The 229934-nt window shown below is 52.5% G+C and carries 231 protein-coding genes, 3 tRNA genes, 4 rRNA genes and 2 pseudogenes (2 of these 240 cut by a window edge); 145 read left to right on the plus strand and 95 right to left on the minus strand.

All coding sequences use genetic code 11. The features are described 5' to 3' along the window. Window positions 1-10 carry the start of a 7-cyano-7-deazaguanine/7-aminomethyl-7-deazaguanine transporter gene (locus tag HV311_RS01375; protein WP_019078120.1) on the minus strand. 656 nt of this gene lie to the left of the window's left edge, so the window shows 10 of its 666 coding nt (coding positions 1-10); it begins with the start codon at window positions 8-10; its stop codon lies off the left edge, out of view. A 168-nt stretch (window positions 11-178) separates the two neighbouring features. Here HV311_RS01375 and tusA point away from each other — a divergent pair, with 168 nt between their 5' ends. Further along, complete coding sequence (tusA, locus tag HV311_RS01380) at window positions 179-424, plus strand: sulfurtransferase TusA (protein ID WP_003827551.1); 246 nt, start codon at window positions 179-181, stop codon at window positions 422-424. A gap of 46 nt (window positions 425-470) precedes the next feature. On the opposite strand, the gene zntA is transcribed toward tusA, so the two are convergent. Beyond that, the gene (gene zntA / locus HV311_RS01385; protein ID WP_191220632.1) at window positions 471-2669 is read right to left on the minus strand and encodes a Zn(II)/Cd(II)/Pb(II) translocating P-type ATPase ZntA; all 2199 of its coding nucleotides are present in this window, start codon (window positions 2667-2669) and stop codon (window positions 471-473) included. 74 nt (window positions 2670-2743) lie between these two features. Then, window positions 2744-3370 (minus strand): lysoplasmalogenase, encoded by a 627-nt coding sequence (locus HV311_RS01390; RefSeq protein WP_016154844.1) that lies wholly within the window; start codon window positions 3368-3370, stop codon window positions 2744-2746. Window positions 3371-3511: 141 nt separating this feature from the next. Here HV311_RS01390 and HV311_RS01395 point away from each other — a divergent pair, with 141 nt between their 5' ends. Next, on the plus strand, window positions 3512-3886 hold the full coding sequence (locus HV311_RS01395) for a DUF2500 domain-containing protein (protein ID WP_016154843.1): 375 nt from the start codon (window positions 3512-3514) through the stop codon (window positions 3884-3886). 84 nt (window positions 3887-3970) lie between these two features. Here HV311_RS01395 and HV311_RS01400 read toward each other — a convergent pair whose 3' ends face one another. Together HV311_RS01400 and rsmD are read right to left on the minus strand one after the other, a co-directional pair. Then, entirely contained in the window at window positions 3971-4246 is a 276-nt protein-coding gene (locus HV311_RS01400) for a DUF1145 family protein (RefSeq protein WP_191220633.1), read from the minus strand. Beyond that, complete coding sequence (rsmD, locus tag HV311_RS01405) at window positions 4236-4832, minus strand: 16S rRNA (guanine(966)-N(2))-methyltransferase (RefSeq protein ID WP_016157666.1); 597 nt, start codon at window positions 4830-4832, stop codon at window positions 4236-4238. The genes HV311_RS01400 and rsmD overlap by 11 nt, the downstream gene beginning before the upstream one ends. A gap of 276 nt (window positions 4833-5108) precedes the next feature. Here rsmD and ftsY point away from each other — a divergent pair, with 276 nt between their 5' ends. The 4 genes from ftsY (at window position 5109) to rpoH (ending at window position 9467) form a co-directional block, all read left to right on the plus strand. Further along, a complete protein-coding gene (ftsY, locus tag HV311_RS01410; protein ID WP_181626830.1) occupies window positions 5109-6635 on the plus strand; it encodes a signal recognition particle-docking protein FtsY in 1527 nt (508 codons plus the stop codon). A 2-nt stretch (window positions 6636-6637) separates the two neighbouring features. Continuing rightward, the gene (gene ftsE, locus HV311_RS01415; RefSeq protein ID WP_003023420.1) at window positions 6638-7306 is read left to right on the plus strand and encodes a cell division ATP-binding protein FtsE; all 669 of its coding nucleotides are present in this window, start codon (window positions 6638-6640) and stop codon (window positions 7304-7306) included. Continuing rightward, window positions 7299-8357, plus strand: coding sequence for a permease-like cell division protein FtsX (gene ftsX, locus HV311_RS01420; RefSeq protein ID WP_016154839.1), 1059 nt, complete (start codon window positions 7299-7301; stop codon window positions 8355-8357). The genes ftsE and ftsX overlap by 8 nt, the downstream gene beginning before the upstream one ends. Before the next feature lie 255 nt (window positions 8358-8612). Beyond that, complete coding sequence (gene rpoH, locus HV311_RS01425; protein ID WP_003023425.1) at window positions 8613-9467, plus strand: RNA polymerase sigma factor RpoH; 855 nt, start codon at window positions 8613-8615, stop codon at window positions 9465-9467. 237 nt (window positions 9468-9704) lie between these two features. Here rpoH and dapA read toward each other — a convergent pair whose 3' ends face one another. Genes dapA through HV311_RS01455 form a run of 6 tightly spaced genes read right to left on the minus strand, consistent with a single transcriptional unit; the run spans window position 9705 to window position 14019 of the window. After that, entirely contained in the window at window positions 9705-10595 is an 891-nt protein-coding gene (gene dapA / locus HV311_RS01430; RefSeq protein WP_191220634.1) for a 4-hydroxy-tetrahydrodipicolinate synthase, read from the minus strand. Then, window positions 10595-11515 (minus strand): phosphoglycerate dehydrogenase, encoded by a 921-nt coding sequence (locus tag HV311_RS01435; RefSeq protein ID WP_191220635.1) that lies wholly within the window; start codon window positions 11513-11515, stop codon window positions 10595-10597. The genes dapA and HV311_RS01435 overlap by 1 nt, the downstream gene beginning before the upstream one ends. A gap of 1 nt (window position 11516) precedes the next feature. Further along, entirely contained in the window at window positions 11517-12371 is an 855-nt protein-coding gene (locus HV311_RS01440) for a PTS system mannose/fructose/sorbose family transporter subunit IID (RefSeq protein ID WP_052138036.1), read from the minus strand. After that, the gene (locus tag HV311_RS01445; protein ID WP_101700397.1) at window positions 12364-13110 is read right to left on the minus strand and encodes a PTS mannose/fructose/sorbose/N-acetylgalactosamine transporter subunit IIC; all 747 of its coding nucleotides are present in this window, start codon (window positions 13108-13110) and stop codon (window positions 12364-12366) included. Before HV311_RS01445 ends, HV311_RS01440 begins: the two co-directional genes overlap by 8 nt. Window positions 13111-13125: 15 nt before the next feature. Beyond that, window positions 13126-13611: a PTS system mannose/fructose/N-acetylgalactosamine-transporter subunit IIB gene (locus HV311_RS01450; RefSeq protein WP_049283116.1), complete on the minus strand. Its 486-nt coding sequence runs from the start codon at window positions 13609-13611 to the stop codon at window positions 13126-13128. A gap of 6 nt (window positions 13612-13617) precedes the next feature. After that, window positions 13618-14019, minus strand: coding sequence for a PTS sugar transporter subunit IIA (locus HV311_RS01455; protein ID WP_047501419.1), 402 nt, complete (start codon window positions 14017-14019; stop codon window positions 13618-13620). 529 nt (window positions 14020-14548) lie between these two features. On the opposite strand from HV311_RS01455, the gene livJ reads away from it, so the two are divergent. Beyond that, window positions 14549-15652, plus strand: a complete 1104-nt coding sequence (gene livJ, locus HV311_RS01460; RefSeq protein ID WP_101700395.1) for a branched chain amino acid ABC transporter substrate-binding protein LivJ — start codon at window positions 14549-14551, stop codon at window positions 15650-15652. Window positions 15653-15691: 39 nt separating this feature from the next. Here livJ and panM read toward each other — a convergent pair whose 3' ends face one another. Continuing rightward, the gene (gene panM, locus HV311_RS01465) at window positions 15692-16075 is read right to left on the minus strand and encodes an aspartate 1-decarboxylase autocleavage activator PanM (RefSeq protein WP_016154837.1); all 384 of its coding nucleotides are present in this window, start codon (window positions 16073-16075) and stop codon (window positions 15692-15694) included. 424 nt (window positions 16076-16499) lie between these two features. Between panM and livK the strand changes: the two genes are divergently transcribed. The 11 genes from livK (at window position 16500) to ugpQ (ending at window position 26969) form a co-directional block, all read left to right on the plus strand. After that, window positions 16500-17609 carry a high-affinity branched-chain amino acid ABC transporter substrate-binding protein LivK gene (gene livK, locus HV311_RS01470; RefSeq protein ID WP_191220636.1) on the plus strand — a complete coding sequence of 370 codons (1110 nt, stop codon included), beginning with the start codon at window positions 16500-16502 and terminating at the stop codon, window positions 17607-17609. A gap of 61 nt (window positions 17610-17670) precedes the next feature. Next, window positions 17671-18597, plus strand: coding sequence for a high-affinity branched-chain amino acid ABC transporter permease LivH (livH, locus tag HV311_RS01475; RefSeq protein ID WP_003023435.1), 927 nt, complete (start codon window positions 17671-17673; stop codon window positions 18595-18597). Then, window positions 18594-19871, plus strand: coding sequence for a branched chain amino acid ABC transporter permease LivM (gene livM / locus HV311_RS01480; RefSeq protein ID WP_016154835.1), 1278 nt, complete (start codon window positions 18594-18596; stop codon window positions 19869-19871). The genes livH and livM overlap by 4 nt, the downstream gene beginning before the upstream one ends. Continuing rightward, window positions 19868-20635, plus strand: coding sequence for a high-affinity branched-chain amino acid ABC transporter ATP-binding protein LivG (gene livG, locus HV311_RS01485; protein WP_003023438.1), 768 nt, complete (start codon window positions 19868-19870; stop codon window positions 20633-20635). Before livM ends, livG begins: the two co-directional genes overlap by 4 nt. Window positions 20636-20652: 17 nt before the next feature. Further along, window positions 20653-21366, plus strand: a complete 714-nt coding sequence (livF, locus tag HV311_RS01490) for a high-affinity branched-chain amino acid ABC transporter ATP-binding protein LivF (RefSeq protein ID WP_085951092.1) — start codon at window positions 20653-20655, stop codon at window positions 21364-21366. A 101-nt stretch (window positions 21367-21467) separates the two neighbouring features. After that, window positions 21468-21749 carry a hypothetical protein gene (locus HV311_RS01495; RefSeq protein ID WP_046274511.1) on the plus strand — a complete coding sequence of 94 codons (282 nt, stop codon included), beginning with the start codon at window positions 21468-21470 and terminating at the stop codon, window positions 21747-21749. 248 nt (window positions 21750-21997) lie between these two features. Then, entirely contained in the window at window positions 21998-23314 is a 1317-nt protein-coding gene (gene ugpB / locus HV311_RS01500) for a sn-glycerol-3-phosphate ABC transporter substrate-binding protein UgpB (RefSeq protein WP_016154831.1), read from the plus strand. Window positions 23315-23426: 112 nt separating this feature from the next. After that, window positions 23427-24314 (plus strand): sn-glycerol-3-phosphate ABC transporter permease UgpA, encoded by an 888-nt coding sequence (gene ugpA, locus HV311_RS01505; protein WP_016154830.1) that lies wholly within the window; start codon window positions 23427-23429, stop codon window positions 24312-24314. After that, on the plus strand, window positions 24311-25156 hold the full coding sequence (ugpE, locus tag HV311_RS01510) for a sn-glycerol-3-phosphate ABC transporter permease UgpE (protein ID WP_003023450.1): 846 nt from the start codon (window positions 24311-24313) through the stop codon (window positions 25154-25156). The genes ugpA and ugpE overlap by 4 nt, the downstream gene beginning before the upstream one ends. 2 nt (window positions 25157-25158) lie before the next feature. Continuing rightward, window positions 25159-26229 carry a sn-glycerol-3-phosphate import ATP-binding protein UgpC gene (locus tag HV311_RS01515; RefSeq protein ID WP_016154829.1) on the plus strand — a complete coding sequence of 357 codons (1071 nt, stop codon included), beginning with the start codon at window positions 25159-25161 and terminating at the stop codon, window positions 26227-26229. Further along, complete coding sequence (ugpQ, locus tag HV311_RS01520; protein WP_019078127.1) at window positions 26226-26969, plus strand: glycerophosphodiester phosphodiesterase; 744 nt, start codon at window positions 26226-26228, stop codon at window positions 26967-26969. Before HV311_RS01515 ends, ugpQ begins: the two co-directional genes overlap by 4 nt. Here ugpQ and HV311_RS01525 read toward each other — a convergent pair. Beyond that, a complete protein-coding gene (locus HV311_RS01525; RefSeq protein ID WP_049283113.1) occupies window positions 26966-27406 on the minus strand; it encodes a DUF2756 family protein in 441 nt (146 codons plus the stop codon). The genes ugpQ and HV311_RS01525 overlap by 4 nt on opposite strands. Window positions 27407-27524: 118 nt before the next feature. On the opposite strand from HV311_RS01525, the gene ggt reads away from it, so the two are divergent. Continuing rightward, window positions 27525-29270 (plus strand): gamma-glutamyltransferase, encoded by a 1746-nt coding sequence (gene ggt / locus HV311_RS01530; RefSeq protein WP_046274514.1) that lies wholly within the window; start codon window positions 27525-27527, stop codon window positions 29268-29270. A 167-nt stretch (window positions 29271-29437) separates the two neighbouring features. Here the strand turns inward: ggt and HV311_RS01535 are convergent, their stop codons facing one another. Together HV311_RS01535 and yhhY are read right to left on the minus strand one after the other, a co-directional pair. Further along, window positions 29438-30340 carry a hypothetical protein gene (locus tag HV311_RS01535; RefSeq protein WP_191220637.1) on the minus strand — a complete coding sequence of 301 codons (903 nt, stop codon included), beginning with the start codon at window positions 30338-30340 and terminating at the stop codon, window positions 29438-29440. 46 nt (window positions 30341-30386) lie between these two features. After that, on the minus strand, window positions 30387-30875 hold the full coding sequence (gene yhhY, locus HV311_RS01540) for an N-acetyltransferase (RefSeq protein WP_016154824.1): 489 nt from the start codon (window positions 30873-30875) through the stop codon (window positions 30387-30389). A gap of 456 nt (window positions 30876-31331) precedes the next feature. Between yhhY and HV311_RS01545 the strand changes: the two genes are divergently transcribed. From HV311_RS01545 to gntU, 5 genes are all read left to right on the plus strand, one after another. After that, window positions 31332-32369 carry an oxidoreductase gene (locus tag HV311_RS01545; RefSeq protein WP_191220638.1) on the plus strand — a complete coding sequence of 346 codons (1038 nt, stop codon included), beginning with the start codon at window positions 31332-31334 and terminating at the stop codon, window positions 32367-32369. Window positions 32370-32492: 123 nt separating this feature from the next. Beyond that, complete coding sequence (yhhW, locus tag HV311_RS01550) at window positions 32493-33188, plus strand: quercetin 2,3-dioxygenase (RefSeq protein ID WP_016154822.1); 696 nt, start codon at window positions 32493-32495, stop codon at window positions 33186-33188. Window positions 33189-33411: 223 nt separating this feature from the next. Further along, window positions 33412-34407, plus strand: a complete 996-nt coding sequence (gene gntR, locus HV311_RS01555) for a gluconate operon transcriptional repressor GntR (RefSeq protein WP_016157654.1) — start codon at window positions 33412-33414, stop codon at window positions 34405-34407. 141 nt (window positions 34408-34548) lie between these two features. Then, window positions 34549-35079 carry a gluconokinase gene (gene gntK / locus HV311_RS01560; RefSeq protein ID WP_003023475.1) on the plus strand — a complete coding sequence of 177 codons (531 nt, stop codon included), beginning with the start codon at window positions 34549-34551 and terminating at the stop codon, window positions 35077-35079. Next, window positions 35079-36419 carry a gluconate transporter gene (gene gntU, locus HV311_RS01565; RefSeq protein WP_016154820.1) on the plus strand — a complete coding sequence of 447 codons (1341 nt, stop codon included), beginning with the start codon at window positions 35079-35081 and terminating at the stop codon, window positions 36417-36419. Before gntK ends, gntU begins: the two co-directional genes overlap by 1 nt. Window positions 36420-36513: 94 nt before the next feature. Here the strand turns inward: gntU and HV311_RS01570 are convergent, their stop codons facing one another. Further along, entirely contained in the window at window positions 36514-36960 is a 447-nt protein-coding gene (locus HV311_RS01570) for a hypothetical protein (protein ID WP_181633148.1), read from the minus strand. 493 nt (window positions 36961-37453) lie between these two features. After that, a complete protein-coding gene (yhgN, locus tag HV311_RS01575; protein WP_003023480.1) occupies window positions 37454-38047 on the minus strand; it encodes an NAAT family transporter YhgN in 594 nt (197 codons plus the stop codon). A 190-nt stretch (window positions 38048-38237) separates the two neighbouring features. Between yhgN and asd the strand changes: the two genes are divergently transcribed. From asd to glgP, 6 genes are all read left to right on the plus strand, one after another. Beyond that, window positions 38238-39344, plus strand: a complete 1107-nt coding sequence (gene asd / locus HV311_RS01580) for an aspartate-semialdehyde dehydrogenase (protein ID WP_191220639.1) — start codon at window positions 38238-38240, stop codon at window positions 39342-39344. A gap of 364 nt (window positions 39345-39708) precedes the next feature. Then, on the plus strand, window positions 39709-41892 hold the full coding sequence (gene glgB / locus HV311_RS01585) for a 1,4-alpha-glucan branching enzyme (RefSeq protein ID WP_016154817.1): 2184 nt from the start codon (window positions 39709-39711) through the stop codon (window positions 41890-41892). Continuing rightward, a complete protein-coding gene (gene glgX, locus HV311_RS01590; protein WP_049040644.1) occupies window positions 41892-43868 on the plus strand; it encodes a glycogen debranching protein GlgX in 1977 nt (658 codons plus the stop codon). The genes glgB and glgX overlap by 1 nt, the downstream gene beginning before the upstream one ends. Window positions 43869-43881: 13 nt before the next feature. Continuing rightward, the gene (gene glgC, locus HV311_RS01595; protein WP_016154815.1) at window positions 43882-45177 is read left to right on the plus strand and encodes a glucose-1-phosphate adenylyltransferase; all 1296 of its coding nucleotides are present in this window, start codon (window positions 43882-43884) and stop codon (window positions 45175-45177) included. Continuing rightward, on the plus strand, window positions 45177-46610 hold the full coding sequence (gene glgA / locus HV311_RS01600; RefSeq protein WP_016154814.1) for a glycogen synthase GlgA: 1434 nt from the start codon (window positions 45177-45179) through the stop codon (window positions 46608-46610). The genes glgC and glgA overlap by 1 nt, the downstream gene beginning before the upstream one ends. 19 nt (window positions 46611-46629) lie before the next feature. Then, the gene (glgP, locus tag HV311_RS01605) at window positions 46630-49077 is read left to right on the plus strand and encodes a glycogen phosphorylase (RefSeq protein ID WP_191220640.1); all 2448 of its coding nucleotides are present in this window, start codon (window positions 46630-46632) and stop codon (window positions 49075-49077) included. Between the two features lie 104 nt (window positions 49078-49181). Here glgP and glpD read toward each other — a convergent pair whose 3' ends face one another. Then, the gene (glpD, locus tag HV311_RS01610; RefSeq protein ID WP_016154812.1) at window positions 49182-50690 is read right to left on the minus strand and encodes a glycerol-3-phosphate dehydrogenase; all 1509 of its coding nucleotides are present in this window, start codon (window positions 50688-50690) and stop codon (window positions 49182-49184) included. Window positions 50691-50888: 198 nt separating this feature from the next. On the opposite strand from glpD, the gene glpE reads away from it, so the two are divergent. From glpE to HV311_RS01625, 3 genes are all read left to right on the plus strand, one after another. After that, window positions 50889-51215, plus strand: coding sequence for a thiosulfate sulfurtransferase GlpE (gene glpE, locus HV311_RS01615; protein ID WP_049271932.1), 327 nt, complete (start codon window positions 50889-50891; stop codon window positions 51213-51215). A gap of 170 nt (window positions 51216-51385) precedes the next feature. Beyond that, window positions 51386-52216, plus strand: coding sequence for a rhomboid family intramembrane serine protease GlpG (gene glpG / locus HV311_RS01620; protein WP_016154811.1), 831 nt, complete (start codon window positions 51386-51388; stop codon window positions 52214-52216). A gap of 15 nt (window positions 52217-52231) precedes the next feature. Beyond that, window positions 52232-52990, plus strand: coding sequence for a DeoR/GlpR family transcriptional regulator (locus HV311_RS01625; protein WP_003023499.1), 759 nt, complete (start codon window positions 52232-52234; stop codon window positions 52988-52990). Window positions 52991-53031: 41 nt separating this feature from the next. Here the strand turns inward: HV311_RS01625 and malT are convergent, their stop codons facing one another. Beyond that, window positions 53032-55737: an HTH-type transcriptional regulator MalT gene (malT, locus tag HV311_RS01630; protein ID WP_191220641.1), complete on the minus strand. Its 2706-nt coding sequence runs from the start codon at window positions 55735-55737 to the stop codon at window positions 53032-53034. Window positions 55738-56366: 629 nt separating this feature from the next. On the opposite strand from malT, the gene malP reads away from it, so the two are divergent. Both malP and malQ read left to right on the plus strand, forming a co-directional pair. Further along, window positions 56367-58760, plus strand: a complete 2394-nt coding sequence (gene malP / locus HV311_RS01635) for a maltodextrin phosphorylase (protein ID WP_181546751.1) — start codon at window positions 56367-56369, stop codon at window positions 58758-58760. Window positions 58761-58769: 9 nt separating this feature from the next. Then, window positions 58770-60857, plus strand: coding sequence for a 4-alpha-glucanotransferase (gene malQ / locus HV311_RS01640; protein WP_191220642.1), 2088 nt, complete (start codon window positions 58770-58772; stop codon window positions 60855-60857). 80 nt (window positions 60858-60937) lie between these two features. On the opposite strand, the gene gntT is transcribed toward malQ, so the two are convergent. The 3 genes from gntT to gntX all read right to left on the minus strand — a co-directional run bounded on the left by gntT (window position 60938) and on the right by gntX (window position 63951). Next, a complete protein-coding gene (gene gntT / locus HV311_RS01645; RefSeq protein WP_003023507.1) occupies window positions 60938-62254 on the minus strand; it encodes a gluconate transporter in 1317 nt (438 codons plus the stop codon). A gap of 379 nt (window positions 62255-62633) precedes the next feature. Then, window positions 62634-63209: a Fe-S biogenesis protein NfuA gene (gene nfuA / locus HV311_RS01650; RefSeq protein ID WP_003023509.1), complete on the minus strand. Its 576-nt coding sequence runs from the start codon at window positions 63207-63209 to the stop codon at window positions 62634-62636. A gap of 58 nt (window positions 63210-63267) precedes the next feature. Continuing rightward, window positions 63268-63951, minus strand: a complete 684-nt coding sequence (gene gntX, locus HV311_RS01655) for a DNA utilization protein GntX (RefSeq protein WP_191220643.1) — start codon at window positions 63949-63951, stop codon at window positions 63268-63270. A 37-nt stretch (window positions 63952-63988) separates the two neighbouring features. Between gntX and bioH the strand changes: the two genes are divergently transcribed. After that, complete coding sequence (gene bioH / locus HV311_RS01660) at window positions 63989-64759, plus strand: pimeloyl-ACP methyl ester esterase BioH (RefSeq protein WP_191220644.1); 771 nt, start codon at window positions 63989-63991, stop codon at window positions 64757-64759. A 44-nt stretch (window positions 64760-64803) separates the two neighbouring features. On the opposite strand, the gene HV311_RS01665 is transcribed toward bioH, so the two are convergent. The 6 genes from HV311_RS01665 to greB form a co-directional block, all read right to left on the minus strand. After that, window positions 64804-65766, minus strand: a complete 963-nt coding sequence (locus HV311_RS01665; protein ID WP_191220645.1) for an Rpn family recombination-promoting nuclease/putative transposase — start codon at window positions 65764-65766, stop codon at window positions 64804-64806. A 236-nt stretch (window positions 65767-66002) separates the two neighbouring features. Next, window positions 66003-66239 (minus strand): [Fe-S]-dependent transcriptional repressor FeoC, encoded by a 237-nt coding sequence (gene feoC, locus HV311_RS01670; protein ID WP_003023516.1) that lies wholly within the window; start codon window positions 66237-66239, stop codon window positions 66003-66005. Between the two features lie 11 nt (window positions 66240-66250). After that, window positions 66251-68569 (minus strand): Fe(2+) transporter permease subunit FeoB, encoded by a 2319-nt coding sequence (feoB, locus tag HV311_RS01675; RefSeq protein ID WP_191220646.1) that lies wholly within the window; start codon window positions 68567-68569, stop codon window positions 66251-66253. Window positions 68570-68587: 18 nt separating this feature from the next. Next, window positions 68588-68815, minus strand: a complete 228-nt coding sequence (feoA, locus tag HV311_RS01680) for a ferrous iron transporter A (protein ID WP_003023519.1) — start codon at window positions 68813-68815, stop codon at window positions 68588-68590. A gap of 431 nt (window positions 68816-69246) precedes the next feature. Then, on the minus strand, window positions 69247-71580 hold the full coding sequence (locus tag HV311_RS01685; protein ID WP_016154803.1) for a Tex family protein: 2334 nt from the start codon (window positions 71578-71580) through the stop codon (window positions 69247-69249). Between the two features lie 98 nt (window positions 71581-71678). Beyond that, complete coding sequence (greB, locus tag HV311_RS01690; protein ID WP_016154802.1) at window positions 71679-72152, minus strand: transcription elongation factor GreB; 474 nt, start codon at window positions 72150-72152, stop codon at window positions 71679-71681. 225 nt (window positions 72153-72377) lie between these two features. On the opposite strand from greB, the gene ompR reads away from it, so the two are divergent. Both ompR and envZ read left to right on the plus strand, forming a co-directional pair. Then, a complete protein-coding gene (gene ompR, locus HV311_RS01695) occupies window positions 72378-73097 on the plus strand; it encodes an osmolarity response regulator transcription factor OmpR (protein WP_001157751.1) in 720 nt (239 codons plus the stop codon). Then, entirely contained in the window at window positions 73094-74446 is a 1353-nt protein-coding gene (envZ, locus tag HV311_RS01700) for a two-component system sensor histidine kinase EnvZ (RefSeq protein WP_029139732.1), read from the plus strand. The genes ompR and envZ overlap by 4 nt, the downstream gene beginning before the upstream one ends. A gap of 74 nt (window positions 74447-74520) precedes the next feature. Here envZ and pckA read toward each other — a convergent pair whose 3' ends face one another. After that, a complete protein-coding gene (pckA, locus tag HV311_RS01705) occupies window positions 74521-76143 on the minus strand; it encodes a phosphoenolpyruvate carboxykinase (ATP) (protein WP_016154801.1) in 1623 nt (540 codons plus the stop codon). Window positions 76144-76521: 378 nt separating this feature from the next. Here pckA and HV311_RS01710 point away from each other — a divergent pair, with 378 nt between their 5' ends. Beyond that, entirely contained in the window at window positions 76522-78240 is a 1719-nt protein-coding gene (locus HV311_RS01710; RefSeq protein WP_191220647.1) for a DUF4153 domain-containing protein, read from the plus strand. A gap of 82 nt (window positions 78241-78322) precedes the next feature. Here HV311_RS01710 and hslO read toward each other — a convergent pair whose 3' ends face one another. The 4 genes from hslO to igaA all read right to left on the minus strand — a co-directional run bounded on the left by hslO (window position 78323) and on the right by igaA (window position 82504). After that, complete coding sequence (gene hslO, locus HV311_RS01715; protein WP_016154799.1) at window positions 78323-79201, minus strand: Hsp33 family molecular chaperone HslO; 879 nt, start codon at window positions 79199-79201, stop codon at window positions 78323-78325. Between the two features lie 24 nt (window positions 79202-79225). Continuing rightward, window positions 79226-79627: a ribosome-associated heat shock protein Hsp15 gene (hslR, locus tag HV311_RS01720; RefSeq protein ID WP_019078146.1), complete on the minus strand. Its 402-nt coding sequence runs from the start codon at window positions 79625-79627 to the stop codon at window positions 79226-79228. Between the two features lie 10 nt (window positions 79628-79637). Continuing rightward, a complete protein-coding gene (gene yrfG / locus HV311_RS01725) occupies window positions 79638-80306 on the minus strand; it encodes a GMP/IMP nucleotidase (protein WP_191220648.1) in 669 nt (222 codons plus the stop codon). 62 nt (window positions 80307-80368) lie between these two features. Next, window positions 80369-82504, minus strand: coding sequence for an intracellular growth attenuator protein IgaA (gene igaA, locus HV311_RS01730; RefSeq protein WP_191220649.1), 2136 nt, complete (start codon window positions 82502-82504; stop codon window positions 80369-80371). A 322-nt stretch (window positions 82505-82826) separates the two neighbouring features. Here igaA and nudE point away from each other — a divergent pair, with 322 nt between their 5' ends. Beyond that, window positions 82827-83387, plus strand: coding sequence for an ADP compounds hydrolase NudE (nudE, locus tag HV311_RS01735; RefSeq protein ID WP_016154795.1), 561 nt, complete (start codon window positions 82827-82829; stop codon window positions 83385-83387). Between the two features lie 58 nt (window positions 83388-83445). On the opposite strand, the gene mrcA is transcribed toward nudE, so the two are convergent. Then, window positions 83446-85998, minus strand: coding sequence for a peptidoglycan glycosyltransferase/peptidoglycan DD-transpeptidase MrcA (mrcA, locus tag HV311_RS01740; protein ID WP_181626845.1), 2553 nt, complete (start codon window positions 85996-85998; stop codon window positions 83446-83448). Window positions 85999-86118: 120 nt separating this feature from the next. Between mrcA and HV311_RS01745 the strand changes: the two genes are divergently transcribed. From HV311_RS01745 to HV311_RS27935, 13 genes and pseudogenes are all read left to right on the plus strand, one after another. Further along, on the plus strand, window positions 86119-86898 hold the full coding sequence (locus HV311_RS01745) for a DNA utilization protein HofM (protein WP_191220650.1): 780 nt from the start codon (window positions 86119-86121) through the stop codon (window positions 86896-86898). Continuing rightward, window positions 86898-87437: a PilN domain-containing protein gene (locus tag HV311_RS01750; protein WP_094168858.1), complete on the plus strand. Its 540-nt coding sequence runs from the start codon at window positions 86898-86900 to the stop codon at window positions 87435-87437. Before HV311_RS01745 ends, HV311_RS01750 begins: the two co-directional genes overlap by 1 nt. Then, a complete protein-coding gene (locus tag HV311_RS01755) occupies window positions 87421-87876 on the plus strand; it encodes a HofO family protein (RefSeq protein WP_191220651.1) in 456 nt (151 codons plus the stop codon). Before HV311_RS01750 ends, HV311_RS01755 begins: the two co-directional genes overlap by 17 nt. Beyond that, window positions 87866-88279, plus strand: coding sequence for a HofP DNA utilization family protein (locus HV311_RS01760; protein WP_191220652.1), 414 nt, complete (start codon window positions 87866-87868; stop codon window positions 88277-88279). Before HV311_RS01755 ends, HV311_RS01760 begins: the two co-directional genes overlap by 11 nt. Then, window positions 88182-89429: a DNA uptake porin HofQ gene (gene hofQ, locus HV311_RS01765; protein ID WP_016157631.1), complete on the plus strand. Its 1248-nt coding sequence runs from the start codon at window positions 88182-88184 to the stop codon at window positions 89427-89429. The genes HV311_RS01760 and hofQ overlap by 98 nt, the downstream gene beginning before the upstream one ends. 404 nt (window positions 89430-89833) lie before the next feature. Further along, window positions 89834-90355 carry a shikimate kinase AroK gene (aroK, locus tag HV311_RS01770; RefSeq protein ID WP_003023552.1) on the plus strand — a complete coding sequence of 174 codons (522 nt, stop codon included), beginning with the start codon at window positions 89834-89836 and terminating at the stop codon, window positions 90353-90355. A 57-nt stretch (window positions 90356-90412) separates the two neighbouring features. After that, the gene (gene aroB / locus HV311_RS01775) at window positions 90413-91501 is read left to right on the plus strand and encodes a 3-dehydroquinate synthase (protein ID WP_047358161.1); all 1089 of its coding nucleotides are present in this window, start codon (window positions 90413-90415) and stop codon (window positions 91499-91501) included. Between the two features lie 96 nt (window positions 91502-91597). Beyond that, entirely contained in the window at window positions 91598-92884 is a 1287-nt protein-coding gene (damX, locus tag HV311_RS01780) for a cell division protein DamX (protein ID WP_075848121.1), read from the plus strand. A gap of 117 nt (window positions 92885-93001) precedes the next feature. After that, window positions 93002-93838, plus strand: coding sequence for an adenine-specific DNA-methyltransferase (dam, locus tag HV311_RS01785; RefSeq protein WP_016154786.1), 837 nt, complete (start codon window positions 93002-93004; stop codon window positions 93836-93838). 17 nt (window positions 93839-93855) lie between these two features. Then, window positions 93856-94533 (plus strand): ribulose-phosphate 3-epimerase, encoded by a 678-nt coding sequence (rpe, locus tag HV311_RS01790; protein ID WP_003023561.1) that lies wholly within the window; start codon window positions 93856-93858, stop codon window positions 94531-94533. Next, entirely contained in the window at window positions 94526-95284 is a 759-nt protein-coding gene (gph, locus tag HV311_RS01795) for a phosphoglycolate phosphatase (RefSeq protein WP_101700383.1), read from the plus strand. Before rpe ends, gph begins: the two co-directional genes overlap by 8 nt. Further along, a complete protein-coding gene (gene trpS / locus HV311_RS01800) occupies window positions 95277-96281 on the plus strand; it encodes a tryptophan--tRNA ligase (protein ID WP_016154784.1) in 1005 nt (334 codons plus the stop codon). The genes gph and trpS overlap by 8 nt, the downstream gene beginning before the upstream one ends. A 158-nt stretch (window positions 96282-96439) precedes the next feature. Next, a pseudogene (locus HV311_RS27935) lies at window positions 96440-96517 on the plus strand (hypothetical protein); the annotation flags it as partial. A 77-nt stretch (window positions 96518-96594) separates the two neighbouring features. Here HV311_RS27935 and HV311_RS01805 read toward each other — a convergent pair. The 6 genes from HV311_RS01805 to tsgA form a co-directional block, all read right to left on the minus strand. Continuing rightward, a complete protein-coding gene (locus HV311_RS01805; protein ID WP_016154783.1) occupies window positions 96595-96765 on the minus strand; it encodes a YhfL family protein in 171 nt (56 codons plus the stop codon). A 311-nt stretch (window positions 96766-97076) separates the two neighbouring features. Continuing rightward, window positions 97077-98450: a siroheme synthase CysG gene (gene cysG / locus HV311_RS01810; protein WP_016157628.1), complete on the minus strand. Its 1374-nt coding sequence runs from the start codon at window positions 98448-98450 to the stop codon at window positions 97077-97079. An 11-nt stretch (window positions 98451-98461) separates the two neighbouring features. Further along, window positions 98462-99271, minus strand: a complete 810-nt coding sequence (gene nirC / locus HV311_RS01815) for a nitrite transporter NirC (protein ID WP_016154781.1) — start codon at window positions 99269-99271, stop codon at window positions 98462-98464. 187 nt (window positions 99272-99458) lie between these two features. Further along, on the minus strand, window positions 99459-99785 hold the full coding sequence (gene nirD, locus HV311_RS01820) for a nitrite reductase small subunit NirD (RefSeq protein ID WP_016154780.1): 327 nt from the start codon (window positions 99783-99785) through the stop codon (window positions 99459-99461). Then, the gene (gene nirB, locus HV311_RS01825) at window positions 99782-102325 is read right to left on the minus strand and encodes an NADPH-nitrite reductase large subunit (protein WP_191220653.1); all 2544 of its coding nucleotides are present in this window, start codon (window positions 102323-102325) and stop codon (window positions 99782-99784) included. The genes nirD and nirB overlap by 4 nt, the downstream gene beginning before the upstream one ends. 327 nt (window positions 102326-102652) lie before the next feature. Continuing rightward, window positions 102653-103834, minus strand: a complete 1182-nt coding sequence (gene tsgA, locus HV311_RS01830; protein WP_016154778.1) for an MFS transporter TsgA — start codon at window positions 103832-103834, stop codon at window positions 102653-102655. 264 nt (window positions 103835-104098) lie between these two features. Between tsgA and ppiA the strand changes: the two genes are divergently transcribed. From ppiA to argD, 5 genes are all read left to right on the plus strand, one after another. Then, window positions 104099-104671: a peptidylprolyl isomerase A gene (gene ppiA / locus HV311_RS01835; RefSeq protein ID WP_003023595.1), complete on the plus strand. Its 573-nt coding sequence runs from the start codon at window positions 104099-104101 to the stop codon at window positions 104669-104671. A 106-nt stretch (window positions 104672-104777) separates the two neighbouring features. Further along, window positions 104778-104945, plus strand: a complete 168-nt coding sequence (locus HV311_RS01840; RefSeq protein WP_016157626.1) for a YhfG family protein — start codon at window positions 104778-104780, stop codon at window positions 104943-104945. Next, window positions 104935-105537, plus strand: a complete 603-nt coding sequence (locus tag HV311_RS01845; protein WP_019078159.1) for a putative adenosine monophosphate-protein transferase Fic — start codon at window positions 104935-104937, stop codon at window positions 105535-105537. The genes HV311_RS01840 and HV311_RS01845 overlap by 11 nt, the downstream gene beginning before the upstream one ends. A 31-nt stretch (window positions 105538-105568) precedes the next feature. Continuing rightward, window positions 105569-106132 (plus strand): aminodeoxychorismate synthase component 2, encoded by a 564-nt coding sequence (gene pabA / locus HV311_RS01850; protein ID WP_191220654.1) that lies wholly within the window; start codon window positions 105569-105571, stop codon window positions 106130-106132. 85 nt (window positions 106133-106217) lie between these two features. Further along, window positions 106218-107435, plus strand: coding sequence for a bifunctional acetylornithine/succinyldiaminopimelate transaminase (gene argD / locus HV311_RS01855; protein WP_046275256.1), 1218 nt, complete (start codon window positions 106218-106220; stop codon window positions 107433-107435). 42 nt (window positions 107436-107477) lie between these two features. Here the strand turns inward: argD and HV311_RS01860 are convergent, their stop codons facing one another. Continuing rightward, window positions 107478-109565: a YccS/YhfK family putative transporter gene (locus HV311_RS01860; protein WP_016154774.1), complete on the minus strand. Its 2088-nt coding sequence runs from the start codon at window positions 109563-109565 to the stop codon at window positions 107478-107480. Between the two features lie 51 nt (window positions 109566-109616). Beyond that, window positions 109617-110249, minus strand: a complete 633-nt coding sequence (crp, locus tag HV311_RS01865) for a cAMP-activated global transcriptional regulator CRP (protein WP_000242758.1) — start codon at window positions 110247-110249, stop codon at window positions 109617-109619. A 308-nt stretch (window positions 110250-110557) separates the two neighbouring features. Here crp and HV311_RS01870 point away from each other — a divergent pair, with 308 nt between their 5' ends. After that, on the plus strand, window positions 110558-110965 hold the full coding sequence (locus HV311_RS01870; RefSeq protein WP_016154773.1) for an OsmC family protein: 408 nt from the start codon (window positions 110558-110560) through the stop codon (window positions 110963-110965). 93 nt (window positions 110966-111058) lie between these two features. On the opposite strand, the gene HV311_RS01875 is transcribed toward HV311_RS01870, so the two are convergent. The 4 genes and pseudogenes from HV311_RS01875 to HV311_RS01890 all read right to left on the minus strand — a co-directional run bounded on the left by HV311_RS01875 (window position 111059) and on the right by HV311_RS01890 (window position 115271). Further along, window positions 111059-111928 carry a phosphoribulokinase gene (locus HV311_RS01875; RefSeq protein WP_003827751.1) on the minus strand — a complete coding sequence of 290 codons (870 nt, stop codon included), beginning with the start codon at window positions 111926-111928 and terminating at the stop codon, window positions 111059-111061. Window positions 111929-111981: 53 nt separating this feature from the next. Then, the gene (locus tag HV311_RS01880) at window positions 111982-112200 is read right to left on the minus strand and encodes a YheU family protein (protein WP_003023615.1); all 219 of its coding nucleotides are present in this window, start codon (window positions 112198-112200) and stop codon (window positions 111982-111984) included. After that, a pseudogene (locus tag HV311_RS01885) lies at window positions 112197-113265 on the minus strand (hydrolase). Before HV311_RS01885 ends, HV311_RS01880 begins: the two are co-directional and overlap by 4 nt. Before the next feature lie 104 nt (window positions 113266-113369). Continuing rightward, window positions 113370-115271, minus strand: a complete 1902-nt coding sequence (locus HV311_RS01890) for an ABC transporter ATP-binding protein (protein WP_191220655.1) — start codon at window positions 115269-115271, stop codon at window positions 113370-113372. Between the two features lie 132 nt (window positions 115272-115403). On the opposite strand from HV311_RS01890, the gene kefG reads away from it, so the two are divergent. The 4 genes from kefG (at window position 115404) to slyD (ending at window position 118663) form a co-directional block, all read left to right on the plus strand. Further along, complete coding sequence (kefG, locus tag HV311_RS01895; RefSeq protein ID WP_137379857.1) at window positions 115404-115955, plus strand: glutathione-regulated potassium-efflux system ancillary protein KefG; 552 nt, start codon at window positions 115404-115406, stop codon at window positions 115953-115955. Beyond that, window positions 115955-117760, plus strand: a complete 1806-nt coding sequence (gene kefB / locus HV311_RS01900) for a glutathione-regulated potassium-efflux system protein KefB (RefSeq protein WP_016154769.1) — start codon at window positions 115955-115957, stop codon at window positions 117758-117760. The genes kefG and kefB overlap by 1 nt, the downstream gene beginning before the upstream one ends. Window positions 117761-117768: 8 nt before the next feature. Then, window positions 117769-117969 (plus strand): YheV family putative zinc ribbon protein, encoded by a 201-nt coding sequence (locus tag HV311_RS01905; RefSeq protein ID WP_016154768.1) that lies wholly within the window; start codon window positions 117769-117771, stop codon window positions 117967-117969. Between the two features lie 94 nt (window positions 117970-118063). Next, the gene (gene slyD / locus HV311_RS01910) at window positions 118064-118663 is read left to right on the plus strand and encodes a peptidylprolyl isomerase (RefSeq protein WP_191220656.1); all 600 of its coding nucleotides are present in this window, start codon (window positions 118064-118066) and stop codon (window positions 118661-118663) included. A 49-nt stretch (window positions 118664-118712) separates the two neighbouring features. On the opposite strand, the gene HV311_RS01915 is transcribed toward slyD, so the two are convergent. Then, on the minus strand, window positions 118713-118931 hold the full coding sequence (locus tag HV311_RS01915) for a protein SlyX (RefSeq protein ID WP_003023639.1): 219 nt from the start codon (window positions 118929-118931) through the stop codon (window positions 118713-118715). Window positions 118932-119163: 232 nt separating this feature from the next. Here HV311_RS01915 and fkpA point away from each other — a divergent pair, with 232 nt between their 5' ends. The 11 genes from fkpA to bfr all read left to right on the plus strand — a co-directional run bounded on the left by fkpA (window position 119164) and on the right by bfr (window position 127368). Beyond that, window positions 119164-119982: an FKBP-type peptidyl-prolyl cis-trans isomerase gene (fkpA, locus tag HV311_RS01920; protein WP_016154767.1), complete on the plus strand. Its 819-nt coding sequence runs from the start codon at window positions 119164-119166 to the stop codon at window positions 119980-119982. A gap of 167 nt (window positions 119983-120149) precedes the next feature. Beyond that, window positions 120150-120872: a helix-turn-helix transcriptional regulator gene (locus tag HV311_RS01925; RefSeq protein WP_003023643.1), complete on the plus strand. Its 723-nt coding sequence runs from the start codon at window positions 120150-120152 to the stop codon at window positions 120870-120872. Then, complete coding sequence (gene tusD, locus HV311_RS01930) at window positions 120872-121258, plus strand: sulfurtransferase complex subunit TusD (RefSeq protein ID WP_016154766.1); 387 nt, start codon at window positions 120872-120874, stop codon at window positions 121256-121258. Before HV311_RS01925 ends, tusD begins: the two co-directional genes overlap by 1 nt. Beyond that, window positions 121258-121617 carry a sulfurtransferase complex subunit TusC gene (gene tusC, locus HV311_RS01935; RefSeq protein ID WP_131347052.1) on the plus strand — a complete coding sequence of 120 codons (360 nt, stop codon included), beginning with the start codon at window positions 121258-121260 and terminating at the stop codon, window positions 121615-121617. The genes tusD and tusC overlap by 1 nt, the downstream gene beginning before the upstream one ends. 7 nt (window positions 121618-121624) lie before the next feature. Then, window positions 121625-121912: a sulfurtransferase complex subunit TusB gene (gene tusB, locus HV311_RS01940; RefSeq protein ID WP_016157620.1), complete on the plus strand. Its 288-nt coding sequence runs from the start codon at window positions 121625-121627 to the stop codon at window positions 121910-121912. 125 nt (window positions 121913-122037) lie between these two features. Beyond that, window positions 122038-122412 (plus strand): 30S ribosomal protein S12, encoded by a 375-nt coding sequence (rpsL, locus tag HV311_RS01945; RefSeq protein ID WP_003023654.1) that lies wholly within the window; start codon window positions 122038-122040, stop codon window positions 122410-122412. Between the two features lie 95 nt (window positions 122413-122507). Beyond that, complete coding sequence (gene rpsG / locus HV311_RS01950; protein WP_016154763.1) at window positions 122508-122978, plus strand: 30S ribosomal protein S7; 471 nt, start codon at window positions 122508-122510, stop codon at window positions 122976-122978. 96 nt (window positions 122979-123074) lie between these two features. Then, complete coding sequence (gene fusA / locus HV311_RS01955; protein ID WP_016154762.1) at window positions 123075-125189, plus strand: elongation factor G; 2115 nt, start codon at window positions 123075-123077, stop codon at window positions 125187-125189. 69 nt (window positions 125190-125258) lie between these two features. After that, window positions 125259-126443 (plus strand): elongation factor Tu, encoded by a 1185-nt coding sequence (gene tuf, locus HV311_RS01960; RefSeq protein WP_003031109.1) that lies wholly within the window; start codon window positions 125259-125261, stop codon window positions 126441-126443. A 185-nt stretch (window positions 126444-126628) separates the two neighbouring features. Beyond that, window positions 126629-126823 (plus strand): bacterioferritin-associated ferredoxin, encoded by a 195-nt coding sequence (bfd, locus tag HV311_RS01965; protein WP_003031111.1) that lies wholly within the window; start codon window positions 126629-126631, stop codon window positions 126821-126823. Window positions 126824-126894: 71 nt separating this feature from the next. Continuing rightward, window positions 126895-127368, plus strand: a complete 474-nt coding sequence (bfr, locus tag HV311_RS01970; RefSeq protein ID WP_016154761.1) for a bacterioferritin — start codon at window positions 126895-126897, stop codon at window positions 127366-127368. A 37-nt stretch (window positions 127369-127405) separates the two neighbouring features. Here the strand turns inward: bfr and HV311_RS01975 are convergent, their stop codons facing one another. From HV311_RS01975 to gspC, 12 genes are read right to left on the minus strand one after another with little or no spacing between them, the layout of a single operon-like run. Then, window positions 127406-128185: a prepilin peptidase gene (locus HV311_RS01975; RefSeq protein ID WP_191220657.1), complete on the minus strand. Its 780-nt coding sequence runs from the start codon at window positions 128183-128185 to the stop codon at window positions 127406-127408. Next, window positions 128182-128649, minus strand: a complete 468-nt coding sequence (gene gspM, locus HV311_RS01980) for a type II secretion system protein GspM (protein ID WP_016157618.1) — start codon at window positions 128647-128649, stop codon at window positions 128182-128184. The genes HV311_RS01975 and gspM overlap by 4 nt, the downstream gene beginning before the upstream one ends. Continuing rightward, on the minus strand, window positions 128646-129791 hold the full coding sequence (gspL, locus tag HV311_RS01985) for a type II secretion system protein GspL (RefSeq protein ID WP_049270606.1): 1146 nt from the start codon (window positions 129789-129791) through the stop codon (window positions 128646-128648). Before gspL ends, gspM begins: the two co-directional genes overlap by 4 nt. 10 nt (window positions 129792-129801) lie before the next feature. After that, the gene (gene gspK / locus HV311_RS01990) at window positions 129802-130788 is read right to left on the minus strand and encodes a type II secretion system minor pseudopilin GspK (protein ID WP_191220658.1); all 987 of its coding nucleotides are present in this window, start codon (window positions 130786-130788) and stop codon (window positions 129802-129804) included. Beyond that, window positions 130785-131357 (minus strand): type II secretion system protein GspJ, encoded by a 573-nt coding sequence (locus tag HV311_RS01995; protein ID WP_019078170.1) that lies wholly within the window; start codon window positions 131355-131357, stop codon window positions 130785-130787. The genes gspK and HV311_RS01995 overlap by 4 nt, the downstream gene beginning before the upstream one ends. Then, window positions 131341-131727, minus strand: a complete 387-nt coding sequence (gspI, locus tag HV311_RS02000) for a type II secretion system minor pseudopilin GspI (protein WP_191220659.1) — start codon at window positions 131725-131727, stop codon at window positions 131341-131343. Before gspI ends, HV311_RS01995 begins: the two co-directional genes overlap by 17 nt. Next, complete coding sequence (gene gspH / locus HV311_RS02005; protein ID WP_191220660.1) at window positions 131724-132215, minus strand: type II secretion system minor pseudopilin GspH; 492 nt, start codon at window positions 132213-132215, stop codon at window positions 131724-131726. The genes gspI and gspH overlap by 4 nt, the downstream gene beginning before the upstream one ends. 5 nt (window positions 132216-132220) lie before the next feature. Continuing rightward, window positions 132221-132613: a type II secretion system major pseudopilin GspG gene (gene gspG / locus HV311_RS02010; protein ID WP_326928896.1), complete on the minus strand. Its 393-nt coding sequence runs from the start codon at window positions 132611-132613 to the stop codon at window positions 132221-132223. A 54-nt stretch (window positions 132614-132667) separates the two neighbouring features. Beyond that, window positions 132668-133879 carry a type II secretion system inner membrane protein GspF gene (gene gspF, locus HV311_RS02015; protein ID WP_191220662.1) on the minus strand — a complete coding sequence of 404 codons (1212 nt, stop codon included), beginning with the start codon at window positions 133877-133879 and terminating at the stop codon, window positions 132668-132670. After that, window positions 133876-135366 (minus strand): type II secretion system ATPase GspE, encoded by a 1491-nt coding sequence (gspE, locus tag HV311_RS02020; protein ID WP_016157611.1) that lies wholly within the window; start codon window positions 135364-135366, stop codon window positions 133876-133878. Before gspE ends, gspF begins: the two co-directional genes overlap by 4 nt. A 6-nt stretch (window positions 135367-135372) precedes the next feature. Further along, window positions 135373-137358: a type II secretion system secretin GspD gene (gene gspD, locus HV311_RS02025; protein WP_191220663.1), complete on the minus strand. Its 1986-nt coding sequence runs from the start codon at window positions 137356-137358 to the stop codon at window positions 135373-135375. Between the two features lie 17 nt (window positions 137359-137375). After that, window positions 137376-138173, minus strand: a complete 798-nt coding sequence (gene gspC / locus HV311_RS02030) for a type II secretion system protein GspC (RefSeq protein ID WP_191220664.1) — start codon at window positions 138171-138173, stop codon at window positions 137376-137378. Window positions 138174-138339: 166 nt separating this feature from the next. Between gspC and HV311_RS02035 the strand changes: the two genes are divergently transcribed. The 33 genes from HV311_RS02035 to arfA all read left to right on the plus strand — a co-directional run bounded on the left by HV311_RS02035 (window position 138340) and on the right by arfA (window position 155279). Continuing rightward, a complete protein-coding gene (locus tag HV311_RS02035; protein WP_191220665.1) occupies window positions 138340-139854 on the plus strand; it encodes a peptidoglycan-binding protein in 1515 nt (504 codons plus the stop codon). Continuing rightward, complete coding sequence (locus HV311_RS02040; RefSeq protein ID WP_191220666.1) at window positions 139854-140237, plus strand: hypothetical protein; 384 nt, start codon at window positions 139854-139856, stop codon at window positions 140235-140237. The genes HV311_RS02035 and HV311_RS02040 overlap by 1 nt, the downstream gene beginning before the upstream one ends. 206 nt (window positions 140238-140443) lie before the next feature. Then, window positions 140444-140755: a 30S ribosomal protein S10 gene (rpsJ, locus tag HV311_RS02045; protein ID WP_001181005.1), complete on the plus strand. Its 312-nt coding sequence runs from the start codon at window positions 140444-140446 to the stop codon at window positions 140753-140755. Window positions 140756-140787: 32 nt separating this feature from the next. Beyond that, a complete protein-coding gene (gene rplC, locus HV311_RS02050) occupies window positions 140788-141417 on the plus strand; it encodes a 50S ribosomal protein L3 (protein ID WP_003031117.1) in 630 nt (209 codons plus the stop codon). A 10-nt stretch (window positions 141418-141427) separates the two neighbouring features. Then, window positions 141428-142033, plus strand: a complete 606-nt coding sequence (gene rplD, locus HV311_RS02055; protein ID WP_003031119.1) for a 50S ribosomal protein L4 — start codon at window positions 141428-141430, stop codon at window positions 142031-142033. Next, entirely contained in the window at window positions 142030-142332 is a 303-nt protein-coding gene (rplW, locus tag HV311_RS02060) for a 50S ribosomal protein L23 (protein ID WP_000617546.1), read from the plus strand. The genes rplD and rplW overlap by 4 nt, the downstream gene beginning before the upstream one ends. Before the next feature lie 17 nt (window positions 142333-142349). Next, the gene (gene rplB / locus HV311_RS02065) at window positions 142350-143171 is read left to right on the plus strand and encodes a 50S ribosomal protein L2 (protein ID WP_016154746.1); all 822 of its coding nucleotides are present in this window, start codon (window positions 142350-142352) and stop codon (window positions 143169-143171) included. 16 nt (window positions 143172-143187) lie between these two features. Further along, on the plus strand, window positions 143188-143466 hold the full coding sequence (gene rpsS / locus HV311_RS02070; protein WP_001138115.1) for a 30S ribosomal protein S19: 279 nt from the start codon (window positions 143188-143190) through the stop codon (window positions 143464-143466). 14 nt (window positions 143467-143480) lie between these two features. Next, window positions 143481-143813 (plus strand): 50S ribosomal protein L22, encoded by a 333-nt coding sequence (gene rplV, locus HV311_RS02075; RefSeq protein ID WP_000448832.1) that lies wholly within the window; start codon window positions 143481-143483, stop codon window positions 143811-143813. A 17-nt stretch (window positions 143814-143830) separates the two neighbouring features. Continuing rightward, window positions 143831-144532 carry a 30S ribosomal protein S3 gene (rpsC, locus tag HV311_RS02080; RefSeq protein WP_000529945.1) on the plus strand — a complete coding sequence of 234 codons (702 nt, stop codon included), beginning with the start codon at window positions 143831-143833 and terminating at the stop codon, window positions 144530-144532. A gap of 12 nt (window positions 144533-144544) precedes the next feature. After that, a complete protein-coding gene (gene rplP, locus HV311_RS02085; RefSeq protein ID WP_000941212.1) occupies window positions 144545-144955 on the plus strand; it encodes a 50S ribosomal protein L16 in 411 nt (136 codons plus the stop codon). Next, window positions 144955-145146 carry a 50S ribosomal protein L29 gene (gene rpmC / locus HV311_RS02090; protein WP_000644742.1) on the plus strand — a complete coding sequence of 64 codons (192 nt, stop codon included), beginning with the start codon at window positions 144955-144957 and terminating at the stop codon, window positions 145144-145146. Before rplP ends, rpmC begins: the two co-directional genes overlap by 1 nt. Then, window positions 145146-145400, plus strand: coding sequence for a 30S ribosomal protein S17 (gene rpsQ, locus HV311_RS02095; protein WP_003031120.1), 255 nt, complete (start codon window positions 145146-145148; stop codon window positions 145398-145400). The genes rpmC and rpsQ overlap by 1 nt, the downstream gene beginning before the upstream one ends. A 163-nt stretch (window positions 145401-145563) precedes the next feature. Then, window positions 145564-145935, plus strand: coding sequence for a 50S ribosomal protein L14 (gene rplN, locus HV311_RS02100; protein ID WP_000613954.1), 372 nt, complete (start codon window positions 145564-145566; stop codon window positions 145933-145935). A 10-nt stretch (window positions 145936-145945) separates the two neighbouring features. Then, window positions 145946-146260 (plus strand): 50S ribosomal protein L24, encoded by a 315-nt coding sequence (rplX, locus tag HV311_RS02105; protein ID WP_003031122.1) that lies wholly within the window; start codon window positions 145946-145948, stop codon window positions 146258-146260. A 14-nt stretch (window positions 146261-146274) separates the two neighbouring features. Next, a complete protein-coding gene (gene rplE, locus HV311_RS02110) occupies window positions 146275-146814 on the plus strand; it encodes a 50S ribosomal protein L5 (protein ID WP_003031123.1) in 540 nt (179 codons plus the stop codon). 14 nt (window positions 146815-146828) lie between these two features. Continuing rightward, complete coding sequence (rpsN, locus tag HV311_RS02115) at window positions 146829-147134, plus strand: 30S ribosomal protein S14 (protein ID WP_003031125.1); 306 nt, start codon at window positions 146829-146831, stop codon at window positions 147132-147134. Between the two features lie 30 nt (window positions 147135-147164). Further along, window positions 147165-147557, plus strand: a complete 393-nt coding sequence (rpsH, locus tag HV311_RS02120; RefSeq protein WP_003031127.1) for a 30S ribosomal protein S8 — start codon at window positions 147165-147167, stop codon at window positions 147555-147557. Between the two features lie 12 nt (window positions 147558-147569). Next, on the plus strand, window positions 147570-148103 hold the full coding sequence (gene rplF / locus HV311_RS02125) for a 50S ribosomal protein L6 (protein WP_003031129.1): 534 nt from the start codon (window positions 147570-147572) through the stop codon (window positions 148101-148103). Between the two features lie 9 nt (window positions 148104-148112). Beyond that, the gene (gene rplR / locus HV311_RS02130) at window positions 148113-148466 is read left to right on the plus strand and encodes a 50S ribosomal protein L18 (protein ID WP_000358960.1); all 354 of its coding nucleotides are present in this window, start codon (window positions 148113-148115) and stop codon (window positions 148464-148466) included. A gap of 14 nt (window positions 148467-148480) precedes the next feature. After that, window positions 148481-148984 carry a 30S ribosomal protein S5 gene (gene rpsE, locus HV311_RS02135; protein WP_003031131.1) on the plus strand — a complete coding sequence of 168 codons (504 nt, stop codon included), beginning with the start codon at window positions 148481-148483 and terminating at the stop codon, window positions 148982-148984. 3 nt (window positions 148985-148987) lie between these two features. Then, window positions 148988-149167, plus strand: coding sequence for a 50S ribosomal protein L30 (rpmD, locus tag HV311_RS02140; protein WP_001140434.1), 180 nt, complete (start codon window positions 148988-148990; stop codon window positions 149165-149167). A gap of 3 nt (window positions 149168-149170) precedes the next feature. Then, window positions 149171-149605 (plus strand): 50S ribosomal protein L15, encoded by a 435-nt coding sequence (gene rplO / locus HV311_RS02145; RefSeq protein WP_003031132.1) that lies wholly within the window; start codon window positions 149171-149173, stop codon window positions 149603-149605. Window positions 149606-149612: 7 nt separating this feature from the next. Next, window positions 149613-150944 (plus strand): preprotein translocase subunit SecY, encoded by a 1332-nt coding sequence (secY, locus tag HV311_RS02150; protein WP_001118864.1) that lies wholly within the window; start codon window positions 149613-149615, stop codon window positions 150942-150944. Between the two features lie 30 nt (window positions 150945-150974). Continuing rightward, window positions 150975-151091, plus strand: coding sequence for a 50S ribosomal protein L36 (rpmJ, locus tag HV311_RS02155; RefSeq protein ID WP_000868187.1), 117 nt, complete (start codon window positions 150975-150977; stop codon window positions 151089-151091). A gap of 146 nt (window positions 151092-151237) precedes the next feature. After that, window positions 151238-151594: a 30S ribosomal protein S13 gene (gene rpsM, locus HV311_RS02160; protein WP_003031135.1), complete on the plus strand. Its 357-nt coding sequence runs from the start codon at window positions 151238-151240 to the stop codon at window positions 151592-151594. A 16-nt stretch (window positions 151595-151610) separates the two neighbouring features. Next, a complete protein-coding gene (gene rpsK / locus HV311_RS02165) occupies window positions 151611-152000 on the plus strand; it encodes a 30S ribosomal protein S11 (RefSeq protein ID WP_003031137.1) in 390 nt (129 codons plus the stop codon). A 33-nt stretch (window positions 152001-152033) separates the two neighbouring features. Then, a complete protein-coding gene (gene rpsD / locus HV311_RS02170; RefSeq protein WP_003031138.1) occupies window positions 152034-152654 on the plus strand; it encodes a 30S ribosomal protein S4 in 621 nt (206 codons plus the stop codon). A gap of 25 nt (window positions 152655-152679) precedes the next feature. Then, window positions 152680-153669: a DNA-directed RNA polymerase subunit alpha gene (locus HV311_RS02175; RefSeq protein ID WP_003031139.1), complete on the plus strand. Its 990-nt coding sequence runs from the start codon at window positions 152680-152682 to the stop codon at window positions 153667-153669. Window positions 153670-153709: 40 nt separating this feature from the next. Beyond that, window positions 153710-154093, plus strand: a complete 384-nt coding sequence (gene rplQ, locus HV311_RS02180; protein ID WP_001216370.1) for a 50S ribosomal protein L17 — start codon at window positions 153710-153712, stop codon at window positions 154091-154093. Window positions 154094-154199: 106 nt separating this feature from the next. Continuing rightward, a complete protein-coding gene (locus tag HV311_RS02185; RefSeq protein WP_191220667.1) occupies window positions 154200-154568 on the plus strand; it encodes a DUF1992 domain-containing protein in 369 nt (122 codons plus the stop codon). A gap of 10 nt (window positions 154569-154578) precedes the next feature. Continuing rightward, window positions 154579-155004: a Zn(2+)-responsive transcriptional regulator gene (zntR, locus tag HV311_RS02190; protein ID WP_016154744.1), complete on the plus strand. Its 426-nt coding sequence runs from the start codon at window positions 154579-154581 to the stop codon at window positions 155002-155004. Between the two features lie 56 nt (window positions 155005-155060). Further along, window positions 155061-155279: an alternative ribosome-rescue factor ArfA gene (gene arfA, locus HV311_RS02195; protein ID WP_016157605.1), complete on the plus strand. Its 219-nt coding sequence runs from the start codon at window positions 155061-155063 to the stop codon at window positions 155277-155279. On the opposite strand, the gene mscL is transcribed toward arfA, so the two are convergent. The 5 genes from mscL to def all read right to left on the minus strand — a co-directional run bounded on the left by mscL (window position 155276) and on the right by def (window position 160041). Next, window positions 155276-155689 carry a large-conductance mechanosensitive channel protein MscL gene (gene mscL / locus HV311_RS02200; protein ID WP_016154742.1) on the minus strand — a complete coding sequence of 138 codons (414 nt, stop codon included), beginning with the start codon at window positions 155687-155689 and terminating at the stop codon, window positions 155276-155278. The genes arfA and mscL overlap by 4 nt on opposite strands. Window positions 155690-155830: 141 nt before the next feature. After that, window positions 155831-157207 (minus strand): Trk system potassium transporter TrkA, encoded by a 1377-nt coding sequence (trkA, locus tag HV311_RS02205; RefSeq protein WP_003031153.1) that lies wholly within the window; start codon window positions 157205-157207, stop codon window positions 155831-155833. Between the two features lie 21 nt (window positions 157208-157228). After that, window positions 157229-158518 carry a 16S rRNA (cytosine(967)-C(5))-methyltransferase RsmB gene (gene rsmB, locus HV311_RS02210; protein ID WP_191220668.1) on the minus strand — a complete coding sequence of 430 codons (1290 nt, stop codon included), beginning with the start codon at window positions 158516-158518 and terminating at the stop codon, window positions 157229-157231. A 51-nt stretch (window positions 158519-158569) separates the two neighbouring features. Next, window positions 158570-159517 carry a methionyl-tRNA formyltransferase gene (fmt, locus tag HV311_RS02215; protein ID WP_047501513.1) on the minus strand — a complete coding sequence of 316 codons (948 nt, stop codon included), beginning with the start codon at window positions 159515-159517 and terminating at the stop codon, window positions 158570-158572. A gap of 14 nt (window positions 159518-159531) precedes the next feature. After that, window positions 159532-160041, minus strand: a complete 510-nt coding sequence (gene def / locus HV311_RS02220; RefSeq protein ID WP_003031159.1) for a peptide deformylase — start codon at window positions 160039-160041, stop codon at window positions 159532-159534. A 129-nt stretch (window positions 160042-160170) separates the two neighbouring features. Between def and dprA the strand changes: the two genes are divergently transcribed. Genes dprA through HV311_RS02250 form a run of 6 tightly spaced genes read left to right on the plus strand, consistent with a single transcriptional unit; the run spans window position 160171 to window position 163963 of the window. Further along, a complete protein-coding gene (gene dprA, locus HV311_RS02225; RefSeq protein ID WP_047358918.1) occupies window positions 160171-161295 on the plus strand; it encodes a DNA-protecting protein DprA in 1125 nt (374 codons plus the stop codon). Beyond that, window positions 161267-161740: a DUF494 family protein Smg gene (smg, locus tag HV311_RS02230; protein WP_003031162.1), complete on the plus strand. Its 474-nt coding sequence runs from the start codon at window positions 161267-161269 to the stop codon at window positions 161738-161740. Before dprA ends, smg begins: the two co-directional genes overlap by 29 nt. A 26-nt stretch (window positions 161741-161766) precedes the next feature. Further along, window positions 161767-162309: a DNA topoisomerase family protein gene (locus HV311_RS02235; protein ID WP_191220669.1), complete on the plus strand. Its 543-nt coding sequence runs from the start codon at window positions 161767-161769 to the stop codon at window positions 162307-162309. Window positions 162310-162313: 4 nt separating this feature from the next. Then, the gene (tsaC, locus tag HV311_RS02240; RefSeq protein ID WP_043018532.1) at window positions 162314-162886 is read left to right on the plus strand and encodes an L-threonylcarbamoyladenylate synthase type 1 TsaC; all 573 of its coding nucleotides are present in this window, start codon (window positions 162314-162316) and stop codon (window positions 162884-162886) included. A gap of 1 nt (window position 162887) precedes the next feature. Then, entirely contained in the window at window positions 162888-163709 is an 822-nt protein-coding gene (gene aroE, locus HV311_RS02245) for a shikimate dehydrogenase (RefSeq protein ID WP_047358920.1), read from the plus strand. Continuing rightward, window positions 163706-163963, plus strand: a complete 258-nt coding sequence (locus HV311_RS02250) for a DUF1488 domain-containing protein (protein WP_191220670.1) — start codon at window positions 163706-163708, stop codon at window positions 163961-163963. Before aroE ends, HV311_RS02250 begins: the two co-directional genes overlap by 4 nt. Here HV311_RS02250 and HV311_RS02255 read toward each other — a convergent pair. Next, on the minus strand, window positions 163939-164493 hold the full coding sequence (locus HV311_RS02255; RefSeq protein ID WP_016154733.1) for a gamma carbonic anhydrase family protein: 555 nt from the start codon (window positions 164491-164493) through the stop codon (window positions 163939-163941). The genes HV311_RS02250 and HV311_RS02255 overlap by 25 nt on opposite strands. A 469-nt stretch (window positions 164494-164962) precedes the next feature. On the opposite strand from HV311_RS02255, the gene HV311_RS02260 reads away from it, so the two are divergent. The 7 genes from HV311_RS02260 (at window position 164963) to rrf (HV311_RS02290) (ending at window position 170406) form a co-directional block, all read left to right on the plus strand. After that, window positions 164963-166504 (plus strand): 16S ribosomal RNA (locus HV311_RS02260). 71 nt (window positions 166505-166575) lie between these two features. Continuing rightward, window positions 166576-166652: transfer RNA gene (locus HV311_RS02265), tRNA-Ile, on the plus strand. A 108-nt stretch (window positions 166653-166760) separates the two neighbouring features. Then, window positions 166761-166836: transfer RNA gene (locus HV311_RS02270), tRNA-Ala, on the plus strand. Between the two features lie 208 nt (window positions 166837-167044). Further along, a 23S ribosomal RNA gene (locus HV311_RS02275) occupies window positions 167045-169951 on the plus strand. A 95-nt stretch (window positions 169952-170046) separates the two neighbouring features. Continuing rightward, window positions 170047-170162: ribosomal RNA gene (gene rrf / locus HV311_RS02280) — 5S ribosomal RNA — on the plus strand. Between the two features lie 14 nt (window positions 170163-170176). After that, window positions 170177-170252, plus strand: a tRNA-Thr gene (locus HV311_RS02285). A 38-nt stretch (window positions 170253-170290) separates the two neighbouring features. Next, window positions 170291-170406 (plus strand): 5S ribosomal RNA (gene rrf / locus HV311_RS02290). Together the 16S, 23S and 5S rRNA genes with 3 tRNA genes alongside form the textbook arrangement of a ribosomal RNA operon. Before the next feature lie 85 nt (window positions 170407-170491). On the opposite strand, the gene HV311_RS02295 is transcribed toward rrf (HV311_RS02290), so the two are convergent. From HV311_RS02295 to HV311_RS02325, 7 genes are all read right to left on the minus strand, one after another. Next, complete coding sequence (locus HV311_RS02295) at window positions 170492-171250, minus strand: amino acid ABC transporter ATP-binding protein (protein WP_047359099.1); 759 nt, start codon at window positions 171248-171250, stop codon at window positions 170492-170494. A 7-nt stretch (window positions 171251-171257) separates the two neighbouring features. Next, window positions 171258-172361 carry an amino acid ABC transporter permease gene (locus HV311_RS02300; RefSeq protein ID WP_094762245.1) on the minus strand — a complete coding sequence of 368 codons (1104 nt, stop codon included), beginning with the start codon at window positions 172359-172361 and terminating at the stop codon, window positions 171258-171260. A gap of 9 nt (window positions 172362-172370) precedes the next feature. Further along, window positions 172371-173552, minus strand: coding sequence for an amino acid ABC transporter permease (locus tag HV311_RS02305; protein ID WP_191220671.1), 1182 nt, complete (start codon window positions 173550-173552; stop codon window positions 172371-172373). A 69-nt stretch (window positions 173553-173621) separates the two neighbouring features. Then, a complete protein-coding gene (locus HV311_RS02310; RefSeq protein WP_003025295.1) occupies window positions 173622-174647 on the minus strand; it encodes an amino acid ABC transporter substrate-binding protein in 1026 nt (341 codons plus the stop codon). A 460-nt stretch (window positions 174648-175107) separates the two neighbouring features. Then, window positions 175108-175329 (minus strand): lipoprotein, encoded by a 222-nt coding sequence (locus HV311_RS02315; protein WP_046275048.1) that lies wholly within the window; start codon window positions 175327-175329, stop codon window positions 175108-175110. Between the two features lie 272 nt (window positions 175330-175601). Beyond that, on the minus strand, window positions 175602-178715 hold the full coding sequence (locus HV311_RS02320) for an efflux RND transporter permease subunit (protein WP_181633179.1): 3114 nt from the start codon (window positions 178713-178715) through the stop codon (window positions 175602-175604). Window positions 178716-178726: 11 nt separating this feature from the next. Continuing rightward, window positions 178727-179890, minus strand: a complete 1164-nt coding sequence (locus tag HV311_RS02325) for an efflux RND transporter periplasmic adaptor subunit (RefSeq protein WP_047499795.1) — start codon at window positions 179888-179890, stop codon at window positions 178727-178729. A 413-nt stretch (window positions 179891-180303) separates the two neighbouring features. On the opposite strand from HV311_RS02325, the gene envR reads away from it, so the two are divergent. Beyond that, window positions 180304-180960 carry an acrEF/envCD operon transcriptional regulator gene (gene envR, locus HV311_RS02330; RefSeq protein WP_181629724.1) on the plus strand — a complete coding sequence of 219 codons (657 nt, stop codon included), beginning with the start codon at window positions 180304-180306 and terminating at the stop codon, window positions 180958-180960. 46 nt (window positions 180961-181006) lie between these two features. Here the strand turns inward: envR and HV311_RS02335 are convergent, their stop codons facing one another. The 12 genes from HV311_RS02335 to acuI all read right to left on the minus strand — a co-directional run bounded on the left by HV311_RS02335 (window position 181007) and on the right by acuI (window position 191481). Then, complete coding sequence (locus HV311_RS02335; RefSeq protein WP_003025279.1) at window positions 181007-181171, minus strand: DUF2556 family protein; 165 nt, start codon at window positions 181169-181171, stop codon at window positions 181007-181009. Between the two features lie 82 nt (window positions 181172-181253). Then, window positions 181254-182138, minus strand: coding sequence for an adenine-specific DNA-methyltransferase (gene yhdJ / locus HV311_RS02340; protein ID WP_065554783.1), 885 nt, complete (start codon window positions 182136-182138; stop codon window positions 181254-181256). 88 nt (window positions 182139-182226) lie between these two features. After that, complete coding sequence (gene fis / locus HV311_RS02345) at window positions 182227-182523, minus strand: DNA-binding transcriptional regulator Fis (protein ID WP_000462905.1); 297 nt, start codon at window positions 182521-182523, stop codon at window positions 182227-182229. Between the two features lie 25 nt (window positions 182524-182548). After that, a complete protein-coding gene (gene dusB, locus HV311_RS02350) occupies window positions 182549-183514 on the minus strand; it encodes a tRNA dihydrouridine synthase DusB (protein WP_003025224.1) in 966 nt (321 codons plus the stop codon). A gap of 360 nt (window positions 183515-183874) precedes the next feature. After that, window positions 183875-184756, minus strand: coding sequence for a 50S ribosomal protein L11 methyltransferase (gene prmA / locus HV311_RS02355; protein ID WP_191220672.1), 882 nt, complete (start codon window positions 184754-184756; stop codon window positions 183875-183877). Window positions 184757-184768: 12 nt separating this feature from the next. Next, the gene (panF, locus tag HV311_RS02360) at window positions 184769-186220 is read right to left on the minus strand and encodes a sodium/pantothenate symporter (RefSeq protein ID WP_016157593.1); all 1452 of its coding nucleotides are present in this window, start codon (window positions 186218-186220) and stop codon (window positions 184769-184771) included. Beyond that, window positions 186210-186452 carry a YhdT family protein gene (locus HV311_RS02365; RefSeq protein WP_016154721.1) on the minus strand — a complete coding sequence of 81 codons (243 nt, stop codon included), beginning with the start codon at window positions 186450-186452 and terminating at the stop codon, window positions 186210-186212. Before HV311_RS02365 ends, panF begins: the two co-directional genes overlap by 11 nt. 107 nt (window positions 186453-186559) lie before the next feature. Continuing rightward, on the minus strand, window positions 186560-187909 hold the full coding sequence (gene accC / locus HV311_RS02370) for an acetyl-CoA carboxylase biotin carboxylase subunit (protein ID WP_003828838.1): 1350 nt from the start codon (window positions 187907-187909) through the stop codon (window positions 186560-186562). Window positions 187910-187919: 10 nt separating this feature from the next. Continuing rightward, window positions 187920-188390, minus strand: coding sequence for an acetyl-CoA carboxylase biotin carboxyl carrier protein (accB, locus tag HV311_RS02375; RefSeq protein WP_003025210.1), 471 nt, complete (start codon window positions 188388-188390; stop codon window positions 187920-187922). A 392-nt stretch (window positions 188391-188782) separates the two neighbouring features. Continuing rightward, complete coding sequence (msrQ, locus tag HV311_RS02380; RefSeq protein WP_016157592.1) at window positions 188783-189382, minus strand: protein-methionine-sulfoxide reductase heme-binding subunit MsrQ; 600 nt, start codon at window positions 189380-189382, stop codon at window positions 188783-188785. After that, window positions 189383-190387 (minus strand): protein-methionine-sulfoxide reductase catalytic subunit MsrP, encoded by a 1005-nt coding sequence (gene msrP / locus HV311_RS02385; protein ID WP_094761400.1) that lies wholly within the window; start codon window positions 190385-190387, stop codon window positions 189383-189385. Window positions 190388-190506: 119 nt separating this feature from the next. After that, window positions 190507-191481: an acrylyl-CoA reductase (NADPH) gene (acuI, locus tag HV311_RS02390; protein WP_047358541.1), complete on the minus strand. Its 975-nt coding sequence runs from the start codon at window positions 191479-191481 to the stop codon at window positions 190507-190509. 225 nt (window positions 191482-191706) lie between these two features. On the opposite strand from acuI, the gene csrD reads away from it, so the two are divergent. The 8 genes from csrD to tldD all read left to right on the plus strand — a co-directional run bounded on the left by csrD (window position 191707) and on the right by tldD (window position 204141). Next, the gene (gene csrD, locus HV311_RS02395) at window positions 191707-193647 is read left to right on the plus strand and encodes an RNase E specificity factor CsrD (RefSeq protein WP_191220673.1); all 1941 of its coding nucleotides are present in this window, start codon (window positions 191707-191709) and stop codon (window positions 193645-193647) included. Window positions 193648-193953: 306 nt separating this feature from the next. Further along, entirely contained in the window at window positions 193954-194997 is a 1044-nt protein-coding gene (gene mreB, locus HV311_RS02400; protein ID WP_000913396.1) for a rod shape-determining protein MreB, read from the plus strand. Window positions 194998-195061: 64 nt separating this feature from the next. Then, window positions 195062-196084 (plus strand): rod shape-determining protein MreC, encoded by a 1023-nt coding sequence (gene mreC / locus HV311_RS02405; protein WP_046275078.1) that lies wholly within the window; start codon window positions 195062-195064, stop codon window positions 196082-196084. Beyond that, a complete protein-coding gene (gene mreD, locus HV311_RS02410; protein WP_003025196.1) occupies window positions 196085-196573 on the plus strand; it encodes a rod shape-determining protein MreD in 489 nt (162 codons plus the stop codon). A gap of 7 nt (window positions 196574-196580) precedes the next feature. After that, a complete protein-coding gene (locus tag HV311_RS02415) occupies window positions 196581-197174 on the plus strand; it encodes a Maf family protein (protein ID WP_191220674.1) in 594 nt (197 codons plus the stop codon). Beyond that, entirely contained in the window at window positions 197164-198633 is a 1470-nt protein-coding gene (rng, locus tag HV311_RS02420; RefSeq protein WP_003828822.1) for a ribonuclease G, read from the plus strand. Before HV311_RS02415 ends, rng begins: the two co-directional genes overlap by 11 nt. A gap of 114 nt (window positions 198634-198747) precedes the next feature. After that, a complete protein-coding gene (yhdP, locus tag HV311_RS02425) occupies window positions 198748-202548 on the plus strand; it encodes an AsmA2 domain-containing protein YhdP (protein WP_191220675.1) in 3801 nt (1266 codons plus the stop codon). A gap of 147 nt (window positions 202549-202695) precedes the next feature. Continuing rightward, window positions 202696-204141 (plus strand): metalloprotease TldD, encoded by a 1446-nt coding sequence (gene tldD, locus HV311_RS02430; protein WP_016154713.1) that lies wholly within the window; start codon window positions 202696-202698, stop codon window positions 204139-204141. Between the two features lie 94 nt (window positions 204142-204235). Here the strand turns inward: tldD and aaeR are convergent, their stop codons facing one another. Next, a complete protein-coding gene (gene aaeR, locus HV311_RS02435) occupies window positions 204236-205165 on the minus strand; it encodes an HTH-type transcriptional activator AaeR (RefSeq protein WP_016157586.1) in 930 nt (309 codons plus the stop codon). A 184-nt stretch (window positions 205166-205349) separates the two neighbouring features. Between aaeR and aaeX the strand changes: the two genes are divergently transcribed. The 4 genes from aaeX (at window position 205350) to HV311_RS02455 (ending at window position 208864) form a co-directional block, all read left to right on the plus strand. After that, window positions 205350-205553: a p-hydroxybenzoic acid efflux pump operon protein AaeX gene (aaeX, locus tag HV311_RS02440; RefSeq protein WP_003025177.1), complete on the plus strand. Its 204-nt coding sequence runs from the start codon at window positions 205350-205352 to the stop codon at window positions 205551-205553. A 7-nt stretch (window positions 205554-205560) separates the two neighbouring features. Beyond that, entirely contained in the window at window positions 205561-206493 is a 933-nt protein-coding gene (gene aaeA / locus HV311_RS02445; RefSeq protein WP_016154711.1) for a p-hydroxybenzoic acid efflux pump subunit AaeA, read from the plus strand. A gap of 5 nt (window positions 206494-206498) precedes the next feature. Continuing rightward, complete coding sequence (gene aaeB, locus HV311_RS02450; protein ID WP_047413941.1) at window positions 206499-208466, plus strand: p-hydroxybenzoic acid efflux pump subunit AaeB; 1968 nt, start codon at window positions 206499-206501, stop codon at window positions 208464-208466. A 119-nt stretch (window positions 208467-208585) separates the two neighbouring features. Continuing rightward, entirely contained in the window at window positions 208586-208864 is a 279-nt protein-coding gene (locus HV311_RS02455) for a barstar family protein (RefSeq protein ID WP_016154709.1), read from the plus strand. 56 nt (window positions 208865-208920) lie between these two features. On the opposite strand, the gene yhcN is transcribed toward HV311_RS02455, so the two are convergent. Then, the gene (gene yhcN, locus HV311_RS02460; protein ID WP_003025165.1) at window positions 208921-209187 is read right to left on the minus strand and encodes a peroxide/acid stress response protein YhcN; all 267 of its coding nucleotides are present in this window, start codon (window positions 209185-209187) and stop codon (window positions 208921-208923) included. A gap of 376 nt (window positions 209188-209563) precedes the next feature. Continuing rightward, window positions 209564-210034 (minus strand): transcriptional regulator ArgR, encoded by a 471-nt coding sequence (gene argR, locus HV311_RS02465; RefSeq protein WP_003025162.1) that lies wholly within the window; start codon window positions 210032-210034, stop codon window positions 209564-209566. A gap of 436 nt (window positions 210035-210470) precedes the next feature. Here argR and mdh point away from each other — a divergent pair, with 436 nt between their 5' ends. Then, window positions 210471-211406, plus strand: a complete 936-nt coding sequence (mdh, locus tag HV311_RS02470; protein ID WP_191220676.1) for a malate dehydrogenase — start codon at window positions 210471-210473, stop codon at window positions 211404-211406. Between the two features lie 120 nt (window positions 211407-211526). On the opposite strand, the gene degS is transcribed toward mdh, so the two are convergent. From degS to zapG, 3 genes are all read right to left on the minus strand, one after another. Further along, window positions 211527-212594 (minus strand): outer membrane-stress sensor serine endopeptidase DegS, encoded by a 1068-nt coding sequence (gene degS, locus HV311_RS02475; RefSeq protein ID WP_003025154.1) that lies wholly within the window; start codon window positions 212592-212594, stop codon window positions 211527-211529. 90 nt (window positions 212595-212684) lie between these two features. Then, the gene (degQ, locus tag HV311_RS02480; protein ID WP_016154708.1) at window positions 212685-214052 is read right to left on the minus strand and encodes a serine endoprotease DegQ; all 1368 of its coding nucleotides are present in this window, start codon (window positions 214050-214052) and stop codon (window positions 212685-212687) included. 168 nt (window positions 214053-214220) lie between these two features. Further along, a complete protein-coding gene (gene zapG, locus HV311_RS02485) occupies window positions 214221-214619 on the minus strand; it encodes a Z-ring associated protein ZapG (RefSeq protein WP_003025147.1) in 399 nt (132 codons plus the stop codon). 192 nt (window positions 214620-214811) lie between these two features. Between zapG and zapE the strand changes: the two genes are divergently transcribed. The 5 genes from zapE (at window position 214812) to sspB (ending at window position 218458) form a co-directional block, all read left to right on the plus strand. Then, window positions 214812-215939, plus strand: coding sequence for a cell division protein ZapE (gene zapE / locus HV311_RS02490; protein WP_131347000.1), 1128 nt, complete (start codon window positions 214812-214814; stop codon window positions 215937-215939). Between the two features lie 218 nt (window positions 215940-216157). Continuing rightward, the gene (rplM, locus tag HV311_RS02495; protein WP_003025141.1) at window positions 216158-216586 is read left to right on the plus strand and encodes a 50S ribosomal protein L13; all 429 of its coding nucleotides are present in this window, start codon (window positions 216158-216160) and stop codon (window positions 216584-216586) included. 15 nt (window positions 216587-216601) lie between these two features. After that, a complete protein-coding gene (gene rpsI, locus HV311_RS02500) occupies window positions 216602-216994 on the plus strand; it encodes a 30S ribosomal protein S9 (protein ID WP_003025138.1) in 393 nt (130 codons plus the stop codon). Between the two features lie 316 nt (window positions 216995-217310). Next, window positions 217311-217949, plus strand: coding sequence for a stringent starvation protein SspA (sspA, locus tag HV311_RS02505; protein WP_003025132.1), 639 nt, complete (start codon window positions 217311-217313; stop codon window positions 217947-217949). A gap of 5 nt (window positions 217950-217954) precedes the next feature. Then, window positions 217955-218458 (plus strand): ClpXP protease specificity-enhancing factor, encoded by a 504-nt coding sequence (gene sspB, locus HV311_RS02510; protein ID WP_047358534.1) that lies wholly within the window; start codon window positions 217955-217957, stop codon window positions 218456-218458. Window positions 218459-218502: 44 nt separating this feature from the next. Here sspB and dcuC read toward each other — a convergent pair whose 3' ends face one another. Then, a complete protein-coding gene (gene dcuC / locus HV311_RS02515; protein ID WP_191220677.1) occupies window positions 218503-219870 on the minus strand; it encodes an anaerobic C4-dicarboxylate transporter DcuC in 1368 nt (455 codons plus the stop codon). 359 nt (window positions 219871-220229) lie between these two features. Here dcuC and nanR point away from each other — a divergent pair, with 359 nt between their 5' ends. The 6 genes from nanR (at window position 220230) to nanQ (ending at window position 225729) form a co-directional block, all read left to right on the plus strand. Then, complete coding sequence (gene nanR / locus HV311_RS02520; RefSeq protein WP_016154704.1) at window positions 220230-221021, plus strand: transcriptional regulator NanR; 792 nt, start codon at window positions 220230-220232, stop codon at window positions 221019-221021. Window positions 221022-221155: 134 nt separating this feature from the next. Beyond that, window positions 221156-222049: an N-acetylneuraminate lyase gene (gene nanA / locus HV311_RS02525; RefSeq protein ID WP_016157581.1), complete on the plus strand. Its 894-nt coding sequence runs from the start codon at window positions 221156-221158 to the stop codon at window positions 222047-222049. A gap of 116 nt (window positions 222050-222165) precedes the next feature. Further along, entirely contained in the window at window positions 222166-223656 is a 1491-nt protein-coding gene (gene nanT / locus HV311_RS02530) for a sialic acid transporter NanT (protein WP_016154702.1), read from the plus strand. A gap of 47 nt (window positions 223657-223703) precedes the next feature. Further along, a complete protein-coding gene (locus HV311_RS02535; RefSeq protein ID WP_191220678.1) occupies window positions 223704-224393 on the plus strand; it encodes an N-acetylmannosamine-6-phosphate 2-epimerase in 690 nt (229 codons plus the stop codon). Then, window positions 224390-225259, plus strand: coding sequence for an N-acetylmannosamine kinase (gene nanK / locus HV311_RS02540; protein WP_191220679.1), 870 nt, complete (start codon window positions 224390-224392; stop codon window positions 225257-225259). Before HV311_RS02535 ends, nanK begins: the two co-directional genes overlap by 4 nt. Window positions 225260-225261: 2 nt before the next feature. Beyond that, a complete protein-coding gene (gene nanQ, locus HV311_RS02545) occupies window positions 225262-225729 on the plus strand; it encodes an N-acetylneuraminate anomerase (RefSeq protein WP_191220680.1) in 468 nt (155 codons plus the stop codon). 60 nt (window positions 225730-225789) lie between these two features. Here the strand turns inward: nanQ and HV311_RS02550 are convergent, their stop codons facing one another. The 4 genes from HV311_RS02550 to gltB all read right to left on the minus strand — a co-directional run. Next, window positions 225790-227070 carry a cytosine deaminase gene (locus HV311_RS02550; RefSeq protein ID WP_191220681.1) on the minus strand — a complete coding sequence of 427 codons (1281 nt, stop codon included), beginning with the start codon at window positions 227068-227070 and terminating at the stop codon, window positions 225790-225792. Continuing rightward, window positions 227060-228310 carry a cytosine permease gene (gene codB, locus HV311_RS02555; RefSeq protein ID WP_016154697.1) on the minus strand — a complete coding sequence of 417 codons (1251 nt, stop codon included), beginning with the start codon at window positions 228308-228310 and terminating at the stop codon, window positions 227060-227062. Before codB ends, HV311_RS02550 begins: the two co-directional genes overlap by 11 nt. Window positions 228311-228495: 185 nt before the next feature. Then, window positions 228496-229914 carry a glutamate synthase small subunit gene (locus tag HV311_RS02560; RefSeq protein WP_016154696.1) on the minus strand — a complete coding sequence of 473 codons (1419 nt, stop codon included), beginning with the start codon at window positions 229912-229914 and terminating at the stop codon, window positions 228496-228498. A gap of 12 nt (window positions 229915-229926) precedes the next feature. Then, window positions 229927-229934: the end of a glutamate synthase large subunit gene (gene gltB, locus HV311_RS02565; protein ID WP_049040924.1), read on the minus strand. Its footprint extends 4453 nt past the window's final position; the window shows 8 of its 4461 coding nt (coding positions 4454-4461); the start codon falls outside the window, past its right edge — the gene reads right to left on this strand; it ends in the stop codon at window positions 229927-229929.

Below are 229934 nucleotides of genomic sequence, written 5' to 3' on the forward strand. Positions count from 1 at the left end.
ACGGAGTCATATTGTGACCTTTTTGTTGGATGGGGTGAGGGAACCCAATAAAAAACCGTCGCATGATACTGCTTTAAGAGCACATTGCAATGGTTGTTTTTCACGCAATCGTTAACCTGATTGGCTTACGCCACAACAGAGCGTAAAATAACGCCGTTTTTGAATGAACGAGACTACGATGAGCGATCTGTTTACCTCTCCCGACCATACTCTTGATGCCCAGGGGCTGCGCTGCCCGGAACCCGTAATGATGGTGCGTAAAACCGTGCGCGGCATGCAGGCGGGTGAAACGCTGCTGATTGTCGCCGACGATCCGGCGACAACCCGTGACATTCCCGGCTTCTGTACCTTTATGGAGCATGAGTTGGTGGCAAAAGAGACCGACTCTCTGCCGTACCGCTATCTGGTGCGCAAAGGCCAGTAATCTTAGCCGGATGGCGCTAATGCAACAGCCGTCCGGCACAGACTCATTATCCTTTACGTAGTAACCGCAGCGCGTTAGCGGTCACCAGTACCGTCGCCCCCGTATCTGCCAGCACCGCCAGCCACAGTCCGGTTATTCCGAGCAGCGTGGTGACGAGAAAAATCCCCTTCAGGCCTAGCGCAATCGCAATGTTCTGGCGAATATTGGCGTGGGTGGCGCGGGCTAACTGAATCATTTGCACCAGACCACGCAGGCGGTTGTGGGTCAGGGCGGCATCGGCGGTTTCCAGCGCGACATCGGTCCCGCTTCCCATCGCAATGCCAATGGTGGCTGCTTTCATTGCCGGAGCGTCGTTGATGCCGTCGCCGACCATCGCCAGCGGCGACTGTTGGTTAAGATGGGTAACGGCCTGTACTTTATCTTCCGGTAATAGACCCGCTTTGAATTCTAGACCCAATTCACTGGCAATAGCTGCCGCCGCTCGCGGGTTATCACCCGTCAGGATCACCCCTTTCACACCAATCTGATTAAGCTCGCTGATGGCGCTACGGGCGTCGTCGCGCAGCGTGTCCTGTAGGGCCAGCACGCCGAGAACGGCATCGTTACGCAGCACCAGCACCACCGTTTGACCCGCGTTTTCCAGCTCGCTTATCTGCCCGGCAAAAGCATCGGCAGGCTGCTTACCGGCGGCGCAAATCAGCACGCGTTCACCGTTGACCAGTGCTTCAATGCCAGAGCCAACCAGCGCCCGCTGATCTTTTGCGACAGGGATAGTCAGTTCGCGCGTTTGGGCTTCCCGAACAATCGCCTGCGCCAGCGGGTGCGTCGCGCCTTGCTCTACTGCTGCCGCCAGCGCCAGCAGTTCTGCCTCGCCAATACCGCTTGCCGGGTGAATCGCCGTGACGCGCGGTTTACCGATGGTCAGGGTGCCGGTTTTATCAAACGCGACCTGCGTTACCCTACCCAACTGCTCCAGCGCGGCCCCGCCTTTGATTAACGCGCCACGACGCGCCGCGGCGGCAAGGCCAGAGGTAATGGCTGCGGGTGTGGAAATCACCAGCGCACATGGACAGCCAATCAGCAGCAGCGTCAGCCCTTTATAAATCCACTCCTGCCAGGATGCGGCAAACAGCAGCGGTGGTACAAGGGTGACCAACAACGCAACCGCCATAATGGCTGGGGTGTAAATCCGGCTGAAACGGTCAATAAAGCGCTCAATGGGGGCGCGGCGTTCTTCCGCTTCTTCAATCAATTTCAGAATACGGTCAATGGCGCTGGCACCCGGTTCGGAGAGTACTTCCAGCGTTACCAGACGGTCCACGCTGGTGGCGCCCGCCGGGACTTTCTCGCCGGTGGCGCGCTCAACCGGTATCGATTCGCCGGTCAGGGCGCTTTCATCAAAGCTGGCAAATCCGGAGACCAGCTTGCCATCGGCAGGTAAACGCCCACCCGCGGCAACCTCGATAACATCGCCTGGCTGGAGAGTATTGATAGCAACCTCTTCGCGCTCGCCGTTACGCAGGCGCGTGGCGGTTTCCGGCTTGAGCGCCATCAGTGCGCTGACCCCTTTACGGGCGCGGCTGGCGGCCCATCCTTCCAGGCGTTCGCCAATTAAAAACAGCAGCAGCACCATGGCGGCTTCGGCCGTCGCGCCGATAAACAGTGCGCCAATGGCGGCCACGCTCATCAACGTTTCAATGGCAAAGTAGCTGCCGGTTTTCATCAGACGCAGGGCCTGACGGGCAATCGGATACAAACCTACCAGCGTGGTGGCGACAAATGCTATCTGGCCAAAGGGGTGATTGAACTGCTCCAGCCCCCAGCTAATCGCCATCATGATAATCAGCGAAATCAGCGGCAGGTTCTCTTTAAACCGCGACTCGGGGGCGGCGTCTGGCGCTTGCTCATCGCGCAGGGTATAGCCTGCCTTTTGCACTGCGCTTTCAACTTGCAGGCGGATATCGGAACCCGCGTCGACTACCAGTTTTTCGGTGGCGAACAGAACCTGGACCTGGTTGACGCCGTTGACCTGGCGGACCGCATTCTCCACTTTTCGGGCGCAGGCTGCACAGTCCATGCCTGTCACTTTCCAGGAGTAGCGGGTACCCATTACGGTACCGGATACGGGTGGTGGGGTGGCGCAACTTCCTTCGCAGCAGCAGTCGTCAGCCTTTTGTGGCGCAGGCGCTAGCTTGAAAGAAGAAAATTGTGGGGCTTTTTTGCCACTGGAATCGGGTGTCGACATGGCATCCTCCGGTTGATAATCATTTCATATTAACCGGAGGATACACTCTGGAGTCGACTCCAGAGTCAAGCGTTTTAAAGATACAACGAACGAACAATCAGGAAATGTCCGGCGAAGTAGCAGGCGGCAGCAATTGCGTTATCGGCGCGGAAGCGGCGACGGTAATGGCTACCCAGCCAGACAATGTTGCCGATGAACAGGAGTGATGCGCCCATAAAGGCCGACAGCGCCGGAGCGGTCGGGCGGAAGAACCACAGCTCACCAGCCATCCAGACCATCATCAGCGTGATACCAATAAAGGTACAGATAGCGATGCGTAGCTCTTCCAGACGCGTCCAGATCACGGCAATCAGCAACGCCCCCAGCACCACCAGCACCAACGGCAAAGGCCAGAAGAACGACAGCGTCATTTGGCTGGCGAAGTAAATGGTATACAGCAGATGCGACAGGAAGAATGCCCCCACGGCATACAAAAGGCGTTGGCGCGGTAACAGCGTCAGCGCATCGCCCAGCAGCGAGGCAAGCAGGCCAGCCAGCACCAGATAGCTGACAGCATTAAACATTGGCGCCTGCCAGGCCAGCAGCGCCAGCAGAAGTAAGGTTAGGGGTTTAAAGACCCAGCGTTGCCAGGCGGGCCCACGATAGGAAGCATCCACGAACAACCATGCGGAAAGGCAGACAGCGATAAACGACCAAAGCATCTTAGTTCCTTGAATTCGTTATTTTTTCGTAAGCGGGGTGCTCACGGCTCTACTGTTCAGTGTAGAGGTCGACACTGCCAGATGACAACACCATAACAGGCAATGTATGCTTATTTCCGCATTTTCTGATGGGTTAATAATATGAGCAAACCACCACTTTTTTTCATTGTTATCATTGTATTAATCGTTGTTGCTGCGTCGTTTCGCTTCGTTCAGCAGCGGCGTGAAAAAGCCGATAATGATACTGCGCCGTTAGTGCAAAAGCAGGTGGTGGTGAGTAACAAACGGGAAAAACCGCTTAACGATCGGCGATCCCGCCAGCAGGAAGTGAGCCCGGCGGGGACCAGCATGCGCTATGAAGTCAGTTTTAAGCCACAAAGTGGCGGCTTCGAGCAGACGTTTCGTCTGGATGCCCAGCAGTACCATGCGTTAACGGTCGGGGATAAGGGAACGCTGAGTTATAAAGGTTCGCGTTTTGTTGATTTTACAGTGAACGCTAAGGTTTCATCTGACTGATGCCGGATGGCGGCTTACGCTTTGTCCGGCCTGGAGATTTTGTCGCCCCGGCCTGCTAAGCGCCGCCGGGCGAAAAGATCACAGTTACTTTTTCAACTGATCTTTAATCTTCTTCTGCCAAACCAGTAACTCAAAGACGCCGAACAGAAAAATACGGATTTTCTCTCCGCGGGTCATCTGCGGGCCATCTTTAGGCATGGTGCTTTTTAACAGCGCCAGTTGTATGCCATGCATCAGCACCATAAAAATCAGTGCGACGTTAACGAAGATGTTAAGCGGGCGTGGAAAGGGTTGGAAAATATTGAGTAGTAAAAATGCCCAGACGCACAACATCAGCAGGCGTCCCAGGTTAATCAGCATCGTGTTCTCCTCGTGCTTCACGTTGGTAAAGGCGATAGGCGACCTGTCCGGCGACTTTTTCGCGGTACAGCGACCAGTTCACCGGAACCGGCGGCAAACCGTTTTCTACTTCGCTTTCAACGTAAATATACGCTTCATTTGCCAGCCAGCCATGAGTTTCCAGAAGAGTTAATGTTTCTTCCAGTAATCCTTTGCGAAACGGCGGGTCAACAAACACCACGTTATGCGGCGTACCCGTCTGGGCCAAAAATGTCAGGGTATTGGTGTTGACGACCCGGGCATGGGGGGCTTTCAGCGTGGCGAGATTGTTTTGTAGCTGCTGTGATACCGCGCGATCCATTTCCAGAAGCGTCGCATTTGCCGCGTAGCGAGAGAGGGCTTCCAGCCCCAGCGCGCCGCTGCCGGCGAAGCAGTCCAGGCAGTGAGCATCGACCATTACCGGGGCCAGCCAGTTAAATAAGGTTTCGCGTACGCGGTCGGTGGTTGGGCGCAGACCGGGACTATCCGGAACCGGGAGTTTACGGCCACGCCATTGACCGCCAATAATGCGGATCTGGCCGCTACCAGAGTGATTCGGTTTTTTCATTTCAATTATTGCTCAATCCGCTGCTGACGTGTCATTCCAGGCGGTGATGTGAGTTAAGTTAACCCGTCGCCTTTCAAGTTACCTCTTCGTTGGCTGCACTTACTCACCCGAATCACTTACTAAAAGTAAGCTCATCGGGATTCGTGCGCTTGCCACCTTGACGTAACTCGAAATTCATTGGGTATAAGTGATAGACTATTTCATCATTTTTTTAGCTGCTATGTACATAGCGTTGACGCTGTGCCATGAAGCAACAGCGGGGGAGTGTAGTCGCAAATGGCGAAAGAGAAAAAACGTGGCTTTTTTTCCTGGCTGGGCTTTGGTCAAAAAGAGCAGGCACCGGAAAACGAGACAGAATTAAAAAACGAAGAACAACAACCGGTTGCTGAAGAAACTACCGTCGTTGACGAACAGCCGCACGCCGAGGAAACCCGTAGCGAGGCGGAAACGGAAGCTTTTGCAGCTGAAGTTGTTGAAGTGACTGAACAGGTTGCGGAAATCGAAAAACTGCAGCCGGAAGCAGAACCTGTTGCCGAACAATCGCAGCCGGAGATTGAGCGGGTTGCTGAACCCGCTGCTGAACCCGTAGTGGAAACGCCAGCGGCGACGGTTATCGAACGCGAAGAATTGCCGCTGCCGGAAGAGGTGAAAACCGAAGAGGTTTCTGCCGAAGAGTGGCAGGCCGAAGCGGAAACCGTGGAAATCGTTGAGGCGGTTGAAGAAGAAGCCGAAAACGAACCGCACCTGACTGATGAAGAGCTGGAAGCGCAGGCGCTGGCTGCTGAGGCAGCTGAAGAAGCCGTGATGGTGGTGCCGGTAGAAGAACCTGCCGTAGAAGCACCGACAGAAGAAGAGGGAGTCCAGGAGCAGGAAAAACCAACGAAAGAAGGTTTCTTTGCGCGTCTGAAACGCAGCCTCCTGAAAACAAAAGAAAACCTTGGTTCCGGATTTATCAGTCTGTTCCGTGGTAAAAAGATCGACGATGATCTGTTTGAAGAGCTGGAAGAGCAACTGCTGATCGCCGACGTGGGCGTAGAAACGACCCGCAAGATTATTGCGAATCTGACGGAAGGTGCCAGTCGTAAGCAGCTCAAAGACGCGGAAGCGCTGTACGGCCTGCTGAAAGAAGAGATGGGCGAGATTCTGGCGAAGGTGGAAGAACCGCTGAATGTTGATGGCAAGACGCCGTTTGTTATCTTAATGGTTGGGGTCAACGGCGTGGGTAAAACCACCACTATCGGAAAGCTGGCGCGTCAGTTTGAGCAGCAGGGTAAATCGGTGATGTTGGCGGCGGGCGATACCTTCCGTGCGGCGGCGGTAGAGCAGCTGCAGGTCTGGGGTCAGCGTAACAACATCCCGGTGATTGCTCAGCATACCGGCGCGGATTCCGCGTCCGTCATCTTTGATGCTATCCAGGCGGCGAAGGCGCGTAATGTAGATGTGCTGATCGCTGATACCGCAGGGCGTTTGCAGAACAAATCGCACCTGATGGAAGAATTGAAAAAAATCGTTCGCGTCATGAAGAAGCTCGACGAAGATGCGCCGCATGAAGTTATGCTGACTATCGACGCCAGCACCGGGCAGAATGCGATAAGCCAGGCCAAACTGTTCCATGAAGCCGTGGGCTTAACCGGTATCACCCTGACTAAGCTGGACGGTACAGCGAAGGGCGGGGTCATCTTCTCGGTTGCCGATCAGTTTGGCATCCCTATCCGCTATATCGGTGTGGGCGAACGTATCGAGGATTTACGTCCGTTTAAGGCGGACGATTTTATAGAGGCACTTTTTGCCCGAGAGGATTAACAATGATTCGCTTTGAACATGTCAGCAAGGCCTATCTCGGTGGGAGACAAGCGCTGCAGGGAGTTACCTTCCATATGCAGCCTGGCGAGATGGCATTTCTGACCGGCCACTCCGGTGCGGGGAAAAGTACCCTGCTGAAGCTGATTTGTGGAATTGAACGGCCCAGCGCCGGGAAAATCTACTTCAGCGGGCATGACATCAGCCGTTTGAAAAACCGTGAAGTGCCGTTTCTGCGTCGTCAGATTGGCATGATTTTTCAGGATCACCACCTGTTGATGGACAGAACCGTGTTTGACAACGTGGCAATTCCGCTGATCATCGCGGGCGCCAGCGGGGACGATATTCGTCGTCGCGTGTCAGCGGCGCTGGATAAGGTCGGACTGTTGGACAAAGCGAAAAACTTCCCTATTCAGCTCTCCGGCGGTGAACAACAGCGCGTGGGCATCGCCCGTGCGGTAGTGAACAAACCGGCGGTATTGCTGGCGGATGAACCAACAGGGAACCTGGATGACGCGTTGTCGGAAGGGATCCTTCGCCTGTTTGAAGAGTTTAACCGCGTCGGGGTCACGGTATTAATGGCCACGCACGATATTGGCCTGATCTCCCGTCGCTCCTATCGCCAAATGGTTCTGAGCGATGGACATCTGCATGGAGGCCTGGCCCATGAATAGACGTGACGCTATTAATCAAATCAAACAGTTCGGTGGCCGACTGGATCGCTTCCGTAAATCGGGCGGCGCGCCGGGAGATGGCGGTCGTAACGCGCCAAAGCGGGCGAAAGCCGCGCCAAAGCCGAACTCGCGTAAAACCAATGTCTTTAACGAGCAGGTACGCTACGCGTTCCAGGGCGCGTTACAGGACCTGAAAAGCAAGCCTTTGGCGACGTTCCTGACGGTGATGGTTATTGCCATCTCCCTGACGCTGCCAAGCGTATGCTACATGGTTTATAAGAACGTCGACCATGCGGCAAGCCAGTATTATCCTTCTCCGCAGATCACCGTTTACCTGCAAAAAACGCTGGATGATGATGCAGCGGCGCGGGTGGTTGGTCAGTTGCAGGCCGAGCAGGGCGTGGAGAAAGTGAATTATCTTTCCCGCGATGACGCGCTGGGCGAATTCCGTAACTGGTCCGGCTTTGGCGGCGCGCTGGATATGCTGGAAGAGAACCCGCTACCGGCCGTGGCGGTAGTTATCCCGAAACTGGACTTCCAGGGCACGGAGTCGCTGAACACGCTGCGCGACCGTATCGCACAAATCAACGGTATTGATGAAGTGCGCATGGATGACAGCTGGTTTGCCCGTCTGGCGGCTCTGACGGGCCTTGTCGGACGCGTCTCCGCGATGATTGGCGTGCTGATGGTAGCGGCGGTCTTCCTCGTCATCGGTAACAGTGTGCGCCTGAGTATTTTTGCGCGTCGCGATACCATTAACGTGCAGAAACTGATTGGCGCGACGGATGGGTTTATCCTGCGTCCGTTCCTCTACGGCGGTGCGTTGCTCGGTTTTTCCGGCGCATTTCTTTCACTGATTTTGTCAGAAATTTTGGTGATGCGCCTGTCGTCAGCGGTTACTGAGGTGGCGCAGGTTTTTGGAACTAAGTTTGATATCAACGGCTTATCATTCGATGAATGCCTGTTATTGCTGCTGGTGTGCTCGATGATTGGCTGGGTGGCAGCCTGGCTTGCCACGGTTCAACATTTACGCCACTTTACCCCCGATTAAAAAATCTCTGGTATAATCTTTCCCTGCACTGAGTAGTTAGCTCTGCAGGGAAAGAGTCCCTGTTATCTCTTCCCGGCGTATTCATTGTGATGTCACATTTTGTGCGTAATCTATACACATTACGACATGGAACTTGTGGATAAAATCACTGTCTGATAAAAGATTGAATGATATTCTCGTTGCTCATAAGCTCTGGCATGGTTGTTGCTATTAGTTTTAGCCAACGCGTCAGATGAAAAGATTGAGAGGATTTGAATGACCAAAGAAATGCAAAATTTAGCTTTAGCCCCTGTTGGTAACCTGGAATCTTACATCCGGGCTGCGAACGCGTGGCCGATGTTGTCGGCTGACGAGGAGCGGGCACTGGCTGAAAAGCTGCATTACCAGGGCGATCTGGAAGCAGCTAAAACGCTGATCCTGTCTCACCTGCGCTTTGTTGTTCATGTTGCTCGTAATTATGCGGGCTATGGCCTGCCGCAGGCGGATCTGATTCAGGAAGGTAATATTGGCCTGATGAAAGCCGTGCGCCGTTTCAACCCGGAAGTGGGTGTGCGCCTGGTTTCTTTCGCCGTGCACTGGATCAAAGCTGAGATCCACGAATACGTTCTGCGTAACTGGCGTATCGTAAAAGTCGCGACCACCAAAGCGCAGCGTAAGCTGTTCTTTAACCTGCGTAAAACCAAGCAGCGTCTGGGCTGGTTCAATCAGGACGAAGTTGAAATGGTTGCTCGTGAGCTGGGTGTTTCCAGCAAAGACGTGCGCGAAATGGAATCCCGTATGGCGGCGCAGGACATGACGTTTGACATGTCTTCAGACGACGAGTCTGACAGCCAGCCGATGGCGCCGGTTCTGTATCTGCAGGATAAATCATCTAACTTTGCCGACGGCATTGAAGAAGATAACTGGGAAGATCAGGCCGCGAACAAACTGACCCACGCAATGGAGGGTCTGGACGAGCGTAGCCAGGACATCATTCGCGCCCGTTGGCTGGACGAAGACAACAAGTCGACGTTGCAAGAACTGGCCGATCGCTACGGCGTCTCTGCTGAACGTGTTCGTCAGCTTGAAAAGAACGCCATGAAAAAACTGCGTGCGGCGATCGAAGCATAATCACGCCGTTTAACGCATTGCCCCTATAACCCCTGGATGCCCATTCGGGGGTTTTTTATGTCTGATTGATACTCCAAACTGCTATCACGCTTTCCTCTGCCAGGTTTGCTTTTGCCTCTCTGGTGTTGTGGAGGGGGGCCGAAGTGATTGATGCCTCTGCGCTTGACAAGGTGACATGTTTGCCCGGTTTCTGGGCAAACATGTCACCTTAATGCAGCCGAATACTGTCGGTAAAACTTATTGTGGCAGGAGATTATAGGCTGCCAGCATCTCTTTGATATCCTGAGTGATGATTTCATTCGGCATATGTATTGGTCTTCTGGTAATGCCTGCGGTGATCCCCATTAAGTTAAGAGCCTCTTTCATTACTGCAGGTGCGGTCATTTTCTTAATGTTCATACGCAGCGCATCGATCTTATTACGCTCTTCCTGTGCTTGATCCAACTGCCCCGCGATAAAGTAGTTATACAAATCCACTTCAATCTTCGGTAAAACATTTGATGTGGCTGCGACGCTGGCAACTGAACCTTCTTTAAATGCATCAAGCATCAGCGAATCTGAACCGTTCAATACTTTAAAATTTTTGTGTTTTGAAATCTCAAGGTACTGTTTTTGTACTTCAAATTTTCCACTGCTATCTTTTATTGCCACGATATTATCGATATCAGCCAGGCGATTCGCTGTTTCGTATTCAATACTTAGGCCCGTTTGCCCTGGGAGATTGTATAGAATAATAGGTGCTGCTGTGCTGGCCGCAATATCATAGTAATGTTTATATAAATCTTCCTGATTAGGCACCAGATAGTAGGGGGTTACAACTGAAATGTAATCTGCGCCAGCATCAACGAGTCGTTGAGTCAGAGCAATAGTTTGCTGTGTGCTACAGCAACCGGCACCGGCGCAAATAGTTACGTCATCACCCACTTCATCAACAACTGCTTTGGTGAGTTCTACTTTTTCATCATCTGATAACAGATGAAATTCACCGTTGGTGCCACAAATAAATAATCCATGAACACCATTATTGACTAACCAGCGAGCCATCTTTCTTGCTGCCGGGATATCCATATTTTCCGTTTCATCAAAAGGTGTCACCATCGCAGTAATAATTCCCTTAAGTTCTTTCATTATCTTTTCTCCAGTTCGTTGGTAACATTTTTAATCGAGATTTGAATTGTGTTAAGATCTGCTTCCTGAGTAAACGAAGCCGCATGTGGCGTGATCGAGTAATTTATGAGTTGTTTTGTTGCTTCTTTTCGTTCTTTAAGTTCAATATCTTCACTAGCAAAAGAAATTTTGTGAGTAATTAAAGCATTGTATAAACTATCTTCATCAATCAAACCGCCTCGTGCAGTATTTATCAATATTGCGGAAGGTTTCATTTTTTCGAATGCGTGCTGATCAATCATGTGCCTGGTGCTATCTAATAAAGGCAAATGAAGCGAGATAACATCACTGAGCTGATACACCTCATCTAACTCTTTAAAGTTTATATACGGAAAAATCTGACTCTGATTGATATAAGGGTCGTATGCAATGATCTCCATACCCATAGCGTTAGCGATGTGGGCTACATGTTTGCCAATAGCACCAAGGCCAATCAGCCCTAATGTCTTTTTATGTAACTCAGTACCCACCAATCTTACATCATTACTAAATTTAGCCTGTTGTTCGATTTCAACATACTTTCTGGCACTGGATAGCATCATTAGAATAGCCATTTCTGCTACCGATACAGAATTGGCGTTGAGTGCTTTATGCACCACAATATTTCTGCTGTTCGCATACTCAACGTTTATATTATCTAAACCAACACCATATTTTGAGATTACTTTTAGTTTTTTTGCACAATCTATAACGTCTTGATCTAAAGGGTCGTTGCCTGTAATAATAGCATCGGCATCTTTAATTTTTACCATCAACTCTTCTTTACTAAAACGTCCGCCGCTCGTATTACATTCGACGATATAACCTGCTGCCTGTAATTCATCCAGATATTTTTGCCCCTTACTAAGAAAGGGCCTTGGCGTTATAAGTATTTTTTTCATATTACAATAAACCGAAGAATGAAAAAATAAGGCTTAAAGAGAGGATTGCTACCAGTATTCGTAGGAAATGCGGTCCACACTTCTGGATGTATATATAAATACCGAGAACCGCAACCAGGGGGAGTAAGTTAGGCACAATTTTGTCTAACATGTCCTGCAGGACAATAGTATTCCCCCCACCAGTAGTAATATGTAGTGGTGTCTTAATCTTTACATAAGTGGCAGAAAGCGCCCCCATCATCAACAGGCCGAACATACCTGCGCCTTCAATAATTTTATGGATACTGCCAGAGTGGAGTATCTCTAAAATTGACTCTTTCCCCTTTTTATAGCCAATATTAAGTGCAAATCGGCTAGCGAAGAACATATAAACAACTTGATAGATCAATGGCAGTAATGCGGCTAATACGTACCCTTGCAATACAAAAGGAATACATACCCCAATAACAATAGGTCGCAATGTGCCAAAATCTAGCGTATCCCCGATACCTGAGACTGGACCCATTAACCCCGTTTTTAAACTGGTCACTAATTGGGTTGTGGCTGTTCGCTGTTCTTCAGGTTCCTGGGATGCTTTTTCTTCTAGTGCGATAGTGATGCCGTTTACCACTGAGCCCCAGTTAGCTTGTGTGTTAAACATCGTCAAATGGCGCTGTAACGCTTTTGAAAGATCCCTCTTATTCGGGTATAGCTTAGCTAAAATCCCTGTCATTGAATTACAAAAGGCTAGAGCCTGTAACCGTTCAAAATTTAATGATGTTTCCGAGAAAGCATGCCATTTTAACCAGACAATCTGCACATCTCTATTCGTAATTGGTGAGCTTTCGGCTTCCTTTAAGTCGATATTATTAGCCATTTTGTGTTCCTTTCGCAGTTTTTGATTGCATGTATAAGAGAACAGCACATAAACCAAAAATGGATATCCCTATGGTGTTTAGCCCTGAATATGTGACCAAGAAGAAACCAATGATGAATAACGGGATGTATTGTTTTTTCCCGATCACAATGATAGTGATAGCAAAACCTAATGCTGGAAGAATATTACCAGCGATAGCTAAGCCGTTGGTGGTCCAGGAGGGTAACAGTTTGACAAATGAGGCAATAGCATCTGGGCCATACAAACAGGCAACGAAAACAGGAACGAAGCGCATAGGGAAGGCCAACAGAATAGGATAGATAGTTGCTACCCGCTGAATCCCTTTGATATCTGCTTTTTCGGCATAGCGATCGGCCATATGAACAAATGTGGTATTAACCGTTTTACGAACGTTTTCGAGGACAACCCCTAATAAACCTATTGGGATTGCCAACGAAATAGCTATTTCAGGTTTTATCCCCGCAGTAAGAGCAATAGGTATAGCGATGCAGGAGGCCAATCCCTCATCTGCTGGCGGGTTCCCACCAGGAGCAATACTACCTATATAGATCATCTGTAATGTCGCACCGACTGATAATGCAGTCGGCATATCATCAAAGATAATTCCCATAATGGGGGCAATAGATAACGGCATGCGCATGATTGAAAAGCCATACCATACCTTCGCTTGTGATATCCAATAAACTAAACCAATCAATATTGCTGTAGAAACGCCCATAAGTTCCTCTCCTTTTTAAGGTAACTTATTCTTTATTTTTTGCAGACTGGCTGGTTCTTCTTCTGGGATAGTCTGGAAATAAACTTTAATATTCCTGTCTTCTATGACTTGTAGTTTTTCTGCATCTTCTTTATTTATTGATATCTGATTAAAGACGATTTTTCTGCCAGGGATGTTTTCTATGCCGCCTACTTGCAACTCTTCAAGTTCTAATCCGCCCTGAATAGTCTTTAATGCTGAATCAATAGATTTGAAAAGGATTAAAAGTTTGCCAGTATAGAAATTTTTCTCATTCCAGCGGGTTGTCGTTTCCTCAATGGATGTCATGATTACTTCGATGCCGCTGGGGGCCGCCATTTTATAAACTTCGGCTAAAAAAGGATCATTATATAATTCGTCATCAATAACTATTATTTTATCGGCGTTGCTCCTTTTCAGCCATTTGGTGATAACCTGTCCATGAATTAGGCGATAATCAATGCGGGCATGTACTATACTCATACTCTATTATCCTTTATTAAATTGATAACTTTGAACCATATCTTTACCGGCATCATGAATACATTGAACATATTCTTCGATGGTGATTTCTTTATCGGAGTCTTGTAACATATTCGCTTCAAGCAGCATGGCAAGGTTTACGCCGCTAATACAATGAATAGGGTATTCTCTGGAGAGAACCGTCGCTACATTTGATGGTGTTCCACCATATATATCGGTAAGAATAACGGTTTTAATATTGGGTCTGAGTATTTTCCTTGTTTGCTCCATTAACGTTTCTGGTGACATCCCGATGATCAGAGAAATAGCCGTTGTATTTTTCGTTTTGCCAACAATCATTTCACTACTGTTTAATAACTCTTTACCTGCGTCACCATGTGTTAATATGATGATATCATAGAGATTCAATGGTTATCTTCCTTATATATATAATCCATATGTTTGATTTATATTTTGTATGTAACAGATTCCATTCTTGAGAGTGGTTTCTGTTCTTTGAATATATATTGTTTTATGGATTTTTAAACGTTACCAAGATCACATATTGAATGTATTGACTAATATGGCTATTTCTAGCGGATGCATATAACGCATAACAAAATAATATAATATTTGGCTTTTATAATTAATAATGTCATTTATATATATTCAACAATGCATCTTAATTAAGATTATATTTTATATCGATGATATAAGGTCATATTATGGAGATGAAATTGATATTTATAGTTTTGTCACCTATATGTTATGTCATCGCAAAAATTCACGTTTCAAATCCATAAAAATGGGGTATGTTTTAGCAGAGTATGCTGAAAATGCACGGTCAGCATGCCTAAATATCAATGTCTTATACTTGGCGTGACGCCAATATCAGAATAATGTGCTAAATAACAACATCACAACAAATGCAACAACCATAACAATGAGGAACCTCAGGATGAAAATGAAGGGTAAAGCGTTACTGGCAGGATGTATTGCACTCGCATTCAGCAACATGGCATTAGCAGAAGATATTAAAATTGCTGTTGTGGGGGCGATGTCTGGCCCGGTAGCGCAGTATGGCGATCAGGAATTTACCGGCGCAGAGCAGGCAATTGCGGATATCAACGCCAAGGGTGGCGTGAAAGGTGACAAACTGGTCATGGTGAAATATGACGATGCCTGTGACCCGAAACAAGCGGTAGCGGTTGCGAACAAAGTGGTCAACGACGGGATTAAATATGTAATCGGTCACCTGTGCTCTTCTTCCACTCAGCCTGCGTCAGACATCTATGAAGACGAAGGCATTCTGATGATCACCCCAGCGGCAACGGCGCCGGAGCTGACCGCGCGCGGCTATAGCTTGGTAATGCGTACCACTGGTCTGGATTCCGATCAGGGCCCAACGGCCGCCAAATATATCGTTGAAAAAGTGAAGCCGCAGCGCATCGCGATTATTCATGATAAGCAGCAGTACGGTGAAGGTCTGGCCCGCGCGGTGCAGGATGGCCTGAAAAAGGGTAACGCCAACGTGGTGTTCTTTGACGGGATCACCGCCGGGGAAAAAGATTTTTCTACGCTGGTAGCGCGTTTGAAGAAAGAGAATATCGATTTCGTTTACTACGGCGGTTACCACCCGGAAATGGGGCAAATCCTGCGCCAGGCACGCGCCGCGGGTCTGAAAACCCAGTTTATGGGGCCAGAAGGTGTAGCGAACGTGTCGCTGTCTAACATAGCCGGTGAATCTGCAGAAGGCTTACTGGTAACGAAACCGAAGAACTACGACCAGGTTCCGGCTAACAAACCCATCGTAGATGCTATCAAAGCCAAGAAACAGGATCCGAGCGGCGCATTCGTATGGACCACCTACGCCGCGCTGCAATCTTTGCAGGCCGGTCTGAACCAGTCTGACGATCCGGCTGAAATTGCCAAGTATCTGAAAGCAAACTCAGTGGAAACCGTGATGGGGCCGCTGTCATGGGATGCGAAGGGCGACCTGAAAGGCTTCGAATTCGGCGTGTTTGACTGGCATGCTAATGGTACGGCGACCGACGCCAAGTGATCGAGTGCCGGGTAAGCGTTAACGCCACCCGGCTTTTTTTTAGCGCTTTTCCCAGCCATTCTCCTGGGCCGTAAACCCTAACACCTGCATAAATGCGGCCATCACGCTGCGGTCTTCAACGCCGACGTCGGCCATCCACCACGAACTCACGTCAGGGTTTTCCCGGATCACTTCTTCGATCAAATACTGCCCGACGCCGCGACGGCGGGTGATATCGCGCACGCGCAATGAATCCAGTGCGCCTTGTGTGCCGCTCAGGGTTACCCGCACGGCGCCTAACAGACGCTCGTTAAAGCGTGCGGCGTAGATCCGGTGCGTTTCATCTACGCTTAATGATGAGGCGGAATATTCCGGCCAGATTTTGCCCAGATCAATCAGGTCCTGGTCGCTAAAGTTATCTAAACGAACGATGGTCAGCTTCATTAACAGCATGTCCAAATCACAAAAGATGGAATCAGTGTACCGAAATAATTCGCCCGGATGCTTTCTCTTTTTAATGCGATTAACCAGGTTAATAGTTTTGTAACAACGACAATGACAGATTGAAACAGTAGAGATTGAAAAACAGGCAGGATAATACCCTGGAATGCAGCATTTTATTCCGCTCTTTGTGCCGTTATTTTATGCTGACAAATGCACTTTTTTTTGTTTATCTATAGTGAAAAGCAGAATATTATCTTTTCTTAATCGACTGAAAAATAGAGATTTTAGCCGTAATTTGCTTAAAAAACTGCGCTAAACCATTAACGAGACTGGTAAAAATAGTACAGTTCAAAAAAAGCACAGTCTGCTTTTTAACCACATAAATACAAAATATATACATCATCACGAATGGGGATTCAGGAAAATGAAACGGAATGCGAAAACAATCATCGCAGGGGTGATAGCACTGGCAATGTCACACGCGGTCATGGCGGAGGATATCAAGGTCGCTGTTGTCGGGGCGATGTCAGGTCCTGTCGCGCAGTGGGGTGATATGGAATTTAATGGCGCACGTCAGGCCATTAAAGATATCAATGCCAAAGGCGGGGTCAAAGGCGACAAACTGGTTGCCGTCGAATATGACGACGCCTGCGATCCGAAACAGGCCGTTGCGGTAGCGAACAAAATCGTCAATGACGGCATTCAGTACGTTATTGGTCATCTGTGCTCATCTTCCACGCAGCCCGCATCAGATATCTATGAAGACGAAGGCATTCTGATGATTTCCCCGGGCGCGACCAACCCGGAACTGACCCAGCGCGGTTACGCACACATTATGCGTACAGCGGGCCTGGACTCCTCTCAGGGGCCGACCGCCGCGAAATACATTCTGGAGAAGGTGAAGCCGCAACGCATCGCCATCATTCACGATAAACAGCAATACGGTGAAGGCCTGGCGCGTTCAGTGCAGGAGAGCCTGAAAGCGGGCAAAGCCAATATCGTCTTCTTTGACGGGATCACTGCCGGGGAAAAAGATTTTTCTGCGCTGATCGCCCGCCTGAAAAAAGAAAATATCGATTTTGTTTATTACGGCGGCTACTACCCGGAAATGGGACAAATGTTGCGCCAGGCACGCTCCATCGGGCTGAATACCCAGTTTATGGGACCTGAGGGCGTGGGCAATGCGTCGCTGTCTAACATTGCCGGTGATGCCGCTGAAGGCATGCTGGTGACCATGCCAAAACGCTATGACCAGGATCCGGCGAATAAAGCTATCGTCGATGCGCTCAAAGCTGACAAGAAAGATCCAACCGGGCCGTACGTGTGGATCACTTATGCAGCCGTCCAGTCATTGGCGACAGCAATGGATCGCAGCGGTAGCAAAGAGCCGTTGGAGCTGGTGAAAGATCTGAAAGCACACGGGGCTGACACCGTGATTGGGCCGCTGAAATGGGACGAAAAAGGCGATTTGAAGGGATTTGAGTTTGGTGTCTTCCAGTGGCACGCGGACGGATCATCGACCGTCGCGAAGTAATAGCTGAAGACGAGTTATCCCACCGCCCGTGCAAAACGGGCGGGTTAAGAAAGGTTACCTTATGTCCGAGCAGTTCCTCTATTTCTTGCAGCAGATGTTTAACGGCGTCACGCTGGGAAGCACCTACGCGCTGATCGCTATCGGTTACACGATGGTGTACGGCATTATCGGCATGATCAACTTCGCCCACGGCGAGGTGTATATGATCGGCAGCTATGTCTCCTTTATGATCATCGCTGCGCTAATGATGATGGGTATTGATTCCAGCTGGCTACTGGTCGCGGCGGGCTTTGTCGGCGCGATTGTGATTGCCAGCGCCTACGGCTGGAGCATTGAACGCGTAGCGTATCGGCCCGTGCGCAGCTCTAAGCGCCTGATCGCGCTGATTTCCGCTATCGGGATGTCCATCTTCCTGCAAAACTACGTCAGCCTGACGGAAGGTTCGCGCGATGTGGCGCTGCCCAGCCTGTTTAACGGCCAGTGGACCGTCGGCAGTAGCGAAAACTTCTCTGCTTCCATCACCACTATGCAGTTGGTTATCTGGATTGTAACCTTCCTGGCGATGCTGGCGCTGACGCTGTTTATCCGTTACTCCCGTATGGGCCGTGCCTGCCGAGCCTGCGCGGAAGACCTGAAAATGGCCAGCCTGCTCGGCATAAATACCGATCGCGTGATTGCACTGACCTTTGTGATTGGCGCGGCAATGGCGGCGGTAGCGGGCGTACTGCTCGGCCAGTTCTACGGCGTAATTAACCCCTATATCGGCTTTATGGCCGGGATGAAAGCCTTTACCGCGGCGGTACTGGGCGGCATCGGCAGCATTCCTGGGGCGATGATCGGCGGTCTGATTCTGGGTGTCGCGGAAGCGCTCTCCTCTGCTTATCTGAGTACCGAATACAAAGACGTGGTTTCATTCGCGCTGCTGATTCTGGTGCTGCTGGTGATGCCGACCGGTATTCTGGGTCGCCCGGAGGTAGAGAAAGTATGAAACCGATGCATTTTGCAATGGCGCTGCTCTCTGCCGCTATGTTCTTCATCCTGGCGGGCGTCTTTATGGGCGTCCAGTTGGAGCTTGACGGCACCAAACTGGTGGTGGATACCGCCGCGGATATCCGCTGGCAGTGGGTGTTTATCGGCACTGGCGTGGTCTTTCTCTTCCAACTGTTGCGTCCAGCTTTCCAGAAGGGCCTGAAGAGCGTCTCCGGACCGAAGTTTATTCTGCCGGCGATTGATGGCTCCACCGTTAAACAGAAGCTATTCCTGGTCGCGCTGCTGGTGATTGCCGTGGCGTGGCCGTTTATGGTGTCGCGCGGTACGGTTGATATTGCCACGTTGACGATGATTTATATCATCCTCGGCCTCGGCTTAAACGTGGTGGTGGGGCTTTCCGGTCTGCTGGTGCTGGGTTACGGCGGCTTCTATGCCATCGGTGCTTACACCTTCGCGCTGCTGAACCACTATTACGGACTCGGCTTCTGGACCTGTCTGCCGCTGGCGGGGCTGGTTTCCGCTGCTGCGGGCTTTATGCTCGGCTTCCCGGTACTGCGCCTGCGCGGTGACTATCTGGCGATTGTGACTTTAGGCTTCGGCGAAATCGTCCGTATCCTGCTGCTCAACAACACCGAAGTGACCGGTGGGCCGAACGGTATCAGCCAGATCCCCAAACCGACCTTTTTCGGTCTGGAGTTCAGCCGTACTGCCCGTGAAGGTGGCTGGGATACCTTCAGCAACTTCTTTAACGTGAAGTACGATCCCTCTGACCGCGTGATTTTCCTCTATCTGGTGGCGCTGCTGCTGGTGGTCTTCTCGCTGTTTGTCATCAACCGTCTGCTGCGTATGCCGTTGGGTCGTGCGTGGGAAGCGCTGCGCGAAGATGAAATAGCCTGTCGCTCGTTGGGCTTAAACCCTACGCGCATCAAGCTGACCGCTTTTACCATCAGCGCCGCGTTTGCCGGTTTTGCCGGTACGTTGTTTGCCGCGCGTCAGGGTTTTGTCAGCCCGGAATCCTTCACCTTTGCCGAGTCGGCCTTTGTGCTGGCGATTGTGGTACTGGGCGGAATGGGCTCACAGTTTGCAGTGATCCTCGCGGCCATCCTGCTGGTGGTGTCACGCGAGCTGATGCGTGATTTCAATGAATACAGCATGTTAATGCTGGGTGGTTTAATGGTACTGATGATGATCTGGCGTCCGCAGGGCTTGTTGCCGATGACCCGTCCGCAGTTGAAGCTGAAAAACGGGGAAGCAAAAGGAGAGCAGGCATGAGTCAGCCATTATTATCCGTCAACGGCCTGATGATGCGCTTCGGCGGTCTGCTAGCGGTAAACAACGTTGAACTGGAGCTGAGACCACAGGAGATCGTCTCGTTAATCGGGCCAAACGGCGCGGGAAAAACCACGGTCTTTAACTGCCTGACCGGTTTTTATAAGCCGACGGGTGGGACGATTAAGCTGCGCGACCAGCATCTGGAAGGGCTGCCGGGTCAACAAATTGCGCGGATGGGCGTGGTGCGTACTTTCCAGCACGTGCGTCTGTTTCGCGAAATGACGGTGATTGAAAACCTGCTGGTGGCGCAACATCAGCAGCTGAAAACCGGCGTCTTCTCCGGCCTGTTGAAAACCCCGTCGTTCCGTCGCGCGCAGAGTGAAGCGTTGGATCGCGCCGCCACCTGGCTGGAGCGTATTGGTTTGCTGGAGCACGCCAACCGTCAGGCCAGTAACCTGGCCTACGGCGACCAGCGCCGTCTGGAGATTGCACGTTGCATGGTGACCCAGCCGGAAATCCTGATGCTCGACGAACCCGCCGCAGGCCTCAACCCGAAAGAGACCAAAGAGCTGGACGAGCTGATTGCTGAACTGCGTAACCATCACAACACCACTATTTTGTTGATTGAGCACGACATGAAGCTGGTGATGGGTATTTCCGACCGTATTTACGTGGTGAATCAGGGCACGCCGCTGGCGAACGGGACGCCGGAACAGATTCGTAACAACCCGGACGTGATCCGCGCCTATTTAGGTGAAGCATAATGGTGGTGACGCATAATATGGAAAAAGTCATGTTGTCCTTTGACAAAGTCAGCGCCCACTACGGCAAGATACAGGCGCTGCACGACGTCAGCTTGTATATCAATCAGGGTGAAATCGTGACGCTTATCGGCGCCAACGGCGCCGGAAAAACCACGCTGCTTGGTACGCTGTGCGGCGATCCGCGAGCGACAAGTGGGCGAATTGTCTTTGATGGTAAAGACATTACCGACTGGCAGACGGCGAAAATCATGCGCGAAGCGGTAGCGATTGTTCCGGAAGGGCGTCGCGTGTTTTCCCGCATGACGGTGGAAGAGAACCTGGCGATGGGCGGCTTCTTTGCCGAAAAGGACCAGTTTCAGGAACGCATCAAGTGGGTGTATGACCTGTTTCCCCGCCTGCATGAACGTCGAATTCAGCGTGCGGGCACGATGTCCGGCGGTGAACAGCAGATGCTGGCGATAGGCCGTGCGCTGATGAGTCAGCCGCGGCTGCTGCTGCTTGATGAGCCGTCGCTGGGTCTGGCGCCGATTATCATCCAGCAGATCTTCAACACCATCGAACAACTGCGCGAGCAGGGGATGACAATCTTCCTCGTCGAACAGAACGCTAACCAGGCGCTGAAGCTCGCCGATCGCGGCTACGTGCTGGAAAACGGTCATGTGGTGTTGGAAGACACTGGTGATGCGTTACTGGCTAACGAAGCAGTGCGCAGCGCGTATCTGGGCGGTTAACATTCTCTGAATGGACAAGGGGGCCTGATATGGCCCCTTTTTATTGCTCTATGTTATTATTGAGAATAGTTATCAATAATAAAAGTGAACATGGAGAAAGGATGATACGTTCCGGTATCTGCATGATGATTGGCGGTTTGTTTTGGACGCTTTCATCAAATACCCTGGCCTTAACACCGCCAGCGTTCGACCCGCGCGACCCTTCAATCTGGGAAGAGAAACCGGACAACTCGTTAGCCCAGTCCAGCTCGCCCTGTGAAGTGTTCACCACCTCTGTCTGCCCGGGCTGGGAAGATGAGAAATCGGATATTCAGCGCGAACGTGAGCGGCGGGAACAGCAGCGTTTACAGAATGAATATGAACGACGCTGGCGTAAAGATTAATGTTCCTTGCTGGCTGCAACAGATAACGTCATCCTGGCCGGGTAAGACATAGCGCTACCCGGCTTTGTTGTGCACCACCCCGCATTTTCCTGTCACTACGCTTTCACCGCCTTGCCATCTGTTTGTCGCCTTACTATCTTTTTTTTGTAATAAAAAAGTTATTTTTCTGTCATTCGAGCATGTCATGTTACCCCCGCGAGCATAAAACGAGTGATATCGCGCATCCGGCACAACAAGAGAGATAACCGATGATATCGTTACGACATACAGCTTTAGGACTGGCACTTAGCCTGGCGTTTGCAGGTCAGGCTCTGGCCGTCACCACTATCCCGTTCTGGCACTCAATGGAAGGTGAACTGGGTAAAGAAGTTGATTCACTGGCGCAACGTTTTAATGCCGCCAATCCCGACTACAAAATTGTTCCGCAGTACAAAGGCAACTACGAGCAGAGCCTGAGCGCAGGTATTGCGGCTTTCCGTACCGGAAACGCACCTGCGCTACTGCAGGTTTATGAAGTGGGCACGGCAACGATGATGGCCTCGAAAGCCATTAAACCGGTCTATGAAGTATTCAAAGAGGCTGGTATTAACTTCGATGAGTCTCAGTTCGTGCCGACGGTTTCCGGTTATTACACCGACTCTAAAAGCGGACACTTACTCTCCCAGCCGTTTAACAGCTCCACGCCGGTGCTGTACTACAACAAAGATGCCTTCAAAAAAGCCGGTTTAGACCCTGAGCAGCCGCCAAAAACCTGGCAGGATCTGGCGGAATACACCGCGAAGCTGAAAGCAGCAGGCATGAAGTGCGGTTACGCCAGCGGCTGGCAGGGATGGATTCAGATTGAAAACTTCAGCGCCTGGAATGGTCTGCCGGTGGCCACCAAAAACAACGGCTTTGACGGTACTGACGCGGTGCTGGAATTCAATAAACCGGAACAGGTGAAACATATCGCCCTGCTGGAAGAGTTGAACAAAAAAGGGGATTTCAGCTACTTCGGGCGTAAAGACGAGTCTACCGAGAAGTTCTATAACGGGGATTGTGCCATTACCACTGCCTCTTCCGGTTCTCTGGCTGACATCCGCCACTACGCCAAATTCAACTATGGCGTCGGCATGATGCCGTACGATGCCGATGTGAAGGGCGCGCCGCAGAACGCGATTATCGGGGGAGCCAGCCTGTGGGTGATGCAGGGTAAAGACAAAGCAACCTACGAAGGCGTGGCGCAGTTCCTCAACTTCCTGGCGAAGCCTGAAATTGCTGCCGAATGGCACCAGAAGACCGGCTACCTGCCCATTACCACCGCCGCGTACGACTTGACCCGCGAGCAGGGCTTCTATGATAAGAACCCTGGGGCTGATATCGCCACCCGCCAGATGCTGAACAAGCCACCGTTGCCGTTCACCAAAGGGCTGCGTCTGGGCAACATGCCGCAGATCCGCACCATCGTAGATGAAGAGCTGGAAAGCGTCTGGACCGGGAAGAAAACCCCGCAGCAGGCGCTGGATGCTGCCGTTGAGCGTGGCAATCAGTTACTGCGCCGCTTTGAGCAATCGACTAAATCGTAATGTGAAATGCCGGGTGGCGGCTGCGACTTACCCGGCCTACAAATGCGTGTAGTTTGTAGGCCGGATACGGTGTGTGCACCGCAATCTGGCACCTTCCAGGAAAAGAACCTACATGTCTTCATCCCGTCCGGTGTTCCGCTCGCGCTGGCTTCCCTATTTGCTGGTGGCCCCGCAGCTGGTTATCACCGTTATTTTCTTTATCTGGCCCGCCGGTGAAGCGCTGTGGTACTCACTACAATCCGTTGATCCGTTTGGTCTTTCTAGCCAGTTTGTCGGACTGGAAAACTTTATCGCGCTGTTTCATGACCCGTACTACCTTGATTCATTCTGGACCACCATTAAGTTCAGTACGTTAGTCACGGTAAGCGGTTTGCTGGTGTCGTTATTTTTTGCGGCGCTGGTGAATTACGTGGTGCGCGGCAGCCGTTTTTACCAGACGCTGATGCTGTTGCCTTATGCCGTCGCGCCCGCCGTCGCCGCCGTATTGTGGATCTTCCTGTTTAACCCAGGGCGCGGGCTGATTACCCATTTTCTCGGTGAGTTTGGCTATGACTGGAACCATGCGCAAAACAGCGGTCAGGCGATGTTTCTGGTGGTGTTTGCGTCGGTCTGGAAGCAGATTAGTTACAACTTCCTGTTCTTCTTTGCCGCACTACAGTCTATTCCGCGGTCGCTGATTGAAGCCGCCGCGATTGATGGTGCGGGACCGGTTCGCCGCTTCTTTAAGCTGGCGCTGCCGCTGATTGCACCGGTCAGCTTCTTTCTGCTGGTGGTGAATCTGGTTTATGCCTTCTTTGATACCTTCCCGGTGATCGATGCCGCCACGGCGGGTGGGCCGGTACAGGCGACCACTACGTTGATTTATAAGATCTATCGCGAAGGCTTTGTCGGGCTGGATCTCTCCGCCTCGGCCGCCCAATCGGTAGTGCTGATGTTCCTGGTCATTATTTTGACGGTGGTGCAGTTCCGCTATGTGGAAAGTAAGGTGCGTTACCAATGATTGAGAATCGTCGTGGGCTGACAATATTCAGCCATGCCATGCTGATTATGGGGATCATGGTGATCCTGTTTCCGCTGTACGTCGCGTTTGTCGCGGCGACGCTGGATAACAAAGCAGTCTTTGAAACGCCGATGACGCTGGTTCCCGGCACACAGCTGCTGGAAAACATGAAATACATCTGGGTCAACGGCGTGGGCGTCAACAGCGCGCCGTTCTGGCTGATGATGCTCAACAGTTTCATCATGGCGTTCAGTATTACAGTAGGGAAAATCACCGTCTCTATGCTCTCCGCATTCGCCATCGTCTGGTTCCGCTTTCCACTGCGTAACCTGTTCTTCTGGATGATTTTTATCACGCTGATGCTGCCGGTCGAGGTGCGTATTTTCCCGACGGTGGAAGTGATCGCCAACCTGAAAATGCTCGACAGCTATGCGGGTCTGACGCTGCCGTTAATGGCATCGGCGACTGCGACGTTCCTGTTCCGGCAGTTTTTTATGACCCTGCCGGATGAACTGGTTGAGGCGGCGCGTATTGACGGTGCGTCACCGATGCGTTTTTTCCGCGATATTGTACTACCGCTGTCAAAAACCAATCTGGCGGCGCTGTTTGTGATCACCTTTATCTACGGCTGGAACCAGTATCTGTGGCCGTTGTTAATTATTACCGATGTCAATTTGGGCACTGCGGTGGCAGGTATCAAAGGCATGATTGCTACTGGTGAAGGCACCACGCAGTGGAATCAGGTAATGGCAGCCATGCTGCTGACGCTCATCCCTCCGGTAATCATCGTGTTAGCCATGCAGCGTGCCTTCGTACGTGGCCTGGTCGATAGTGAGAAATAAAAATGGCTGGTTTAAAACTACAGGCAGTAACCAAAAGCTGGGACGGCAAAACCCAGGTGATTAAACCGCTGACACTGGATGTCGCGGACGGAGAATTTATCGTGATGGTTGGCCCATCCGGCTGCGGTAAGTCAACGCTGCTACGGATGGTGGCCGGGCTTGAACGGGTGAGCGGCGGCGATATCTGGATTGATAATAAACGCGTCACCGAAATGGAGCCTAAGGATCGCGGCATTGCGATGGTCTTTCAGAACTACGCGCTCTACCCACATATGAGCGTGGAAGAAAATATGGCCTGGGGGCTGAAAATCCGCGGGATGGGCAAGGAGCATATTGCCGAACGGGTGAAAGAGGCGGCGCGAATTCTCGAGCTGGGTGAACTGCTCAAGCGTCGTCCGCGCGAGCTTTCCGGCGGTCAGCGCCAGCGTGTGGCGATGGGGCGGGCGATTGTCCGTGACCCAGCGGTATTCCTGTTCGATGAGCCGCTGTCTAACCTCGATGCCAAGCTGCGCGTACAGATGCGTCTGGAGTTACAACATCTGCATCGCCGACTGAAAACCACCTCACTGTATGTGACGCACGATCAGGTTGAAGCGATGACCCTCGCCCAGCGGGTGATGGTGATGAACAAAGGCATTGCCGAGCAGATCGGCACGCCGGTTGAGGTATATGAAAAGCCTGCCAGCCGCTTTGTGGCGAGTTTTATCGGCAGCCCGGCGATGAATCTGCTGGACGGGCGCATCAGCGCCTCGGGCACCCATTTTGAGCTGGATGACGGCATGACGTTGCCCCTCGGCAGAAGCGCGAGGGAGTCTGGTGGGCGTAACATGACGTTGGGTATCCGCCCGGAGCATATTGCGCTAAGCTCGCAGGCCGAAGGCGGCGTGCCGTTGGTCGTCGACACGCTGGAAATGCTGGGAGCGGATAACCTGGCACACGGACGTTGGGGTGAGCAAAAGCTGGTGGTGCGACTGGCGCATCAGCATCGCCCGACGGCAGGCAGCACGCTGTGGCTGCATCTGCCAGAAAATCATCTGCATCTTTTTGATGGCGAAACAGGACAACGCGTATGAGTAACTGGCCTTACCCCCATATCGTCGCCCATCGCGGCGGCGGTAAGCTGGCACCGGAAAACACCCTGGCGGCGATCGACATGGGGGCGCGATACGGGCATACCATGATTGAGTTTGACGCTAAATTGTCGAAAGACGGTGAGATCTTCTTGCTGCATGACGACAACCTGGAACGCACCAGCAATGGTTGGGGTGTGGCAGGCGAGCTGAACTGGCAGGATTTATTGCGCGTGGACGCCGGTGGCTGGTTTAGCGGTGAGTTTAAAGGCGAACCGCTACCGCTGCTCTCGCAAGTGGCCGAGCGCTGCCGTCAGCACGGTATGATGGCGAATATTGAAATTAAACCCACCACCGGCACCGGAACGTTAACCGGCAAAGCCGTAGCGCTGGCCGCTCGGGAACTGTGGGCGGGAATGACACCACCGCTGTTGTCATCCTTTGAAATTGACGCGCTTGCAGCGGCGCAGCAGGCGGCGCCTGAACTGCCGAGAGGCTTACTGCTTGATGAGTGGCGCGAGGACTGGCGTGAGCTGACAACGCGGCTGGGCTGCGTCTCTATTCATCTTAATCACAAGCTGCTGGATGAAGCGCGCGTGGATGCGCTGCGCGACGCAGGGCTGCGTATTCTGGTGTATACCGTCAACCGACCCCAGCGCGCGGCGGAACTGCTGCGCTGGGGAGTGGACTGCATCTGTACCGATGCCATTGATACGATTGGTCCGGATTTCCAGCCCTGTTAAGGCCCAATTGTTTTTAACGGAACGTTAGGCTGCGGCGTGCTGGAGGGCTTCAGCATGTCGCCGTTCTTTTTCTCCGACAGCATATGTTGCTTATTCAGCGAGCTGTCCGGGTTACGGGTTCCACTTAACATCCCACCGTTGCTGTTGGGCAACATTTGCTGCTGGCTGGAATTAAATTCACCAGGCTGGGACTGAAGGACGCGCTGGGAGTTGGTATTGATTTGGTTTTCCATATGCTGTTGTTGCATACGCGTCTGCGTTTGCAACTGCTGATTGAGCATCCCTTTCTGCTGAATCTGCTGCGATTGCATTTGGGTTTGCATACGCTGCTGGCTCGGGATCTGATAACCGGGTTGATTCGGGTTATTCATGGTGTTGATGGGCTGTGCAAAGCCTGCAAACGGCAACAGCATGGCTAAAAGTAAGAGTCGTTTCATCGCTTTTCTCCTCTCGGGGATCTCTTAAGTTTACTCCTTTCTCGCCGTTACGATGATTATTTCAGAGTTATGCACCAGGCTTAGTGGGGGCTGACCCCCATACATCTGGAGAATAACGATGATAAAACCGACGTTTTTACGCCGGGTAGCCATTGCTGCTCTGCTCTCAGGAAGTTGTTTTAGCGTTGCTGCCGCTCCGGCTGCACCGCCGCCGGTATCATACGGTGTTGAGGAGGATGTGTTCCATCCCGTGCGTGCGCAGCAGGGGATGGTGGCCTCCGTGGATGCGCTTGCCACTCAGGTGGGGGTGGATATTCTTAAACAGGGTGGGAATGCCGTCGATGCCGCCGTGGCCGTTGGCTACGCGCTGGCGGTGACGCATCCCCAGGCGGGCAATCTGGGCGGTGGCGGTTTTATGCTGCTGCGTACCAAAGATGGTAACACCACAGCGATTGATTTTCGCGAAATGGCCCCTGCTGGCGCGACCCGCGACATGTTCCTTGATGAGCAGGGCAACGCCGATGCGAAAAAGTCGCTGACGTCGCATCTGGCATCCGGTACGCCAGGTACCGTCGCGGGTTTCTCGCTGGCGCTGGAGAAATACGGCACGATGCCGCTGAACAAAGTGGTACGTCCGGCGATGAAGCTGGCGGAAGAGGGCTTTGTGGTTAATGACGCACTGGCCGACGATCTGAAAACCTATGGCAGTGAAGTGCTCCCTAATCACGAGAACAGCAAAGCCATTTTCTGGAAAGACGGCGAGCCACTGAAAAAAGGCGATAAGCTGGTGCAAAAGAACCTGGCGAAAAGCCTGGAAATGATTGCCGAAAGCGGCCCGGATGCGTTTTATAAAGGGGCTATTGCCGATCAGATCGCCGGGGAAATGCAGAAGAACGGCGGGCTGATGACCAAAGAGGACTTAGCCAGCTATAAAGCCGTGGAGCGTACGCCGATTAGCGGTGACTATCGCGGGTATCAGGTCTTCTCCATGCCGCCGCCGTCCTCTGGCGGTATTCACATCGTGCAGATCCTCAATATTCTTGAAAACTTTGATATGAAGAAGTACGGGTTTGGCAGCGCCGACGCCATGCAGGTCATGGCTGAAGCGGAGAAATATGCCTACGCTGACCGCTCGGAGTATCTGGGCGATCCCGATTTTGTGAAAGTGCCATGGCAGGCTCTGACCAACAAAGCCTATGCTAAAACGCTTGCCGATCAGATTGATATCAACAAGGCTAAGCCTTCCAGCCAGATTAAACCTGGCAAGCTCGCCCCGTATGAAAGCAATCAGACCACTCACTTCTCGGTGGTGGATAAAGACGGCAATGCCGTGGCGGTGACCTATACCCTGAATACCACCTTCGGGACCGGTATTGTGGCGGGTAACACTGGCATTCTGCTCAATAATGAAATGGACGACTTCTCTGCCAAGCCGGGCGTACCGAACGTATACGGTCTGGTAGGCGGCGATGCCAACGCGGTCGGACCGAAGAAGCGTCCGCTGTCATCTATGTCGCCGACTATCGTGGTAAAAGATGGGAAAACCTGGCTGGTTACCGGCAGCCCAGGCGGGAGTCGAATTATCACTACTGTGCTGCAAATGGTGGTCAACAGCATTGATTTCGGGATGAACGTCGCCGAAGCGACCAACGCACCACGCTTCCATCATCAGTGGTTGCCGGACGAGCTTCGTATTGAGAAGGGCTTCAGCCCGGATACAATTAAGCTGCTGGAGCAAAAAGGACAGAAAGTGGCGCTGAAAGAAGCGATGGGCAGCACGCAGAGCATTATGGTTGGACCGGATGGCGCACTGTATGGCGCGTCCGACCCGCGTTCCGTGGATGATTTAACGGCGGGGTATTGAGGATAATGGCCCTCTTCGCTGGAAGAGGGCCGGTTTGGAAGGCCCAATGGCAGTTATTATAATTCATTGTCTCCAGGTAACCTTAGCTTCGTGTTGTTTTGCTCTCTTCGTAGTCTTGTAAATATTTCTCCAGCGGCCAGGCAGCGCCTAAACCAACGATTTCACCGCTATCTTTTATCGATGATGAATGGCGCATATCGCTGCAGCGATTCAGACCAGCGGAATATTTGGCTGCTTTTATCCTGCAGGTTTACGCGCTCTAAATCATAAAACCCGTGCGTTTTTGCCGAACGTATTTTGAGGATATATTTACTTTCGCTGATGTCGTGCTGTCTTGTACCGTCTTTATTCCACTCTCCGGCGATGTCCGTATATTGATAAACAAGGTCGGAATACACGTTGATTATCCTGTTGTCTTTGATCGCATAGAGCTCCAGCACTTCATAAAATGCGCCGCCGCCGGAATACGCATCAGAGTATCCACCGCGCACCCCAAACGCCAGCGTATCGGGTGCGATCCGGTACGGTGCCAGATCCAGTTTTGTATAATAGGCCAGCGGTCTGACGGACTCATCATCGCTCTCTTTTTCGGCGGTTTTATTCCACTCAGAGAGTTGGTTTAATGGTTTTTCCGAGCGTGCAATCGGCGTTAGCTGTTGGTTCTGCCAGGAAAAAACGCCGAGATATAATTTATTGGCGCGCCCGTTGCTGTAGTTTTCCGGACAGTTGTTATCCGCGTATTTCTTTGCCTGCCCGGCGTCGGCCGGATTGTCGGCGAAACAGGCGACACCGATATATTTGCCGTCTTTGCCCCAGGCTTTGGCACCCGTGAGGATCAGGTTGTCAGGATCTTCATTCGGCGCAACCCAGGCAATCCACGCGTTCTCAGATAATCCCTGTGGAAGCTCGCCAAATCCTTTGGCTGGGGTTGCTCCCGCCATTTGCTCAGCAAAAATCTGTTTACCTTCCGGGTGTTGAATAGCGCTGGGCACGGAATCGAGATTTTGTACGGTAGTGGCGAAAGCAGGGGAGAGTGCTGCCAGCAACACCAGGAGAAGGTACTTTTTCACTCTTGCGTCCTTTCAATAAGAAGGGCGATAAGACTCGCCCTTACATTTATTTCATACGTGCCATAAAGTAGGCATCAACGTATTCACCGTTGCGCAGGCCGTATTTCTTACCTGTGCCTTCGATTTCAAAGCCGTATTTCTTATACACCGCCACGGCCGGCTCATTATCAACAAATACCGTTAGCTCAATACGCTCGACGCGCAGCCAGTTGTCGCACATGTCGATCATCGTGCGAATCAACGCGCTGGCAACGCCGCGATTGTGCCACCGTGCATCCACGCAGATACCAAAATCGGCCACGTGGCTGCGCCGCGGGCGTTGCGCGACCTCAATACAGAGATGCCCCACGACGATATCGTCAATGCAGGCAACCAGTTGTTTGACCCCGGCTTGCTCGGTTAGCCTCGCTTGCCACATCTCGAGGGAAGGATGAGGAACCTGTAGGGTGTTGTGGTACACCTCCGGCTGGGCGTGGATCTGACGAATTGCGTCGTAATCTTTCGGTTCAGCGTGGCGTATCACTATCTCACTCATTCCTTATCTCCAGCAGGGTTAATTGTGTATTTACACTCGCTGAGAAAGAAAATTCCGTCAACTGCATTTTTTTGCAAAAAGAAGTAGACAAGTGCGAATGAGAATGATTATTATTGCTCTGCGTTCAGGGGAACCCCTACGGAGAACCTGAAAGCACGACATTGCTCACATTGCTTCCAGTATTACTTTAGCCAGCTTTTGCTGGCTTTTTTTTTGAGGTTTTGTGTCTGCCTGGCTTACTTGCCATTTCGTCCCCGGGAAGTGCTCGTGCTCCTCACGTACATTTAGTACGCTCCGGGCCCTGCGCGCTTGCCGTGAACAAACTGCCTGCGACGCCGACGGCCGATCCTGTCGCCCTGTGGTGCAGTTCAAGCGCCATCCGGCAAAGAATCCAACATTCAGTCTCCAGCCGCTTTGCGCTATGGTGTAGACAATCACCTTCGAAAGGATCGTCTCATGGCCTTACACTGCGCATTTATTGGTTTTGGTAAAAGCACCACTCGCTACCATTTGCCGTACGTCCTCAACCGCAAAAATAGCTGGCATGTCGCGCACATTTTTCGCCGCCACGCCAAGCCGGAAGAGCAGGCGCCACAATATTCACATATTCACTTCACCAGTGACCTTGACGAGATCTTAAACGATCCGCAGGTGAAGCTGGTGATCGTCTGTACCCATGCTGACAGCCATTTTGAATACGCCAAACGCGCGCTGGAAGCGGGTAAAAACGTGTTGGTTGAGAAACCCTTCACGCCGACGCTTGCGCAAGCAAAAGCACTGTTCGAACTGGCGCAAAGCAAAGGGCTGACCGTTACGCCATATCAGAACCGTCGTTTTGATTCCTGCTTCCTCACCGCTAAAAAAGCGATTGAGAGCGGCAAGCTCGGTGAAATTGTTGAGGTTGAAAGCCATTTCGATTACTACCGCCCCGTGGCGGAAACCAAGCCGGGACTGCCGCAGGACGGCGCATTCTATGGTCTGGGCGTACACACCATGGATCAGATTATCTCGCTGTTCGGTCGTCCCGATTGCGTGGCCTATGACATCCGCAGCCTGCGCAACAAAGCGAACCCGGATGATACCTTTGAAGCACAGCTGTTCTACGGCTCCCTGAAAGCCATTGTTAAAACCAGTCACTTGGTGAAAATCGACTATCCGAAGTTTATCGTTCACGGTACCAAAGGCTCGTTTGTGAAGTACGGCATCGACCAGCAGGAAACCAGCCTGAAGGCCAATATCATGCCAGGTGAGCCAGGTTTCGCTGCTGACGATTCCATTGGGATGCTGGAGTACGTCAACGATGACGGCTTGACGGTAAAAGAAGAGGTGCAGCCGGAAGTGGGGGACTATGGTCGCGTCTATGATGCGCTTTACCAGACGCTGACAGCCGGTACGCCTAATTATGTCAAGGAATCTGAAGTTCTTACCAATCTGGAACTCCTCGAACGCGCCTTTGAACAGGCTTCTCCGGCGACGATAACTCTCGCCAAATAGCCTGCGCAGACTCTTCTGGGCTTGTTCATTTTTTTTGAACAGAGGAGTCAATTTTCACCCTCTATGATCCCCGGCGGATTGAGTCCACACTTACTCCATCGAAAACATCTGGGGGTGAACACAATGATCTACTTACGCAAAGCTAATGACCGTGGCCACGCTAATCATGGCTGGCTCGATTCCTGGCATACCTTCTCTTTTGCCAACTACTATGATCCAAATTTTATGGGGTTCTCGGCACTGCGCGTGATTAACGATGACGTGATCGACGCAGGTCAGGGCTTTGGTACTCATCCCCATAAAGACATGGAAATCCTGACTTACGTGCTGGAAGGCGCGGTGGAACATCAGGACAGCATGGGGAACAAAGAGCAGGTTCCGGCCGGTGAGTTCCAGATAATGAGCGCCGGGACGGGGATCCGTCACTCGGAGTACAACCCGAGCAATACTGAGAAGCTGCATCTGTATCAGATTTGGATCATGCCGCAGGAAAACGGTATTACCCCACGCTATGAGCAGCGCCGTTTTGATGCCGCTCAGGGTAAACAACTGGTGCTGTCGCCGGATGCCCGTGATGGCTCGCTGAAAGTGTACCAGGATATGGAACTGTACCGTTGGGCACTGATCAAAGATGAGCAGTCGGTGCATCAGATTGCCGCTGAACGCCGCGTCTGGATCCAGGTAGTAAAAGGTAACGTGACAATTAACGGGACCAAAGCGACCACCAGCGATGGTCTGGCAATCTGGGATGAGCAGGCCATTTCTATTCATGCCGACAGCGACAGCGAAGTGTTGTTGTTTGATCTGCCGCCAGTATAAATATACACGGCATGCTTAAAGCTGCATCTGTGTTGGCTTTCCTCGCTCACCCCGGTCGCGTACTTAATGTACGCTCCCGGGGATTTACTGCGTCGCCGCCTTGATGCAACTCGAATGATTTTGTGTATTTCTCACAATAAAAAACTCCTTTTTTTCTCTGCGAAGGTTCACGCACGTCCGTGGTAAACTGGGGGAATCTATCCCTTTTTAACGCTTCAGGACGATGAAAAAGAAAAGACCCGTACTTCAGGATGTAGCCGACCGCGTGGGCGTGACCAAAATGACGGTCAGCCGCTTTTTGCGTAACCCGGAGCAGGTCTCCGTGGCGCTGCGGGGCAAAATTGCCGCTGCACTTGATGAGCTGGGTTATATTCCCAATCGCGCTCCTGATATCCTTTCTAACGCCACCAGCCGCGCTATCGGCGTGCTGTTACCGTCTCTCACCAACCAGGTTTTTGCTGAAGTGCTACGCGGCATTGAGGCTGTCACTGACGCTCATGGTTATCAAACCATGCTGGCGCACTACGGCTATAAGCCTGAGATGGAACAAGAGCGTCTGGAATCAATGCTGTCGTGGAATATTGATGGCCTGATCCTCACCGAACGTAGCCATACGCCCCGTACGCTGAAAATGATTGAGGTTGCCGGTATCCCGGTGGTTGAGCTGATGGACAGCCAATCCCCATGCCTTGATATTGCCGTGGGCTTCGACAACTTCGAAGCCGCGCGTCAGATGACAGCCGCTATCATCGCCCGCGGGCACCGTCATGTTGCCTATCTTGGCGCACGCCTTGATGAACGTACTATCATCAAACAGAGAGGCTACGAGCAGGCAATGCGCGATGCCGACCTGGTGCCGTACAGCGTGATGGTGGAGCAGTCTTCTTCCTACTCCTCCGGTATTGAACTTATCCGTCAGGCGCGGCGTGAATACCCGCAGCTCGATGGTGTCTTTTGTACCAACGATGACCTGGCGGTAGGGGCGGCCTTCGAATGCCAGCGTTTAGGGCTGAAAATCCCTGATGACATGGCGATTGCCGGATTCCACGGTCACGACATCGGGCAGGTGATGGAGCCGCGTCTGGCGAGCGTGCTCACGCCGCGTGAACGCATGGGCAGCATTGGCGCAGAACGTCTGCTGGCGCGCATCCGCGGTGAAGCCGTCACACCTAAAATGTTAGATTTAGGTTTCACCTTGTCACCGGGCGGATCTATTTAAGCCAACAAGTTTGAAGTAGCTCACACTTATACACTTCGAGCACGAATGGATATTGCTTCTCTATTTATCCGGCTGGACAATGTTACCGATAACAGTTACCCGTAACAATTTCCTGATTCTTGTACCAGTGGGGGCAACGCTTTGAGCACGACTAATCATGATCACCACGTTTACGTTCTGATGGGCGTATCGGGCAGCGGTAAATCTGCTGTCGCCAGCGAAGTGGCGCATCAACTGCAGGCCGCGTTTCTTGATGGCGATTTTCTCCATCCGCGCAGCAACATCATGAAAATGGCTTCCGGTGAGCCACTCAACGATGACGACCGCAAACCGTGGTTACAGGCGTTGAATGACGCCGCCTTTGCGATGCAGCGTACCAACAAGGTTTCGCTGATCGTCTGTTCCGCCCTGAAAAAAGTCTATCGTGACCAGCTACGCGACGGTAACCCGAACCTCTCATTCATCTATCTGAAAGGGGATTTTGACGTTATCGAAAGCCGCCTGAAAGCGCGTAAAGGTCACTTCTTCAAAACGCAGATGCTGGTGACCCAGTTTGAAGCGCTGGAAGAACCGGGTGCGAATGAAAACGATGTACTGGTGGTCGATATCGATCAACCACTGGACGGTGTGGTCGCCAGCACCATTGAGGTTATTAACCAGGGCAGTAAGTAGTGAGTACATTAACGCTTGTTTTAACAGCAGTAGGGTCCGTTTTATTACTGCTGTTTTTAGTGATGAAGGCGCGTATGCACGCCTTCGTTGCTTTGATGGTGGTATCCATTGGTGCAGGTCTCTTTTCCGGTATGCCGCTCGATAAAATCGCGGCGACCATGGAAAAAGGGATGGGAGGCACGCTCGGTTTCCTGGCGATTGTTGTGGCGCTGGGGGCGATGTTCGGCAAGATTTTGCATGAGACCGGAGCTGTCGATCAGATTGCCGTCAAAATGCTGAAATCCTTCGGTCACAGCCGCGCACATTATGCGATTGGCCTGGCCGGTCTGATTTGCGCGCTGCCGCTATTCTTTGAGGTGGCGATTGTGCTGCTGATTAGCGTGGCATTCTCAATGGCGCGCCATACGGGGACAAACCTGGTTAAGCTTGTGATCCCGCTGTTTGCGGGCGTAGCGGCTGCTGCGGCATTTCTGCTGCCTGGGCCTGCGCCGATGCTGCTGGCCTCTCAGATGCACGCCGACTTTGGCTGGATGATCCTGATTGGCCTGTGTGCCGCGATTCCGGGCATGATTATCGCCGGGCCGCTGTGGGGGAATTTCATCAGCCGTTACGTCGAGCTGCACGTACCGGAAGATATTTCCGAGCCGCATTTGGGCGAAGGCAAAATGCCATCCTTTGGCTTCAGCTTATCGCTTATCCTGCTGCCGCTGGTTCTGGTGGGGCTGAAAACCATCGCCGCACGCTTTGTTCCGGTCGGTTCTACAACCTATGAATGGTTCGAGTTTATCGGTCACCCGTTTACCGCGATTCTGGTTGCCTGTCTGGTGGCGATTTACGGTCTGGCGGTGCGCCAGGGCATGCCAAAAGACCGCGTGATGGAGATCTGTGGTCATGCGCTGCAGCCGGCGGGGATTATTCTGCTGGTGATTGGTGCGGGCGGTGTGTTCAAACAGGTTCTGGTTGATTCTGGCGTCGGTCCGGCGCTGGGCGAAGCGTTAACCGGTATGGGTCTGCCGATTGCCATCACCTGCTTCGTGCTGGCGGCGGCGGTGCGTATCATTCAGGGTTCCGCGACTGTGGCCTGCTTAACGGCGGTCGGTCTGGTGATGCCGGTGATTGAGCAACTGAACTACTCCGGTGCCCAGATGGCGGCACTGTCTATCTGTATCGCGGGCGGCTCTATCGTGGTCAGCCACGTTAACGACGCTGGTTTCTGGTTGTTCGGTAAATTTACCGGTGCGACCGAAGCGCAAACGCTGAAGACCTGGACGATGATGGAAACCATCCTCGGCACGGTCGGTGCGATTGTCGGTATGATTGCCTTTCAGCTGTTGAGCTGATGGCATTGCCCGGTGGCGCTTACGCTTACCGGGCCTGGAAACGAGCACACATCCACACCGTAGGCCGGGTAAGCGCAAGCGCTACCCGGCTTTTTTATAGCACGACCAGCCCTTCTTCTGTTTTCAGCCAGCGCGGCGCTTTTAGCGTATCGGCGAAATAGCCCACCAGATCCTGCAGTAAGTCACCCGTCACTCGTTCCATCTCGTCAGACAGCGTTTTACTCATCAGCAGGTGCGTTAATAACTGACAGTAGCGCCCCATCTGGTCTGGTTCCGGCTCGAAAAGGGGAAAACGGGTCGGGAATGTTTCTACCGTCAGGCTCGCTTGCAGATGCTGCGGTACAGGCTCCGTTAAGGTCGGTTGCAATAACGCGAGACAGGCCGACAGACGTGCACAAATCGCCAGTTTTTCAACCGGGTCATGGCATTCAACCAGCCCTTCGACAAAACGCTCGCAGTTATCCGCCAGTTCGGTGAAATCCGTGGCAGGGCTAAAGGGCAGGGTAAATAAAGAGTGTGAAAAGAGAGGGGTAGTCGCCATAGGGCAGCCTCCAATGAGTCAAATTTTACCGCCACCTAAGGGACCAACCTTTTGGTGGCGGGCTGAACGGAGTTGGTCCTACCGGCCTCATTGGATACCGGCGCGTCTTACGACGCCACCGTCCAGCCCACCATTGAGGTGTAGCTGGTCGCACGACAAAAGTGAATTTTATCGCGAATGAGGTAATCAGGGGACCAATCCTGGCACCTGATTTTGCAGGTGCAGCGAGAAGATAATGCCAATCCGCGATGCTGACAAGAGGGCATTCCGGAAGGCACCTCGCAGAAATGAAAATACGTTTTTTCAGCGAGTTAAAAGCGTAAGGAATACCTGAAATTACAGCGGTGCCGGAGAGCCTGGATTGTTAAGGGGTTCAGTACACACGTAGCCCCCTTAACACGTTCACTGGTGACGAGATCTCAGAGAAGCAATGAGCATAACGTGAACGGAACTGTTCTCCGGGTAACATGCTATCTGAGCCAAAAAGGAGAGATTACCCCTTCATCCACATCCGTACGCCGTCGAGGAACATCTGGGTAGCCATCATCACCAGAATCAGCCCCATCAGGCGCTCCAGTGCGTTAACCCCTTTCTCGCCCAGCAGACGCAAAAACAGCGACGACTGCAGCAAAATCACAAAAGTACCACCCCAGGCGATCAGCAGAGCAATCACCAGATGCCCCATCTGATTAGGGTATTGATGCGACAACAGCATTAATGAAGCCAGGATTGTCGGACCGGCTACCAGCGGAATCGCCAGCGGCACGATAAACGGCTCTTCGCCTGCCGGAAGCCCGGTGCTATTCCCGGTGGCGCTGGGGAAAATCATCTTAATGGCGATCAGGAACAAAATGATGCCCCCGGAGATCGAAACGGTTTCCGCGCGCAGGTTAAGAAATGCCAGTATTTTCTCGCCCGCAAACAGGAATATCAGCATCACCAACAGTGCAATAAACAGCTCGCGAATCATAATCGCGCGGCGGCGTTTGGGTTCGGTATGTTTCAATACGGACATGAAAATGGGCAGATTTCCGAGCGGATCCATAATAAGGATCAATAAAACTGCCGCTGAAATGATTTCATTCATAACTCAAATTCCCTGATAATTACTGCGGACTTTCTGCTTGCTTGCGCAGCGGGATAAGTCGCATTACTGATGGCTTCGCTATCATTGATTAATTTCACTTGCGACTTTGGCTGCTTTTTGTATGGTGAAGGATAGGCCAGTAGGATACTGGTTAGCATACACAGCACACATCTCTGCAGGAAAAAACGCTATGAAAAATGTTGGTTTTATCGGCTGGCGCGGTATGGTCGGCTCTGTTCTCATGCAACGCATGGTTGAGGAGCGTGACTTCGACGCCATTCGCCCTGTTTTCTTTTCTACTTCCCAGCTCGGGCAGGCGGCACCGACATTCGGTGGAACCACGACCGGCACGCTTCAGGACGCTTTTGATCTGGATGCGCTGAAGGCGCTCGATATCATCGTGACCTGTCAGGGCGGCGATTATACCAACGAAATCTATCCAAAGCTTCGTGAAAGCGGTTGGCAGGGTTACTGGGTTGACGCGGCCTCTTCGCTGCGTATGAAAGACGATGCCATCATCATTCTCGATCCGGTTAACCAGGATGTCATCACTGACGGCCTGAACAAAGGTATTAAGACCTTTGTCGGCGGTAACTGTACCGTTAGCCTGATGCTGATGTCCCTCGGTGGCCTGTTTGCCAATGACCTGGTTGACTGGGTTTCTGTGGCGACCTATCAGGCGGCCTCCGGCGGCGGCGCGCGCCATATGCGCGAACTGCTGTCCCAGATGGGTCATCTGTATGGCCATGTGGCCGATGAACTGGCAACCCCTTCCTCTGCTATTCTCGATATCGAACGTAAAGTGACGACCCTGTCCCGCAGCGGTGAACTGCCGGTTGATAACTTTGGCGTACCGTTGGCCGGTAGCCTGATTCCGTGGATCGACAAACAACTTGATAACGGTCAGAGCCGCGAAGAGTGGAAGGGACAGGCTGAAACCAACAAAATTCTTAACACCTCTTCCGTGATCCCGGTTGATGGTCTGTGCGTGCGCGTCGGTGCGCTGCGCTGCCACAGCCAGGCGTTCACCATTAAACTGAAAAAAGATGTGTCTATTCCGACCGTGGAAGAACTGCTGGCAGCGCACAATCCGTGGGCCAAAGTCGTGCCAAACGATCGGGATATCACCATGCGTGAGTTAACCCCGGCGGCCGTTACCGGCACGCTGACCACGCCAGTAGGCCGTCTGCGTAAGCTGAATATGGGACCGGAGTTCCTGTCAGCCTTTACCGTGGGCGACCAGTTGCTGTGGGGTGCTGCGGAGCCATTGCGCCGTATGCTGCGTCAGTTGGCGTAATGTGGGACTGCCTGATGACGCCACGTTTATCAGGCCTACAAACGACGCGAACCACCAGGCCGGATCAGTCAATACGGCTTTCCGGCAGAGGGATTGCGTGTTTTAACAATGGGTGCTGAGTCACCCATTTTTTTGCGTAATACAGGAGTAAGCGCAGATGTTTCATTTTTTACCAGGAGTAAGATAAAGCATTGGCTATTCTTTAAGGGTGACTTAGTACCGGAGGTATTAAGTTGTTGCCTGAAGGTGGGACGACGCAGAGAGGATGCACAATTGTGCTGCGCCGTTCAGGTCAAAAAAAGTGTCACTACCTGATGTCGAAGATCAGTTGGAAGGCGTGACACCATAAAACAGGATGACAACCATGTCCGTTCGTATCGATAGAGACGTGATTAATGCGCTAATTGCAGGCCATTTTGCGGATCCTTTTTCCGTACTCGGTATGCACCAAACTGACGCTGGACTTGAAGTCCGCGCCCTATTACCTGACGCCACCGAAGTGTGGGTGATCGAACCCAAAACCGGACGCAAAGTCGGCAAGCTGGACTGCCTCGACTCTCGCGGTTTTTTCTGTGCTGTACTTCCCCGCCGTAAAAATTTCTTTCGCTATCAGTTAGCTGTTGTCTGGCATGGACAGGAGAATCTGATTGATGACCCTTATCGTTTTGGCCCGCTGATCCAGGATATGGATGCCTGGCTGTTATCTGAAGGTACGCACTTGCGACCTTACGAAACGCTGGGCGCGCATGCGGATACCATGGATGGCGTAACCGGTACGCGCTTCTCCGTCTGGGCGCCTAACGCTCAACGCGTGTCAGTGGTTGGGCAGTTCAACTACTGGGATGGCCGTCGCCACCCGATGCGCCTGCGCAAAGAAAGCGGTATCTGGGAGCTGTTTATCCCCGGCGCGCAGCATGGTCAACTGTATAAATACGAGATGATCGATGCGAACGGTAAGCTGCGAATCAAAGCGGACCCTTACGCCTTCGAAGCGCAAATGCGCCCGGAAACCGCGTCGCTTATCTGCGGTCTGCCGGAAAAAGTGGTGCAAAGCGAGGAGCGAAAAAAAGCCAACCAGTTTGATGCGCCGATCTCTATCTATGAAGTGCACCTGGGCTCATGGCGTCGTCATACCGATAACAACTTCTGGCTGAGCTACCGCGAACTAGCGGATCAGCTGGTGCCTTACGTCAAGTGGATGGGCTTTACCCATCTCGAACTGTTGCCGATTAATGAGCATCCGTTCGACGGTAGCTGGGGCTACCAACCTACCGGTATGTATGCGCCGACCCGTCGTTTCGGGACGCGTGATGATTTCCGCTATTTTGTGAATGCCGCGCATCAGGCTGGACTGAACGTCATTCTCGACTGGGTGCCGGGCCATTTCCCGTCGGACGACTTTGGTCTGGCAGAGTTTGATGGCACCAATCTGTATGAGCACAGCGACCCGCGCGAAGGGTATCACCAGGACTGGAACACGCTGATCTACAACTACGGTCGCCGTGAAGTCAGTAACTATCTGGTAGGCAATGCCCTGTACTGGATTGAACGTTTTGGTATCGATGCGCTGCGCGTAGATGCCGTGGCGTCGATGATTTATCGCGACTACAGCCGTAAAGAAGGGGAGTGGGTCCCGAACGAATTTGGCGGTCGTGAAAACCTCGAAGCCATTGAGTTTTTACGCAATACCAACCGTATTCTTGGCGAGCAGGTGCCGGGGGCCGTGAGCATGGCGGAAGAGTCCACCGACTTTGCCGGCGTTTCAAGGCCACAGGATATGGGCGGTTTAGGATTCTGGTATAAGTGGAACCTCGGCTGGATGCACGACACGCTGGACTACATGAAGTTGGATCCGGTTCATCGTCAGTTCCATCACGATAAGCTGACCTTCGGCATGCTGTACAACTACACCGAAAACTTTGTCCTGCCGCTGTCGCACGATGAAGTGGTACACGGTAAAAAATCAATTCTCGATCGCATGCCGGGGGACGCATGGCAGAAGTTTGCCAACCTGCGCGCCTACTACGGCTGGATGTGGGCCTTCCCGGGTAAGAAACTGCTGTTTATGGGCAACGAGTTTGCTCAGGGGCGTGAGTGGAACCATGACGCCAGCCTCGACTGGCATCTGCTGGAAGGCGGCGATAACTGGCACCACGGCGTACAGCGTTTGGTGCGCGATCTGAACCTTACTTATCGTCATCACAAAGCGCTGCACGAGCTTGATTTTGACGCCTATGGCTTCGAGTGGCTGGTGGTAGATGACAAAGAACGTTCGGTGCTGGCTTTCGTTCGTCGTGACAAAGTCGGTAATGAAATCATTGTTATCAGCAACTTTACGCCAGTACCTCGCCACGGCTATCGCTTCGGTATCAATCAGCCGGGCAAATGGCGCGAGATCCTCAATACCGACTCGATGCATTATCACGGTAGCAATACCGGTAACGGCGGCGCGGTGCACAGCGATGAAATCGCCAGTCATGGTCGTCAGCACTCACTGAGCCTGACGTTGCCACCGCTGGCAACGATCTGGCTGGTGCGGGAGGGATAATGACGCAACTGGCAACCGGCAACGCCACCCCCCATGGTGCAACGTATGACGGCCATGGCGTCAATTTCACCCTCTTTTCGGCCCACGCTGAACGCGTTGAATTATGCGTATTCGATGAGCAAGGCTGCGAACTCCGCTACGACCTGCCGGGGCGTAGCGGCGATGTCTGGCACGGCTATCTGGCCAACGCCCGTCCCGGTCTACGCTATGGCTATCGCGTCCATGGCCCATGGCAACCGCAGCAGGGCCACCGGTTTAATCCGGCGAAACTGCTGCTTGACCCTTGCGCGCGTCGGGTGGATGGCGAGTTAAAAGATAACCCACTGCTGCACGGTGGGCTGAATGAACCGGATCATCATGATAATGCCGCCATCGCGCTGAAGGGCGTGGTGGTGTCCGACCATTATGACTGGGAGGATGATGCCCCGCCGCGCACGCCGTGGGGCAATACCGTAATTTACGAAGCGCATGTCAAAGGGCTGACGTATTTGCATCCTGACCTGCCGGAAGAGATGCGCGGGACCTACAAAGCGCTGGGTCATCCGGTGATGATCGACTATTTCAAGCGCCTCGGCATTACCGCGCTGGAGCTGTTACCGGTGGCGCATTTCGCCAGCGAACCGCGGCTTCAGCGACTGGGCCTGTCAAACTACTGGGGCTACAACCCGGTGGCGATGTATGCGCTGCATCCGGCCTATGCCAGCTCGCCGGAGAGTGCGCTTGATGAGTTTCGCGACGCGGTAAAAGCGCTGCATAAAGCGGGTATTGAGGTCATTCTCGACATCGTTTTAAACCACAGCGCCGAGCTGGATCTCGAAGGACCTGTCTTCTCGCTGCGCGGAATTGATAACCGTAGCTATTATTGGATCAGAGATGATGGCGATTACTACAACTGGACCGGTTGTGGGAACACCATCAATCTGAGCCATCCTGGCGTTGTGGAATACGCATGCGAGTGCCTGCGCTACTGGGTTGAAACCTGCCATGTGGATGGTTTTCGTTTTGATTTGGCTTCCGTCATGGGGCGTACGCCTGAGTTTCGTCAGGATGCTCCGCTGTTTACCGCGATCCAAAACTGTCCGCTGCTCTCACGCGCCAAGCTGATTGCGGAACCGTGGGATATTGGTGAAGGCGGGTATCAGGTGGGGAATTTCCCCCCGCCGTTTGCCGAGTGGAATGACCATTTCCGCGATGCAACGCGACGTTTTTGGCTCCAGCGTAATCTCTCGTTGGGCGAGTTTGCCGGACGTTTTGCCGCATCCAGCGACGTGTTTAAACGCCCGGGCCGCAATCCCAGCGCCACGGTCAATCTGGTGACCGCGCATGACGGTTTTACGCTACGCGACTGCGTTTGCTTCACAAATAAGCACAATGAAGCGAATGGTGAGGAAAATCGCGACGGCACTAGCAATAACTACAGTGACAATCATGGTAAAGAAGGATTAGGCGGCTCGCTGGACCTGATTGAGCGGCGGCGCGACAGCATTCATGCGCTGTTAACCACGCTGTTGCTCTCCCAGGGGACGCCGATGCTGCTGGCGGGTGATGAGCATGGTCATAGCCAGCACGGTAATAATAACGCTTACTGCCAGGATAACGCCTTAACCTGGCTGGACTGGCAGCAGGCAAACAGTGGGCTAACCACATTTACCGCCGCGTTGATTCATCTGCGCCGGCAAATACCTGCATTAACAGGCGATTGCTGGTGGGAAGAGGGCGATGGCAATGTTCGTTGGCTGAATAAGTACGCACAACCCTTAAGTGCGGATGAGTGGCATAACGGCCCGAGGCAGATGCAAATCCTGCTTTCAGATCGTTTCCTGATTGCAATAAACGCCACGCTTGAGGTGACAGATATCGTTTTACCTGAAGGGGAATGGCACGCCATTCCCCCATTTGCCGGAGAGGATAATCCGGTGCTTACGGCGGTCTGGCAGGGACCTGCGCACGGACTGTGTGTGTTCCAGAGAAGATAAAAAGGAGTTAGTCATGGTAAGTTTAGAGAAGAACGATCGTGTAATGTTGGCGCGCCAGCTGCCATTAAAATCTGTTGCCCTGATCCTGGCCGGTGGCCGCGGTACTCGCCTGAAAGATTTAACCAATAAGCGTGCCAAGCCTGCCGTGCACTTTGGCGGTAAGTTCCGCATTATCGATTTTGCCTTATCCAACTGTCTTAATTCTGGGATCCGCCGTATCGGCGTGATCACTCAGTACCAGTCACACACGCTGGTGCAGCATATTCAGCGCGGCTGGTCGTTCTTTAGTGAAGAGATGAACGAGTTCGTCGATCTGCTGCCTGCCCAGCAGAGGATGCAGGGTGAAAACTGGTATCGCGGTACGGCGGATGCGGTGACCCAAAACCTGGACATCATTCGACGCTATAAAGCGGAATATGTGGTGATCCTCGCGGGCGATCATATTTATAAGCAGGACTACTCACGCATGCTGATCGACCACGTTGAGAAAGGCGCGCGTTGCACAGTGGCCTGTATGCCAGTGCCTATTGAAGAGGCCAGCGCGTTTGGCGTAATGGACGTGGACGACACCGATAAAATTATCGAGTTCGTTGAAAAACCTGCCAACCCGCCAGCGATGCCTAATGATCCGACCAAATCGCTTGCCAGTATGGGGATCTACATCTTCGACGCCGATTATCTGTATGAACTGCTGGCGGAAGATGACCTCGATGAAAAATCCAGTCACGATTTTGGCAAAGACATCATCCCGAAAATCACCGAAGCTGGCATGGCATATGCACATCCATTCCCATTGTCCTGCGTACAGTCTGACCCGGAATCCGAGCCGTACTGGCGCGATGTGGGAACGCTGGAAGCCTACTGGAAAGCAAACCTCGATCTGGCTTCGGTGACGCCTGAACTGGATATGTACGACCAGGACTGGCCAATCCGTACGCATATGGAATCACTGCCGCCGGCGAAATTTGTTCAGGACCGTTCCGGTAGCCACGGAATGACGCTGAACTCGCTGGTCTCCGGCGGCTGTATTATTTCTGGTTCGGTGGTAGTGCAGTCCGTTCTGTTCCCGCGAGTGCGGGTGAATTCATTCTGTAACATTGATTCGGCAGTGTTGTTACCTGAAGTGTGGGTGGGACGTTCGTGCCGCTTACGTCGTTGCATTATCGACCGCGCCTGCGTTATTCCTGAAGGCATGGTGATTGGTGAAAACGCGGAAGAAGATGCACGTCGTTTCTACCGTTCAGAGGAAGGTATTGTACTGGTCACGCGTGAAATGCTGCGCAAACTGCAGATCAAACAGGAGCGATAATGCAGGTTTTACACGTTTGTTCAGAGATGTTCCCTTTGTTAAAAACCGGGGGACTGGCGGATGTTATTGGGGCGTTACCCGCAGCGCAAATCGCGGACGGTGTGGATGCCCGCGTGCTGCTCCCGGCGTTTCCTGATATCCGTCGCGGCATTCCCGATGCGCAGGTAGTGACGCGTCGCGATACCTTCGCCGGACGTATTACGCTGCTGTTCGGGCATTTCAACGGTGTGGGCATTTACCTGATTGACGCGCCGCATCTCTATGACCGTCCCGGTAGCCCGTATCACGATACTAACCTGTTTGCATATACCGATAACGTGCTGCGTTTTGCGCTGCTGGGTTGGGTCGGCAGTGAAATGGCCTGTGGCTTTGACCCATTCTGGCGCCCGGATGTGGTGCATGCGCACGACTGGCATGCCGGTCTGGCCCCGGCGTATCTGGCGGCGCGCGGCCATCCGGCGAAATCGGTGTTCACCGTGCACAACCTGGCGTATCAAGGCATGTTTTATGCAAAGCATATGGATGACATCCAATTGCCATGGTCGTTCTTTAACGTGCACGGACTGGAGTTTAACGGGCAGATTTCTTTCCTGAAGGCCGGGTTGTACTACGCCGACCACATTACGGCGGTCAGTCCGACCTACGCGCGGGAAATTACCGAGCCGCAGTTTGCCTACGGCATGGAAGGTCTGTTGCAGCAGCGTCATCGTGAAGGACGTCTTTCCGGTGTGCTGAACGGCGTTGATGAAAAAATCTGGAGCCCGGAAACCGATCTGCTGCTGGCGTCGCGGTATACGCGTGAAACGCTGGAAGAGAAAGCGGAGAACAAACGCCAGCTACAGATCGCGATGGGACTTAAGGTTAACGACAAAGTGCCGCTATTTGCCGTAGTCAGCCGCCTGACCAGTCAGAAAGGGCTGGATCTGGTACTGGAAGCGCTACCGGGGTTGTTAGAGCAGGGTGGACAGCTGGCATTGCTTGGTGCGGGCGATCCGGTTTTACAGGAAGGTTTCCTCGCCGCGGCGGCGGAACATCCTGGACAGGTGGGCGTACAGATTGGCTATCACGAAGCCTTCTCGCACCGCATCATGGGTGGGGCCGACGTTATATTGGTCCCCAGCCGTTTTGAGCCGTGTGGCTTAACGCAGTTGTATGGACTGAAGTACGGCACGCTGCCGCTGGTGCGGCGCACCGGTGGGCTGGCTGATACGGTCTCTGACAGTTCGCTGGAAAACCTGGCGGATGGTATCGCCAGTGGGTTTGTATTTGAAGATAGTAATGCCTGGTCGCTGCTACGCGCGATTCGGCGTGCTTTCGTATTGTGGTCCCGGCCTTCGCTGTGGCGGTTTGTACAACGTCAGGCCATGACCATGGATTTTAGCTGGCAAGTCGCGGCGAAGTCATACCGTGAGCTTTACTATCGTTTGAAATAGATATCCAGGAATCACCTATATGAATGCTCCATTTACTTATGCATCGCCCACACTCAGCGTAGAGGCACTTAAGCATTCTATCGCCTACAAGCTGATGTTCACGATTGGTAAAGACCCGGTCATTGCCAATAAACATGAGTGGCTGAACGCCACGTTGTTCGCGGTGCGCGATCGTCTCGTGGAGCGCTGGCTGCGTTCTAACCGTGCGCAATTATCCCAGGAAACTCGACAGGTTTATTATCTGTCAATGGAGTTTCTGATTGGCCGCACACTTTCCAATGCACTGTTATCGTTGGGTATTTATGACGATGTCAAAAATGCGCTGGAAGGTATGGGGTTGGATCTTGAAGATCTGATCGATGAAGAAAACGACCCTGGTCTTGGCAACGGTGGCCTCGGGCGCCTGGCGGCCTGCTTCCTGGACTCACTGGCAACGTTGGGTCTGCCGGGACGCGGCTACGGTATTCGTTATGACTACGGCATGTTCAAACAGAACATTGTTGATGGCCGACAGAAAGAGTCACCGGACTACTGGCTGGAATACGGTAACCCGTGGGAATTCAAACGCCACAATACGCGCTACAAAGTGCGCTTTGGCGGGCGTATTCAGCAGGAAGGCAAGAAAACGCGCTGGATAGAAACTGAAGAGATCCTCGCGGTAGCCTACGACCAAATTATTCCCGGTTATGACACAGACGCCACCAATACGCTGCGCTTGTGGAATGCCCAGGCCAGTAGCGAAATCAACCTCGGTAAATTTAACCAGGGCGACTACTTTGCGGCGGTGGAAGATAAAAACCACTCCGAGAACGTCTCCCGCGTGCTGTATCCGGATGACTCCACCTATTCAGGACGCGAGCTGCGTTTGCGCCAGGAGTATTTTCTGGTCTCCTCCACGGTGCAGGACATCCTGAACCGTCATTATCAACTGCACAAAACCTACGACAACCTGGCAGATAAGATCGCCATTCACCTCAACGACACCCATCCGGTACTGTCGATTCCTGAGCTGATGCGTCTGCTGATCGATGAGCACAAATTCAGTTGGGATAATGCGTTTGAGGTCTGCTGCCAGGTCTTCTCGTATACCAACCACACCTTGATGAGCGAAGCGCTGGAGACCTGGCCTGTCGATATGCTGGGCAAAATTCTGCCGCGCCATCTGCAAATCATCTTTGAGATTAACGACTACTTCCTGAAGACGTTGCAGGAACAGTATCCGAACGATACCAGTCTGCTGGGACGGACGTCGATTATCGATGAATCCAACGGCCGCCGGGTGCGTATGGCATGGCTCGCAGTGGTGGTGAGCCACAAGGTTAACGGCGTTTCTGAGCTGCACTCCAACCTGATGGTGCAGTCGCTGTTTGCTGACTTTGCGAAGATTTTCCCGACTCGCTTCTGTAACGTCACCAACGGCGTGACGCCGCGCCGCTGGTTGGCGCTGGCTAACCCATCGCTCTCTGAGGTACTGGATGAGAACATTGGCCGCACCTGGCGAACCGATCTCAGCCAGCTAAGCGAGCTTGAACAGCACTGCGATTACCCGCTGGTAAATCAGGCGGTGCGCCGTGCGAAACTGGAGAATAAAAAACGTCTGGCAACGCTCATTGCCCAGCAGCTTAACGTGGTGGTGAACCCGAAATCGCTGTTTGATGTGCAGATCAAGCGTATTCACGAATACAAACGGCAGTTGATGAACGTGCTGCATGTGATCACCCGCTACAACCGTATTAAGGCCGATCCTGACGCCGAGTGGGTGCCGCGCGTGAATATCTTCGCCGGTAAAGCGGCTTCGGCCTATTACATGGCGAAGCACATCATTCACCTGATCAACGACGTCGCGAAAGTGATCAACAACGATCCGCAAATTGGTGACAAGCTGAAAGTGGTGTTTATTCCTAACTACAGCGTCAGCCTGGCGCAGGTGATTATTCCTGCTGCCGACCTGTCTGAGCAGATTTCGCTGGCCGGGACCGAAGCCTCTGGTACCAGTAATATGAAGTTTGCCCTCAACGGTGCGCTGACCATTGGGACGCTGGACGGTGCCAACGTCGAGATGCTGGAGCATGTGGGCGCAGAAAATATCTTTATCTTTGGTAATACGGCGGAAGAGGTCGAAGCCTTACGCAGCCAGGGCTACAAGCCGCGTGAGTATTACGAGACAGACGAAGAGCTGCACCAGGTGCTGACGCAGATTGGCAGCGGTGTATTCAGTCCTGAGGAGCCGGGGCGCTATCGTGACCTGGTTGACTCGCTGATCAACTTTGGCGACCACTATCAGGTTCTGGCGGATTATCGCAGCTACGTTGACTGCCAGGATAAGGTTGACGAACTGTATCGCCACCCGGAAGAGTGGACCACCAAGTCGATGATTAATATCGCCAACATGGGCTACTTCTCGTCGGACAGGACGATCAAAGAGTACGCCGAAAACATCTGGCATATCGACTCGGTGCGGTTGTAACAAGGGCAGGACGATCTGTCGGCTGGATAAGGCGTTAGTTGCCATCCAGCAAAAGGCCCGGTAGCGCTGACGCTTACCGGGCCTACAGTTTTATATCGAGTGTCTTAAGACGCCAGCGACAGCTGCTGTTTCTCAATGTACTCCGCCAGCCACTGGGTCATGCGCGACTGCTGTTCAGCGTTCAGCCACATACCTTCTTTCGTGCGACGCCACAGCGCATCTTCCGCACGGCGCACCCATTCGTGATCGACCAGATATTTCAGCTCGGCCTCATAGAACTCATGGCCGAAGTCTTCACCTAACTCGGCAAGCGAGGTGGCTTCCCCGATAATCCATTCGGTGTTACTGCCGTAGGTGCGCGAATAATGGCGCGCCAGCGACTCGGTCAGGAACGGGTAGCGACGGCGCAGTTTGGCCGCGTAATCTTCACGATCGCCGCCGATGTCACCGCCTGGCAGAATGCACTCTTTTGTCCACGCCGGACCGATTCCCTGATAGTACGACGCCAGTTTTTCCATCGCGTGTTCGGCCAGCTTACGGTAGGTCGTCAGCTTACCGCCAAAGACCGACAGCAGCGGCGCTTTGCCGTTTTCATCGTGGATATCCAGCGTGTAATCACGGGTGATAGCCTGCGGCGAGTCGGACTCGTCATCGCACAGCGGGCGTACACCCGAGTAGGTCCAGACGATATCGTCACGGCCCAGTTGTTTCTTAAAGTGCGCGTTGTAGACCTTCAGCAGGTAATTGATTTCACTCTCATCAATTTTTACCGCTTTCGGATCGCCTTTGTATTCGACGTCAGTCGTCCCGATGATCGAGAATTCGTCCATCCATGGGATGACAAACACAATACGTTTATCTTCGTTTTGCAGAATATAAGCTTGCTTCTGGGTATGGACGCGCGGCACCACGATGTGGCTGCCTTTAATCAGACGAATACCGTACGGCGATGGCAGATGCATGCCGTCGTCGAAGAACTCTTTCACCCATGGGCCGGTGGCATTGACCAGACCACGCGCCTGCCAGGTGTGCTTTTTACCGGTATCGATATCTTCAGCTTCAACAATCCACAAACCGTTTTCACGGCGAGCGGAGGTAGCGCGAGTGCGGGTTAACACCTCTCCGCCTTTGCGTACGACCATTTGGGCGTTTGCCAAAACCAGCCGCGCATCGTCTACCCAGCAGTCAGAATATTCGAAACCGCGCACAATCTCAGGTTTCATTACGGAATCTGCGCCAAAACGCAAACCGGTCGAACTCGGCAAACTGGTGCGTTTGCCCAGATGATCGTACATAAACAGACCAATGCGGATCATCCACGCTGGACGCAGGTGCGGGCGATGGGGCAGACGAAAGCGCATCGGGAAGGCGATATGCGGTGCCATTTTCAACAACACCTCACGTTCGGCCAGCGCTTCGCTCACCAGGCGAAATTCGTAGTGTTCCAGGTAGCGCAGGCCACCGTGGATGAGTTTGGAGCTAGCGGAAGAGGTGGCGCAGGCTAAATCCTGCGCTTCCAGCATCAGCACGGATAAACCGCGTCCAGCGGCATCTGCCGCGATACCGGCACCGTTGATGCCTCCACCTATCACAATCAGATCTTTGGTTTCCATGCTGGCCTCTCGCACTTTCGTTATAGCTCATTAATGTTCGTTATCGAGCATAATAGCAAAGAATCGCGCCATTGGTAACATCGGATAAACAATTTACAGTGATACATATAACATTATGGCGTTTAACTGCCGTCGGGACGTACACTAAGAAGTAACATGTCTGAAAAGCGTCACCTGCAATATAAAGAAGAGAGAGCAATGGATCAGTTTGAATGTATTAATGTCGAAGAAGCGCATCAGAAGCTGCACCAGGGGACCGCGGTGTTAGTGGATATCCGCGACCCGCAAAGCTATGCGATGGGTCACGCCCCACAGGCGTTTCATCTGACGAACGACACGCTGGGGTCATTTATGCGCGAGCATGATTTCGACACCGCCGTGTTAGTAATGTGTTATCACGGCAACAGCAGTAAAGGCGCGGCGCAATATCTTCTTCAGCAGGGCTATGACGTGGTTTACAGTGTTGACGGCGGCTTCGACGCCTGGCATCGACATTTTCCGGCAGAAGTGGCATACGGTTCGTAAGACTATACCCAAATTAATTCGAGTTGCATCGCGACGGCGACGCAGCGAATCTCCGGGAGCGTACGAGCAGTACGTGACCGGAGTGAGTGAGGAAAGCCAACAAAGATGCAGCTCGAAGTAAGAAGGGTATATATACTGTCCTCTTTTGTGTGGAATAAGCGACAGCAACCATGTTGATGATTACCTCTTTTGCTAACCCCCGCGTGGCGCAGGCATTTGTTGATTATATGGCGACACAGGGCGTTATCCTGACGATTCAACAACATCAGCAAACGGATGTCTGGCTGGCGGATGAGTCCCAGGCTGAGCGCGTGCATGCTGAGCTGGCGCGGTTTCTGGAGAATCCAGGCGATCCGCGTTACCTCGCGGCAAGCTGGCAGTCGGGTCATACCGACAGCGGTCTGCGCTACCAGCGTTATCCGTTCCTGGCCACATTGCGCGAACGCGCAGGCCCGGTAACCTGGGTGGTGATGGCCGCGTGTGTGCTGGTCTTTATCGCGATGAACACGCTGGGCGACCAGACCGTGATGCTCTGGCTGGCATGGCCGTTTGACCCTTCGCTGAAATTTGAATTCTGGCGTTATTTCACCCACGCTTTTATGCACTTCTCGCTGATGCATATTCTGTTCAACCTGCTGTGGTGGTGGTATCTCGGCGGTGCGGTTGAAAAGCGTCTGGGCAGCGGAAAACTGATTGTAATTACCGTGATCAGCGCCCTGCTAAGCGGCTACGTTCAGCAGAAATTTAGCGGCCCGTGGTTTGGTGGGCTGTCTGGCGTGGTATATGCGCTGATGGGTTATGTGTGGTTGCGCGGCGAGCGCGATCCACAAAGTGGTATTTTCCTGCAGCGTGGTTTGATTATCTTTGCTTTGATCTGGATTGTTGCCGGCTGGTTTGATGTGTTCGGCATGTCAATGGCGAACGGCGCACATATCGCCGGGCTGGCCGTGGGTCTGGCAATGGCGTTTGCCGATACTATGAATGTACGAAAACGAACGTAATTTCAGGGAACAATAATGAAGCAAACACAACGACATGACGCGATCATCGAGCTGGTAAAGAAACAGGGATACGTCAGTACTGAGGAGCTGGTGGAGCATTTCTCCGTCAGCCCGCAGACGATTCGCCGCGATCTTAACGATCTGGCCGATCAGAACATGATTTTGCGCCATCACGGTGGCGCGGCGCTGCCCTCCAGCTCGGTCAACACCCCGTGGCATGACCGTAAAGCGACACAGACGGCGGAAAAAGAGCGCATTGCCCGCAAAGTTGCCACGCAGATCCCGAACGGTTCTACGTTGTTCATTGATATCGGCACTACGCCGGAAGCGGTGGCTCACGCGCTGCTCAATCACAGCAATTTACGCATTGTGACCAACAACCTCAATGTGGCGAATACGCTGATGGCGAAAGAGGATTTCCGCATCATACTCGCCGGTGGCGAACTGCGTAGCCGCGACGGCGGTATTATGGGCGAAGCGACCCTCGACTTTATTTCTCAGTTCCGCCTGGACTTCGGCATCTTAGGGATTAGCGGTATCGATAGCGATGGCTCCCTGCTGGAGTTTGATTATCACGAAGTTCGCACCAAGCGCGCGATTATTGAGAATTCACGGCATGTGATGCTGGTGGTGGATCACTCGAAGTTTGGGCGTAACGCGATGGTGAATATGGGCAGTATCAGCATGGTGGATGCGGTGTATACCGACACGCTGCCGCCAGCTGGCGTGATGCAGGTTATTGCGGACCATCATATTCAGTTAGAGCTGTGCTAAGTTAATTCCAAGCCTGATAAGCGTAGCGTATCAGGCATTAACTAAACCCCATACCCCATCATTTTCAGCAGTTTCTGCGCATGTTGCACCGCATCCTGGCGGTGTGCGACGCCGAGCTTTTGATACAAATTGCGGATGTGCGTCTTGATGGTCGTTGCCGCGACGGCCAATTCTCCGGCGATCTGCTCGTTGCTGTAGCCCGAATAAATCAGTCCCAGAACCTGCCATTCGCGCTGGGTCAGCGGGCTGGTCCGGATAAGCTCCGGTACTTCCGGGTGAGTAAGCAGACGCTCAACGAATCCTTCATCGAAGTGGGCGAATTTATGGCGGTGATGCTGGTTAATCTCACGCAAAATACGCTGGGCGCGGTGCTGATCGAGTTCCGGTAAGGTATTGAGCTGAATCAGCTGACGCAGTTGCTGCGCCATGGCCTCACCTTCAATGACAAAGTGACTGATAAATCCGGTGCGGTTCGCCAGCTGCAGCGCGTCGAGTAACACGCGCTGTGCGTCATTTTTGCGTCCTGCCTGCCAGTAGAGCTGATTAAGCAGCAGCAGGTTACGGTTCAGATCGCTCATCAGGCGCAGATTGCGCGCATTTTCATTCAACTCTTCCAGCACAATCTCAGCCGGTTCAAACTCGCCCAGCAGGATCTGCGCGCGGGCGATGTTGCGCCACTGGCTTTGCAGGAAGTGGTTATTGGCGAATTCCGGTTTCGGCGTGTGGCGCAGCCAGTTGGCGGCCGAATTTTTGTCGCCCACCATTTGCCAGTAAATCACCCGTACCTTATCGGCGTTCGAGATCCAGTCACTGTGATAGTGACCGTTACCCAGCAGGTTTTCCAGGCGGTTAAGCAGGCTACGCGCATTGTCCAGATCCCCCCGGGCCAGCGAACATTGAATCAACAGCGCCAGGCACTGTAGCTGTTGCTGCGGCTGGAATGTGGAAAGCAGTTCAATACCCGCGCGGGCAGACGCTTCCGATTCGTCCAGGCGCGCCCATGCCCACAGCAGTTGCGCGCGAATACGCACCAGGAACTCGTGCATCGGCAACTGTTCCAGATGCTGCTCTTTGATCAGCTGAAACGCTTTTTCCTGAGTCTCCCAGGCGGCCTGTAAAAAGCCCTGGGCAAACAAAATTTCACTTTGCTGAATTAAACTCCACAGCGCGTAATGCCAGACGTCATGGTGGCGCGCCATTTGCTCGGTTTGCTGCATCAACGCCAGAGAACGCGTGAGATCGCCCTTACAGTGCAGGACTTCACCATGTACCGAGGTGGCGACGATACGGCTATAGAACCAGGCGATGGGTAACTCATCCAGCGCCAGCTTTGCCAGGCGCTCGGCTTCGTCAGGATTTCCGTCGTTAATCGCGACCTGCGCTCGCAGGGCGTTAAATTCGGCGTGCAGCGTCGGTTCCATGTCGCCTTTTATTTCCTGCTCAGCGCGCGCCAGCAGGGTATTAACCTCGCCGTAGCGGTGCTGGCTTTGCATCAGCCAGGCTTGCAGCAGAACCAGACGCGGATTTTCCAGCAGACTTTCCCACGGCAGGGCTTTCAGCGACTCTTCCAGTAATGTCAGTTCGCTGTGGTTAAACAGTCCCCACGCATGGTTAAGCAGGATATCGCGTAGCATATGCGCGTCGCCTGCCGCCAGCGCGTGGTGGATCGCTTCGCTGGGGAAGCCTTGCGCCATCCAGCTTTCAGCGGCGGCGCGGTGTATTTCGGGCAGTTCGCTTGCCAGTTCCCACTGACAGCGCTGGCGTAAAAAGCTGCCAAACAGCGGGTGATAGCTGAACCACTCACCGACGTCATCCATCCGCTGCAGGAATAATCCCTGGCGCTCAATCTCCTCCAGCCGCATCTGGCCGTTTTCTTCCCCGGTGACCCGGACGATCAGTGCGTCGTTCATTGAGCGCAGAATGGCGCTTTTCAGCAGGAAATGACGGGTGCCGAGGTCGACGCTGTCCAGCACTTCATCAACCAGATAATCGGACAGATGGCTGGCGTTGATCCCGGCGAGGCGGCGTGCGGACTGGTGTGCAGAGTGGTTGTTCTGGCGGGCGGAGAGGGCAATCAGCTGTAACGCCGTGGCCCAGCCAGCAACGTCATCGCACATCCGGCTGCTTTCTGCCGCTTCGATAGGCGAGGACAAACGTCGATCGAAAAATTGTTTGGCTTCCTGGTGGTTAAACGCCAGCTGTTGGCTGCCTATCTCCAGCAACTGATCGCGTACTCGCAGGTTGGCAATACCCAACTGCGGCAGGTTGCGCGACAGCACGACCAGCGTGAGGTTCTCAGGCTGATGACGCAGGAAGAAACGCATCGCTTCGTGAATTGCCGGATTGGAGATGAGATGATAATCATCCACTACCAGGTAGAGCGGGCGGTGCCACTCGGCCAGTTCAATAAATAGCTGCGCAAACAGTGACGTCAGGCTGGCGTATTGGCGCTTTTGCACCATCGCTTCGCTGGTGGTGCAGTGTCCACCGGTTGCCTGCTGGATAGCGGCGATCAGATAGCTGGCAAAGCGCTCTTGTTGATTATCGCCTTCATCCAGAGAGTACCAGCCTAAGTCGTTCTTCCCCGCTGCCCATTGTGAAACCAACGTCGTTTTTCCATAACCAGCAGGACTTGTTATCAGGGCAAGCCTGAAATTGTTCGCGCCGGAAAGTTTAGCCAACAGGCGCTCACGAACCACCGTATGGTCGAGTCGAACCGGACGACTTAATTTAGACGGAATCAACATAAGTTAGTCACTTCACTGTGTGAAAATGGGGAAAAATGATTTTTTTTGCGCTTCGTAATTAATAGATATAAGGTCGGCCAGATTAGTGTTTTATGCAAGCTAAGCGGACTTTTTGTGTGTCTGATTTTGCACTATGTCACAAATCTAAACATCTATTACATTAATTGCTTTAAAGAGTCACAACAGGCGTGGCGACTGGATCCGTCGGTATTTTGGCTGAGCCGAAAAATACCTCCCTTTTTATAAGGTTACTCAGTTGCTTAATGTAAAGAGCCGAATTTTGTGGCCGACTTAAAAATTTTATGTGAATTATCTTATCCACCTTGGATATTTCAGGTTAGAAACTATTTCTCTGTTTACACATTGTTTCCCATCGTCACCCCTCTATTTGATATTGTCGATTTATCTCTTGTTATTAATGCGCCGTCCGTTGGGCATTACAGGGGCGTTATGCCGGGCTTACGCGAATTTACGGGCGATAACACCCCCTTTAAGTGGCGGCGATCACACTTTTATGCTCATCCCCGCTCCTCCTCCCTGCCTAATCCGTGCCAGGATGAGGAAGGTCAACAACGAGCCTGGCAAACTAGCGATAACGTTGTTTTATTACCTAAGGATCTGGAACCCCTATGTCACAGCCTACTTTCAACAAAGATCAATTTCAGGCTGCCCTGACGCGTCAGTGGCAGCGCTTCGGTTTACTGTCGGCTCAAGAAATGACGTCGCGCCAGTGGTGGCAGGCAGTGAGTGGGGCGTTGGCTGAGTTACTCAGCGCCCAGCCTGCGGCGAAGCCGGCAAAAAATCAGCGCCATGTTAACTACATCTCGATGGAGTTTTTGATTGGCCGTCTGACTGGCAACAACTTACTCAATCTCGGCTGGTATCAGGCGGTGAGCGATGAACTGAAAGCGCATGACGTCAACCTGACCGACCTGCTGGAAGAAGAGATCGACCCGGCGCTGGGTAACGGTGGATTGGGACGCCTGGCGGCCTGCTTCCTTGATTCGATGGCGACAGTCGGTCAATCGGCGACGGGCTATGGTCTCAACTACCAGTACGGCCTGTTCCGTCAGTCATTTGCCGATGGGCAGCAGATGGAAGCCCCGGATGACTGGCATCGCGGCAGCTATCCGTGGTTCCGTCACAACGAGGCACTGGATGTGCAAGTAGGGATTGGCGGCAAGGTCACCAAAGAAGGGCACTGGGAGCCGGGGTTTGTTATCACCGGCCAGGCCTGGGATCTACCGGTTCTCGGCTACCGTAACGGCGTGGCGCAACCGCTGCGTCTGTGGCAGGCCAGTCACGCGCATCCGTTTAACCTGACCAAATTTAATGACGGCGATTTCCTGCGCGCAGAGCAGCAGGGCATCGACGCTGAAAAACTCACCAAAGTGCTGTACCCGAACGACAACCACACCGCGGGTAAAAAGCTGCGCCTGATGCAGCAATACTTCCAGTGCGCTTGCTCCGTAGCTGACATTCTGCGCCGCCATCATCTGGCAGGGCGTAAACTGCATGAGCTGGCTGATTTTGAGGTGATTCAGCTCAACGATACTCACCCGACCATCGCCATCCCTGAGCTACTGCGTGTGCTGATTGATGAGCACCAGATGAGCTGGGACGATGCGTGGGCTATTACCAGCAAGACCTTTGCTTATACCAACCACACTTTGATGCCAGAGGCGCTGGAGTGCTGGGACGAGAAGCTGGTGAAAGCACTACTGCCGCGCCATATGCAAATCATCAAAGAGATTAACGACCGCTTTAAGAAGCTGGTCGATAAAACCTGGCCGGGTGATGCTGAAGTTTGGGCGAAGCTGGCGGTGGTGCATAACAAACAGGTGCGTATGGCCAACATGTGTGTGGTCAGCGGCTTTGCGGTTAACGGCGTGGCGGCGCTGCACTCCGATTTGGTGGTGAAGGATCTGTTCCCGGAATATCATCAGCTCTGGCCGAACAAATTCCATAACGTCACTAACGGGATTACTCCGCGTCGCTGGATTAAGCAGTGCAACCCGGCACTTGCCGCGCTGCTGGATAAATCGCTGAAAAAAGAGTGGGCCAACGACCTCGAACAGTTGATTAACCTGGAAAAATACGCCGACGACGCGAAGTTTCGTCAGCAGTATCGTGACATCAAGCTGGCGAACAAAGCGCGTCTGGTGAAGTTTATTAAAGCGCGTACCGGTATTGAGATAACGACTAACGCTCTCTTTGATATTCAGATTAAACGCCTGCATGAGTACAAGCGTCAGCACCTCAACTTGCTGCATATTCTGGCGTTGTACAAAGAAATTCGAGAGAACCCGCAGGCCGATCGCGTGCCGCGCGTATTCCTGTTTGGCGCGAAAGCCGCTCCGGGTTACTACCTGGCGAAAAATATCATCTTCGCCATTAACAAGGTTGCAGAAACCATCAATAACGACCCGCAAGTGGGCGACAAGCTGAAGGTCGTATTCCTGCCGGATTATTGTGTCTCGGCGGCGGAAATGTTGATCCCAGCGGCGGATATCTCTGAGCAAATCTCCACCGCAGGGAAAGAGGCTTCCGGCACCGGTAACATGAAGCTGGCGCTGAACGGTGCGTTAACTGTCGGTACGCTGGATGGCGCAAACGTCGAAATCGCCGAGAAGGTAGGTGACGAGAATATCTTTATCTTTGGTCATACCGTGGAAGAGGTGAAGGCGCTCAAGGCCAAAGGGTACGACCCGGTGAAATGGCGTAAGAAAGATAAAGTGCTGGATGCTGTTCTGAAAGAGCTGGAAAGCGGGAAGTATAGCGACGGCGATAAACATGCCTTCGACCAGATGCTGCACAGTATCGGCAAGCAGGGCGGTGACCCGTATCTGGTAATGGCGGACTTCGCGGCCTACGTTGAAGCCCAGAAGCAGGTTGACGTGTTGTATCGTGACCAGGAAGCCTGGACCCGGGCGGCGATTCTGAATACCGCGCGTTGCGGCATGTTCAGTTCGGATCGCTCCATTCGCGATTATCAGACTCGTATCTGGCAGGCGAAACGTTAAGGAATCGCGATGGAAAGCAAACGTCTGGATAATGCCGCGTTGGCGGCGGGGATTAGCCCCAATTACATTAATGCCCACGGTAAACCGCAGTCTATTGGCGTCGAAACCAAGCGGCGTTTGCTTGACGCTATGCATCGCTCCACCGCCACCGCTCAGGTGGCGGTGGCCCCGGTGCCGAATGTCATGGTTTATACCGCTGGTAAGAAAATGCCGCTGGCAGTTGAGGGACGCGGAGAGTTTACCTGGCTGCTGACCACCGAAGAGGGCGTGCAGCACAAAGGACATGCCGTCGGCGGTAAATCGTTCAACCTTCCGGCGAAGCTGCCGGAAGGGTATCACACGCTTACCCTAACCCAGGGGGAGTTGCGTACCCATTGCCGCATCATCGTCGCGCCGAAACGCTGCTATGAGCCGCAGGCTCTATTAGCCGGGCAGAAGCTGTGGGGCGCATGCGTTCAGCTCTATACCCTGCGTTCAGAAAAAAACTGGGGGATTGGCGACTTTGGCGATCTCCGTGCCATGCTGGTGGAGGTGGCGCAACGCGGCGGCGCGTTTATCGGCCTGAATCCGATTCACGCGCTGTATCCGGCGAACCCGGAGAGTGCCAGTCCGTACAGCCCGTCGTCACGCCGCTGGTTGAACGTTATTTATATTGATGTGAACGCAGTAGACGATTTTCGCCTGAATAAAGAGGCGCAGGCCTGGTGGCAGAAACCCGCGACTCAGCAAGCTCTGCAACGCGCGCGTGATACCGAGTGGGTTGATTATTCTGCCGTTACCGCATTGAAGATGACAGCGCTGCGTATGGCGTGGAAAAGTTTCTCTGCACGTGACGATGAGCAGATGGCGGCATTTCGCCAGTTTGTGATTCAGGAAGGGGATAGCCTGTACTGGCAGGCGGCCTTTGACGCGCTGCATGCGCATCAGGTGAAAGAGGACGCACTGCGCTGGGGCTGGCCGGTGTGGCCGCAAGCTTTTCAGTCGGTGGATTCGCCAGAGGTAAAACGCTTTTGCGAAGAGCATCGTGATGAAGTGGATTTCTACCTGTGGTTGCAGTGGCTGGCGTATACCCAGTTTGCTGATTGCTGGAAAACCAGCCAGGGCTTTGCGATGCCGATTGGATTATATCGCGATCTGGCTGTCGGCGTGGCCGAAGGCGGGGCGGAAACCTGGTGCGACCGCGAGTTGTATTGCCTGAAAGCCTCGGTTGGCGCACCGCCGGATATTCTCGGTCCGCTCGGGCAAAACTGGGGATTGCCGCCGATGGATCCGCATATCATCACGGCACGCGCTTACGAACCGTTTATCGAACTGCTGCGTGCCAATATGCAGAACTGCGGTGCGTTGCGTATCGACCATGTTATGTCGATGCTGCGTCTGTGGTGGATCCCTTACGGCGAAACTGCCGATCACGGCGCCTACGTGCATTATCCGGTCGACGATCTGCTTTCAATTCTGGCGCTGGAAAGTAAACGTCATCACTGCATGGTAATTGGTGAAGATCTGGGGACTGTGCCGGTAGAGATCGTCAGCAAGCTGCGTGACAGCGGCGTGTACTCCTACAAAGTGCTTTATTTTGAGAATGACCATGAGAAAAATTTCCGCGCGCCGAAAGCGTACCCGGAACAATCAATGGCAGTCGCGGCGACGCATGACCTTCCTACGCTTAAAGGTTATTGGGATAGCGGCGATCTGACGCTGGGTAAGGCACTGGGTCTGTACCCGGATGAAGTCGTGCTGCGTGGGTTGTATCAGGACAGAGAACTGGCGAAACAGGGGCTGCTGGACGCGCTGCACAAATACGGGTGCCTGCCAAAACGTGCTGGTCACAAGGCGTCACTGATGTCGATGACGCCGATTCTTAATCGCGGCATGCAACGCTACATCGCTGACAGCAACAGTGCGCTGTTGGGCCTGCAACCGGAAGACTGGCTGGATATGGCTGAGCCCGTCAATATTCCGGGGACCAGCGACCAGTACAAAAACTGGCGGCGTAAGCTCACCGCCACGCTGGAGCAGATGTTTGCCGATGACGGTGTGAACAAGCTGATTAAGGATTTGGATAAGCGCCGAAAAGCGGCCGCGAAGAAGAAGTAAAAAAGCCGGGGATTTCCCCGGCTTTTTTAGGGTGATAGCAGGTAGGCCGGGTAAGCGAAGCGCCACCCGGCACAGTTTTATCAGACCACCATACCCAGCAGCAGACACCCTACCAGACCGCAGACGGAGATAATGGTTTCCAGCATTGACCATGACTTGATGGTTTCACCGATGGTCAAGTTGAAGTACTCCTTGAACAACCAGAAGCCTGGATCGTTCACGTGGGAGAAAATGACGGAACCGGAACCAACCGCAATAACCATTAGTTCAGGGCTTACGCCGGTCGTTGCAATCAGCGGTGCCACAATCCCACCAGCGGTGATCGCTGCAACGGTTGCGGAGCCCAGTGCGATACGCAGTACCGCAGCGATAGACCATGCCATCAGCAGCGGAGAAACGTTTGAACCGTGCATCATTGACGCGATGTACTTGTCCACGCCGCTATCCACTAGGACCTGTTTGAAGGCACCGCCACCACCAATGATCAACAGCATCATCGCGATGATTTTGATGGAGGACACCAGCGTGTCGTTGATCTGATCCATCGAACGTCCACGGTTCAGACCAAAAGTGAACATTGCAATCAGCACCGCGATAAGCGTTGCCATAACCGGGTCACCCAGGAATTCTGCCACCGTCAGGAAAGCGTGGCCTTTTGGCAGAATCATCTCCGCCACGGCGCGCATCGCCATCAGGATAACCGGTACCAGAGAGGTCCAGACGCTGACCCCAAAGCCAGGCATCTCTTCTTCAGTAAACGTTTTCGCGCTGTACAGACCTTCCGGGATTGGCTTATCGATGCCTTTCAGGAAGCGAGCGTACACCGGACCGGCGAGAATAACGGTCGGGATTGCCAGAATCGTACCAAACAGCAGGGTTTTACCCATATCTGCATGGAAAATGGTGGCAATAGCGGTCGGACCTGGGTGCGGCGGCAGGAAGCCGTGAGTTACGGACAGCGCAGCAGCCATCGGCACGCCAACATACAGCAGCGGGATGTTGGCAGCAGCGGCGATGGTGAACACCAGCGGCAGCATCAGCACGAAGCCGACTTCGTAGAACAGGGCAAAACCGACAGTGAAGCCGGTTAATACCACCGCCCACTGAATATGTTTTTTGCCGAATTTAGCAATCAGGGTGGTTGCGATGCGCTGTGCGCCGCCGCAGTCCGCCAGCATTTTGCCCAGCATGGCGCCAAAACCCATAATCAGGGCGAGGCTGCCAAGGGTTCCGCCGACACCGGCTTTAATCGAACCGATGACTTTATCCAGTGGCATCCCTTGCATCAATCCGACAGCAAGCGCCACCAGGACGAGAGCGATGAAACCGTTCATTTTGAAACGGATCATCAGGAGGAGTAACAAGATTACACCGATAGCAACGATGACTAATGGCATGATTTACCTGGCCTTTACTTTGTTATGGGTAACGTCAGTGTTTAGATGACAAATTCCGATTGTCCCGACCGGGAACAGAGCATTCTCAGCACCAATGCTGGTTGCCTTCAAAACTAATCAGTTTAGCTGGCTGTTATGTGTGTGTTAGGTGCTGATGCGAATGATACGGGTAACATGCGGCGCTTGAAAATCACCTGGGCAGGCAAAATTTAAATTATGAGAGGCTGGTCAAATTATGAGGGGGATTGTTGCAGGAAATATGCGGAGAAATGCAAGGTTGTAGGCCGGATAAAGCGATTACGCTGCCATCCGGCATCAATGCCCGATGGCGGCGCGGATGCGTCTTAACGGGCCTACGGAAACTCTACAGGTTGAGGCGTTAGTAGTAAGAGTGCTCGCCGCGCTGGTGTTCGGTTAAATCGCGAACGCCTTTCAGTTCAGGGAATTCAGCCAGCAGCTGCTTCTCGATACCTTCTTTCAGCGTTACATCCACCATTGAACAGCCGTTACATCCGCCGCCAAACTGCAGAATAGCGTAGCCTTCATCGGTGATTTCCATCAGAGAGACGCGACCACCGTGACCTGCCAGCTGTGGGTTGATCTGCGATTGCAGCATGTACTCCACGCGTTCCATCAGCGGCGCATCATCGGCAACTTTACGCATTTTGGCGTTTGGTGCTTTCAGGGTCAGCTGGGAGCCTAACTGGTCGGTAACGAAATCGATTTCTGCATCTTCCAGATACGGTGCGCTCAGTTCATCAACATATGCGGTCAGCAGGTCAAATTTAATGGCGGTGTCGGTTGCTTCCACGGCGTCCGGCGGACAATAAGAAACGCCGCATTCAGCGTTAGGCGTGCCGGGATTAATCACAAATACGCGGATTTGTGTCCCTTCTTCCTGATTTGCCAGCAGTTTGGCAAAGTGCGCTTGTGCAGCATCGGAAATATGGATCATAGTAATGGCCTAATAGTTGACTATTTTACTTGGTTATAATACGCCCATCATCGAGGCTCTACAAGGTTCGACACAGGCACCATACCTGGACAGTCGCCGCGCCGTTGCGTAAAAGCAGCTGCGCGATTTCCGCGACGGTACTTCCGGTAGTGACGACATCATCCACAATGACCATATGGAGTCCCTGCACTGGCAATTCAAGGCGAAAGGCGTTTTTCAGGTTACGTTTACGTAATCGGGCGCTGAGATGGTGCTGTGTGGCGGTTGCCCGAACCCGCGTGATGGCCCGGCTGTCCCAATCGCAGCCCAGCCAGCGGGCCAGGGGACGACACAGTAAGTCGCTCTGATTAAACCCTCTGCGCCAGTGCCGGCGTTGCCAGAGCGGGACGCTGACGAGCCTGTCCGGCAGAGGAAGACCGCTGACGCGCCGGGCCTGTAATACCTCCAGCAACAGCAAGCGTGAAAGAGCGGGGGCCATTTCGCCACGTCGGGAAAACTTGAGCTGGTGGATAAGCCCGCTCAATGGCGGAGCATAGTCGCTGACGGTAACCAGTCGCTGCCACGGCGGTGGTTTTTGCAGACAGCGCCCGCAGGGAACGACGGTATGCGCGGCAGGGAGTCCACATTGAGGGCACCGGCTGACGTGCTGATGCGGTGCCCGTGTGCAGACTGAACAGATCCCCCAATGCCCTAACGTCAGGGGCATTCGGCATAGCCAGCACAATCCCGGTACTGTTAGCATAGAAGCATCCTTTCAGGCTAAAAGAGAACAATAACTGATGAATGACATCTGGTGGCAGACCCAGGGTTCGGGAAATTGCCATCTTGTGCTGCTGCACGGATGGGGACTGAATGCGCAAGTGTGGCATTGCATAAGCGAGGAACTGAGTTCGCATTTCACGCTGCATCTTGTCGACTTACCGGGATTTGGTCGCAGCCAGCGGTTCGGCGCAATGTCGCTGGAAGAGATGGCTGAGCGGGTAGTAAAACAGGCACCGGAGAAAGCCATCTGGCTCGGCTGGAGTCTGGGCGGGCTGGTCGCAAGCCAGGTGGCGTTAACCCATCCTGAACGTGTTCAGGCGCTGGTGACCGTGGCGTCTTCCCCTTGCTTTAGCGCGCGTGACGAGTGGCCGGGTATCAAGCCAGAAGTGCTGGCAGGTTTCCAGCAGCAGTTGAGCGAAGATTTCCAGCGTACGGTGGAACGTTTTCTGGCGTTGCAGACGATGGGCACGGACACCGCGCGTCAGGATGCGCGAGCACTGAAGAAAACAGTGCTGGCGTTACCCATGCCGAAGGTCGAGGTGCTCAATGGCGGACTGGAGATCCTGAAAACGGTCGATCTGCGTGAGCCTCTGTGCGCTGTGAACATGCCTTTTCTGCGGTTGTACGGCTATCTCGATGGACTGGTTCCGCGCAAAGTGGTCCCAATGCTCGATGCCCTGTGGCCGCATAGCGAGTCATTGATATTTGCTAAAGCGGCGCATGCACCGTTTATCTCGCATCCTGCAGAGTTCTGCGCAGCGCTGGTGGCGTTAAAAAAACGCCTATAAATCTGTTGTATTGCCCGGTAGAGCCACGCTTACCGGGCTTGAGATTAATGGCTACGCGTAGCCAGATCCTCAGCGGTCAGTCCGGTAATTCTGAAGATGGTCAGCGGGTCGATACCATCAGCCTGCAGGGTTGATGCAATACGTAAAGCTTCCTCTCGTTTACCTTGTTGCAAGCCCGTTTGTAACCCTTCTTGTAATCCCTCTTGTAACCCTTTCATATGACCTTCCTGAAGACCATTAAGATGCCCTTCTTGTCGTAATCTTTCGGCGATAGTCATCAACTTTTCCTTATGTTGGGGTAAACGTTCGGCGACCTCATGAAGAAACTCGGTAAAATGTGTGGTGTCCCCGACCTGCATTAGATAATTAAACAAGGCTTTCAACTGGCTGTCATTAGCGTGTCCTTTAATAATCAGGATGGCCAGTTTTTCTACCAGCCCCATCAAATCGCGTTTACGAATATGTTTTTGGATGAGTTCCAACAGCGCCATCCGGCGATGCTGCATGATCTCGTCATCGGGAACCACGGTGATATCGATCAGTGGAAACGCTGAGGTATAAAGTTGTCTGGCGGCCTTTGGGTCGTCAAATTCGTCCAGCCAGCAGAGTGAGTAGGGGTATGGGCTTGCCGCGCCATGATAAAAAAGCATGGGTATCACCAGCGGGAGTTTCTTGTGACCTGCAGCCAAATGACGATGCATGACCGCAATGGCATAACGCATCAGCCGAAATGCCATATGGGCATCGGCGGTGCTCTGATGCTCAATGATGGTGTAAATATAGCCATCGCCTTCGCGGGTTTTTAATGACCACAGCACATCGGAATAGTACGCGCGCAAATCGTCCTCAATAAAGCTGCCCGATTCCAGTTGTAGCGTGTTCAGATCGCACAGTTTTTGCAAAGAGGCTGGAAGATGGAGCCGAATAAAGTCGCGTGCGGTAGCAGGGTGGTTTAAGAACGTTTTAAAAATCGCGTCATGCGGCGTAGCAGTCGTGTCAGTATTCATGGCGATCCGTCACCTGAGAAACAAGATGACGAGACTCTACTTCCCTGGTCGCCAGTAATCATCCACGAGTTGATAACGATGCGCGCCAGGCTGGAGGATAGATCTGCTTTGCTGAAACAGAGATATCTTTGTGGAATCCATTACGCAAAAAGCCAGATATCAGCATAAACGCTTTATCCGGCCAGGACGTTTGCAGTCATTTTTAGACCGGAAGCGTAGCGCCATCCGGCATCGAACTAGCGCAAAGCCCACCACTCGCGCAGGCAGGCTTTACCTTCCGGACAACTCTTGCAGCTTCCGGAAAGACACCCGTCGGCATCTTCCTGAATCCGCACCGCTTTGCCCATCTTTTCTAACTGATTCAGCATGGCGTCAATCATAGGCTGCGGGGTGTGCAGCGTGTGGCTAATTTGAGTTGCCTCCATGCGTCCCCGCAAAGCCAATAAATCACGAACCTGAATAAGCGATGCCATTGTCGATAACCTTAGTGGCAGTCGCCAGTGGTGCTGGAACAGCAGGAGCTTGCCGTCCTGTTGGTCGCCAGCAGTGCGAGATCCACGCGACTGCGAGCTCGACGCAGCAGGCCCAGCAACACAATGTTAAACAGGATGACAGCTAAAATGCACACCAGGCTGTAGGTCGGGTGCTCTTTGTAGCTGACCGCCTGATAAAACAGCGTCGACAGAGAGTAGGCGATGTTCAGGCCCCACAGAATCGAGAAGCTCATCCAGCCACGGCTGGATTCACGTGCAATAGCGCCCATTACCGAAATACACGGCACATACAGCAGCACGAAAATCAGGTAGCTGTAAGCGGCGGCAGCGCTGCCAAATTTTTCGCCCATCACGCCCATTGCACCCGTAGCCATTTCACCGTCGCCTTTGCTGGCTTCAATAGGGTTAGCCAGTACGCTCAGGCTGAAGGTGTCTTTCAGGCTTTGCCAGGTCTCATCTACCGCGCCGAGCAGCTCGTCACCGAGGTGGAAATCTGCCGGGTTGAACTCTTCTTCCTGAATGTTTTCTGCGGTATAGAGCGTGTTCAGCGTACCGACAACCACTTCTTTCGCCATCGCGCCGGTGAACAGACCTACGGTTGCCTGCCAGTTATCTTCGTGAACGCCAATCGGCTTGAAGATCGGCGTGATTACGCGGCTGACGGAGGCCAGAGCAGAGTCGTTGATGTTGTCGACGATTTTTCCGCTCAGCGAGAAACTGTTAAACGCGCTGAGGAAAATGCTGACGATGATGATGACTTTACCCGCACGCAGAACGAAGCCTTTCAGGCGTTGCCAGGTCTGAATAATCAGACTCTTAATGTGCGGCACGTGGTACACCGGCAGCTCCATCACGAACGGCGTTGCTTCGCCACGCATGATGGTGTGTTTGAGCATCAGACCGGTCAATACCGCCATAACGATACCCAGTACGTACAGTGAGAAGACCGCCAGCGCACCGTTCTGACCAAAGAACGCTGAGGCAAAGACGGCGAAAATCGCCAGGCGAGCGCCACAGGACATAAACGGCGCCATCATGATGGTCATCAGACGTTCACGCGGGGCGTCCAGCGTACGTGCGCCCATCACTGACGGTACGTTACAGCCAAAGCCGACGATCAGCGGGACAAACGATTTGCCCGGCAGCCCCAGCGCCTGCATCAGACGGTCCATTACAAACGCGGCGCGCGCCATGTAACCGGAGTCTTCAAGGAAGGAGAGGAACAGGTACATCATGCCGATTTGCGGTACCAGTGGCAGCACGGTGTTAATCCCGCCGCCAAGACCTTGCGCCAAAAAGATAGTGAGCCAGTCCGGGAAGTGCAGCGTGTAGCCAATCCACTGAATACCATGGATAAAGAGCGCTACGGAGCCGACGTCAAACAACGGTTGCAGCGCGCCGCCAATGTTGATGGCGAGCAGGAACATCAGGTACATCACGAACAGGAAAATCGGCAGCCCGAGGAAGCGGTTGAGGACGATTTTATCTACTGCGGTGGTGAAGCGGCTCGGCTCTGCCGTCAGGGTGTTGCTGACGGTATCGCAGATAGCGGCAATGCACTGATAGCGCGCATCGGCGATATGCAGTGCCGGATCGTCCATTGTCTCGCTCAGACGTGCAATGGCGGCATCAAGGTTTTGCGCGGCATCACCCGCGTAGGCCCGGCTGTAGATATCGCCTTCCAGCATCTGCAGGCCTAGCCAGCGGCGCTGTTTTAACGGCATATCTTTGGCCATCGCATCGGCGAGGGAATCCGCTTCCTGCAGCAGCGGCTGGGCATAATGAACCAGCTCGACGGTGTCGTTTTCTTTGTAGCGATCGATAGCCAGCTTTAGCGCTTCAATGCCGCGGGCGCGGGTGGATACCAGCGGAACCACCGGGCAACCAAGGCGAGCGGAGAGGGCATCGATATCGATACGGATTTGCTGCTTCTCGGCAATATCCAGCATATTCAACGCGACGATGCAGGGGATGCCCAGCTCAAGCAGTTGCAACGTCAGGTAGAGGTTGCGTTCAAGGTTTGAAGCATCGACCACGTTGATCAAGAGATCCGCGTCGCCGCTTAAAATATAGTGACAGGCGATCTGCTCATCGAGAGAGGTCTGGGATGAGATTGTCGTCAGAGAATAGGTGCCGGGTAAATCAACCAGCGTGACCTGGTGGTCCGTCGTTGCGAAATGACCTTCTTTACGCTCAACGGTAACGCCAGCCCAGTTGCCTACACGCTGGCGTGCGCCGGTAAGCTGGTTGAATAAAGTTGTCTTGCCGGAATTAGGATTGCCAATTAAACCAATGGTTAGTTTTTTCATTTTTATAGACTCACTGTATTAACAGGAAACCGCTTCCACTTCTAATAACGCCAGATCTTTCTTACGCAATACCAGACTTACGCGACGCGTTTCGATATGGATAGGATCGCCGAGTGGGGCGACGCGTACCACGTTGAAAGAGGAGCCGGGTAGCATGCCAAGTGACAACAGTTTCTGACGATAAGCCGGGCTGATTTCACGGGCAAAACCGGTAATTTTCCACGCACTGTCAGGAGTGAATTGCATAGGGACCTACTTATATCTCGCTAACTGGATGATTACCTCATGGGGCGACAAGGCGGCATGAGGCCAGATGATTAGCCAACGTAAGGAAAGAGTAAATAATCAACAGATCAATGATAATGAGAATGGTTTCTATCATCAATAGAATAAATGTGACGGAATGTACAATTGGATAATAATTTGCGCCAATTTTGATATTCCTCAATATTTATTCTGGTTGGGAACGAATGATTCGCGGAAATAATTAGTGAGGATCTTAATGTTTAATTAAGGTTTCATCTGTTAATGAAGTGATAAATATATGGCGGTAGAAAGCGGGAAAGAGACTAAATATGCCGGATGGCGACGCTCACGCGTGTTATCCGGCTTACAAATTAATTGCGACAAGTTAGCCGGATAAGGAGGTTACCCCCCCATCCGGCACAAAAGTTACACTAGCGTTTTTTACCCATTGCCGCCGCCAGCGCATCCATCATGGCGCTGTTACCCGCAGGCTGTGCGTCACGACCACGAGGTTTCGCGGCTTTTGGTGCCGGGCGATTGCTTTGAGTGCGATCGTTATTCCCGCCGCCGCGACGCGCATTGGTTTCACCCGGCTGCTCGTCCAGACGCATGGTCAGTGCGATACGCTTACGTTGCAGGTCAACTTCCAGCACTTTCACCTTCACAATGTCGCCCGCTTTCACCACGGTGTGTGGATCTTCGACGAACTTATTCGACAATGAAGAGATATGCACCAGACCATCCTGATGAACGCCAATATCAACAAACGCGCCGAAATTCGTGACGTTAGTGACTGCCCCTTCCAGAATCATTCCCGGCAGCAGATCGTTCATGGTTTCTACGCCATCAGCAAACTGCGCGGTTTTAAATTCAGGACGCGGGTCGCGGCCCGGTTTTTCCAGCTCTTTGATGATGTCGGTGACGGTCGGCACCCCGAAGCGTTCGTCGGTAAAATCGGCTGCTTTCAGATTGCGCAGTTCGTTGCTGTTGCCCATCAGGTCACGCAGCGATTGTTCGGTTGCGGCCAGAATGCGTTCCACAATCGGATAAGCTTCCGGGTGAACGGTAGAAGCATCCAGTGGGTTATCGCCATGGTTGATACGCAGGAAGCCCGCGCATTGTTCAAAGGCTTTTGGCCCCAGGCGGCTAACTTTTAGCAGTTGCTGACGGTTCTGAAACTGACCGTTCTCATCGCGCCAGGCGACGATGTTTTGCGCCATCATGCGCGTCAGGCCAGCAACGCGGGTCAGCAGCGGCACGGAAGCGGTATTCAGATCGACGCCGACGGCGTTCACGCAGTCTTCCACCACCGCATCCAGCTTACGCGCCAGCTGCGTCTGGCTAACATCGTGCTGATACTGGCCCACGCCGATAGATTTCGGATCGATTTTCACCAGCTCAGCCAGCGGATCCTGCAAACGACGGGCGATAGACACCGCGCCACGCAGCGAAACATCGAGATCCGGGAACTCCAGCGCCGCCAGCTCGGAAGCAGAGTAAACCGATGCCCCGGCTTCGCTGACGATCACCTTCTGCGCGGTCACTTTCGGGAATTGTTTCTGCACGTCGAGGAAGAAACGCTCGGTTTCGCGCGACGCCGTACCGTTACCAATCGCGACCAGCTCAACGTTGTATTTTTCACACAACGCCGCCACGGCAACGGCGGCTTTGGCTGCCTGGCCGGTATGCGGATAAATAGTGTCGGTCGCGACCAGCTTGCCGGTACCGTCAACCACCGCCACTTTTACACCGGTACGCAGACCCGGATCGAGACCCATTGTGGCGCGCAGCCCGGCCGGGGCGGCCATCAGCAGGTCATGCAGGTTACGGGCAAAGACGTTGATTGCTTCATCTTCCGCACGTTCACGCACGGTACCCATCAGCTCAGTTTCAAGGTGCATCAGCACTTTGATGCGCCACGTCCAGCTAACAACGCCTTTACGCCAGCTGTCAGCGGGGGCGTTGTTCAGGCGCAGTCCCAGGTGATCCTGGATAATCTGCTCGCCGTGGCTCTCTTTTGGCGGCTCATCGAATTGCGGATCGGCATTTAGTGAAAGCTGCAACACGCCTTCGTTACGACCACGGAACATGGCCAGCGCACGGTGGGATGGAACGGTAGAAATAGGTTCGTGGTGATCGAAGTAATCGCGGAACTTAGCGCCTTCCTCTTCTTTCCCACTAACCACGGCGGCAACCAGATGGGCGTTTTTCCACAAATAATCACGCACTTTTGCCAGCAGCGCAGCGTCTTCGGCGAAGCGCTCCATCAGAATGTAGCGTGCGCCATCGAGGGCGGCTTTGGTATCGGCCACGCCGTTTTCGGCGTTGAGATATTTTGCAGCTTCGGTTTCCGGGTCATGGGACGGTTCGTTCCACAGCAGATCTGCCAGCGGCTCCAGTCCGGCCTCAATGGCTATCTGCCCACGGGTGCGGCGCTTAGGTTTGTACGGCAGATAGAGATCTTCGAGTTCGGTCTTACTTAACGTGCCGTTGATCGCGTTCGCCAAATCGTCGGTCAGTTTGCCTTGCTCGCCGATAGATTTCAGGATTGCCTGACGGCGGTCTTCCAGTTCACGCAGATATCCCAGACGGGTCTCCAGATTACGCAGTTGCGTATCGTCCAGACCGCCGGTGATTTCCTTACGATAACGTGCGATAAACGGCACGGTGTTCCCTTCGTCAAGCAGGCGAACGGCAGCTTCTACCTGTTCAGCACGAGCCTGAATTTCACCTGCGATAATGCGGCAGAAAGAATCATTCATCATGGATAGCTTCGTCTATAGGATAAAAAATCAGGGGATAGTTATACGGATTGACTGGCAAAAATGCCAGTCATCTACCGGGGCTTCGGATTGTTCCGGTCTCACTTAACGTATTCAATTTCGTTCACGTACCAACTGGCTTCACCACCAGGGGTGTTGACTATCGCGAGATCGCCGACCTCTTTTTTCAGCAGCGCCCGCGCCATCGGTGAGTCGATAGAAATGTAATCTTTACGACCGAAGATCTCATCGTAGCCGACAATACGGAATTTACGGATGTCGCCATCGTCATTTTCTATCTCGACCCACGCGCCAAAGAAGACTTTGCCCTCTTGCTGCGGGGAGTAATCGACGATTTTCAAATTCTCCATGCACTTGGTCAAATAACGGACACGGCGGTCGATCTCACGCAGACGCTTTTTATTATACTGGTAGTCGGCATTTTCGCTGCGGTCACCCAGACTTGCGGCCCAGGTAACCTTTTTGGTGACTTCCGGGCGCTCTTCACGCCAGAGGTAATTCAGCTCTTGTTTGAGTTTTTCATACCCTTCGCGGGTTATCAGGGGCGTTTTCATCTTATTGTTTTACCTTCGACTCTGTGATGATGCGCACAATTAGTATTACGCGAGCATATCAACAGAATAAATAATGTATTGCGAGAAACATTGTATACTTAAGCTGCTGTTTAATATGCTTTGTAACAATTTAGCCTGGAATTCATACCAGAATTCGCTGGTGACTCACGTTAGCTTTCTTAAGAATATACACTTAATTGTTGCGAACCTTTGGGAGTAATAACAATGCAAGAGAACTATAAGATTCTGGTGGTCGATGACGACATGCGCTTGCGTGCGCTTCTGGAGCGTTATCTGACCGAGCAGGGCTTCCAGGTTCGAAGCGTCGCTAACGCTGAGCAGATGGATCGTCTGCTGACCCGTGAGTCCTTTCACCTGATGGTGCTGGATTTAATGCTGCCGGGAGAAGATGGCCTGTCTATTTGCCGTCGCCTGCGCAGTCAAAGCAACCCGATGCCGATCATTATGGTCACGGCGAAGGGTGAAGAAGTCGATCGTATCGTTGGGCTGGAAATCGGCGCTGACGATTACATTCCGAAACCGTTTAACCCGCGAGAACTGCTGGCGCGTATTCGCGCTGTACTGCGTCGTCAGGCGAACGAACTGCCGGGCGCGCCTTCTCAGGAAGAAGCGGTCATTGCTTTTGGTAAGTTTAAACTGAACCTCGGTACGCGTGAAATGTTCCGTGAAGATGAGCCAATGCCGCTCACCAGCGGGGAATTTGCAGTACTGAAAGCGCTGGTAAGCCACCCGCGCGAGCCGCTGTCCCGCGACAAGCTGATGAACCTGGCCCGTGGTCGTGAATATTCGGCGATGGAGCGGTCTATCGATGTCCAGATTTCTCGCCTGCGCCGTATGGTGGAAGAGGACCCGGCGCATCCGCGCTACATTCAGACCGTGTGGGGTCTCGGCTACGTCTTTGTTCCGGACGGTTCTAAAGCATGAGGCGAATGCGCTTCTCGCCACGAAGTTCGTTTGCCCGCACGTTATTGCTCATCGTCACCTTGCTGTTTGCCAGCCTGGTGACGACTTACCTGGTAGTGCTGAACTTCGCGATACTGCCGAGCCTCCAGCAGTTTAATAAGGTCCTGGCCTACGAAGTTCGTATGCTGATGACCGATAAACTGCAGCTGGAGGACGGTACGCAACTGGTGGTGCCGCCCGCATTCCGCCGGGAAATTTATCGTGAGCTGGGTATTTCCCTCTATTCCAACGAGGCCGCTGAAGAAGCTGGACTGCGTTGGGCGCAACACTATGAATTCTTAAGCCATCAGATGGCGCAGCAACTGGGCGGTCCGACGGAAGTCCGCGTTGAGGTGAACAAAAGCTCGCCGGTCGTATGGCTGAAAACCTGGCTGTCGCCCAATATCTGGGTACGCGTGCCGCTGACGGAGATCCATCAGGGCGATTTCTCACCGCTGTTCCGCTACACGCTGGCGATTATGCTGTTGGCTATCGGTGGCGCGTGGCTGTTTATCCGTATCCAGAACCGGCCTCTGGTGGATCTTGAACATGCGGCGCTGCAGGTGGGGAAAGGTATTATTCCGCCGCCGCTGCGTGAGTATGGCGCTTCAGAGGTGCGCTCCGTTACCCGAGCCTTTAACCATATGGCCGCGGGGGTGAAGCAACTGGCCGATGACCGTACGCTGTTAATGGCGGGCGTGAGCCACGATTTACGTACTCCGCTGACGCGTATTCGTCTGGCGACCGAAATGATGGGCGAAGAGGATGGTTATCTCGCGGAATCCATCAATAAGGACATCGAAGAGTGTAATGCCATTATCGAGCAGTTTATCGATTATCTGCGTACCGGTCAGGAGATGCCGATGGAGATGGCGGATCTGAACTCGGTATTAGGCGAAGTGGTCGCAGCGGAAAGCGGCTATGAACGTGAAATCGAAACTGCGCTGCTGCCGGGCAGCATTCAGGTGAAAATGCACCCGCTGTCGATCAAGCGTGCGGTTGCCAATATGGTGGTTAACGCCGCCCGTTACGGCAACGGCTGGATTAAGGTCAGCAGCGGTACGGAGACGCATCGCGCCTGGTTCCAGGTAGAAGATGATGGTCCGGGCATCAAGCCGGAGCAGCGTAAACACCTGTTCCAGCCGTTTGTCCGCGGCGACAGCGCGCGTAGTACCAGCGGCACGGGCCTGGGTCTGGCGATTGTGCAGCGTATTATCGATAACCATAACGGTATGCTGGAAATTGGCACCAGTGAACGAGGAGGGTTGTCGATCCGCGCCTGGCTTCCGGTTCCCTTCACTCGCGCGCAGGGCATCACGAAAGACGCATAAGAAAGGGAGGCGAAATGCCTCCCTTTTTGTTGCTGTAGGCCGGATAAGGCGAAACCGCCATCCGGCACTCTTCGTTACAGCTTCGGTCCGGCGCTAACCAGCGCTTCACCCGCAGGGGTATCGGTGTATTTCTCGAAGTTCTCGATAAACAGTTTTGCCAGCGCGTTGGCTTTTTCCTGCCACTGCTCCGGAGAAGCATAGGTATTACGCGGATCGAGAATGCGAGTATCCACGCCCGGCAGCTCGGTTGGGATAGCCAGGTCAAACATCGGCAGACGGAACGTTTCTGCGTCATCCAGTGAACCGTTCAGGATAGCGTCGATAATCGCGCGGGTATCTTTGATAGAGATACGCTTGCCGGTACCGTTCCAGCCGGTGTTAACCAGATATGCCTGCGCACCTGCCGCCTGCATACGTTTCACCAGTACTTCTGCGTACTGCGTTGGGTGCAGTGACAGGAATGCTGCGCCAAAGCAGGCTGAGAAGGTTGGGGTCGGTTCGGTGACGCCACGTTCGGTACCGGCCAGTTTGGCGGTGAAGCCAGACAGGAAGTGGTACTGGGTTTGGTCTGCCGTCAGGCGAGAGACCGGCGGCAGCACGCCAAACGCATCGGCGGTCAGGAAGATCACTTTGGTGGCGTGACCCGCTTTTGACACCGGCTTAACGATGTTATCGATGTGATAAATCGGGTAGGACACGCGGGTGTTTTCGGTTTTGGAACCGTCGTCGAAGTCGATGGAACCATCTGCGCGCACGGTGACGTTTTCCAGCAGCGCGTCACGACGGATTGCGTTGTAGATTTCCGGCTCGGCATCTTTAGACAGTTTGATGGTCTTCGCGTAGCAACCGCCTTCAAAGTTAAACACGCCGTCGTCATCCCAGCCGTGTTCGTCATCGCCAATCAGGCGGCGTTTCGGATCGGTGGACAGCGTTGTTTTACCTGTACCGGACAGGCCAAAGAAGACTGCCACATCACCTTTTTCCCCGACGTTTGCCGAGCAGTGCATGGAGGCAATGCCTTTCAGCGGCAGCAGGTAGTTCATTACGGAGAACATACCTTTCTTCATTTCGCCGCCGTACCAGGTGCCACCAATCAACTGGATACGCTCAGTCAGGTTGAAAGCCACGAAGTTTTCGGAGTTCAGACCCTGCTCTTTCCACTGCGGGTTAGTGCATTTAGCGCCGTTCATCACGATGAAATCAGGTTTGAAATCAACCAGCTCTTCGTCGCTTGGGCGGATGAACATATTTTTAACAAAATGCGCCTGCCAGGCTACTTCGGTAATGAAGCGTACGGAAAGGCGGGTATCGGCGTTAGCGCCGCAGAATGCATCAATGATAAACAGACGCTTGCCGGAAAGCTGCTGGGTGACTAATCCTTTCAGATGCTGCCAGGTTTCCGGGGAGAGCGGTTTGTTGTCGTTCTTACCTTTACCTTTGTCGGACCACCAGAGCGTGTCGCGCGTGGTGTCGTCACGGACAATATACTTATCCTTTGGCGAACGTCCGGTAAAGATACCGGTATCAACGGCAACGGCGCCCAGGTTTGTTAACACGCCACGCTCATAACCTTCCAGGTTTGGATCAAGTTCCTCCTGGAAAAGCGTGTCGTAGTCTGGATTGTAAACGATATCCTGAACGTCATTGATACCATAAGCCTTGAGATCTTGCGGGGTTAAACTGTTGTTCACACGCATTTCACTGCTCCTTAGCCAATATGTATTACCTGGAATAGTAAGGTTTTTTAGGGATTGCTAACCGCGACAAGGCTCATAGATTTACGCATCCGGGAAAATCACGGATAACCGAATGCGCTGCGACTCCTGTCACAAAGAGGCGGATATTATGGCAGGAAACCCTTTTTTGTTGTGGAAAATGTTCTTAAAACGTTAATAGAGAGTGTTTTTGGCGGGAAACTTGTGAGTGTAATCGCATTCACGTAAGAAAATAACGTAACTCATACATAAACAATATCGATTCACTTCCCGTCGCAGTGGTCCGGGATCGGCCTATCAATGCTCAAAATTGTGAAGTTGATGCGATAATTACCTTTTCTCTTCATTCTGGGTGACGACATGGATAGTGTTGAGCTTTCACGTACTACTCGCTGGGGCATGATATCTATCGGCCTGTTACAGGGGATATTGTGCTACCTGCTGATGACATATCTGGTGCCGCATAATGACGGCTGGCTGTTCTATGGCATGCCCGCGACAATTGCTCTCTCCTCGGCGCTTTTACTCACCGTTGTCTCTTTCAAACAACGTGCGCTGTGGTACTGGATGGCGCTGATCTTTGTTGTCGTGCTGGCGATGAGCGTCTGGCTAAAGTGGCAAGTCGAGGGCAGCGATAAGTGGCGGAAAAATGATATTTTTATGTTGTACGGCTGGAGCTTACTGCTGATGGCGATGCTGGCATTGCCATGGATTCAGTACTCGCTCCACGCATCCCGCCAGCAGGCGCGCTATGCGCAGTTTTATGCTAGTTTGTGGCTTAATGCGCTGACGTTACTGATTGTCTTTGTCGCCAACGGTCTGTTCTGGATGGTGCTCCTGCTATGGAGCGAGATGTTTAAGCTCGTTGGTATTACCTTCTTCGACACGCTTTTCTTTGATACCGACTGGTTTGGCTACGTGGCCTTTGGCCTGGTTACCGCACTGGCGGTGGTACTGACCCGCACGCAGTCGCGTCTGGTTGCGGCGGTCCAAAAGTTACTGACTTTGATCGCCACCGGTCTGTTACCCCTGGTCGCGCTGCTGGCGCTGATGTTTGTATTGACCTTACCCTTCACCGGCCTGGAGGCTATCTCGCAGCGGGTGTCTGCGGCCGGGTTGATGTCAACGCTGGCGCTGCTCCTGCTGCTGTTGATGGCTATCGTTCGCGAGCCGCAGAAAGAGGCGCTTCCCTATCCAGCCGCGTTACGCTACCTGATCAAATGCGCCCTGGTTGTCGCGCCCATCTATATGCTGATTGCCGGTTGGTCACTGTGGGTGCGAATTCAACAGTACGGTTGGACGCCCGAGCGCTTATATGGCGTGCTGGTGGTCTGCGTGCTGCTGCTCTGGTCGTTTGGCTATCTGGCGAGTATTTTACGCCGTGGGCGCAATCCGCTTGAGCTTCAGGGGAAGGTGATTCTTTGCGTTTCGTTGCTGGCGTTGGGGCTGTTGATTTTGCTGTCGTCGCCGGTTATTGATGCCTGGCGCATCAGCGTCAACAGCCATATGGGGCTGTATCACAGCGGCAAAATTAAGCCGGATCAGGTCAGCCTGTATATGTTGGGTAAGAGCGGAAAACCGGGACGTGCGGCATTGGAGGCATTACAAAAAGATGCGGCGTTTAACCAAGACAGTAAGCGCCGGCGCGACTTAAATTCTCTGCTGCAAGGACGTCGCGATCCCATGCAGAACCTGACTACCACTCAACTAGCGCCGAAAGTGATGATCGCTCCGGGTAGCAGGCAACCCGATGAGACCTTCTGGGCGTTTGTCAAAGGGCAGAGCTACCGCATTAGATCTTGCGTTGAGCAGGATGCATGCGTCCTGGTCGATCAGGACCTCAATGCTGATGGTAAGCCTGAGCAGGTGCTGTATGCTTTTGGCGATGGTGAGAGTCTGGTCTTTGCCAGGAAAGAGGATAAATGGGAACTCATCGCATCAGGTCAGCTACCTGCAGGATTCAATAAGGATAAACTGCTGCAGGCGGTGGCGAATAATCAACTGGATTCAGCCCCCAGAGTTTGGCGTGATATCACCATTGATGGCACCCGATTGCCGATAAATTATTACAACGAGTGAGCGTGTTGCGGATAGCGTTTTGATGGATGGCGGTGCGAACGCCTATCCGGTCGACGATTGTGGGCCGGATAGGCAGTAGTGATTAATGTACCTGCGGGTCCGCCGGGGAAGCGTTGCTGCGGATCTCAGCAATGTCCATGGCGTTAAACAGATAGTGGCTCCCGCAGTAATCGCAGTGCATATCGATCTCGCCTTCTTCCGCCAGAATGCTGTCCACTTCTTCGTCCGGCAGCGTTTTCAGTGCGCCAGCGCAGCGTTCGCGTGAACAGGTGCATTTGAACTCAACGTCCTGCGGATCGTAGAGAGTAACCTCTTCTTCGTGGTACAAGCGCCACAGCACGTCGTTGGCCGGGAGCGTTAACAGCTCTTCAGTTTTGATGGTTTCGGTCAGGGCTGTCAGGTGATCGAAATCATCTGCCTGCGCGTTTTGCGCCGGCATTACCTGCAGAAGCATCCCGCCAGCAGCGGGTTTGCCATCGACGTCGCCAGTACGGATAAACAGACGTGTCGGCAACTGTTCAGAACGCATGAAGTAATCTTCCAGACAGGCGGCCAGCGTGTCGCCTTCCAGACCAACCACGCCCTGATAGCGCTCGCCTTCTTCTGGGGTAATGGTGATCACCAGGTAGCCGTTGCCTACCAGCGTTTTGAGATCAGCGCCTTCAGGGATATCGCCCTGCATACGGGCCACGCCGCGCATCTGCTGATTGTTGTTGCCGTTAATGACGGCCAGGCTCAGCGGACCATCGCCCTGCAGCTGTACGGTGATATCACCGGCAAACTTCAGCGTGGCGGTGAGCAGGCTGGTGGCGACCAGCAGTTCAGCCAGCACGTTCTTGACCGGCTGCGGGTAAGTATGATTTTCGAGGATCTGTTGCAGGGTTTCCGAAACGGTCACCAGCTCGCCGCGCACGGCAAAGTTTTCAAACAGATAACGATGTAATTGGTCATGTTGCGGCATAATCATCTCTCTTGCAGGTGACAGTCACTCGCTGTCGCCATGTTTAAATCGTAACAGGTCGCGGCGCTCTTTCTTGTCCGGTCGCCTGTCCGGGTGCGGCATGGTTAACGCGTTAAGTTTACGCGCCAGCGCCACTTTTTCGCGTTTTTCTACGCTTTCCGCGGTTTCTTCATACAGCGTAACGGCTTCCGTGGCCGGGCGACGCTGCTCGGTAATAGCCTTGATAATGACCGTTCGCTCGTCATTTCCCTGGCGCAGGGTGAGGGTGGCGTTCAGCTCGACAATCTTGCTCGGTTTGCTGCGCTGGCCGTTGTAATGCACCTTACCGCCTTCAACCATTTCGCGGGCTAGCGCACGCGTTTTGTAAAAGCGTGCAGCCCACAGCCATTTATCCAGCCTGACTTCAGTAGAGGGCTTTTCTTTCATGGCGTCTCCTTCACATCAGTGAGGGGATCAGTCGGCGGTAGTCATTCAGTGACGGATGGCGTGCGTACTGTTTTTCCGCGATGCCTGAGTCGGGATTGGTCACGCCGAGGCAGTAACGAATACCGTACAGAGCAGCGGCGTCGAGAATGGGTTCGCTGTCATCAATAAACAGCGTCTTCTCTGCACTCATTCCCGTTTCTTCAGCCACAGCGTGCCATAACCGCTGATCCTCTTTGGGATAACCAAATGTGTGGGTGGAAAGTAATAAATCAAGGTGTGAGGCCAGACCGGTATGCTCCAGCTTCACCGCCAGGTTATGGGGATGCGCGTTGGTGAGCAAAATACGGCGCTTGCCGCTGGCTTTTAAGGCATCAAGAAACGGTACAGTATCTTCACGCAAAACGGCGCGCAGTCCCTGTTCCGTTGTCATGGCGCAAATATCAAGATCCAGGCATTCGCTCCAGTAATCCAGGCAGTACCAGTTTAGCGTATGCTGCACGGCATGATACTGCTGACGAATATAGTCCTGGGCTTCCTGGGGAGAGATACCCTGTTTCGCGCCATAGGTTTCCGGCACCAGTTTTTGCCAGAAATAGTTATCGAATGCCAGGTCGAGCAGCGTGCCGTCCATATCTAACAACACGGTATCGACATCCTGCCAGGCAATATTGATCTGCATGGAAACTCCCCAGAAGAAAACATGATGCGCGACAGGGTAGCATATCCTGTCGCGCGAGCGTGTTATCGAATCAGGCTTTCCGGGTTGTCAATCAGCGTTGGATTCAGGCAACTTTCGTAGTAGCTCTGAATTTCCGTGATGCGGGAGCGGTGACGCTGGTAGCGTCTGAAAGCCTGTATGCTGTTGTAGACAGCGCATCCGAGCATGGAGAACATCAGCAGCGTCGTGCCAAGGTAGCGCCATAATCCTGAACGATCCGGGATACGGTGCAGGCCAATGTGCTGGGTGCCATTGGCGTCGGTCGAAATATTGGTGACGATCCCCTCCGCGCGAAACGGCGTCTGCATCAGCATCTGCGCCAGGCGCTGGAAGGCGTTCCACTGTTCCTGTGGGGGATAGTCATATAGCGAGGTTGTCGGCCACGGCTGATCGACCAGATCGCTGCCTTCGTCGCTGATAATCAGGAAACCGCCAGGGGCTGGGCTATTCAGCGTCTGGGCCGCTCGCGCAGTCTCGCGTGAAATAAACGGCGCCGTAGAGGTATTCACCAGATTATCCAACGACTCCGCGCTTACCGGACGCAGCAGCACGTTCACGCCATCCAGTTTGCCTGCGTTCGCCCGTTTCACCAGCGCCGTCCAGTCTTTACTGTTACCAAGGTTAACCAGTGCATTTTTTAAACGTACACATTCATCTTTGGCCGCGCACAGATCGGCCGTTTTCAGGACGATCTCGCCAAAATCGTCCAGTAACACCATTCCGGACTTTTGAATTGCCGAGCGTAACGATGCGCTGACGCGAGAGTCATCATCCGCTTTGGGGTGCAGTTGGCGGTTTACCGCCTGCGTGAGCGCGGTGGCTTTATTCACCAGATCGGACTCAGGCAGCGGTAATGCGCGCGCGTCATTCCAGATAATTTGCGTGCAATCGAAAGGCATAAACGGCGCGGAAGGCTGCGCATTCCAGCTCCCCTGGGTATGAATGTTACACATACCCGTACCGCTCAGATGCAGCGTGTCACCCACGCGAACGCCCGCGTTTTCAAGCTGTTTAACGCTGGTGGCTTCGATAGTTTGTGCGCCCTTCATCCAGGAAAGCGTAAGCTTTATCGGCATATCCAGCGGGATCCAAAACAGCAGCATCAGCAGCACCAGCAACGAGCCGCCCGCGATGACGGCGTTGTGCAGCCAGTGCTGTAACGGGAAGTTTTTGACTTCGTCATGCAGCGATAAAAAGCGTCCCTGGCGAACAACGTGGCGATCGAGATAAATATCGATATCCGTTTGCTGGCCAAGATCTTGTGCGATGTAAGGCTGCCAGTGCGGTGGATAAATCAGATCAATAATACCTAGCGAGATATTATTAATTTGCTCCTGGTCGTTTTCGCCAAACAGCCCCCAGCGACGCGGCGTACCGCGCAGACAATGAATTTCCCGCAGGGCGGTTTTAGACGGGGGGGCAAACAGCCCCCACAGACCCGCAGCCAGTAGCAGCACCGCGCCACCAACTGTCCACGGAACAAACGTATCCGGGATTATCAAACAGAAAAAGAACAGCAGGAACGATGCGGCAATCAGTAACGCCTCGCGCAATCCAGACGGGCGGCTGAGCGCATATTCTTCATGGGTTTCCTGGCGAATATTCAGCAGTTCAATCTGCTCGCTTTCTTCACCGCGAATGGACGCCTGGGTAGAGGCGGTGTGCTGTAACGCATAGCCACGCGCTTCCTGCATATATTCCTGCAGCGTATGGCCGTTCAGGGAGATAACCAGCGGTATCGTATTGGTGTGGATTAGCTCAACGCTGTTTTCGTCATTGATGTATTGTTCCCAGAAAGGGGGAAGATGTACCTCAACGGAATCAAGATAGTAACGCCATTTGTTAGGATCGTCGGTAGTAATGCCGTAACGTGTAATCGCGTGCGTAAGTACGATGACGCTATTACTTTGGGCATTCAGCGTTAATGACACCGGCGCGGAGCTGGCGCCCGTTGGACTAGGTACCTGTTGAATTTGACTAAGGCTTTCGAGATAGTTTTCGACTGCACTGCGCTCTTCAGGCGTGAGTTTACGCTTCGAGGCGTCTGAGAAGACGTTGCTCAAGGGTAAATTTTTCCGTCTGGATTTCGTTCTGAGTAGCCATCCTGCAAGCAATGAGCAGGCCAGCAAAGCAGCTAAAAAAATCAGAATGGTGCTCATGCTTTCCCCATCTTACTTAGTCTGTCAGGCGTGGTCAGTCGCACCCTGTTCAATATTCGTGATTCTGTGGTTGGCTATCGGCAAGTGTGGAGTCGAACTTGAGCATCTTTAAGTACAGCCCAGTAAATGCGAATCATAGCAAAATCACTAAAAATGGAATATCAGCAAATTCCTGGAGTTATTTCAACCTATTGACTTTTAATTTGAAATAGGGATTAACTTTTAGTACGTTACATAAATGTAAATAAACGGCAATTCACATTGCCGAAACCGTGCGGTATATCGCACAATAACCCCAGATTTCACAGCAAAGATCCTCACAATGAGCAAATCATTACAGAAACCCACGATTTTGAAAGTGGAAACCGTCGCCCAATCCCGGCTGTTTAAAGTCGAAAGCGTGGACCTTGAGTTCAGCAATGGCGTACGCCGCGTTTATGAACGTATGCGCCCGTCCACGCGTGAAGCGGTAATGATTGTGCCGATTGTGGACGACCACCTGATCCTCATCCGCGAATATGCGGTCGGGACCGAATCTTACGAACTGGGTTTTTCTAAGGGGTTAATCGATCCTGGCGAAAGCGTGTATGAAGCGGCGAATCGGGAGCTGAAAGAAGAGGTGGGGTTTGGCGCAAAAGATCTGACGTTTTTAAAGAAACTCAGCATGGCGCCGTCCTATTTCTCCAGCAAAATGAACATCGTGGTGGCGGAGGACTTATATCCTGAATCGCTGGAAGGTGATGAGCCTGAACCATTACCGCAGGTGCGCTGGCCGCTGGCGCATTTGATGGATCTGCTGGAAGATCCTGATTTTCACGAAGCGCGTAATGTGAGTGCGCTGTTCCTCGTGCGCGAATGGCTGAAAGGGCAAGGGCGGCTTTAATTTCTCTTCACGAATAATAAAAAAGGCGCCGAAGCGCCTTTTTTTGATCGGTCAGGGATCAGAACAGTTCGTGCGTCTCACCATTATCGATAATGGTCGTCCCCACCTCATGCACCGCCTGTTGCGTCGGCTGAGTGCCTTCAATGAAGTATTCTGCGCGGCTGTTGCCACCGCTTGCCAGTTGACCGGTGCTGCGATCGATATTGACCGTCACAATACCCGGCGGCGGCGTCAGCGGCTGCTCAGGCACGCCTTCCAGCACGGACTTCATATAGGCATCCCAGGCAGGCTGTGCGCTCTTTGCGCCGCCTTCGTAGCCGGAGATCTGGTCTTTGATCGCCCCAGAAGCCGTCGTGTGTCCGAGATTGCGGCGATGGTCATCAAACCCGATCCATACCGACGTCACCACGCCTGGCCCGTAGCCGGAGAACCATGCATCTTTAGAGCTGTTGGTGGTCCCGGTTTTCCCGCCGATATCATGGCGCTGTAAATCGCGACCTGCACGCCAACCGGTTCCCATCCAGCCCGGCTCACCAAAGATATTGGTATTCAGGGCGCTTTTAATCAGGAAGGCCAGCGGCGTGTTGATCACGTGTGGAGCGTACTCCTGCGTTCCGCTTTGCGCGACCAGCGCCTGGTTTGCCTGCTCAAGCTGAGGCATAGGCACGGAGGCATTCTGCTGTTCCTGCGAGACGGCGACATCTTCGACGTTACTGTTTTCCAGCACGTTAGATTTCTGGGTATCACCATAAATCACCGGAATATCGCATTCCGGACAGGCAATTTTCGGCTTCGCCTCGAAGATAACGCCGCCCATATCGCTTTCGATTTTACTGATGAAATACGGATCGACCAGGAAGCCGCCGTTAGACATCACTGCATAACCGCGCGCCACCTGCAACGGCGTGAACGAGGCAGAACCCAGCGCCAGCGACTCGGTGTGCACAATGTTCTGTGCCGGGAAGCCGAAACGTTGCAGATACTCTGCCGCGTAATCCACGCCCATCGCGCGCATGGCGCGTACCATCACCACGTTTTTCGACTGACCCAGCCCCTGACGTAAGCGGATAGGACCGGCGTATTGCGGCGGTGAGTTCTTCGGCTGCCAGTCGGAACCCGCGCCGGCATCCCAGCGGGAGATCGGCACGTCGTTAAGCATGCTCGCCAGCGTCAGACCTTTATCCATCGCGGCGGTATACAGGAATGGTTTGATGTTGGAACCCACCTGGCGTAACGCCTGGGTTGCACGGTTAAACTTGCTCTGGTTGAAGTCAAAACCACCGACCAGCGCCAGCACCGCGCCGTTTTGCGGATTGATGGAGACCAGTGCGGAGTTGACGTCCGGTACTTGCGCCAGCCACCAGGCATCGCCAACCTGGCGTACCCAGATTTGCTGCCCGGTTTGCACCACATCAGTCACTTTGCGCGGCGTCGGGCCTTGCTGGGTATCCGAGCGGTAAGGACGCGCCCAGCGCATGCCTTCCATCCGTAATGACACTGACGTACCATCCGCCAGCGCGGCAATGGCTTCCTGCGGATTGGCGCTGGTAACAACCGCCGGTAGCAGGGGACCATAAGTCGGTAGCGCTTTCAGCGTATCGGTGATTTTCTTGCTGTCCCAACTGCTTTCGCCCACTTTCCACAGCACGTTCGACGGGCCGCGATAACCGTGGCGCATGTCGTAATCCATTACGTTGTTACGTACTGCCTGCTGAGCAGCCTGCTGTACTTTGCGCGTAATAGTGGTGGTGATGCGATACCCGTCCTCATAGGCTTTCTCGCCATAACGGTTATACATCTCCTGGCGCACCATCTCAGAGAGATACGGCGCGGAGAAGGCGATTTCCGGCGCGTGGTAGTTGGCGTCAATGGCTTCGCCGCGCGCCTGATCGTACTGGGCCTGCGTGATGTAGTTTTCGCTCAACATACGCGACAGTACGACGTTACGTCGCGCGGTTGCCCTTTCCATCGAATAGAGGGGGTTGAAGGTTGACGGCGCTTTTGGCAGACCGGCAATCACCGCAATTTCACTTAAGCTGAGCTGATCAACCGTCTTACCGAAATAGACCTGCGCGGCAGCACCTACGCCATAAGCGCGATACCCCAGGTAAATCTTGTTCAGATACAGTTCGAGGATCTCATCTTTACTCAGCAGTTGTTCAATGCGGATCGCCAGGAACACTTCTTTGATCTTACGCATCAGCGTACGTTCCGGGCTCAGAAAGAAGTTTCTCGCCAACTGTTGGGTAATGGTGCTGGCCCCTTGCGATGCATGGCCGGAGAACAGCGCGACGCTGGCAGCACGGAAGATCCCCACCGGGTCTACCCCGTGGTGCTCATAAAAGCGACTGTCTTCGGTAGCGATAAAGGCTTTAACCATTACCGGCGGCATCTGATCCAGGGTGACCGGGATTCGACGTTTCTCGCCATATTGCGCGATCAGCTCGCCATCAGCGCTGTAAACCTGCATCGGGATCTGTAAACGCACATCTTTGAGCGTCGCGACGTCAGGTAATTGCGGCTCAATATAGCGATAGAGGCCATAAATCGAGCCTGCTCCCAGCAGGATGCAACATACTGCAAGGATTAATAAATACTTTACGAACTTCACTGGAGATTTCCCATTTAGTGGCATTTGGGCAGTTTATAAACAAACGCGCGGTAGTATAAAGGCAAGCCAGACGCATTGATATACCCGTTAAAGCAACGGGTGATAAGGAGATCATCAGCAATGGCTTTCAATATCTGGAAAATTGGTCTGCATATTCAGCAACATGAAGCGCTGGCTGTCGCCGTAGTTCACGACGCATCCGGTTGGTTTCTCCAGCGCTGGTGGCGTATACCGCTGACGCCTCAGGTTATCGTCGATGGCCATATTCGCGAGCCTGAACAGCTTGTCGCAGCGCTACTGCCGTGGAGCCGGGAGCTTCCTCGCCGACACCATATTCATCTCTCTTTTCCTGCCAACAGGACGTTACAAAAAAAGTATCCTCGTCCGGAAATGATGCTGCGCGAGCCGGAGCAAGCCGCATGGTTATCCGGTTCGATGGCGCGTGAGCTGGATATGGCGCCAGATGCGCTGCATTTTGATTATAGCGAAGACACGTTAAGCCCGGCGTTTAACGTCACTGCCGCGCAAAGCAAAGAGATTTCAGCGCTTCTGACGCTTATCCAAACGTTGAAGGTGCAGGTTACGGCGATTACGCCGGATGCCAGCGCGTTACAGCGATTTATACCTTACCTGCCAGAACGTCATCAGTGTCTGGTATGGCATGATGATACCCAGTGGCTATGGGCGACCCGTTCGGCATGGGGGCGTAAATCAACGGCCGATATTGGCTGTATCGACGAGCTTGCCGCGACATTATCGCTTTCCACAACAGCCATTGCGCTATGCGATCCCAGCGGCTTCGATCCTTTAAGCGTGGTGTCTGTACGCCAGCCGCCAATTCCAACGCAAAGCCATCGCTTCACCATTGCACTGGGACTCGCTATGGGAGGCTCATGTTGATGATAGCGACCATCAATCTTCTGCCCTGGCGCCAGACGCGACGTCGCGCCTGCCTACGCTTCTGGAGTGTTTTATTTGGCGTTTCGCTACTGCTTAGTATTGGCGTGTTGTTGCGCTATTACAGTGTTTTGAGCGTAGAAAACCAGGTCGAATTGTTGTTAGCGGATGCCGAAAAGACGCGGGCCGAGGCTTTAATGGCGCTAAAGCCGCGTGTGCAGCAGCGCCAGCAACGATGGCAACAGGTTCAAGCGCGGAACAAACAGCGTGAGCAGACCCGAAGCTGGCAGCGGGTTTTGCAAGGGCTGGCGGAATTACTGCCGGAGCAGGCGTGGTTAACAAAAATCACCTGGCAGCAGGAGACACTGGAACTGACGGGAAACACGCTGAGCTTTGCCGCGCTGAAGGCGCTGGAAGCGCAATTACGCCAGCTGCCGCTATTTAAATTGGGTAGCCCTGGCGAAACGCAGCAGGATGCGCAGGGACGCTGGCAATTCCACTATCGACTGATGCGGAGCGGTGCGCATGAAAACGCTTTGTGATAGCTGGTTAGCGCAGTCGCCGCGCTTTCGGCTCATCTGCGGCTGTGGCTGGATGCTGGGACTGCTCATCGTCGTCATGTTATGCCTCAGCTCCACCGCGCAGAAACGGGTTATACAACAAGAGGCGCTAAACCAGCAACGAGCGGCCATTCAGGCACAATGGCGGAATTTATATCTGCTGGCGTCATCGCCAGAAGAGCCTGAAGAGACGCTGATTCCGTTCTCCCCACTGCTGTTTCAGACTCCTCTTGCACATCTTATCCACTGGCAACCCTCCGCGCAGGGCGGAGAAATGACGCTGAAGCCAGGCTGGGATGCCATCCCGCCGATGTTTGTCCAATTAGCGGAGCAAGGGATGAACGTCAGCCGGTTTTCTCTTTACGCAGAAGGTGCGGAGCTGCTGTTAACACTACAACTGGAGCGTCTGAATGATGGTTGAACGCTGGCTGTTGGCGTGCATAAGCGTACTGATACTCACCGGTATGCGTAATCCCTTCCTGCCGCCGGAGGACCGTTGCCAAATTGCTGAGCTGTCGGCATGGCGCTATCAGGGAATATTGAGCCAGGGCTCGCGACCCATTGGCATTGTTCAGGATAGCCAGAAAAAATGGCAGCGGGTTGAGCGAAATGATGTCCTGAAAAACGGTTGGACGGTTACGCAGATAACGGCCCAGAGCGTAACCCTCGACACAGGGAAAAACTGCGAGCCGCCGCAGTGGCATTGGCAACGACAAGGAGCGATAAATGAAGCGATGGATGGCATGGATAGTGCTCGTACTGGTGGTCGGGATTCAGAGCGTACTGGCGGCGAAATCACAAAACGTGACGCTGGTGGTCGATGATGTGCCGGTTGTGCAGGTATTGCAGGCGCTGGCCGAACAGGAAAAGAAAAACCTGGTAGTTTCACCGGATGTCAGCGGTGTGCTGTCACTGCATTTGACGGATGTGCCCTGGAAGCAGGCATTGCAAACGGTGGTGAAAAGCGCCGGGCTGGTATTACGTCAGGAAGGCAACATTCTGCATGTGCATTCTGTTCAATGGCAGAGTGAAAATGCGGCTCGTCAGGACAATGAGCAGGCACGGCTTCAGGCCAGCCTGCCGTTGGAACATCGCAGTATCATTTTGCAATATGCTGATGCCTCCGAGCTGGCAAAAGCCGGAGAAAAGCTGCTCAGCGCCAAAGGAAGCATGACGGTGGATAAACGCACCAACCGCTTACTGCTGCGTGATAATAGCGTTGCGCTTAACGCACTGGAAACGTGGGTGGCGCAAATGGATCTGCCGGTTGCACAAGTCGAACTGGCGGCGCATATCGTGACGATTAATGAAAAAAGCTTGCGTGAGCTGGGGGTGAAGTGGTCGCTGGCTGACGCACAGCAATCGGGGGCGGTGGGGAACGTCACAACGCTTGCCAGCGATCTTTCTGTATCCACAGCCACATCCCGTGTGGGATTTAACATTGGCCGTATTAACGGTCGTTTACTCGAGCTGGAACTGTCTGCGCTGGAGCAAAAACAGCAGTTGGACATCATCGCCAGTCCACGCTTACTGGCTTCTCACCTGCAACCTGCCAGTATTAAGCAGGGTAGTGAGATCCCTTATCAGGTCTCCAGCGGTGAAAGCGGCGCGACATCCGTCGAGTTCAAGGAAGCTGTATTAGGGATGGAAGTCACGCCCACCGTATTGCAGAAAGGACGAATCAGACTGAAACTGCATATCAGCCAGAATGTTCCCGGGCAGGTGCTACAGCAGGCGGATGGCGAAGTTCTGGCTATTGATAAGCAGGAGATTGAAACCCAGGTCGAGGTAAAAAGCGGCGAGACGATTGCGCTGGGCGGGATTTTTTCACATAAGAATAAATCCGCAGCCGACAGCGTGCCGCTGTTGGGCGACATCCCCTGGCTTGGCTCTCTCTTTCGTCATGATGGTAAAGAAGACGAACGGCGTGAATTAGTGGTTTTTATTACGCCCAGACTGGTTTCAACGCAATAACTTATGCATGAAAAGCCGTTGTTTTTGCACTGAACACGTTTCAGAGATTTGACGTGCGGGTGTATTTAGCATACAAGGAGTACCGATTTGAGTGTCGGTACTTTTCTTTACTTATGCGGCAGTAAATACGCTTTGCCTTTCTGGTGGTGTGTCATAGGCTTATTTGGTGTCATTTGGCTGCGCGATACGTCGCCAGGCCTGATGTTTGCAGGGTAGCATGCCTGCCACGACCAGAAATGCGTAAGGTTTGGTGATTTATTCAGTTGCCAAACCCGCTTGAGTATTGAGATAATTTTCAGTCTGACTCTCGCAATATCTTATGAGGTTTCAGTTCATGTCCTGCTGCGCTGAGTGTCTGCGAAGCGGGTTTACCATTAACGAATAGTCTTAGTAGTACCGAAAAAATGGCAGAGAAACGCAATATCTTTCTGGTTGGGCCTATGGGTGCCGGAAAAAGCACTATTGGGCGCCAGTTAGCTCAACAACTCAATATGGAATTTTACGATTCTGATCAAGAGATTGAGAAACGAACCGGAGCTGATGTGGGCTGGGTCTTCGATGTAGAAGGTGAAGACGGCTTCCGTGATCGCGAAGAAAAAGTCATCAACGAGTTGACGGAAAAACAGGGTATTGTGCTGGCAACTGGCGGTGGCTCTGTTAAATCACGTGAAACACGTAACCGTCTTTCCGCGCGTGGCGTCGTGGTCTATCTTGAAACGACAATTGAAAAACAACTTGCGCGAACTCAACGTGACAAGAAACGCCCGCTGCTGCAGGTAGAATCGCCGCCTCGTGAAGTTCTGGAAGCGTTGGCTGACGAACGCAATCCTCTGTACGAAGAGATTGCTGACGTGACCATTCGCACCGACGATCAGAGCGCAAAAGTCGTAGCAAACCAGATTATTCATATGTTGGAAAGCAACTAATTCTGGCTGAATACACACTCGTCTGCGGGTACAAGTAACTAAGGTGGATGTCGCGTAATGGAGAGGATCACAGTCACTCTCGGGGAACGTAGTTACCCTATCACCATCGCGGCTGGTTTGTTTAATGAGCCAGCTTCATTCTTACCGCTGAAATCGGGCGATCAGGTTATGTTGGTAACCAACGAAACCCTGGCTCCCCTTTATCTCGATAAGGTTCGCGGCGTACTTGAACAGGCGGGTGTAAACGTTGATAGCGTTATCCTTCCCGATGGCGAGCAGTATAAAAGCCTGACGGTTCTGGATACGGTTTTCACTGCGTTACTGCAAAAACCGCACGGTCGTGATACCACGTTAGTCGCACTTGGCGGCGGCGTGATAGGCGATCTGACCGGTTTTGCGGCAGCCAGCTATCAGCGTGGTGTTCGTTTTATTCAAGTCCCGACAACCCTGTTGTCGCAGGTCGACTCCTCCGTTGGCGGCAAAACCGCCGTAAACCATCCCCTCGGTAAAAACATGATTGGCGCGTTTTACCAACCGGCGTCCGTGGTGGTGGATCTCGATTGTCTGAAAACGCTTCCTGCGCGTGAGCTGGCATCGGGGCTGGCGGAAGTGATCAAATACGGCATCATCCTTGACGGTGAATTTTTCAGTTGGCTGGAAGAAAATCTGGATGCGTTATTGCGTCTGGATGGTCCGGCGATGGCGTACTGTATTCGTCGTTGTTGTGAGCTGAAAGCAGAAGTTGTCGCAGCGGACGAGCGTGAAATGGGCTTACGTGCTTTACTGAATCTGGGACACACGTTTGGCCATGCGATCGAAGCTGAAATGGGTTATGGCAATTGGTTACATGGTGAAGCCGTTGCAGCAGGTATGGTAATGGCTGCTCGTACGTCAGAACGTCTTGGACAGTTTACCTCCGCTGATACGCAGCGCATCATTACGCTGCTCCAGCGAGCGGGCTTGCCGGTCAATGGACCGCGTGAAATGTCCAGCGAGGCTTATCTGCCGCACATGCTGCGAGATAAAAAAGTGTTAGCGGGAGAGATTCGTTTAGTGCTTCCGCGGGCTATAGGGAAGAGTGAAGTGCGCGGCGGAGTGTCGCACGAGGTGGTTCTTAACGCTATTGCTGATTGCCAGCCGGCGTAACAACAAGAAAGGTCTGGCTTGCGTTGCGAAACGTAGGTCTTTTAGCTTCAGGTTATGTGCAAAGTCGTAAGCATTAACCTTTGAGTGGGGTGTTAAATGGATGAATTCAAACCAGAAGACGAGCTGAAACCCGATCCCAGCGATCGTCGTACTGGTCGTTCTCGTCAATCGTCTGAACGCGATAATGAGCCGCAAATCAATTTTGATGATGTTGATCTGGATGCTGACGATCGCCGTCCTGCGCGCGCACGTAAAGAGCGTGAAGAAGAACGGGACATTGAAGAAGAGTATGAATCTGATGACGATGACGTGGATGAAGAGCGTGTAGAACGTCGTCCGCGCAAGCGTAAGAAACCCGCCAGCAAGCCTGCCTCTCGTCAGTATATGATGATGGGTGTCGGTGTCCTGGTGCTGTTGCTGCTGATCATCGGTATCGGTTCTGCGCTGAAAGCCCCCTCATCATCTCCCAGTGAGCAGGCTGGATCGGGCGAGAAGAGCATCGATCTTTCTGGCAACAACGCGACGGATCAGGCGAGCACGACTACGCCTGCAACGGGCGCTGAGCAGACCGCTGGCAATACCCAGCAGGATGTTTCCTTACCGCCGATTTCCTCTACCCCAACTCAAGGTCAGACACCTGCGGCAACTGAAGGCCAGCAGCGTGTTGAAGTGCAGGGCGATCTGAACAACGCTCTGACGCAACCGCAAGGCCAGGAGCAGGTTAACAATGTAGTGGTTAACTCTACGCTGCCGACCGAACCTGCGACCGTTGCGCCAGTTCGTAATGGTAATGCTGTGCGCCAGACTGCGAAAACGGAAACGACTGAACGCCCTGCTGCGACACACCAGGAACGTAAACAGGCCGTTATTGAGCCGAAGAGCAAACCGCAAACTACGGTGAAAGCGACGCAGACAGAGCCGAAACCTGTTGCTCAGGCAAAACCAACTGCAACTGCGCCGACGACCACAACCAAGGCACCTGTGGTTACCGCTACGCCGAAGGCGACCGTTGAGCCGAAAGCTACCGCGACTACAACGCCTGCGCCAACTGCGACGGCAACAACGTCAACACCTGTTGCTGGTGGAGCGAAAAGTGCAGGAAATGTCGGAGCGTTAAAATCTGCGCCGTCCAGCCATTACACGCTGCAGCTCAGCAGTTCTTCTAACTACGACAACCTTAACGGTTGGGCGAAGAAAGAAAACCTGAAGAACTACGTGGTGTATCAGACGACGCGTAACGGTCAACCGTGGTATGTTCTGGTAACAGGCGTGTATGCGTCTAAAGAAGATGCGAAACGTGCAGTGTCTACGCTACCCGCCGATATTCAGGCGAAAAATCCGTGGGCAAAACCGCTGCACCAGGTTCAGGCCGATTTGAAGTAAGATAGGATATGTTCTGCAATGGTTTGCTGTTTCGCCCAATTGCGGGACAAAGACTAAAGCGCAGGATGCTGTCGGAGCTTTCTCCACAGCCGGAGAAGGTGTAATTAGTTAGTCAGCATGAAAAAAAATCGCGCTTTTTTGAAATGGGCAGGGGGAAAATACCCCCTGCTTGATGATATCAAACGGCATTTACCTCAGGGTGAATGCCTGATTGAACCTTTCGTGGGTGCCGGGTCGGTGTTTCTCAACACCGACTTTTCTCGTTATATTCTTGCCGATATCAACAGCGACCTCATCAGTCTCTATAACATCGTGAAGACACGTACCGATGAGTATGTGCAGGCTTCGCGTGAGCTGTTTATGCCTGAAACCAATCAGGCTGAGGTGTACTATCGGTTCAGAGAAGAATTTAATGCCAGTCAGGATCCGTTCCGCCGTGCAGTACTGTTCTTGTATCTGAACCGCTTTGGTTACAACGGATTGTGCCGTTATAACCTGCGCGGCGAGTTTAATGTACCGTTTGGTCGTTATAAAAAACCTTACTTCCCGGAAGCCGAGTTGTACCATTTTGCTGAAAAAGCGCAGAATGCGGAGTTCCATTGTCTCTCCTATGAAGAGTGCATGGACCGTGCGGATAGCAACTCAGTGGTTTATTGTGACCCGCCTTATGCACCGCTTTCGGCGACGGCAAATTTCACCGCGTATCATACCAACAGCTTTAGCCCAAAAGAGCAGGCGCATCTGGCCGAGATGGCAGAAAAGCTGGTCAGTAAGCAGATCCCGGTGTTAATTTCGAACCATGACACGCCTGATACCCGCGAATGGTACCGATCGGCGAAACATTTTCAGGTCAAAGTGCGGCGCAGCATTAGCAGCAATGGCGGCACGCGTAAAAAGGTGAACGAACTGCTGGCACTGTATAAACCAGGAGTTGTAACGCCTGCGAAGAAATAATTCTCAAGGAGAAGCGGATGAAACAGTATTTGATCGCCCCCTCAATTCTGTCGGCTGATTTTGCCCGCCTGGGTGAGGACACCGCGAGAGCGCTGACTGCCGGTGCCGATGTCGTACACTTCGATGTCATGGACAATCACTACGTACCGAACCTGACCATCGGCCCGATGGTACTGAAATCGCTGCGTAAATATGGCATTACTGCCCCGATTGACGTTCATCTGATGGTGAAACCGGTCGATCGTATTGTCCCGGACTTCGCCGCCGCCGGCGCGAGCATCATTACTTTTCACCCGGAAGCCTCCGAGCATGTCGATCGCACTTTACAGCTGATCAAAGAGCATGGCTGTAAAGCGGGCCTGGTGTTTAACCCGGCAACACCGCTGAGCTATCTGGACTACGTCATGGATAAGCTCGATGTGATCCTGCTGATGTCCGTTAACCCAGGCTTTGGCGGGCAGTCCTTTATCCCACAAACGCTGGATAAGCTGCGCGAAGTGCGTCGTCGTATTGATGAATCTGGCTACGATATCCGCCTCGAAGTGGACGGCGGCGTCAAGGTGAACAACATTGGTGAAATCGCGGCGGCGGGTGCAGATATGTTTGTCGCAGGCTCTGCTATTTTCGACCAACCAGACTACAAAAAAGTCATTGATGAAATGCGCAATGAACTGGCGAAGGTAAGTCATGGATAAGTTTCAGGATATTCGGGGCGTTGCCTTTGACCTCGACGGTACGCTGGTCGACAGCGCGCCGGGATTAACCGCAGCGGTGGATATGGCGCTGTATGCGCTGGAACTGCCGATTGCCGGTGAAGAACGCGTTATCACCTGGATTGGCAACGGTGCAGATGTACTGATGGAGCGCGCGCTGGCGTGGTCGCGTCAGGAGCGCGCCACACTACGTAAGACAATGGGTAAACCGCCCGTTGATGATGATATCCCAGCCGAAGAACAGGTGCGTATTTTGCGTAAGCTGTTCGACAGATACTACGGCGATGTCGCAGAGGAAGGGACATTCCTGTTCCCTGATGTTGCCGACACGCTGGGCGCGCTGCATGCGAAAGGATTGCCGCTGGGTCTGGTGACCAACAAACCGACCCCGTTTGTCGCGCCATTGCTTGAGGCGTTAGATATCGCCAAATACTTTAGCGTGGTCATCGGTGGTGACGACGTGCAGAATAAAAAACCGCATCCGGATCCGCTACTGCTGGTAGCAAGCAAGCTTGGCATCAAGCCTGAGCAATTGCTCTTCGTAGGGGATTCACGTAATGATATTCAGGCGGCAAAAGCTGCTGGCTGTCCGTCCGTTGGCCTGACTTATGGCTACAACTACGGCGAGTCGATCGCGCTGAGCCAACCCGACGTTATTTACGACCGTATTAATGAACTACTGCCCGTTCTCGGGCTTCCGCATAGCGAAAATCAGGAATCAAAAAATGACTAAGCCCATCGTTTTTAGTGGCGCACAGCCCTCAGGTGAATTGACCATTGGCAACTATATGGGTGCGCTGCGTCAGTGGGTGAGCATGCAGGATGACTACCATTGCATCTACTGCATCGTTGACCAACATGCCATCACCGTTCGTCAGGATGCTCAGCAGCTGCGTAAAGCAACGCTCGATACGCTGGCGCTGTATCTGGCATGCGGTATCGATCCTGAAAAAAGCACCATTTTCGTCCAGTCTCATGTACCGGAACACGCACAGTTAGGTTGGGCGCTGAACTGCTACACCTATTTCGGCGAGCTGAGCCGTATGACCCAGTTCAAAGATAAATCCGCACGCTATGCGGAGAACATCAACGCCGGTCTGTTTGATTATCCGGTGCTGATGGCGGCAGACATCCTGCTGTATCAGACCAACCAGGTACCGGTTGGTGAAGATCAGAAACAGCATCTGGAACTAAGCCGCGATATCGCCCAGCGCTTCAACGCCCTGTATGGCGACATCTTCAAAGTGCCTGAGCCGTTCATTCCTAAATCCGGTGCGCGCGTGATGTCGCTGCTGGAGCCGACGAAGAAAATGTCCAAGTCGGATGACAACCGCAACAACGTGATCGGCCTGCTGGAAGATCCGAAATCCGTGGTTAAGAAAATCAAACGTGCGATGACCGACTCCGAAGAGCCGCCTGTTGTACGCTACGACGTGCAGAATAAAGCGGGTGTTTCCAACCTGCTGGATATCCTCTCTGCCGTTACCGGCCAGAGCATTCCGGAGCTGGAACAGCACTTTGAAGGCAAGATGTATGGTCATCTGAAAGGTGAAGTCGCAGAGGCTGTTTCCGGCATGCTGACCGAGCTTCAGGAGCGTTATCACCGTTTCCGTAACGATGAAGCTTTCCTGCAGCAGGTGATGAAAGATGGCGCGGAAAAAGCCAGCGCACGCGCGTCTGTTACGCTGAAAGCGGTTTACGAAGCGATTGGTTTTGTCGCCAAGCCGTAATGCGCTCTGCGTTGCTGAAGAAACCGGGTTCTACCCGGTTTTTTTTCGCCTGTTCGCTGGTGAATCTCAAAAAATATGAAGCGCCTCGCCGTTTGCATATTTCCTTATATCAATCACTTTAATGAAGATATAAATATTCAATTTACTGAAGATATAAAATGCGTCGGATATTTATCAAGAGAGAGGAGGGACTGACAACCCTGGCCCGCTACCTGCTCGGCGAGAAGTGCGGTAACGTGTGAATGAGCATTTAACCTATAAATATAAAAACCGGGGATTTCCCGGTTTTTTTGTATCTGCGCAATCGCTTCTGTTACAGATCTGCAGCCGGGCCACAGCCACCAATAATTTTAGAAATAGAAATTGCCGGATGCAGGAAGTAATCGTAGGTGCAGTTATCTTTTTTGTTATCGACATGACCAGTACACGCGGTCAGCGTAGCCAGAACACCAGCAACGATAGTGATTTTTGCAAATTTCAGCATGTTAAAATCCTTGTAAGATATCTATTTTTAAATGGATGAAATCCATTTCTCGGCGGTTAAGATATCAACTAAAATAAATTTAAAGTAGTCCGGATTAGGACATAACAAGTTTTATATAAAATATTATTTCAATGAATTTAAATGTTTTAAAGATATATTTAATTAATGATTAACGGTTGGGCTACTGAGGCGAGTATATAGCGTGTATCGGTTTTTGATTTATTTCTATCGGAAGATAAATAAATGCCCTGAATATGAACTGTCCAACTTTATAGGGGCAGTCCAATATCAGGGCATTTTTGAGCATTCAATTAATGGTTCGAGAACCAGTTCAGCTTATCGCGTAGTCCAACCACGCGGCCGACGATAATCAGCGCCGGGCTTTCAACCTGCTGCGCCAGTTCGCCGAGTTGCGAAAGCACCCCGTTAACAACGCGTTGCTTCACGGAGGTACCGTTTTCTACCAGCGCGACAGACATATCGGGTTGCATGCCAAATTCGATCAGTTTTTCCTGGATAGTAGCCGCCTGATTGAGGCCCATGTAGAACACCAGCGTCTGTTTCTCTGCCGCCAGGTTTTCCCAGTCCAGCTCGCCGCCGGTTTTCAGGTGCCCGGTGACCAGACGTACACTCTGGGCGTAATCTCGATGGGTCAGTGGAATGCCGGAATAGGCGGAACAACCGGATGCTGCGGTAATACCTGGCACAACGGAGAATGGAATACCGGCATGGCACAGGGTTTCCAGCTCTTCGCCACCACGGCCAAAGATGAACGGGTCGCCACCTTTCAGGCGCACGACGCGTTTGCCCTGTTGCGCTTCACGCAGCAGGATCTGGTTAATTTCTTCCTGCGGTACACAGTGGTAGCCCGCGCGTTTACCGACGAACACCCGGTCGGCATCGCGGCGTACAAGGTTCATGATGTCGTCGGATACCAGACGGTCATAAACCACGACATCCGCTTGCTGGATCTGCTGTAGACCTTTCAGCGTCAGCAGCCCGGCATCGCCAGGACCGGCGCCAACCAGCACTACTTCGCCTCGATGGTCCAACGGTTCGCTGAGCAACTGCTCGGTGGTTTCCTCGACGGCTTTCTGGTCACTGTTCGCCAGCGACTGCGCCAGGCGGTCATTCACGAACAATTTTTCCCAGAAGCGGCGACGTTCACCCATGCTGGCAAACTGTTCTTTCACTCGGGCGCGTAACTTGCCTGCATATTGCGCGACCTGGCCCAGATGCTGAGGCAGCACAGATTCAAGTCTTTCACGTAGCAGACGGGCAAGCACCGGCGATGTACCGCCGGAGGAGACCGCCACCATCAGCGGCGAGCGGTCGATAATGGAGGGCATGATAAAACTGGCTGCTTTTGGCGCATCGACCACGTTGCAGAAAATACGACGTGATTCTGCGGCGGTGCTGACGCTTTGGTTGACGGCATCGTCATCGGTGGCGGCAATAGCCAGCCAGCAGGTGTCGAGCAGGGACTCGTCGAACGGTCCCTCAACCAGCGTCAGCATGCCTTCATCTGCCCATACGGTGAACTGCGGAATAAACGCCAGCGCATTAACCGTTATACGGGCGCCCGCTTCCAGCAGTAACCGCGCTTTGCGTTCTGCGACATCACCACCGCCGACGATCAAGCAGTCGCGGTCACGTAGTTGACAAAATATAGGCAAATGATCCACGACATTACCCCTTAATTATTGGCAGTAGCCTCTGGCTGGTTGATTTTTGCCGGAACAGGACGCTCCGATTTTGGCGTAGCATACCAATAACCCAATCCCATGAATACGACACCGGACAAAGTATTACCGAGTGTCACCCACAACAGGTTATGACCAATTCCTGACAGGGTATAGGCTTCGCTGTGGTGGCCGAACCAGGAGAGGGCAAACAGCGTCATGTTGGCAACCGAGTGCTCGTAGCCGGAAGCGATAAACGCCAGTAGACACCACCAGATAGCGAGGAATTTTGCTGCGCCCTCGGTACGAATTGCCATCCAGATAGCCAGACAAACCAACCAGTTACACAGTGCGCCTTTAAAGAACAGCACCGTTGCTGGCGCGGTAGTTTTCGCCAACGCCACCGAATGGACGATGCTGGTATCGACCGGCAGCAGGCTACCGCCGCCCCAACTGTAAAGCAGAGCGACAAACACGGATCCGACCAGGTTACCCAGCCAGGTTTGCGGCAGAATAGCCCACATCTGACCGTGACTGATGGTGCCCGCTTTGACGCCGAGCGTCAGGAACATGGTGTGACCGGTAAACAGTTCCGAACCGGCGATAATGACCAGCGTCAAAGCGATACCAAAGGTTGCACCCATTACCAGAGGACGAACGGACGGGTCGAGCAGATTACCGAGGGTGAAAATAAGAATGATGCCGAGACCGACGTAGGCCCCCGCCATTGCCGAACTGACCCAGAATCCGAGCGGGTTATTAGCCGACAGTCGTGCGATGCGCGCAGCGTTAGCCGCACACTTATTAATAGTGTCTGTGAACATGTGTTGATTATCCTTGAAGTACAAACAATAAAAAGAAATCGTAACCGTAGGCCGGATAAGGCATTTATGCCGCCATCCGGCAATGTGCTTGTGCAATTGCCTGATGGCGCTACGCTTATCAGGCCTACAAATAAAAGACCTACAAATACGTCAAAAAAGGGGAGGCGTTGCGCCTCCCAAAAAGTTATTAACCGCGCAGTTGCACCGTGCCGTCTTTCACTCGGGCTTCGTAATGTTTCACGGAGAACTGTTCGTCTTCCATGCACAGACCATCGCTTAAGCGAAAGCGCTGTTTTTTCAGCGGGCTGGCGACCCACAATTCGCCCTGATGTTCAGCAATCAGCCCACGAGAAAGCACGCTGGACTCAAAGAACGGGTCGATGTTGCTGATCGCAAACACCTGGTCGCTGTGATACGGGCGGAAAATCGCAACTTGCTCGCTACCTAACAGGGCGCAGACGCCTGTTGCAGGCAGAATGTCATCGATTTTGCAGATGTTTTTCCACTGGCTCATGCGTTTTCCTCCACCAGAGTCACCGGGATACGCTCATAGGGCGTGGCCGGACGATGTTGTTCACGTTCAGGCACAACCTGGACATTCGGATCGCGTTGATCGCTGTTGATAAAGTGTTTGAAGCGAACCTGCGCGGATGGAGTGTTAACGGTTTCTGTCCACTCGCAGACCACCGCTTCACGCAGACGGGCCATCTCTTCTTCCAGGTGCTGGTTCAGCCCCAGTTTGTCGTCGATGATGACCGATTTCAGATATTCGATACCGCCTTCCAGGTTGTCTAACCATGGTGCGGTTCGGGTCAGTTTGTCAGCGGTACGGATGTAGAACATCATGAAACGATCAAGGTATTTGAGCAGTGTTTCGCGGTCGATATCCGCTGCCAGCAGGTCTGCATGACGAGGTTTCATCCCGCCGTTACCGCAAACGTACAAGTTCCAGCCTTTCTCAGTGGCGATGATACCCACGTCTTTGCTTTGAGCTTCCGCACATTCACGGGTACAGCCGGAGACGCCGAATTTCATTTTGTGCGGGGTACGAATGCCCTTGTAGCGGTTTTCCAGCTCCACGCCGAATCCGACGCTATCGCCGACGCCATAACGACACCAGGTACTGCCTACGCAGGTTTTCGCCATACGCAGCGCTTTGGCGTATGCGTGACCGGTTTCAAAGCCCGCTTCAATCAGCTGACGCCAGATTTCCGGCAGGTCATCTTTTTGCGCGCCGAACAGGCCGATACGCTGAGAACCGGTGATTTTGGTATACAGGTTAAATTCACGCGCGATACGGCCCACGGCCACCAGGCCTTCAGGAGTTATTTCTCCGCCCGCGGAGCGCGGGATCACGGAGTAAGTACCGTCTTTCTGGATGTTCGCCAGGAAGTTGTCGTTAGTGTCCTGCAGCGGCGTGTGCTGTGGTTTGAGGATGTACTCATTCCAGCAGGAGGCCAGCAGGGAACCTACGGTTGGTTTACACACTTCACAGCCGTAGCCTTTCCCGTGTTTTGTCAGCAGCTCTTCGAAGGTTTTAATCCCTTCTACACGGATCAGATGGAACAGTTCCTGACGCGAGTACGGGAAGTGTTCACACAGGTTGTTGTTAACTTCGATCCCCTGTTTCGCCAGTTCAGCGTTCAGGACCTGCGTTACCAACGGGATACACCCGCCGCAGCCGGTACCAGCTTTGGTTTCAGCTTTCAGCGCCGCAACGGTGTGGCAGCCTTTGTTGATAGCGGCGATCAGCATGCCTTTGGTGACGTCGAAGCAGGAGCAAATCTGCGCGCTGTCCGGCAGTTTATCGACACCGATAGACGGCTTACCGCTGCCCGCGTGAGCTGGCAGAATCAGTGAGTCTGGGTTTTCCGGCAGTTCGATGGCGTTCAGCACCAGCTGCAGCAGGTTGCCGTAATCGCTGGTGTCACCGACTAAAACCGCCCCGAGCAGGGTTTTGTTATCTTCGCTAACGATGAGGCGTTTGTAGACTTCTTTGCTTTCGTCGAGATAGACGTAGCTACGGGCGCCCGGCGTGCGCGCATGCGCGTCGCCAATCCCGCCGACGTCAACACCGAGCAGCTTCAGCTTGGCGCTCAGATCCGCGCCTTCAAAGGCGTTTTCGGTTTCGAGAATATGGTCAACGGCAACCTGCGCCATTTTGTAGCCTGGAGCGACCAGGCCATACACGCGGTTGTTCCAACTGGCGCATTCGCCGATGGCATAGATGTCCGGATCAGAAGTCTGGCAGGTATCGTTAATCACAATACCACCGCGCGGCGCAACGTCCAGGCCGCATTGGGTGGCCAGTTTGTCGCGTGGGCGAATACCGGTAGAAAAGACGATGAAATCGACTTCCAGTTCGCTACCGTCGGCAAAACGCATGGTTTTGCGCGCTTCGGTGCCTTCCTGGACGATCTCTTTAGTGTTTTTGCTGGTGTGGACACGCACGCCCATGCTTTCAATTTTGCGACGTAACTGCTCGCCACCCATGTGATCCAGCTGTTCGGCCATCAGCATCGGGGCAAATTCAATCACGTGGGTTTCAACGCCTAGGCTTTTCAGCGCCCCGGCGGCTTCCAGGCCCAGCAGGCCACCGCCGACGACGGCACCACGTTTGCTACGGCGCGCGCAAGACTCAATGGCGTTGAGGTCTTCGATGGTGCGGTAAACGAAGCAGTCTTGGGTTTCCGAACCTTTAATCGGTGGGATCCACGGATAAGAGCCTGTCGCCATGATCAGCTTATCGTAATAGACCGTACGACCCGCGCTGGAGTGGATCACCTTCTCCTGGCGGTTGATGGTGATTGCGCGCTCGCCCACTAACACCTTAACGCCATGCTTCTCGTAGAATCCTTCACGCACCAGAGAAAGTTCTTCGGCGGTGTGGTGGGAGAAGTAGGACGACAGGTGGACGCGGTCGTACGCTTTGCGGGGTTCTTCACAGAAGACGGTAATATCAAAATTGGCAGCGTCGGATTTATCAAGAAGATCCTCAATAAAGCGATGGCCGACCATACCATTACCGATAATAGCGAGTCTGACTTTGCTCATTTTTGCCTCGATTTCTTTTCTATTACTGCCTACCTTAACGATTCAGCAACCCCGCTTATTGATGCAAATCAAATTCGCCTTTATATACTCCTTAAGAGGTATATGGCTGATTTAACTGCATTTTTATAAGTTACGGAATTAACAGGCTTTTCGTGTTTGTATAAATATCGTACAAATTAAGGGGTTTTTGTAAGAATTGGCCTACAGCACCAGAGAAAGAAGAGGGCGCGGGAATAGGCCGGAGGGCGTCTGCGCCTTATCCGGCCTACGAACAGCTTGTCTTGTAGGCCGGATAAGATACGTTAGCATCGCCATCCGGCACTCAGATTAATGCGTTGCGGGTGCGTTATGCTGGCGATGACGCGTGACGAACCCAAGAATAAAGCACATCACGAATACGACCGCATACAAGCCGTTAGCCGTCTGCAATGCCGCCAGCGGACCGCTGTGCGCCACGATAGGGCCAGTGACCACGAAGGTGAGCATAGTACCGATGGTGCCACAGGTCAGAACGAAGTTAACCAGTTTAGGTGATGCGACCTTCGTCTGCTGGGAGCCGAGGGTAATGATGGTGGTATAAATCGCGCTGGAGAAGAAGCCCAACGTCAGAATGAACCACGGCATATGCTCCGGCGTACCGGTGATAAACAGATACATCAGGACGGTAGCCACACCCGCCAGTACGGTCAGGATGCGCTGCAAATCGAAGAAACGCAGGATAAAGCTAAATGCCCACATGCCAACCATGTAAGACATCCAGAAGTCACTGACCAGTTTACCTGCGTCGTTCAGGCTCATGCCCAGACTTTTGGCGTATTCCGGCACCCAGGAGATAAAGCCCAACTGACCGAGGATGTAGCACAGCGCGGCGATCGCCAGGAACAGCACGCCAATGCCCCATTTTTCTTTTACCACAGGCGCGTCCGGTTGCTGCGCGTGTTTACCCAGCGCCGGGAATTCGCAGCCGAAGGTCAGCAGGAAAATGGCGACGTATACCAGGCCGATGCAGGCATAAACCCAATACCATTCGATGCTGCGCGCTAACAGGAATGCTGCCACCATCGGGAAAATCATGCCGGCCATGCTGAAGAAGGAATCAGTAAACAGCAGGCGGGAACCGCGCTGGCGACCTTCGTACATCTGAGTCACCAGGAACGTACCAATCGACATGGTGATACCGCTCACCAGACCCAGTACAAACATGGCGGCTGAGAACAAGGCCAGGCTATGGCTGAGCATCAGTCCGGCGACCGCCAGAACCATCAGGATAAAGCCAAAGCGCAACTGGGTTTTCAGTGGCACAATTTCCATCAGCCATGCATTCAGAAAAATAGAGATCAGAATGCCGGCATTCAGAAAGGTGAAGGTGTTACTCATACTGGAAACGGGCAAATGGAAGTAATCTGCGATGTTTCCCATCACCATCCCGGTGACAATTACCAACGCGCCTGTCAGGGCGTAGGAGAGAAAGCTAATCCATGTGAGCTTGATGCGATTGCTGTTAGTCATGACTGGCCTGTATAGAAGTGTTAGGCGCATTGACTGCGCCGTGAGCGGGCAGATTTTAGGCGCTTTAGTGATGCATTTAAATGTTTATTGGTAATTACTTGCTACGTTACATTTTTTTATGTGATCTAGATCGCATTGAATCTTGAGGCTATAAGGTTACATTTGTTTCAAGTACGTAAAATTAAGTAAAGGGATGGCCTTGTTCTTGAAGGCTCTTTAGAATCAATTCACTTGCTTCATTTCTGCTCTTGTTAAGGAATTCTCATGCTCAAATCGACTCTGGCGGCTGTTGCAGCTGTTCTCGCTCTTTCTGCTCTCTCTCCCGCAGCACTGGCAGCAAAAGGTGACCCGCATGTCCTGCTGACAACCTCTGCCGGTAACATTGAGCTGGAGCTGAACAGTCAGAAAGCCCCGGTTTCAGTGCAAAACTTTGTCGATTATGTCAACAGCGGTTTCTATAACAACACCACGTTCCACCGCGTGATCCCTGGCTTCATGGTGCAGGGCGGCGGTTTTACCGAGCAGATGCAGCAGAAGAAACCTAACCCGCCAATCAAGAATGAAGCTGATAACGGACTGCGTAATACCCGCGGCACGATTGCCATGGCGCGTACAGCAGATAAAGACAGCGCGACCAGCCAGTTCTTTATCAATATTGCAGACAATGCGTTCCTCGATCACGGCCAGCGCGACTTTGGGTACGCGGTCTTCGGTAAAGTTGTGAAAGGTATGGATGTCGCGGATAAGATCTCTCAGGTGCAGACCCATGATGTTGGTCCTTACCAGAATGTCCCGTCAAAACCGATTGTTATCCTGTCTGCCAAAGTCCTGCCGTAAACGTCTTTTGCGCGGGCAGTTCCTGTCCGCGTTCTTTCCCTTCTCTGCGTAACCTGAAATTGCCGCTTATACTTGTGGCAAGTGTCGGCTCATTCAGGGAGGTCACGTGAAAAAACTCACCGATAAACAAAAGTCCAGACTCTGGGAACAACGGCGAAATGCCAATTTCCAGGCCAGTCGGCGGCTGGAAGGCGTGGATATTCCACGGGTGACTTTGAGCACGGAAGACGCCCTGGCGCGTCTTGAAGAGTTGAGGGGGCACTATGAGCGATAAATTCGGTGATGGACGCGATCCCTATTTGTATCCGGGCCTGAATGTCATGCGTAACCGTCTGGGGATTCATCAGGCACAGCGCCTGGCGCAGGCGGCGTATGAACTGACGGCGCTGCGTGCGGCCACTATCGAATTAGGCCCGCTTAAACGGGGCTTGCCGCATCTGTGCGCCATTCATCGCCAACTGTATCGGGATATTTTTGACTGGGCGGGACATCTGCGAGAAGTGGATATTTACCAGGGCGATACCCGCTTTTGTCATTTCGCTTATATCGAGAAAGAGGGCAATGCGCTGATGCAGGACCTGGAAGACGAGTCCTGGTTGGTGGGGTTACCGGAAGATAAGTTTGTGGATCGTCTTGCGCACTATTATTGCGAAATCAACATGCTGCATCCGTTTCGTATTGGCAGCGGTCTGGCACAGCGAATTTTTTTCGAACAGTTAGCGATTCATGCCGGGTATATATTGAGCTGGGATGACATTCCGGTTGAGGAGTGGAACCTGGCTAATCAGAGTGGGGCGATGGGTGACCTGTCTGCGCTTCGGGCGATATTTCGTAAAGTGGTAAGCGAAGCACCGGAAACTGAGTAGAATAGCGCGGTTCTTATGTACCGGAGCCGCCATGATCCTGCTTATCGATAACTATGATTCTTTTACCTGGAACCTGTACCAATACTTCTGCGAACTGGGCGCTGATGTCCTTGTCAGGCGCAACGACGAACTGACGCTGGCGCAAATCGACGCGCTAAGCCCGCAAAAAATCGTAATATCCCCAGGCCCCTGCACGCCGGATGACGCTGGTATCTCATTGGATGTTATTCGTCATTTCGCGGGCAAGACGCCCCTGCTGGGTGTTTGTCTGGGACATCAGGCTATGGCGCAGGCCTTTGGCGCGATAGTGGTTCGGGCAGCTAAAGTGATGCACGGTAAAACCTCGCCAATTACGCATAACGGGCAGGGTGTTTTTCAGGGGCTCGCCAACCCATTAACGGTGACGCGCTACCACTCTCTGGTGGTTGCCCCCGCGACGCTTCCTGACTGCTTTGAGGTGACGGCCTGGAGTGAAACGCAGGAGATTATGGGCATTCGTCACCGCGAGTGGGATATGGAAGGTGTGCAGTTTCACCCGGAGAGTATTCTCAGCGAACAGGGGCATCAACTGCTGGCTAATTTCCTCAACAGGTGATTTGTGGTTGCTATTCAGTGATTTTTTATTCATATTTTGTGATTATAATTTCACTAACATTTCTGCTTAACAGGGTGGCAATGACATGGCAACTGAACAAACTGCAATTACGCGCGCGACATTCGATGAAGTGATTCTGCCGATTTATGCACCGGCTGAGTTTATCCCGGTAAAAGGAAAAGGGAGTCGAGTCTGGGATCAACAGGGCAAAGAGTATGTTGATTTCGCGGGCGGCATTGCAGTTACTGCACTAGGGCATTGCCATCCGGCCCTGGTGGAGGCGTTAAAAACCCAGGGTGAAACCCTGTGGCATACCAGCAACGTTTTCACCAACGAACCGGCGTTGCGCCTGGGCCGTAAAATCATTGATGCGACCTTCGCCGAGCGCGTGCTGTTCATGAACTCGGGTACCGAAGCTAACGAAACCGCCTTTAAGCTGGCGCGCCACTATGCCTGCGTGCGCCATAGCCCGTTCAAAACCAAAATCATTGCCTTCCATAATGCGTTTCACGGTCGTTCGCTGTTTACCGTGTCCGTCGGCGGACAGCCGAAATACTCTGACGGCTTTGGACCAAAACCAGCGGATATCATCCATGTACCGTTTAACGATCTGCATGCGGTCAAAGCGGTGATGGACGATCACACCTGTGCGGTGGTGGTTGAGCCTATTCAGGGGGAAGGTGGCGTCACTGCGGCAACGCCGGAATTCCTGCAAGGTTTGCGTGAACTTTGCGACCAACACCAGGCGCTATTGGTATTGGATGAAGTGCAGAGCGGGATGGGCCGTACCGGCGATCTGTTTGCCTATATGCACTACGGCGTGACGCCGGATATCCTCACCAGCGCGAAGGCCCTCGGCGGCGGCTTCCCGGTGAGCGCGGTGCTGACCACCCAAGAGATTGCCTCCGCATTTCACGTGGGTTCGCACGGTTCCACTTATGGTGGCAATCCGCTGGCCTGCGCAGTTGCGGGGGCCGCGTTTGATATCATCAACACGCCGGAAGTGTTGGAAGGTATTCAGGCTAAACGTCAGGCGTTTGTCCAACATTTGCACAAAATTGATCAACAGTTCGACATTTTCAGCGATATTCGCGGGATGGGGCTGCTGATTGGCGCCGAGCTGAAGCCGCAGTTTAAAGGCCGGGCGCGCGATTTCCTGTATGCCGCCGCGCACGAAGGGGTGATGGTACTCAACGCCGGACCGGACGTGATGCGTTTCGCGCCGTCGCTGGTAGTTGAGCAGGCGGATATCGATGAAGGGATGCAGCGTTTCGCACAAGCGGTAGCGAAAGTCGTTGCCTGATTACCTGTTGCCGGATAAGCACAGCGCATCCGGCAGTCGATCTTAACCTTTCATGTCCCGCAGACGGCGGCTCAGCCAGATTCCGTGGTGCGGTCGCTGACGCCATGCTACCGACGAAATGGTGTGCATGGTGTTCAGATGCCCCAGTATCCGTTGCAGATGCTGCTCAAGGGTGCTTAACGGACCGTGGGACAGCATCTCTGGCGCTTCGAGAATATTCACATCGCCTGAGCTTCCCGGTCCGTCATATTCCAGCCGCTGCTGACAGCGCTGGAGCGCAATTTCACAGGATTCCAGATACCGCTGCGCTAAATCCGGCGTCAGCATTGTATGTTCCCTTGCCAGTGTGGTCATCGCGTTGATGTGCTCGACGATGAACTGGCTATGCGTGACCCACAGTTTCATGTCCGCCAGGTAGTGCGAGTTGAATCCTGGCTCCTGCATCGCCTGGTTCAGTGAGTTGAACAACGTGTTATGCGCCTGATTGACCCGCATGCGTTGATACGCCAGCGGCGTGGCCTGCGGATCGTTGCTGAGGATCAGGCGAATGGCCTCCTGATCGGCTTCTAACGCATCATGGGCGTTCTTACGCAGCAGGCCGCTCTGCCACTGCGGCCACAGCCAGAGTGTACCGCCAAAGGCGATTAAGCAGCCAATAACCGTATCGACAAACCGCGGCACGATAAACTGTTCTCCGTTCAGCGTCAGCAGTTGCAGGGTGTATACCGCCGTGACCGTAAAGCCGACGGTAGCCCAGCCGTAGTTTTTGCGCATGATCAGATAGCTACCCAGGGTAATCAGCAGCATGCCTGCCAGCGTGTAACCTTCCTGAATATGAAAGTGCAGGGTGACTCCGGCAATGACCAGTCCAACGAGCGTTCCTGCTGAACGGTGTAAAATACGTACCCGGGTTGCTCCGTAGCCATTTTGCGTGACGAACAGGATCGTCATCAAAATCCAGTAAGGCTTTGGCAGGTGTAAAGCGCTGCCCATCAGGCTGGCGATACTCAGCATGACGCTGATGCGTCCGGCATTACGCAGCGCCGGCGATTTCAACGACAGATAGTTTTTCAGGGCCGGGATCAGCGGCAACCGACGCTGCTTGTCCGCCATTAAATCTCGGGCGTACAGCGGTCGCTGGGTGCGTAGCACGCGGGCAATACGGCTGAAGTGCCAGTAGCAAAATTGTCCCACCGGATTGTCCGGATGCTGGTTGGCGATTTTCTCCAGCGTGCCAATCTGCTTGTCCATCGAGAAACGGGTCGGCAAGCGGTGATACAAAATATCATCGGCCAGTACCCGAAGGCGTTCGGCGACGGTGCGCGCATTCCAGCGAATCACCTGTTCGGCGTGGCTGCGTTCGACCAGCTTTTGCACCTCTTCCGGCTGGTGAAGGCTGACGGAAATATGCTCCTGCAAGTCCAGCGCCTCCTGAAAGGCACGCAGCAGGCGCTTGTAATCGTTGTTGCGATGCGCCGACAGCATATGCATTTGCTGGTAGCACTGGGTAATCAGATCCACCGCTTTCTGCTGGCGAACCAGTAGGGGAGGCAGCGCTTTTTCCGGATCGGCATGCTGGGTCAGCAGGCTGTACTTGGCCTCACAGTAATCGGCTAATTCACGGTACAACAAGCTGAGCGATTCACGGAGCGGCTGCTCGCGCCACATCCAGAACCAGAACCAGTTGAACAGGCCGTACCATAACGTGCCCAGCGCATAGATCAGCAACGGTTCCCAGACGGGCATATTCCCGACCAGGCTTAGCGTGAAAATCGCGGCGATAAGTGAGGCCGGTAACAGTCGGGCATGCAGAGGGCTTAGCTCGGCGGTTACGCCAAGAATCAGCGTCAGTCCGGTGAGGATAAGCGGCAGCGGTATGGCCTGTGCCAGCAGCAACTGCATGATCAGACTGCAACCGGCAAACAAAGACGCGCCAATAGCTAAACGTTTGAAAAAGCGCTTATGCGGGGTATCAAGACCGGCAATGTTGCAGCAGGCAGGGACCAGGGAGAAGAGGAGTCCCAGATGAAGCTGACCGATGATCAGACCAACAGCCACAGGTAAACATAGCACCAGCGTCTGCCGTAGTGCGTAGTTGATCTCTGGGTGGTATATCAGTCTTCGCCACATCGGTGTAAACAAAAGTGGCGCATCACTGAGTAACGCGCCACTTCGATGGGGTTAACGGGTGCCGTAGACGACGATGGTCTTACCGTGTGCGGAGATCAGGTTCTGATCTTCCAGCATCTTCAGAATACGACCAACGGTCTCACGGGAGCAGCCAACGATCTGGCCGATTTCCTGACGGGTGATTTTAATCTGCATGCCGTCCGGGTGGGTCATCGCATCAGGCTGTTTCGCCAGATTCAGCAGAGTCTGCGCGATACGACCCGTTACGTCGAGGAAGGCAAGGTTGCCGACTTTTTCAGACGTGACCTGCAGGCGACGAGCCATCTGTGAAGACAGGCGCATCAGAATATCCGGGTTGACCTGGATTAATTGGCGAAATTTTTTGTATGAAATTTCAGCGACTTCACATGCGGTTTTGGCACGTACCCAGGCGCTACGTTCCTGACCTTCTTCGAAGAGGCCTAATTCACCAATAAAATCGCCCTGATTCAGATAAGAAAGGATCATTTCTTTCCCTTCTTCATCTTTGATCAGCACTGCCACTGAGCCTTTAACGATGTAATACAACGTTTCCGCTTTTTCACCCTGGTGAATCAGCGTGCTCTTCGATGGGTACTTATGAATATGGCAATGAGACAAGAACCATTCGAGAGTCGGGTCTGTTTGCGGTTTGCCAAGCACCATGCGCGGTTATCCTCTGTTATAAGCTGTCTCCAGAGCCAGAAAACGACGCTGCCTCTGGGTTTGCAAAAATATGCTTCCCGCTACCTGGGAAAGGGGCTGTCAAAAATTAACTGCAGCCTGTAATGTGATGTCCTCTGCATACATGCAGTACGTCAATGTATTACTGTAGCATCCTGACTGTTTTAGCATAGCTTTCGCCGTGTGTCTCCTGGTGTCTCGCTTCAGCATGACGCAGGTCGCCTTCCGTTGCGAGAATTGTTATGTACGCGTAATCTGTCAGGAAAATTGAAACATTGGAGTTACGAAATATGCAAGCGCGTGTAAAGTGGGTTGAGGGGTTAACCTTCCTCGGTGAGTCCGCCTCTGGTCACCAAATTTTGATGGACGGTAACTCCGGTGATAAAGCGCCGAGCCCGATGGAAATGGTATTAATGGCTGCGGGTGGTTGCAGCGCAATTGATGTGGTTTCGATCCTGCAAAAAGGTCGTCAGGATGTGACCAACTGCGAAGTGAAACTGACCTCAGAGCGTCGTGATGAAGCGCCGCGCCTGTTTACCCACATCAACCTGCATTTCATCGTAACGGGTAACGATCTGAAAGATGCGTCCGTTTCGCGCGCAGTCGATCTCTCTGCGGAAAAATATTGCTCCGTGGCGCTGATGCTGGAAAAGGCGGTGAACATTACCCACTCCTATGAAGTGGTTGCTGCTTCGTGATGTCATGCCTGATGGCGTTTCACTTATCAGGCCTACAGGATATAAACGCGTAGGCCGGATAAGGCATCAGCCGCCATCCGGCAAAATAACACCTTACTCTATCTTTTTGCCTTCCATCAGTCGCTGGACCAGCGGCAGCATAATCAATTCCATCGCCAGACCCATTTTCCCGCCCGGAACAACCAACGTATTGATATGGGAAATGAATGATCCCTGCAGCATGGCCAGTAGCCACGGGAAGTCGATCCCTTCCAGGTTCCGAAAATGAATCACGACAAAGCTTTCATCCAGTGATGGAATACTTTTGGCGGCAAAGGGGTTGGAGGTATCAACGGTCGGTACGCGCTGGAAGTTAATATGCGTACGGGAAAACTGCGGCGTAATGTAATTGATGTAATCGTCCATTGAGCGCACCACTGAGTCCATCACCGCTTCGCGCGAGTGTCCTCGCTCGCTGGTATCGCGGGTCAGCTTCTGAATCCATTCCAGGTTCACGATCGGCACTACGCCAACCAGCAGATCGACATGCCGGGCCACGTTTTGCTGTGGGGTTACGACGCCGCCGTGCAGTCCTTCATAGAACAGGACATCCGTCGGTTCAGGCAGCGGCTGCCAGGGCGTAAATGTACCCGGAACCTGATTCCACGGTACGGCCTCATCGTAGGTGTGCAGATATTTTCGCGACTGACCTTTGCCCGTCTGGCCGTATTCGATGAAGGTTTGCTCCAGCAGACCGAAGTCATTAGCTTCGGGGCCGAAATAGCTGATATGCCGCCCGGCATCGCGCGCTTTGCGAATCGCCATGTCCATTTCCGGACGGGTATAACGATGAAAACTGTCACCTTCCACCTCGGCGGCGCGCAGATTTAACTGCGCGAAAATTTTACGAAACGCGAGGCTGGTGGTGGTGGTCCCCGCGCCGCTGGACCCTGTTACCGCAATCACCGGATGTTTGGCAGACATAACAACTCCATGAATAGGTTGAATTTTTATTATAGTCGGCCGTCGGCTACGGATTACTCGTGAATCTGCTTCCTCGGCATAATGTTGACCGTTTCATGCAGTTCGGACCATACCAGCACGGCTTCACCAGATTGTAGTTGGCGTTTGACGTCGGCGACTTTTTGTTCGAGCGAGCGTTCATGTTCACCATAATCGGTGCCTTCGCGCAAGACAAAGCTTTCAATCAGATTGTCCAGCGCGTCCGGGGAGATGTCTTGCCAGGGGATGATCATGATGATGCCTCCAGATACGTTGTCAGCCAGTCCGGGATTCTGGATTCCAGCCACATCTCAGGACGGCGCACCGTGCCGCCAATGAATCCGACGTGGCCGCCGTGTTCCGTCAGTTGATACTCTACCTGTGAGGGCAGATTTTCCGGTTTAGGGATCACGTGATGATCCATAAACGGATCGTCTTTGGCATGGATAATCAGTGTGGGTTTGGCGATCTGGTTGAGCAACGGCATAGCGCTACACTGACGGTAATAGTCTATAGCATCGGCGAAACCATGGATTTTGGCGGTGATCAGATCGTCAAAATCGCGAATGCGACGCAGAGATTTCAACTGGCCCAGGCTCACCGGCAGCGATCCTGGATACGCCTCTAGCTTACGCGAGGCATTGGCTTTCAACAGGTTTAGCAGGTAGCGCTGATAGACCCGGGAGAATCCCTTGTCCATATGGTAACTACAGGCTTCCAGCACGAAAGGCGCGGAAACGATAACCGCGGCATCAATTGGAATCTCAGTACCTTCTTTTGCCAGCAGGCAGGCCAGCATGTTTCCACCGAGCGAATAGCCTACCGCCGCGGTCGGCACGCGACCGAACTCACGTGCCAGCCAGTGTAAAAACCAGGTGCCATCTTCTGTTTCACCGGAGTGATAAATACGGTTCAGACGATTGGGTTCGCCGCTGCAGCCGCGAAAATGCATCACCACGCCCAGCCAGCCGCGCTTTTGCGCTGCTTCAATCAGGCCATGTGCGTACGGGCTGTTCAGACTGCCTTCCAGACCGTGAAAAACCACCAGGCGCGGTTTGTGTTTCGCCTGTTGCGGATCTTCACTCCATGCCAGATCGACAAAATCACCGTCGGGCAATTCCAGACGCTGCCAGTGGGCGTCGAACTTCACCTTGCGGCGAATTAAACGCGGCAGCATCGTCTGCAGATGGCGGTTACTGATACCGCGCATCGGACGGAATTCTCGTGAATCGTCGGTAGGTGGAGTTATTTCTGTGGACGTGATTTCAACCATAACACCAGAGCAATTAATAATCGGAAAGAATAACTATACCGCGCACAGCGCGTGCGGGTTAGCCAATATGTGATTTTGTCGCGAGTCAGTCAGCAGGCAATCATCGGCTATAGTGCCGGATGGCGGCTTCGCCTTATCCGGCACTCATGATTACTCGGCCAGCATCTGCTCAAGCTGTTCCTGAGCCTCCAGCCAGGCCATCTCGCACTCTTCCAGTCCGGATTTCGCACTGGCCTGCTGCTGCAAGCATGCTGTGAGTTCGGCTTTGCGGTTTTGGTCGTACAGTTCGCTATCGCCGAGTTTTTCTTCGGCCTGCGCCAGCTGTGCGTGCAGTTTCTCCATCTCTTTTTCCAGGCGGGAAATCTCTTTACGTAGCGGTTGCGTCAGGGTGCGTAGTTCAGCTTCGCGACGCTTCTGGTCTTTACGTGCCTGGGCGCTGTTAACGCTCTCTTTTGCCGGTTCGTCGCTCTGGTTTTCCTGTTTTTGCACATCGCTCAGCCACTGCTGATAATCCTCAAGATCGCCATCAAACGGCTCGACTTTCTTGTCGTGCACCAGATAGAGGTCATCGGTAGTAGAGCGAATCAGGTGACGGTCGTGCGAGACCACAACCAGTGCGCCTTCGAAATCGATCAGCGCTTCGGTCAGCGCCTGACGCATATCCAAATCCAGGTGGTTGGTCGGTTCATCAAGCAGCAGCAGGTTCGGGCGCTGCCAGACGATCAATGCCAGCACCAGACGCGCTTTTTCACCTCCGGAGAAGCGGCGAGTCTCTTCGCTGACTTTATCGCCCTGGAAGCCGAATCCGCCGAGGTAGTCTCGCAGTTTCTGCTCCAGCTCCTGCGGCGCCATGCGCGCCAGGTGCTGAATCGGTGATTCATCGGCGCGCAAAAACTCCAGCTGGTGCTGTGCGAAGTAACCCAGCTTGATGCCTTTTGCCAGGCCAATCTCGCCGTTGATGGGGGCCAGTTCGCCGGCCAGCAACTTAATCAGCGTAGATTTACCCGCGCCGTTGCGTCCGAGCAGGCCGATGCGAGACCCCGGTACCAGATTCAGTTTGATCGAATCGAGAATGACGCGGTCGCCGTAGCCGGCGCTGACCTTTTCCATCTTTAACAGCGGGTTCGGCAGGCTTTCCGGCTCGCGGAAGCTGAAGTGGAACGGGTTGTCCACGTGCGCAGGGGCAATCAGCTCCATACGTTCCAGCATTTTGATACGGCTCTGCGCCTGCTTTGCTTTGGTGGCTTTAGCGCGGAAACGATCGATATAGCTTTGCAGATGCGCCACGCGCTCCTGCTGGCTTTCGTACATTGCCTGTTGCTGTGCGAGGCGGGTCGCACGCTGGATTTCAAACGCGCTGTAGTTACCGGTGTACTCGAACATCGTTTGCTGTTCGATATGAATAATTTTATCCACCACCGGATCGAGGAAGTCGCGGTCGTGGGAGATCAAAATCAGCGTGCCCTGATAGCTTTTCAGCCATCTTTCCAGCCAGATCACCGCGTCGAGATCGAGGTGGTTGGTCGGTTCATCGAGCAGCAGAAGGTCTGAACGGCAAATCAGCGCCTGAGCCAGGTTGAGACGCATACGCCAGCCACCGGAGAAATCGCTGACGGGACGTTCAAGCTGTTCGTTGGAGAAACCGAGGCCATGCAGCAGGCTGGCGGCGCGTGAGCGCACAGTCCAGGCGTCGATGGCATCCAGCTTGCCATGGACGGTGGCAATGGCGTGTCCATCGTTACGTTCGTTGGCATCGTTCAACTGTGCTTCCAGTTGACGATACTCGCGGTCGCCGTCAATCACATACTCCAACGCCGGCTGTGGCAACGCAGGCGTTTCCTGATTAACCCACGCGAGCTGCCAGTTTCCCGGATAGGTAAATCCTCCGGCGTCGGCGCTGAGTTCATTTTTCAGCAATGCCAGCAGGGTAGATTTACCGCAGCCATTTTTACCTACCAGGCCAACTTTCTGCCCTGGATTAATGGTGGCTGTGGCATTTTCCAGCAAGACGCGCACGCCGCGACGAATTTGTAACGATGAGAAAACAATCATAAGGCGCCGTATGTTCAGACTATGTTAATTTATCATTATGATAATGTAATGTGTGGGCCATTTGCCGCACCGAGGCGCAATGGTAGCCCAAAACGTCGAAAATAGACAAAAGACAAAACCGGGAGGGGGATGATGTTCCAGCCAGCGAAAGTCTTGCTGCTGTATGCCCATCCGGAATCTCAGGACTCGGTCGCGAACCGGGTACTGCTTAAACCGGCTATGCAGCTCAGCAATGTTACCGTGCACGACCTGTACGCGCACTATCCTGACTTTTTTATCGACATTCCGCATGAGCAGGCGCTGCTGCGCGAGCATGATGTGATTGTTTTTCAGCACCCGCTCTACACCTATAGCTGCCCGGCGTTGTTAAAGGAGTGGCTTGACCGCGTACTGAGCCGAGGATTTGCCAGCGGCCCCGGGGGGAATCAACTGGCGGGAAAGTACTGGCGGAGCGTTATCACTACCGGCGAGCCGGAAAGCGCCTACCGCTATGACGCGCTAAACCGTTATCCAATGAGCGATGTACTGCGCCCTTTTGAGCTAACGGCCGGTATGTGCCGCATGCACTGGATGAGCCCTATCATTGTCTACTGGGCCAGACGGCAAACGAAGCAGGAGCTGGACAGCCATGCGAAAGCGTATGGTGACTGGCTGGCGAATCCGATCCCTGTGGGAGGCCACTGATGGAAGGTTCTGATTTATTGACTGCCGGCGTGTTGTTCCTCTTCGCGGCGGTGGCTGCCGTTCCTCTGGCCTCAAAACTGGGTATCGGTCCGGTGCTGGGTTACTTGCTGGCGGGGATTGCTATTGGCCCATGGGGATTAGGGTTCATCAGCGACGTGGATGAAATCTTACACTTTTCCGAACTGGGCGTAGTTTTTCTGATGTTCATCATTGGGCTGGAACTTAATCCAGCCAAACTGTGGCAATTGCGGCGTTCAATTTTTGGCGTCGGTGCCGCGCAGGTGATGCTAAGCGCGGTCGTGCTGGCAGGGCTACTGATGCTTACAGCGTTCTCCTGGCAGGCGGCAGTGGTTGGCGGCATTGGTCTGGCGATGTCATCGACCGCTATGGCGCTACAGTTGATGCGCGAAAAAGGCATGAATCGCAGTGAATCCGGACAACTGGGCTTTTCGGTGCTGCTATTTCAGGATCTGGCGGTGATCCCCGCATTGGCGCTGGTTCCGCTGCTGGCGGGGTCTGCTGACGAACATTTTGACTGGATCAAAGTGGGGATGAAGGTGCTGGCCTTTGCCGGCATGCTGATAGGTGGGCGTTATTTGCTGCGTCCGGTTTTCCGCTTTATTGCGGATTCTGGCGTGCGGGAAGTGTTCACCGCCGCCACGCTGCTGTTAGTGCTGGGTTCTGCTTTATTTATGGATGCGCTGGGTCTGTCGATGGCGCTGGGGACCTTTATCGCGGGCGTTCTGCTGGCGGAAAGCGAATACCGACATGAGCTGGAAACGGCAATCGATCCGTTTAAAGGCCTGTTGCTTGGCCTGTTTTTTATCTCCGTAGGTATGTCGCTTAACCTTGGTGTGCTCTATACCCATATTTTATGGGTGGCGGCGAGCGTGATGGTGCTGGTGGTCGTAAAAATGCTGGTGCTGTATGTACTGGCGCGTCTTAACGGCATGAGAAGCTCAGAACGGATGCAGTTTGCCGGGGTTTTAAGTCAGGGCGGTGAATTCGCTTTCGTGCTGTTTTCAACGGCCTCTTCCCAACGGCTGTTTCAGGGTGACCAAATGGCGCTGTTGTTGGTGACCGTCACGCTGTCGATGATGACCACGCCGCTGGTGATGAAGTTGATTGATAAATGGCTCTCCCGCCAGTTTAACGGCACGGATGAAGAAGATGAAAAACCCTGGGTGGAAGATGATAAACCGCAGGTGATTGTGGTGGGTTTCGGGCGCTTTGGTCAGGTTATTGGTCGTCTGTTGATGGCCAATAAAATGCGTATTACCGTCCTGGAAAGAGATATCAGCGCAGTGAATTTAATGCGCAAATATGGCTATAAGGTCTATTACGGTGATGCCACGCAGGTGGATCTGTTGCGTTCCGCGGGTGCAGAAGCCGCACAGTCTATTGTTATTACCTGTAATGAACCTGAAGACACTATGAAGCTGGTGGAGCTGTGCCAACAGTATTTTCCGCATTTGCATATTCTTGCGCGTGCACGCGGACGTGTAGAGGCGCATGAGTTATTACAGGCTGGTGTGACGCAGTTTTCCCGCGAAACGTTTTCCAGTGCGCTGGAGTTAGGGCGAAAAACGCTGGTTACGCTAGGGATGCATCCGCACCAGGCTCAGCGCGCTCAGCTGCATTTTCGGCGGCTGGATATGCGCATGTTGCGGGAACTGATCCCCATGCACACGGATACGGTACAAATCTCCCGAGCCAGGGAAGCCCGGCGCGAGCTTGAGGAGATTTTCCAACGAGAGATGCAGCAAGAGCGACGTCAGCTGGATGGCTGGGATGAATTTGAGTAGAGGTAACCATGGCAATTCGTAAACGTTTTATCGCAGGCGCAAAATGTCCGTCCTGCCAGGCGCAGGATACGCTGGCGATGTGGCGCGAAAATAATATCGATATTGTTGAGTGTGTTAAGTGCGGTCATCAGATGCGGGAAGCGGATAAAGAGGCGCGCGAGCACGTTCGCAAAGAAGAGCAAGTGATCGGGATTTTTCATCCGGACTAGCGATATGGCGCAGCTTTTTTTAAGCTAGAGGGTACACGGGTGCAGAATTCCGCTACAATCTGCGCCACTATTCTTTCCATGCTCAGGAGATATCATGAAAGTAGCAAAGGACCTGGTGGTCAGCCTGGCCTATCAGGTACGTACAGAAGACGGTGTGTTGGTTGATGAGTCTCCGGTGAGTGCACCGCTGGACTACCTGCATGGTCACGGTTCCCTGATTTCTGGCCTGGAAACAGCGCTGGACGGTCATGAAGTTGGCGACAAATTCGATGTTGCTGTTGGCGCAAACGACGCATACGGTCAGTACGACGAAAACCTGGTGCAGCGCGTTCCTAAAGACGTCTTCATGGGCGTTGATGAACTGCAGGTTGGCATGCGTTTCCTGGCTGAAACTGACCAGGGGCCAGTACCGGTAGAAATTACCGAAGTGGAAGACGACCACGTTGTGGTTGACGGTAACCACATGCTGGCTGGCCAGAACCTGAAATTCAACGTAGAAGTTGTCGCTATCCGCGAAGCGACCGAAGAAGAGCTGGCTCACGGTCACGTTCACGGTGCGCACGGTCACGACCACGATCATGACCACGGTCATGACGGTTGCTGCGGTGGTCACGGTCACGACCATGGTCACGAGCACGGTGGCGAAGGCTGCTGCGGCGGTGGCGGTAAAGGCGGCGGTTGCGGTTGCCACTAATCGTTATACGGCATAAAAAAAAGCGGGAATATCCCGCTTTTTTTATGTCTCAATAATGTGGCGGCGGGGTCTCTTCAGACTGCGACGCGATGTGGGACGGCTGCGTTGCCTTGAGCTTCTCCGTCAATAAACGCAGATGGTCGCGGAGTTTTGCCATTTCCAGTTCATGCGCGGTCACCGTCACGTTGAGCTCTTCAATGGTTATCTCCTGAAATGCCAGGCGACTTTCCAGTTCAGCCAGGCGAGTTTCCATTGTTGTATCCTGCATGATTCACCTCTTTCTTTTTTCTCCGGCAGATCGCGGACTGCGGCGAATTCTACTTAACTTTGCCTGTTTGCACAGCACTCAATCTTCGGTCACGAAACTAATTTAAACAAAAAGAGTCTGAAAAGTGGTGATAATAGGGCGTGCCCGTATGTTGATTTGTTCTGCAACGCTTTATAGTACATTTTTATGTTAGCTAACCTTGGGGTGAGATGCCCCGGCCCTGGAGATATGGATGAAATCACTGTTTAAAGTAACGCTGCTGGCGACCACAATGGCTGTTGCTCTGCATGCCCCGATCACCTTCGCTGCTGACGCTGCGAAACCAGCCGCTACTGCTGACAGCAAAGCAGCATTCAAGAATGACGACCAAAAAGCCGCTTACGCGCTGGGCGCGTCCCTGGGTCGTTATATGGAAAACTCTCTGAAAGAGCAGGAAAAACTGGGCATCAAACTGGATAAAGATCAGCTGATCGCTGGCGTTCAGGATGCGTTTGCAGACAAGAGCAAACTGTCTGACCAGGAAATCGAACAAACTCTGCAGGCGTTTGAAGCACGCGTGAAGAGCTCCGCTCAGGCGAAAATGGAAAAAGACGCGGCTGACAATGAAGCCAAAGGTAAAGTTTACCGCGAGAAATTTGCTAAAGAGAAGGGCGTTAAAACCTCTTCTACTGGCCTGGTCTATAAAGTAGAGAAAGAAGGTACCGGCGCTGCACCGAAAGATAGCGATACCGTGGTAGTCAACTACAAAGGTACGCTGATTGACGGTAAAGAGTTTGATAACTCTTATACCCGCGGTGAGCCGCTCTCTTTCCGTCTTGACGGTGTTATCCCAGGCTGGACCGAAGGCCTGAAAAACATCAAGAAAGGCGGCAAAATCCAGCTGGTTATCCCGCCGGATCTGGCTTACGGCAAAACCGGCGTACCGGGCATTCCGGCTAACTCTACGCTGGTCTTTGATGTTGAACTGTTAGACATCAAACCGGCACCGAAAGCCGATGCGCAGCCAGATGCTGCACCGGCTGCTAAAGCTGCGGACAGCAGCAAAAAGTAAGTAACCAGACACCGCCGCCCACAGGGCGGCGGTTTTTTATTATCGACAGGATATAATTAATACTGGAAAGCGCCTTGTGCGCTGTATTACTTTAGATGCCCCTATAATAGTGATGAGCCTGCCCTGACAACATAACGACAGGCTCCTGAAAAGGAGTGCTTTTTTTCATGTCCAGGTCGCTTTTAACCAACGAAACCAGTGAGCTAGATTTACTGGATCAACGTCCTTTCGATCAAACCGATTTCGATATCCTCAAATCCTACGAAGCGGTTGTGGACGGGTTGGCGATGCTCATTGGTTCCCATTGTGAAATCGTATTGCACTCTTTGCAGGATTTGAAATGCTCGGCCATCCGCATTGCTAACGGTGAACACACGGGCCGCAAAATTGGCTCGCCGATTACTGACCTTGCGTTGCGTATGCTGCATGATATGACGGGTGCGGATAGCAGCGTGTCGAAGTGTTACTTCACACGTGCGAAAAGCGGTGTCTTGATGAAGTCGGTGACGATTGCCATTCGCAACCGTGAGCATCGCGTGATTGGTCTGCTGTGCATCAACATGAACCTTGATGTTCCATTCTCGCAGATAATGAATACCTTTATCCCACCGGAAACCCCGGAAGTGGGTTCTGCCGTTAACTTCGCTTCTTCGGTGGAAGACCTGGTTACCCAAACGTTGGAATTCACGATTGAAGAAGTGAATGCCGATCGTAATGTTTCCAACAATGCCAAGAATCGCCAGATTGTCCTGAATCTGTATGAGAAAGGTATTTTCGATATTAAAGATGCCATTAACCAGGTCGCCGATCGGCTGAACATCTCCAAGCACACGGTTTACCTCTATATTCGTCAGTTCAAAAGCGGCGATTTCCAGGGGCAAGACAAGTAATGCGTTTTGCCATTATGGTGACGGGGCCAGCTTATGGCACGCAGCAGGCGAGCAGCGCGTTGCAATTTGCTCACGCGTTACTCAAAGAAGGGCATGAGCTATGCAGCGTCTTTTTCTATCGTGAAGGTGTGTATAACGCCAACTTCCTGACTTCACCTGCCAGTGATGAATATGATCTGGTGCGGGCCTGGCAACAACTGAACCAGCAGCATGGCGTGACGCTGAATATCTGCGTAGCTGCGGCGCTGCGTCGCGGCGTCGTTGATGAAACAGAAGCGAAGCGACTGGGACTGGCAGGGGCTAATTTACAATCAGGTTTTAACCTCAGCGGGCTGGGTTCGCTGGCTGAGGCATCCCTGACCTGCGATCGCGTGGTGCAGTTTTAATGAAACGTGTTGCTTTTGTCTTTACTACCGTGCCGCATGGCAGTTCGTCTGGCCGCGAAGGGTTAGATGCCTTACTGGCGACATCGGCATTAACGGAAGACCTCGGCGTATTTTTTATCGGCGATGGCGTTTTTCAAATCCTCCAGGGACAACAACCGGATGTCGTGCTGGCTCGCGACTATATCGCAACCTTCAAGCTGTTAGGGTTGTACGATATCGATCAATGTTGGCTTTGTGCCGCCTCGTTACGCGAGCGGGGCCTCCAGCAGGGGGGTAATTTTGTGGTCGATGCGACAGCGTTAGAACCGGAAGATTTACGCCGTGAGCTAGGCAACTATGACGTCATTTTAAGGTTTTGAGATACTCATGCTGCACACATTACATCGTTCCGCGTGGCTTACCGATTTCTCCTCTCTTCTTCGCCTGATTGATAAAGACGATGAACTTTTATTGCTTCAGGATGGCGTGACCGCGGCAATAGAAGGAAGCCGTTTCCTTGAAAGTCTGCAAAATGCCTCCATTAAGGTCTATGTACTGGAAGAAGACATTAAAGCTCGCGGCTTAGGTGGTCAAATTTCAGACAGTGTCGTCAGGGTTAGCTATACTGACTTCGTCAGACTTACGGTGAAGCATCCCAGCCAGATGTCCTGGTAATTGTGGGATCGTTGTATATTTCTTGACACCTTTTCGACACCGACCTAAAATTCTGCGTCCTCATATTGTATGAGGTCGTTTTATTACGTGTTTACGAAGCGAAAGCTACAACCAGGAGCTATTTAATGGCAACAGTTAACCAGCTGGTACGCAAACCACGCGCACGCAAAGTTGCAAAGAGCAACGTGCCTGCACTGGAAGCATGCCCGCAGAAACGTGGCGTATGTACTCGTGTATATACTACCACTCCTAAAAAACCAAACTCCGCACTGCGTAAAGTATGCCGTGTGCGTTTGACTAACGGTTTTGAAGTGACTTCCTACATCGGTGGTGAAGGTCACAACCTGCAGGAGCACTCCGTGATCCTGATCCGTGGCGGTCGTGTAAAAGACCTCCCGGGTGTTCGTTACCACACCGTTCGCGGTGCGCTTGACTGCTCCGGCGTTAAAGACCGTAAGCAATCACGCTCCAAGTATGGCGTGAAACGTCCTAAGGCTTAATGGTTCTCCGTTAAGTAAGGCCAAACGTTTTATATTAATGTCAAACTAAACTCGTAGAGTTTTGGACAATCCTGAATTAACAACGGAGTATTCCCATGCCACGTCGTCGCGTCATTGGTCAGCGTAAAATTCTGCCGGATCCTAAGTTCGGATCAGAGCTGCTGGCTAAATTTGTAAATATCCTGATGGTAGATGGTAAAAAATCTACTGCAGAAACCATCGTATACAGCGCGCTGGAGACCCTGGCTCAGCGTTCTGGTAAAGATGGCCTGGAAGCTTTTGAAGTAGCCCTTGAAAACGTGCGTCCGACTGTCGAAGTTAAGTCTCGCCGCGTTGGTGGTTCTACTTATCAGGTTCCAGTTGAAGTCCGTCCGGTTCGCCGTAATGCCCTGGCAATGCGTTGGATCGTTGAAGCTGCTCGTAAACGCGGTGATAAATCCATGGCTCTGCGCCTGGCGAACGAACTTTCTGATGCTGCAGAAAACAAAGGTACTGCAGTTAAGAAACGTGAAGACGTTCACCGTATGGCAGAAGCCAACAAGGCGTTCGCACACTACCGTTGGTAATCCCTTCGGAGTTTTAGTCACCAGGCGGGCGCTTCTAGTAAGCAGCCCGCTTTGGGCTACTTAAATTGAACGCCTAAAAGATAAACGAGGAATCAAATGGCTCGTACAACACCCATCGCGCGCTACCGTAACATCGGTATCAGTGCGCACATCGACGCCGGTAAAACCACTACTACCGAACGTATTCTGTTCTACACCGGTGTAAACCATAAAATCGGTGAAGTTCATGACGGCGCAGCCACCATGGACTGGATGGAACAGGAGCAGGAGCGTGGTATTACTATCACCTCCGCAGCGACTACTGCATTCTGGTCTGGTATGGCTAAGCAGTATGAACCGCATCGCGTAAACATCATCGACACCCCGGGGCACGTTGACTTCACTATCGAAGTAGAACGTTCCATGCGTGTGCTTGATGGTGCAGTAATGGTTTACTGCGCAGTTGGTGGTGTTCAGCCTCAGTCTGAAACCGTATGGCGTCAGGCAAACAAATATAAAGTTCCACGCATTGCGTTCGTTAACAAAATGGACCGTATGGGTGCGAACTTCCTGAAAGTTGTTGGTCAGATCAAAACCCGCCTGGGCGCGAACCCTGTTCCGCTGCAGTTGGCGATTGGCGCTGAAGAAGCGTTCACCGGTGTTGTTGACCTGGTGAAAATGAAAGCCATCAACTGGAACGAAGAAGATGCAGGCGTAACCTTCACTTATGAAGATATCCCGGCTGACATGCAGGAACTGGCTGAAGAATGGCACCAGAACCTGATCGAGTCCGCTGCGGAAGCTTCAGAAGAGCTGATGGAGAAATACCTGGGTGGTGAAGAACTGACTGAAGAAGAGATCAAAAAAGCTCTGCGTCAGCGCGTTCTGAACAACGAAATCATCCTGGTAACCTGTGGTTCTGCGTTCAAGAACAAAGGTGTTCAGGCGATGCTGGATGCGGTAATTGATTACCTGCCATCCCCAGTCGACGTACCTGCGATCAACGGTATTCTGGACGACGGTAAAGATACTCCGGCTGAGCGTCATGCTAGCGATGAAGAGCCGTTTGCTGCTCTGGCATTCAAAATCGCTACCGACCCGTTCGTGGGTAACCTGACCTTCTTCCGCGTGTACTCTGGTGTGGTTAACTCCGGTGACACCATCCTGAACTCAGTGAAAACTGCACGCGAGCGTTTTGGCCGTATCGTACAGATGCACGCTAACAAACGTGAAGAGATCAAAGAAGTTCGCGCGGGCGATATCGCTGCTGCTATCGGTCTGAAAGACGTGACCACTGGTGACACTCTGTGTGACCCGGATCACCCGATCATTCTGGAGCGTATGGAATTCCCTGAGCCGGTAATCTCCATCGCGGTAGAACCGAAAACCAAAGCTGACCAGGAAAAAATGGGTCTGGCTCTGGGCCGTCTGGCTAAAGAAGACCCGTCATTCCGCGTTTGGACTGACGAAGAATCTAACCAGACCATTATCGCCGGTATGGGTGAGCTGCACCTCGACATCATCGTTGACCGTATGAAGCGTGAATTCAACGTTGAAGCGAACGTCGGTAAACCTCAGGTTGCTTACCGTGAAGCGATTCGCGCGAAAGTTACCGATATCGAAGGTAAACACGCTAAGCAGTCTGGTGGTCGCGGTCAGTACGGTCATGTTGTTATCGACATGTACCCGCTGGAGCCGGGTTCAAACCCGAAAGGCTACGAGTTCATCAACGACATCAAAGGTGGTGTAATTCCTGGCGAATACATCCCGGCCGTTGATAAAGGCATCCAGGAACAGCTGAAATCTGGCCCGCTGGCTGGTTACCCGGTTGTTGATCTGGGCGTGCGTCTGCACTTCGGTTCTTACCATGACGTTGACTCCTCTGAGCTGGCGTTTAAACTGGCCGCTTCTATCGCCTTCAAAGATGGCTTTAAGAAAGCGAAACCAGTTCTGCTTGAGCCTATCATGAAGGTTGAAGTAGAGACTCCGGAAGAGAACACCGGTGACGTAATCGGTGACTTGAGCCGCCGTCGTGGTATGCTTCGTGGTCAGGAATCCAACGTCACTGGCGTTGTTATCCATGCTGAAGTTCCGCTGTCTGAAATGTTCGGATATGCAACCCAGCTGCGTTCTCTGACCAAAGGCCGTGCTTCTTACTCCATGGAGTTCCTGAAGTACGACGATGCGCCGAACAACGTTGCTCAGGCCGTTATTGAAGCCCGTGGTAAATAAGCCACAGGATTAAAACCTAAGTCCCGTGCTCTCTCCCCAGGGGAGAGCACTATAGTAAGGAATATAGCCGTGTCTAAAGAAAAATTTGAACGTACAAAACCGCACGTTAACGTCGGCACCATCGGCCACGTTGACCACGGTAAAACTACCCTGACCGCTGCAATCACCACCGTACTGGCTAAAACCTACGGCGGTGCTGCTCGTGCATTCGACCAGATCGATAACGCGCCGGAAGAAAAAGCTCGTGGTATCACCATCAACACTTCTCACGTTGAATATGACACCCCGACTCGCCACTACGCACACGTAGACTGCCCGGGCCACGCCGACTATGTTAAAAACATGATCACCGGTGCTGCGCAGATGGACGGCGCGATCCTGGTTGTTGCTGCGACTGACGGCCCGATGCCGCAGACTCGTGAGCACATCCTGCTGGGTCGTCAGGTAGGCGTTCCGTACATCATCGTGTTCCTGAACAAATGCGATATGGTTGATGACGAAGAGCTGCTGGAACTGGTAGAAATGGAAGTTCGTGAACTTCTGTCTCAGTACGATTTCCCGGGCGACGACACTCCGATCGTTCGTGGTTCTGCTCTGAAAGCGCTGGAAGGCGAAGCAGAGTGGGAAGCGAAAATCATCGAACTGGCTGGCTTCCTGGATTCTTACATCCCGGAACCAGAGCGTGCGATTGACAAGCCGTTCCTGCTGCCTATCGAAGACGTATTCTCCATCTCCGGTCGTGGTACCGTTGTTACCGGTCGTGTAGAGCGCGGTATCATCAAAGTTGGTGAAGAAGTTGAAATCGTTGGTATCAAAGAGACTGCTAAGTCTACCTGTACTGGCGTTGAAATGTTCCGCAAACTGCTGGACGAAGGCCGTGCTGGTGAGAACGTTGGTGTTCTGCTGCGTGGTATCAAACGTGAAGAAATCGAACGTGGTCAGGTACTGGCTAAGCCGGGCTCTATCAAGCCGCACACCAAGTTCGAATCTGAAGTGTACATTCTGTCCAAAGACGAAGGCGGCCGTCATACTCCGTTCTTCAAAGGCTACCGTCCGCAGTTCTACTTCCGTACTACTGACGTGACTGGTACCATCGAACTGCCGGAAGGCGTTGAGATGGTAATGCCGGGCGACAACATCAAAATGGTTGTTACCCTGATCCACCCAATCGCGATGGACGACGGTCTGCGTTTCGCAATCCGTGAAGGCGGCCGTACTGTTGGTGCGGGCGTTGTTGCTAAAGTAATGAGCTAATTATTGATTAATTAGCTTTGAGCTTAAAAAGGGCGCTTCGGCGCCCTTTTTGCTGTCCGCTATTTAACGGTTGTCATATTTATTCGCATTTTTCATTCATTCTCCCGCTGCGTAAATAGCGTTGTGCTATTGTAATCATAACTATTCTCATTTACACTTTGCGCAGAAATTGAACGGGAGCGATCATGTACGTTTGTTTGTGTAATGCGATAAGTGATAAAAAAATACGTCAGGCTGTTCGCCAGTTTCATCCTCAGTCCTTTCAGCAATTGCGTAAATTTATTCCTGTTGGAAATCAATGTGGTAAGTGCATTCGTGCTGCCCGCGAAGTCATGCAGGATGAATTAACGCAAATGCCAGAATTTAAAGAGATCGCCTAAGTCACACTCTTTTTTTTGACATCCCTGTAGCCCCATCTACGCTCTAAGAGTGGAAGCGGAGGGACTATAAAATGAAAGGTGATGTTAAAATCATAAATTATCTCAATAAACTATTGGGAAATGAGCTTGTCGCAATCAACCAGTATTTTCTCCATGCTCGTATGTTCAAAAACTGGGGACTGACTCGCCTCAATGATGTTGAGTACCATGAGTCTATCGATGAGATGAAACACGCTGATAAATATATCGAGCGTATTTTATTCTTAGAAGGGCTCCCAAACTTACAGGATCTTGGTAAGTTGGGTATAGGCGAAGACGTTGAAGAGATGCTGCAATCCGATCTTCGACTCGAACTCGATGGGGCAAAAGATTTACGTGAAGCCATTGCCTATGCCGACAGCGTCCATGACTACGTTAGCCGGGATATGATGATCGAAATCCTTGCTGATGAAGAAGGTCACATTGACTGGCTGGAAACGGAACTGGATCTGCTCCAGAAGATGGGACTCCAGAACTATCTTCAGGCACAGATTCGCGAAGCGTAGACGCAAACTTTGCAGAGCGGCAGTCCTGCCGCTCCTTTCAGTACCCGATAACACCTGAGCTTTGCGCGCTGAAAATCAACCAGCCTGCCAGTCCAAGCCACGGACCGAACGCGATAAGCGGTATCGACGTCCTTCGGGTAATGCGTAGGATCAGCCACCAGGCAATGCCCAGCAATGATGCAGCGAGTAAAATGGGCGGTAGCGCTGACCATCCACACCAGGCACCCATCGCCGCCAGTAGCTTAGCGTCACCCAGGCCGATGCCCTCTTTTCCCGCGAGAATTTTGCATCCCCACCAGACCAGCCATAGCGTCAGATAGCCAGCGACAGCGCCGTACAGCGCGTCGGATAACATCTCTCTGTCGTAAACGCTGTGATATAGCAGACCGAGCCAGAGCAGCGGCTGCGTCAGCACATCCGGCAGCAGGTACGTCCGGAGATCAATTTGCGCCAGCGCGAAAATAAACCAGAACAGCGTCATGATGGCAATCGCATCTGATATTGAAGAGACAAACGCGGCGATAAGCGCAAAAACACAAGAACACGCCAGTTCAGTCAGTGGGTAACGCCATGAAATTGGCTTAGCGCAGGCCTGGCAACGCCCCCGCTGCCACAGCCAACTGAATAGTGGAATAGTGTTACGCACCGATAGCCTGTGCTGGCAGTGCGGACAGTGCGACGGAGGCCAGGCGATATTCCATGTTTCGCTGTGCCGATGCTCAATCATGATCGGCAGTCGATAAACCACTACATTCATAAAGCTGCCGACTATCAGCCCGACAAGCGCCATTGCTGCAATGTTAATGAGTTCCGTCATTTCCCCACCGGATAGAGTTCAAGGGCTTCCACCGCAATCTCCCCGGCGACCGGGCGGGCGCTAAACGTGAGTTGCGAAACCTGTATTCCCTCATTTTGTAGGGTATTAAGCCACGCAAATAATGGTTCGGTTTTGACAACGGGAAGCGAGATCGCAAAATGATCGGGAGTGGATGTCACAACGCTGATATTCAGACCTGCCTGCTGCGCGCTATGTTGTATCAGTGCCGGATCGGTCTTTGTGCCCGGTCTACTGGCAACTAATCCGCGACGCTGAATCGCCTCATTTACCCACAGGATCTCACTCCTGAGACGATCATTTTCCTGCCTCTGCTGTGAAATAGCGTTATCCAGGGGCTGAACCACGCCGTACCAGAATCCCGCCAGCAGACAGAAAACGGCGAGGAATATCAGACTGCGTTGCTCTCTGCCGTTTTTTTCGCTCCACCAGCTATTCATATTCATTTGCGCTCCTTCAGGGTCAGCCGGACGCTACCTGTCGTCCCTTCTGGCGGTTGAGTCAGGATAAATTCATCGTTTGTCTGCACCATAAAGCGGCGAAGATGTTCCGGATCGCGAACGTTGAGCGTCAGGGTAAAAAGGCGTTGTTCGAGCCGGTAGTTGACCTCACGGATGGTAAGCCCCGGCAATGTGCTTAATCGGGTCTGAAGCTGAGTCAGTAACGTCAGCACATCCGGATAGCGATCCCTCGCGGACGATTCGAAGAAATATTTAAAATTGCTGTTGCGGTTATCACCTGGGAAATAGCGGTTCCACAGGGTGGCACCTTCAGCTGAGAGCGCCTGTTTCTGTTGATGAAGCTGCCAGAGCATCACCCCTTTCAGCCCTGAGAAGAGCGCTATCGCCAGGGCAAATGTTGCTATGGCGGCATATTTCAGCAGACGCGGGGTCGGTTGTGTCGGGGGCAAAGGGCGGAAGCTGCCGTGTAATACGTTAATGTCCTGAATATTATCACCATTGCAGGCGCACGCCAGCGGCGGCTGCCAGTCAAGGTATTCGACATGAGCGTGAGGCACAGGAAGCGGGCTGGCGCTGATGATTTTTTGCTCTGTATGGCTGGCGAGTAAATGCGTGAGCAGTGCTTCACTCAGCACGCCTGTTTTCCACGCGTCGTAACGGATTAACCATCGCTCATCTTGTTTTAGCAGACTCCAGCTATCCGTGACATACGGCAGCCAGAAACCATCCGGAACGATATACGTCAACGTCACGCCAGCTGTGCGGAAAGTCGTCAATAGATCGTTCAGCGTAGTCCTGGCGATCCCGGCCAGATGGAGCGTGTTTTCTTCTCTGGCGAGAACCGTCCAGTGCAGGCTATCTGTATCACCGACAACGGCGTCCTCCACCAGCCAGCCCAGCGTTTGTTCACTGATTTTGTAGTTTTCCGTCGGTAATTCGACGCGACGAAAACAGAAATAATCAGGTGACAGGAACAGGCAGGCGTTACCGGCATCCGGCAGGTCGGCCAGCGCGTTCGGCTGGAGGTAAGCCGCCTGTTCAACAATAACCGGAGGCTGTGCCTCGTTGGGGCAGCACCATTCCAGTTTTCCCGGCAGCGGACGTAGCAGTAATGTGTCTGGCGTCATTTAGTTCCCTTTAATGGTCGCGCGCCACGCTTTTGCGGGCTGTAATAAACAGAGCCTTTCTTTTGGGATCGTATTCCAGCTGGCTGATGGTGCTCCCGGCGCTATCGCCCTGTTCGATAGTCGTTTCAAGGCGGAAGTAACGACTGGTCGCCACCGCAATGCTTTTGAATGTGGACTGCGACAGCTTATGAGCTGGATTATCCTTATCGAATGTCTTTAACAGCGTCTCAATGCTGATTTTTCGTCCTTTGCGCGGGGTATCAAAAAAGCGCTCAATCTCGCGTGGCGGGACAGCATTATTGAGCATCGCCGCAAGCAACGGTGCATCTCGGCGCGTCAGGGTGTTGATGTTGATTTTTAGCTCATCATCTGGCAGCGCGCAGAGTAGCGGGGAGATTTGCTGGTAAAGAGAAAGCGTCATCCCTTTGATTTGTTTGAGCTCACTGATTGACCAGATACGTCGTCCGCCAATGGTGTGGGGGTCGTTACTTGTCTGGTAATACTCATTTTCGGCACCGGAGGCGCGTGGAATATCGTCGTTATCGATGTAGTCGGCGATAGCATCAACCAGCGCCTCTGCCTGGGCATTGGTGACGCCAATGTTTTCCAGCAGTGCCAGAAAGACGCTCACGCTGGCGGGCGGCTCTTTCATTCGATCGGTCGGGGCGTTAATCAGCGCATTAATGTTGTAACAGGCCTGCTCGTCAGATAGCTGCCAGCTAACAGCGTCGCCGCTGGCGAGCTGAATACGCTGCGGCTGCGCCCAGAGCTGCTCGTGAGTGAGGTATTTCTCATTATCCCGCAGGTCCTGTTCAAGAGTACGCATGGCCTGGCTTTCAGCCAGCTCTGCCAGCCAGTTTTGCTGTAGCCGCAGCCGGGTGTAGCTGGTGCGTTTGAGGTTGATCTGGTAGCGCACGGTCATTTCGCTGGCCAGCGCCGCCATAATTGCCAGGATCATCAGCACTACCAGCAGCGCCACGCCCTTTTGCCGGGTCATTGCTGTTCTCCTGGCTGGCGGTTCTCTGGCAACAGCGTCAGACGAGTTATCGTGCCGGAATCAGCAAGTTTAAGAGTGACTTCCATCGCGCCAGGAGATGGGGTAGCCGCCGTGTCCATCCACGCTTTCTCTTTACTGTTGTAATAACGCAACGTGAAGGCGTTCACACCATTGAGCATCGGTTGAGTGATGGCCGGGGTTGTATCTTCCGGGTAGCGCCAGAGCGTGCGATATAAAGTATGATCCTGCAGATACCACTGAACTCGCTGGATATCGGGCGCACAGCAGGCGTCGGGATAACTGTTACTGCTGGCTGTCGTCAGCATCAGCGTCTCTTTTTCGCCCTGCAATTGGGTTACCGGCACCCGCTGTCGGATATCTTTATCCAGCAAATTGACGGTACGCACGATAGCGGAAAAACGCTGCTGATGCTTTTTGGTCTGCTCGTTACTGTCAATTGTCGTCGTCAGCATCTGCGCCGTCAGCAGGCTGAGCATGGCGAACAGAGCAATAGCCAGTAAAACTTCCAGCAGGGTAAAGCCGCGCTGTTTCTCAGGGCCGGGAGACATTTTGCGGTCCTCCTTGCGGCGAGGGGATAAAGCGCTGCAGGTGGATCTGCTGTTTGTCCTTAAGAGCGACGTCTGCTGTCCAGGTGCTGAGGCCGGAAGCATCGGCGGGTGAGACTGTCAACGACCAGTCCCAGCGGCGTTTACCCATAATGCTGCTGCCTGTCGCTGTTTTAGCGGGGATCTGCCCGGTCAGTTGATAGGTTTTGAGCACATTATCCGCTACCCAACCGGCAAGCACCTGTTCTTCCATTTTTGCGGTGGCGCTAACCTGACCGTGCAGGCTGTTGAGTAGCGCGAGAGAGCAGGTGGCGAAAATGAATATCGCCAGTAGCACTTCCAGAAGCGTCATTCCTGATTGCCTTTGGCTCATCGGCTTTCGCCTCGGGTGAGCACCAGCGGCAGCCCGCCGGTACTGGCGAGCGTGAACAGCAGCCTGTTATTTTTACGGCTGCGGATGTGTAGCGTAAACGGCGTAATTTCACCGTCCGGGTGAATCAGAATTTGCGGCATGCCGACGGATTGCCTGGCGAGCGACGCCGGGAACAGAGCCACCTGCCAGTCACTTTCCCACTTTCCCTCGGTCGCCAGGCGATAGAACTGGGTTGGCGTCTGCCAGCCATTGCCGATTGGTGTGACGATGCGCCAGCCTTGTTCGCGGATCTCGATGCCGGTACTGCGGTCCTCCATGGTTGACCAGTCAGCGGCATATTCAGTCAGTGCCGCCAGCTGTTCGGCTGCAGTAATAGCTTTCGCGGTATCATTTTGTCGCCCGTAGGTCATCATCACCAGCGAGGCGCCAAGCGCGATAATCGTCAGCACCAGAATGACTTCCAGTAGCGTGAATCCCTTCTGCCTCATTCCGATTATTTCGCTTTACCCAGTTCCCAGTTAGTAATGTCGTCAGCGGTGCCGGGTTCACCGTCCTGACCTGCGGAGAGAATATCGTAATCGCCGTGTTCACCAGGGCTTACCAGCAGATACTCATTACCCCAGGGATCCTGTGGCAGACGCTTGATATATCCCTTCGCGTTGTAATTTTCCGGGATTGGGCTGGCGGTCGGTTTTTCGACCAGCGCCTTTAGCCCCTGCGCCGTCAGCGGATAGCGATAGTTATCCAGTTTGTACATATCCAGCGCATTCTCCAGCGCCACGATGTCGCTGACGGCTTTCTGGTGAGCGGCTTTGTCTTTATTGCCCATTAAGCTGGGGACGACCAGGCTTGCGAGGATGCCCAAAATAACCAGCACCACCATCATCTCCAGCAGCGTAAATCCTCGCTGCTTATGTGCATCACTATTCACGTTTTATCCTTAACTTACCAATGAGTTGAGTTGCAAAATGGGTTGCAGAACCGAGACGATGATGAACAGCACAATCATCGCCATCGTAATAATCAGCGCGGGTTCAAACAGCGCCAGCGTCAGCGCAATGCGGTTTTGTAGCAGTGTTTCCTGCTGATCGGCGGCGCGCGCCATCAGCTCGCTGAGCTGGCCGCTTTTTTCCCCGGAGGCAATCATGTAGAGCATCATCGGCGGGAAGATATCGCATTTTTCCAGAGCGAGATGAAAGCCTGAGCCCTGGCGCACGCGCTCCGCGGCCTGACCCAGCCGCTGACTGATTTCTCGGTTACCGATGCCTTCGGTTGCCAGCGTCATCCCTTCCAGCAGCGGAACGCCGCTGATATTAAGAATGCTCAGGGTGCGCAAATAACGGGCGCAGTGGATAGCGCGCAGCAGGGCGCGACTGAGTTTGAAATCAAGAAGCCAGCGGTCAAGCAGATGCCGTTTGCCGGGGCGGGTGAGCCAGTGGCGAAACAGGAAAAAGGCAATCAGCAGCAATGCGATTACCCACAATCCGTAGTGGCGCATGGCACCACTGATTGCCAGCAACACGCGCGTGGACATTGGCAGCGCTTCTTTCATATGCAGAAACTGCTCGACGATTTTGGGTACTACGGTGGTGAGCAGGATAGCGACGACGGCGATCGCCACGCTGGTCAGCAGGGAAGGATAAATCAGTGACTGGATGAGTTTACTGCGTGTTGCCTGTCGTAACTCATTGTAGTCAGCCAGCTGTTCCAGCACACAGCCGAGCTGTCCGCTTTTTTCGCCGGCTTTCACCAGCGTGCGGTAAACGGAATCGAAGATCCGCGGCCAGGCGGCCAGCGATTCGGAAAGCGTATGTCCGGCGAGGATCCGTTCGCGCAGGTCGTGTAGCACCAGCCCCAGTTTATTATTTTTGTTCTGCCGGCCAATAACGAACAGCGCCTCTTCAAGCGGTAGCGAAGCGTTGGCCAGCGTGGCGAGCTGGCGGGTGAACAGCGCCAGTTCACTGCCGCTAAGCCGTAAACGAGGCGTTTTTTTTACCGTCCGGAACAGCGAAATGACCTTTTTCTCATTTAACACCAGCGGGTGCAGACCCTGGGCGCGCAGCGCCTCGCGCGCCTCTTTGCTGCTGGCGGCATCCAGCGTTCCATGGTGAGTCGTGCCGCTGTCATCCATTGCCTGCCACTGATATTTCATCGCGTATCCTCTTGCGCAGAGGTGACGCGCATGACTTCCTCAAGCGTGGTCTCGCCTGCCAGCACGCGCAGCAGGCCGTTCTCCCGCAGGCTCCGGCTTTGCTGGCGCAGGCACTGTTCCAGGGCGTGTTCATCAGCGTCACGATGGATGATGCTGCGCATAGTTTTATCCACCAGCATAATTTCATGAATCGCCAGTCGCCCCTGATAGCCTGTTCCCCGACATTCGCCGCATCCGCAAGCCTGCCAGATTGTCTGAGCGGTGGGATCGAGCGCGTGCAGGGGGGATTTCTGAGAGTCAGGAATGGGAGCATGCGCGCGGCAGGCCGGACAGAGGCGACGCACCAGGCGTTGGGCGATAACGCCGCTTAGCGATGATGAGAGCAGGAAAGGTTCAACGCCCATGTCCCGTAATCGGGTGATCGCACCGCAGGCGCTGTTAGTGTGCAGGGTGGAAAGCACCAGATGTCCGGTGAGCGATGCCTGAACCGCTATCTGCGCGGTTTCGGCGTCACGAATTTCGCCGACCATGACGATGTCCGGATCCTGGCGCAGGATGGCACGCAGTCCCCTGGCGAAAGACATATCCACCCGGCTGTTTACCTGGGTTTGTCCGACGCCTTCCAGCTCGTACTCGATGGGATCTTCGACGGTCAGGATATTACGCTGGGGGGAATTCAGCTCGGCGAGAATCGCATACAGCGTGGTGCTTTTTCCCGACCCCGTCGGGCCGGTGACGAGAATGATGCCGTGCGGCTGCTGTACTAAACCCTTCAGCCGCAGGCTATCCACCGCCGATAGCCCCATATTCTCCAGCGTCAGGCGCAGACTGTTTTTATCCAGCAGACGCAGCACGGCTCTTTCGCCATACTGCGAGGGTAACGTCGAAACGCGGACATCAATATTTTTGCGTCCGAGGCGCAGGGAAATACGCCCATCCTGCGGCAGTCGTTTTTCGGCAATATCCAGTCGTGCCATTACTTTGATACGCGAAATCAGCAGCGGCGCCAGTTTTTTAGCGGGCTGAAGGACTGGCTTAAGGACGCCGTCGATACGAAAACGCACCACCAGAGATTTTTCGAAGGTTTCGATATGCACATCCGACGCGCCTTCCCTCACGGCTTCATGAAGGACCGCGTTGATCAGTCGGATAACCGGTGCGTCGTTTTCATCACTGAGCAGATCGGCGTTGTCGGGTAACTCCTCGCTCAGCGCCGTCAGGTCGATCTCCTGATCGATATCCTGGGCAATCTGCCGGGACTCTCCGGCGCCGTGCTGGAAAAGTTGCTCCAGGTGGTCGTCAAATTGCGCTGGCGTCAGGCGGCTGAAGCGCTGACAGGCAACGCTGGCCTCGAGCACGTTTTCCAGCGGCGTGTCGGTGCGGTAGAACAATTCATCCACCGCGACCGCGATACCAAATTTTTGCCCCTGTGCGTAATTAAGCGGCAGAGGATGCTGGGGAGGAATGCGCGTCCATAAGTCAGTCATGTTGGATCATTCCCGGAAGGGATTGCGCGATGGCTGGTCGTTGGGCGCGTCGGTCGGCACATCGAAATTCAGCTCTTTAAGCATCGGGCGTTCTTCGTCCTTCACGCCGACCAATCCACTGGATTGCTTATCAATACGCTGCTGCTGTAAATCACGAAATCGGGTGTACTTATCCTTTGAGAGCGAACGATAAACCTCGTCGTCGCGAATAATGGTCGGCCTGATAAAGACCATTAAATTACGCTTCGCATTTTCCGTTGAGGTGTAGCGGAATAGCTGTCCGAGAACAGGGATATCGCCCAGCAGCGGTACTTTGGAAACCTGCTCTTTGCTTGAATCATCCAGCAGGCCACCCAGCACCACGGTTTCGCCACTTTTGACCAGCACGGCATTCTGGATAGTACGGGTGTTGAACGTCGGACCGAGATCGCTGGCGTTACCGGAGGCGGTATCGACGCTCGACACCTCCTGCTCGATCTCCATCAGCACCGCGTCGCCTTCGTTGATTTGCGGTGTGACCTTCAGTTTGGTGCCGACGGTTTTACGTTCGACCGTATTAAAGACGTTGTCGCCGGAGGTCGTTTGCGAGCCGGAAAGCACCGGCACATCCTGGCCGACATTAAACGATGCTTCTTTGTTATCCAGCGTCACAATGCTGGGGGTGGCGAGGATATCGTTTTTGTTGTCGGAGGAGATCGCGGTGAGCAGGACGCTCCAGTCCCCCTCAAAGAAGCCCGTCGCCAGGCCGTTAAAACTGCTTAACGCGCTGGCGATAGGGTTGTCGCTGGTCATCGAACCATTTTTATCAAACTGGCGCGCGCCTCTTGAGGCGTCGAAAATCGGCAGCCCCGTTTTGGTATACTGCTGACCGCCGACGTTGCTGTTGGCCCACTGCACGCCAAGATTCAGGCCGTTTCCATCCTGGACTTCCACAATGATGGCTTCAACCAGTACCTGTGCGCGGCGAATATCCAGACGAGCGATGACTTTTTCCAGCTCCTGCATGGTGCTCTGGTCTGCGGTAATGACCACCGAGTTGGTTTGTTCATCGGCGTTAATCGAGACATCCCGGGAAGGGGTAGCCACGCTCTGCGAAGACGACTGCTTGTCTTCCGTCAGTTTGGTTGACACGCCGGTCAGCACTTCAACGATTTTAGTGGCTTTGGCGTATTTCAAATAGAACACGCGAGTATTGCCCTGCGTGGTCTGTTCGATATCCAGTTTAGCGATTAAAGATTTCATCCGCTGGCGCACATTGTCCGGCCCGCTGATAAGAAGGGCGTTGGTGCGCTTGTCGGCGACAATTTTAGGCAGCAGGATCTGCGTTGGGTTTTCCTTTGACTCTTCGCGAATCAGGCTGTTAATTACGTCAGATAAATCAACTGCCGAGGCGTAGCGCAGTTTGATAAGCTCACGTTCCTGAGTACCGATAACATCGACCCGTTTCACAACCTCAAGGATGCGATTGACTATATTGGCTTTACCGGTGATCAACAGCGCATTAGAAGGATCATAGTGTACGACGTTGCCGATGCCGCCGCTGTCCATCATCTGGCGTAATAGCGGAGCCAGATCGCGTACCGGGACATTTTTCAGCGCCACGACGCGGGTGATAAATTCATCGCCGACCGCCGGTTGCGACTGTGCCAATACTTTTCCCGGCGCGGTCTTAAGCGTTGCGGAGCGAACAACCTTCAGCAGGCCGTTATCCAGGGTGATAACCGAGTAGCCGTAGATATCGAGAACGCTGAGAAAAAACTGGTAGTATTCCTCCTCGTTGAAACTGTCAAAGCTGCGAACGGAGATTTTTCCCTGGACGGACGGATCGATCAGAATGGTTTTGCCCATTTGCTTACTGACCGAGGTAATAAACTCCCGGAGATCCGCATCCTGGAAGTTTGCCGAATATTGCGCTGACATGGTTTGAAATGGAAAGGAGCAAAACTGTAGCGCCAGTATCCATGCAGCCGTTTTTTTAATTCCTTTGCGCAATTTTGTCGTCCTTAAGGTTAATCATTCTCAGTAACGGATACATTCACCAGCGCTTCCTGACCGTTTCGTATTACGGTGAACTGGGCAGAGTTTAAGGTTACAAATTCCTGTAGTGCCGCTTTTGCTGACGCTTCCTGAGTTAGCGGATGGTTGTTCATTTTGATCGCAATATCGCCTGGCCTGAGTCCGGTTGCTATAAAACGTTCAACCGGACCACGGGCGTTTAATCTGACGCCCTGTAGCGCTTCCTGCTGATAGATAAAGTTAGTAATAATGATGTCGCTGAGGGAATGTGGCGCGCTGTCATGTGGCAGCGATGGTGCCGGTGCCCTGGAGAATATATCAGGCTCATCAATAAAAGCGATGCGTTGCCGGGAGCCATTGTTATCAATCGTCACGCTATTATTATCAATGTCCGTAATTTTTACGTCAGGGAGATCGTCAAGTTTATCTCCGGTACTGTAAAATTTTGCTTTCTCATTAATGGTGATAATAGCCTGTGAACGTGTTTTTAGCGTGCTCGCAATAATGCCATTTAGCTGGAGATCGAGCATCGAATTTTTAATTGAAACATCTTCTTTATTATCAGTCGCATTTTCCCTACTGTTTTTCGGTAAATTCATTGGCAGCCTGAGGACAACGGACGTTATTGAGTGACTGGTTTTGTTTTTTGTATTTGTCGAATCAATAAATAATCTATAGGCATATAACGAATGAATAATAACAATGGCACCGACAAAAAACATAACGCAGTACAGCACATCGTTACGCTTTCTCTTAAATATAAAGGTAAATTGCTTCGCGATAACATCCATTGTTAATAGCACGCCTGTTCTTTTCGGGAGAAGCATGATATAGGCTTACTTTCAGGTTTTCAATTTAATCGTCGGAACATGTCGTTTAATTCAAATATAAAAAATTGATAATATTTACCTGGCATATAATAAGTTAAATACCCGCATCAATTACTGGAACTTATCGATGACTGAACGCGAATTACCGTATGTAATTTACTCTTTTTCGCAACATACCCTTATCAAGAATATCTTTATTCATGAGCTGGGCGCTGGCGATGTGGGCGTATTATGCGGCAAACCGGGGTGTGGTAAATCGACGCTTATTTATCAGTTAGGTAAGGATTTTCCCGGCAGGGTAGTGGTGTTTACCGCCACCGGTTTATCTGGTTTCTGTCAATTGACACACACGGCGTGTACGCACGGAAAACTCCAGCCAGACTGGCGAGATGTGAGAATTAGCCGTTTCTGGTCAACGCTGATGCCTGCCCTTAGTCCGGCAGCGCAACCAATAATAATTGTCATTGATAATGCTGACGCACTCGCCAGACATCTTCCGGCATTTGTCGATAATTTCCGTCATCTGGCGGCTTCATTTGACGCTGGCGCCAGCTTGCTACTGGTGGGGGGCGAAGCGCTCAGGCGTAACCGACGACTTAAACGGCGTATTACGCTGTCGGCGATCATCGCTGCGCCGACGGACGATGAATATCTTGATTTTATGCATCAACAGCAACTGCGTGAGGCGGATGGCGAGCCTGTGCGCATGCGTCATGAATTTGTGCGCAAAGCGGTTCGGGCAGTGCAGGGAAACCTGGCGTTGCTGAGGCGCATCGCCCGGGCGGCGAGAAAAATGGCAACGGACAGGCAAGCGGATGTGTTAACCGCTCAACAGGAAAAATTGTTGCTGGAAACATTTACTCTCCGCTCTTGCGTATTGCGCAAGGGAATACTGCCCGGACTTTACGCTGCGCTGGCTTTGACGTTCGGCTGGCTGGCGGTCGATGTTTTTCCCCTTCAACTTCCTCTGCCCGCCGGGTTAACGGTGGCGATGACGCAAAAAAAGGAAAACCTGCCGGATATTGGCGACGCACGGGGAGGATTACGCGATGCCATGCAGCAATTATTCAGCGTCTGGGGATTCGACACAGCGCATGACGAGGCATGGTGTGACCAGGCCGATCGCGCTGAGTTGGTGTGCGAAAGCGGCAAGGAACGTTTAGATAACCTCATCAGGCGCGGGTTGCCGTGGATCGCGCATTTGAATATCGATAAACAACCGGTCTACGGTGTTGTGATGCGTGTATCAGGAAACGAGCTGGATCTTATCATTGATAATAAAACCTGGATCGTCAGTCAGGAGTGGCTGGCGAAGCACTGGCAGGGAAATTATACCCTGATGCTCAATTTAACGCCTGACAGGAAAATGCAGATCGGTGAAAAGAGTCCGGCGGAAACCATCATCTGGTTTGATACGATGCTGAGCCGCGCGCTGGGCGTTCCCGGCGATAAATCAGGCTCATGGACGCCATGGTTAATCGAAAAGGTCAAAGCATTCCAGCAGCGGGAGAATTTGCCTGTGGATGGTAAGCCGGGAAAAGAGACGCTGATAAGGCTGCGTCAGAGTCTTGGAGACGCGCCGGTATTAATCAATGAGGCGGCACCTGTGCTCACACATGTGTCATCTAAGGAGCGTATGTGATGATGCACATCTATCAACCCATTGATGCGAAAACAGTGTTGAGTTGCCGCTGGCGGCAGGCGCTGCATTCCTGTTGCTGGCTGTTGTGGGTCAGCCTGATGCTAATGTGCGGCTACTACGGACATTATGTCTGGTTGGTGCGCCATCCGACAACCACCACGCAGGGAGTGCCCGATTCTCAGGCGTATCGACTCTCGGATGTGCATTACATTTTTAAGCGGAAACCTCTGCCGATACGCATCGATTTACCCACCCAGAACGAAGAGGGTGACAGTATGCTGGAAGAGATACCCTATGATGATGCGTCCGGGCAGGAAGTGCCGGATGGCGAAGTATTGCGCTCACGTGTGCAACAAGCGCTGAGAGAAATCGATGGCAAATAGCCATAATCACTTGCATCCGTACCGGCTATACGTATAATACGCCAGCCTGTCAAATCTGACGGGTAGTTCGATATGAACTGTGGCGGTTTACCGTCAACAACGCTCCCAATCAGGGGGCTACGTAAGAACGGTTACACTCTCCCATCAATCGTAATGGGTTTGAGGAGTAACTATTTCGTCTATAAAATAATTGGAGCTCTGGTCTCATGCAGAACCAAAGAATCCGTATCCGTTTGAAAGCGTTTGATCATCGTCTGATCGATCAATCAACCGCGGAAATCGTCGAGACTGCCAAGCGCACTGGTGCGCAGGTTCGTGGTCCGATCCCGCTGCCGACCCGCAAAGAGCGTTTCACCGTTCTGATCTCCCCGCACGTCAACAAAGACGCGCGTGATCAGTACGAGATCCGTACTCACAAGCGTCTGGTTGACATCGTTGAGCCAACTGAAAAAACCGTTGATGCTCTGATGCGTCTGGACCTGGCTGCCGGTGTAGACGTGCAGATCAGCCTGGGTTAATCAGGTCATCGAGCGATTGAGAGGTTGATACAATGATTGGTTTAGTCGGTAAAAAAGTGGGTATGACCCGCATCTTCACTGAAGATGGCGTATCTATCCCAGTAACCGTTATCGAAGTTGAAGCAAACCGCGTTACTCAGGTTAAAGATCTGGCTAACGATGGCTATCGCGCTGTTCAGGTTACCACCGGTGCTAAAAAAGCTAACCGCGTAACTAAGCCGGAAGCTGGTCACTTTGCTAAAGCTGGCGTAGAAGCTGGCCGCGGCCTGTGGGAGTTCCGCCTGGCAGATGGTGAAGAATACACCGTTGGTCAGAACATTAGCGTTGAACTGTTTGCTGACGTTAAAAAAGTTGACGTAACCGGTACCTCTAAAGGTAAAGGTTTCGCTGGTACCGTTAAGCGCTGGAACTTCCGTACCCAGGACGCTACTCACGGTAACTCCTTGTCCCACCGCGTTCCGGGTTCTATCGGTCAGAACCAGACTCCGGGCAAAGTGTTTAAAGGCAAGAAAATGGCAGGTCAGCTGGGCAACGAACGTGTAACCGTTCAGAGCCTGGACGTAGTACGTGTTGACGCTGAGCGCAACCTGCTGCTGGTTAAAGGTGGTGTTCCGGGTGCGACCGGTTGCGACCTGATCGTTAAACCAGCTGTGAAGGCGTAAGGGGATAGCAATGGAATTAGTATTGAAAGACGCGCAGAGCGCGCTGACTGTTTCCGAAACTACCTTCGGTCGTGATTTCAACGAAGCGCTGGTTCACCAGGTTGTTGTTGCTTATGCAGCTGGTGCTCGTCAGGGTACTCGTGCTCAGAAGACTCGTGCTGAAGTAACTGGTTCAGGCAAAAAGCCGTGGCGCCAGAAAGGTACCGGCCGTGCGCGTTCAGGTTCTATCAAGAGCCCGATCTGGCGTTCAGGTGGCGTGACCTTCGCTGCTCGTCCACAGGACCACAGTCAAAAAGTTAACAAAAAGATGTACCGCGGCGCGCTGAAAAGCATTCTGTCCGAACTGGTACGTCAGGATCGTCTGATCGTTGTCGAATCATTCTCTGTAGAAGCGCCTAAAACTAAGCTGCTGGCACAGAAACTGAAAGACATGGCTCTGGAAGATGTGCTGATCATCACCGGTGAGCTGGACGAAAACCTGTTCCTGGCTGCGCGCAACCTGCATAAGGTTGACGTACGCGATGCAACTGGTATCGACCCGGTTAGCCTGATCGCCTTCGACAAAGTCGTAATGACTGCTGATGCTGTTAAGCAAGTTGAGGAGATGCTGGCATGATTCGTGAAGAACGTCTGCTGAAAGTGCTGCGCGCACCGCACGTTTCTGAAAAAGCGTCTACTGCGATGGAAAAAACTAACACCATCGTTCTCAAAGTTGCTAAAGACGCGACCAAAGCAGAAATCAAAGCTGCTGTGCAGAAACTGTTTGAAGTCGAAGTCGAAGTCGTTAACACCCTGGTAGTTAAAGGGAAAGTTAAACGTCACGGACAGCGTATCGGTCGTCGTAGCGACTGGAAAAAAGCTTACGTCACCCTGAAGGAAGGCCAGAATCTGGACTTCGTCGGCGGCGCTGAGTAAGTCGGAGGAGTAATACAATGGCAGTTGTTAAATGTAAACCGACATCTCCGGGTCGTCGCCACGTTGTTAAAGTGGTCAACCCAGAGCTGCACAAGGGCAAACCTTTTGCTCCGCTGGTTGAAAAAAACAGCAAATCCGGTGGTCGTAACAACAATGGCCGCATCACCACTCGTCACATCGGTGGTGGTCACAAGCAGGCTTATCGTATTGTTGACTTCAAACGCAACAAAGACGGTATCCCGGCAGTTGTTGAACGTCTTGAGTACGATCCGAACCGCTCCGCGAACATCGCGCTGGTTCTGTACAAAGACGGTGAACGCCGTTACATCCTGGCCCCTAAAGGCCTGAAAGCTGGCGACCAGGTTCAATCTGGCGTTGATGCTGCAATCAAAGCAGGTAACACCCTGCCGATGCGCAATATCCCGGTTGGTTCTACCGTTCATAACGTAGAAATGAAACCAGGTAAAGGCGGTCAGCTGGCACGTTCCGCTGGTACTTACGTTCAGATCGTTGCTCGTGATGGTGCTTATGTCACCCTGCGTCTGCGTTCTGGTGAAATGCGTAAAGTCGAAGCAGACTGCCGTGCAACTCTGGGCGAAGTTGGCAATGCTGAGCATATGCTGCGCGTTCTGGGTAAAGCAGGTGCTGCACGCTGGCGTGGTGTTCGTCCTACCGTTCGCGGTACTGCGATGAACCCAGTCGACCACCCACATGGTGGTGGTGAAGGTCGTAACTTTGGTAAGCACCCGGTAACTCCGTGGGGCGTTCAGACCAAAGGTAAGAAGACCCGCAGCAACAAGCGTACTGATAAATTCATCGTACGTCGCCGTAGCAAATAATTTTAGAGGATAAGCCATGCCACGTTCTCTCAAGAAAGGTCCTTTTATTGACCTGCACTTGCTGAAGAAGGTAGAGAAAGCGGTGGAAAGCGGAGACAAGAAGCCCCTGCGCACTTGGTCCCGTCGTTCAACGATCTTTCCTAACATGATCGGTTTGACCATCGCTGTCCATAATGGTCGTCAGCACGTTCCGGTATTTGTTTCCGACGAAATGGTCGGTCACAAACTGGGTGAATTCGCACCGACTCGTACTTATCGCGGCCATGCTGCTGATAAAAAAGCGAAGAAGAAATAAGGTAGGAGGAAGAGATGGAAACTTTAGCTCAACATCGCCATGCTCGTTCTTCTGCTCAGAAGGTTCGCCTTGTTGCAGACCTGATTCGCGGTAAGAAAGTGTCGCAGGCTCTGGATATTCTGACCTACACCAATAAGAAAGCGGCTGTACTGGTCAAGAAAGTCCTGGAATCTGCCATTGCTAACGCTGAACACAACGATGGCGCTGACATTGACGATCTGAAAGTTACGAAAATTTTCGTAGACGAAGGCCCGAGCATGAAGCGCATTATGCCGCGTGCAAAAGGTCGTGCAGATCGCATCCTGAAGCGCACCAGCCACATTACTGTGGTTGTGTCCGATCGCTGAGACTCTGGAGACTAGCAATGGGTCAGAAAGTACATCCTAATGGTATTCGCCTGGGTATTGTAAAACCATGGAACTCAACCTGGTTTGCGAACACCAAAGAATTCGCTGACAACCTGGACAGCGATTTTAAAGTACGTCAGTACCTGACTAAGGAACTGGCTAAAGCGTCTGTATCTCGTATCGTTATCGAGCGTCCGGCTAAGAGCATCCGTGTGACCATTCACACCGCTCGCCCGGGTATCGTTATCGGTAAGAAAGGTGAAGACGTAGAAAAACTGCGCAAAGTCGTAGCGGATATTGCTGGCGTTCCTGCTCAGATCAATATCGCCGAAGTGCGTAAACCTGAACTGGATGCAAAATTGGTTGCTGACAGCATCACTTCTCAGCTGGAACGTCGTGTTATGTTCCGTCGTGCTATGAAGCGTGCTGTACAGAACGCAATGCGTCTGGGCGCTAAAGGTATTAAAGTTGAAGTTAGCGGCCGTCTGGGCGGCGCGGAAATCGCACGTACCGAATGGTACCGCGAAGGTCGCGTACCTCTGCACACTCTGCGTGCTGACATCGACTACAACACCTCTGAAGCGCACACCACTTACGGTGTAATCGGCGTTAAAGTGTGGATCTTCAAAGGCGAGATCCTGGGTGGTATGGCTGCTGTTGAACAACCGGAAAAACCGGCTGCGCAACCTAAAAAGCAGCAGCGTAAAGGCCGTAAATAAGGAGCGTCGCTGATGTTACAACCAAAGCGTACAAAATTCCGTAAAATGCACAAAGGCCGTAACCGCGGTCTGGCGCAGGGTACGGATGTTAGCTTCGGCAGCTTCGGTCTGAAAGCTGTTGGCCGTGGTCGTCTGACTGCCCGTCAGATCGAAGCAGCACGTCGTGCTATGACCCGTGCAGTTAAGCGTCAAGGTAAGATCTGGATCCGTGTATTCCCGGACAAACCGATCACTGAAAAGCCGCTGGCAGTGCGTATGGGTAAAGGTAAAGGTAACGTGGAGTATTGGGTTGCCTTGATTCAGCCGGGTAAAGTCCTGTATGAAATGGACGGCGTACCGGAAGAGCTGGCCCGTGAAGCATTCAAGCTGGCAGCAGCGAAACTGCCGATTAAAACCACCTTTGTAACTAAGACGGTGATGTAATGAAAGCAAAAGAGCTGCGTGAGAAGAGTGTTGAAGAGCTGAACACCGAGCTGCTGAATCTGCTGCGTGAGCAGTTCAACCTGCGTATGCAGGCTGCAAGTGGCCAGCTGCAACAGTCTCACCTGTTGAAGCAAGTGCGTCGTGATGTCGCACGCGTTAAGACTTTACTGACTGAGAAGGCGGGTGCGTAATGACCGATAAAATCCGTACTCTGCAAGGTCGCGTTGTTAGCGATAAAATGGAGAAATCCATCGTTGTTGCTATCGAACGTTTTGTGAAACACCCGATCTACGGTAAATTCATTAAGCGTACGACCAAACTGCACGTACATGACGAGAACAACGAATGCGGTACTGGTGACGTGGTTGAAATCCGCGAATGCCGTCCGCTGTCCAAGACTAAGTCCTGGACGCTGGTTCGCGTTGTAGAGAAAGCCGTTCTGTAATACAGTAGGCATTCTCAACGAATAAACGGCTCAGCGATGAGCCGTTTATTTTTTCTACCCATATCGTTGAAGCGGTGTTATAATGCCGCGCCCCCGATATGGGGCTTTTTTAACGACCTGATTTTCGGGTCTCAGTAGTAGTTGACATTAGCGGAGCACTAAAATGATCCAAGAACAGACTATGCTGAACGTCGCCGACAACTCCGGTGCACGTCGCGTAATGTGTATCAAGGTTCTGGGTGGCTCGCACCGTCGCTACGCAGGCGTCGGCGATATCATCAAGATCACCATCAAGGAAGCAATTCCGCGTGGTAAGGTCAAAAAAGGTGATGTGCTGAAGGCGGTAGTGGTGCGCACCAAGAAGGGTGTTCGTCGCCCGGACGGTTCTGTCATTCGCTTCGATGGTAATGCATGCGTTATTTTAAACAATAACAGCGAGCAACCTATCGGTACGCGTATTTTTGGGCCGGTAACTCGTGAACTTCGTAACGAGAAGTTCATGAAAATTATCTCTCTGGCACCAGAAGTACTCTAAGGAGCGAATCATGGCAGCGAAGATCCGTCGTGATGACGAAGTTATCGTGTTAACCGGTAAAGATAAAGGTAAACGCGGTAAAGTTAAGAATGTCCTGTCTTCCGGCAAGGTCATTGTTGAAGGTATCAACCTGGTTAAGAAACATCAGAAGCCGGTTCCGGCCCTGAACCAACCAGGCGGCATTGTAGAGAAAGAAGCAGCTATTCAGATCTCTAACCTTGCTATCTTCAACGCGGCAACCGGCAAGGCTGACCGTGTAGGCTTTAGATTCGAAGACGGCAAAAAAGTCCGTTTCTTTAAATCTAACAGCGAAACTATCAAGTAATTTGGAGTAGTACGATGGCGAAACTGCATGATTACTACAAAGACGAAGTAGTCGCTAAACTCATGACTGAGTTTAACTACAATTCTGTCATGCAAGTCCCTCGGGTCGAGAAGATCACCCTGAACATGGGTGTTGGTGAAGCGATCGCTGACAAGAAACTGCTGGATAACGCAGCAGCTGACCTGACAGCAATCTCCGGTCAAAAACCGCTGATCACCAAAGCACGCAAATCAGTTGCAGGCTTCAAAATCCGTCAGGGCTATCCGATCGGCTGTAAAGTAACTCTGCGTGGCGAACGCATGTGGGAGTTCTTTGAGCGCCTGATCACTATTGCTGTTCCACGTATCCGTGACTTCCGTGGCTTGTCCGCTAAGTCTTTCGACGGTCGTGGTAACTACAGCATGGGTGTCCGTGAGCAGATCATCTTCCCAGAAATCGACTACGATAAAGTCGACCGCGTGCGTGGTTTGGATATTACCATTACCACTACTGCGAAATCTGATGAAGAAGGCCGTGCTCTGCTGGCTGCCTTTGACTTCCCGTTCCGCAAGTAAGGTAGGGTTACTGAATGGCTAAGCAATCAATGAAAGCACGCGAAGTAAAGCGCGTAGCTTTAGCTGATAAGTACTTCGCAAAACGCGCTGAACTGAAAGCTATTATCTCTGATGTGAACGCGACCGACGAAGATCGTTGGAACGCAGTTCTCAAGCTGCAGTCTCTGCCGCGTGATTCCAGCCCGTCCCGTCAGCGTAACCGCTGCCGTCAAACAGGTCGTCCGCATGGCTATGTGGGCAAGTTCGGGTTGAGCCGTATCAAACTGCGTGAAGCCGCTATGCGCGGTGAAGTACCAGGCTTGAAAAAGGCTAGCTGGTAATTACCAATTGAATCACGGGAGTAAAGACAGATGAGCATGCAAGATCCGATCGCGGATATGCTGACCCGTATCCGTAACGGTCAGGCCGCGAATAAAGCTGCGGTCACCATGCCTTCCTCCAAGCTGAAAGTGGCAATTGCCAACGTGCTGAAGGAAGAAGGTTTTATTGAAGATTTTAAAGTTGAAGGCGACACCAAGCCGGAACTGGAACTTACTCTTAAGTATTTCCAGGGTAAAGCTGTTGTAGAAAGCATTCAGCGTGTCAGTCGCCCAGGTCTGCGCATTTATAAGCGTAAAGACGAGCTGCCGAAAGTTATGGCTGGCATGGGTATCGCAGTTGTTTCTACCTCTAAAGGTGTTATGACTGATCGTGCAGCGCGCCAGGCTGGTCTTGGTGGCGAAATTATCTGCTACGTAGCCTAATCGGAGGAAAAAATGTCTCGTGTTGCTAAAGCACCGGTCGTTATTCCTGCCGGCGTTGATGTAAAAATCAACGGTCAGGTTATTACGATCAAAGGTAAAAACGGCGAGCTGACTCGTACTCTCAACGATGCTGTTGCAGTAAATCATGCAGATAATGCACTGACCTTCGGTCCGCGTGATGGTTACGCAGATGGATGGGCTCAGGCTGGTACCGCGCGTGCCCTGCTGAATGCAATGGTTGTCGGTGTTACCGAAGGCTTCACTAAGAAGCTACAGCTGGTTGGTGTAGGTTATCGTGCAGCGGTTAAAGGGAATGTAGTAAACCTGGCTTTAGGTTTCTCTCACCCTGTTGACCATCAGCTGCCTGCGGGTATTACTGCAGAATGTCCGTCTCAGACTGAAATCGTGCTGAAAGGCGCTGATAAACAGCTGATCGGTCAGGTTGCAGCAGATCTGCGCGCCTACCGTCGTCCTGAGCCTTATAAAGGCAAGGGTGTTCGTTACGCCGACGAAGTCGTGCGTACCAAAGAGGCTAAGAAGAAGTAAGGTAACACTATGGATAAGAAATCTGCTCGTATCCGTCGTGCGACCCGCGCACGCCGCAAGCTCCAGGAGCTGGGCGCAACTCGCCTGGTGGTACATCGTACCCCGCGTCATATTTACGCACAGGTAATTGCACCGAACGGTTCTGAAGTTCTGGTAGCTGCTTCTACTGTAGAAAAAGCTATCGCTGAACAATTGAAGTACACCGGTAACAAAGACGCTGCTGCAGCTGTAGGTAAAGCTGTTGCTGAACGCGCTCTGGAAAAAGGCATCAAAGATGTTTCTTTTGACCGTTCCGGGTTCCAATATCATGGTCGTGTCCAGGCACTGGCAGATGCTGCCCGTGAAGCTGGCCTTCAGTTCTAAGGTAGAGGTGTAAGATGGCTCACATCGAAAAACAAGCTGGCGAACTGCAGGAAAAGCTGATCGCGGTTAACCGCGTATCTAAAACCGTTAAAGGTGGTCGTATTTTCTCCTTCACAGCTCTGACTGTAGTTGGTGATGGTAACGGTCGCGTTGGTTTTGGTTACGGTAAAGCGCGTGAAGTTCCAGCAGCGATCCAGAAAGCGATGGAAAAAGCCCGTCGCAATATGATTAACGTCGCGCTGAACCACGGCACCCTGCAGCACCCGGTTAAGGGTACTCACACGGGTTCTCGTGTATTCATGCAGCCGGCTTCCGAAGGTACCGGTATCATCGCCGGTGGTGCAATGCGCGCCGTTCTGGAAGTCGCTGGAGTTCGTAACGTTCTGGCTAAAGCGTATGGTTCTACTAACCCGATTAACGTGGTTCGTGCAACTATCGATGGCCTGGAAAATATGAAATCTCCGGAAATGGTCGCTGCCAAGCGTGGTAAATCCGTTGAAGAAATTCTGGGGAAATAAACCATGGCAAAGACTATTAAAATTACTCAAACCCGCAGTGCAATCGGTCGTCTGCCGAAACATAAGGCAACGCTGCTTGGCCTGGGTCTGCGTCGTATTGGTCACACCGTAGAGCGCGAGGATACTCCTGCTGTTCGTGGTATGGTCAACGCGGTTTCCTTCATGGTTAAAGTTGAGGAGTAAGAGATGCGTTTAAATACTCTGTCTCCGGCCGAAGGCTCTAAAAAAGCGGCTCGCCGCCTGGGTCGTGGTATCGGTTCTGGCCTCGGTAAAACCGGTGGTCGTGGTCACAAAGGTCAGAAGTCTCGTTCTGGCGGTGGCGTACGTCGCGGTTTCGAGGGTGGTCAGATGCCTCTGTACCGTCGTCTGCCGAAATTCGGCTTCACTTCACGTAAAGCAGCGATTACAGCCGAAGTTCGTCTGTCTGACCTGGCTAAAGTTGAAGGCGGTGTTGTAGACCTGAACACGCTGAAAGCAGCTAACATTATCGGTATCCAGATCGAGTTCGCGAAAGTGATTCTGGCTGGTGAAGTCACTACTCCGGTAACTGTTCGTGGCCTGCGTGTTACTAAAGGCGCTCGTGCTGCTATCGAAGCTGCTGGCGGTAAAATCGAGGAATAAGTAGCAGATGGCTAAACAACCGGGATTAGATTTTCAAAGTGCCAAAGGTGGCTTAGGCGAGCTGAAACGCAGACTGCTGTTTGTAATCGGCGCGCTGATTGTGTTCCGTATTGGCTCTTTCATTCCGATCCCTGGTATTGATGCCGCTGTACTTGCCAAACTGCTTGAGCAACAGCGAGGCACCATCATTGAAATGTTTAACATGTTCTCTGGTGGTGCTCTCAGCCGTGCTTCTATCTTTGCTCTGGGGATCATGCCGTATATTTCGGCGTCGATTATTATCCAGCTGCTGACGGTGGTTCATCCAACGCTGGCAGAAATTAAGAAAGAAGGGGAGTCTGGTCGTCGTAAGATCAGCCAGTACACCCGCTACGGTACTCTGGTGCTGGCAATATTCCAGTCGATCGGTATTGCTACCGGTCTGCCGAATATGCCTGGTATGCAGGGCCTGGTAATGAATCCAGGCTTTGCATTCTATTTCACCGCTGTTGTAAGTCTGGTTACAGGGACGATGTTCCTGATGTGGTTGGGCGAACAGATTACTGAACGTGGTATCGGCAACGGTATCTCAATCATTATCTTCGCCGGTATTGTCGCGGGACTCCCGCCAGCCATTGCCCATACTATCGAGCAAGCGCGTCAAGGCGACCTGCACTTCCTCGTGTTGCTGTTGGTTGCAGTATTAGTATTTGCAGTGACGTTCTTTGTTGTATTTGTTGAGCGTGGTCAACGCCGCATTGTGGTAAACTACGCGAAACGTCAGCAAGGTCGTCGTGTCTATGCTGCACAGAGCACACATTTACCGCTGAAAGTGAATATGGCGGGGGTAATCCCGGCAATCTTCGCTTCCAGTATTATTCTGTTCCCAGCGACCATCGCGTCATGGTTCGGGGGCGGGACTGGTTGGAACTGGCTGACAACAATTTCGCTGTATTTGCAGCCTGGGCAACCGCTTTATGTGTTACTCTATGCGTCTGCAATCATATTCTTCTGTTTCTTCTACACGGCGTTGGTTTTCAACCCGCGTGAAACAGCAGATAACCTGAAGAAGTCCGGTGCATTTGTACCAGGAATTCGTCCGGGAGAGCAAACGGCGAAGTATATCGATAAAGTAATGACCCGCCTGACTCTGGTTGGTGCGCTCTACATTACCTTTATCTGCCTGATCCCGGAGTTCATGCGTGATGCAATGAAAGTACCGTTCTACTTCGGTGGGACCTCACTGCTTATCGTTGTTGTCGTGATTATGGACTTTATGGCTCAAGTGCAAACTCTGATGATGTCAAGTCAGTACGAGTCTGCATTGAAGAAGGCGAATCTGAAAGGCTACGGCCGTTAACAGTCGCCCGAGAAGTTACGGAGAGTAAAAATGAAAGTTCGTGCTTCCGTCAAGAAATTATGCCGTAACTGCAAAATCGTTAAGCGTGATGGTGTCATCCGTGTGATTTGCAGTGCCGAGCCGAAGCATAAACAGCGCCAAGGCTGATTTATTCGCATATTTTTCTTGCAAAGTTGGGTTGAGCTGGCTAGATTAGCCAGCCAATCTTTTGTATGTCTGTGCGTTTCCATTTGAGTATCCTGAAAACGGGCTTTTCAGCATGGTGCGTACATATTAAATAGTAGGAGTGCATAGTGGCCCGTATAGCAGGCATTAACATTCCTGATCAGAAACATGCTGTGATCGCATTAACTTCGATCTACGGCGTCGGCAAGACCCGTTCTAAAGCCATTCTGGCTGCCGCGGGTATCGCTGAAGATGTTAAGATCAGTGAGCTGTCTGAAGAACAAATCGACACGCTGCGTGACGAAGTTGCCAAATTTGTCGTTGAAGGTGATCTGCGCCGTGAAGTTAGCATGAGCATCAAGCGCCTTATGGACCTTGGTTGCTATCGCGGTTTGCGTCATCGTCGTGGTCTCCCGGTTCGCGGTCAGCGTACCAAGACCAACGCACGTACCCGTAAGGGTCCGCGCAAACCGATCAAGAAATAATCGGGGTGATTGAATAATGGCAAAGGCACCAATTCGTGCACGTAAACGTGTAAGAAAACAAGTCTCTGACGGCGTGGCTCATATCCATGCTTCTTTTAACAACACCATCGTTACCATTACTGATCGTCAGGGTAACGCACTGGGTTGGGCAACAGCCGGTGGTTCCGGTTTCCGTGGTTCTCGCAAATCCACTCCGTTTGCAGCTCAGGTTGCAGCAGAGCGTTGCGCTGAAGCCGTAAAAGAATACGGTATCAAGAATCTGGAAGTTATGGTCAAAGGACCGGGTCCAGGTCGCGAATCTACTGTTCGTGCTCTGAACGCCGCTGGTTTCCGCATCACTAATATTACTGATGTGACTCCGATCCCTCATAACGGTTGTCGTCCGCCGAAAAAACGTCGCGTATAACGCTGTCGTTTCTAGGATTGTTGGAGAAAGAAAATGGCAAGATATTTGGGTCCTAAGCTCAAGCTGAGCCGTCGTGAGGGCACTGACTTATTCCTTAAGTCTGGCGTTCGCGCGATCGATACCAAGTGTAAAATTGAACAAGCTCCTGGCCAGCACGGTGCGCGTAAACCGCGTCTGTCTGACTATGGTGTGCAGTTGCGTGAAAAGCAAAAAGTTCGCCGTATCTACGGTGTGCTGGAGCGTCAGTTCCGTAACTACTACAAAGAAGCAGCACGTCTGAAAGGCAACACCGGTGAAAACCTGTTGGGTCTGCTGGAAGGTCGTCTGGACAACGTTGTATACCGTATGGGCTTCGGTGCCACTCGTGCAGAAGCACGTCAGCTGGTCAGCCATAAAGCAATTATGGTAAACGGTCGTGTTGTTAACATCGCTTCTTATCAGGTTAGTCCGAATGACGTTGTTAGCATTCGTGAGAAAGCGAAGAAGCAGTCTCGCGTGAAAGCCGCTCTGGAGCTGGCTGAGCAGCGTGAAAAGCCAACCTGGCTGGAAGTTGATGCTGGCAAGATGGAAGGTACGTTCAAGCGTAAGCCGGAGCGTTCTGATCTGTCTGCGGACATTAACGAACACCTGATCGTCGAGCTTTACTCCAAGTAAAGCTTAGTACCAAAGAGAGGACACAATGCAGGGTTCTGTGACAGAGTTTCTAAAACCGCGCCTGGTAGATATCGAGCAAGTGAGTTCGACGCACGCCAAGGTGACCCTTGAGCCTTTAGAGCGTGGCTTTGGCCATACTTTGGGTAACGCACTGCGCCGTATTCTGCTCTCATCGATGCCGGGTTGCGCGGTGACCGAGGTTGAGATTGATGGTGTACTACATGAGTACAGCACCAAAGAAGGCGTTCAGGAAGATATCCTGGAAATCCTGCTCAACCTGAAAGGGCTGGCGGTGAGAGTTCAGGGTAAAGATGACGTTATTCTTACCTTGAATAAATCTGGCATTGGCCCTGTGACTGCAGCCGACATTACCCATGATGGTGATGTCGAAATCGTCAAGCCACAGCACGTGATCTGCCACCTGACCGATGAGAATGCATCTATTAGCATGCGTATCAAAGTTCAGCGCGGTCGTGGTTATGTGCCGGCTTCTACCCGAATTCATTCGGAAGAAGATGAGCGCCCAATCGGCCGTCTGCTGGTCGACGCATGCTACAGCCCTGTAGAGCGTATTGCCTACAATGTTGAAGCAGCGCGTGTAGAACAGCGTACCGACCTGGACAAGCTGGTCATCGAAATGGAAACCAACGGCACAATCGATCCTGAAGAGGCGATTCGTCGTGCGGCAACCATTCTGGCTGAACAACTTGAAGCTTTCGTTGACTTACGTGATGTACGTCAGCCGGAAGTTAAAGAAGAAAAACCAGAATTCGATCCGATCCTGCTGCGCCCTGTTGACGATCTGGAATTGACTGTCCGCTCTGCTAACTGCCTCAAAGCAGAAGCTATCCACTATATCGGTGATCTGGTACAGCGTACTGAGGTTGAGCTTCTTAAGACGCCTAACCTTGGTAAAAAATCTCTTACTGAGATTAAAGACGTGCTGGCTTCCCGTGGACTGTCTCTGGGCATGCGCCTGGAAAACTGGCCACCGGCAAGCATCGCTGACGAGTAACCGGATCACAGGTTAAGGTTTTACTGAGAAGGATAAGGTCATGCGCCATCGTAAGAGTGGTCGTCAACTGAACCGCAACAGCAGCCATCGCCAGGCTATGTTCCGCAATATGGCAGGTTCACTGGTTCGTCATGAAATCATCAAGACGACTCTGCCGAAAGCGAAAGAGCTGCGTCGCGTAGTTGAGCCGCTGATTACTCTTGCCAAGACTGATAGCGTAGCTAATCGTCGTCTGGCATTCGCCCGCACTCGTGATAACGAGATCGTGGCAAAACTGTTTAACGAACTGGGCCCGCGTTTTGCGAGCCGCGCCGGTGGTTACACTCGCATTCTGAAGTGTGGCTTCCGTGCAGGCGACAACGCGCCGATGGCATACATCGAGCTGGTTGATCGTTCAGAGAAAACAGAAGCTGCTGCAGAGTAATCTGTAGTAACGTAAAAAAACCCGCCTCGGCGGGTTTTTTTATATCCGTCATATCCCCACTTACCTACAATATCTGTACTCTTTTTGTTCATCACTGGAGTGTTGTATGTGGTTACTGGACCAGTGGGCAGAGCGCCATATTACTGATGCGCAGTCTAAAGGTGAGTTTGATGGTTTGCCTGGTACAGGAGAACCGTTGGTTCTTGACGATGATTCCCACATTCCGCCGGAACTTCGAGCCGGATTCCGTTTATTAAAAAATGCGGGATGTCTTCCTCCTGAGCTTGAGCAGCGCAGAGAGGCAATACAACTGCTTGAAATACTTGCAGGGATCCGCAAAGATGATCCCCATTATCAGGAACTGAGTCGAAGACTGTCACTACTGGAACTGAAACTTCGGCAGGCTGGACTCAGCACCGAGTTTTTACACGGTGAATACGCAGATAAGTTGCTGCAGAAGATCAACGACGAATAGCGGAGATAGTATGTACCGTATTGGTGAATTAGCGAAACTGGCTGACGTGACGCCTGATACTATCCGCTACTATGAAAAGCAGCAGATGATGGAACATGAAATACGTACAGAAGGCGGGTTTCGTCTCTATACGGAAAGCGATCTTCAGCGTCTAAAGTTTATTCGCTATGCCCGTCAGCTTGGTTTCACTCTGGAATCGATCCGCGAACTGCTTTCGATCCGCATCGATCCCGAACACCATACCTGCCAGGAATCAAAAGGGATCGTCCAGGAAAGATTGCAGGAAGTGGAAGCGAGAATAGCTGAGCTTCAGGCGATGCAACGGTCGCTGCAGCGATTGAATGACGCGTGTTGTGGCAAGGCACACAGCAGCGTGTACTGCTCTATCCTTGAAGCACTTGAGCAAGGCGCCAGTGGATCACCATCAGGCTGTTGATTTATTGAACGGTCAGGTCTACACTCGCGGCGTAAATTACGACAACCGGAGGTATTATGAGTCGTTATCAGCACACTAAAGGGCAGATAAAAGATAACGCCATTGAGGCGCTTCTACATGACCCACTGTTCAGGCAGCGCGTTGAGAAAAATAAGAAAGGGAAAGGAAGTTATCTACGTAAAGGTAAACATGGTAATCGGGGTAACTGGGAGGCCAGTGGCAAGAAAGTCATTCACTTTTTTACCACTGGCCTTCTTGTTTCAGTGAGTGCTTAAGAGCGGTTATTCTGTTCTTTCAGCAGGTCACGAATTTCACTCAGCAATACTTCTTCTTTGGATGGCGCCGGCGGTGCTGCTGGCTCTTCCGCTTTTTTACGGTTCAGTTTGTTGATCAGCTTGATTGCCATAAAGATAGCAAACGCAACAATAACGAAATCAAAGATATTCTGAATAAATACACCGTAATGCATAACGACTGCAGGGATATCTCCCTGTGCATCACGTAGTGTTAAAGCAAACTGTTTAAAATCAATTCCACCAATTAACAACCCCAGCGGCGGCATGATGATATCGGCAACCAGTGATGAAACAATCTTCCCAAATGCCGCACCAATAATGACACCCACTGCCAAATCGACAACATTCCCGCGCATCGCGAATTCGCGAAATTCTTTAATAATGCTCATCTTATTCTCCCTATGCAGCTGACGTTTATAAGTTTAACAAATGTTTAGGCAATTTCCATTTATGTATTGCCTAAATAAAAATTTATTAAACCATGAAAAATAAAGGGAAATAATTTAGGCGCAGTTTCAGCGCCCAAATTATTACAGGAAGAACGGACTTGGCTGGAATAGTCGCTCGACGTCGGTAATAAACTTTTTATCTGTCAGGAACATAATTACGTGATCGCCCTGTTCAATACGCAGGTTATCATTGGCAATCATCACATCGTTACCACGCACAACGGCGCCAATAATGGTTCCTGGTGGAAGTTTAATTTCATCAATTGAGCGACCCACAACCCGTGACGTCGTTTCATCACCGTGTGCAACGGCTTCAATGGCTTCCGCGACGCCACGGCGCAGTGAAGATACACCAACAATATCCGCTTTACGCACATGACTGAGCAGAGCAGAGATGGTTGCCTGCTGCGGTGAAATCGCAATATCGATCACGCTGCCTTGCACCAGATCGACGTATGCTCTGCGTTGGATCAACACCATCACTTTCTTGGCGCCCATCCGTTTGGCAAGCATCGCCGACATGATATTCGCTTCATCATCGTTGGTTACCGCAATGAACAGATCAACCTGATCGATATGTTCTTCCGCCAGCAGCTCTTGATCCGAGGCATCACCGAAAAAGACGATCGTATTCTGCAGTTTCTCCGCAAGCTCGGATGCGCGCTGTTGATTACGTTCAATCAGTTTGACGCTGTAATCTTTTTCCAGCCGCCGTGCCAGCCCGGCGCCAATATTACCACCGCCCACTAACATAATGCGTTTGTAAGGCTTTTCCAGACGCTGTAATTCGCTCATTACGGCGCGAATATGCTGCGAGGCCGCGATGAAGAAAACTTCATCACCCGCTTCAACAATGGTAGAACCTTGCGGACGGATCGGTCGGTCATGACGGAAAATCGCCGCAACGCGGGTATCGATGTGCGGCATATGCTCACGCATTGTCGACAGCGCATTACCAATCAGCGGCCCACCGTAATAGGCTTTCACCACGGCCAGGCTGACTTTTCCTTCGGCAAAATTCACTACCTGCAATGCGCCCGGATATTCAATCAGGCGATAAATGCTATCGATAACCAGTTGCTCAGGCGCAATCAGGTGATCGATAGGCACCGCATCAGATTGAAATAGCTTGTCCGCATCACGAACGTAATCCGGTGAACGAATACGAGCGATGCGATTAGGCGTGTTAAACAGTGAATAAGCTACCTGACAGGCAACCATATTTGTTTCATCTGAGCTGGTTACGGCAACCAGCATATCGGCATCGTCAGCACCGGCTTCACGTAGAACGCGGGGATGCGAACCATGCCCTTGCACGACACGGAGATCAAACTTGTCCTGCAGGCTACGCAGGCGCTCACCATTGGTATCGACTACCGTGATATCGTTGTTCTCTCCGACCAGGTTTTCAGCCAGCGTACCGCCAACTTGCCCTGCGCCCAGAATGATAATTTTCATCAGTCGCGACCCGTTATCTCATCACTTTTTGATTAGCTTAGCGTAAAAGAAGCCATCACCATCTTCCGCACTCGGTAAATTCTGACGTCCAGGTTTTTCCGGCGTACCAGTGACGCTTAATACCGCATCTGGCGTGCGCGCAAGGAAGGCGGCAATTTGCTGTTGGTTTTCTTCTGGCAGGATAGAGCAGGTTGCATAAACCAGCGTGCCGCCAGGTTTAAGATGTGGCCAGGTTGCATTCAGGATTTCAGCCTGCAACTGGGCAAGTTCAGCAATATCCCGGTCGCGACGCAGCCATTTGATATCCGGATGGCGACGGATCACTCCGGTGGCAGAACACGGAGCGTCCAGCAAAATACGGTCAAACTGTTGTTCACCGCACCACTGCTGTGGATAGCGGCCATCACCCTGTTTTACGGTTGCCTTCATACCCAGACGTTTTAGATTGTCGAAAACGCGCGATAAGCGTTTTCCATCAACATCGACAGCCATTACGTTAGCGTGCGGAGCAACTTCCAGAATGTGAGTGGTTTTGCCCCCCGGCGCACAGCATAGGTCGAGGATCTGTTCACCGTCCTCCGGCAACAGATAGTTTATGCATCCTTGAGCGGAAGCATCCTGGACGGTTACCCAGCCTTCATCAAAACCTGGAAGGGCGTGCACAGGAGCTGGCGTTTCCAGACGCACTGCATCCGGGTAATCTGGATGCGGGAAACCGGTTAATCCCGCTTCGGTCAGCAGGTCCAGCCAGGCATCGCGCGTATGATGGTTACGATTGACACGTAACCACATCGGCGGTCGCTGGTTATTGGCTTCAAGAATGGCTTCCCACTGCTGCGGATAAGCGGTCTTAATACGTTTCACCAGCCAGGAGGGGTGTAAGAAACGTAAATCGCTTTGAGAGAATTCAGCCAGTAGCTCTTCTTGACGGCGCTGAAACTGGCGCAGCACGCCGTTGATCAGCCCTTTAAGCTGCGGACGCTTAATAACGACCGCGCCTTCTACGGTCTCTGCCAAAGCAGCATGCGGTGGAATACGAGTATGCAGTAGTTGGTAGAAGCCCACCATGATCAGATAGTGAACGGTGCGCTGTTTGCCCGTCATTGGACGTTCCATCAACTGCTGGATCATCCACTCCAGTTGGGAGAGTGTACGCAACACGCCGAAGCAAAGCTCCTGCAACAGTGCTTTGTCTTTATCGGCAACTTTTTGCTGCATGGCGGGCAGCACGTTGCTTAATGATTGTCCCTTTTCGACAACCTGTTCGACGGCCTGGGCCGCCATACTGCGTAAATTAAGATGTTTTTTCATAAGCGCAAAAATAAAAATGCCCGGAGATACCGGGCTTAAAGAGATGAACCGTCATACCAGACGGTTACCGGGTACAAACCATTCCCGACGCGAATTAAGCAGATCCTGCGCGCTCATGGCTTTTTTACCGGCAGGTTGCAAAGAGACGAGATTCAGGATGCCGTCGCCCGTTGCGACCTGGATACCCTGTTTTGTCGCCTCAAGAATAGTGCCAGGTGCGGCCTGTGTGTTCGCTGTAATAACCGTAGCTTGCCAGACTTTCACTGGCTGGCCGTCGATTTCAAGCCAGCTCATTGGCCACGGGTTAAAGGCGCGGATGCAGCGTTCCAACTGAGCGGCCGAAAGCGACCAGTCGATACGGGCCTCTTCTTTGCTGAGTTTTTCTGCATGCGTAACCAGTGATTCATCTTGTACAACGGGTTTTATGGTGCCAGCCGCCAGCTGTTTTAGCGTTTCAATCAGCCCCTGAGGCCCTAAATCTGCCAGCTTATCGTATAACGAACCGCTGGTATCTTCTGCAGTTATCGGGCAGGACAGCTTAAGCAGCATATCACCGGTGTCGAGGCCAACATCCATCTGCATGATGGTCACACCAGTTTCGGCGTCGCCTGCCCACAGTGAGCGCTGGATTGGGGCTGCGCCACGCCAGCGTGGAAGCAGGGAACCGTGAACGTTGATACAACCCAGACGCGGCATTTCCAGTACGGCTTTTGGCAGTATCAGGCCATATGCTACCACTACCATCACGTCTGCGCGTAAATCAGCAACCAGCTGCTGGTTTTCCTGAGGACGAAGAGAGACGGGTTGGAAAACCGGTATCCCTTTTTCTTCCGCCAGCACTTTTACCGGGCTGGGCATCAGCTTTTTACCGCGTCCCGCCGGGCGGTCCGGTTGGGTAAACACGCCAACGACGTTATGTCCAGAAGACAACAGCGCGTCGAGATGACGCGCTGCAAAGTCAGGTGTACCCGCAAAAATAATACGTAGTGAGTCTGACACGTTGATTCTTGTCCTTAAGCTCGGGCGTTCAGGCGGTCGAGTTTTTCAACTTTCTGACGAATGCGTTGTTGCTTCAACGGAGACAGATAATCGATAAACAGTTTACCGACCAGGTGATCCATTTCATGTTGAATGCAGATAGCCAGCAGGCCATCGGCTTCCAGTTCAAAAGATTTGCCGTTGCGATCGAGCGCACGAATTTTTACTTTCTCTGCGCGCGGTACTAACGCACGCTGTTCGGGAATAGACAGGCAGCCTTCTTCAATACCTGTTTCGCCGTCTTTTTCCAGCAGCTCTGGGTTAATGAGTACCAACTGCTCGTCGCGATTTTCAGAGACATCAATAACAATGATGCGCTGATGAATATCGACCTGAGTTGCTGCCAGACCGATACCTTCTTCGGCGTACATCGTTTCGAACATATCATCAACGATACGCTGAATTTCTGCATTCACTTCTTCGACCGGTTTTGCGACTTTGCGAAGGCGCTCGTCCGGAATATGTAACACTTGCAAAACTGACATAGTTATCCAGAGTTGTGTTCAGGAGTTGAAAAGATTATTACCTCTATTCTAGACAAAACCCCCTCTGATTGACAGCATCAGTGACCAATCGCAAAGATTGCCAGGACTGCTTGTGGCAGGGGAACAGGGATGACCAAAATCGAAATTTGGCTACGTTTAGCACAAGTGAATGAACTGTATGGTGATGAGATGGTGCGCGTTGCCCACTGGCTCAATACTCAGCCGTGTATTAACAACGTGGTACTTCATCATGCTGGGCTCTCTCCCCGCCAGGCCCGGCGCTTTTTAACCTTTCCAGATCAGACGCTGGAAAAAACGCTGCGCTGGCTTGAACAGCCCAACCATCATTTTGTGGTTGCCGACAGCGAGCATTATCCGGCACAGCTCCGTGCAATTGAGGATTATCCTGGGGTGCTTTTTGTGGCAGGAAATCCCATATGCCTTAGCTCGTTTCAGGTTGCCGTCGTCGGTAGCCGACAGCACTCCTGGTATGGCGAACGCTGGGGGCGGCTGTTTTGTGAAAAGCTTGCAGCATGCGGCGTGACGATCACCAGCGGCCTGGCCCGGGGGATTGATGGTGTGGCGCATAATGCTGCGATAAACCGAGAAGGCACGAGTATTGCTGTGCTGGGAAATGGGCTTGAGACCATTCATCCACGACAGCATGTCAGTCTGGCTAAACGACTGATTGAGGCTGGAGGCGCACTGGTGTCTGAGTTCCCATTAGATACGCTTCCTTTGCCGCGCAATTTTCCCCGACGAAATCGCATTATTAGTGGTCTAAGTAAAGGAGTTCTGGTTGTAGAAGCTGCTCAGCGTAGCGGGTCACTGGTCACTGCGCGTTGTGCACTGGAACAAGGGCGGGAGGTTTTTGCGTTGCCTGGACCGATTGGGAGTCCGGGAAGTGAAGGTCCACATTGGCTTATTCAGCAGGGAGCCACGCTTGTGACGGCCCCAGAAGAAATTCTGGAAAATTTGCAATATGGGTTGCAATGGTTGCCAGATGAACCTGAAAAATCAATTTATTCGCCAGATCACGAAGAGGTGGCATTGCCATTTCCGGAGCTCCTGGCTAACGTAGGAGATGAGGTAACACCTGTTGACGTCGTCGCTGAACGTGCCGGCCAACCTGTGCCAGAGGTAGTGGCTCAACTGCTCGAACTGGAGTTAGCAGGATGGATCGCAGCTGTACCCGGCGGCTATGTCCGATTGAGGAGGGCATGCCATGTTCGACGTACTAATGTATTTGTTTGAGACATATATCCATAACGAAGCTGAGCTGCGTGTGGATCAGGACAAACTGGAACGGGATCTTACCGACGCTGGTTTTGATCGTGAAGACATCTACAACGCGTTACTTTGGCTGGAAAAGCTTGCTGATTATCAGGATGGTCTTGCCGAACCTATGCAACTGGCATCCGATCCTCTTTCTATACGTATTTATACCGCAGAAGAGTGCGATCGACTGGATGCAAGCTGTAGAGGGTTCCTGCTATTCCTGGAACAGATTCAGGTGCTAAACCTCGAAACACGAGAAATGGTCATTGAGCGCGTACTCGCGCTGGATACGGCAGAGTTCGATCTGGAAGACCTGAAGTGGGTGATCCTGATGGTGCTTTTCAATATTCCAGGTTGTGAAAATGCCTATCAGCAAATGGAAGAATTACTCTTTGAAGTGAATGAAGGTATGCTGCATTAATCAATCTTCATTCAGTATGAGTTGTTATGGCTAAATCAGCACTGTTTACGGTGCGTAAAAACGAGCCCTGCCCACAATGTGGGGCTGAACTGGTTATGCGTTCCGGGAAACACGGTCCGTTTCTCGGTTGTTCACACTATCCAGAATGCGATTACATCCGTCCGCTGAAATCTTCCGCGGACGGACATATTGTCAAAGTTCTGGAGGGTAAGCTTTGTCCTGCATGTGGCGCCGAGCTGGTGCTGAGACAGGGAAGATTCGGGATGTTTATTGGATGCAGCGATTATCCAACGTGTGAACACACCGAACTTATCGACAAGCCAGATGAAACAGCAATAGTCTGTCCTCAATGCCAGACTGGCCACCTGGTCCAGCGGCGTTCCCGTTATGGCAAAACATTTTACTCCTGCGATCGCTATCCGGAGTGCCAGTTTGTCATTAACTTCAAACCGTTAGCTGGAGAGTGTCCTGAGTGCCATTATCCGCTACTCATCGAAAAGAAAACCGCGCAGGGTGTGAAGCATTTCTGTGCCAGTAAACAATGTGGAAAGCCGTTCTCGGCGGAATAAAAAAGTGAATAATAACCTGCCCACAGGCCCTATTGCTGCTGCGATAGCGGTTCTGAAACAAGAAAAAGTCATCGCCTATCCAACAGAAGCTGTATTTGGTGTCGGCTGCGATCCCGACAGCGAAACGGCTGTTACCCGTCTGTTGGAGCTAAAACAACGCCCAGTCGATAAAGGCTTAATTTTGATTGCGGCTAATTTTGACCAGCTTAAGCCCTATATTGACGATAGCACGCTTACAGATGCTCAACGTGAGGCCGTGTTCGCTCGCTGGCCTGGTCCTGTCACCTTCGTTTTCCCTGCGCCTGCGACTACGCCCCGTTGGCTGACCGGTCGTTTTGACTCGCTGGCCGTGCGAGTCACCGATCATCCGCTGGTGGTTGCATTGTGCCAGGCTTATGGCAAACCGTTAGTCTCCACCAGTGCTAATTTGAGTGGCTTACCGCCTTGCAGAACGGTAGAGGAAGTCCGCGCGCAGTTTGGTACAGACTTTCCCGTAGTTGAAGGGGAGACCGGAGGGCGTTTGAATCCTTCGGAGATCCGTGATGCTCTGACCGGTGAACAGTTTCGACAGGGGTAATATGAAAGAAGCCTATGCTGTTTTTGGTAATCCGATAGCGCACAGTAAATCGCCCTTTATTCATCAGCAATTTGCAGAGCAGTTGAAAATTGATCATTCCTATGGACGTGTACTGGCACCTATCAATGATTTTGTGAATGCGCTGAATGCCTTTTTTGCTGAGGGCGGGAAGGGGGCAAATGTCACAGTGCCTTTTAAGGAAGAGGCGTTTGCGCGTGCCGATGAATTAACGGAGCGAGCATCGCTTGCTGGAGCGGTCAACACTCTTAAACGACTCGAGGATGGGCGTTTACTGGGAGATAACACGGATGGTATCGGCTTATTAAGCGATCTTGAACGTTTATCTTTCATTCGTCCCGGATCGCGAGTTCTGTTGATTGGCGCCGGTGGCGCATCCCGTGGGGTTTTATTACCTCTTCTTTCTCTGGATTGTGCGGTAACCATCGTTAACCGTACTGCTTCGCGCGCAGAAGAACTGGCGCAAATCTTCTCCCATACCGGCAGCGTGCAGGCGGTGGGAATGGACGAGCTTGATAATTACAGTTTTGATTTAATTATTAATGCGACATCCAGCGGAATTAGCGGTGAGGTACCTGCCATTCCGACATCGCTTATTCACTCATCTGTCTATTGCTATGACATGTTTTATCAGCAAGGGAATACACCGTTCCTTTCCTGGTGTGCTGAACATGGGGCGAAACAGTATGCCGATGGTCTGGGGATGCTGGTGGGACAAGCAGCGCACGCCGTTTTACTCTGGCATGGTGTATTGCCACAGATTGAGCCCGTCATCAAAAGCATGCAACAGGAAATGTCGGTATGAATCAGGCGATCCAGTTTCCCGATCGAGAAGAATGGCGGACGGATATTAGCGCCGTTGTTTTCCCTGTGTTGGTCCATGGTATGCAGTTAACATGCGCTATATCAGGGGAGACGTTGGCGTCCCGCTTTGGCGGCTGCACGCCTGAACAATGGCTGGAAATCTTTCAACAGCATCGCTGGGACCTGGAAGAAGAGGCCGAAGCATTGATCCAGGACCAGCAGGAAGACTCTCAGGGTTGGGTTTGGTTACTCTGATTTAAATACTCATCTTTCCATTTAACGTAGTTGTTAGCAGAGTATTTTAAGCCTGCTTTCTCTTCGTCACTTAATGGCCGGATCTGTTTAACCGGGCTACCCAGGTACAGATATCCACTCTCCAGGCGTTTGTTTTGCGGCACCAGGCTTCCTGCCCCAATCATAACGTCGTCTTCTACCACTACGCCGTCCAGTAAAATTGATCCCATACCGACCAATACGCGGTTGCCAACGATGCAGCCGTGTAGCATGACTTTATGACCGACCGTCACATCCTCACCCACGATCAATGGATTACCTTGCGGATTAGATGTGGATTTATGTGTGACATGGAGAACGCTGCCGTCCTGAATGTTTGTACGGGCGCCGATTTGTACATAGTTGACGTCGCCACGAATCGCAACCAACGGCCAAATCCCGACGTCATCAGCCAAACGAGTATCACCAATGACGACGCTACTGGTGTCGATCATCACGCGTTTTCCGATCTGTGGGAAAAGATCCTTATAAGGACGTAATACATCAGACATGTTTACCTCAACAAAAATAGAGCAGTAATGAAGACTTTGGTTGGATTATCGAGACTGTGCAAGTGATTTAGCTATCAAAAATCAGCCAAATTGTGCAGGAATATAGCGAAAGGGGTGAAAAACAAGCACTCAGCAAAAAAGATCCAAAAAATACTTGTGCTAAAAAATGGGATCCCTATAATGCGCCTCCATCGACACGGCGGATGTGAATCACTTCACGCAAACAGCCGGTTCGGTTGAAGAGAAAAACCTGAAAATGAGGGTTGACTCTGAAAGAGGAAAGCGTAATATACGCCACCTCGCGACAGAGCGCTAAAGCGCGTCGCAACTGCTCTTTAACAATTTATCAGACAATCTGTGTGGGCACTCGAAGATACGGATTCTTAACGTCGCAAGACGAAAAATGAATACCAAGTCTCTGAGTGAACACGTAATTCATTACGAAGTTTAATTCACGAGCATCAAACTTAAATTGAAGAGTTTGATCATGGCTCAGATTGAACGCTGGCGGCAGGCCTAACACATGCAAGTCGAACGGTAGCACAGAGGAGCTTGCTCCTTGGGTGACGAGTGGCGGACGGGTGAGTAATGTCTGGGAAACTGCCCGATGGAGGGGGATAACTACTGGAAACGGTAGCTAATACCGCATAACGTCGCAAGACCAAAGAGGGGGACCTTCGGGCCTCTTGCCATCGGATGTGCCCAGATGGGATTAGCTAGTAGGTGGGGTAACGGCTCACCTAGGCGACGATCCCTAGCTGGTCTGAGAGGATGACCAGCCACACTGGAACTGAGACACGGTCCAGACTCCTACGGGAGGCAGCAGTGGGGAATATTGCACAATGGGCGCAAGCCTGATGCAGCCATGCCGCGTGTATGAAGAAGGCCTTCGGGTTGTAAAGTACTTTCAGCGAGGAGGAAGGTGTTGTGGTTAATAACCGCAGCAATTGACGTTACTCGCAGAAGAAGCACCGGCTAACTCCGTGCCAGCAGCCGCGGTAATACGGAGGGTGCAAGCGTTAATCGGAATTACTGGGCGTAAAGCGCACGCAGGCGGTCTGTCAAGTCGGATGTGAAATCCCCGGGCTCAACCTGGGAACTGCATCCGAAACTGGCAGGCTAGAGTCTTGTAGAGGGGGGTAGAATTCCAGGTGTAGCGGTGAAATGCGTAGAGATCTGGAGGAATACCGGTGGCGAAGGCGGCCCCCTGGACAAAGACTGACGCTCAGGTGCGAAAGCGTGGGGAGCAAACAGGATTAGATACCCTGGTAGTCCACGCCGTAAACGATGTCGACTTGGAGGTTGTGCCCTTGAGGCGTGGCTTCCGGAGCTAACGCGTTAAGTCGACCGCCTGGGGAGTACGGCCGCAAGGTTAAAACTCAAATGAATTGACGGGGGCCCGCACAAGCGGTGGAGCATGTGGTTTAATTCGATGCAACGCGAAGAACCTTACCTACTCTTGACATCCAGAGAACTTAGCAGAGATGCTTTGGTGCCTTCGGGAACTCTGAGACAGGTGCTGCATGGCTGTCGTCAGCTCGTGTTGTGAAATGTTGGGTTAAGTCCCGCAACGAGCGCAACCCTTATCCTTTGTTGCCAGCGATTCGGTCGGGAACTCAAAGGAGACTGCCAGTGATAAACTGGAGGAAGGTGGGGATGACGTCAAGTCATCATGGCCCTTACGAGTAGGGCTACACACGTGCTACAATGGCATATACAAAGAGAAGCGACCTCGCGAGAGCAAGCGGACCTCATAAAGTATGTCGTAGTCCGGATTGGAGTCTGCAACTCGACTCCATGAAGTCGGAATCGCTAGTAATCGTGGATCAGAATGCCACGGTGAATACGTTCCCGGGCCTTGTACACACCGCCCGTCACACCATGGGAGTGGGTTGCAAAAGAAGTAGGTAGCTTAACCTTCGGGAGGGCGCTTACCACTTTGTGATTCATGACTGGGGTGAAGTCGTAACAAGGTAACCGTAGGGGAACCTGCGGTTGGATCACCTCCTTACCTTAAAGAAACGTTCTTTGTAGTGCTCACACAGATTGTCTGATGAAAATTAGCAGTAAGAAAATCTCTGCAGGCTTGTAGCTCAGGTGGTTAGAGCGCACCCCTGATAAGGGTGAGGTCGGTGGTTCAAGTCCACTCAGGCCTACCAAATTCGCCTCCGTGCTGTGTTACGGCGATGCTCGCATACTTCAGTATGCTTCGCACCACCGCGTCTTGCCCGGAAACGAATTAGGGTACAGAGATTAGCATTTACGATGGGGTTATAGCTCAGCTGGGAGAGCGCCTGCCTTGCACGCAGGAGGTCTGCGGTTCGATCCCGCATAGCTCCACCATCCTTTACTGCAAAAACACAAGAAAACTTCAGAGTGTACCTGAAAAGGTTCACTGCGAAGTTTTGCTCTTTAAAAATCTGGATCAAGCTGAAAATTGAAACGACACACTGTTTCATTTCTCCGTAAACAAGAAATGAAAAGCGGTGTGTTCGAGTCTCTCAAATTTTCGCAACACTGAAGTGTTTTACGAAACATCTTCGGGTTGTGAGGTTAAGCGACTAAGCGTACACGGTGGATGCCCTGGCAGTCAGAGGCGATGAAGGACGTGCTAATCTGCGATAAGCGTCGGTAAGGTGATATGAACCGTTATAACCGGCGATTTCCGAATGGGGAAACCCAGTGTGATTCGTCACACTATCATTGCGTGAATACATAGCGTAATGAAGCGAACCGGGGGAACTGAAACATCTAAGTACCCCGAGGAAAAGAAATCAACCGAGATTCCCCCAGTAGCGGCGAGCGAACGGGGAGCAGCCCAGAGTCTGAATCAGCATGTGTGGTAGTGGAACGGTCTGGAAAGTCCGGCGATACAGGGTGATAGCCCCGTACACAAAAGTGCATGTGTTGTGAACTCGAAGAGTAGGGCGGGACACGTGGTATCCTGTCTGAATATGGGGGGACCATCCTCCAAGGCTAAATACTCCTGACTGACCGATAGTGAACCAGTACCGTGAGGGAAAGGCGAAAAGAACCCCGGCGAGGGGAGTGAAAAAGAACCTGAAACCGTGTACGTACAAGCAGTGGGAGCCTCTTTATGGGGTGACTGCGTACCTTTTGTATAATGGGTCAGCGACTTATATTCTGTAGCAAGGTTAACCGAATAGGGGAGCCGAAGGGAAACCGAGTCTTAACTGGGCGTTAAGTTGCAGGGTATAGACCCGAAACCCGGTGATCTAGCCATGGGCAGGTTGAAGGTTGGGTAACACTAACTGGAGGACCGAACCGACTAATGTTGAAAAATTAGCGGATGACTTGTGGCTGGGGGTGAAAGGCCAATCAAACCGGGAGATAGCTGGTTCTCCCCGAAAGCTATTTAGGTAGCGCCTCGTGAACTCATCTTCGGGGGTAGAGCACTGTTTCGGCTAGGGGGTCATCCCGACTTACCAACCCGATGCAAACTGCGAATACCGAAGAATGTTATCACGGGAGACACACGGCGGGTGCTAACGTCCGTCGTGAAGAGGGAAACAACCCAGACCGCCAGCTAAGGTCCCAAAGTCATGGTTAAGTGGGAAACGATGTGGGAAGGCACAGACAGCCAGGATGTTGGCTTAGAAGCAGCCATCATTTAAAGAAAGCGTAATAGCTCACTGGTCGAGTCGGCCTGCGCGGAAGATGTAACGGGGCTAAACCATGCACCGAAGCTGCGGCAGCGACACTATGTGTTGTTGGGTAGGGGAGCGTTCTGTAAGCCGTTGAAGGTGGCCTGTGAGGGTTGCTGGAGGTATCAGAAGTGCGAATGCTGACATAAGTAACGATAATGCGGGTGAAAAACCCGCACGCCGGAAGACCAAGGGTTCCTGTCCAACGTTAATCGGGGCAGGGTGAGTCGACCCCTAAGGCGAGGCCGAAAGGCGTAGTCGATGGGAAACAGGTTAATATTCCTGTACTTGGTGTTACTGCGAGGGGGGGACGGAGAAGGCTATGTTAGCCGGGCGACGGTTGTCCCGGTTTAAGCATGTAGGCGGAGATTCCAGGTAAATCCGGAGTCTTGTTAACGCTGAGGTGTGATGACGAGGCACTACGGTGCTGAAGTAACAAATGCCCTGCTTCCAGGAAAAGCCTCTAAGCATCAGGTAACACGAAATCGTACCCCAAACCGACACAGGTGGTCAGGTAGAGAATACCAAGGCGCTTGAGAGAACTCGGGTGAAGGAACTAGGCAAAATGGTGCCGTAACTTCGGGAGAAGGCACGCTGATATGTAGGTGAAGTGATTTACTCATGGAGCTGAAATCAGTCGAAGATACCAGCTGGCTGCAACTGTTTATTAAAAACACAGCACTGTGCAAACACGAAAGTGGACGTATACGGTGTGACGCCTGCCCGGTGCCGGAAGGTTAATTGATGGGGTTATCCGTAAGGAGAAGCTCTTGATCGAAGCCCCGGTAAACGGCGGCCGTAACTATAACGGTCCTAAGGTAGCGAAATTCCTTGTCGGGTAAGTTCCGACCTGCACGAATGGCGTAATGATGGCCAGGCTGTCTCCACCCGAGACTCAGTGAAATTGAACTCGCTGTGAAGATGCAGTGTACCCGCGGCAAGACGGAAAGACCCCGTGAACCTTTACTATAGCTTGACACTGAACACTGGTCCTTGATGTGTAGGATAGGTGGGAGGCTTTGAAGTGTGGACGCCAGTCTGCATGGAGCCAACCTTGAAATACCACCCTTTAATGGCTGGTGTTCTAACGTAGACCCGTAATCCGGGTTGCGGACAGTGTCTGGTGGGTAGTTTGACTGGGGCGGTCTCCTCCTAAAGAGTAACGGAGGAGCACGAAGGTTAGCTAATCCTGGTCGGACATCAGGAGGTTAGTGCAAAGGCATAAGCTAGCTTGACTGCGAGAGTGACGGCTCGAGCAGGTGCGAAAGCAGGTCTTAGTGATCCGGTGGTTCTGAATGGAAGGGCCATCGCTCAACGGATAAAAGGTACTCCGGGGATAACAGGCTGATACCGCCCAAGAGTTCATATCGACGGCGGTGTTTGGCACCTCGATGTCGGCTCATCACATCCTGGGGCTGAAGTAGGTCCCAAGGGTATGGCTGTTCGCCATTTAAAGTGGTACGCGAGCTGGGTTTAGAACGTCGTGAGACAGTTCGGTCCCTATCTGCCGTGGGCGCTGGAGAATTGAGGGGGGCTGCTCCTAGTACGAGAGGACCGGAGTGGACGCATCACTGGTGTTCGGGTTGTCATGCCAATGGCATTGCCCGGTAGCTAAATGCGGAAGAGATAAGTGCTGAAAGCATCTAAGCACGAAACTTGCCCCGAGATGAGTTCTCCCTGACCCTTTAAGGGTCCTGAAGGAACGTTGAAGACGACGACGTTGATAGGTCGGGTGTGTAAGCGTAGCGATACGTTGAGCTAACCGATACTAATGAACCGTGAGGCTTAACCTTACAACGCCGAAGATGTTTTGGCGAAAGAGACACGATATTCAGCTTGATTACAGATTACATCGACATGCGAAAAGCGTGTTGATAAACAGAATTTGCCTGGCGGCTGTAGCGCGGTGGTCCCACCTGACCCCATGCCGAACTCAGAAGTGAAACGCCGTAGCGCCGATGGTAGTGTGGGGTCTCCCCATGCGAGAGTAGGGAACTGCCAGGCATCAAATTTAGTGTGCTGATATGGCTCAGTTGGTAGAGCGCACCCTTGGTAAGGGTGAGGTCCCCAGTTCGACTCTGGGTATCAGCACCAGTTTTTCGGTTAAAGTTTGGCACTTAGAAAAGAATTTGTCTGGCGGCTGTAGCGCGGTGGTCCCACCTGACCCCATGCCGAACTCAGAAGTGAAACGCCGTAGCGCCGATGGTAGTGTGGGGTCTCCCCATGCGAGAGTAGGGAACTGCCAGACATCAAATAAAAACAAAAGGCCCAGTCTTTCGACTGGGCCTTTTGTTTTATCTGTTAAACGCCAGTGCTGTATCCGGCGCATGGCTTTAATGGATAACCTGCGACAAAAACGCACGCGTGCGTTCAGATTTGGGGTGAGCAAAAAACTCATCCGGTGCTGCCTGTTCAACAATCTCGCCAAGATCCATAAAGATCACCCGGTCGGCCACTGTACGGGCAAAGCCCATTTCATGGGTAACACACAGCATGGTCATGCCTGATTGTGCCAGACCTATCATGGTATCAAGCACTTCTTTTACCATTTCAGGATCCAACGCTGATGTGGGTTCATCGAATAACATGATTTTGGGTTTCATGCACAGTGAGCGTGCAATGGCCACGCGCTGTTGCTGCCCACCAGAGATTTGCCCAGGATACTTATACGCATGTTCAGCAATGCGAACTCGCTCAAGGTAGTGCATTGCCAGAGCTTCAGCCTCTTTTTTCGGCATCTTTTGTACCCAGATTGGTGCCAGCGTGCAGTTTTGCAGGACCGTCAAATGAGGAAAGAGATTAAAGTGCTGAAAGACCATGCCAACTTCTTGTCTGACGCGCTCAATATTGCGGATATCTTCATTGAGTTCGATCCCATCCACCACAATACGTCCTTGCTGATGCTCTTCCAGATGGTTGATACAGCGGATAGTTGTCGATTTACCCGAACCGGAAGGTCCGCATAATACGATGCGTTCTCCCTGCTTTACCTTCAGGTTGATGTTTTTCAGGACGTGAAACTGTCCGTACCATTTGTTGACGTTTTCCAGCGTAATCATCGCGTCGGTAGACGGCATTAATAATTGGCTCATAAATTCCTCAGTGCGGTGTACGCCCGGTGTTAAAACGTTTTTCCAGATGTTGGCTGTAACGCGACATGCTAAAACAGAAGATCCAGTAAATCAGTGCAGCGAAAACATATCCTTCCGTCGACATCCCCAACCATGCAGGGTCCACAGTTGCCTGCTGCACGCTACTGAAGAGATCAAACAGGCCGATGATGATGACCAGACTGGTATCCTTAAACAGGGCGATAATCGTGTTAACTAGACCCGGAATAACCAGCTTGAGGGCTTGCGGAAGAATGACCAGCCCTTGCGTTTTCCAGTACCCTAACGCCAGTGATTCAGCGGCTTCATACTGACCTTTTGGTAGGGCCTGTAACCCTCCGCGAACCACTTCTGCGACATACGCCGACTGGAAAAGAATCACGCCGACCAGCGCCCGGATAAGTTTGTCGATACTGGTCCCTTCGGACATAAACAGAGGAAGCATGACCGAGGACATAAAAAGGACGGTAATCAACGGCACACCGCGCCAGAACTCAATGAAAATGACGGATAAAATCCGCACGACTGGCATATGAGACCGACGTCCAAGCGCCAGTAAAATACCCCACGGAAGCGCGCCCGCAATCCCCACGGATGCAATGATAAGCGTCAGTGTTAATCCGCCCCACTGTCGGGTTTCTACGCGCTCAAGTCCGAAAAAACCACCGTACATCAACCACCAGACCACCACGGGATAAACGACGGCCCAGACGGCGATATAGCGGCCACGGTGAGGCATAGATTTCCAGAACATAGGGACGATAGAGGCCAGGCCAATGATCAGGGCCAGATTTACGCGCCAGCGCTGATCGTGGGGATAAAGTCCATACATGAATTGCCCAAAGCGTTCATGAATGAACACCCAGCAAGCCCCTGCTTTGGTGCAGTCTGCGCGGGTTGAACCGACCCAATTGGCCTGAAAGAATACCCAGTTCATCAGTGGCGGAAGAAATGACCAAATCAGCCAAACGCACAGCAGCGTGAGCAGGCTATTTGACCAACTGGAGAACAGGTTTTTACGCATCCAGAGTAGACTGCGGCTTGCCGGGTTACTGTTCTGACGCGAGGGGTGAGACAGCAGTGCTTTTGTCATCATGGCTCCTTAGCGCTCAATCAGTGCAATACGGCGGTTATAAATATTCATCAGCAGAGAAATGCTCAGGCTGATGATCAGGTACACCGACATCGTGATAGCAATGGTTTCAATGGCTTGCCCTGTTTGATTGAGTACCGTGCCGGCAAACAGTGAAACCATATCCGGGTAGCCAATAGCGGCCGCAAGAGAGGAGTTTTTGACGATATTCAGATACTGGCTGGTTAATGGGGGAATGATGACGCGCAGCGCCTGTGGGATGATCACCTGGCGCAGTGTCACCGGATTTGGTAGACCCAGCGAGCGTGCTGCTTCATGTTGGCCATAAGGAACGGCCTGGATTCCCGCTCGAATAATTTCTGCAATAAACGCCGAGGTATACACTGAAAGCGCCAGCGTCAGGGCAGCCAGTTCGGGAATAAGCACCATACCGCCACGGAAGTTAAAACCGCGAAGGGCGGGGATATCCCAGTGAAGCGCTGCGCCAAACAGCCACTGTGAGATCATCGGTAAAAGCACGATCAGCGCCAGAGCCGTGGGCCAGGTCCGGCGTAGCTGACCGGTTTTAGTCTGGTGCATTCTGTTGTAGCGAAATAGCCCGATAGTGACGACGATAGTGATAATTACAGCGCCGCAAAAGGCAAAAAATCCTTCTCCTATTTGCGGTGCCGGAATATAGAGCCCCCGGTTACTCAGAAACATCAAGTCCAGCGCGTTAACGGCCTGACGTGGGCCGGGCAGGTTACGTAATACGGCGAAATACCAAAAGAAGATCTGCAGCAGCGGCGGTATATTGCGGAACGTTTCGATGTAGATCGTCGAGAGCTTTCGTAATAACCAGTTATCTGACAGGCGTGCCAGTCCGAGAAAGAAACCAAGAATTGATGCGAAAACAATACACAGTGCAGAAACCAATAGCGTATTGAGTAGGCCAACGATAAAGACACGGCCATACGTATCGCCTTGCTCGTAATCGATCAGATGCTGGACAATACCAAATCCGGCGCTGCGATCGAGAAAAGAGAATCCCGAGGTAATACCGCTATTGTTCAGGTTATTTATCGTATTATGAATGAGATAGACCGCAATACTGACGACCACAATGACGGCAAGTATTTGAAATAACCAGGCGCGGACCGCAGGGTTAGAAAAGGATAACGATCCTTTTACGATTGAGCGGCGATGGAACATAAGAAAACCTCGGTAACTATGACTCTGGACTGAGCGCCGCAGTCGCGGCGCCCGTTACATCACTACGCATTAGCGCACCGGTGGCGCATATTGAATGCCACCGTTATTCCAGAGGTTGTTCTGTCCACGTTTGATCTTCAGTGGGCTTTCCGATCCCACGTTACGCTCAAAGATCTCCGAGTAGTTACCTACCTGCTTGATAATGTTGTAAGCCCATTTGTTATCAAGCTTCAGATCCTTGCCATAATCCCCTTCTTTGCCTAACAGGTGTGCCATATCCGGCGTTGCAGGATTAGCCGCTTTTTCATCGACGTTTTTCGAGTTAACGCCCATTTCTTCCGCATTCAGCATGGCGAACAGCGTCCAGCGAACAATGGAGAACCACTCATCGTCTCCACGACGTACAACAGGTCCCAGCGGTTCTTTAGAAATAACTTCTGGCAGGACAATCCATTCCGCAGGATTACTCAGCTTGATTCGCAGGGCGTACAACTGAGACTGGTCGGAAGCCAGCGTGTCGCAGCGTCCAGATTCCAGAGCTTTAGCTGATTCATCCGAGCGGTCAAAAGTGACAGGGGTGTACTTCATGTTGTTGGCTTTAAAGTAGTCAGCCACGTTCAGTTCGGTATCTGTTCCTGCCTGGATACAAACTGTTGCGCCATCCAGCTCTTTAGCACTCTTAAGACCCGCTTTATTGTGGGTAAGAAAACCAATGCCGTCGTAATACGTTACGCCAGTGAAAGACATTCCCATTCCTGCGTCACGAGAGGAGGTCCAGGTGGTATTACGAGAGAGCATGTCGACTTCACCAGATTGTAGTGCGGTAAAGCGTTCCTTGGCGGTGAGCGGGGTATATTTTACTTTGCTATCATCGCCAAATACGGCGGAGGCAACGCCACGACATACGTCGACATCAATACCTGAGAACTTACCGCTTGCATCGGCATAAGAAAAGCCAGGCAACCCGTCACTGATCCCACACTGCACAAAACCTTTTTTCTTTACGGCATCAAGTGTTGCGCCGGCATGTGCCTGATTTGCAACCGCAAGCAGCACGCCGGCCGCAGCCAGGCTGGCTATTATCATCTTTTTCATAGAGCATCCTGTGTGGAGGAATTATTGTTATGGAAACGTTCTGAAAACGTCTTTTACCTGTCTGTGGCTATGGCCATACTCTTTTAAGCAAAGGTAGTGCCAGGTTTTTGCGCACGATTATTCGACGCAATATTCAGAGTGTAGACAGGAAAAAATAGTTGCAGCGCCCTGAAGTGGTGCAAAATTGAAACGTAAGCCACATTTCGGCGCAAAAAATTTAAAAATCAAACCGGACGCGTGATAACGATTTCGTACGTTAATATTGATGACGTGAGAATAATGAAAAGAAAGCGCGCTGTTACGAAGAACTGAAAAAATGCTAATTTCAAATCGTGGATATGTGAGGAAAATCTATAATGATTTTATTATACGTTGAGTGCTATATACCAACGTTTTGTCTTATATGAAGATTTAATTCTTATTGCAAAAAGCGCGGTACCCACCGCGCTTTTAAGAAGATTTATTTGGTCAGGGCGACTATCCCAAGCGTCAGCCCGGCAACGGCTGCTGCGCCACCGGCGATGGCACCGGCTGTTTCCCAGTTATCCTGCGTGGTGCCTTTCATACAGGTATTGGTATGAACCAGGCGCCCCTGATCGTCGTATACAGGTACGCAAGGAGAATCGTGTGCACAGCCGGCCAGGAATACGGTAAGCAATGCAACGGATATTAATCTTTTCATGGTGTTACCTCAAAAATAAGCGTTTCGCTAATTGAGCAAAGACAAACGCTAAGCCATCTGCGAACTCGGCGATTATTTTACCACTTCTTAAAAAAATACTGACATGAGGAATAATCTCAATTCATGTGGATTGTAAAAATAATGGATAAAAAGAAAGGTGATTCGCGATTTTTTCAGGAAGGGTTTATTAGAAATAAATGGCTATCTTATTAATAAATAAAGAGGGGCATCTTAGGTGAAAAAGGCGTCCGAAGACGCCTTTATTTTACAAATTAAACGTTGCGCCGACTAAAACGCCGTCTGACGACAACGAAGAAGACGGGGACGAAGAAGATTGCTAACAATGTCGCGGTCAGCATACCTCCCATTACACCTGTACCGACCGCATTCTGTGCCCCGCTACCCGCTCCGTGGCTGATAACCAGAGGCATAACCCCCAGAATAAACGCCAGGGATGTCATCAGGATTGGACGAAGACGCATGCGTGACGCCTCCAGTGTGGCTTCAATCAACCCTTTACCTTCTTTATCCATCAAGTCTTTGGCAAACTCCACGATAAGGATAGCGTTTTTGGCGGAAAGACCGATGGTAGTCAGCAGACCTACCTGGAAGTAAACGTCGTTATTCAGACCGCGTATGGACGCCGCCAGAAGCGCACCGACCACGCCGAGCGGTACAACCAACATGACTGAAAATGGAATAGACCAGCTCTCATACAATGCGGCGAGACACAGGAAGACGACAATTAACGAAATAGCGTATAACGCAGGTGCCTGATTGCCGGAGAGCCGTTCCTGATATGACATCCCCGTCCAGTCATAGCCGATACCGGTTGGCAGCTGTGCTGCCAGGTTTTCCATGAGCGCCATGGCTTCACCTGTGCTTCGACCCGGCGCGGCCTCTCCCAGTATTTCCATTGATGGCATACCGTTGTAACGCTCCAGGCGAGGTGAACCATAAATCCAATGCGATGAACTGAACGCAGAGAATGGCACCATTTCACCATTCCCACTACGTACGTAGAGATTGTTGATGTCGTTGGGTAACATACGGAACGGCGCGTCAGCCTGAACGTATACCTTTTTCACTCGGCCATGATCGATAAAATCGTTCACATAGGTGCCGCCAAGGGCCGTGGAAATCGTTTGGTTTATATCCGACAGACTTACGCCTAACGCCTGGGCTTTTTCCTGATCAATATCCAGCTTAAATTGTGGGGTATCTTCCAGACCGTTAGGGCGCACGCGCACCAGCAAATCTGGATGTTCTCTCACCATACCCAGCAACTGGTTCCGGGCTTTCGTCAGTTCTGTATGACCGAGGTTAGCCTGATCAATTAACTGAAAATCAAAGCCGGTCGCGGTACCCAGTTCAAGAATGGCAGGCATATTGAACGGGAACACCAGTCCATCTTTGATCTGGCTGAACGCCCTGGTCGCGCGTTCAACAATAGCCGTCACGCCGTTTTCATCGCCCGAACGCTCTTCCCATGGTTTGAGGCTAATAAAGACGATACCGGAGTTCTGTCCCTGGCCGCTAAAGCTGAAGCCATTAACGGTGAACACCGATTTTACGTTCGCTTTTTCCTGGTTCAGGTAGTAATTCTGAATCTGATCCAGCACCTGCTGTGTGCGCGTCTGTGTCGCACCGGCAGGAAGTTGCACCATTGTCATAAAGACCCCCTGATCCTCTTCGGGCAAGAAGGAGGTAGGGAGGCGTAAAAACAGAACTGCCATTCCGCCGACGATAAGAACATATAGCAACAAGTAGCGTCCGGTTTTGCGCAGAATACCGCTGATACTATTGCTGTAATGCCCGACGCTTTTATCGAACAGGGCGTTAAACCATCCGAAAAAACCGCCTTTCTTTTCATCATGTCCGGCGGAAACGGGTTTTAGCAGCGTTGCGCAAAGCGCTGGCGTAAGAATGAGGGCGACCAGAACAGAAAGCGCCATCGCTGAAACAATGGTCAGAGAGAACTGGCGGTAAATGGCGCCGGTCGAGCCGCCAAAGAACGCCATGGGGATAAATACCGCCGAGAGTACCATCGCGATCCCGACCAGCGCGCCCTGGATTTGGACCATGGATTTCTGCGTCGCCTCTTTGGGCGGCAGTTTCTCTTCCGCCATGACGCGTTCGACGTTTTCTACTACCACGATGGCGTCATCGACCAGCAGGCCGATGGCCAGCACCATTCCGAACATCGTTAGCGTGTTGATGGAGAATCCGAATGCTGCGAGGATCGCGAATGTTCCCAACAGCACGACAGGCACTGCGATAGTTGGAATTAGCGTGGCGCGCAGATTTTGCAGGAACAGGTACATCACCAGGAAGACGAGGATGATGGCTTCAAACAGCGTTTTCACCACCTCGTTAATCGAGATTTTTACAAATGGTGTAGTGTCATAGGGGTAAACCACTTGCAAACCTTGCGGGAAGAAAGGTTGTAACTCAGCCAGCTTTGCTTTGACGCCTGCGGCAGTATCCAGCGCATTTGCACCGGTCGCCAGCTTAATGCCCAGACCTGTTGCGGGCTGACCATTAATTTTCGTCACCATGTTATAGTTTTCGCCGCCGAGTTCGATGCGGGCTACATCTCTGAGGTGAACCATTGAGCCATCCTGGCCCACCTTCAGCGTTATGCGACCAAACTCTTCCGGCGTTTTCAGGCGTGTCTGAGCAATAATGGAGGCATTAAGTTGTTGACCCTGGACGGATGGTGCGCCTCCCAGTTGGCCTGCGGCAATCTGATTGTTTTGCGTTCTCAGTTGATTGATAACGTCCAGTGGAGTCAACTGATATTTGTTCATTGCGTTGCTGTCGAGCCAGATGCGCATTGCGTACTGTGCACCAAACATCTGGACATCGCCGACACCTGCTGTTCGGCTTATTGCGTCTTTAACGTTAGACGCCACATAGTCGGAAATATCATCCTGCGTCAGATTGTTATTATCGGAGACAAAACCCGCCACCATCAGGAAACCGCTACTGGATTTCTCGACGCTGATCCCCTGCTGCTGTACTTCCTGTGGCAGTAAGGGCATCGCTAACTGTAATTTGTTTTGCACCTGGACCTGTGCGATATCCGGGTCAGTACCTGACTCGAAAGTCAGAGTAATGGTGACGCTCCCGGAGGAATCGCTGGTGGAGGACATATACATCAGGTTATCGATACCGTTCATATTCTGTTCGATAACCTGCGTAACCGTGTCTTGTACTGTCTGCGCATCCGCACCTGGGTAGGTGGCAGAAATAGCGACCGCAGGAGGTGCAATGGTCGGATACTGTGCAACGGGCAGTTGCATGATTGCCAGAGCCCCTGCCATCATCAGAATGATGGCCAGAACCCAGGCAAAAATAGGGCGATTGATAAAAAAGTTAGCCATGTCCGGTTACCTTATTGCGCAGTTTTTGCGGCTGGAGTTTCGGTATCGGTGGTTGCTTTAACCTTTACGCCGGGACGCGCTTTCTGCAATCCGCTGACGATAACCTTATCGCCAGGCTGTAAGCCCTCGCTGATTAACCACTTATCACCTATCGCCTGTGTAGCAACGACGGTGCGAGCCTCGACCTGACTCTTGTCATTGACAACCATCACCGTTGCATCGCCGCGTGGCGTACGTGTTACCCCTTGTTGGGGAACGAGAATGGCATTCGGCTGGACGCCTTCATCAATACGAGCACGCACAAACATGCCCGGCAGCAGCGTGTGCTGTGGGTTAGGGAATACGGCCCTGAGGGTGATGGATCCGGTACTTTCATCAACGGTGACATCAGAGAACTGCAACGCACCTTTCAGCGGGTACGACTGACCATTTTCCATCACCAGTTCGACGGTACTGCTGGCGCTGTCTTTATGCAGGCTCCCTTGCTCAACGGACTGTTTAAGGCGCATAAAGTCATTACTGGACTGTGTTACGTCGACGTAAATAGGATCAAGTTGTTGCACGGTAGCAAGTTCAGTTGCCTGGCCATTCGTGACTAATGCGCCTTCGGTGACGTTAGATTTACCGATACGTCCGCTAATGGGCGATGTCACTTTGGTGTAGGCCAGGTTGATACGAGCGCTTTCGACCGCCGCTTTTGCCGCGATAACGGAGGCATCGGCCTGGCGAGCATCAGCAATGGCCTGATCGTACTCTTGCTGGCTGATGTACTTAGTGCCAACCAGTGGGACATAACGTTTTACCGTTAAATGTGCGATAGCTGCCGCCGCTTCACTCTTTGCCAGTTCGCCTTTGGCGCTGTCGTAGTCAGCCTGGTATGTCGCAGGATCGATCTGATAAAGCGACTGACCGGCTTCAACATCGCTTCCCTCGGTAAAATTCCGTTTAAGTACGATCCCGCTGACCTGAGGACGGACTTCAGCAATACGAAATGCTGTTGTGCGCCCTGGTAATTCGGTCGTCACGGCTAAAGGCGCCTTTTCGACGACATGGACAGTCACCTGCGGCTCTGCGGGGTGAGCTTGTGTTTCTCCCTGATCGTTACAACCGGCGAGTAATACAGCGGACATGATGATGAATGAGGGCAGGAGTGAAAACCTGGCATTTTTCGTCATTTCTATTCCTTAAAAAACCGAACGCTCGTTATTAACCGGGTAACGCAGAGGCGATAACGCGCACAAGTAAAAATAATGGTTGGCTATCCTACAAATTATTAGCTTGCGATGTAAGCAATACTTATTTATGGGCGCGATACACGGCACGTAAAAACAAAAAAGGATTAATCTTCGGTTGTTTCATTATGGTTTTAATAGTAATGCAATGATGCGCATAAACACATATTGAAATAAGTATTTGATTGGTGAATATATTGGTGGTTGTTATTTGTTTTGTTTATTCGTGTGCAATATCCATAATTAACTGTTTTAGAACTCGTCTAAATAAACGCTAAGTGATACATTTGTTCCGTTTAGCAAATATTACATAAGAAAGTTAATCATTCTCTACCTTACCTCAGACAGTCGAAACCATGGCCAGAAAAACGAAAGCTGATGCCCTCAAAACACGACAGCACCTGATAGAAACAGCGATTATGCAGTTTGCCGTGCGTGGTGTTAGCAATACGACGTTAAACGACATTGCGGATGCCGCCAGCGTGACGCGGGGGGCGCTCTATTGGCATTTTGAAAATAAGACGCAATTGTTCAATGCGCTATGGTTACAACAACCTTCATTACGCGATCTTATTCAGGATAAGCTTATTGGTCGTTGGGGGGATAATCCTTTACAGCGACTGCGTGAAAAGTTTGTAGTGGGATTGCAATATATTGCACAGAATCCTCGCCAGCAGGCATTAATGCAAATTTTATATCATAAATGTGAATTTCATAACGATATGATATCAGAACAGACCATTCGCGATAAAATAGGTCTCAGTCATCAAAGCATTCGTGATTCACTGCAAAAGTGCGTGGATGAAAATCTGATTGCTACCAGTCTGGATTTAGATGTCATCATCATTATTCTGCACGGTAGCTTTAGCGGGATAATAAAAAACTGGTTAATGAATCCAGTGAGTTATGATTTGTATGGGCAAGCGCCAGTATTAGTTGATAACGTATTAAAAATGTTAAGCCCAGACGGCTGTGTAATGCAATTAATGCAGAGTGAAAATCAGCAAGGGTAGTTTTAGCCGCCTGGGCCTGACGGCTGTCGACGTATTTTTCGTCGTGCTATTCGAGGTCGACGCAGTTGACCAGCTTGAGGGGGTTTACAGAATTCATATTCCGGCACTTATCGTGCTCCGTTGTCATCAGCTCTATCCACTGAATGAGCAGCGCATCAAAGAGAAAAACGAAGACCGCAAAAACAACCAGCCACCAATACTTGCGAATCATTACCAAACCCTGTGTATTCATGCCCAAGCGTGCAGGGAATATACACGAAATCTGCAAGCTGAAAAGCAGACTTACAATGCCTTTACTTTGCTGAAAGATCGCCGCTCTTTGCTGTTAATCGACTCTTTTTAGACAGATTTTTTGTCTTCCGCTTTTTCACCTTTGCAAGTTCATTCTCTGAAAAATGCGAACCAATGCTCATTCTTCTGAGCCCCATTTTTACGTACTCGGCATTGATTTCAATCCCGACAAACTTGCGACCTAATTCCACGGCAGTGGCACCGGTAGTGAAGCTACCGGCAAACGGATCCAGCACGCTGTCATCTGGACTGGAGGAAGCCAGAATGATGCGTTCAAGGAGGGCTTTGGGTTTTTGAGTCGGGTGATTTTCGTATTCGTCCATCAGATAACGAACGCGTGGAAACTCCCAGACATTGCCTGGTACTTTTTTCTGGTTGTAAGGTTGGGGCGGGTTCTTTCTGTAGTCTATCAGTGCACGTTTAGCGCCCGTTTTGGCTTCAACCAAAATATCATCACGATTAAACGTGTAGTTTTTCTGATCTTTTACCATCATCAGAAGCGGTTCATACATCGAACCAAAGTAATTTTTGGCCTGCACCCCGGAGCTATCGTATGACCACACGATACGGCTCTTGATGGTAAAGAGCTGGCGGCATTTGAGATCGATGTACGGCATGTTCTCTGTACTGTTCATGATGTACATGGTGCCGTGTGGTTTGAGAATGCGATGGCACTCGTCAATGCACTCAAACAGCCATGCCAAAAATGCCTCTTCGTCCCAGGATTCCACCATCCCGTCAAAGTCTTTACCGATGTTATAAGGTGGGTCGGCGAAAATGAGATCGACGCTTTCTGACGGCAACTTTTTCAGTTCGGTCAGAGCATCACCCAGGATTATCTTTTTAGATTCATCGCCAAAATAGACAGGTTCACATCTTGCGTTCATCGCCAAAGCCTCCCGTGTGACGTTAATAAAAAAGGCGCTTCCCCATGCCGAGTAGCGCCTTTTAAAACAAACACTTAACTGATTAGTATCAGTTCATGCCGTATTTTTTCAGTTTTTTACGCAGCGTACCACGGTTGATGCCCATCATCAGGGCAGCACGGGTCTGGTTACCGCGGGTGTATTGCATCACCATGTCCAACAGGGGCTGTTCTACTTCAGCCAGTACCAGCTCATAGAGATCGTTAACATCCTGACCATTCAATTGAGCAAAATAGTTCTTCAGTGCCTGTTTAACCGAGTCACGCAGGGGCTTTTGAGTTACCTGATCCTGAGAGTTAACGGTAGAAACGGTCAGTACGTCAGAATTTACGCGTTGTTCGAACATAGTTCTGTCAGCTCTTTATTTCTGTTTACGCAAAATTTTCGAAGTATGCCTCCAACGCCGCCAGCTGTTCGCTGGAATCTTCAATGGCGTTGAATGTGCGCCGAAACTGGTCATCCGGAGCGTGTTCCTGGAGATACCAGGATACGTGTTTACGCGCAATTCGGTACCCTTTTGCCTGACCATAAAAGTCGTGCAGTTCCCGAACGTGCGCACAAAGCAAGCGCTTCACCTCTGCCAGAGGCAGCGGGGGCAGCAGCTCCCCAGTGTCCAGATAATGCTGGATTTCCCGAAAGATCCAGGGTCTTCCCTGAGCTGCACGTCCTATCATCAGGGCATCCGCCCCCGTATAGTCGAGTACAGCTCTGGCTTTATGCGGGTCAGTAATGTCGCCATTCGCGATAATCGGAATGGAAACTTTCTGCTTAACTGCCCGAATACTGTCGTACTCAGCATCTCCATTGAACAAACAGGCGCGGGTGCGTCCATGAATGGTCAGAGCCTGAATGCCACAGTCTTCAGCCAGTTGGGCAATCTCTACGCAGTTACGGTGTTCCGGAGCCCAGCCGGTGCGAATCTTGAGTGTGACAGGAACGTCCACTGCATTGACGACCTCGGTTAGTATTGATTTCACTAGATCCGGGTACTGCAAGAGGGCTGAACCTGCGAGCTTGCGATTCACTTTTTTAGCCGGACACCCCATATTGATATCAATAATCTGGGCGCCGCTTTCCACGTTAATACGTGCGGCATCGGCCATCTCAACAGGGTCGCTACCGGCAATTTGCACCGTGCGAATTCCTGGCTCATCAACGTGCACCATCCGTAAACGAGACTTGTCACTTTCCCAAACCTGCGGGTTAGAAGACATCATCTCGGATACCGTCAATCCTGCTCCCATCTCATAGCACAGCGTCCTGAATGGTCTGTCAGTGATGCCAGCCATAGGTGCTGCGATCAGGCGATTTCTGAGCTGGTATTGTCCGATGCGCATGAGTTAAGAAATGACCATACTGTGACTGCAAGGCGGCGTATATTACGCATTTTTCGCACGAGATGAAAGGCCAAACTTTGACCAATCCACTGAGGTGGATCAATGAATTGCTGGTTAAGTACACAGTTTCAAATTAAAATCTTTAATAATCAGTTTGATACGTGGTTGTGCTAATTTTTCATCCGTTTATAAATTCCGAAAACTTCTCTTTTTTTATTACGGCCAGCCTCAGGTTATCAGGATAAAAAGCTGTTTTTGTGAGCAAATAGTGGCTTTGTAATGCGATCTCGCTCTCATTTCCGCAAATCCTTTTGCGAAAAAAAGAGCGATTATTGCGTTACCAACGGTAACGAGAGGGGATTATTTTTTCTGACCGGTAATGCGGCACCACTCTTCTTTCTCGATAACCGGATCGAGCGTAAAGAGTTCGGCATAGGCCTCACAGACGCTATCCGCCTGGCTGGCAAGAATGCCAGAAAGACCCAGTAAACCGCCCTCAACGGGCAGTACGCTGATTAACGGTGCCAGTTCACGTAATGGGCCTGCGAGGATGTTTGCGACCACCACGTCGGCTTTCATCGCCTCTGGCTGGTCTTTCGGCAGATAAAGCTCCAGACGCTCAGAAACGCCATTACGCTGGGCGTTATCACGGCTGGCCTGAATTGCTTGCGGATCGATGTCTACGCCGATGGCTTTTGCCGCACCCAGCTTCAGTGCCGCAATGGCAAGAATGCCGGAGCCGCAGCCGAAGTCGATGACGGTTTTGCCGTTAAGATCGAGACCGTCCAGCCATTGCAGACATAGGGAGGTGGTGGGGTGAGTGCCGGTACCAAACGCCAGACCCGGGTCCAGCATCACGTTGACGGCATTCTCATCCGGGACATCGCGCCAGCTTGGGCAAATCCACAAACGTTCACCAAAGCGCATCGGGTGGAAGTTATCCATCCATTCGCGTTCCCAGTCTTTGTCTTCGAGCTGTTCGATTTTATGCGCGAAGCCTGCACCCAGCAGCGGATGCTGCTCCAGGATGGCAACCACTTCTTTCATGTCGGTTTCTGCATCGAACAAGCCGATAACGTCGGTATCTCCCCACAGGCGAGTCTCGCCCGGCAGAGGCTCAAATACCGGCGTATCATGCGTGTCCTGGAAAGTAATGGAAACGGAGCCCGCTTCCATCAGCGCATCGCTCAACTCTTCAGCGTTGGCACCGGTCGTGTTCAGTTTCAGTTGGATCCATGGCATGGCAAAACTCTTTTATTTATCAGTAGTCAATATGGCGGCTTGCGGGACGGCAGAACCGAAACGGTTGCCGATCAGGAAAGCCAGCAAGCTTATCAGTAACGAGGGCACAATCGGGTGGAAACCCAGGTACTGAATGTTAAATGTAGCGAGTACGGCATAAAGAACGCCGCCGATAATCATCGCGCTCAAAGCGCCCGCCGCGTTTGCACGCTCCCAGTACAGGCCCAGCACCAGCGGCCACAGGAAGACGGCTTCCAGCCCGCCAAACGCCAGCAGATTAAGCCAGATAATCATTTCTGGTGGTTTCCAGGCAGCCAGTAGCAGTAACGCGCCGAGCAACAGGGTAATCACTGCCGACATGCGCTTCAGCCGGGTTTCGTTTTTCAGCTGTTCCGGACGCAGGTTCAGGTACAGATCCTTAATGATCGTAGCGGAACTTTGCAGCAATTGGGCATTGATCGTCGACATGATCGCGGCCATGGGGGCCGCGAGGAAGATCCCAGCAGCTACCGGCGGCAACACTTTGACCATTAGCGTAGGGATAACCAGATCCGGCACTGTCAGATCAGGGATCACCGCACGCCCCAATGCACCCGCCAGATGCATACCAAACATCAGGATCGCCACTACGATGGTGCCGATGATAATGCCGCGGTGTACAGCTTTGCTGTCTTTATAAGAGATGCAGCGTACTGCTGTATGCGGCAGCCCAATTACGCCAAAGCACACCAGTACCCAGAATGAGGTCATGAACGTGGGTGACAGAATGTCATCCGCGCCTTGCGGCGAGACCAGTTTAGGGTCGATAGTTTGCAGGGTTACCACCGCATTGCTGAGGCCACCGGCAGCATGAACGACGCCGACCAGCAGAACAATAGTACCAATCAGCATCACCATACCCTGCATGGTGTCGTTCAGTACGCTGGCGCGAAAACCGCCGAACGCCGTATACAATGCGATACTGACGCCAAAAATAAGCAAACCGGTTTCGTAAGGTATACCTGCAGCGGTTTCAAGCAAACGTGCGCCGCCAATAAACTGTACGGTCATTGCTCCGACAAACGCGACCAGCAGGCTAAGGCTTGCCAGCCACACAAGCAGGCGACTCTGGTAGCGGGCAAACAGCATATCGTTGAGGGTAACGGCATTATAACGGCGCGCCAGAATCGCGAATTTCTTACCAAGAATCCCCAGAGAAAGCCAAACGGCGGGCAACTGGATCATCGCCAGCAGCACCCATCCCAGCCCGTATTTGTAAGCGGCGCCAGGACCGCCAATAAACGAACTGGCGCTAATGTAGGTTGCCGTTAGCGTCATGGCTAATACGACCCCGCCCATCGAGCGGCTGCCGAGGAAATATTCATTCAGGAAAGTGCCGGTCGATCTCTTACGCATGGCGTAAACGGAAAGACCGAAGACCACCAACAGATAGGCGACCAGCGGCAAAATAACTTCAAGCTGCATCGTCATCCTCCAACGGAATGTCGCGATAGATAAACTTCACCATCGCCCAGCACAGCACGATGAAAACCAGCGGCGTTAGCAGGCAGGCCATTTCGAACCAGTGTGGTAAGCCGGTAAAACCGAGCGTGGAATCTGGTAAGTAAGCGGCCACTAACCATGTAGCAAGATATAAAAGGGTCAGCCACAGCGCCCAGCGCGCCTCTTTATGGGCCTGAACAAAACGAGCGTCCATTTTTTGTCCCTTGTGGATAAAGAAAGCGGGGATTGTACCTTATGGCACGTGCGGGAGGGGAGAAAAACAAAAGGCCGGAATTTCCGGCCTTTTCAGTTAACGCACGCTTACTTTTCCTGAAGTCCGAGTTTTTTCTCCAGATAGTGGATATTGGTTCCACCGTGCTGGAAATGCTCGTCATTCATGATGCGGATCTGCAGATCAACGTTGGTTTTGATACCGTCGATGATCAGTTCCTGCAATGCGTTTTTCATACGGGCGATCGCTACGTCGCGGTTTTCGCCATAGCAGATCAGCTTACCGATCATTGAGTCATAGTACGGAGGTACGGTGTAGCCTGCGTAAATATGAGACTCCCAGCGCACACCAAAGCCACCCGGCGCGTGGAAACGCGTGATTTTACCCGGGCTTGGCAGGAAGGTGTTCGGGTCTTCGGCGTTGATACGGCATTCTACCGCATGGCCTTTAACCACAACTTCATCCTGCTTGATGGACAGCGGTTGTCCCGCAGCGATGCGCAGCTGCTCTTTGATCAGGTCAACGCCGGTGATCATTTCGGTTACCGGGTGTTCAACCTGAATACGGGTGTTCATTTCAATGAAGTAGAACTCGCCGTTTTCGAACAGGAACTCGAAAGTACCTGCCCCGCGATAGCCGATATCAACGCACGCTTTGGCGCAACGCTCGCCGATGTAGCGACGCAGTTCCGGAGTAATGCCTGGTGCTGGTGCTTCTTCGACGACTTTCTGGTGACGACGCTGCATGGAGCAGTCACGTTCTGCCAGATAAATCGCGTTACCCTGACCGTCTGCCAGCACCTGAATTTCGATGTGGCGTGGGTTTTCCAGGTACTTCTCCATGTAAACCATGTCGTTGTTGAAAGCCGCTTTCGCTTCCGCTTTGGTCATGGAGATGGATTGTGCCAGTTCGGCATCGCTGCGCACGACGCGCATACCGCGACCGCCGCCGCCGCCGGAGGCTTTGATAATAACCGGATAACCGATGCGTTTAGCATGAGCGCGGTTAGCGTCCATGTCGTCGCCCAGCGGGCCGTCAGAGCCTGGGACTGTCGGTACGCCAGCTTTCTTCATCGCGGTAATTGCGGACACTTTGTCGCCCATCAGGCGGATGGTGTCGGCTTTCGGGCCGATGAAGATAAAGCCGGAACGTTCTACCTGTTCAGCAAAGTTGGCATTCTCAGAGAGGAAGCCATAACCCGGGTGAATTGCCACTGCGCCGGTGATTTCAGCAGCGCTAATGATAGCCGGGATGTTCAGATAGCTTTTTACGGACGGAGCCGGGCCAATACAGACCGTCTCATCCGCCAGCAATACGTGTTTTAAATCGCGATCCGCGCTTGAATGCACAGCGACAGTCTTGATGCCCAGCTCTTTACAGGCACGCAGAATACGCAGGGCGATCTCACCGCGGTTGGCGATAACAATTTTATCCAACATGTTCGCCTCGTTATTCGATGACGACCAGCGGCTCGTCAAATTCAACCGGTTGACCGCTTTCTACCAGAATCGCTTTCACTACACCGGATTTGTCGGCTTCGATCTGGTTCATCATTTTCATGGCTTCAACGATGCACAGGGTATCGCCCGCATTCACTTTCTGGCCGATTTCGATGAACGCTTTCGCATCTGGGCTCGGGGTGCGGTAGAACGTACCAACCATTGGGGAGCGTACGATGTGACCACTGATTTCCGCTGCTGCCGGAGCTTCCATACTTGGAGAGGCAGTTTGTGCGACAGCGTTAGACAAAGCTGGCTGCTGCATCACTGGTGCAGCATAAGCCTGTTGCATCATTGGAAAACTTGCAGCTGGCGCCGCACGGCTGATGCGTACAGACTCTTCGCCTTCAGAAATTTCCAGTTCGGAGATGCCTGATTCTTCAACCAGCTCGATCAGTTTTTTAATCTTACGAATATCCATGAGTGGGTTCCGTACTCTTTGTTTAGTGAGATTGTGACAAGCGTTTTACCGCCGTCTGTATAGCATTTTTATAACAGTGAGTGACAAGATGCCACGCATCTCAGGCATTGCACTGGGTGCGGTTGCCATTAAGTGAGATTGCCAGACTTGTTAGTCATTGTGCGGCTATCTTCTGCCATTTTCGGGTAAAAGACAAAATATACCTTCAACATGCGAATGTCACCCTTTCAGCGCTCTAAAAACGCTACCGGGGATAGCAAAGTCGCACATTATAACTATTTCGTAGCAATTGGCAGCTAAATACTGGTCTTATCAGGGAAGATAATCAACCGTTAACATGTAAAGAAAATCGGATCGTCCACATTTTGTAACGCACTGCACATAACGTGAAACTACCGCCACCACTGGCGAAACTTCTTGTAACGGCAGGCTAACAACACCACAGCGAGTGCTGCATAAATAATCGGTTGAGGGGAGATAATTTTTACCGACCACAGATAATGTATGGGTGCCAGGATCGCCACAAGATAGACGAAGTTGTGCAAATACTGCCAATTTTTGCCCAGTTTTCGCTGAGCCGACTGGGTGGAGGTTAACGTGAGGGCGAATAATATGCCCCAACTGGCAATGCCCAGCATCAAATAAGGTCGCGTGATTAATTCCCGTCCTAACAGCGCCAGATTATGAATGCCCAGTTCCAGGAGTGCGTAGCTGGTTAAATGCAACGTTGCCCAGGCGAAACACCATAGCCCTAACAGGCGCCGTGTGCGTATCAATAATGGCTGTTTAGCGTAGCGCGCGAGGGGAGAGACCAGCAAGGTCGCCAGCAAGAATTTCAGAGCTGTCCTACCGGTAAAGTGCTGGATATCTTTGACCGGGTCTGCGCTCAGACCACCGTGATTCACCGCCCAAAATAGCCAGACAAACGGTAAAAAGCCGGCAAGGTGCAGGCAAACTTTCAGCCCGGTAATGTGCTTTGCAGTCAGGCGCACTCAAAAATTCTCCTGCAGGTTAAGACCACGGTACAGCGAAGCGACCTCGTCGGCGTAACCGTTAAACAGCAGCGTGGGTTGGCGCTGAACGTCCAGAATACCGCCTGCGCCAATAAAACGCTCAGTGGCCTGGGACCAGCGCGGGTGATCGACATGCGGATTCACGTTGGCATAAAATCCATATTCATTGGGGGCGGCCAGATTCCAGGTTGTCGGGGGGCGTTCGCGGGTTAGTTTAATACTCACGATCGACTTAATGCCTTTAAATCCGTATTTCCACGGCACAATTAAGCGAATGGGCGCGCCATTTTGTGGGGGAAGAGCTTTTCCATAAACCCCCACGGTAAGCAGAGTGAGTGGATGCATAGCTTCATCCAGACGCAGTCCTTCAACATAGGGATACTTCAGCCCGCCGCCAATAAAGCGATCTTTTTGTCCTGGCATCTCATCCGGCGCGTAGATCGTTTCGAAGGCGACATATTTTGCGTTGCTGGTGGGTTCAACCTGCGCCAGCAGTTTATGTAACGGAAAACCAATCCACGGCACGACCATTGACCAGGCTTCCACACAGCGCATCCGGTAAATCCGTTCTTCCAGTGGGAAACGGGCGGTCAGCGCATCGTGATCGAGGGTGAGTGGTTTTGCCACCTCACCACTGATTTTTAACGTCCACGGATCGGTTTTCAGACCGCCAGCATTGGCTGCCGGATCCGCTTTATCGAGACCGAACTCATAGAAGTTGTTGTAGCCAGAAACTTTATCCGCTGGCGTTAAAGGAAGCGAATTTTGCCAGGCTGCGGGTTTACTGAAATCAAGCGGCTTACCCGCGGGCGCGGGCGGGCGGTCATTCCCCTTAAACCAGCTAAGAAGGTCAGCCTGCGCAGAGAGGGGGAAAGACAACGCGGCGGCGCTGATTCCTAATGCTTTCAGTACCTGGCGGCGTTGCATAAAAAAAGCCGACTCGTCAGTGACGTCGGCTTCTGTAAATGGACGTAATTTCTTCATAACAGACTCCCGGCTTACGCGTCATAACTGACAGGGGACGCGTAGTTAATATGGCAGGGAGTCTGTAGATATGCCGCGAAATTTCGTTAATTAAGTGTAAATTTCTGCGCCAGAGCCTGTTACTTCACCTTCACCAGCGTACGACCTTGCACCTGGTTATTGATGATGGCATCGGCAAACTTCGGCGCATCCGCCAGCGTAATCTCCGTGGCGGCCTGAGCATAGAAAGAGTCCGGTAGATCCTTAACCAGACGCGCCCAGGCTTCTGCCCGGCGTGCCGGCGGGGTCATCACCGAGTCCACCCCTTGCAAACGAACGTTACGCAGAATAAATGGCATCACCGTCGTCGGCAGAGCGAAACCGCCAGCCAGGCCGCAGGCGGCAACGCAGCCACCGTAGTTCATCTGTGCCAGGACTTTTGCCAGAACTTTGTCGCCAACGGTATCAACCGCACCAGCCCACAGCTGTTTTTCCAACGGGCGAGATTCAGCAAATTCATCGCGGCTAAGGATACGGTTAGCGCCCAGGCTCTTCAGGTAGTCGTGAGTGCTTTCGCGACCCGAAACCGCCGCAACCTGATAACCCAGCTTATGCAGTAATGCCACGGCCGTGCTGCCCACGCCGCCGCTGGCGCCGGTGACGACAATCTCACCGTCTTGCGGGCGAATACCTGCATCTTCAAGCGCCATGACGCACAGCATGGCGGTAAAGCCAGCGGTACCGATGACCATGGCTTTACGTCCGTCCAGCCCTTGTGGCAGCGCAACCAGCCAGTCGCCTTTCACGCGTGCGCGTTCGGCCAGTCCACCCCAATGATTTTCACCCACGCCCCAGCCGGTCAGTAAAACTTCCTGACCTGCATGAAAACGGGGATCTTCGCTTGCGCGCACGGTACCGGCGAAATCGATACCAGGAATCATCGGAAAATTGCGAATGATTTTACCCTTGCCGGTGATAGCCAGGGCGTCTTTATAGTTCAGGCTTGACCAGTGGACATCCACCGTCACATCGCCTTCCGGTAGCTGATTTTCGTCGAGGGGTTGAACGGATGCGAGGGTTTTTCCGTCCTGCTGTTCTAAGATCAAAGCCTGCATAACCTGTCCTCAATTCGTATAGTGGATTGGAAAATTATTAATGAAGACTATACTCGCTAATCAAAACATGATGCCGATTCCGCGCAATAAATTGCCAGATATACCTAATTTGGTAGTATGCCCACACTGTTTGTATAAATGGACGGATTTTGCGTTCAGTTTTGCATTTTCGCGCCGCTTTATCACTTTCATGCCTGTTTCATAACTGTCGGAGTTAACACAAGGATGCGATTAACGACGAAATTTTCAGCTTTTGTGACGCTGCTTACAGGGTTAACGATCCTCGTGACTCTTATCGGCTGCTCGCTGAGTTTCTATAACGCGATTCAATATAAGTTCACCACCCGTGTTCAGGCGGTGGCGACAGCGATTGATACGCACCTTGTCTCCCGCGATGTCGTTGCGCTAACCCCGCAAATCGATGAACTGATGGTTTCGGTGGATATCGTGCGCGTCGAACTGCTACAGGGCGAACACGTGGTGTATGACCACTCCCGAACCAGCAGCTACCGCCCGGCGGGGACGAACAATCTGTATCGTGATGTCACCGTCCCGTTGGTCAAACACCCGGGCATGTCGCTGCGTCTGGTTTATCAGGATCCCATGGGCAACTATTTCCATTCGCTGATGACTACCGCGCCGCTCACGTTGGCGATTGCTTTCATTATATTGATGCTCTTTTTGTCTGTGCGCTGGCTTCAGCGTCAGCTTTCAGGTCAAGAGTTGCTGGAGATTCGTTCAACGCGCATTCTTAACGGCGAACGTGGACCGAACGTGCGGGGGACTGTTTATGAATGGCCTGCGCGTACCAGTAGCGCGCTCGATATGCTGCTGACCGAAATTCAAAGTGCCCGCGAGCAACGTAGCCGACTGGATACGCTGATTCGTTCCTATGTGGCGCAGGATACAAAAACCGGGCTAAGCAACCGCCTGTTCTTTGATAACCAACTGGCAACGCTGCTGGAAGATCAGGAAAAAGTGGGATCGCATGGCGTCGTGATGATGGTACGCCTGCCGGACTTTACGCTGCTGCGCGATAGCTGGGGAATTACCCTTGCGGAAGAACAAATTTCAACGCTAATCAATTTGTTGTCGACTTTTATGACGCGCTATCCGGGCGCGTTGCTGGCGCGCTACCACCGTAGCGATTTTGCCATCCTGTTGCCACACCGCACGCTGAAAGAGGCGGAAAGTATTGCCGGGCAATTATTAAAAGCGGTAGATGCGCTTCCGGCTAATAAAATGATCGACCGTGCCGATATGGTTCATATTGGCATTTGTGTTTGCCGCAGCGGTCAGTCGACGGAACAAGTGATGGATCACGCCGAAGCCGCCACGCGGAACTCGGTATTGCAGGGTGGGAACAGTTGGTCGGTCTATGATGACTCACTACCGGAAAAAGGTCGGGGTAACGTACGCTGGCGAACGCTGATCGAACAGATGCTCAGCCGGGGTGGACCAAGAATTTATCAAAAGCCTGCGGTAACCCGTGAAGGACGGGTGCACCACCGGGAGCTGATGTGCCGTATTTTTGATGGCAGCGAAGAGGTTATTTCGGCGGAATATATGCCGATGGTCCTGCAGTTTGGCCTGGCTGAAGAATATGACCGTCTGCAAATCAGCCGTCTGATCTTACTGTTGGGCTACTGGCCGCAGGAAAACCTGGCGATGCAGACAACGGTTGAATCGCTAATTCGCCCACGTTTTCAGCGCTGGCTACGTGATACGCTGATGCAGTGCGAAAAATCATTACGCAAACGCATAATTATTGAACTTGCTGAGGCAGATGTCTGTCAACATATCAGCCGGTTACAGCCCGTCATCAGATTGATGAATGCGCTGGGTGTGCGAATTGCCGTTACGCAGGCGGGTTTAACGCTGGTGAGCACCAGTTGGATCAAAGAGCTTAACGTTGAGTTATTGAAGCTGCATCCAAGCCTGGTGAGGAATATTGATAAGCGAACCGAAAACCAGCTCCTGGTGCAAAGCCTGGTGGAGGCTTGTTCTGGAACGCCAACGCAGGTTTACGCCACGGGCGTTCGTTCGCGAAGCGAGTGGCATACGCTGACGGAACGCGGAGTTGCGGGTGGGCAAGGGGATTTTTTTGCCGCATCACAGCCACTTGACACTAACGTGAAAAAATATTCGCAAAGATACTCGGTTTAACCTGCCGTTTAATTCGTTTTCACGTAGAATAACGCGCGCTGTGCCTTCTGGGGGTGTGCTTGTCTGCTCGCCAGGTTGTAACAGCAAACATGCAGGTGAATGACCTTTGACAGGTTGCAAACAAAAGCGAGGAGTGCTGCTGATTTATTCAGCCCTGATGGACTCAGGCCGATTTTGTAACAAAGGAAACGAACTGCACTAATTTTCACCGTAGCAGATGATTTTTGCGCCTTGTCGCTGCTGCGTGTGGTTGGTAAAGTAAGCGGATTTTGTTTTCCGCCCCAGCTTTCAGGATTATCCCTTAGTATGTTGAAAAAATTTCGTGGCATGTTTTCCAATGACCTGTCCATTGACCTGGGTACCGCGAATACCCTTATTTATGTAAAAGGACAAGGCATCGTATTGAATGAGCCTTCTGTTGTGGCCATTCGTCAGGATCGTGCCGGCTCGCCAAAAAGCGTAGCCGCAGTGGGCCATGACGCGAAGCAGATGCTGGGTCGTACACCGGGCAATATCGCTGCCATTCGCCCAATGAAAGACGGCGTTATCGCTGACTTCTTCGTGACTGAAAAAATGCTCCAGCACTTTATCAAACAAGTGCACAGCAATAGCTTCATGCGCCCAAGCCCGCGCGTACTGGTATGTGTACCGGTTGGAGCAACTCAGGTTGAACGCCGCGCGATCCGTGAATCCGCTCAGGGCGCAGGTGCCCGTGAAGTATTCCTGATCGAAGAGCCGATGGCGGCTGCGATCGGGGCGGGTCTGCCAGTTTCTGAAGCAACCGGTTCTATGGTTGTGGATATCGGTGGTGGTACAACTGAAGTTGCGGTTATCTCCCTGAACGGCGTGGTTTACTCCTCTTCTGTACGTATTGGCGGCGACCGCTTCGACGAAGCCATCATTAATTATGTTCGTCGTAACTACGGTTCTCTGATCGGTGAAGCCACCGCAGAACGTATTAAACACGAAATCGGTTCCGCTTATCCGGGCGACGAAGTGCGCGAGATCGAAGTTCGCGGCCGTAACCTGGCAGAAGGTGTTCCACGCGGCTTTACCCTGAACTCCAACGAGATTCTGGAAGCCCTGCAGGAACCGCTGACCGGTATCGTGAGCGCGGTGATGGTTGCACTGGAACAGTGTCCGCCAGAACTGGCGTCTGACATCTCCGAACGCGGCATGGTACTGACCGGTGGCGGTGCTCTGCTGCGTAACCTTGACCGTTTGTTAATGGAAGAAACCGGTATTCCAGTTGTTGTTGCTGAAGATCCGCTGACCTGCGTGGCGCGCGGTGGCGGCAAGGCGCTGGAAATGATCGATATGCACGGCGGCGACCTGTTCAGCGAAGAGTAATCGGATGCAGGTAGGGTAGCCCGCGGGTTGCCCTTCCGCTCTGATACGAGAATACGCATAGACTATGAAGCCAATTTTTAGCCGTGGCCCGTCGCTACAGATTCGCCTTATTCTGGCGGTGCTGGTGGCGCTCGGCGTTATTATTGCCGACAGCCGCCTGGGTACGTTTAGCCAAATCCGAACGTACATGGATACCGCCGTCAGTCCTTTCTACTTTATCTCAAATGGTCCTCGTGAATTACTCGACGGCGTTTCGCAAACGCTGGCTTCGCGTGACCAACTCGAACTTGAAAATCGGGCGTTGCGTCAGGAACTGCTGCTGAAAAACAGCGAGCTGCTGATGCTGGGGCAATATAAACAGGAGAACGCGCGTTTGCGTGAGCTGCTGGGATCGCCGCTGCGTCAGGACGAACAAAAGATGGTGACGCAGGTCATCTCAACGGTTAATGACCCTTACAGCGATCAGGTGGTGATCGACAAAGGGAGCGTTAACGGTGTCTACGAAGGTCAACCGGTTATTAGCGACAAAGGCGTTGTGGGTCAGGTCGTAGCGGTGGCTAAACTGACCAGCCGCGTGCTGCTGATTTGCGATGCGACGCATGCTCTGCCCATTCAGGTACTGCGTAACGATATCCGCGTGATCGCTGCCGGTAACGGCTGCACCGACGATCTTCAGCTCGAACACCTGCCGGCCAACACCGACATTCGCGTTGGCGATGTGCTGGTTACCTCGGGTCTGGGGGGACGTTTCCCTGAAGGCTATCCGGTTGGTGTTGTTTCTTCCGTTAAGCTGGACACTCAGCGCGCTTATACCGTGATTCAGGCACGCCCGACCGCGGGTCTGCAGCGTCTGCGTTATCTGCTGCTGTTGTGGGGCGCCGATCGTAACGGCGCAAATCCGATGACGCCAGAAGAAGTGCACCGCGTTGCCAATGAACGTCTGATGCAAATGATGCCGCAAGTTCTGCCTGCACCAGATGCCATGGGGCCGCCTGCACCAGTGCCAGCTCCCGCAGCAGGCGTGACTCCAGCGCCTGCGGGTACCACGCCGCCACAACCTGCTCCGCGTAAGCCGGGAGGACAGTAAGTGGCAAGCTATCGTAGCCAGGGACGTTGGGTGATTTGGCTCTCGTTCCTTATTGCACTGTTGCTGCAAGTCATGCCCTGGCCGGACGATATTCTGGTTTTCCGGCCAAACTGGGTACTGCTCATCTTGTTGTACTGGATCCTGGCGCTGCCGCATCGCGTAAATGTGGGCACGGGGTTTGTGGTGGGTGCCATACTGGATCTCATCAGCGGCTCCACGCTTGGCGTGCGCGCATTGTCGATGAGTATCATTGCTTATCTGGTCGCGCTGAAATTCCAGCTATTCCGTAACCTCGCGCTCTGGCAACAGGCGCTGGTGGTCATGCTGTTATCACTGGTCGTGGATATTATTGTTTTCTGGGCCGAGTTTTTAGTGATCAATGTCTCTTTCAGACCCGAAGTGTTCTGGAGTAGTGTAGTGAATGGTGTGCTTTGGCCATGGCTATTCTTACTGATGCGTAAAGTCCGTCAGCAGTTTGCGGTGCAATAAGGTTGATATGAATACTCTGTATCTTGCTTCTGGTTCTCCACGTCGTCAGGAACTGCTCGCTCAGCTTGGTGTTACCTTTGAACGGCTGGTGCCTGGGATTGAAGAACAGCGACACCCGCAGGAGAGCGCGCAGCAGTATGTTTCGCGTCTGGCACGCGAAAAAGCGCAGGCTGGCGTGGCGCTGGCGCAGCGCGATTTGCCGGTATTGGGTGCAGATACCATTGTTATCCTTAATGGCGAAGTGCTGGAAAAACCACACGACGTCGCCCATGCCGCAGTAATGCTGCGCAAACTGTCGGGCAAAACGCATCAGGTCATGACCGCCGTGGCATTGGCCGACCGCCGGCACAGTCTGGACTGTCTGGTGGTGACGGAAGTGACGTTCAGAGCACTAACCGATGAGGACATCGCGGGCTATGTTGCCAGCGGTGAACCAATGGATAAAGCAGGTGCATACGGTATTCAAGGGTTGGGTGGCTGTTTTGTCAGGAAGATCAATGGCAGCTATCACGCCGTAGTCGGCTTACCGCTGGTAGAAACGTATGAGTTGCTGACCAATTTTAACGCACTGCGTGAGAAAAGGGATAAACATGACGGCTGAATTGTTGGTAAACGTAACGCCATCGGAAACTCGGGTTGCTTACATTGATGGCGGTATTCTGCAGGAAATTCATATTGAACGTGAGGCGCGACGCGGAATCGTAGGCAATATCTACAAAGGTCGTGTAAGTCGTGTACTTCCGGGTATGCAGGCGGCTTTTGTAGATATTGGACTGGATAAAGCCGCATTTCTTCACGCTTCAGACATCATGCCGCACACCGAATGCGTGGCGGGTGAAGAACAAAAACAGTTCACCGTGCGCGACATTTCTGAACTGGTGCGCCAGGGCCAGGATCTGATGGTGCAGGTGGTAAAAGATCCGTTGGGTACTAAGGGCGCACGCCTGACGACGGACATCACGCTTCCTTCCCGTTACCTCGTCTTTATGCCGGGTGCTTCGCACGTTGGCGTTTCCCAACGTATCGAAAGCGAAACCGAACGCGAACGCCTGAAAAAAGTGGTGGCGGATTACTGCGATGAACAGGGCGGATTCATCATTCGCACAGCGGCGGAAGGCGTCTGCGAGGAGGATCTAGCCTCGGATGCTGCCTACCTGAAGCGCGTCTGGACTAAAGTCATGGAGCGTAAAAAGCGCCCGCAAACGCGCTACCAGATGTACGGCGAACTGGCGCTGGCGCAGCGCGTGTTGCGTGATTTTGCTGATGCCCAGCTTGACCGGATCCGCGTTGACTCTCGTCTTACTTATGAAGCGTTGCTGGAGTTCACAGCGGAATATATCCCCGAGATGACCAGCAAGCTGGAACATTACAGCGGACGCCAGCCCATTTTTGATCTCTTTGACGTTGAGAATGAAATCCAGCGCGCGCTGGAACGCAAGGTTGAACTGAAATCTGGCGGCTATCTGATCATCGATCAAACTGAAGCAATGACCACCGTCGATATCAATACCGGAGCGTTTGTTGGGCATCGTAATCTCGACGACACTATCTTTAATACTAATATTGAAGCAACGCAGGCCATTGCTCGTCAGTTGCGTCTGCGTAACCTCGGCGGCATTATCATTATCGATTTTATCGACATGAATAATGAAGATCACCGTCGACGGGTGCTGCACTCTCTGGAACAGGCGCTGAGCAAGGATCGCGTAAAAACCAGCATCAACGGTTTTTCTCAGCTGGGCCTGGTGGAGATGACGCGCAAACGCACGCGTGAAAGCGTGGAGCATGTGTTGTGCAACGAGTGTCCGACCTGTCATGGGCGCGGTACGGTGAAAACCGTGGAAACTGTATGCTATGAAATCATGCGCGAAATCGTGCGGGTACACCATGCATATGACTCCGATCGTTTCCTGGTTTATGCATCTCCGGCAGTGGCTGAAACCCTGAAGGGTGAAGAGTCACATGCGTTGGCGGAAGTGGAAATCTTTGTCGGCAAACAGGTTAAAGTACAAGTCGAACCGCTGTATAACCAGGAGCAGTTCGACGTTGTCATGATGTAATCTGGCCTGGTAAACGCCCAATGGCGATACCTTGCAGGCCGGAGAAGGCGTTCACGCCGCCATCCGGCAAGACGGTTTTGTGAGTCACATTTTTTGGTAGACAAGGAGAGGCGCGTGAGGCGATTGCCGGGGATATTACTGCTCACTGGAGCCGCATTCGTTGTCATCGCAGCGCTGCTGGTCAGTGGGCTGCGCCTTGCGCTGCCTCATCTTGATAGCTGGCGTCCGGCCATCCTTGACAAGATTGAATCCGCTACCGGTCTGCCCGTCTCCGCCAGCCAACTTTCCGCTAGCTGGCAAAATTTCGGTCCTACTCTTGAAGCGCGCGATATCCATGCGCAGCTTAAAGATGGCGGTGAATTTTCGGTAAAGCGGGTCACATTAGCGCTGGATGTCTGGCAAAGCTTGCTGCACATGCGCTGGCAGTTTCGCGATCTCACCTTCTGGCAGTTGCAACTGCGTACCAATACCCCCATCCAGCGCAGCGAAAGCGGTGATGGAATTGAAGCCGGCCACCTGAGCGATCTCTTCCTGCGTCAGTTTGATCATTTCGATCTACGCGACAGCCAGATTAGCTTTTTAACCCTCTCAGGCCAGCGTGCAGAACTGGCGATCCCGCAGCTTACCTGGCTTAACGGTAAAAACCGACATCGCGCTGAAGGGCAGGTCAGTCTCTCCAGTCTGACCGGGCAGCACGGTGTTATGCAGGTTCGAATGGATCTGCGTGATGACAACGGGCTGTTGAATAACGGTCGGGTCTGGTTGCAGGCCGACGATATTGACGTCAAGCCGTGGCTGGGTAAATGGATGCAGGATAATGTCGCGTTGCAAACCGCGCGTTTTAGCCTGGAAGCATGGATGACGATCAGAAAAGGTGCCGTTTCCGGCGGCGATGTCTGGCTGAAAAAAGGTGGGGCAAGTTGGCTGGGAGAGAGTCGTACGCACACGCTCTCCGTCGATAACCTGACGGCGCACATCAGCCGCGAACAGTCGGGCTGGCAATTCTCCATTCCCGATACCCGTATCACGATGGATGATAAACCCTGGCCAAGCGGGGCGTTAACGCTGGCCTGGATCCCTGAACAGGAAGTCGGCGGCGAGAATAACAAACGCAGCGACGAGCTACGCATCCGCGCCAGCAATCTGGAGCTGGCCGGGTTAGAAGGGCTGCGTCCGATGGCGGCCAAGTTATCGCCTGCGCTGGGTGATATCTGGCGGGCCACGCAGCCGAGCGGCAAAATAGATGTGCTGGCGCTGGATATCCCGTTACAGGCAACAGAAAAAACCCGCTTCCAGTCCTCGTGGACCAATCTGGCCTGGAAACAGTGGAAGCTGCTGCCAGGGGCAGAGCATTTCTCCGGTACGCTTGCGGGCAGCGTTGAAAACGGGGCGCTCACTGCTTCCATGAAGCAAGCTAAAATGCCGTATGAAACCGTCTTTCGCGCACCGCTGGAAATAGAGGACGGCGTAGCGACGCTAAGCTGGCTGAAGAATGATAAAGGTTTCCAGTTAGATGGGCGCAATATTGATGTTAAAGCGAAAGCGGTACACGCACGCGGTGGTTTTCGCTATCTGCAGCCCGCCAATGATGAGCCATGGTTGGGCATTCTGGCAGGTATCAGCACCGACGATGGCTCTCAGGCCTGGCGTTACTTCCCGGAAAACCTGATGGGCAAAGAGCTGGTTGATTACCTCAGCGGCGCTATTCAGGGCGGCGAAGCGGATAACGCCACGTTGGTGTATGGCGGCGACCCGCATCTGTTCCCGTATCTACACAATGAAGGGCAGTTCCAGGTACTGGTGCCGCTTCGCAATGCGAAGTTTGCTTTCCAGCCCGACTGGCCCGCGCTGACTGACCTTAATATTGAACTGAACTTCATTAACGACGGCCTGTGGATGAAGACCGATAGCGTTAATCTGGGCGGCGTGAAGGCCAGTAATCTGACGGCTAACATCCCCGACTATGCCAAAGAAAAACTGCTGATTGATGCCGACATCAACGGGCCGGGCAAGGCGGTTGGACCTTATTTTGATGAGACGCCATTGAAGGATTCACTCGGCGCTACGCTTGAGCAGTTGCAGATTGACGGCGATGTGAATGCTCGCTTACATCTTGATATTCCGTTAGACGGCTCGCTGGTTACCGCCAAAGGTGACGTCAACCTGCGTAATAACAGCCTGTTTATTAAACCGCTCGACAGCACGCTGAAGAATTTGAATGGTAAATTCAGCTTTATCAACGGCGATCTGAAGAGCGAGCCGATGACCGCGAACTGGTTTAATCAGCCGCTGAACGTCGACTTTTCCACGACCGAAGGGGCGAAAGCCTATCAGGTAGCCGTGAATCTGCAAGGTGACTGGCAGCCAAGCCGCATGGGGATTTTACCGACGCAGGTCAACGACGCGTTGAATGGCAGCATAGCGTGGAATGGCAAGGTAGGAATCGATCTTCCGTATCATGCCGGGCCGACCTACAACGTTGAGTTAAAGGGCGACCTCAAGAATGTAAGTAGTCACTTACCTTCTCCGCTGAATAAGGCGGCCGGTGAGGCGTTGCCGGTGAACGTTAAGGCCAACGGCAATCTGCGCAGCTTTGATCTGACCGGCAACGCTGGCAGCAAGAATCATTTTAATAGCCGCTGGCTGCTGAATCAGAAACTGACGCTTGACCGCGCAATCTGGGCGTCGGAAAGCCGCACCGTGCCAGCGTTACCCGATCAACAAGGCATAGAGCTTAATCTTCCCCCTATGGATGGCGCGCAATGGCTGGCGTTATTCCAGAAAGGCGCTGTGGATAACGTGGGCAGCAACGCTAACTTCCCGCAGCGCATCACGGTGCGTACGCCATCGTTATCCCTGGGCGGTCAACAGTGGAATAATTTGAGTATCGTTTCTGAGCCTGCGAGCAATGGCTCCACCGTGCAGGCGCAGGGCCGTGAAATTAACGCCACGCTGGCTATGCGCAATAATGCGCCGTGGCTGGCCAATATTAAGTATCTTTATTACAACCCAAGTGCGGCAAAACCGTCACAAAATAGTACGCCAGCCTCGCCGTTCTCAGCCATCGACAACGTCAGCTTCCGTGGCTGGCCGGACCTTCAGCTGCGCTGTGCCGAGTGCTGGATGTGGGGACAGAAATACGGGCGCATTGACGCCGATGTAGCGATTAAAGGCGACACGCTCACCTTGAGTAACGGTCTGTTGGATACGGGTTTTGCCAGACTGACCACCGACGGCGTGTGGGTGAATGCGCCGGGCAAGGAGCGAACGTCGCTGAAGGGTAAACTGAGCGGCAATAAAATTGACTCCGCAGCTGGTTTCTTTGGCGTATCAACGCCGATTCGCAATTCTTCATTCAACGTGGAGTATGATCTGCATTGGCGTAATCCGCCGTGGGATCCTGATGTAGCCTCGCTGAATGGTATTTTGCGTACCCGGCTGGGCAAAGGCGAACTTACCGAACTCAGTACCGGACATGCGGGGCAACTGTTACGTCTGCTAAGCTTCGATGCGTTACTGCGTAAACTGCGCTTTGATTTTAGCGACACCTTCAGCGAAGGCTTCTATTTCGACTCGATTCGCAGCACGGCGTGGATCAAAGATGGTGTGATGCATACCGACGACACGCTGGTGGACGGTCTGGAAGCCGATATTGCGATGAAAGGTTCAGTGAACCTGGTACGCCGGGATCTGGACATGGAAGCCATCGTTGCACCAGAAATATCTGCCACCGTAGGCGTTGCCGCCGCGTTTGCCGTCAACCCGATTGTTGGTGCGGCGGTGTTTGCCGCCAGTAAGGTGCTGGGGCCGCTGTGGAGCAAAGTCTCGATTCTGCGCTATCGCATCACCGGTCCGGTCGATAAGCCGCAAATTAACGAAGTTCTGCGTCAGCCGCGCAAAGAAAGCCAGCAATGATTTGACGGGGGCGAGTAATTGCCCCAATCTCAGTACATAGTATTGCCGGATGGCGCAGCGCTTATCCGGCCTACAGCAGCCTAACAACGTAGGCCGGATAAGGCGTTTTTTCCGCTATCCGGCAGAATTAAATGAGTAATCAAAACGATGAGTCTGAACCTGGTAAGTGAACAATTGCTAGCGGCAAATGGCCTGAAACATCAGGATCTGTTTGCCATCCTGGGCCAACTGGCCGAACGCCGTCTTGATTACGGCGATCTCTATTTTCAGTCGAGCTATCACGAATCCTGGGTTTTAGAAGACCGCATCATTAAAGATGGTTCTTACAATATCGATCAGGGCGTTGGCGTGCGCGCCATCAGCGGCGAGAAAACAGGGTTTGCCTATGCAGACCAGATTAGCCTGTTGGCGCTGGAACAAAGCGCTCATGCCGCGCGTACTATCGTGCGTGACAACGGTGACGGCAAAGTAAAAACGCTGGGGGCCGTGGAGCATCAGGCGCTTTACACCTCGGTTGATCCGTTGCAGAGCATGAGCCGTGAAGAAAAACTCGATATCCTGCGCCGCGTAGACAACGTGGCCCGTGCAGCCGACAAACGCGTCCAGGAAGTGACCGCCAGCCTGACCGGTGTTTATGAACTGATCCTGGTGGCCGCGACTGATGGTACGCTGGCCGCTGACGTCCGCCCGCTGGTACGTTTGTCCGTAAGCGTACAGGTCGAAGAGGACGGTAAGCGTGAGCGCGGCGCCAGCGGTGGCGGCGGTCGTTTTGGCTATGACTATTTCCTTGGCGACCTTGATGGTGAAGTCCGTGCCGACGCGTGGGCGAAAGAGGCCGTACGGATGGCGTTAGTCAATCTGTCCGCGGTAGCAGCGCCTGCTGGTACGCTGCCGGTAGTACTCGGCGCTGGCTGGCCTGGCGTTCTGCTGCATGAAGCGGTCGGTCATGGTCTGGAAGGTGATTTTAACCGCCGTGGCACCTCGGTATTCAGCGGTCACATGGGTGAACTGGTGGCATCAGAACTGTGTACCGTTGTGGATGATGGCACAATGGCGGACCGTCGTGGTTCCGTGGCTATCGATGACGAAGGGACACCGGGTCAGTACAACGTGCTGATCGAAAACGGCATTCTGAAAGGCTACATGCAGGACAAACTGAATGCGCGCCTGATGGGCGTAGCGCCAACGGGTAACGGTCGCCGTGAATCTTACGCGCACTTGCCGATGCCGCGTATGACCAACACCTATATGCTGCCGGGGAAATCCACGCCGCAGGAAATCATCGAATCCGTTGAATACGGTATTTATGCGCCTAACTTTGGCGGCGGTCAGGTGGATATCACCTCCGGGAAATTTGTATTCTCGACGTCCGAAGCGTATCTGATTGAAAACGGTAAAGTGACCAAACCGGTGAAAGGCGCAACGCTGATTGGCTCCGGTATCGAAGCGATGCAGCAGATTTCGATGGTGGGTAACGACCTGAAACTGGATAACGGGGTTGGCGTTTGCGGTAAAGAAGGACAGAGCTTGCCGGTGGGCGTGGGCCAGCCGACGCTGAAGGTGGATAACTTGACCGTAGGTGGCACCGCGTAACGACCCGGTCGCCGGATAGCGCTCAGCGTATCCGGCCTGGAATGTGTGCTGGCACTGAATGTAGGCCCGGTAAGCAAAGCGCTACCGGGCTTTTTTATTTCTCTTTTCCCCGGCCGTACATCCCCTGAAACAACTGCGCCACATCGACAAAATAATCCGTCAGATAATTAATCACCACCTGGACCTTGAGCGGTAGTTTGTCTTTTTCGGTATACAGTGCATAGACCGGACGTGGATCCGACTGGTAGCGGGGCAGCAGGATCTCCACTTCGCCACGATTGATCTCATTGATCACCCACATCAGCGGCACATAGGCAATGCCCGCGCCTGCGGCCAGCCAGCGCACCAGCGTCATCGGATCGTTAGTCACGAAGCGCCCCTCCGGGATCAGGCGGGTAGAGATCCCCTCCGGAGCGATAAGTTCGAATTCATTATCCGGGCGCACGCTGTATTCCAGCCACGAGTGGTTGCTGAGATCGGCGGGTTTTTCCGGCACGCCAAACTGCGCGAGATAGCTTTTAGCGGCGCAGACCACCATCGGCATGGTTCCCAGGCGACGTGAAAACAGGCTGGAGTCCTGCAACGCGCCGACGCGAATAACCACGTCCAGACCGTCGGCGATTAAATCCGGTGCCGGGATGCCTGTTACCAGATTTACCGTCAATCCTGGATACTCTTTCAGCATCGTTGCGGTCAACCCGGCGAGGACATTTTGTGCCATGGTTGAAGAACAACCAATGCGCAAGGTGCCGATGGGCGTGTTGTTAAAGGCATAAAGCTGCTCGTGAACATCCTGTGCTTCGTGCAGCATCCGGCGGCAGCCCTGATAATAAATTTTACCGGCTTCGGTTAGCCCAATGCTGCGTGTGCTGCGGTTTAGCAGCTTGACCTGTAGCTCATCTTCCAGTTTAGAGACCGTCTGGCTTATCGATGAAACGCTCATTTGTAGCTGTCTTGCGGCGGCGGTGAAGGAGCCCAGTTCGACAACTTTGGCAAACACCGACATACGTTTTAATCGTTCCATTGTTCACTCTGACTTAAAAGTGATTTAGATCACATAATATAGATAACAGCATAACAGTTACGTTAATATATTATTATTCAAATAACAGCTATGTCGCTCTCGCCTGGCTCATCCTTGCCCTTCTCTGCGGTGACATACGCTAGAAAATCTATCACCTGCACTCTCTTAAGCTACCAAGGTCAACATGAGTCTGTTTCCCGTTATCGTGGTGTTTGGTCTGTCCTTCCCACCGATTTTTTTCGAATTACTTTTGTCACTGGCGATTTTCTGGCTGGTGCGCCGGGTACTGGTTCCAACTGGCATCTATGATTTTGTCTGGCACCCGGCTCTGTTTAACACCGCGCTGTATTGCTGCCTGTTCTATTTAATAACGCGCCTGTTCGTTTGAGGTTGAAGTGAAAACACTAACAAGAAAACTCTCCCGTACGGCCACGACTCTCGTACTGGTCATTCTGGCCTTCATCGCCATTTTCCGCGCATGGGTGTTCTACACCGAGTCGCCGTGGACGCGTGATGCGCGCTTCAGCGCCGACGTTGTGGCAATAGCCCCGGATGTCGCCGGGCTTATCACTAACGTCAACGTTCATGATAATCAACTGGTGAAGAAAGACCAGGTTCTGTTTACCATCGATCAGCCGCGCTATAAAAAAGCGCTCGAAGAAGCGGAAGCAGACGTCGCCTACTATCAGGTGTTATCACAGGAAAAACGCCAGGAGGCCAGCCGTCGTAATCGGCTGGGCGTGCAGGCTATGTCTCGTGAAGAGATTGACCAGTCAAACAATGTCCTGCAAACCGTATTACACCAGCTTGCGAAGGCGCAGGCGACCCGCGACCTGGCGAAATTAGATCTGGAACGTACCGTCATTCGCGCGCCAGCAGATGGCTGGGTGACTAACCTGAACGTCTACAGCGGCGAATTTATTACTCGCGGCTCTACGGCGGTGGCGTTGGTCAAACAGCATTCTTTTTATGTGCTGGCCTATATGGAAGAAACCAAGCTGGAAGGCGTCCGCCCTGGGTATCGCGCAGAGATCACCCCGCTGGGCAGTAATCATGTGCTGAAGGGCACCGTTGATAGCGTGGCGGCTGGCGTAACGAATGCCAGCAGCACTCGGGACGCAAAGGGTATGGCGACCATTGATTCCAATCTTGAATGGGTGCGCCTGGCGCAGCGTGTACCGGTGCGAATTCGTCTTGATGAGCAGCAGGGCACCCTGTGGCCTGCGGGGACTACGGCTACCGTCGTCATTACCGGCAAGCAGGATCGCGATGCAAGCCGGGAATCCTTCTTCCGTAAAATGGCGCACCGCCTGCGCGAGTTTGGCTAATCGTGATGGGCATTTTCTCTATTGCCAACCAGCATATCCGCTTTGCGGTGAAACTGGCGTGCGCGATTGTACTGGCGCTGTTCGTTGGCTTTCACTTCCAACTTGAGACCCCGCGCTGGGCGGTGCTGACCGCCGCCATTGTGGCGGCTGGCCCGGCCTTTGCCGCTGGCGGAGAGCCCTATTCTGGTGCTATACGCTATCGCGGCATGCTGCGTATTGTCGGGACATTTATTGGCTGTATTGCTGCACTGATCATTATCATCAGCATGATCCGCGCCCCGTTATTGATGATCCTGGTGTGTTGTATCTGGGCCGGTTTTTGTACCTGGATCTCGTCGCTTGTGAAGATCGAAAACTCCTATGCCTGGGGACTTTCGGGCTATACGGCGCTGATCATCGTCATTACCATCCAGGCTGAACCGCTGCTGACGCCGCAATTTGCGCTCGAACGCTGTAGTGAAATAGTGATGGGGATTGTCTGTGCTATTGTGGCCGATCTGCTCTTTTCGCCCCGTTCGGTGAAACAGGAGATTGATGTCGAACTGGACAGTCTGCTGGTGGCGCAGTATCAGCTTATGCAGCTGTGCATTAAGCATGGTGACAGTGAAGAAGTGGACAAAGCCTGGGGCGATTTAGTCCGGCGTACGGCGGCACTGGAAGGCATGCGTAGTAACCTGAATATGGAGTCCTCACGCTGGGGGCGGGCTAACCGCAGACTCAAAGCATTGAACACGCTGTCACTCACGCTCATCACGCAGTCCTGCGAAACCTATCTTATTCAGAACACTCGACCCGAACTGATCACTGATACCTTCCGCGAGTTGTTCAATATGCCGGTTGAAACGGTGCAGGATGTTCATAAACAGTTGAAGCGGATGCGGCGGGTGATTGCCTGGACCGGCGAACGCGAAACGCCGATCACGATATATAGTTGGGCAGGCGCCGCGACGCGCTACCTGTTGCTCAAACGCGGTGTACTGAGTAATACCAAAATTAGCGCCACAGAAGAAGAGATCCTGCAAGGTGAGCCAGTGGTGAAGGTGGAGTCTGCCGAGCGCCATCATGCGATGGTCAACTTCTGGCGCACCACGCTTTCTTGTGTGCTGGGAACTTTATTCTGGCTGTGGACCGGATGGACCTCCGGCAGCGGCGCAATGGTGATGATTGCGGTTGTCACTTCGCTGGCAATGCGTTTGCCCAACCCGCGCATGGTGGCAATAGACTTTATTTACGGTACGTTGGCGGCGTTACCGCTCGGGGCGCTCTATTTCCTGGTGATTATCCCCAATACGCAACAAAGCATGTTGTTACTGTGCCTGAGCCTGGCGGTGCTGGGGTTCTTTCTGGGTATAGAGGTACAGAAACGACGACTGGGATCAATGGGGGCGCTGGCCAGCACTATTAATATCATCGTGCTGGATAACCCGATGACCTTCCACTTTAGTCAGTTCCTTGATAGTGCGCTGGGGCAAATTGTTGGCTGCGTGCTGGCATTTATCGTCATTTTGTTGGTGCGCGATAACTCTCGTGACAGAACGGGTCGCGTGTTGCTCAACCAGTTTGTCTCGGCGGCGGTTTCAGCGATGACCACCAACGTGGTACGTCGTAAAGAAAACCATCTCCCGGCGCTTTATCAGCAGCTGTTTTTGCTGATGAACAAATTTCCCGGCGACCTGGCGAAGTTTCGCCTGGCGCTGACGATGATCATTGCGCATCAGCGCCTGCGCGATGCGCCGATACCGGTAAACGAGGATCTATCCGCGTTCCATCGCCAGCTTCGTCGCACTGCGGATCACGTGATTTCCGCAGGCAACGACGACAAGCGCCGACGCTACTTTAGCCAGCTGCTGGAAGAGCTTGAGATCTATCAGGAGAAATTAAACATCTGGCAAGCTCCACCGCAGGTGACCGAGCCGGTAAAACGACTTAGCGGGATGCTGCACAAATACCAGCATGCGCTGACCAGTAATTAAGAGTTGGAAACCGACGCTAAAAGCGTCGGTTTTTTTATGGCTATACTTACCTGAAAATGCAGGAGGTTCCTGCATATTGATGGTCTGTAGAGTGACTGGCGTCGGGATGGTGGCTATAGATGAACATCTATACATTTGATTTTGACGAGATAGAAGACCAGGGGGATTTCTACCGTGAGTTTACGCGCGCGTTCGGTCTCGCCCGGGAAAAGGTGGTTGATTTAGATTCTCTGTGGGAGGTGGTTATCGGGGACGTTTTACCGCTGCCGCTGGAGATTGAATTTGTTCATTTGCCGGACAAGTTACGCAGGCGATACGGCGCGCTGATTTTACTGTTCGATGAAGCGGAAGAAGAGCTGGAAGGACAGCTGCGCTTTAACGTTCGTCACTCAATGTAAGGCATAAAAAAGCCCCCGGCAGGCGGGGGCAAGTCGTCGGACTAGACGACGAGGGTTTATTTGTAGAGTTCTGCAGTCGCGTGCCAGTGAGCGCCTTCACGGAGTTCGGTGACGCGATAGCTGCTGGCACCCGCTTTTTCAGCTTTAGCGGCGATAGCCTGACGCATGTCCATTGGTGAGCTACCGATCTGAGATACGGAGATGCTGCCCATGGATTGCAGGTTCTGTGCTTCTTGTGAGTTCACCTGAGTCACTGCGGCGCTTGCACCGAAAGAGAGAACAGAAAGAAGGCTTAAGGTTGCAATAGTTGTTTTGATTTTCATGATATTTACCTCGTCGAATTCTTTTATTGGGGTCTGCGTTTCGTGACCCTCATCACAAAATCAAGTATACACTAATCACTTGATAAATTAATACCACGCTAATTGTTTCCATGCGGGTTAAGTATTAAGAAAAATATTTTTTATAACAAAACGGAATTAAAAATAGGGTTTTAAGCATCAATTTTATAATAAATTCAATTAAATCATTGAGATATGAATTTTTGCAAAATGTGCGTTTTTAACTCTTCATATTCGCTATGTGAATGACTTTTGACGGTTAAACGCACCATTTGTTAAATCAATGGCAGTGGATAATAGAGGAAGGAGGGGGGAAACAGAGGTTTTTCCCCCGCCGCGAGGCGACGGGGAGGAAGTATTACAGCTCTTGTTCGAACAGTTCCAGAATGGCTTCGTACAAATCTTTTACCGTAAAACCCTTAGCTGGGGTGGTGAAGATGGTATCGTCACCGGCAATTGTACCCAGAATCCCTTCCGCTTTACCTAATGAGTCCAGCAGACGTGCAATCAACTGAGCAGCGCCAGGGCTGGTATGAATAACCACAACTGCATCGTTGTAATCGATATCCAATACCAGATTTTTCAGTGGACTGGATGTTGTAGGTACCCCTAACTCTGCCGGCAGGCAGTACACCATTTCCATTTTCGCATTGCGGGTACGCACGGCGCCGAACTTGGTCAGCATGCGAGAAACCTTGGACTGATTGATATTATCAAAGCCCTGATCCTGCAACGCGAGGACGATTTCGCCCTGAGAGCTGAACTTTTCTTCTTTAAGCAGCGCTTTAAACGCCTTTACTAATTCTTCTTGTTTTGCCGAGCTTCGCATAAGTCACCCGTAATATGGCGGTAGAAACAACATTATTGTGCATACAGATGAATTTTTATGCAAACAGTCTGCCTTGTTCAAGGCTGAAATAATGTTATGAAAGAGCGGAATTTTATCAAATTTCGTTATCAAGAAACATGCCTGTGTCACGGCTCGCAAATAAGGTTAAAAGTAAATTAAATGTTATCAAATTGATGTTGTTTTGAGAGGTGGGTAGGGTATATTGTCAGCACCTGTTGGAAAGTTGCTCTACTGTGTGGGTGGTTTTGAATTACGTAACTTAGGTTTTATTTTACGTAAGTTAAATGCATAAAAGCCAAATTTGCGTGACTACGCATTCTTGACGCGTGGTTGTTGTATTCGTTGGATTTGTGAATTAAGGTCGCCGCCGCGGAGCAATAGACACTTTGCTTATCAATATAATAAGGAGTTTAGGATGAAAGTTGCAGTCCTCGGCGCTGCTGGTGGTATCGGTCAGGCGCTAGCATTACTGTTAAAAACCCAACTGCCTTCAGGTTCAGAACTCTCCCTGTACGACATCGCTCCAGTAACGCCTGGCGTGGCCGTTGATTTGAGCCATATCCCTACTGCTGTGAAAATCAAAGGCTTCAGCGGCGAAGACGCTACCCCTGCACTGGAAGGTGCTGATGTGGTACTGATCTCTGCGGGTGTCGCACGTAAAACGGGTATGGATCGTTCCGACCTGTTCAACGTTAACGCCGGTATCGTGAAGAACCTGGTGCAGCAGGTTGCTAAAACCTGCCCGAAAGCATGTATCGGTATTATCACCAACCCGGTGAACACGACCGTTGCTATCGCTGCAGAAGTGCTGAAAAAAGCAGGCGTATACGATAAGAACAAACTGTTTGGCGTGACCACGCTGGACATCATCCGCTCCAACACCTTTGTTGCGGAACTGAAAGGCAAGCAGCCTGGTGACGTTGAAGTCCCGGTTATTGGCGGCCACTCTGGCGTGACCATTCTCCCGCTGCTGTCACAAATCCCTGGCGTGAGCTTCACTGAGCAAGAAGCGGCTGACCTGACCAAGCGTATCCAGAATGCGGGTACAGAAGTTGTGGAAGCTAAAGCCGGTGGCGGATCTGCAACTCTGTCTATGGGTCAGGCCGCAGCACGTTTCGGCCTGTCACTGGTTCGCGCGCTGAGCGGCGAAAAAGGCGTGGTTGAATGTGCTTACGTTGAAGGCGACGGCCAGTATGCTCGCTTTTTCTCTCAGCCGCTGCTGTTGGGTAAAAACGGCGTAGAAGAACGCCAGTCTATCGGCAAGCTGAGCGCATTTGAGCAGAGCTCGCTGGAAGGTATGCTGGATACGCTGAAGAAAGATATCACCCTGGGTGAAGAGTTCGTTAAATAACGCCTTTATGTAGGCCGGATGGCGGTGTTTAACGCTTTATCCGTCCTACAAATATCGCGAATTTGACGCATAAAAAAACCGGAGCTATCTCCGGTTTTTTTACATCGTTTCGTTTGTGATTTAGTTTGTAGCCGGGTATTCCTGAATCGTTACCTGCAGCGTCAACTGCTTGTCATCACGCATCACGACAACAGAGATAACCGAACCAGGGCGAATCTCTGCCACCTGGTCCATGGTCTCCAGCGCAGATACCGCCGGTTTGTTATTGACCGAAATAATCAGATCGTTAACCTGAATTCCAGCCTGCGCAGCTGGACCGTCTGGAGCCACTTCGTTAACCACAATCCCCTGAATTTGATCCATCCCGCCGCCCTGGGCGTGCAGTGGCGCAATTTCGCGACCGCTGATGCCGATGTAGCCACGAATCACGCGCCCGTCACGAATCAGCTTATCCATGATTTTGGTTGCCAACTGAAACGGAATAGCAAAGCCGATCCCTTCCGGGGTTTCGCCATCGTTGCTCTTATCAAACGACAGCGTGTTAATACCCATTAACTCGCCCAGCGAGTTGACCAACGCGCCGCCGGAGTTGCCGTGGTTGATGGAGGCATCCGTTTGCAGGAAGTTTTGCCGTCCAGTCGGGTTCAGGCCAATACGACCGGTGGCGCTGATAATCCCCTGAGTGATGGTTTGACCAAGGTTGTACGGGTTACCAATGGCGAGGACGACATCGCCGATGTGCGGCACGCGTTTGTTATTAATTGGGATTGTCGGCAGTCCGCCAGTCGCGTTGATTTTCAGCACCGCAAGATCGGTTAACGTATCAGAACCCACAAGCAGCGCTTCGAATACACGCCCATCCTGCAACGCGACGATGATTTGGTCGGCATCATTAATGACGTGCTTATTGGTAATGATATAGCCGCGCTGATCCATGATAACGCCTGAGCCGAGTGTGCGGATCTCAAGCTGGTTATGCGCTGTGCTGTTCATACTACGGTTATAAACGTTAACGACGGCAGGCGCTGCACGGCGAACCGCCGGGTTATAGCTGGCGGGCGTTTCATCTGCACTGTCGAACTGTGGCGCGGTAAGCGTATTTATTTTTCGCAGAGAGGGCATCGCGGCCAGCAGAATAGCGCCGACGATTAAACCAATCGCGACCGAACGTAAAAGCTTCACAAACATGATGGCGGCGTCATTAATAAAGGGAACGGCAGCAGCATATCACGAGTTTACCGGACATCACACGGGGGGGCTGATGTCCGGTTGCATGCGTTAACGCAGGAGCAGGTAAATACTCTCGTTACCACGAACTACCTGCAGAGCAATGATCGACGGTTTTGTTTCCAGCACTTTACGCATTTCGGCGATCGAATTTACACGATCGCGGTTAACGCCAATGATAACGTCATCTTTATGCAGACCGGCCTGCGCGGCTGGGCTGCTTTTTTCAACGTTATCAATTTTGATGCCTTTGGTGCCGTCTTTAAGCTGACCGTCACTGAGCGTAGCCCCTTGCAACGCAGGAGCAATCATCTCCGCGCTGGCGGACGATGATGTACTGGTATCCAGGGTTACTTCAACCTCCAGCGGTTTACCGTTACGCAGCAGGCCCAGTTTGACTTTGGTCCCTGGTTCGGTTGTCGCTATGCGTGAACGCAGTTCGGCGAAGCTGTTGAGCGGTTTGCCGTTGAGGCTGGTAATGACGTCACCAGACTTCACACCTGCTTTTGCGGAGCCAGAGTTAGGCAGAACCTCGCTGACAAACGCGCCGCGCTGCACGTCCAGTTTGAACGCTTTGGCGATATCGGCAGTCATTTCGGTGCCTTTAATTCCCAGCAGACCACGTTTGATTTCACCAAACTGCATCAGTTGCTGCGCCAGCGTGCGTGCCATATTGCTCGGGATCGCAAAACCAATACCGATGCTACCGCCGCCGGGGGCCAGAATCGCGGTGTTAATGCCAATCAGCTCACCATTGAGGTTAAGCAACGCGCCGCCGGAGTTACCCCGGTTGATGGAGGCATCGGTCTGAATAAAGTTTTCCAGACCTTCCAGGTTCAACCCGCTGCGACCCAAAGCCGATACGATGCCGGAGGTGGCCGTTTGCCCCAAACCAAACGGGTTACCCACGGCCACCGCGAAATCACCGACGCGGAGTTTGTCGGAGTCGGCAATGGCAATTTGCGTCAGGTTGCTGGGGTGTTGAATTTGCAGCAGAGCGATATCGCTCTGGTCGTCGCTGCCGATAAGCTTAGCGTCGAACTCACGGCCATCATTAAGCTGAACGCTGATTTTTTGCGCCTGATTGATGACGTGATTATTGGTCAGGACGTAGCCTTTGGCGGCATCAATGATGACCCCGGAACCCAGCCCTTCAAAAGGTTGTGCAGGTTGATCGGGAAGTTCATCACCAAAAAACTTTTTGAACTCTTCCGGGACTTTCTGCCCCTGAGCGGCGGTGCCTTCGACCCTTACGCTCACCACGGCAGGTAACACTTTCTCCAGCATCGGGGCGAGGCTGGGGAGCGCAGCCTGACCGGGAACCTGGCCGGGAATCGACGCTGCGGCTGGGAATGGCGCCGAGAGAGTTAACCCGACACTTAACGCTAATGCACTCAACAGCTGGGTGTGTTTTTTCATGGATCCTGCTCTCGTACCTTGAGTAAACGGAAGATGATTCAAAACAGTTTGATGTTATTGAATTTTCGGTTTGGTCACAATGAGGCTAACGACTAAATAATAGCTGGGACAGGAAGAGAAGCGGAGGGCGCAATTGCTGCGCCCAATAAATTTCTTAACGATGTGCGGTTAGTCGCGCTTTGCGCCACTACGCAGCAGGCCAGATGCGCCTTCAGAATAGTCACGCGGCATCTGAACCGGCGCCTGATCGTTACCCGCTTCGGATTCTGCCAGACGATTACGGAACGGATTATTTTCCGGTGACATACCCGGCAGCAGGTTGCTGGAGCTTTTCGCCATATGCTGGTAGATCTGACGATAATCGTCCGCCATGTTATCCAGCAGTTCAGCGCTGCGGGCAAAGTGGCTCACCAGCTCTTCGCGGTACTCTTCCAGCTCAGCTTTATTTTTTTCCAGTTCGTACTGCAATGCCTGCTGTTGGCGTAATTTACGATTACCAAAACGCATGGCTACAGCACCAATAATGATACCGACGACTAACCCAATTAGCGCATATTCCCAGGTCATGAACATCTCCCGTTGTCTTGTGTTTCCGTAGGGTGTTGGCTTTAGGCTCCATGCCTGCGCCTGATTATGCCACTATAACCGCTAATCCCGTAGAAGTGGAATCCCGTGTTTATATCACGTAATGTAGAACGGCCTTTTTTTCGTCAACCGTGAGCGACGGCACATCGATTCTCAAGGAATAACAATAACATCATGCAAAGCCTTTCCCCGACATCGCGTTACCAGCAAGCCCTCAAAGACGGCAGTCATCAGCCCGACAACGTACAACAAGAAGCAGTGAATCGACTGGAAACAATTTTCCAGGCGCTTTCGACGCCAGCACGTCCTGCGCCGCAGGAGAGCGGACTGATGGCGCGTTTTGGCAAATTGCTGGGAAAACGTGAGTCATCGACCAATGCGCCGGTGCGTGGTCTGTATATGTGGGGCGGAGTCGGGCGCGGAAAAACGTGGCTGATGGATCTGTTCTACCATAGCCTGCCGGGCGGGCGTAAACAGCGTTTGCACTTTCATCGTTTTATGCTGCGTGTCCATGAAGAGCTTACGGCCCTGCAGGGGCAGAGCGATCCGCTGGAAATCATTGCCGACCGCTTTAAGGCCGAAACGGACGTGCTGTGCTTTGACGAATTTTTTGTTTCTGACATCACCGACGCCATGCTGCTCGGCGGTCTGATGAAAGCGCTGTTTGCCCGTGGTATTACGCTGGTGGCAACCTCCAATATTCCGCCTGATGAGCTGTATCGCAACGGTTTGCAACGCACGCGTTTTCTTCCTGCCATTGATGCCATCAAACAGCATTGTGACATCATGAATGTCGATGCTGGCGTCGATTATCGTCTGCGCACCTTAACGCAGGCGCATTTGTGGTTGTCACCACTGAATGAGGAAACTCGTCAGCAGATGGATAAGCTGTGGCTGGCATTAGCGGGAACGAAAAGTGAACATGCGCCGACGCTGGAGATCAATCATCGTCCGATGCAGACGCTGGCCGTCGAAAACCAAACGCTGGCGGTGTCGTTCACCACGCTCTGTGTCGATGCGCGTAGTCAGCATGACTACATTGCGCTATCGCGTCTTTTTCATACGGTGCTGTTGTCTGATGTGCCGGTCATGACGACGCTGATGGAGAGCGAAGCGCGGCGTTTTATCGCACTGGTGGATGAGTTCTACGAACGCCACGTTAAGCTGGTGGTCAGTGCGGCCTCACCACTTTATGAAATTTATCAGGGCGAGCGTCTGAAGTTTGAATTTCAGCGTTGTTTGTCGCGTTTGCAGGAGATGCAAAGCGAAGAGTATCTGAAGCGGGAACATTTAGCCGGTTAAACCTGCTGCAAATCACATAAAGGGGTCGATCTTTGACCCTGACTTCTCTATAATCTTGCGACCCCACGTTACGAGAGAGTTTTTTTCCCAAAACTTTCTATGCGCCGGCATAGGCTATTCGAAGGGGTAGGTTTGCTGGACAATGTCGTGTGAACCTCAACTGACAAAACGTTTGGGTGTTCACCAACGTGTAACTTATTTATTTGGGTAAGCTTTTAATGAAAACTTTTACAGCTAAACCAGAAACCGTAAAACGCGACTGGTATGTTGTTGACGCGACCGGTAAAACTCTGGGCCGTCTGGCTTCCGAACTGGCTCTGCGCCTGCGCGGTAAGCACAAAGCGGAATATACTCCGCACGTAGATACCGGTGATTACATCATCGTTCTGAACGCTGACAAAGTTGCTGTAACTGGCAACAAGCGTACTGACAAAGTGTACTATCACCACACCGGTCACATCGGCGGTATCAAACAAGCGACCTTTGAAGAGATGATTGCTCGCCGTCCTGAGCGTGTGCTTGAAATCGCGGTTAAAGGCATGCTGCCAAAAGGCCCGCTGGGTCGTGCTATGTTCCGTAAACTGAAAGTTTACGCTGGCAACGAGCACAACCACGCGGCACAGCAACCGCAAGTTCTTGACATCTAATCGGGATTATAGGCAATGGCTGAAAATCAATACTACGGCACTGGTCGCCGCAAAAGTTCCGCAGCTCGCGTTTTCATCAAACCGGGCAGTGGTAAAATCGTAATCAACCAACGTTCTCTGGAACAGTACTTCGGTCGTGAAACTGCCCGCATGGTAGTTCGTCAGCCGCTGGAACTGGTCGACATGGTTGAGAAACTGGATCTGTACATCACTGTTAAAGGTGGTGGTATCTCTGGTCAGGCTGGTGCGATCCGTCACGGTATCACCCGCGCTCTGATGGAGTACGACGAATCCCTGCGTGGCGAACTGCGTAAAGCTGGCTTCGTTACCCGTGATGCTCGTCAGGTTGAACGTAAGAAAGTCGGTCTGCGTAAAGCACGTCGTCGTCCTCAGTTCTCCAAACGTTAATTGTACTCTGCTTCGGCAGACAACAATTTGCGAAAAAACCCGCTTCGGCGGGTTTTTTTATCGTTACTGCTCTCCGTATAACCACGGTAATCCGCTGATTGCCACCTCTTTTTCCCCATTTCAAGAATCGACTCACCACAAAGGTCACAAAATCTGGTAAACTATCATCCAATTTTCTGCCCAAATGTCCGGTATCGTTCATTTTTTGTTTGTATTTTGAACAGTAATGGCTTTCCCGAATATGGGTGACATCACTTCTGGCTGGCCACTTAGTGGCTGGTAGCAGTAAAAATTCTGAATATACCTGGAGGTTTTCATGGCTGTCGCTGCCAACAAACGTTCGGTAATGACGCTGTTTTCTGGTCCTACTGACATCTATAGCCATCAGGTCCGCATTGTGCTGGCTGAGAAAGGTGTTAGTTTCGAGATTGAGCATGTGGAGAAGGACAATCCACCGCAGGATCTGATCGACCTCAACCCGAATCAGAGCGTACCGACACTGGTGGATCGTGAGCTGACCCTGTGGGAATCTCGCATCATTATGGAATACCTGGATGAGCGCTTCCCGCATCCGCCGCTGATGCCGGTTTACCCGGTTGCGCGTGGTGAAAGCCGCCTGTACATGCAGCGTATTGAAAAAGACTGGTACACGCTGATGAACGTCATCGTGAACGGTTCTGCTTCTGAAGCCGAAGTCGCGCGTAAGCGTCTGCGCGAAGAACTGCTGGCAATTGCACCAGTATTTGGCCAGAAACCTTACTTCCTGAGCGATGAGTTCAGCCTGGTAGACTGCTACCTGGCGCCGCTGCTGTGGCGTTTACCGCAGCTGGGCATTGAATTCAACGGTGCAGGTTCGAAAGAACTGAAAGGGTACATGACTCGCGTCTTTGAACGTGATTCTTTCCTGGCTTCTCTGACTGAGCCTGAACGTGAAATGCGTCTGGGCCGGGGTTAACCTGTATGGATTTGCCACAGCTAACACCACGCCGTCCGTATCTGCTGCGCGCATTCTATGAGTGGTTGTTAGACAACCAGCTTACGCCGCACCTGGTGGTGGATGTGACGCTTCAGGACGTGCAGGTTCCTATGGAATATGCGCGTGACGGGCAAATTGTTCTGAATATCGCACCGCGTGCGGTGGGTAACCTGGAACTGGCTAACGATGAAGTGCGCTTTAACGCGCGCTTCGGTGGTGTGCCGCGTCAGGTTTCTGTACCGCTGGCGGCAGTTCTGGCAATTTATGCTCGTGAAAATGGCGCCGGTACTATGTTTGAGCCGGAAGCTGCCTACGACGAAGATGTCGCCAGCTTAAATGATGACGACAACGACGCAACTGGTTTTGAAAGTGAAACGGTCATGTCGGTCATTGATGGCGATAAGCCTGACAATGGCGACGACAACGATCCGGATGACACGCCGCCGCCGCCTCGCGGTGGGCGTCCAGCGCTACGCGTAGTGAAATAAAAAAACAGGCCCTTTGGGGCCTGTTCTGTTTTCTGCCTTCGGGATCAGTAAAACAGCGTGATGGTGGCTATCATATTGACCACAAATCCCACCGCCATCGGAATGGCCGTACGTTTTACCACTTCAAAGGGCGATACGCCCGCAATACCTGATGTCACCACAATGACCGCTGTAATGGGGGATACCGCCCGGGCCAGCGTAGTAGCAAAATGCATCGGCATAATCATCACTACCGCAGGAATATGTAGTCCGGCGGCAATATCTGGAATCAGGCTGGCAAAAGACATAAACGGCGCGTTACCTGACCCCATGACAATCGCACAGGCGGCAATGACCACGGCCATGATGATCATCACGCCGATACCGCCAAGGCCGGAATGCTCTGCACCTTTTATTACGGCGTCGACAGTCCCGATAGTCGTCAACCCTTTCGCAAAGATCTCACCGGCGACCACCAGCGTGACAACGTTGGCAAACTGGGTTCCCATGCCATCAAAGAAGGCCTGCACGTCATCCATCGTTTCGCGCAGATTATGTTTATGCAGGAACTCGACAAACATCGTCAGCGTCATGCTCATCAGCATGACCACCACCAGATTCAGCTCTGTTTTCATTAACCCTATATGTGCCAGGGCAAGCGAGCCCAACATCAGAAGCAGCGGCATGACGGGTAGAATGGCGTAATAGAGAGGTGGCACGTTTTCCAGCGTCTTTTGTTCAGCGAATCCGTTGCTTTCCGGGAATGCTTTTTTATCAAACTGCCGCTGAACGAAAAAATGTGCAATAGCGACGGCGACGATAACACACGATGCGACGGGTAACTGATAGTGAAAGAAGTAGGTAGCGATTTTCATGCCCGCCACCTGCGCGGCAAAAATAGAGTTGGTTTCCAGAATGCCCCATTCAATTGACATTGAAGTGGCAATGACCGCCACCGCGGATAAACGGCTCACGCCAAGACTGACCAGCGTCGGGAACAGCGTCACCATCAGCAGCATGCCTAACCCGGAAGCGCTGGTGATGAACTGCGCCATGATCTGACCAATCACATAGGTGGCGGCAAGAACAACATAGGGTGAGCGGATTAGCTTAAGCGGACGGCTTAACAGGCTAACCATCGCTCTGCTGGCCCCCATCCTGTCCATATAACGGGCATAACCACCTACCGCCATGATTGATAACCCTAGTCCGGCCGCCCGATTGGAAAGCATACGCAGAATTTCGTTGTAAATATCGACCAGTAGATAGCCGCTGCTCTTGTCGTCAGCGACCAGCGCGCCGTAGCCTAGCCAGACGCCGCAGAGCATCAGGAAGATCCCTGCGGCTGCCAGCACTACCTGCGGTTTGTAGTTTTTGAGGATCAGGTAACCCATCGTTAATAAAACGATGACAGAGATAATGATGCCGAACATTGTTTCACTCCATGCCAGAGAAGAAGATAAATCCGGTAATAACGCTGTTGTCCAAACGGATGTTATATTTTTTCGGGTGATTTTTATGGAGTGAATATCTTATTTTTAATTCGATGTTTAAATTATTTATCGTTATAAAATAGATGGTTATGATAATTTATCACGTTCATATTCATAAATTTCACGAAGCGAATATGATTGTTTTCAATTAAAGATAAGCTGAATGTTTTAGCGTAACAAAATATCCGGATGCGTTAGACCGCCAATAAGCCCGACAGTCTGATTGACCATCATTTCACCCTGCTTTCGATCCTGTGTTAGGATAAACCCGCTGTTATTTGTCACCACGACTTAGCTGAATGGGCCCTATGAACGCATTTGATTCGCAAGCTGAAGACTCTCCATCCACCATTGGCCGTAGCTTACGCAATCGCCCGCTGGCGCGTAAAAAGCTGTCTGAAATGGTTGAAGAAGAACTGGAGCAGATGATTCGTCGTCGGGAATTTGGCGAGGGCGAACAGTTGCCGTCTGAGCGGGAGCTGATGGCCTTCTTTAACGTGGGCCGTCCTTCTGTACGAGAAGCGCTGGCAGCGTTAAAACGCAAAGGTCTGGTGCAAATCAACAATGGCGAGCGCGCCCGCGTTTCGCGTCCTTCAGCTGATACCATTATCAGCGAGCTGTCCGGTATGGCGAAAGATTTCCTCGCGCATCCCGGCGGCATTGCCCACTTCGAACAGCTGCGACTGTTCTTTGAATCCAGCCTGGTACGATACGCCGCAGAACATGCGACGGATGAGCAAATCGACAGACTGGCGAAAGCACTGGAGATCAACAGCCAGTCGCTCGATGACAATACGCTGTTCATTCGCTCGGACGTTGATTTTCACCGCATACTGGCGGAGATCCCGGGCAATCCCATCTTTATGGCTATCCATGTTGCGCTGTTAGACTGGCTGATTGCCGCCCGTCCGACCGTAGCCGACCAAGAGTTGTATGAGCACAATAACGTGAGTTATCAGCAGCATATCGCTATTGTCGACGCGATTCGTCAGCGCGACCCTGAGGAAGCTGACCGCGCACTTCAAGAACATCTCAACAGCGTTTCCGCTACCTGGCACGCCTTCAGCAAAAGTAAAAAATTGCGTAAGTAATCGCGATCCTGACGATCGTTTAGTGAGGCAGATCGCACTATAAGCGTTCTGTATTGTATTGCTGCTTATTTGATCTGGTATAACAGGTATAAAGGTATGCAGTCAGATAACACTAATCATCATCAGAGGTAGCTATGGCAAGAGATTTAAAAGGCGTAATGCCAGCGTTGTTAACCCCATTCGATAGCCAACAGCGACTGGACATTGAGAGCCTGCGCCGCCTGGTGCGTTTCAACATTGGGCAAGGGATCGACGGGCTGTATGTCGGTGGGTCTACGGGTGAGGCATTTGTCCAAAACCGCGTTGAGAGAGAGCAGGTACTGGAAATTGTTGCCGAAGAAGCGAAAGGCAAGGTGACGCTGATCGCTCACGTTGGCACAGTGAGTACCGAAGAGAGCCAACAGCTGGCGAGTGCCGCGCATCGCTACGGCTTTGATGCGGTTTCAGCCGTCACACCGTTTTACTATCCGTTCAGTTTTGAAGAGCACTGCGATCACTACCGCGCAATTATTGATTCCGCTGATGGCTTGCCGATGGTGGTCTATAACATCCCGGCGCTGAGCGGCGTAAAACTGACGCTGGATCAGATCAACACGCTGGTGACGTTGCCGGGCGTTGGCGCGCTGAAGCAAACCTCAGGCGATCTCTATCAGATGGAACAAATCCGCCGCGCTCACCCCGATCTGGTGCTTTATAACGGTTATGACGAGATCTTCGCTTCTGGTCTGCTGGCGGGCGCTGATGGCGGTATCGGTAGCACTTACAACATTATGGGATGGCGTTATCAGGGAATTGTGAAAGCGCTCAAAGAAGGCGACATCCGGACTGCGCAAAAGCTGCAAACCGAGTGCAATAAGGTTATCGATCTGCTCATTAAGGTTGGCGTGTTCCGCGGCCTGAAGACGGTATTGCACTATATGGACGTGGTTTCTGTTCCGCTGTGCCGTAAACCATTTGCCCCGGTAGATGAACAATATCTGCCGGAACTGAAAGCGCTGGCCCAGCAATTAATGCTGGAACGCGACTGATCGGACGCCGGATAGCACAATGCTTATCCGGCCTGCAAAAACAAGACTCGTAGGCCGGATAAGGCGAATCCGCCATCCGGCACCACAACGAAAATAAAGATCGTCGGGAGAGTAAAATGAGTACTTCTACCCAGAGCATCCCGTGGTATCGCCATCTCAATCGGGCGCAATGGCGGGCATTTTCCGCCGCCTGGCTGGGATATTTGCTTGATGGTTTTGATTTTGTATTAATCGCCCTTGTGCTGACGGAAGTACAAGGCGAATTCGGACTGACGACGGTGCAGGCGGCCAGTCTGATCTCGGCCGCTTTTATCTCCCGCTGGTTTGGTGGGTTAATGCTGGGCGCGATGGGCGACCGTTATGGACGCCGTCTGGCGATGGTCACCAGTATCATTCTGTTCTCTGTGGGGACGCTGGCCTGCGGCTTCGCGCCGGGCTACACCACCATGTTTATCGCCCGCCTGGTTATCGGTATGGGGATGGCTGGTGAGTACGGCTCCAGCGCAACTTATGTTATTGAAAGCTGGCCCAGGCACCTGCGAAACAAAGCCAGCGGCTTCCTGATTTCCGGCTTCTCTGTAGGCGCAGTGATCGCCGCCCAGGTCTACAGCCTGGTGGTCCCGGTCTGGGGATGGCGCGCGCTGTTCTTCATCGGCATTTTGCCGATTATCTTCGCCCTCTGGCTGCGTAAAAATATTCCGGAAGCGGAAGACTGGAAAGAGAAACACGAAGGCAAAGCGCCGGTACGCACGATGGTGGACATTCTCTACCGGGGCGAACATCGGGTTATCAATATTGTGATGACTCTCGCCGCCGCAACCGCGCTGTGGTTCTGCTTTGCAGGCAACCTGCAAAATGCCGCTATCGTGGCGGTCCTTGGCCTGATATGCGCGTTTATCTTCATTAGTTTTATGGTGCAAAGCAGCGGGAAACGCTGGCCGACGGGCGTCATGCTGATGGTGGTTGTGCTGTTTGCCTTCCTTTACTCGTGGCCGATTCAGGCGCTGCTGCCAACCTATCTGAAAACCGAACTGCTGTATGACCCTTCCACTGTCGCCAGGGTGCTCTTCTTTAGCGGCTTTGGCGCGGCGGTCGGTTGTTGCGTCGGTGGTTTTCTTGGCGACTGGCTGGGCACGCGTAAGGCCTATGTCTGCAGTCTGCTGGCTTCGCAGTTGCTAATTATTCCAGTGTTTGCGATTGGCGGCTCAAACGTCTGGGTACTGGGTTTACTGCTGTTTTTCCAGCAAATGCTCGGTCAGGGGATCTCCGGGATCTTACCAAAACTGATTGGCGGCTATTTCGATACCGACCAGCGTGCGGCGGGTCTGGGCTTCACCTACAACGTGGGTGCACTGGGCGGGGCGTTGGCACCGATCATCGGTGCGCTGATTGCCCAACGACTGGATCTGGGCACCGCGTTGGGATCGCTCTCTTTCGGCCTGACATTTGTGGTGATCCTGCTGATTGGTCTCGATATGCCGTCTCGCGTACAGCGCTGGCTGCGGCCTGAAGCATTGCGTACGCATGATGCCATTGATGGCAAACCGTTTAGCGGGGCCGTGCCGTTTGGCGGCGACAAAAGCACCATGGTGAAATCCAAAAGTTAATCCGTTTGCCCGGTCCTGCGCCGGGCAATAGTCATAAGGGAATAAGCATGTCGTTACTTGAACAACTGGATATCAAGATTGCCGCGAACGGCGGGCTGATTGTCTCCTGCCAGCCTGTTCCTGACAGCCCGTTAGATAAACCGGAAATTGTTGCGGCGATGGCGCTGGCCGCAGAACAGGCTGGCGCGGTGGCGTTACGCATTGAAGGGGTGGAAAACCTGAAAGCGACCAGGGCGGTAGTTTCGGTGCCGATTATCGGCATTCTCAAACGTGACCTTGATGACTCTCCGGTCCGCATCACCGCATATCTGGAGGATGTTGATGCGCTGGCGCAGGCAGGCGCTGACATCATCGCCATCGACGGTACCGATCGCGTACGTCCGGTACCTGTAGAAACCTTACTGGCACGTATTCATCATCACCAACGCCTTGCGATGGCTGACTGTTCGTCCATGGCGGATGGCATGGCCTGCCAGAAACTCGGTGCCGAAATCATTGGCACTACCCTTTCTGGTTATACCACGCCAGAAACGCCCGAAGAGCCGGATCTGGCTCTGGTGAAGTCTTTAAGTAACGCGGGTTGTCGGGTGATTGCTGAAGGACGTTACAACACGCCAGCGCAGGCCGCTGAGGCGATGCGTCATGGCGCTTGGGCGGTGACAGTCGGCTCAGCCATTACCCGGCTGGAGCACATTTGCCAGTGGTACAACACAGCGCTAAAAAAGGCGGTGCTATGACCACGCTGTCGATTGATATTGGCGGCACCAAACTGGCTGTCGCACTGGTAGACAGCAGCCTGCAAATTCAAGAGCGTCATGAATTGCCGACGCCCGCCAGCAAAACACCGGATGCTCTGCGTGCCGTGTTACAAGCACTGGTTGCGCCGCTACAGGGGCAGGCAACGCGGGTGGCGATCGCCTCAACGGGGATTATCCGCGACGGTTCTCTACTGGCGCTGAACCCGCACAACCTCGGCGGGCTGCTGCATTTTCCTCTGGTGCAAACGCTAAAAGATCTCACCGCTTTGCCGACGCTGGCAGTCAATGACGCGCAGGCAGCGGCGTGGGCTGAGTATCATGCGCTTGGCGGCGAGTACCGCGATATGGTGTTTATCACCGTCTCCACCGGTGTAGGCGGCGGGGTGGTAAATGATGGGAAGCTGCTGACCGGGATTGGCGGTCTGGCCGGGCACCTGGGACATACGCTGGCTGATCCGCATGGGCCGGTGTGCGGTTGCGGGCGTGTGGGTTGTGTCGAGGCGATCGCTTCCGGTCGTGGGATCGCGGCGGCTGCCGAAGGTACGCTTGCTGGATGCGACGCCAAAACCATTTTTAGCCGCGCCGGGCAGGGTGATGAGCAGGCCAGTCGGTTGATCCATCGTTCGGCACGTACTTTGGCAAGGCTTGTCGCCGATGTGAAGGCCACGATCGATTGCCAGATTGTGGTGATTGGCGGCAGCGTGGGGCTGGCGCCAGGGTATCTGGCGCTGGTGGAAAACTATCTGGCACAAGAGCCTTCGGCTTACCACGTAGAATTACGGGCGGCGCATTACCGTCATGACGCTGGATTACTGGGGGCCGCGCTGTTGGCCCAGGGAGATTGATTATGATGTCAGATGAGTTGCGTTCATTGCCTTCTGCCGGATTACATCCGGTTTTGCAGCAGGCGTTAACGCTGGCTGTTGCGGCGAATCCGCAGGAGAAAACGCCAGGGCGCTACGAGTTGCAGGGCGATAATATTTTTATGAATGTCATGCAATTTGCAACGCAGAGCCCGGAGCAAAAGAAAGCGGAACTGCACAGGGAATACATTGATATTCAGGTACTGTTATCCGGTGAAGAACGCATTCTGTTCGGAATGACTGATTCTGCTCGTCAGTGCGAAGAGATGCACGTGGAGGATGATTATCAGCTGTGTAGCCAGATTGCCGATGAGCAGGCGATGGTACTGAAGCCGGGAAGATTTGTGATTTTTATGCCGGGCGAGCCGCATAAGCCGGGCTGCGTGGTACAGGCTCCGATGGACATCAAAAAGGTGGTGATCAAGGTGCGCGCCAGTTTATTACGCACCTGACGATGAGAGTGACGGTGTCGGATGGCAAGGCTTGCGCCATCCGACACCGGATATTACAACCTAGCGCTTAAACGTCACCGCTTCCGGCTGCGTCAGATGCAGCGTCGTTTGGCTCGGCACAGTCTCGGCAATGATTCGCCCGTGACGAATGGAATAACGTGCAGGCGTCTGGCGACGAACCGCGTCAAATCCATTCTCTGCCGGTAAAATCACCAGGTTCGCGGAATTCCCTACGCTCAGACCGTAGTCCTGCAGGTGCAGGGTTTTCGCGCTGTGGGTGGTGATCAGATTCAGGCCATCGTTAATTTGTCCGTATCCCATCAGCTGACACACATGTAACCCCATGTGCAGTACCTGCAGCATATTCGCGGTGCCTAGCGGATACCACGGATCGAAGACATCATCATGGCCGAAGCAGACGTTGATCTCTGCCTCCAGCATCTCTTTGACGCGTGTGACGCCGCGGCGTTTAGGATACGTGTCAAAGCGCCCTTGCAGGTGAATATTCACCAGTGGATTCGCGACAAAGTTAATGCCGGACATTTTCAACAGGCGGAAAAGACGGGAAGCATACGCGCCGTTATAGGAGTGCATTGCCGTAGTATGGCTGGCGGTCACGCGCTCGCCCATATTGTCGCGATGGGCCAGCGCCGCGACGGTTTCAACAAAGCGTGATTGCTCATCGTCAATTTCGTCACAGTGCACGTCGATAAGTCTGTTGTATTTTTGCGCGAGGGCGAAAATTTTGTGCAACGACTCCACGCCATATTCACGCGTAAATTCAAAGTGGGGGATAGCGCCAATGACGTCGGCCCCCAAACGCACGGCTTCCTCTAATAACGCTTCACCGTTGGGATAAGAAAGAATGCCCTCTTGCGGGAACGCGACAATCTGTAGCTCTACCCACGGAGCGACTTCTTGCTTCACCTCCAGCATGGCTTTCAGCGCGGTCAGCGTTGGGTCGGAAACATCAACGTGAGTGCGGACATACTGGATGCCGTTGGCCATCTGCCACTTAAGAGTCTGCATGGCGCGCGCTTTGACGTCATCGTGAGTGAGCATTGCCTTACGTTCGGCCCAGCGCTCAATGCCTTCAAATAACGTACCAGACTGGTTCCAGCTCGGCTCCCCCGCGGTTTGCGTGGTATCCAGGTGGATATGTGGCTCTACGAACGGTGGGATTGCCAGGCCACCTTCGGCATCAAGCACTTCCCCCTGCGGCAACGTAGCGGCGTCTTGAGCCTCAATTCGGCTGAAACGTCCGTTTTCAACCGTGAGCTGCCACAATCCTTCGCATCCCTGTAAACGCGCCTGACGAATGGTGATGTTATTATTCTGCATGGCTGACCTCTGGTGATTTAGCAAGGCTGCGATTGAAAAGTGGGTTCAGCAGGATATAGCTGAATACGCCGCCGAGTACGGCGTTGACGGGCACGATACCGGGAATATAGTGACCGGCGGCAATGCCCAGTGCAACGGACAGGATAGCTATCCAGTTTACGGAAATAAATTGTGCTTTGCTGAAGTCGGCATATCGGCGATGGTTCAGCAGATAGTCGGCGATAATCACTCCACCAATTGGAGGAATCGCTGCCGACAAAAATGTCAGCCAACCGACAAAGTTATTGTAAAGCCACAGTGCGCACAGTGTGCCGATAATACCGTTAGCCACCGACAACGAACGGCTGGAAAGGCCGGTAATATTGGCAAATCCCAAACCTGAAGCGTAGAGCGCATTGTCGTTGGTGGTCCAGATATTCAGGCCGAGCACCACAATCGCGGGCAGCAGCAGGCCCTGAGCAATCATCACGTCAGAGATGTCCGCCTGTCCAACAGCGGCGGCACCCGCAGCGCCGAAGATAAACATCAACGAGTTGCCAAGGAAAAATGCCACCATGGCAATCAGTACCGCACCTTTGGCGTTGCGGCCAAAGCGGACAAAGTCGGCGGTTAACGTGCCTGCGCTGATAAATGAGCCGACCACCAGCGCCAGTGCGGTGGAGAAATTCAGCGGTGTCTGCGGCACTATCGCTTTTAAATGGTCTAAACCGCCGACATCGCTCACCGCCAGCCAGACGGAGTAGCTGCCAAGAACGACGATGGCAGGTACGGCGATGATAGATAAAACGGTCAGCGCCGAGATGCCAAAAAAGATAGTCAGGGTCATCAACAGACCGGAAACCGCAATCAGAACATTGACGTCAATCCCCGTCGCTTTGCCAACCGGGATAGCAAACATGGCCACACCAACGCCAAACCAGCCTACCTGTGTACCGCCTAAGAGCAGTGAGGGAAGCCATGAACCTTTCAAACCAAATGAGTAACGTGCCAGAAGGTGGGTTGAGAGCCCTGTTTTTGCGCCGATAAAACCGAGAAATGCAGTGTAAATACCGAGGAGAAGATTACCGAAGAGAACTGCCAGGAAGAAATCATTATAGGAAAGACCGGTACCGAGTGTGCCACCGGTCCACATACTGGCGGAAAAAAATGTGAGTCCCAACATGACAAACGTTAGTGGAATCACGCCCTTCCGCGCCGCCAGAGGGACGGGGCCCTGGCTATAATTGTTGTCCTGCGACACAACGCCTCCATGAATTTTGCCCAAAAAATCCGCCGCATAATATACAGTTCTCAGAATAAAGCAAACGTTTCCGTATGTTTTTTTAGTTCTCTTTCACGGTGTTGATAGAGGGGAGGGGGCAGGGGTATTGCGAGGAATCTGGCATCTCATCAGCGTTTGAAGATGAGATGCCAGAGGACGCTTACTTACACTTCCAGGTAGTTCAGGATACCGTCTGCCGCTTTACGACCTTCGGCAATCGCGGTGACTACAAGATCCGAACCACGCACGATATCGCCACCAGCGAAGATTTTTGGATTGCTGGTCTGGAAGGCGTTATCGCTGCGTTCCGGAGCAATAATACGGCCCTGAGAATCCAGCTCGACGCTGTGCTCTTTCAGCCACTCCATGCTGTGCGGGCGGAAGCCAAACGCCAGTACCACCGCATCAGCTGGAACAACGTGCTCGGAACCAGCGACGATCTCCGCGCGGCGACGACCCTTCGCATCCGGTTCGCCCATTTCGGTGCGCGCCATTTTCACGCCGCACACTTTACCGTTGGCATTCACTTCCACGCCTAAAGGCTGGACGTTGAACTGGAACTCGACGCCTTCTTCACGCGCGTTTTTCACCTCGCGTTTGGAACCCGGCATGTTCTCTTCGTCGCGGCGATAGGCGCAGATTACGTGTGCCGCGTTCTGGCGAACCGAGGTCCGCACGCAGTCCATCGCGGTATCGCCACCGCCGAGAACAACGACGCGTTTGCCTTCCATGCTGATGTACGGCTCGTCACTGCTTTCGCCGAATCCCATCAACTGTTTGGTATTGGCGATCAGGAACGGCAGGGCATCAAATACGCCGGAAGCGTCTTCGTTTTCCAGCCCACCGCGCATCGACTGATAGGTACCTACGCCAAGGAACACGGCATCGTAATCCTTCAGCAGATCGTTGAGCTGCACGTCGCGGCCCACTTCCACGTTTAGTTTGAACTCAATACCCATACCGGTGAAGATTTCACGGCGACGGGTCATGACCTCTTTCTCCAGCTTGAACGCCGGGATCCCGAAGGTCAGCAGACCGCCGATTTCCGGGTGGCGGTCAAATACCACCGCCTTCACGCCGTTGCGGGTCAGCACATCAGCACAGGCCAGGCCCGCCGGACCTGCACCGATGATCGCCACGCGCTTGTCCGTCTGGCGAACGCCAGTCATATCCGGACGCCAGCCCATCTCGAACGCTTTATCGTTGATATAGCGCTCGATGTTGCCGATAGTCACCGCACCGAACTCATCGTTTAGCGTGCAGGATCCTTCACAAAGACGATCCTGCGGGCACACTCGACCACACACTTCCGGCAGAGTGTTAGTCTGGTGCGACAGTTCTGCCGCTTCAAAAATACGTCCCTCATTCGCCAGCTTAAGCCAGTTCGGGATGTAGTTATGTACCGGGCACTTCCACTCGCAGTACGGGTTGCCGCAGGAAAGACAGCGATCTGCCTGTGCTTTGGCCTGGCCTTCGGAAAACGGCTCGTAGATCTCGATAAATTCGATCTTACGGATCTTCAGCGGTTTCTTCGGTGGATCAACGCGCTGCAGGTCGATAAATTGGTATACGTTCTGACTCATTGCTGCTACCCCTTACTGCG

The organism is Citrobacter sp. RHBSTW-00881 (genome assembly GCF_013728515.1).
Taxonomy (GTDB): domain Bacteria; phylum Pseudomonadota; class Gammaproteobacteria; order Enterobacterales; family Enterobacteriaceae; genus Citrobacter; species Citrobacter braakii.

Bases quoted from the DNA above. Each gene is read 5' to 3' on its own strand.
- tusA (WP_003827551.1), top strand. From the start codon at position 179: ATGAGCGATCTGTTTACCTCTCCCGACCATACTCTTGATGCCCAGGGG.
- zntA (WP_191220632.1), bottom strand. From the start codon at position 2,669: ATGTCGACACCCGATTCCAGTGGCAAAAAAGCCCCACAATTTTCTTCT.
- HV311_RS01390 (WP_016154844.1), bottom strand. From the start codon at position 3,370: ATGCTTTGGTCGTTTATCGCTGTCTGCCTTTCCGCATGGTTGTTCGTG.
- HV311_RS01395 (WP_016154843.1), top strand. From the start codon at position 3,512: ATGAGCAAACCACCACTTTTTTTCATTGTTATCATTGTATTAATCGTT.
- HV311_RS01400 (WP_191220633.1), bottom strand. From the start codon at position 4,246: ATGCTGATTAACCTGGGACGCCTGCTGATGTTGTGCGTCTGGGCATTT.
- rsmD (WP_016157666.1), bottom strand. From the start codon at position 4,832: ATGAAAAAACCGAATCACTCTGGTAGCGGCCAGATCCGCATTATTGGC.
- ftsY (WP_181626830.1), top strand. From the start codon at position 5,109: ATGGCGAAAGAGAAAAAACGTGGCTTTTTTTCCTGGCTGGGCTTTGGT.
- ftsE (WP_003023420.1), top strand. From the start codon at position 6,638: ATGATTCGCTTTGAACATGTCAGCAAGGCCTATCTCGGTGGGAGACAA.
- ftsX (WP_016154839.1), top strand. From the start codon at position 7,299: ATGAATAGACGTGACGCTATTAATCAAATCAAACAGTTCGGTGGCCGA.
- rpoH (WP_003023425.1), top strand. From the start codon at position 8,613: ATGACCAAAGAAATGCAAAATTTAGCTTTAGCCCCTGTTGGTAACCTG.
- dapA (WP_191220634.1), bottom strand. From the start codon at position 10,595: ATGAAAGAACTTAAGGGAATTATTACTGCGATGGTGACACCTTTTGAT.
- HV311_RS01435 (WP_191220635.1), bottom strand. From the start codon at position 11,515: ATGAAAAAAATACTTATAACGCCAAGGCCCTTTCTTAGTAAGGGGCAA.
- HV311_RS01440 (WP_052138036.1), bottom strand. From the start codon at position 12,371: ATGGCTAATAATATCGACTTAAAGGAAGCCGAAAGCTCACCAATTACG.
- HV311_RS01445 (WP_101700397.1), bottom strand. From the start codon at position 13,110: ATGGGCGTTTCTACAGCAATATTGATTGGTTTAGTTTATTGGATATCA.
- HV311_RS01450 (WP_049283116.1), bottom strand. From the start codon at position 13,611: ATGAGTATAGTACATGCCCGCATTGATTATCGCCTAATTCATGGACAG.
- livJ (WP_101700395.1), top strand. From the start codon at position 14,549: ATGAAAATGAAGGGTAAAGCGTTACTGGCAGGATGTATTGCACTCGCA.
- panM (WP_016154837.1), bottom strand. From the start codon at position 16,075: ATGAAGCTGACCATCGTTCGTTTAGATAACTTTAGCGACCAGGACCTG.
- livK (WP_191220636.1), top strand. From the start codon at position 16,500: ATGAAACGGAATGCGAAAACAATCATCGCAGGGGTGATAGCACTGGCA.
- livH (WP_003023435.1), top strand. From the start codon at position 17,671: ATGTCCGAGCAGTTCCTCTATTTCTTGCAGCAGATGTTTAACGGCGTC.
- livM (WP_016154835.1), top strand. From the start codon at position 18,594: ATGAAACCGATGCATTTTGCAATGGCGCTGCTCTCTGCCGCTATGTTC.
- livG (WP_003023438.1), top strand. From the start codon at position 19,868: ATGAGTCAGCCATTATTATCCGTCAACGGCCTGATGATGCGCTTCGGC.
- livF (WP_085951092.1), top strand. From the start codon at position 20,653: ATGGAAAAAGTCATGTTGTCCTTTGACAAAGTCAGCGCCCACTACGGC.
- HV311_RS01495 (WP_046274511.1), top strand. From the start codon at position 21,468: ATGATACGTTCCGGTATCTGCATGATGATTGGCGGTTTGTTTTGGACG.
- ugpB (WP_016154831.1), top strand. From the start codon at position 21,998: ATGATATCGTTACGACATACAGCTTTAGGACTGGCACTTAGCCTGGCG.
- ugpA (WP_016154830.1), top strand. From the start codon at position 23,427: ATGTCTTCATCCCGTCCGGTGTTCCGCTCGCGCTGGCTTCCCTATTTG.
- ugpE (WP_003023450.1), top strand. From the start codon at position 24,311: ATGATTGAGAATCGTCGTGGGCTGACAATATTCAGCCATGCCATGCTG.
- HV311_RS01515 (WP_016154829.1), top strand. From the start codon at position 25,159: ATGGCTGGTTTAAAACTACAGGCAGTAACCAAAAGCTGGGACGGCAAA.
- ugpQ (WP_019078127.1), top strand. From the start codon at position 26,226: ATGAGTAACTGGCCTTACCCCCATATCGTCGCCCATCGCGGCGGCGGT.
- HV311_RS01525 (WP_049283113.1), bottom strand. From the start codon at position 27,406: ATGAAACGACTCTTACTTTTAGCCATGCTGTTGCCGTTTGCAGGCTTT.
- ggt (WP_046274514.1), top strand. From the start codon at position 27,525: ATGATAAAACCGACGTTTTTACGCCGGGTAGCCATTGCTGCTCTGCTC.
- yhhY (WP_016154824.1), bottom strand. From the start codon at position 30,875: ATGAGTGAGATAGTGATACGCCACGCTGAACCGAAAGATTACGACGCA.
- HV311_RS01545 (WP_191220638.1), top strand. From the start codon at position 31,332: ATGGCCTTACACTGCGCATTTATTGGTTTTGGTAAAAGCACCACTCGC.
- yhhW (WP_016154822.1), top strand. From the start codon at position 32,493: ATGATCTACTTACGCAAAGCTAATGACCGTGGCCACGCTAATCATGGC.
- gntR (WP_016157654.1), top strand. From the start codon at position 33,412: ATGAAAAAGAAAAGACCCGTACTTCAGGATGTAGCCGACCGCGTGGGC.
- HV311_RS01570 (WP_181633148.1), bottom strand. From the start codon at position 36,960: ATGGCGACTACCCCTCTCTTTTCACACTCTTTATTTACCCTGCCCTTT.
- yhgN (WP_003023480.1), bottom strand. From the start codon at position 38,047: ATGAATGAAATCATTTCAGCGGCAGTTTTATTGATCCTTATTATGGAT.
- asd (WP_191220639.1), top strand. From the start codon at position 38,238: ATGAAAAATGTTGGTTTTATCGGCTGGCGCGGTATGGTCGGCTCTGTT.
- glgB (WP_016154817.1), top strand. From the start codon at position 39,709: ATGTCCGTTCGTATCGATAGAGACGTGATTAATGCGCTAATTGCAGGC.
- glgX (WP_049040644.1), top strand. From the start codon at position 41,892: ATGACGCAACTGGCAACCGGCAACGCCACCCCCCATGGTGCAACGTAT.
- glgC (WP_016154815.1), top strand. From the start codon at position 43,882: ATGGTAAGTTTAGAGAAGAACGATCGTGTAATGTTGGCGCGCCAGCTG.
- glgA (WP_016154814.1), top strand. From the start codon at position 45,177: ATGCAGGTTTTACACGTTTGTTCAGAGATGTTCCCTTTGTTAAAAACC.
- glgP (WP_191220640.1), top strand. From the start codon at position 46,630: ATGAATGCTCCATTTACTTATGCATCGCCCACACTCAGCGTAGAGGCA.
- glpD (WP_016154812.1), bottom strand. From the start codon at position 50,690: ATGGAAACCAAAGATCTGATTGTGATAGGTGGAGGCATCAACGGTGCC.
- glpE (WP_049271932.1), top strand. From the start codon at position 50,889: ATGGATCAGTTTGAATGTATTAATGTCGAAGAAGCGCATCAGAAGCTG.
- glpG (WP_016154811.1), top strand. From the start codon at position 51,386: ATGTTGATGATTACCTCTTTTGCTAACCCCCGCGTGGCGCAGGCATTT.
- HV311_RS01625 (WP_003023499.1), top strand. From the start codon at position 52,232: ATGAAGCAAACACAACGACATGACGCGATCATCGAGCTGGTAAAGAAA.
- malT (WP_191220641.1), bottom strand. From the start codon at position 55,737: ATGTTGATTCCGTCTAAATTAAGTCGTCCGGTTCGACTCGACCATACG.
- malP (WP_181546751.1), top strand. From the start codon at position 56,367: ATGTCACAGCCTACTTTCAACAAAGATCAATTTCAGGCTGCCCTGACG.
- malQ (WP_191220642.1), top strand. From the start codon at position 58,770: ATGGAAAGCAAACGTCTGGATAATGCCGCGTTGGCGGCGGGGATTAGC.
- gntT (WP_003023507.1), bottom strand. From the start codon at position 62,254: ATGCCATTAGTCATCGTTGCTATCGGTGTAATCTTGTTACTCCTCCTG.
- nfuA (WP_003023509.1), bottom strand. From the start codon at position 63,209: ATGATCCATATTTCCGATGCTGCACAAGCGCACTTTGCCAAACTGCTG.
- gntX (WP_191220643.1), bottom strand. From the start codon at position 63,951: ATGCTAACAGTACCGGGATTGTGCTGGCTATGCCGAATGCCCCTGACG.
- bioH (WP_191220644.1), top strand. From the start codon at position 63,989: ATGAATGACATCTGGTGGCAGACCCAGGGTTCGGGAAATTGCCATCTT.
- HV311_RS01665 (WP_191220645.1), bottom strand. From the start codon at position 65,766: ATGAATACTGACACGACTGCTACGCCGCATGACGCGATTTTTAAAACG.
- feoC (WP_003023516.1), bottom strand. From the start codon at position 66,239: ATGGCATCGCTTATTCAGGTTCGTGATTTATTGGCTTTGCGGGGACGC.
- feoB (WP_191220646.1), bottom strand. From the start codon at position 68,569: ATGAAAAAACTAACCATTGGTTTAATTGGCAATCCTAATTCCGGCAAG.
- feoA (WP_003023519.1), bottom strand. From the start codon at position 68,815: ATGCAATTCACTCCTGACAGTGCGTGGAAAATTACCGGTTTTGCCCGT.
- HV311_RS01685 (WP_016154803.1), bottom strand. From the start codon at position 71,580: ATGATGAATGATTCTTTCTGCCGCATTATCGCAGGTGAAATTCAGGCT.
- greB (WP_016154802.1), bottom strand. From the start codon at position 72,152: ATGAAAACGCCCCTGATAACCCGCGAAGGGTATGAAAAACTCAAACAA.
- ompR (WP_001157751.1), top strand. From the start codon at position 72,378: ATGCAAGAGAACTATAAGATTCTGGTGGTCGATGACGACATGCGCTTG.
- envZ (WP_029139732.1), top strand. From the start codon at position 73,094: ATGAGGCGAATGCGCTTCTCGCCACGAAGTTCGTTTGCCCGCACGTTA.
- pckA (WP_016154801.1), bottom strand. From the start codon at position 76,143: ATGCGTGTGAACAACAGTTTAACCCCGCAAGATCTCAAGGCTTATGGT.
- HV311_RS01710 (WP_191220647.1), top strand. From the start codon at position 76,522: ATGGATAGTGTTGAGCTTTCACGTACTACTCGCTGGGGCATGATATCT.
- hslO (WP_016154799.1), bottom strand. From the start codon at position 79,201: ATGCCGCAACATGACCAATTACATCGTTATCTGTTTGAAAACTTTGCC.
- hslR (WP_019078146.1), bottom strand. From the start codon at position 79,627: ATGAAAGAAAAGCCCTCTACTGAAGTCAGGCTGGATAAATGGCTGTGG.
- yrfG (WP_191220648.1), bottom strand. From the start codon at position 80,306: ATGCAGATCAATATTGCCTGGCAGGATGTCGATACCGTGTTGTTAGAT.
- igaA (WP_191220649.1), bottom strand. From the start codon at position 82,504: ATGAGCACCATTCTGATTTTTTTAGCTGCTTTGCTGGCCTGCTCATTG.
- nudE (WP_016154795.1), top strand. From the start codon at position 82,827: ATGAGCAAATCATTACAGAAACCCACGATTTTGAAAGTGGAAACCGTC.
- HV311_RS01745 (WP_191220650.1), top strand. From the start codon at position 86,119: ATGGCTTTCAATATCTGGAAAATTGGTCTGCATATTCAGCAACATGAA.
- HV311_RS01750 (WP_094168858.1), top strand. From the start codon at position 86,898: ATGATAGCGACCATCAATCTTCTGCCCTGGCGCCAGACGCGACGTCGC.
- HV311_RS01755 (WP_191220651.1), top strand. From the start codon at position 87,421: ATGAAAACGCTTTGTGATAGCTGGTTAGCGCAGTCGCCGCGCTTTCGG.
- HV311_RS01760 (WP_191220652.1), top strand. From the start codon at position 87,866: ATGATGGTTGAACGCTGGCTGTTGGCGTGCATAAGCGTACTGATACTC.
- hofQ (WP_016157631.1), top strand. From the start codon at position 88,182: ATGAAGCGATGGATGGCATGGATAGTGCTCGTACTGGTGGTCGGGATT.
- aroK (WP_003023552.1), top strand. From the start codon at position 89,834: ATGGCAGAGAAACGCAATATCTTTCTGGTTGGGCCTATGGGTGCCGGA.
- aroB (WP_047358161.1), top strand. From the start codon at position 90,413: ATGGAGAGGATCACAGTCACTCTCGGGGAACGTAGTTACCCTATCACC.
- damX (WP_075848121.1), top strand. From the start codon at position 91,598: ATGGATGAATTCAAACCAGAAGACGAGCTGAAACCCGATCCCAGCGAT.
- dam (WP_016154786.1), top strand. From the start codon at position 93,002: ATGAAAAAAAATCGCGCTTTTTTGAAATGGGCAGGGGGAAAATACCCC.
- rpe (WP_003023561.1), top strand. From the start codon at position 93,856: ATGAAACAGTATTTGATCGCCCCCTCAATTCTGTCGGCTGATTTTGCC.
- gph (WP_101700383.1), top strand. From the start codon at position 94,526: ATGGATAAGTTTCAGGATATTCGGGGCGTTGCCTTTGACCTCGACGGT.
- trpS (WP_016154784.1), top strand. From the start codon at position 95,277: ATGACTAAGCCCATCGTTTTTAGTGGCGCACAGCCCTCAGGTGAATTG.
- HV311_RS01805 (WP_016154783.1), bottom strand. From the start codon at position 96,765: ATGCTGAAATTTGCAAAAATCACTATCGTTGCTGGTGTTCTGGCTACG.
- nirC (WP_016154781.1), bottom strand. From the start codon at position 99,271: ATGTTCACAGACACTATTAATAAGTGTGCGGCTAACGCTGCGCGCATC.
- nirD (WP_016154780.1), bottom strand. From the start codon at position 99,785: ATGAGCCAGTGGAAAAACATCTGCAAAATCGATGACATTCTGCCTGCA.
- nirB (WP_191220653.1), bottom strand. From the start codon at position 102,325: ATGAGCAAAGTCAGACTCGCTATTATCGGTAATGGTATGGTCGGCCAT.
- tsgA (WP_016154778.1), bottom strand. From the start codon at position 103,834: ATGACTAACAGCAATCGCATCAAGCTCACATGGATTAGCTTTCTCTCC.
- ppiA (WP_003023595.1), top strand. From the start codon at position 104,099: ATGCTCAAATCGACTCTGGCGGCTGTTGCAGCTGTTCTCGCTCTTTCT.
- HV311_RS01845 (WP_019078159.1), top strand. From the start codon at position 104,935: ATGAGCGATAAATTCGGTGATGGACGCGATCCCTATTTGTATCCGGGC.
- pabA (WP_191220654.1), top strand. From the start codon at position 105,569: ATGATCCTGCTTATCGATAACTATGATTCTTTTACCTGGAACCTGTAC.
- argD (WP_046275256.1), top strand. From the start codon at position 106,218: ATGGCAACTGAACAAACTGCAATTACGCGCGCGACATTCGATGAAGTG.
- HV311_RS01860 (WP_016154774.1), bottom strand. From the start codon at position 109,565: ATGTGGCGAAGACTGATATACCACCCAGAGATCAACTACGCACTACGG.
- crp (WP_000242758.1), bottom strand. From the start codon at position 110,249: ATGGTGCTTGGCAAACCGCAAACAGACCCGACTCTCGAATGGTTCTTG.
- HV311_RS01870 (WP_016154773.1), top strand. From the start codon at position 110,558: ATGCAAGCGCGTGTAAAGTGGGTTGAGGGGTTAACCTTCCTCGGTGAG.
- HV311_RS01875 (WP_003827751.1), bottom strand. From the start codon at position 111,928: ATGTCTGCCAAACATCCGGTGATTGCGGTAACAGGGTCCAGCGGCGCG.
- HV311_RS01880 (WP_003023615.1), bottom strand. From the start codon at position 112,200: ATGATCATCCCCTGGCAAGACATCTCCCCGGACGCGCTGGACAATCTG.
- HV311_RS01890 (WP_191220655.1), bottom strand. From the start codon at position 115,271: ATGATTGTTTTCTCATCGTTACAAATTCGTCGCGGCGTGCGCGTCTTG.
- kefG (WP_137379857.1), top strand. From the start codon at position 115,404: ATGTTCCAGCCAGCGAAAGTCTTGCTGCTGTATGCCCATCCGGAATCT.
- kefB (WP_016154769.1), top strand. From the start codon at position 115,955: ATGGAAGGTTCTGATTTATTGACTGCCGGCGTGTTGTTCCTCTTCGCG.
- HV311_RS01905 (WP_016154768.1), top strand. From the start codon at position 117,769: ATGGCAATTCGTAAACGTTTTATCGCAGGCGCAAAATGTCCGTCCTGC.
- slyD (WP_191220656.1), top strand. From the start codon at position 118,064: ATGAAAGTAGCAAAGGACCTGGTGGTCAGCCTGGCCTATCAGGTACGT.
- HV311_RS01915 (WP_003023639.1), bottom strand. From the start codon at position 118,931: ATGCAGGATACAACAATGGAAACTCGCCTGGCTGAACTGGAAAGTCGC.
- fkpA (WP_016154767.1), top strand. From the start codon at position 119,164: ATGAAATCACTGTTTAAAGTAACGCTGCTGGCGACCACAATGGCTGTT.
- HV311_RS01925 (WP_003023643.1), top strand. From the start codon at position 120,150: ATGTCCAGGTCGCTTTTAACCAACGAAACCAGTGAGCTAGATTTACTG.
- tusD (WP_016154766.1), top strand. From the start codon at position 120,872: ATGCGTTTTGCCATTATGGTGACGGGGCCAGCTTATGGCACGCAGCAG.
- tusC (WP_131347052.1), top strand. From the start codon at position 121,258: ATGAAACGTGTTGCTTTTGTCTTTACTACCGTGCCGCATGGCAGTTCG.
- tusB (WP_016157620.1), top strand. From the start codon at position 121,625: ATGCTGCACACATTACATCGTTCCGCGTGGCTTACCGATTTCTCCTCT.
- rpsL (WP_003023654.1), top strand. From the start codon at position 122,038: ATGGCAACAGTTAACCAGCTGGTACGCAAACCACGCGCACGCAAAGTT.
- rpsG (WP_016154763.1), top strand. From the start codon at position 122,508: ATGCCACGTCGTCGCGTCATTGGTCAGCGTAAAATTCTGCCGGATCCT.
- fusA (WP_016154762.1), top strand. From the start codon at position 123,075: ATGGCTCGTACAACACCCATCGCGCGCTACCGTAACATCGGTATCAGT.
- bfd (WP_003031111.1), top strand. From the start codon at position 126,629: ATGTACGTTTGTTTGTGTAATGCGATAAGTGATAAAAAAATACGTCAG.
- bfr (WP_016154761.1), top strand. From the start codon at position 126,895: ATGAAAGGTGATGTTAAAATCATAAATTATCTCAATAAACTATTGGGA.
- HV311_RS01975 (WP_191220657.1), bottom strand. From the start codon at position 128,185: ATGACGGAACTCATTAACATTGCAGCAATGGCGCTTGTCGGGCTGATA.
- gspM (WP_016157618.1), bottom strand. From the start codon at position 128,649: ATGAATATGAATAGCTGGTGGAGCGAAAAAAACGGCAGAGAGCAACGC.
- gspL (WP_049270606.1), bottom strand. From the start codon at position 129,791: ATGACGCCAGACACATTACTGCTACGTCCGCTGCCGGGAAAACTGGAA.
- gspK (WP_191220658.1), bottom strand. From the start codon at position 130,788: ATGACCCGGCAAAAGGGCGTGGCGCTGCTGGTAGTGCTGATGATCCTG.
- HV311_RS01995 (WP_019078170.1), bottom strand. From the start codon at position 131,357: ATGTCTCCCGGCCCTGAGAAACAGCGCGGCTTTACCCTGCTGGAAGTT.
- gspI (WP_191220659.1), bottom strand. From the start codon at position 131,727: ATGAGCCAAAGGCAATCAGGAATGACGCTTCTGGAAGTGCTACTGGCG.
- gspH (WP_191220660.1), bottom strand. From the start codon at position 132,215: ATGAGGCAGAAGGGATTCACGCTACTGGAAGTCATTCTGGTGCTGACG.
- gspG (WP_326928896.1), bottom strand. From the start codon at position 132,613: ATGATGGTGGTGCTGGTTATTTTGGGCATCCTCGCAAGCCTGGTCGTC.
- gspF (WP_191220662.1), bottom strand. From the start codon at position 133,879: ATGAAATATCAGTGGCAGGCAATGGATGACAGCGGCACGACTCACCAT.
- gspE (WP_016157611.1), bottom strand. From the start codon at position 135,366: ATGACTGACTTATGGACGCGCATTCCTCCCCAGCATCCTCTGCCGCTT.
- gspC (WP_191220664.1), bottom strand. From the start codon at position 138,173: ATGGATGTTATCGCGAAGCAATTTACCTTTATATTTAAGAGAAAGCGT.
- HV311_RS02035 (WP_191220665.1), top strand. From the start codon at position 138,340: ATGACTGAACGCGAATTACCGTATGTAATTTACTCTTTTTCGCAACAT.
- HV311_RS02040 (WP_191220666.1), top strand. From the start codon at position 139,854: ATGATGCACATCTATCAACCCATTGATGCGAAAACAGTGTTGAGTTGC.
- rpsJ (WP_001181005.1), top strand. From the start codon at position 140,444: ATGCAGAACCAAAGAATCCGTATCCGTTTGAAAGCGTTTGATCATCGT.
- rplC (WP_003031117.1), top strand. From the start codon at position 140,788: ATGATTGGTTTAGTCGGTAAAAAAGTGGGTATGACCCGCATCTTCACT.
- rplD (WP_003031119.1), top strand. From the start codon at position 141,428: ATGGAATTAGTATTGAAAGACGCGCAGAGCGCGCTGACTGTTTCCGAA.
- rplW (WP_000617546.1), top strand. From the start codon at position 142,030: ATGATTCGTGAAGAACGTCTGCTGAAAGTGCTGCGCGCACCGCACGTT.
- rplB (WP_016154746.1), top strand. From the start codon at position 142,350: ATGGCAGTTGTTAAATGTAAACCGACATCTCCGGGTCGTCGCCACGTT.
- rpsS (WP_001138115.1), top strand. From the start codon at position 143,188: ATGCCACGTTCTCTCAAGAAAGGTCCTTTTATTGACCTGCACTTGCTG.
- rplV (WP_000448832.1), top strand. From the start codon at position 143,481: ATGGAAACTTTAGCTCAACATCGCCATGCTCGTTCTTCTGCTCAGAAG.
- rpsC (WP_000529945.1), top strand. From the start codon at position 143,831: ATGGGTCAGAAAGTACATCCTAATGGTATTCGCCTGGGTATTGTAAAA.
- rplP (WP_000941212.1), top strand. From the start codon at position 144,545: ATGTTACAACCAAAGCGTACAAAATTCCGTAAAATGCACAAAGGCCGT.
- rpmC (WP_000644742.1), top strand. From the start codon at position 144,955: ATGAAAGCAAAAGAGCTGCGTGAGAAGAGTGTTGAAGAGCTGAACACC.
- rpsQ (WP_003031120.1), top strand. From the start codon at position 145,146: ATGACCGATAAAATCCGTACTCTGCAAGGTCGCGTTGTTAGCGATAAA.
- rplN (WP_000613954.1), top strand. From the start codon at position 145,564: ATGATCCAAGAACAGACTATGCTGAACGTCGCCGACAACTCCGGTGCA.
- rplX (WP_003031122.1), top strand. From the start codon at position 145,946: ATGGCAGCGAAGATCCGTCGTGATGACGAAGTTATCGTGTTAACCGGT.
- rplE (WP_003031123.1), top strand. From the start codon at position 146,275: ATGGCGAAACTGCATGATTACTACAAAGACGAAGTAGTCGCTAAACTC.
- rpsN (WP_003031125.1), top strand. From the start codon at position 146,829: ATGGCTAAGCAATCAATGAAAGCACGCGAAGTAAAGCGCGTAGCTTTA.
- rpsH (WP_003031127.1), top strand. From the start codon at position 147,165: ATGAGCATGCAAGATCCGATCGCGGATATGCTGACCCGTATCCGTAAC.
- rplF (WP_003031129.1), top strand. From the start codon at position 147,570: ATGTCTCGTGTTGCTAAAGCACCGGTCGTTATTCCTGCCGGCGTTGAT.
- rplR (WP_000358960.1), top strand. From the start codon at position 148,113: ATGGATAAGAAATCTGCTCGTATCCGTCGTGCGACCCGCGCACGCCGC.
- rpsE (WP_003031131.1), top strand. From the start codon at position 148,481: ATGGCTCACATCGAAAAACAAGCTGGCGAACTGCAGGAAAAGCTGATC.
- rpmD (WP_001140434.1), top strand. From the start codon at position 148,988: ATGGCAAAGACTATTAAAATTACTCAAACCCGCAGTGCAATCGGTCGT.
- rplO (WP_003031132.1), top strand. From the start codon at position 149,171: ATGCGTTTAAATACTCTGTCTCCGGCCGAAGGCTCTAAAAAAGCGGCT.
- secY (WP_001118864.1), top strand. From the start codon at position 149,613: ATGGCTAAACAACCGGGATTAGATTTTCAAAGTGCCAAAGGTGGCTTA.
- rpmJ (WP_000868187.1), top strand. From the start codon at position 150,975: ATGAAAGTTCGTGCTTCCGTCAAGAAATTATGCCGTAACTGCAAAATC.
- rpsK (WP_003031137.1), top strand. From the start codon at position 151,611: ATGGCAAAGGCACCAATTCGTGCACGTAAACGTGTAAGAAAACAAGTC.
- rpsD (WP_003031138.1), top strand. From the start codon at position 152,034: ATGGCAAGATATTTGGGTCCTAAGCTCAAGCTGAGCCGTCGTGAGGGC.
- HV311_RS02175 (WP_003031139.1), top strand. From the start codon at position 152,680: ATGCAGGGTTCTGTGACAGAGTTTCTAAAACCGCGCCTGGTAGATATC.
- rplQ (WP_001216370.1), top strand. From the start codon at position 153,710: ATGCGCCATCGTAAGAGTGGTCGTCAACTGAACCGCAACAGCAGCCAT.
- HV311_RS02185 (WP_191220667.1), top strand. From the start codon at position 154,200: ATGTGGTTACTGGACCAGTGGGCAGAGCGCCATATTACTGATGCGCAG.
- zntR (WP_016154744.1), top strand. From the start codon at position 154,579: ATGTACCGTATTGGTGAATTAGCGAAACTGGCTGACGTGACGCCTGAT.
- arfA (WP_016157605.1), top strand. From the start codon at position 155,061: ATGAGTCGTTATCAGCACACTAAAGGGCAGATAAAAGATAACGCCATT.
- mscL (WP_016154742.1), bottom strand. From the start codon at position 155,689: ATGAGCATTATTAAAGAATTTCGCGAATTCGCGATGCGCGGGAATGTT.
- trkA (WP_003031153.1), bottom strand. From the start codon at position 157,207: ATGAAAATTATCATTCTGGGCGCAGGGCAAGTTGGCGGTACGCTGGCT.
- rsmB (WP_191220668.1), bottom strand. From the start codon at position 158,518: ATGAAAAAACATCTTAATTTACGCAGTATGGCGGCCCAGGCCGTCGAA.
- def (WP_003031159.1), bottom strand. From the start codon at position 160,041: ATGTCAGTTTTGCAAGTGTTACATATTCCGGACGAGCGCCTTCGCAAA.
- dprA (WP_047358918.1), top strand. From the start codon at position 160,171: ATGACCAAAATCGAAATTTGGCTACGTTTAGCACAAGTGAATGAACTG.
- smg (WP_003031162.1), top strand. From the start codon at position 161,267: ATGTTCGACGTACTAATGTATTTGTTTGAGACATATATCCATAACGAA.
- HV311_RS02235 (WP_191220669.1), top strand. From the start codon at position 161,767: ATGGCTAAATCAGCACTGTTTACGGTGCGTAAAAACGAGCCCTGCCCA.
- aroE (WP_047358920.1), top strand. From the start codon at position 162,888: ATGAAAGAAGCCTATGCTGTTTTTGGTAATCCGATAGCGCACAGTAAA.
- HV311_RS02250 (WP_191220670.1), top strand. From the start codon at position 163,706: ATGAATCAGGCGATCCAGTTTCCCGATCGAGAAGAATGGCGGACGGAT.
- HV311_RS02255 (WP_016154733.1), bottom strand. From the start codon at position 164,493: ATGTCTGATGTATTACGTCCTTATAAGGATCTTTTCCCACAGATCGGA.
- HV311_RS02295 (WP_047359099.1), bottom strand. From the start codon at position 171,250: ATGAGCCAATTATTAATGCCGTCTACCGACGCGATGATTACGCTGGAA.
- HV311_RS02300 (WP_094762245.1), bottom strand. From the start codon at position 172,361: ATGACAAAAGCACTGCTGTCTCACCCCTCGCGTCAGAACAGTAACCCG.
- HV311_RS02305 (WP_191220671.1), bottom strand. From the start codon at position 173,552: ATGTTCCATCGCCGCTCAATCGTAAAAGGATCGTTATCCTTTTCTAAC.
- HV311_RS02310 (WP_003025295.1), bottom strand. From the start codon at position 174,647: ATGAAAAAGATGATAATAGCCAGCCTGGCTGCGGCCGGCGTGCTGCTT.
- HV311_RS02315 (WP_046275048.1), bottom strand. From the start codon at position 175,329: ATGAAAAGATTAATATCCGTTGCATTGCTTACCGTATTCCTGGCCGGC.
- HV311_RS02320 (WP_181633179.1), bottom strand. From the start codon at position 178,715: ATGGCTAACTTTTTTATCAATCGCCCTATTTTTGCCTGGGTTCTGGCC.
- HV311_RS02325 (WP_047499795.1), bottom strand. From the start codon at position 179,890: ATGACGAAAAATGCCAGGTTTTCACTCCTGCCCTCATTCATCATCATG.
- envR (WP_181629724.1), top strand. From the start codon at position 180,304: ATGGCCAGAAAAACGAAAGCTGATGCCCTCAAAACACGACAGCACCTG.
- HV311_RS02335 (WP_003025279.1), bottom strand. From the start codon at position 181,171: ATGATTCGCAAGTATTGGTGGCTGGTTGTTTTTGCGGTCTTCGTTTTT.
- yhdJ (WP_065554783.1), bottom strand. From the start codon at position 182,138: ATGAACGCAAGATGTGAACCTGTCTATTTTGGCGATGAATCTAAAAAG.
- fis (WP_000462905.1), bottom strand. From the start codon at position 182,523: ATGTTCGAACAACGCGTAAATTCTGACGTACTGACCGTTTCTACCGTT.
- dusB (WP_003025224.1), bottom strand. From the start codon at position 183,514: ATGCGCATCGGACAATACCAGCTCAGAAATCGCCTGATCGCAGCACCT.
- prmA (WP_191220672.1), bottom strand. From the start codon at position 184,756: ATGCCATGGATCCAACTGAAACTGAACACGACCGGTGCCAACGCTGAA.
- panF (WP_016157593.1), bottom strand. From the start codon at position 186,220: ATGCAGCTTGAAGTTATTTTGCCGCTGGTCGCCTATCTGTTGGTGGTC.
- HV311_RS02365 (WP_016154721.1), bottom strand. From the start codon at position 186,452: ATGGACGCTCGTTTTGTTCAGGCCCATAAAGAGGCGCGCTGGGCGCTG.
- accC (WP_003828838.1), bottom strand. From the start codon at position 187,909: ATGTTGGATAAAATTGTTATCGCCAACCGCGGTGAGATCGCCCTGCGT.
- accB (WP_003025210.1), bottom strand. From the start codon at position 188,390: ATGGATATTCGTAAGATTAAAAAACTGATCGAGCTGGTTGAAGAATCA.
- msrP (WP_094761400.1), bottom strand. From the start codon at position 190,387: ATGAAGAAATTACGTCCATTTACAGAAGCCGACGTCACTGACGAGTCG.
- acuI (WP_047358541.1), bottom strand. From the start codon at position 191,481: ATGCAGGCTTTGATCTTAGAACAGCAGGACGGAAAAACCCTCGCATCC.
- csrD (WP_191220673.1), top strand. From the start codon at position 191,707: ATGCGATTAACGACGAAATTTTCAGCTTTTGTGACGCTGCTTACAGGG.
- mreB (WP_000913396.1), top strand. From the start codon at position 193,954: ATGTTGAAAAAATTTCGTGGCATGTTTTCCAATGACCTGTCCATTGAC.
- mreC (WP_046275078.1), top strand. From the start codon at position 195,062: ATGAAGCCAATTTTTAGCCGTGGCCCGTCGCTACAGATTCGCCTTATT.
- HV311_RS02415 (WP_191220674.1), top strand. From the start codon at position 196,581: ATGAATACTCTGTATCTTGCTTCTGGTTCTCCACGTCGTCAGGAACTG.
- rng (WP_003828822.1), top strand. From the start codon at position 197,164: ATGACGGCTGAATTGTTGGTAAACGTAACGCCATCGGAAACTCGGGTT.
- tldD (WP_016154713.1), top strand. From the start codon at position 202,696: ATGAGTCTGAACCTGGTAAGTGAACAATTGCTAGCGGCAAATGGCCTG.
- aaeR (WP_016157586.1), bottom strand. From the start codon at position 205,165: ATGGAACGATTAAAACGTATGTCGGTGTTTGCCAAAGTTGTCGAACTG.
- aaeX (WP_003025177.1), top strand. From the start codon at position 205,350: ATGAGTCTGTTTCCCGTTATCGTGGTGTTTGGTCTGTCCTTCCCACCG.
- aaeB (WP_047413941.1), top strand. From the start codon at position 206,499: ATGGGCATTTTCTCTATTGCCAACCAGCATATCCGCTTTGCGGTGAAA.
- HV311_RS02455 (WP_016154709.1), top strand. From the start codon at position 208,586: ATGAACATCTATACATTTGATTTTGACGAGATAGAAGACCAGGGGGAT.
- yhcN (WP_003025165.1), bottom strand. From the start codon at position 209,187: ATGAAAATCAAAACAACTATTGCAACCTTAAGCCTTCTTTCTGTTCTC.
- argR (WP_003025162.1), bottom strand. From the start codon at position 210,034: ATGCGAAGCTCGGCAAAACAAGAAGAATTAGTAAAGGCGTTTAAAGCG.
- mdh (WP_191220676.1), top strand. From the start codon at position 210,471: ATGAAAGTTGCAGTCCTCGGCGCTGCTGGTGGTATCGGTCAGGCGCTA.
- degS (WP_003025154.1), bottom strand. From the start codon at position 212,594: ATGTTTGTGAAGCTTTTACGTTCGGTCGCGATTGGTTTAATCGTCGGC.
- degQ (WP_016154708.1), bottom strand. From the start codon at position 214,052: ATGAAAAAACACACCCAGCTGTTGAGTGCATTAGCGTTAAGTGTCGGG.
- zapG (WP_003025147.1), bottom strand. From the start codon at position 214,619: ATGACCTGGGAATATGCGCTAATTGGGTTAGTCGTCGGTATCATTATT.
- zapE (WP_131347000.1), top strand. From the start codon at position 214,812: ATGCAAAGCCTTTCCCCGACATCGCGTTACCAGCAAGCCCTCAAAGAC.
- rplM (WP_003025141.1), top strand. From the start codon at position 216,158: ATGAAAACTTTTACAGCTAAACCAGAAACCGTAAAACGCGACTGGTAT.
- rpsI (WP_003025138.1), top strand. From the start codon at position 216,602: ATGGCTGAAAATCAATACTACGGCACTGGTCGCCGCAAAAGTTCCGCA.
- sspA (WP_003025132.1), top strand. From the start codon at position 217,311: ATGGCTGTCGCTGCCAACAAACGTTCGGTAATGACGCTGTTTTCTGGT.
- sspB (WP_047358534.1), top strand. From the start codon at position 217,955: ATGGATTTGCCACAGCTAACACCACGCCGTCCGTATCTGCTGCGCGCA.
- dcuC (WP_191220677.1), bottom strand. From the start codon at position 219,870: ATGTTCGGCATCATTATCTCTGTCATCGTTTTATTAACGATGGGTTAC.
- nanR (WP_016154704.1), top strand. From the start codon at position 220,230: ATGGGCCCTATGAACGCATTTGATTCGCAAGCTGAAGACTCTCCATCC.
- nanA (WP_016157581.1), top strand. From the start codon at position 221,156: ATGGCAAGAGATTTAAAAGGCGTAATGCCAGCGTTGTTAACCCCATTC.
- nanT (WP_016154702.1), top strand. From the start codon at position 222,166: ATGAGTACTTCTACCCAGAGCATCCCGTGGTATCGCCATCTCAATCGG.
- HV311_RS02535 (WP_191220678.1), top strand. From the start codon at position 223,704: ATGTCGTTACTTGAACAACTGGATATCAAGATTGCCGCGAACGGCGGG.
- nanK (WP_191220679.1), top strand. From the start codon at position 224,390: ATGACCACGCTGTCGATTGATATTGGCGGCACCAAACTGGCTGTCGCA.
- nanQ (WP_191220680.1), top strand. From the start codon at position 225,262: ATGATGTCAGATGAGTTGCGTTCATTGCCTTCTGCCGGATTACATCCG.
- HV311_RS02550 (WP_191220681.1), bottom strand. From the start codon at position 227,070: ATGCAGAATAATAACATCACCATTCGTCAGGCGCGTTTACAGGGATGC.
- HV311_RS02560 (WP_016154696.1), bottom strand. From the start codon at position 229,914: ATGAGTCAGAACGTATACCAATTTATCGACCTGCAGCGCGTTGATCCA.